Below are 229,113 nucleotides of genomic sequence, written 5' to 3' on the forward strand. Positions count from 1 at the left end.
GCGGGGGCGCGGGCCCGGCCCCCCACCCCCCCCCCCCCGGCCGGGCCCGGGGGCGTGTCCCCCGCCCCGGGCGGGGGGGGGGCCGGGGCGGGGGGGGGGGGCGCCCGGGGCCGCGGCCCCTTCCCGTCGGCCGTCGGCCGTCGGCGGGTCCTACAGGCCGTCGAGGAACCCGAGCGCGATCCGCCAGGTCTCCTCGGCGGCCTCCGCGTCATAGTCGTCGAGGTCCGGGTCGGTGAACAGGTGCCCGGCCCCCGGATAGGTATGGACCTCCACGTCGGCGCCCGCCCGCCGCATCCGCAGGTACCAGGCGGTCAGCCAGTCGTGCGGCTCGAAGGGGTCCGGATCCGCCACGTGCAGCTGCACCGGCAGCTCGTCGGCCGAGGCGTCCTCCGCGATGTCCGACGTCCCGTGCAGGAGCAGCAGACCGCGCGCCTTCTCGTCGGCCAGCGCCAGGTGCTGGGCCACGGAGCCCCCGTAGGAGAAACCGGCGTAGACCAGGCCCTGGTCCGAGTAGGGGGCCGAGGCCAACACCGCCCGCTTGAGCAGCTCGTCGCGGCCGACCTCCTCCTGGTGGGCCATCCCCTCCTCGACCGTCGCGAACGTACGCCCCTCGAAGAGGTCCGGCACATGGACCTCGTGCCCGGCCGCGCGCAGCCGATCGGCCGCCGCGAGCACCGCGGGCCGCAGCCCGTACGTCGAATGGAAGAGCATGATGTTCATGCCTCCCATCGTGCCATTCGTCGAACGGCGTGAGCGCGAAGGCCCGTCGTGGCTAGGGTCTCCCGCATGGAGATGGAGAGCGTCCTGCGCCCCGTGATCGTCGTCGGCTCCGCGTTGCTCGTCACCCTGCTCGCCGGGTGGCTGCTCGACCTGCTGCTGCGCAAAGCCGACGCCCGTCACACCGAGACCCCCCTGTGGGGGCTGCTGCGCCGCTGCGTCCCACCGTTCCGACTGGTCCTGGGCACCGGACTGCTCCGGGCCTCCTACCGGCAGGCCGGGATCCCCGCCGATCACGCGGCGGCCGTGGGCCACCTGCTGACCCTGGTGACGATCGCCGGCAGCGCCTGGCTGCTCGTCCGGATAGCCACCGCCGTCGTGGACTCCGCCTACGCCCGCTACGCCGCCGCCGCCCCCGACGACGCCCGGGTCCGCCGGGTCCGCACCCAGGTCACGCTGATCCAGCGGGTGGTCACGGCGGTGGTCGTGGTGGTCGCCATCGCCTCGATGCTGCTGACCTTCCCCCCGATGCGGGTGGCCGGCGCCTCCGTGCTCGCCTCGGCCGGAGTCCTCGGCATCGTGGCCGGCATCGCGGCGCAGTCCTCCCTCGGCAACCTCTTCGCCGGCCTCCAGATCGCCTTCGGCGACACCGTGCGCATCGGGGACACCGTGGTCGTGGACAAGGAGTGGGGCACCGTCGAGGAGATCACCCTGACCTTCCTGGTGGTCCGCACCTGGGACGAGCGCCGCATCACGATGCCGGTCTCGTACTTCACCAGCAAGCCCTACGAGAACTGGTCGCGCGGCGGGGCCCAGATGACGGGCACCGTCTTCTGGCACCTGGACCACGCGGCGCCGGTGGCGCTGATGCGGGACAGGCTCGCCGAGATCCTCAAGGACGTCCCCGAATGGGACGAACGCTCCGCTTCGCTGGCCGTCACCGACACCACCCCCAACACCATCGTGGTGCGGGGGGTGATGACCGCCAAGAACGCCGACGACGTGTGGACCCTGCGCTGCGCGGTGCGCGAGCGGATGATCACCTGGCTGGCCGAACACCATCCGTACGCCCTCCCCCGCGTCAGCACCACCGAGGCCGACCTCCACCCCTGACCCCTGACCGGCGGGTGGGCCGGTGCGGTGCGGTGGTGCCGACGGTGCCCGTCAGAAGACCAACCGCAGCAGGGCGCCGCCGCCCGGGGCCCGGCCCGCCGTCAGCTCCGCCCCGTGCGCCCGGGCGATCTGGCGGGCCATGGCCAGCCCCAGCCCCGAGCCGGGCAGGGCCCGCGCGACGCCCGCCCGGTAGAAGCGGTCGAAGACGTACGGCAGGTCCTCGACGGCGATGCCGGGGCCGTGGTCGCGCACGGTCAGCTCGGCGCCGCCCCCCTCGCGCGCCCGCAGCCGCACCTCGACCGGCATCCCCCGCGGGCTGAACTTCGCCGCGTTGTCGAGCAGGTTCCCGACGAGCCGGCTCAGCCGGGCCGGCACCCCCTCCACCACCACCTCGGCCGTCGCCACCCGGAACTCCACGCCGGGCCAGTGCTCTCGCGCGGCCTGCGCGCCGTGCTCGACCAGCGCCCCGAGGCGCACCTGTTCCAGCAGGGGCCGCGGCTCCTCGTCCCGGGCCAGCTCGATCAGGTCGTTGACCAGGCCCGTCACCTCGCGCAGTTGCCTGCCCAGGGCGAGGGAGGCCCGCTCGCGCTGCTCGGGAGTGAGCCGCTCCCCCCGCGCCAGCAGCTCGGCGTTGGTCCGCAGGGCGGTGAGCGGAGTGCGCAACTCGTGCGAGGCGTCCGCGACGAGGCGCCGTTGGGCGGTGACCGACTGCTCCAGTTCCGCCAGCATCGTGTTGAAGCTCCCGGCCAGCCGGGTGATCTCGTCCTCCCGGCCGGGCGGCGGCAGTTCGATGCGGTGGCGCGGATCGCGGGTGGCGGCGATCCGCTCGGCGGTGGCGGTGAGCCGGGTCACCGGCGCCAGGCCGGTGCGCGAGACCCAGGAGCCGAGCAGGGCGGCGAGCAGCACGCCGGCCGCGCCGGTCAGGGCGAGCCACCAGGACGCCTCCTCGATCCCGTCGCGGACGCTGTCGGAGCGCAGGGCGACGCGCAGGGCCCGGCCGTCGGCGTAGTCGGTGGTGAGCATCCGCGCCGGATGTCCGGCGACGGTGATGTTCGTGTAGTACGGGGGCCTGGTGCCCCCGGCCACCTGCCGGGCGGCGGGGTCCACGGGCGGCAACAGGCCGCCCGCCTCGTGGCTGTCGGCGGCCGGGTCTGCGGCGACCACCTCGGCGCAGGCGGGCGCGGCCAGGAAGCGGCACTCCCCGGCGAGGACGCCGGGCCGTACGTCGGGGTGGCGCTGCGCGGCGAGCCGGGCGGACTGGGTGAGGCTGAGGTCGAGCTGTCGGTACAGGGCCCCGCGCACGACGAAGAAGGCCGCCGCGCACACGCCGAGGGCCACCAGGGCCACGGCGGCGGTGACGGCCAGCGCGAGGCGGGTGCGCAGCGGACGGCGGCGCCGCCAGGGCGCGCCGAGTCGGCGCCGGCCCGCGCCGCTCACGCGGCGTCCAGCCGGTAGCCGACCCCGTGCACGGTGTGCACCAGCCGGGGCTCGCCGCCCGCTTCGAGCTTGCGCCGCAGGTAGCCCACGTAGACGGCGAGGGAGTTGGAGTCCGGCCCGAAGTCCCGTCCCCAGACCAGTTCCAGGATCAGCTCCCGGGGCAGCACCTGACCGGGGTGGCGCAGGAACAGCTCCAGCAGGGCCGCCTCGGTCCGGCTGAACTCCACCGGCCGGCCGCCCCGCAGCCCGGTCCGGGTCACCGGGTCGAGGACCAGGTCGGCGTAGCCGAGCGGGCCGTCCGCGCCCGCCGGGTCGGGGGCGGCGCGCCGCAGCAGGGCCCGGACCCGGGCGATCAGCTCGTCGAGGGCGAAGGGCTTGACCAGGTAGTCGTCGGCGCCGGCCTCCAGTCCGTCGACCCGCTCGCTGACGGAGTCCAGCGCGGTCAGGACGAGTACGGGGACGCGGTCGCCGACCGCCCGGAGGCGGCGGCACACCGCGAGTCCGTCGAGGACGGGCATCATCACGTCGAGGACGACGGCGTCCGGCTCCCAGGCGGCCACCTCGGACAGCGCGGCCAGCCCGTCGGCGGCGCCGCGCACCTCGTACCCCTCGACGGCGAGGCCGTCCAGTACGGCGGCCCGCACCTCGGGTTCGTCGTCGACCACCAGGATCCGGTGACTGCTCAGCGGGCTCATGGGACAAAGCCTGCCAAAGAGCGCGGGCGAACCTCTTAGAACCTTCTTAGGGCGCACCGGGAGTGTGCGGCCATGACCACCACCACACACCTCTCCGTCGTGATCGGTGCGGGCGGCACCGGCGGCCACATCTACCCGGGGCTGGCGCTCGCCGAGGCCCTGCGGGCGGCCGTCCCGGGCACCGAGGTCTCCTTCATCGGGACCGAGCGGGGCCTGGAGACCGAGCTGATCCCGGCCGCCGGCTACCCCCTGCACACCGTCGACATGATCCCTTTCGACCCCGCGCTCGGGGCCAAGCGCTACCTGTTGCCCGCCGCCCTGATGCGCTCGGCGCACCAGGCCCGGGCCGTGATCCGGGCCCGGGGCGCACAGGTCGTCGTCGGGATGGGCGGCTATCCGAGCGCGCCCGCCGTGCTCGGGGCGCGTCTCGCGGGACTGCCCGCCGTGATCCACGAGTCCAACGCGGTGCCGGGCCGGGCCAACCGGTTCGCGGCCCGTCTCACCCCGCACATCGCCGTCGCCTTCGACCGCAGCCGCGCGCACCTGGCGGGCGGGGAACGCGCGCTGACCACCGGGATGCCCATCTCCGCCGCCCTGTCGGGGCTGGCCGGCCGCTCGCGCGGGGAACGGTCGGCGCTGCGCGTCGAAGCCCGGCGGGCGCTGGGGATCCCCGAGGGGCGGCGCCTGGTCGTCTTCAACGGGGGCAGCCTGGGCGCGCTGCGGCTGACCGGCGCCGCCGTGGGACTGGCCGGGCTGTGGCAGGGCCGTGACGACGTCCAGCTCCTGGTGAAGACCGGCCCGGCGGCGCTGCCCGACGCGGTGCGGGAGCTGACGGCGCGCGGCGGGCAACGGATCGCCCGGGCCGTGCCCTACCTGGACCGGATGGACCTGGTGTACGCGGCGGCCGACCTGGTGGTCTGCCGGGCCGGTTCCGCGACGGTGGCGGAGCTGGCCGCGACCGGGGTCCCGGCCGTCCTGGTCCCGTACCCGCACGCGCCCGGCGACCACCAGACCCACAACGCGCGGGTGCTGTCCGACGCGGGCGCCGGCCTGCTGCTGCCCGATGCCGAGACCACCGCCGAGAGCCTCGCCGCCCTGGTCGGGCCGCTGCTGGCCGATCCGGCCCGGCTGGCGACGATGGCCGGCGCCGCCGGACCGGGCCCGCACGCGCGGGCCGCGCAACTGCTGGCGGCGCAGGTCGTCCACATCGCCGGCTTCTCCTTCGGGACCCCGACCCCTCCGCGGGCCCCGATCCCTTCGCAGGCCCCCTAAGGGCTGTCCCGTAATCCCTGGTGGGCGCGCGGCGTCCCGCACACCCCGAACTCCCTGGAGCGCATGTGAACACCGACGGCACCGCCCACACCGGCACCGCGAACACCGACGACGACTGGACCGACCGCACCGTCCTCGTCACCGGAGCCGAGGGCTTCATCGGCTCGACCCTCGTGGACCTCCTGGTGGCCCGCGGCGCGCGGGTCCGCGCCCTGGTCCACTACAAGCCGTACGGGGAGAAGGGCCACCTGGCCCACCACCTGGCCGACCCGGACGGCCGCGTCGAGATGTGGGCGGGCGACGTCCGCGACGCGGGCCGGGTGAACGACGCCGTGGCCGGCTGCGACACCGTCTTCCACCTGGCGGCGCTCATCGGGATCCCGTACAGCTACGCCTCCCCGGGCGCCTACGTCCAGACGAACGTCACCGGGACGCAGAACATCGCCGAGGCCTGCCGCCGCCACGGCGTGCGGCGCCTCGTGCACACCTCCACCAGCGAGGTCTACGGAACGGCCCTGACGGTGCCCATCTCCGAGGAGCACCCGCTCCAGCCGCAGTCCCCGTACTCGGCATCGAAGATCGGCGCCGACATGACGGCACTCTCCTTCCACCACGCCTTCGAGCTGCCGGTGACGGTGGTGCGGCCCTTCAACACCTACGGCCCCCGACAGTCGGCCCGCGCCGTCATCCCGACGATCCTCGCCCAACTGCACGCGGGCGCCCGCGAGGTCCGCCTCGGCTCGCTGACCCCGACCCGCGACTTCACGTACGTCACGGACACGGCGGAGGGCTTCCTCGCCGTGGCGCGGTGCGAGCGGGCGGTCGGCGAGGTGGTCAACCTCGGTACGGGCGAGGAGATCTCCATCGGCGACCTGGCCCGGGAACTGATCGCGGCCTCGGGCCGGGAGGCCGAGGTGGTCGTGGACCCGGCCAGGCTGCGCCCCTCGGGCAGCGAGGTCCAGCGGCTCCTGTCGGACAACTCCCGCGCCCGCGCGTGGGCGGGCTGGCAGCCGCGGGTGCCGCTGCGGGAGGGGCTGCGCCGCACCTCGGAGTGGGTCGCGGACAACATCGCCCTGTTCGCCCCGGACCGCTACCAGGTCTGACCCGGCCCCGGCCGGTGGGCCCACGAACCGTCCGGGCCCCGGCCGGTGGGCTACGAGCCGCGCAGGCTGCGGACGTCCAGGTGGCGCAGCACCCGGTCCACGATCTCGGGGTCGGCGCCGGGCTCGCTGCGCGCGGCCAGCACCTCGTGCCGGGCGGCGGACATCATCTCGCGCTGGATCCGCTGGATGTCGCGGATCCGCTCCACGCGCTTCGCGTAGGCCTCGCGGCGCTCCTCGTCGACCAGGTCGGGGCTGATCCTGGCGCCGACGTCGTACGCCCTGCGGTAGAGCGTCTCCACCAGGTCCTCGGGGAGTTCCTCGACCTCTTCGATCTGCTTCAGCCGACGTTTGGCGGCCTTCGCCGCGCGCAGCGCCAGCTGCCGCTCGGCCTCCCTGTCGGCGTCGGAGTCGGCCTGCACGCCGAGCCGTCGGACCAGCCACGGTAGGGTCAGCCCCTGGATCACCAGGGTGGCCATGATCACCGCGAAGGCGATGAAGAGGATCTCCTCGCGGGCCGGGAACAAGTCCCCGGATTCCGTCTTGAGGGGGATGGCCAGGGCCAGGGCCACCGAGGCCACGCCCCGCATGCCCGCCCACCACATGACGACGCTCTCCCGCCAGGTCATCGGGATCTCCTCGTCGTAGTCGCGCCGACTGTGCAGTCTCTGCGCCAGCCATCCGGCGGGCAGGAGCCAGAGCAGTCGTACGCCGACCACCACCGCGATCACGATCCCCGCCCACCCGGCCATCTCGCCGATCCGGCCCTGCGCGACCCCGAAGACGTTGTGCAGCTCCAGCCCGATCAGCCCGAAGGCCACGCCGGTGACCAGGACGTCGACGACCTCCCAGAAGGTGTGTCCGGCGAGCCGTCCCAGCACGTCGTCGGCGTCGGAGGCGTACTCGGCGAGGAAGAGGGCGGTGGTCAGCACGGCCAACACCCCCGAGCCGAGCATCTCCTCGGCCAGCACGTAGGCCACGAACGGCACCAGCAGCGTCAGCCCGATCTGGAGGGTGGCGTCGCCCAGCTTGCCCATCAGCCGGTTGGCGGCCCAGCCGAGCGCGAGCCCGACGGCGATCGCGACCACGGCTGACAGCACGAACTCCCCCAGGGCGTCCGGCCAGGAGAAACTGCCGCTGACGACGGCGGCGATGGCCACGTGGTAGAGCACGATGGCCGTGACGTCGTTGAACAGCCCCTCGCCCTCCAGGATGGACACCATCCGGCGGGGCAGTCCGAGCGCCCCTGCCACAGCGGTGGCGGCGACGGGGTCGGGCGGGGCGATGAGCGCGCCGAGCGCGACGGCGGCGGCGAGGGGCAGCCCGGGCACGACGGCGTGCGCGACGGCGGCCACGGCGGCGGTGGTCACGAAGACCAGGGCCACGGCCAGCAGCAGGATGGGCCGCACGTTGGCCGCGAACTGCCGCCAAGAGGTGCGCTGCACGGAGGCGTAGAGCAGCGGTGGCAGCACCAGCGGCAGGATGTAGTCGGGCGGGATGTCGACGTTCGGCACGGCCGGCACGAGGGCCAGCACCACCCCGCCGAGGGTCATCAGGACGGGCGCGGGCAGTCCGAGCCGGTCCCCGAGCGGAACGGTGACGACGGCTCCGAGCAGGAGGACGAAGAGAAGGGCTAGCTGATCCACTCCCCCACCCTGCCGGCCCGCGCCCGGGACCACCCACGGCCGAAGGTCCCGCCCCGGCCGTGTCGCCCCCGGCTGCCCCGGCCGTGCCGGTCGGACCGTTCGGACCGGCGGATCAGCCGGTCGGCGTCCTGCGCATGGAGCGGTGCGGGATCCCCGCGTCCTCGAACTCCGGCCCGTAGGCCACGTACCCGAGACGCTCGTAGAAGCCCAGCGCGTGCGTCTGCGCGCCGAGGTCCACCGCGGCCAGCCCCAACCGCGCGGCCTCCGCCTCGATGGCGCGCACCAGCGCGACACCGACGCCGAGCCCGCGCGCGGACTTCCGTACGGCGAGCCGGCCGAGCGAGCCGACCTCGGGGGACCCGGTCTTGCCCAAGGCCTCGGGGCCGTGCAGCAGCCGGCCGGTGCCGAGGGGCTCCCCGGCGGCGTCCACGGCCAGCACGTGCACCGCGACCGCGTCGTAGGCGTCGTACTCGATCGACTCCGGCACGCCCTGCTCGACCACGAACACCTCGGTCCGCACCGCGTAGCAGGCTTCCAGGTCGGCCTGGGTGGCGGCGACCCGGACGACGACGGCAGCGGCGGCGGTCACTCGCTCTCGGCCCGGATCACGTCCAGCGCGTTCCGCAGGTCCTCCGGGTAGGTGCTCTCGAACTCGACCCAGCGGCCGTCCGAGGGGTGCTCGAAGCCGAGCCGCACGGCGTGCAGCCACTGGCGGGTCAGCCCGAGCCGCTTGGCGACCGTGGGGTCGGCCCCGTAGGTCAGGTCGCCGACGCAGGGGTGGCGGTGCGCGGCCATGTGCACGCGGATCTGGTGCGTGCGGCCGGTCTCCAGCTTGATGTCGAGCAGCGAGGCGGCGCGGAAGGCCTCGATCAGGTCGTAGTGGGTGACGGAGGGCTTGCCCTCCTGGGTCACGGCCCACTTGTAGTCGGCGTTGGGGTGGCGGCCGATGGGCGCGTCGATGGTGCCGCTCATCGGGTCCGGGTGGCCCTGCACGAGCGCGTGGTAGCGCTTGTCGACGACCCGCTCGCGGAACTGGTTCTTGAGGGAGGTGTACGCGCGCTCGGACTTGGCGACGGCCATCAGGCCGGAGGTGCCGACGTCGAGGCGGTGCACGATGCCTTGGCGCTCGGAGGCGCCGGAGGTGGAGATCCGGTAGCCGGCGGCGGCGAGGCCGCCGATCACGGTGGTGCCGGTCCAGCCGGGGCTGGGGTGCGCGGCGACGCCCACCGGCTTCATGATCACGACGATGTCGTCGTCGTCGTGGATGATCTCCATGCCGGGTACGGGCTCGGCGACGAGTTCGACCGGGCGCTTCGGGGCGGGCATCTCGACTTCGAGCCAGGCGCCGCCGTGCACGCGCTCGGACTTGCCGACGACGCTGCCGTCGACCGAGACCTTCCCCTCCGACGCCAGTTCGGCCGCCTTCGTCCGGGAAAATCCGAACATACGGGCGATGGCGGCGTCCACGCGCTCGCCTTCGAGGCCATCGGGAACGGGCAGGGTGCGGATCTCGGGAATCGTACTCACCTGTCGAGTATGCAGGACTCGACAGAAGAGCATTCCCGCGCACGGTCGCCGCGGGGCCCCGCACGGGGCCCCGATCGCCCCCGGTCAGTCCTTGTGGACGGTCCCGTCCGGGTCCAGTCCCTTGAACGACAGCAGCACGATCAGGATCCCGCCGCACACGATCGCCGAGTCGGCGAGGTTGAAGACGGCGAAGTGCGAGGGGGCGATGAAGTCGACCACCGCGCCCCGGAAGACGCCCGGCGAACGGAAGATCCGGTCGGTGAGGTTGCCCAGCGCCCCGCCCAGCAGCAGGCCGAGCGCGATCGCCCACGGCAGGCTGTAGAGCTTGCGGGCCAGCCGCACGATCACCACGATCACGGTGGCCGCGATGCAGGTGAAGATGATCGTGAAGGCCTCGCCGAAGCCGAAGGCGGCGCCGGGGTTGCGGATCGCCTCGAACTTGAGCAGGTCACCGATGATCCGGATCGGCGGCTGGTGCTCCAGCTTCGCCACGACCAGCATCTTGCTGCCGAGGTCGAGCAGGTACGCCAGCACCGCCACGACGATCAGCGCGGCGATCCGACGGCGCCCCTTGGGCGCGGCCGGCTCCGACTGCGGGTCCGACTGCGGCTCGGCGTCGTCCCCGACCTCCGGCGTACCGATGATGCGCTCCGCCTCTGCCACGTGAGTCCCTCGAACTAGCTCGAACCAGGTTGCCGACGATCAGCCCTGCCAGGTTCCTGGACCCTGACGAGACACGAGGGTACGTCAGGGCCCGCACCTCCCGTCCAGAGCCGGCCGACGCCGGCCCGGACGGATCCGGGCGGACCCCGGCGCGGCCCGGGGCGGGTCAGTGCCTGCGTTCCTGCTTCTGCTTGCAGTCCACGCAGAGCGTGGCCCGCGGGAAGGCCTGCATCCTGGCCTTGCCGATGGGCTGCCCGCAGTTCTCGCAGAGGCCGTACGTGCCCGCCTCCAGCCGCTCCAGCGCCCGCTCGGTCTGCTCCAGCATGGAGGTCGCGTTGGCGGCCAGCGCCAGCTCGGACTCCCGGGTGATGTTCTTGGTGCCCGTGTCGGCCTGGTCGTCGCCCGCGCCGTCGCCCGAGTCCCGCATCAGGCCCGTGATCGCCGCCTCGGAGGCGTCCAGCTCGGCCCGCAGCCGCAGCACCTCCGAGAGCAGCTCCGTACGCGCGTCCTCGACCTCCTCGGTCGTCCAGGGGTCCTCGCCGGGTCGTACGGCGAGTTCGCCGGGCGCGCCGGCGGCGGTGGCCCGCACCTTGGGCAGGCCACTGGTGGCGGCGGTCGCCGTCTTCCTGGCCGTACCCGCTGTCTTCTTGGCTACCACTTTCCGAGCTCCCGTCTTCCGCGCGGCCGCAGCCGCCCCCTCGGCCACGTCCGCCTTGGGCGTGGCCTTTCCCGTGGTGCTCTTCGCGGCGGCCTTCTTCGCCGGGGCCTTTTTCGCCGGGGCCTTCTTCGCGGCCGGGGCGGACTTCTTCGCCGGGACCTCCGTCGTCGCCTTCTCGGCCGGAGTAGCCCGCTCGGCGGCAGGCGTGGTGCCCGACCCGGCAGCCACCTCCCGTGTCGCCGTCTTCTTCGCCACCATGGCCGCGGCCCCTTTTCGCATGCTGTGATCTTGTTCGCGAATCGTGCCGGAACGATAAATCGGCGCCGACCCCACGGCAACGGGGCACGCGTCCACAGAGGTCGACCTGCATCCGTTGTGCCCATCCCGAGGCCCCGTAATCCGCCCCACCCGCCCCAGTGGATCCCGTACGGGCCCGTCCGCCCATCCGGGTCACGCCGACCCCCTCCCGGTCCCCCTCCGCGCGGCCGCCCCCGACCCCCTCCACCGCTCGCCCGGAGCTCCCCCGGGGCTCCCCCGCGCGCCGCCGCAAACCGGTCGGCCGACCCGCGCCCCGGCCCGTACACTGGGCGCAGCGAGAGGCATGGATGGGGACGAGTAGCGTCGGACGCGGCCAGGAGCGACCCGGGGACGGTGAGAGCCCGGGGGCGAGCGCGACGTGAAGGATCACCCCGGAGCCGCCGGAAGAAGGCCCGCAGGGGCTGGTAGAACCGGCTTCGCACCCCAATGAGGGGGCCACCGGACCCGTCCGGCGGCCAAGGAGGGTGGTACCGCGGGAGCAGCACGTCCCTGGACACGGGGAGGCTCTCGTCCCTCCGGTCGGACGTGACATCCCGCCGGAGGAAGAGTTCAGCCTCATGACCACACCGCCGCAGTACCGCTCGGTCCCCGCCCAGGTCGACCTGCCTGCCCTCGAGCACGCCGTCCTCGACTTCTGGCGCGAGAACAAGACCTTCGCCAAGACCCTGGAGCAGTCCGAGGGCCGCCCCGAGTGGGTCTTCTACGAGGGCCCGCCCACCGCGAACGGCATGCCCGGCGCGCACCACATCGAGGCCCGCGTCTTCAAGGACGTCTTCCCCCGCTTCCGCACCATGCGTGGCTACCACGTGGCCCGCAAGGCCGGCTGGGACTGCCACGGCCTGCCCGTCGAGCTCGCCGTCGAGAAGGAACTGGGCTTCAACGGCAAGCAGGACATCGAGGCGTACGGCATCGCCGAGTTCAACGCCAAGTGCCGCGAGTCCGTGACCCGCCACACCGACGCGTTCACCGAGCTGACGACCCGCATGGGCTACTGGGTCGACCTGGACGACGCCTACCGCACCATGGACCCCGAGTACGTCGAGTCCGTGTGGTGGTCGCTGAAGGAGATCTTCAACAAGGGTCTGCTCACCCAGGACCACCGCGTCGCCCCCTGGTGCCCCCGCTGCGGCACCGGCCTCTCCGACCACGAGCTGGCCCAGGGCTACGAGACGGTCGTGGACCCCTCGGTCTACGTCCGCTTCCCGCTGACCTCCGGCCCGCTCGCGGGCGAGGCCGCGCTGCTGGTGTGGACGACGACCCCTTGGACCCTGGTGTCCAACACGGCCGTGGCCGCGCACCCCGAGGTCAGGTACGTCGTGGCCCGCCGCAGCGGCGACGAGGACTCGGAGCGGCTGGTCGTCGCCGAGCCGCTGCTGGAGAAGTCCCTCGGCGAGGGCTGGGAGGCCACCGGCGAGTCCTTCACCGGCAAGGAGATGGAGCGCTGGACCTACCAGCGCCCCTTCGACCTGGTCGAGTTCCCGGAGCCGGCGCACTACGTCGTGAACGCCGAGTACGTCACGACCGAGGACGGCACCGGTCTGGTCCACCAGTCCCCCGCCTTCGGCGCCGACGACCTCGCGGTCTGCCGCGCGTACGGCCTGCCCGTCGTGAACCCGGTCCGCCCCGACGGCACCTTCGAGGAGGACGTCCCGCTCGTCGGCGGGGTCTTCTTCAAGAAGGCCGACGAGAAGCTGACCACCGACCTCGACGCGCGCGGCCTGCTCTTCAAGCACATCGCCTACGAGCACAGCTACCCGCACTGCTGGCGCTGCCACACGGCGCTGCTGTACTACGCCCAGCCGTCCTGGTACGTCCGCACCACCGCCGTCAAGGACGCGATGCTGCGGGAGAACGAGAAGACGAACTGGTTCCCGGACTCGGTCAAGCAGGGCCGCTTCGGCGACTGGCTGAACAACAACATCGACTGGGCGCTCTCCCGCAACCGCTACTGGGGCACCCCCCTGCCGATCTGGCGCTGCGAGGAGGACCACCTCACCTGCGTCGGCTCGCTCGCGGAGCTGTCGGACCTGACGGGCACGGACCAGTCGGAGCTGGACCCGCACCGTCCGTACATCGACGAGGTCACCTTCCCCTGCACGCACGAGGGCTGCTCCCTGCCCTCGGTCCGCGTGCCGGAGGTCATCGACGCCTGGTACGACTCGGGTTCGATGCCGTTCGCGCAGTGGGGCTACCCGCACAAGAACAAGGAGATCTTCGAGACGCGCTACCCGGCGCAGTTCATCTCGGAGGCCATCGACCAGACGCGCGGTTGGTTCTACACGCTGATGGCGGTCGGCACCCTCGTCTTCGACAAGTCCGCGTACGAGAACGTGGTCTGCCTGGGCCACATCCTCGCCGAGGACGGCCGCAAGATGTCCAAGCACCTGGGCAACACCCTTGAGCCGATCGCGCTGATGGACCAGCACGGCGCGGACGCCGTCCGCTGGTTCATGGCGGCCGGCGGCTCCCCGTGGTCGGCGCGCCGCGTGGGCCACGGCACGATCCAGGAGGTCGTCCGCAAGACGCTCCTCACCTACTGGAACACGGTCGCCTTCCAGGCCCTGTACGCCCGTACCTCGAACTGGGCCCCGTCGGCCTCCGACCCGGCGCCCGCGGACCGCACGGTCTTGGACCGCTGGCTGCTCTCGGAGCTCCACACCCTGACCACCGAGGTCACGGCCGCGATGGAGGCGTACGACACCCAGCGCGCCGGCAAGCTCCTCTCCTCCTTCGTGGACGACCTCTCCAACTGGTACGTGCGCCGCTCGCGCCGGCGGTTCTGGCAAGGCGACGCGGCGGCGCTGCGGACCCTGCACGAGGTCATCGCGACCGTCACGCAGCTGATGGCCCCGCTGACCCCGTTCATCGCGGAGCGGGTCTGGCAGGACATGATCGTCCCGGTCGACCCGGAGGCCCCCGAGTCGGTGCACCTGTCCTCGTGGCCGGTCGCGGACGCGGCGGCGATCGACCCGACCCTGTCCCGGCAGATGCTGCTGGTACGCCGTCTCGTGGAGCTGGGTCGCGCCACGCGCGCGGAGTCGGGCGTCAAGACCCGTCAGCCGCTCTCGCGGGCGCTGGTCGGGGTGGCGGGCTTCGACGCCCTTTCCCCGGAGCTGCGGGCCCAGATCACCGAGGAGCTGAACGTCTCCTCGCTGGCCTCCCTCTCCGAGGTCGGCGGCTCGCTGGTGGACACCACGGCGAAGGCGAACTTCCGGGCGCTGGGCAAGCGGTTCGGCAAGGGCGTCCAGGACGTGGCCAAGGCCGTGGCGGCGGCGGACGCGGCGGCGCTCTCGCTGGCCCTGCGCTCCGGCGAGGCCACGGTCGAGGTGAACGGCGAGACCGTGGCCCTCACCCCGGAGGAGGTCATCATCACGGAGACCCCGCGCGAGGGTTGGTCGGTGGCGTCCGACTCGGGCGCGACGGTCGCCCTGGACCTGGAGATCACCCCGGAGCTGCGGCTCGCGGGCCTGGCGCGTGACGCGATCCGCCTGATCCAGGAGGCCCGGAAGAACTCCGGCCTGGACGTGGCGGACCGGATCGCCCTGCGGTGGTCCTCGCCGGACGCCGAGGTCGTGACGGCCCTGACGGACCACGCCGAGCTGATCGCGGACGAGGTCCTGGCGACGGACTTCGCCCCGGGCGAGGCCGACGCCGCCTACGGCGACCCGTTCACGGACGACCCCCTGTCCCTGACCTTCCACCTCCGCAAGGCCTGACCCCACCCCCCGTGGCCCGGCCCCCCCACCCGGGGGTCCGGGCCACACCCGTCCCCCCACCAACCCGGCCCCGACGCCCCTCGATCCGCGCCTCCCAGCCACCGCCATCGACCCCCGCCTCCACCCACCGGCGTCCCGGCGTTCCGGCCCCACCAAATCCAGCCCCGCCCCCGCTCGATCCGCGCCTCCCAGCCACCACCATCGACCCCCGCCTCCACCCCACCGGCGTCCCGGCGTTCCGGCCCCACCAAATCCAGCCTCGCCGGCGTTTGAGGCGCGGGGGCCCGGGGGCGGAGCCCCCGCAACGGCGCCGCACCCGACCACGGGTCCGGGCCGAGCCCGGGGAACGGGGCCGGGAACGCGAAACGGGCCGGGCCCGGCACCCCCGCAGGGGAACCGGGCCCGGCCCGTAAAGACTGCCGACAGAGGCGGCAGCGCCTCTAGTTGTCGTCCTCGTCGATCAGGAAGCCCCGCATGGGAGACGGCGCCTGCTGCATCGGCTGCGGAGCAGCCGGCCGCACGGGAGCCATCGGCTGCGTCATCGCCGGGGACATCTGCTGCTGGCCACCGTAGGACGGACCGCCCATCGGGGAGGGACCGCCCATGGGGGACGGGCCGCCCATGGAGTGGCCCATCGCGCCGGCCGGAGCCATCGACGGGGACGGCGACGGCGGCAGCGCCGGACCCGAGGGGCCGCGCGGCGGAGCCAGCGAGTCGTCGGCCTGGGTCTCCAGCTGGCGCAGCTGCGACTCCAGGTAGGACTTCAGACGCGTGCGGTACTCACGCTCGAAGCCCCGCAGGTCCTCGACCTTGCGCTCCAGCGTGGCGCGGGCGGACTCCAGGGAGCCCATCGCGACGCGGTGCTTCTCCTGCGCGTCCCGCTCCAGCGCGTCGGCCTTGGCACGGGCGTCCCGCTCCAGGCCCTCGGCGCGGCTGCGGGCCTCGCCGACGATCTTGTTGGCCTCGGAACGGGCCTCCGCGATCGCCTGGTCGGCGGTCTGCTGCGCGAGCGACAGGACGCGGGCGGCACTGTCGCCACCGGGGCCCTGCTGCGGGAGCTGCGGCTGACCCATCTGCTGCATCTGCTGGCCCATGGGCTGCATCTGCTGCCCCATCGGCTGCATCTGCTGGCCCATCGGCTGGCCGAGCTGGTTCTGCCCGCCCATGGACTGCTGCTGCTGCTGTTGCTGCTGCTGCATGGGCTGCATCTGCTGGCCCATGGGGTTCTGACCCATCTGCTGCTGACCCATGGGGTTCTGACCCATCGGGTTCTGGCCCATCTGCGGCTGACCCATCGGGTTCTGGCCGCCCATGGACTGCTGCTGCATGGGGTTGCCCATCTGACCCGGACCCTGCGGTCCGTGTCCCCCCGGGCCGGGGGGCAGCTGGGGCTGTCCGCCCGGCAGCTGCGGCGGGCCCATCTGCGGCTGCTGCTGCTGCGGCGGGCCGGATATGGCCGCGGGCACGGGGGCGCCCGGGCCGCGCTGGTCCTGGGGCTCCGGCTTGCGCATGCCCTGCTGCTGCTGGTTCTGCGCGGCGGCACGCGTGGCGGCGGCCAGCTTGGCGCGCAGGTCCTCGTTCTCGCGCAGCAGGCGCGTCAGTTCGGACTCGACCTCGTCGAGGAAGGCATCAACCTCGTCCTCGTCATAGCCTTCTCGGAGGCGGACGGTCGTGAACTGCTTGTTCCGCACGTCCTCGGGGCTCAGCGGCATGTCTTCTTCACCTCTACGTAGTCGTCGGCAGTCGGCAAGACCTGGATCATCCCCGCGCGTGTGGGGAACACATCGCTCACACGCTTCTCGCAGCGGTGCTCACGAAGCTGATGAGGATGTAAACGATGATCATCAGAACGAAGAAGGACAGGTCGAGTGCCACGCCCCCGAGACGCAACGGCGGGATGAACCGCCGAAGAAGCTTGAGCGGTGGATCGGTGACAGTGTAGGTGGCCTCCAGGACGACCACCATTGCCTTGCCGGGCGTCCATGAACGTGCGAACTGGAACACGTAGTCCATGACCAGGCGGAAGATCAGGACGATCAGGAAGCACATCAGCGCGATGTAGACCACTTGTAGTGCGACGCCCATCCCGCGCTTCCCTCTCCCCTGTTCCGCTCTGTCCCCGGTCCCGTATCTGACGGATCGGTCTAGCTTTGGTTGAAGAACCCGCCCTCCGCGATGCGGGCCTTGTCCTCCGCCGTGACATCGACGTTAGCAGGCGACAGCAGGAACACCTTCTGTGTCACGCGTTCAATGCTGCCGTGCAGACCGAACACGAGGCCCGCGGCGAAGTCGACCAGACGCTTCGCGTCCGTGTCGTCCATCTCCGTGAGATTCATGATCACCGGAGTGCCCTCACGGAAGTGTTCCCCGATGGTACGGGCCTCGTTGTAGGTCCGGGGGTGCAGCGTCGTGATGCGGTACGGCTCCCGCTCGGAGACGACCTTGGGCATGATCACGGGTGCGTTCTTCTCCAGGTTGGTGCGGTCAGGTGTGATGGATGCCACGGGGGCAATTCGCGCTGGACGTCCGCTTTCCACCGGAATGGAAAGGGGCTCTCGTTGCGCGGGGGGCTGTGCGACTCGTACCGGTTCGTCCGTTACGGGTGGTTGATGCACGGGCTGCTGCCGGCGCTCCCGCTCTCGGGGGCGCTCGGGTTCCGGCTCGGGCTCGAACTCGTCATCGGGGTCGTACCCCGGGTTGTCGTACCGGTCGTCCTCCACGAGGCCGAGGTAGACCGCCATCTTGCGCATCGCGCCGGCCATTCTCCGAGTCCTCCGCTCTGTGGTGGATCGCCCTGTCGCAGGTGTCGCTGTGTCAGTCAGCGAGATCGCTGTGTCACCAAAGTCACCAACTGCCCGCGATCCACGTGGTCTGTCCGCTCATCTGCGGAAATGACCATATTTTCTGCTGTGGTCCGACTTTCTTCGCGACGTTACCCGAGCCGGGGTCTCGCGCCGAGTACCGCAGTGCCGACGCGTACATGTGTCGCACCCGCCAGCACCGCCTGTTCCAGGTCCGCGCTCATTCCGGCCGACACCATCGTGGCAGCCGGATGGTCCGCGCGCAGGCCGGATGACAATTCCACCAGCCGCTCGAACGCCGCCCGTTCGCGTCCGGCGTAGGAGCCGGCGAGGGGGGCGACGGTCATCAGGCCGTCGATCCGCAGTCCCGGGGCGGCGGCCACGAGGTCCGCCAACTCCGGGAGGAGGTCCGGCGCCGCCCCGCCCCGGTCGCCCCGTTCGCCCGACTCGGCGTCCAGGGCGATCTGGATCAGGCACCCCAGTTCGCGGCCCTGGGCGACCGCGGCGGCCGACAGGGAGCTGATGAGCTTCGGCCGGTCGACCGACTGCACCACTTGCGCGTATCCCGCCACCGAACGGACTTTGTTCGTCTGCAACTGGCCGACGAAGTGCCAGCTCAGCGGCAGATCCGCACAGGCGACGGCTTTGGGGGCGGCGTCCTGGTCGCGATTCTCCGCAACATGACGGACGCCCAGGTCCGCCAGCAGTCGTACGTCACTCGCCGGGTAGGTCTTGGTGACCACGATCAGGGTCACCTCCTCCCGCCCGCGGCCCGCGGCCGCGCAGGCGGAGGCGATCCGCTCCTCCACCCGCGCCAGGTTCTCGGCGAGCTCCGACTTACGATCCGTCATCAATCTGTTCACACCACACATATCCGGCGAGCCGGCCGGTCACCCGGTCGCGGCGGTAAGAGAAGTGGTCCCGCGACTCCAGTGTGCAGAACGGCGATCGGTGGGTTCGCGCCACCCCCGCCTCCGCCAGCTGCGCGTGCGCTCCGGCGACCACATCCACGGCCGGGGTCCCCCAACTGGTCTCGGCCCGCGCGGCCGGCACCACCGCGGCGACCGCCTCCCGCATCTGCTCCGGGACTTCGTAGCAGCGTCCGCAGACGGCCGGTCCGGTACGCGCGACCATGCGCGCGGGGTCCGCGCCCAGGGCCACCATCGCCTCGACCGCGGCCGGCACCACCCCCGCGACCAGCCCGGGCCGCCCGGCGTGGGCGGCGCCGACGATCCCGGCGACGGGATCGGCCAGCAGGACCGGGACGCAGTCCGCGGTCAGCACCGCGAGGGCGAGCCCCCGACGGGCGGTCACCACCGCGTCGACGGCGGGGATCGGGACCCCGGCCGGCCAGGGGCCGTCCACCACCGCGACGTCGCGGCCGTGGACCTGGTTCATCCAGACGACCCGTTCCGGGTCGATGCCCAGCTCCCCCGCCGCGGCGGCCCGGTTCGCGCGAACGGCGGCCGGGTCGTCTCCGACCGCGCCGCCGAGATTGAGCTCCTCGTACGGAACGGCGCTCACTCCGCCCCACCGGTCGGTGAAGGCGAAGTGGGCGCCGTTCTCGTGATGCTGCCCCAGGGTCACTTCAAGAAGTCCGGGACATCCAGCTCTTCGGCCGGGCTGTCCTGGTACGGCCGGGCGGTCGGGACCTGCGGTGCCGGAGCCGGCTCGACCGGGATCTCCACCGGAGCCTGGTGCTCCTCGCGCGGGGTGACACTGCCGAGTCCGCCGAAGGCCGGACGGACCGGCTCCGGCGCGCGGACCGGCGCGGGGGCCGGCTCCTCGCGCTTGGTGGACGCGGCACCGACGACGTTGTCCCGGCGGGCCGGGGGCTGTCCCCCGTCGAAGCCGGCCGCGATCACCGTGACGCGGACCTCGTCGCCGAGCGCGTCGTCGATGACGGCGCCGAAGATGATGTTCGCCTCGGGGTGGGCGGCCTCGCTGACCAGCTGCGCGGCCTCGTTGATCTCGAAGAGACCGAGGTCGGAGCCACCGGAGATGGAGAGCAGCACACCGCGGGCGCCGTCGATGGACGCCTCCAGCAGCGGCGAGGAGATCGCCATCTCGGCGGCGGCCACCGCGCGGTCGTCGCCGCGGGCCGAGCCGATGCCCATGAGGGCCGATCCGGCCTCGGACATCACGGACTTGACGTCCGCGAAGTCGAGGTTGATCAGACCCGGGGTGGTGATCAGGTCGGTGATGCCCTGGACGCCCGACAGCAGGACCTGGTCGGCCGACTTGAAGGCGTCCAGGACGCTGACCTGGCGGTCCGAGATGGACAGCAGGCGGTCGTTGGGAATGACGATGAGGGTGTCGACCTCTTCGCGGAGCTCGGCGATGCCGTCCTCCGCCTGGTTCGCGCGACGCCGGCCCTCGAAGGTGAACGGTCGGGTGACCACACCGATCGTCAGGGCGCCCAGCGAGCGTGCGATGTTCGCGACGACGGGTGCGCCACCGGTACCGGTGCCGCCGCCCTCGCCGGCGGTGACGAAGACCATGTCGGCCCCCTTGAGGACCTCCTCGATCTCCTCACGGTGGTCCTCTGCCGCCTTGCGGCCGACGGCCGGGTTGGCTCCGGCGCCGAGGCCCCGGGTGAGTTCGCGGCCGACGTCGAGCTTGACGTCGGCGTCGCTCATCAACAGCGCCTGGGCGTCCGTGTTGATGGCGATGAACTCGACGCCCTTGAGACCGACCTCGATCATTCGGTTGATGGCATTGACACCACCGCCGCCGACACCGATGACCTTGATGACTGCGAGGTAGTTCTGCGGTGCTGCCACGTCGAAGGCCTCTCGCCTCGAGTTACGTGTCGCCGCCTCGCGGGCCTGCGTTGCGACGACTGATGCCGAAATTGGGACGGTTCGTACACGCCGACCCGAACCCTAACCCTGAAGTTTAGGGTTATGAGTGTGTCTGTTCCTTGGACTCTTCCGAACAGGACACTAAGTCGACAAGTAGCGCGCGTTCAACGAACACGCCGAACCTCCCGTTTTTCTTTTCACCCTATGTGATCACCCGTATCGGTGGCCAACCAGGGTGCGTCGGTGTTGGACTGGACGTCAACTCCCGGACACGGCGGGGGCGGTGGGGACGCTCACGTCGAAGTGGTCCGCCTTGGGAGCGGCTTTGAGCAGAGCGGTCAACGCCCGACCCTTCGCCTCACCCAGTTCGCCGCTCCCCCACACGACCGTCCGGCCCTTGCTGAGTTCCAGTACGACCGCATCGTACGACCGCACCTTGACCTGCAAGGTCTCCTTGGCGACGGCCTCCGGGAGGTCCCCGGCGATCGAAACCGCCTCGCGCAAGAGCCGCTCCTCGTCGAAGCGACGGGCGCTCGGAGAGCGCTCCGCCTGCAGTTCGAGGACCGGAACTCCCGCCGGTGCTTTCGCGACCGTGTCGAATCGCACACCGGACACGTCCACTTCGACGAAGTCCGTGCCCTTCTTGATGAGCAGGACGGGTTTGCGTTCCGTCACTTTCAGCCCGATTCCGTGCGGCCAGGCCCGTACGACATCGACCGAATCGACGCGGGGCAGCCGCTTGCGCAGCCGGGCCGCGATCTCGTCGGTGTCGATGTCGATCAGGGGTGCGCCGACGGGCACGGCCGCGGCCGTGAGGACCTGCGCGGGGGTCAGCACCCGGGTGCCGGAGGTCGTGACCTTCTCGACGCGGAGCCAGGAGGAGCCGTAGAGCACCCAGGTGCCGCCGGCGGTGAGGAGCACCGCGGCGGCCAGGGAGGCCAGGAGGGGGACCCGGCGCGCTCGCGCGCCACCGGGGCCCCCCGGGCCGGATCCCTTCGACGACCTGGGCGGTTTGGGCGGCTTGGGCGAGCCCGGGCTCGCGCCCTTGCCCTTGCCCGTGCCGCCCGCCCGGTCGGAAGTACCGCGCTGTGCGGTCGTCGGTCCGGCCACTCCTGCGCCTCCTGGGTCAGCGGTTGTTGCGCGCGGCCGCGATCGCCTCGTAGACCAGACCGACGAGCAGTTCGTCGGCGTCCCGGCGGCCGAACTCGGAGGCGGCGCGGGACATCTCGTACAGGCGGTGCGGGTCGGACAGCACCGGGAGGACCTGACCGAGCACCCATTCGGGCGTCAGCTCCGCGTCGTCCACGAGCAGACCGCCACCGGCCTTGACCACCGGCTGGGCGTTGAGCCGCTGTTCGCCGTTGCCGATGGGCAGCGGTACGTAGGCGGCCGGCAGTCCGACGGCGGAGAGTTCGGCGACGGTCATCGCGCCCGCACGGCACAGCATCATGTCGGCGGCGGCGTACGCGAGGTCCATCCGGTCCACGTACGGTACCGGCACATACGGCGGCATCCCGGGCATGTTGTCGACACGCGGCATTTCGTTCTTCGGGCCGACCGCGTGCAGGATCTGGATCCCGGAGCGCTGGAGGACCGGAGCGACCTGCTGGATCACCTCGTTGAGGCGGCGTGCGCCCTGCGAGCCGCCCGAGACCAGCAGCGTCGGCAGGTTGGGGTCCAGGCCGAAGGCGGCGCGCGCCTCGGGTCGGACGGCCGAGCGGTCCAGGGTGGAGATGGACCGGCGCAGCGGGATGCCCACGTAGCGGGCACCGCGCAGCTTGCTGTCCGGGGTGGACACCGCCACGGCGTGCGCGTAGCGCGAGCCGATCTTGTTGGCCAGTCCGGGCCGGGCGTTGGCCTCGTGGACGATGATCGGCACCCCGAGCCGCTTGGCGGCCAGGTAGCCGGGCAGCGCCACGTAGCCGCCGAAGCCGACCACACAGTCGGCCTTGGTCCGCGTGAGGATCTCCTCGGCGGCCTTGATCGTGCCGCGCAGCCGTCCGGGGACGGTGATCAGCTCGGGCGTGGGCCTACGGGGCAGCGGTACGGCGGGGATCAGTCCCAGCTCGTAACCGCGCTCCGGGACCAGCCGTGTTTCCAGTCCGCGTTCGGTACCGAGGGCGGTGATGCCCACGGTCGGGTCCTGCCTGCGCAGGGCGTCCGCGAGGGCGAGCGCCGGCTCGATGTGGCCGGCGGTCCCCCCACCGGCGAGTACGACATGCACCGAAATTCACCGCTCTCCGGACGGACGCTTCTTGACGCGCCGTCTCATCGACTTCCCTATCAACCCGGTCCGCTTCCAGCCCGTTCTCGGCTGACGCATCGCGAGCGCCGCTCGCGCCGCCGGCTCCTCCCGCGCGAAGGCGATGAGCAGTCCGACCGCGAACATGGTCGGCAGCAGGGCGGACCCTCCGTAGGAGAACAGCGGGAGGGGCACCCCTGCGATCGGCAGCAGGCCGAGCACAGCGCCGATGTTGATCACGGCCTGGGCCGTGATCCACGTGGTGACGCCTCCCGCGGCATACCGTACGAAGGGGTCCTCCGTGCGTCCGGCCACGCGGATACCCGCATAGCCTAGAGCCGCGAACAGGGCGAGGACCGACAGCGTCCCCGCCAGTCCCAGTTCCTCACCGGTGATGGCGAAGATGAAGTCGGTGTGGGCTTCGGGGAGTTGCCCCCATTTTTCCACACTCGCACCCAGACCGGAACCGAACCAGCCGCCCGATGCGAGAGCGTAGATTCCGTGGACGGCCTGCCAGCAAAGGTCGTTCTTGCCCGGTTCTGTCGCCCCCAGGCACGCGAGCCGGTCCATGCGGTGCGGGCTGGTCTTGATCAATAGTGCGACGATCGCACCAGCGAACATCAGCACGCCCACGAACATCCTCGTCGGCGCCCCGGCGAGCCACAGCAGCCCGAACAGGATCGCCCCGAGGATCATCGCGGTGCCCATGTCCCCACCGAGCATGATCAGACCGAGCAGCAGGAAGGCGACCGGGACCAGCGGCACCAGAAGGTGCTTCCACTGGCTCAGCAGGTCCTTGTCGCCCTTGCGGGCCAGCAGGTCGGCGCCCCACAGGATCAGGGCCAGCTTGCCGAACTCACTTGGCTGGAGCATGAACGGACCGCCAAGGGAGATCCAATTCCGGTTGCCGTTGATCGAGACCCCTATCCCCGGGACCTGGACCAGGGCCATCAGGAACAGGGTTCCGGCGAGCACGGGGTAGGACAGCGCCCGGTGCAGTTTCACCGGCATCCGGGAGGCGGCCAGCAGCAGGACGGCGCCGATCAGGGCGGCCAGGAACTGCTTCTTGAAGAAGTACGCGTCCCCCAGCCCCAGCTGGAGCGCCTTGATCATGGAGGCGGAGTACACCATCACCAGGCCGAGGGCGGTCAGGAGCAGGGCGCTCCCGAGGATCACGTAGTAGGCGGTCAGCGGGCGGTCCCAGGCCCTGCCGAGCTGTCGCCGGGTACGCCTGAGGCCCTCCAGGGGGCCGCGCCCGGCAGGGCGTTTGGGACGGGGGGCCGGGCGGGCCCGTCCGCGCTCGCGCACGGCGGACGGCCGCCGCCCCGGCAGCATCTGCTTGGCCGGCATCTGTGATCTTCCCCTCCACTCGTACGGAGCGAGCAGCCGGCCGGAGGGTACCTGTGGCGGAGCCCTCGGCCTAGGCGGTGTCCCCGGCCGCGAGTTCGCGGACCGCGTCGGCGAACGCGTCCCCGCGCTTGTTGTAGTTCGCGAACATGTCCATCGAGGCACAGGCCGGGGCCAGCAGGACGGTGTCACCGGGCTTCGCGAGCCCGGCCGCCTCCCGGACGGCCGCGAGCATCGCCCCAGTGTCGGTCCGGTCGAGGTCGGTCACCGGGACCTCGGGGGCGTGTCGCGCCAGCGCCTCGGCGATGAGCGCCCGGTCGGCGCCGATCAGGACCACGGCGCGCAGCCGCTTCGCGGACTTCTGTACGAGCTCGTCGAAGGTGGCGCCCTTGGCGAGTCCGCCCGCGATCCAGACGACGGGCTCGAAGGCGGCCAGGGAGGCCTCCGCCGCGTGCGTGTTGGTGGCCTTGGAGTCGTCGATGTAGGTGACCCCTTCGACCTCGTCCACGTACGAGACGCGGTGCGCGTCGGGGCGGAAGTCGCGCAGCCCGTCACGGACGGCGCGCGGCTCGACGCCGAAGGCGCGGGCCAGGGCGGCGGCGGCCAGGGCGTTGGCGATGTTGTGCGGGGCGGGCGGGTTGACGTCCGAGACCTCGGCGAGTTCCTGGGCGTTCTTCTGCCGGTTCTCGACGAAGGCGCGGTCCACGAGGATCCCGTCGACCACGCCGAGCATGGAGGGGCCGGGGGCGCCGAGGGTGAAGCCGACGGCGCGGCAGCCCTCCTCGACGTCGGCCTCGACCACGAGGTCCTCGGTGGCCCGGTCGGCGACGTTGTAGACGCAGGCGATCTTGTTGCCCTCGTAGATCCGGCCCTTGTCGGCGGCGTAGGCCTCCATGGAGCCGTGCCAGTCGAGGTGGTCCGGGGCCAGGTTGAGGACGGCCGCCGAGTGGGCGCGCACGGAGGGCGCCCAGTGCAACTGGTAGCTGGAGAGTTCCACGGCGAGTACGTCGTACTCCTGCTCGCCGGTGACCACGTCGATGATCGGGGTGCCGATGTTGCCGACGGCCGCGGTGCGCAGACCGGCCGCCCGCAGGATCGAGGCGAGCATCTGGGTGGTGGTGGTCTTGCCGTTGGTGCCGGTGATGGCGAGCCAGGGGGCGGCGTTCTCACCGCGCAGCTGCCAGGCGATCTCCACGTCCCCGACGACCTCGACCCCGGCCGCGGCGGCCGCCGCGAACAGGGGGCTGTCGGGCTTCCAGCCGGGCGAGGTGACGACCAGCCCGGTGCCCTCGGGGAGGGTCTCGGCGTCGCCGAGGCGTACGGAGATCCCGGCCGCCTCCAACTCCGCCGCGCGGGCCCGGTGGCCCTCGCTGTCGCCGCCGTCCACCACGATCACCGAAGCGCCGAGGCCGGCCAGGGCACGAGCGGCACTGATGCCGCTCACGCCCAGACCGGCGACGGTGATGTTCTGGTCCTGCCAGGAGGTCACTTGTCCGCTGCCCATCCCGCGTAGAAGAGGCCGAGGCCGACGATCACGCACATGCCCTGGATGATCCAGAACCTGACCACGACGAGGACTTCGGACCAGCCCTTGAGTTCGAAGTGGTGTTGGAGCGGGGCCATCCGGAAGACGCGCTTGCCGGTCATCTTGAAGGAGCCGACCTGGATGACGACCGACATCGTGATGAGCACGAAGAGGCCGCCGAGGAGGGCCATCAGGAACTCCGTGCGGGAGCAGATGGCCAGGCCCGCGAGGGCGCCGCCGAGCGCCAGCGAACCGGTGTCGCCCATGAAGATCTTGGCCGGCGAGGTGTTCCACCACAGGAAGCCGAAGCAGGCTCCCATGAGGGCGGAGGCCACGACCGCGAGGTCGAGCGGGTCGCGGACCTCGAAGCAGGCGTTGGGGTTGGTCAGGGTCACCGCGTTGGCGCAGGACTCCTGGAACTGCCAGACGCCGATGAAGGTGTAGGCGCCGAAGACCATCACGGCGGCGCCGGTGGCGAGTCCGTCCAGGCCGTCGGTCAGGTTCACGCCGTTGGACATCGCCAGGATCATGAACAGGGCCCAGACGACGAACAGCACCGGGCCGATCGCCCAGCCGAAGTCCGTGACGAACGACAGCTTGGTGGAGGCCGGGGTCAGCCCGCGGGAGTCCTTGAACTGGAGCGCGAGCACCGCGAAGGCGATGCCGACGATCAGCTGGCCGGACATCTTCGCCTTGGCCCGCAGGCCGAGCGAACGCCGCTTGACGATCTTGATGTAGTCGTCGAGGTAGCCGACCACGCCCATGCCCGCCATCAGGAAGAGCACGAGCAGGCCCGAGAAACTGGCCTCCTCGCCCGTGATGACCTTCGTCAGGGCGTACGCGATGAGCGTCGCCAGGATGAAGGAGATGCCGCCCATGGTGGGCGTGCCCTTCTTCCCGGCGTGGCCGCGGGGGCCGTCGTCGCGGATGAACTGGCCGTAGCCCTTGCGGGCCAGCAGCTTGATCAGGAGAGGGGTGCCGGTGACGGTGAGGAACATACCGATGACACCCGCGAACAGGATCTGCCTCATCGGCCGGCGACCTCGCCCTCGCGCTCCAGCAACGCCAGCGCGACCCGCTCCAGACCGATCGACCTGGAAGCCTTCACCAGCACGACGTCACCCGGGCGCAGTTCACTGCGCAACAGGTCGATCGCCGCCTGCGCGTCGGACACGTGCACCGACTCCTCACCCCACGAACCCTCGTTATATGCGCCCAGTTGCAGCCAGGAGGCTTCCCTGCCCCCGACTGCGACGAGCTTGCTCACGTTGAGCCGGACGGCGAGCCGTCCCACCGCGTCGTGCTCCGCCAGCGACGCGTCCCCCAACTCGGCCATGGGGCCGAGCACTGCCCACGTACGTCCCCCGGCGGCCCGTGCGCCGCCGCCCATCGCGGCAAGTGCGCGCAGGGCGGCCCGCATGGACTCGGGGTTCGCGTTGTAGGCGTCGTTGACGATCGTGACGCCGTCCGCCCGTTCGGTGACCTCCATCCGCCACCGGGACAGCGTGCCCGCCCCGGAGAGCGCGGTGGCGATCTCCTCGACGGACATGCCCAAAACATGGGCGACGGCCGCCGCGGCGAGCGCGTTCGACACGTGGTGCTCACCGTACAGCCGCAAGGTCACTTCGCCGCACCCGGTAGGTGTGTGGAGTGTGAAGGCGGGCTGTCCCTGGGCCGTCATCCGCACCTCGGTGGCGCGGACCTCGGCGTCCTCGGCCTCTCCGAAGAGGACCGTACGGGCCTTCGTGCGGGCCGTCATGGCGCGCACGAGCGGGTCGTCGGCGTTGAGGACGGCGATCCCGCCCTCGGCCTCGGACGGGAGGGCCTCGACCAGTTCCCCCTTGGCCTGCGCGATGGCGTCGCGACCGCCGAACTCGCCGATGTGGGCGGTCCCGACGTTCAGTACGAGGCCGATGCGCGGCGGGGTCAGACCGGTCAGGTAGGCGATGTGGCCGATGCCGCGGGCGCCCATCTCCAGGACCAGGTGCCGGGTTTCGGCGGTGGCCTTCAAGGCCGTGAGCGGGAGGCCGATCTCGTTGTTGAGGGAGCCGGGCGTCCACACCGTGGGCGCGTGGTGCTGGAGCACCTGCGCGATGAGGTCCTTGGTGGAGGTCTTGCCGGCCGAGCCGGTCAGGGCCACCACATCGGTGCCGAGGCGTTCGACGACGGCGCGGGCGAGGGCCCCGAGCGCCTTCTCCACGTCGGGGACGACGATGGCCGGCACCCCGACGGGTCGGGCGGCGAGCACGGCCGCCGCGCCGGCGGCGCTCGCGCGCACGGCGTAGTCGTGGCCGTCCACGTGCTCGCCCTCGAAGGCGGCGAAGAGGCTGCCGGGCTCGACCAGTCGCGAGTCGATGACGACGGGCCCGTCGATCCGCACCGAGGGGTCCGGTATGTCGTGGGGCCGCCCGCCGGTGATGTCGGCGATCTCGGCGAGGGAAAGGTCGATCACTGGTCCACCTCGGCCTGTCGGGCGCTGCTCTGCCGGTTCTCGATGGCCGCGCGCAGCACGGCGCGGTCGTCGAAGGGGCGTACGACGCCGCCCGTGTCCTGGCCCTGTTCGTGGCCCTTGCCCGCGACGAGGACGGTGTCGCCGGGCTCGGCGCGCGCGACGGCCGCGGCGATGGCCGCCGCCCGGTCGGCGTCGACGAGCACGGTGGCCCGCTCGGCGGGCGGTACGGAGACCGCGCCCTCGAACATCGCGGCGAGGATCGCGAGGGGGTCCTCGCCGCGCGGGTTGTCGGAGGTCAGCACGGCCACGTCGGCGTACCGTGCGGCCGCCGCGCCCATGGGGCCGCGCTTGGTGGTGTCGCGGTCGCCGCCGCAGCCGAGGACGATGTGCAGCCGGCCGGTGGTGACCTCGCGCAGGGCGCGGAGCACCGACTCGACGGCGTCCGTCTTGTGCGCGTAGTCGACGACGGCCAGGTACTCCTGGCCCGCGTCCACCCGCTCCAGCCGGCCGGGGACCCCGGGGACCGCGGCGACGCCGTCGGCGGCGGTCTGCGGGTCGATCCCGGCGACGGCGAGGGTGACGATCGCGGCGACGGTGTTGGCGACGTTGAAGGGGCCGGGCAGCGGGGCGGTGGCCCGTACGCGCTGCCCCTGGGGGCCGACCAGGGTCAGGGTGGAGTCCATGTGGCCGCTGACCACGTCCTCCGCGCGCCAGTCGGCCGCCGGGTCCCCGACGGCGGAGAAGGTGACGATCGGGATCGACGCCTCCTTGGCCAGCCGGCGCCCGTACCGGTCGTCGAAGTTGACCACGCCGAGGCGGGCGCGGCGCTCGGTGAAGAGCTGCGCCTTGGCCTGGAAGTAGTCCTCCATGTCGGTGTGGAACTCCATGTGTTCCGGGCTCAGGTTGTTGAAGACGGCCACGTCGAAGACGCAGCCGTCGACCCGGCCGAGCACCAGGGCGTGGCTGGAGACCTCCATGGCGACGGCCTCGACCCCGCGTTCGCGCATGACGGCGAACAGGGCCTGGAGGTCGGTGGCCTCGGGGGTGGTGCGCTCGGACTTGATGCGCTCGTCGCCCACGCGCATCTCGACGGTGCCGATGAGTCCGGTGGCGCGGCCCGCCGCGCGCAGCCCGCCTTCGACGAGGTACGCGGTGGTGGTCTTGCCGGAGGTGCCGGTGATGCCGAGTCGGAGCATTCCCGTGCCGGGGCGGCCGTAGATCTCGGCGGCCAGCTCGCCCATCCGGCCGCGCGGGTCGGCGACGGCGAGGACGGGCAGACCGGTCGCGGCGGCGCGTTCGGCGCCGTCCGGGTCGGTCAGCACGGCGGCGGCTCCGAGGGCCGCGGCCTGGGCGGAGAAGTCCGCGCCGTGCAGCCGGGCGCCGGGCAGGGCCGCGTACAGGTCACCGGGGCGTACGGCACGGGAGTCGTGCGTGATGCCGGTGATCCGGGCGGCGCCGGGCTCGGGGAGCCCCAGCAGGGTGGCCAGCTCGCCCAGGGGGGTCGAGCGGACTGTCACGGGCCGGGGCGCTCCCGGCGGCGCTGCCGGGGCGTCCTTCCGGGCGGTTCTGGGCTGATCAGCGTGGGACACGGCGGTGAGCGTACCGGGCGCGGCGGGCCCCTCGCGAAGTGAGGGTCCGGGGCCGCCCGCGGGGTCCGACGGGTTCCCCGGCTTCGGGGTGATGGTTGTCACTGGTGGTGCCTCACGCATTCCTGGCTGGGCGGTCGGTTCACTGTCCGGGCTGCGCGCTGGGCTGCGCGGGGTTGGGGGCCGCGGGCTGCGGGCCGGATTCGAAGGTGACGGGCAGTCCCGCCGGCGCCGTTCCGGTGGGCGCCACCTGGAGGGTCTTGAGGGCGAACTCCATGACCGTCTTGTAGATGGGGCCGCAGATCTGGCCGCCGAAGTAGCTGCCCTTCGTGGGGTTCTGGATGGCGCAGTAGACGGTGACGCGGGGGTTGTCGGCGGGGGCGAACCCGGCGAAGGAGGCGGTGTAGCCCTTGTAGCGGCCGGTCGCCGGATCCACCCGGTTGGAGGTGCCGGTCTTGCCGCCGACCCGGTAGCCGGGGATGCGGGCCTTGGTGCCGGTGCCCTCCTGGTCGTCGACGACGGATTCGAGCATCGCGGCGAGGGTCTTGGCGGTCTCCGGGCTGACCACCCGGGTCTGTTCGGGCGCGGTGGCCGGGGTGAAGCGGCCGTCGGGGCCCTTGGTGCCGCGCACGAGGGTGGGGGTGATCCGGACTCCGCCGTTGGCGATGGTGGAGTAGACGGAGGCCGCCTGCATCGCGTTGAGGGAGAGGCCCTGGCCGAAGGGGATCGTGTACTGCTGGGAGGTGGACCAGGCCTCGGGGCGGGCGAGGATGCCCCGGGACTCGCCGGGGTAGTTCAGGCCGCTGGGGTGGCCGATGCCGAACTTGTCCAGGTACGAGAACAGCACCTTGTTGGCCTCGGGCTGGGTGGCGCCGAGTTGGCCGGTGGCGAGGATGGTGCCGATGTTGGAGGACTTGGCGAGCACCCCGTTGAGGGTCAGGTACCAGGTCGGGTGGTCGATGTCGTCCTTGAAGAGCCGGTCGCCGCGGTGGAGCCGGTTGGGGACCTCCACGTGGGTGGCGGGGGTGGCCTTCTTCTCCTCCAGCACGGCGGCCATGGACATCACCTTGGCGGTGGAGCCGGGCTCGTAGACGTCCTGGAGCGCGGCGTTGCCCATGGCGGTGGAGCGGGCCCTGGTGAGGTCGTTGGGGTCGAAGCCGGGGGCGTTGGCCATGGCGAGGACCTCGCCGGTGCGGGTGTCCTGGACGATGACGTAGCCGCGGTCGGCGCCGGACTTCTCGACCTGTTCGGCGATGGCCGCCTGCGCGGCCCACTGGATGTCGCGGTCGATGGTCAGCTCGATGTCCTCCCCGGGGACGGCGGGCTTCTCGCTGGATCCCGCGGTGGGGACCCGTCGGCCGCCGGACTGGGCGTAGGTGAGCTGCCCGTCCTTGCCGGAGAGCTTCTTGTCGAGGGAGGACTCCAGGCCGCCGCCGCCCTTGCCCTCGGCGTTGACGTAACCCAGTATCCCGGCGGCGAGGTCGCCGTTGGGGTACACGCGCTTGCTGCTGTTCTCGTTGAAGATCCCGGCGATGACGTTGGCGCCGGGGCCGTTGCTCTTCTTGTCGGCGGACGCCTTGTCGGCGAAGAGCCGCTTGAGGTCCTTGATCTGGTTCCAGACCTGGGGGGTCTGGCGCCGGGCGAGGACCACGTAGCGGGTGTTCGCGGTCTTGAGCCGGGCGGTGAGTTCCTTGGCGTCCTTGCCGAGGATGGGCGCGAGGAGGGCGGCGGCCTGCTCGGGCGCGTCGGGGGCCTTGCTCTCCTGCGGGGTGAACATCTTCGGGTCGGCCGTGATGTCGTACGCGTCCACGCTGGTGGCCAGGGCCACGCCCTTGCGGTCGGTGATCTCCCCGCGCTCGGCGGCCAGGGTGTAGCTGGCGAAGCGGTTCTCGGTGGCCTTGGCGGAGTACGCGGAGGCGTCGACGGCCTGCACCTGGAGGAGCCGGACGACGAAGGCGAGCATCACCAGGGTCAGGCCGACGCCGACCAGCCGCAGCCGGGGCCTGGGGTTGCCGAGCCGGATGGTGTGCGGTGCGCGGGGGCCTGCCGAGGGGCGCCGGGTCGCGGGGCGCGAGGCCGGGCGGGCGGTGGCCCGCGCCCGGTCGCCGGGCCTGGGCCTACCGGGCCCGGGCACCCGCCGCCGCGGCTCCTGCGGGCTCACCGCCGGCCTCCGCGCGCTTCCCGAAGCGGGGCGTCGGCCCGGACGGGGTCCGGGCCGCGGAGGAAGGGTGGGGCGGGGACAGGTCCCGCGGGGGTCCGCGTCACGGCGTCACCTTCCTGGGGTCTGGCTCGGCTGCGGTGGGGCCGGCGGGGTCGCGGGCCGGCCCGCGGTCGGCGCGGCGGGGGGAGCGGAGGAGGCGGGGGGCGCCGCGGGGCCCGGCGCGGCGGAGCCCGGGGCGCCGGACGGGGTGCCCGAGGAGGTGCCCGAGGGCGCGCCCGAGGGGGGCGGGCTCAGGGAGACCGGCGGGGCGGACGGGGCCGGCGGGTGCTCGGCCGGCGCGGCGCTGCCGGCGACCTTGCCGTCGGAGCCGATGAAGACGGGGCTGCCGCCGGGCACCAGTCCCAGCTCGTGCGCCCGCCGCTGGAGGGCGTCGGGGGCCGAGTAGGCGTCCACGTCCCGCTGGAGCGCCTGCTGTTCGTCCGTGAGGACGGTGGTCTCCTTCTTCAGCCTGCTCAGCTGGAAGGAGCCCTGGTTCAGTGCCGAGTTCAACAGCAGCAGGCTGATCAGGCCGCCGCCGAGCAGGGCGACGACCAGCACGACGAACGGCATCCGGGCCGCCTGCCCCGCCGTCGCGGGCCGCACCCGGACCAGGCGGGCGGCCTTGCCGGCCCTGCCGCCCCCGGAGCGGCCCGCCGGCGTCACAGCCGCGCCTCGCGGATGCGCTCGACGCCGCGGCACCGGGCCGGGGCCGCCCGCCGGTTCTCGGCGATCTCCTCCTCGGTGGGCAGTTCCGCCCCGCGCGTGAGGAGCTTCAGCTTCGGCTGGTACTTCTCCGGGACCACCGGCAGTCCCGGCGGGGCGGTGTTGGCCGCGCCCGCCGCGAAGACCTGCTTCACGAGGCGGTCCTCCAGCGAGTGGTACGAGAGCACCGCGATCCGGCCGCCGACCGCGATCCGGTCCACCGCGGCCGGGATGGCCCGCTCCAGTCCGGACAGCTCGCCGTTGACCTCGATGCGCAGGGCCTGGAAGGTCCGCTTCGCCGGGTTGCCGCCGGTCCGCTTGGCGGCCTGCGGCAGCGCGTCGCGGATGAGTTCGACCAGGCGCGCGCTGTTGGTGAAGGGCTCCTTCTCGCGCCCGCGGACCACCGCCGAGACGATCCGCTTGGCCTGCTTCTCCTCGCCGTACTGGCGCAGGATGCGGACCAGTTCGCCGGGGGCGTAGGTGTTGAGGACCTCGGCGGCACTGATGCCGGTCGTCTGGTCCATGCGCATGTCCAGCGGCGCGTCCTGGGCGTACGCGAACCCGCGGTCGGCCTCGTCGAGCTGCATGGAGGAGACGCCGAGGTCGAAGAGGATGCCCTGGACGGTCGGGATCCGCAGGTCGTCCAGGACCTCGGCGATGTCGGCGTAGATGGCGTGGACGAGGGTGGCCCGGTCGCCGAAGGGCTTGAGCCGCTCGCCGGAGAGCCGCAGGGCCTCCTTGTCGCGGTCGAGGCCGATCAGGCGCGCCTCGGGGAACCGGGTCAGCAGGGCCTCGCTGTGGCCGCCGAGGCCGAGGGTGCAGTCGACCACGACGGCTCCCGGCCTCTCCAGCGCCGGGGCCAACAGGTCCAGGCACCGCTGGAGCATCACCGGGACGTGTCGGGACTCGCTAGTCAAAGCGCCCTCTCAGATAACGGCGCGGCAGGCGTGACGCCGCGCCGCGCACGCGGAGTTTTACCAGTCTTCACAAGGGCCGGGCGGCCGGTGAGGGCCGGGCTCCGGCCGGTTCGCGTCACTTTAGTGCAACGCCCGCCCCGGTCAACGAACCGCCCCGCGCCCGGTGCGCCCCTCTCGGCACGAACCGACAAAGCACCCGAATCACCCGATCGGCGGCCTCCGCCTCACCCCTGTGGGTTAGCTCACAACAAGTACCGTTGGCCATCTTTGTCCACCCTCACTCCGTGCCGGTCCGGCCTGTGACCACTAACGTCGTATCCATGACGACATCCGCATCCCTGCCTGCCCACTCCGCTTCCTCGGCGTCCAGCGGCGACTCCGTCACCGACCGGCTGGTCGAGGCGAACCGCCACTACGCCGCCGCGTTCACGGATCCGGGCATGGACGCGCATCCCGTCCTCCGCGTGGCGGTCGTGGCCTGTATGGACGCCCGCCTCGACCTGCACGCCGCCCTGGGCCTGGAACTCGGCGACTGCCACACCATCCGCAACGCGGGCGGCGTGGTCACCGACGACACCATCCGCTCGCTCACCATCAGCCAGCGCGCCCTGGGCACCCGCGCGGTGATACTCATCCACCACACCGGCTGTGGCCTCGAAAGCCTCACCGAGGACTTCCGCCACGAGCTGGAGGACGAGGTCGGCCAGCGTCCCGCGTGGGCCGTCGAGGCTTTCCGCGACGTGGATCAGGACGTTCGCCAGTCGATGCAGCGGGTTCGCACCAACCCCTTCCTCCCCCACACCGACGATGTGCGAGGCTTCGTCTTCGACGTGCACACCGGACTCCTGCGGGAGATCGATCCCGTCCGCTGAGTGACAGCGGGGCGTGACGCCGTCAAGAATGCGGGGAGACGTCGCCCGGGAACCCCCCGTGGCGGTGTCCGCACTTCGGGGTGGGCCGGTCCACGCGCCAACGGCGTCGGCCCTGGGAAAGGGTCGAGGAGAACCAGGTGACCACGTATGACGACCGAGCGAGCCTCGCGGATCTGACCAGCACGGCCGAGCGGGTCCGCCAGTCGGTCGAGAGCGTGATCGAGGGCAAGCCCGAGGTCGTCCGCCTCGCGCTCACCGTGCTCCTCGCCGAGGGCCACCTCCTCATCGAGGACGTGCCCGGAGTCGGCAAGACCATGCTGGCCAAGACCCTCGCCAAGTCCATCGACTGTTCGGTGCAGCGCATCCAGTTCACCCCGGACCTGCTGCCCTCCGACATCACCGGCGTCAGCATCTACGACCAGCAGCGCCGCGAGTTCGAGTTCAAGCCGGGCGCCATCTTCGCCCAGATCGTCATCGGCGACGAGATCAACCGCGCCTCCCCCAAGACCCAGTCCGCGCTGCTGGAGTCGATGGAGGAGGGCCAGGTCACCATCGACGGCACCACCTACACCCTGCCCAGCCCCTTCATGGTGGTCGCCACCCAGAACCCGGTCGAGATGGAGGGCACCTATCCCCTCCCCGAGGCCCAGCGCGACCGCTTCATGGCCCGTGTCTCCGTCGGCTACCCCAGCCCCGAGGCCGAACTGCGGATGCTCGACGTGCACGGCGGGCTCTCCCCGCTCGACGACCTCACCGCCGTCGCGCACGCCCACGACATCGTCAAGCTCATCGAGGCCGTCCGCGAGGTCTACGTCGCCGAGCCCGTGCGCCGCTACGTCGTCGACCTGGTCTCCGCCACCCGCAACCACCCGGACCTGCGCCTGGGCGCCTCGCCCCGCGCCACCCTGCACCTGCTGCGCGCCGTGAAGGCCTCGGCCGCGCTGGCCGGCCGGGAGTACGTCCTGCCCGACGACGTCCAGCAGCTGGCCGCCCCCGTGCTCGCGCACCGGCTGCTGCCCACCGCGCAGGCCCAGCTGGGCCGGCGCACCGCCGAGCAGGTCGTCCACGACATCCTCCAGCGCACCCCCGTACCCGCCGCGCACGCCCGCGGCGAGATGCCGCCCGGCGCGGGCATCCGGGGCTTCTGATGGGCGCCGGTGCCCCGGGCGGCGCCGGCGGGCCGGTCAGGGATCCGGGGGGCCTGCGGGCCTCGCTGGCCGGGCTGACGACCCGGGGCCGCTCGTTCCTGGCCGCCGGAGCCGCCGCGGCCGCGTGCGCGTACGTACTCGGCCAGGGCCAGCTGCTGCGGGTCGGACTGCTGCTCGTGGTGCTCCCGCTGATCTGCGTACTGGCCCTGCACCGCACCCGCCACCGGGTCACGGGCAGCCGCCGGCTCACCCCCGGACGCGTCCCCGCCGGCGGGGAGGCCCGGGTGCAGCTGCGCCTGGAGAACGTCTCGCGGGTCCCCACGGGTCTGCTGATGCTCCAGGACCGGGTGCCCTACGTCCTCGGGCCGCGGCCCCGTTTCGTCCTGGACCGGGTCGAGTCCGGCGGACGCCGCGAGGTCTCCTACCGGGTCCGCTCCGACCTGCGCGGCCGCTATCCACTGGGCCCGCTCCAGCTCCGCCTGACCGACCCGTTCGGGCTCGTCGAGCTGACCCGGTCCTTCAGCACCTACGACACCCTCACCGTCGTCCCGCGCACCCAGCCGCTGCCCCCGGTCCGGATGACCGGCGAGGCCAACGGCTACGGCGACGGCGCCCGCCGCTCGCTGGCCCTGTCCGGGGACGACGACGTGATCCCGCGCGGCTACCGGCGCGGCGACGACCTGCGCCGCGTCCACTGGCGCTCCACCGCCCGCTACGGCGAGCTGATGGTGCGCCGCGAGGAGCAGCCGCAGCGCAGCAAGGCCACCGTCCTGCTGGACACCCGTGGGGTGGCCTACGAGGGCGCCGGCCCCGACTCCGCCTTCGAGTGGGCCGTCTCGGCGGCGGCCTCCACCCTGCTGCACGTCCTGGAGCAGGGGTTCTCCGTGCGGCTGCTGACCGACACCGGGGACTCGGTGCCCGGCGGGAGCGGCGGGCACGGCTTCGAAGCCAAGGGAGCCTCCGGCGGCCAGGAGTCGGCCGAGGCGGCCGGGCTGATGATGGACACCCTCGCGATCGTGGCCCACTCCGAGGGAGCCGGGCTCTCCCGCGCCCACGACGCCCTGCGCGGGGGCGGCTCCGGTTTCGCCTCCTCCGGCGGGGACGGGCTGCTGATCGCCTTCCTGGGCGACCTGGACGAGGTACAGACCGAGATGGTGGCCCGGATGCGGCAGCGCAGCGCGGGCGCGGTGGCCTTCGTACTGGACTCCGCGCTGTGGGCGGGGGAGCCCTCACGGGTGGAGGAGCGGCTGCGCAGGCTGCGGGACTCGGGGTGGACGGCGCTGGCCGTCCCGCCGGGCGCGGCCTTCGACGAGCTGTGGCGACAGGCCGGGAACGCTCCCCTCGGCACGGCGACCTCCGGAGGTTGGGGATGAGCGGACGGGCGCGCGTGACGCTCTTCGGGATGTTGGCGACACTGATGACCGCCTGGTCGCTGGCGCCGCTGGTGGACTCCTCGGGCTGGCTGCTCCAGGCGGCGGTGCTGCTCGGCGTGCAGGGCGCGGTGGGCGCCGGCGCCCGGCGGGTGCCGTTGGCGCGGTCGCTGACCGTGGCGGCGCAGCTCTTGGTGTCGCTGCTGCTGCTGGCCCTCCTGTTCGCGGGGAAGGCCGAGTCCACCGGGGACGGGGCGATGTCCTTCCTGGTCACCGACTTCGGCGGGCTGTTCCAGCAGGGCGTGCGGGACGTGGGCGAGTTCGCCATACCCGCTCCGCTGACGGACGGAATCCGGCTGCTGCTGCTGGCCGGGGTGCTGCTGGTCGGGCTGTCGGTCGACCTGCTGGCGGTGACCATGCGGACCGCCGCGGCGGCCGGGCTGCCGCTGCTGGCTCTGTACTCGGTGGCCACGGGGCTGTCGGCCGGGCAGGGCGGCGCCTGGTTCGCCTTCCTGCTGGCCGGCGCCGGCTACCTGTTGCTGTTGCTGTCCGAGGGCCGCGACCGGCTCGCCCAGTGGGGCCGGGTCTTCGGCGCGGCCCCCGACGGGCGGGTGTCGGCCGCCTCCGGCTACGGGGGCGACTCCTCCACCGGGGGGCGGGCAGTGTCGCCCGTGCGCACCGGGCGCCGGATCGGCGTGGTCGCGCTGGGGCTGGCCCTGGCGGTGCCGGCGGTGCTCCCGGCGCTCGGCGGAGGCATGTTGGGCTCGGCCGGCGACGGCTCCGGCGCGTCGGGCGGGGGCGGCGGGACCATCTCGGCGGTGAACCCGCTGGTGTCCCTGCAGAGCAGCCTGAACGCCCAGGACAACCGGGTGGTGCTGAAGTACCGCACGGACAGCCCGCAGTTGGGCGATCAGTACCTGCGGATCCTGGCCCTGGACGAGTTCAACGGGGTCAAGTGGGAGGCCTCCGGGCGCCCGCTGACCGACGTCCCGGAGCGGCTGCCGAACCCGACCGGCCTGAGCGAGCGGGTGCGCCGGGAGGCGGCCGAGGTCCGCACCACCGTCTCGGCGGCGGACACCTACGCCCAGCGCTACCTGCCGATGCCGTACCCGGCGACCCAGATCGACATCGGCGGGAAGTGGCGCTACGAGCCGGCCGGCCGGACCCTGGTCGGGGACCAGCTGGGCAAGGACCGCTTCCAGAACGCGCAGGGCGCGCAGTACACCGTACGGAGCCTGCTGCTGCGGCCCTCGGCCGAGGAGTTGCAGAACGCCCCGGAGGCGGATCCCGCCGTGCGCAAGGAGTACACGAAGCTGCCGGACAACCTGCCCCCGGTGGTGGCGGACACGGCGCGGCGCGTGACCCAGGGGGCGCGGGACGACTACACGCGGGCCGTGCGGCTCCAGGACTTCTTCGCGGTCAGCGGCGGCTTCCGCTACGACACGAAGGTGTCCTCGGGGACGGGTTCGCAGGCCATCGCCCGGTTCCTGGAGGACCGGGAGGGCTTCTGCGTCCACTTCGCCTTCTCGATGGCGGCGATGTCGCGGACCCTGGGCATCCCGGCGCGGGTCGCGGTCGGTTTCACCCCGGGCGAGCGGCAGTCCGACGGCAGTGTCAACGTCTCCATGCGGGACGCGCACGCCTGGCCCGAGCTGTACTTCGAGGGCGTGGGCTGGACCCGCTTCGAGCCGACCCCGCGTTCGGGGATCTCGCTGCCGGAGTACAGCGTCGACGAGGCGCCCGTCCCGCAGCCCTCGGCCTCGGCCGCGCTGCCCTCGCAGGCGCCCTCGCAGCCGGCGGTCACGCCGTCCAAGAACGAGGACTGCCCGCCGGCGCTGAAGAAGCTCGGCGAGTGCGGCGGCCCGGTCCTGGGGCAGGACACCGGGGCAGGTTCCGGCGGGGTGTCGGTGGGCGCGGTCCTCGGTTGGGGCGCGGGCGCGCTGGCCTTGGTCGGCCTGCCGCTGCTGCCGCTGCTGTGGCGCCGCCGGGTCCGGGTCGGCCGGCTGGCCTCGGGCGGGGTGCTGGACGCCTGGCGGGAGCTGGGCGACGCCGCCTGGGACGTGGGGGTCGCTCCGGACGAGGCCCTGTCCCCGCGCCGGGCCGCCGCCCGGATCGTGCTGTTGGGCCGGCTGGACGCGGAGCCCGCCGAGGCGGTGCACCGGGTCGCGGGCGCGGTGGAACGGGCGCTGTACGCCCCGCCCGGCGCGGAGGTGTCCGCCCCGGGGCTCGCCGCCGACGTGCTCGCGGTCCGCTCGGCGCTGCTGGCCGAGGCGGGACGGTGGGGGCGGTTGCGCGCCCTGCTGCTGCCGCGTTCGGCGGCCCGGGTCTCCTGGGCGGCCTCGGCCCGGAAGGCGGCGTTCGCGGAGCGGGCCGCGGCCCTGGCCGGGCGGGTCCGGGTGCGGGTCCGACTGCCGCTGCGCGACCGCGGGTAGGGCAGTCGGACCGCGTCGCAGGACACGGAAACGCCGGTGTGGCCGGGCTCGTTCCCCCCGAGTCCGACCACACCGGCGTTCGTCACCGCTCCCGGCCAGGGCTCCGGGCCGCTCCGCGGCCCCGTGTCCGCGGTGTGGCCCGAAGGCTCCTGTCCGTCGGCTCCCAGTCTGCTGTCTTCGCAGGTGGGAGCCCATCCGTACGCGTACTCATCTGTACGTCTAGGTACGGATACTCAGTTCTACGCCGCCGGCGCCCCCGGAGGGCACCGCCGACCGGGGGTCAACGGCTCCCGCTGACCCGCCCGCGCAGCAGCAGGGACAGCGCCGAGTGGACGTCGTCCAGCGAGCGCTCGCTCTGGAAGGACTGCCAGTCCAGCGCGGCCACCAGCACCATGCCGACCAGGGCCGCCGCCGTCAGCGGGACATCGATCTCGGAGCTGAGTTCCTCGCGTTCGACCCCCTCGCGCAGCACGTTCTCCACGACCGCGACGGCCTCTTGGCGCACCACCATCAAGGTGGACTGCCAGGCCCGGTTGGTCCGCCACAGCTCGGCCACGTAGAGCTGGGTGAAGGCCGGGTAGCGGTCGATGAAGACCAGGCCGGCCCGGATCATCTGGTCGAGGGCCTCGATCCGGCTGCCGCCGCGCGCCTCGGTCTCCTCCTCGGCCGTGCGCAGGGAGACGGTGAGCAGGCCCACCCCGTGCCGCAACAGCTCTTCGAAGAGGTCGGTCTTGCTGGCGAAGTTGTAGTAGACGGTGCCCTTGGCCACGCCCGCCCGCTCGGCGATCTCGTCGACGGTGGTCGCGGAGAAGCCCTGCTCGGCGATGAGGGTGACGGCCGCCTCGTAGAGCTTCTGGCGGGTGGCGGCCCGACGGCCGCCACCCGTTCCCGCGGTGGCGCCCGTGCTCGTGCCCGTACCGGTGCTGCTGCTTTCCATGGCGCTGATTCTCACAGGTCAACAGCCCCTTACAGGCTCAGTTCGGGGTGCAACCGGTCCATGGTCCATACCTGCTTGCCGCGGGCGGCCAGTGCGGTGAGGGCCAGGGCCCCGACGGTGAAGGCCGCCAGGACCGCGCAACCCTGCCACACGGGGGTGAGGTCGCCGCCGGTGATGAGGCGGCGCAGGCTCTCCACGATGTAGGACATCGGCAGGTAGGGGTGGATGGCGTTGAAGAAGTCCGGGCTGGTCTGCACGGGGTACGTGCCGCCCGCCGAGGTCAGCTGGAGCATCAGGGCGGCGAGGACCAGGATGCGGCCGGCCGCGCCGAACTTGGCGTTGAGCCACTGGACGATGGCCGCGAAGCAGGCGGTGACCAGGAAGAGGAAGCCGATGGTGAGGGCGGGGTGGGCCATCTCCAGGCCGAGGCCCGGGGCCCAGTGGAGCACGGACATCAGCAGGCCCACCTGTACGGCGCCGAGGCCGACCACGGGCAGCCAGCCCGCGAGGGCGATCCGCCAGGGCGAGGCTCCGGCGGCCAGGGCCCGCTTGTTCATGGGGGCGATCAGCATGTAGGCGACCATCGCGCCGACCCAGAGGGAGAGCGGGATGAAGTACGGGGCGAACCCGGTCCCGTAGTTGGGCGCCTTGTGCAGGGACTGGTTGGCGAGCCGGACCGGGTCGGCCATGACCTGGGTACGGGCGTCGCGCTGGCCCTGGTCGTAGTCCGGGATCTTGTCGACGCCGTCGTGCAGGCCGCCGGCGAGCGTGCCGCTGCCGTCGACCAGCTTGAACATGCCCCCGTTGAGGCTGTGCGCGCCGTCGCCGAGCTTGCCGACGCCCTCGCCGAGGGCTCCGGAGCCGCCCGCGGCGGTGCCGATGCCGGTGTGCAGTTGGACCATGCCGTCGGCGACCTTGTGGGCGCCGCTGTTGAGGGCGTTGATCTGGGCGACGGCCGCGTCGAGGTCGCCGGCGAGGCCGGGGGCCTTGACGACCAGCTCGCGGGCCTTGTTCTCCAGGTCGGTGAGCTGGGTGCGGAGCGTGCCGATGTCGCCGCCCGCGTTGCCCGCGAGGGTGTTGACGTCCCCGGAGAGCAGGGCCGCCTGCGCGGCGTCGTCCCTGATGACCTTGAGGTCGGGGCAGGAGGCCAGGTGCGGTTCGGCCCCCGGGGTGAGGCAGTGCTGCGTGTAGTAGGTGTCCAGGCCCTTGGAGACCCGCTGGGTGCGGGCGGCGGCGGCCGGGGCCTTCTCCACGAAGGTGCCGAGGTGCTTGTTGACCACCTGGGCGGTGTCGGCGACCAACTTGGCCGTGTCCGCGAGGTTCTTGGGGTCCTTCACGAAGGGACGGGCCTTGTCGGCGGCGCCGCCGACCTTGTTCGCGACGGTCTGGGTGCCCTCGGCGACCTGTCGGCTGCCGGTCTCCAATTGGCCCGCGGCCGAGTTGAGCTTCTTCAGGCCGCCGGTGAGTTCGCCGGTCTTCTCCTTGGCCGTGTCCAGGCCGTCGGCGAGGTCCTTCGCCCCCTGCTGGGCCTTGCCGGCGCCGTCCTTGAGCTTGTCGGCTCCGTCGGCGGCCTCGGCCGTCTTGTCGTGCAGGTCGGAGAAGGAGACGAAGATCTTGTCGAGGAATCCGCGGGAGGCGTTGGTCGAGGCCGCCGTGCGGACCTCGGCGAAGACGGTGCGGGAGATCGAGCCGACGATGTAGTTGTTCGCGTCGTTCGTGCGGACCTGGAGGGCGCCCGTGGTCGGATCGGCGCCCGAGCTGGAGGCGATCTTCGCGCTGAAGTCGGCGGGCATGGTGAGGGAGAGGTAGAACTTCCCGTCCTCCAGGCCCTTGGCCGCCTCCTCGGCGCTGACCTCGCGCCAGTCGAAGGTCTTGCTGGCGTGCAGCTTCTTGGTGATCTCACCGCCGGCGTCGAGGTGCTTGCCGTCGACGGTGGCACCCTTGTCGACGTTGACCAGGGCGACGGGCACCTTGTCGAGGCGGCTGTACGGGTCCCAGAACGACCAGAGGTACAGGGCTCCGTAGAGCAGCGGCAGCAGGAGCAGCGCGGCGAGGGCGGCCCGGGGCAGCTTCCCCCGCCCGAACCGCTTCAGCTCAAGCGCGGCCAGTTTCGGCGAGCGCATCGTCCGCCCCCTTCTCGGTGTCTTGTTCGTCGGCGGTGTCGGTGTCGGTGGCGGCGTCGGTGGCCGCTTCGTTCTCGTCCGGGGTGCCCGGCTCGGACGGGCCGGGCTTGCCCCAGGTGACCTTCGGGCCCTCGGCCCGCGCGACGGCGACCGGCTCGGCCGTCGGCGCGGCGGTTCGGGCGGGCTCGACGCTCTCGGCCGCCGGCGCGTCCGGTGCCGTGCGGAGCACGGTGACGCCTTGCGGGGCTTCGCTGCACACCGCGAGGACGGTGGTCCCCCGGTCGGCGATCGAACGCAGCAGCGCCCAGGCCTCGTCGCGCTCGGTGTCGGAGAGCTTGAGGTCGAGGTCGTCCAGGGCCAGCAGCCGGGGGTTGCCCAGCAGGGCGATGGCCACCGACAGCCGTACGTACTCCAGCCGTTCCAGGTCGCGCACGGAGGTCCGGGGGCCCTTGGGCAGGGTGGCGAGGTCCAGTCCGACGACGGTCAGCGCCTCCTCGATCCGGGTCGCGACGGAGGTGCGGGGCTCGCCGCGCGGGCGCAGCAGGGCGCGCAGGGGGCCGTCGTAGCGGCGCTGGAGCATGGCGCCTTCGCGCAGTTGCTCGGTGACGGTGAGGGCCTGGTCGAGGTCGTTGACCCCGGGGACCGGACCGAGGGCGGAGATCCGGCGGACCGCGGCCATCTTCTTCGGCAGTCGGTGGCGGCCGATCTCGGCGTGCCCCTCGGTGGGCTTCATCCGCCCGGTGAGGGCGAGGAGCAGGCAGGTCCGGCCGGTGCCGGAGGGGCCTTCGAGCGCGATGAGCGAACCGGGCGCCGCGTCGAGCGTCACGCCCCGGAAGGCCCAGCCGCGCGGGCCCTTGAGTCCGAAGCCCTCGGCCTTGACGGCCGCTCCGTGTGGGCTGTCCACGCCGTCCCCCTTCTTTTGAACTGACCGGTCAGTTCAAAAACTATCAGGTAGGAGCCCAAGGGCCGTACCCGAGGGGCACTTTGACGCCATGCCCGGCGACCCCCGGCCCGTCCCCTCCCGGACGTTTTCTTTCCGCATACCCGGATATCCGCAGGTCAGCGCGATTGTCAGTGGGGGCCGTCACGATGGACACACGGACCGCCACCTCAGGGAGTCGGCCCGGAACCGGCACCACCGCACGGCACCACACGACCGCAGCACCGACCGCACCACCGGACCGCAGCACCACACGGCACCACCGACGAACGGCGCGACCGACGCAGCACCCGCAACGACAGGAGGTTCGTCATGGCCACACCGTCCCCGTCCCCTGTCCACCCCGTCCCGCGCAGGTCGGCCGCACCCCCGGCCGCCCTGGACCTGCTGGCCAAGGCCCACCGCGGCCTGGCCGAGGCCGCCCGGCTGGACCGGCCCAACGAGCGGTACGCCACGGCCCATCTGGCCGCGCTGCGCGCCGCCGCGGCCGTCCTCGCCGCGCGCGGCCGGCCCGAGCCCGCGCACCCGAGGCGACGGCCCCGGATCCGCAGCGCGTGGGAGGTGCTGCCGGAGATAGCGCCGGAGCTGACCGAGTGGAGCGCCCTGTTCGCCTCGGGCGCCGACCGCCGGGCCAGGGCCGAGGCCGGCATACGGGACGCGGCGACCGGCCGGGAAGCCGACGACCTGGTGCGCGAAGTGGGCATGTTCCTGCGGTTGGTGGAGCGGATGCTCGCGCTCCGGCCCGTCGCCGGGCCCTCGGCGCCGCCGCTCCCGCAGCCACGACCGGAGCGTCCGCACGCGGGATGAGCCGGCCGATCGGCCGAGGCCATAGGGTGGGAGGCGCACCGATCCCCCACCCTTACGCGCCGAGGAGCCATCAGTCGTGTCGGACATTTCCCGCCCCCGTGCCGCCCTCCGCACCGCCGTGGTGTGGGAGGTCCTCAAGGAGGCCCTCGACCGCCGGGTGAAGGCGACCGGGCGGGATGTGCTCGACGTCCTGGACACCGGCGGCGGCACCGGCAAGTTCGCCGTGCCGGTGGCCCACCTGGGCCACCGGGTGACCGTGGTCGACCCCAGCCCGAACGCGCTGTTCGGGCTGGAGCGCCGGGTCGCCGAGGCCGGCGTCGCCGATCTGGTGCGCGGGGTCCAGGGCGACGCCCAGGGCCTCCTCGACGTGGTCGAGCGGGACGCCTACGACGTAGTGCTGTGCCACGGCGTGCTGGAGTACGTGGACGAGCCGGCCGAGGGCGTGGCCAACGCCGTCGCGGCCTTGCGCCCCGGCGGCGTGCTCAGCCTGCTCGGCGCCGGCGTCGGCGGGGCCGTGCTGGCGCGCGCGCTGGCCGGCCACTTCACCGAGGCCCGTACCGCGCTCACCGACCCGGCCGGGCGCTGGGGCTCCGGCGACCCGGTGCCGCGCCGCTTCACCGCCGAGCAGCTCTCCGAGCTCGTCGGCGGGGCCGGCCTGCGGGTGGGCGCCGTGCACGGGGTCCGGATCTTCGCCGACCTCGTCCCCGGAGTCCTGGTGGACACCGAGCCGGGCGCGGTCGAGGCGTTGCTGCGACTGGAGGAGGCCGCGGCGGAGCTGCCGGCCTTCCACGCGGTCGCCACACAACTGCACATTTTGGGCGAGAAGCCCGCCTGATCTGCGGGCTTTCCCGTAACCGGTCCGTCACTCCACCCTCCGATCCGGCGCGTGTCACCGTATGATCGAAGCACCGGTCGGCATGGCGGACTGTTCAATGGGGAATAAGCGCCTCAGTGACCGCGCTGGCGACGGTACGTTTGACCCAGATCCGAGGCGCAGCGTTCGGGCGCCGTGGATTGCAGAATGTGGCGTAGAGGGCGGGTGTCACGGGGGCGATTCCCCGCCTATCCTGAAGGGGACCCCTGGTCGCTACCCCCGCGACCGACGGATGAGGAGGACTCCCGTGCCGCTCTCGGAGCACGAGCAGCGCATGCTCGAGCAGATGGAGCGAGCGCTGTACGCCGAAGACCCCAAGTTCGCGACAGCGCTTGAGGGCAGTGGACTGCGCACGTACACCCGACGACGGGTCTACCAGGCAGTCGCAGGCATTGTGGTGGGTATCGCGCTCCTCATGACCGGTGTGATCTGGCAGGAAGTGCTCTGGATCAGCGTGGTGGGATTCCTCGTCATGCTGGCCTGTACGGTCCTCGTGGTCACCGGTTGGCGCAAGGCACCCAAGCCCGGCGAGCAGCCCGTCTCCGGCAGTACAGACGCCGCGGCCCACGGTGGCCGCGGTCGGCAGCGTCGGTCGATGATGACCCGCATCGAGGAACGGTGGCAGCGCCGCCGTGACGAACAGGGGCAGTAGCCCCACGAAGCTCAGCCCCGAGGGGACGACCGCGCGCGCGGCCGTCCCCTCGTCGCGTTCCCGGACCGCGCCCGGTCGCCGCCGACCCGGCGCGCCCCCCGGCTCGTCCCCCGTCGCGTCCGCCGTTTCTTCCCGCCCCCTCCCCCGTTCTGCTGCATGATGACCGGGTGAGTGTGCTCCCCCTGGTCTTCACCAGCGGCTGGGCCAGCGGGATCAACGCCTACGCCGTGGTCCTCCTGCTCGGCCTCTTCGGCGCGACCGGTCTGACCGACGAGGTCCCGGCCTCGCTCCAGCGCCCCGACGTCCTGATCGTGGCGGGCGTGCTCTTCCTCTGCGAGGCGGGCGCCGACAAGATCCCCTACGTGGACTCCCTCTGGGACACCGTCCACACGGTGATCCGGCCCCTCGCCGGGGCGGTGGTCGGCGCCCTGCTGGCCGGACAGAGCGGCTCGCTCTCCGACATCGCGGCGGGCGCCATCGGCGGTTCCACCGCCCTGGCCAGCCACGCGGTCAAGGCCGGCACCCGGATGGCGATCAACACCTCGCCCGAGCCGTTCAGCAACATCGTGATGAGCACCGCCGAGGACCTCGGCGTGTGCGGCATCGTCACCTTCGCGATGTTCAACCCGCAGGCCGCCGCGATCATCGCGGCCGTACTGCTGGCCGTCGGCCTGGCCCTGCTGGTCTTCCTGTGGACGCGGATCCGCCGCTACCTGCGCCGGCGCGCGCGGCGCCGTGAGGAGAAGCGGCTGGCGAGCGAGGCCCGGGCCGCCACCGGGGCACCACCCCGCTGAGGTCCTGACCTCGCTCGATAGGCTCAGCCGCATGGCAGGAATTGCGGTGATCGGCGCCGGCATGGGCGCGATGGCTACGGCGGCACGGCTGGCCGTGGCGGGGCACCGGGTGACGGTGTACGAGCGCGGGTCCACGTACGGCGGCGCGGTCGGCCGCTACGAGCGCGACGGGTTCGTCTTCGACACCGGGCCGGGGGTGTTGCACCTGCCCGCGGTCTACCGCGACCTGTTCGTGAAGACGGGCAGGGGGCCCCTGGAGGACCACGTCGACCTGGTGCAGCTGGACCCGGCGGTCCGGCACGTCCTGCACGGCACCTCCGTCACCCTTCCGGGCGCCTCGCGCGGCGGGGTCGCCGCCGCCCTCGACGAGGCCTTCGGCGCCGGGGCGGGCGAGCGCTGGAACACCGTGCTGGGGCGCGCCCGCGACACCTGGGACGCCACCCGGCGCCCCCTGCTGGAGGAGCCCCTGCGCCCCGACTGGCGCGAACTCGGCCGCGACCCCTACCCCGCGCCGCGCGGGAGCGGGCTGCTGCGCCGCCGTCCGCCGACGCTGGCCGAGACGGCCCGGCGCGAGCTGGGCGGCGGGCTCGGGGAGCTGCTGTCCGAGCGGGTGCGCTCGTACGGACTGGACCCCGACTCCGCGCCCGCCTCGGCGGCGGCGCTGCCCTACATGGAGCAGACCTTCGGCAGCTGGTACCCCCGGGGCGGGATGCGGGAGCTGGCCACCGCCGTGTACGAGCGCTGCCTGGAGCGTAAGGTCACCTTCCTGTTCGACACGCCCGTCCGGGAGGTGCTCTCCCGGGAGGGCCGGGCGGCCGGGGTGGTGCTGGCCGACGGCACCACCGCCGACGCCGACTCGGTGGTCTGCGGCATCGACCCGAGGCTGCTTCCAGCCCGCCGGGCGGGGCTGCGGGACGGCGTGCCGGCCCGCGGCAGGGAGGAGCCCGGCCGGATCACCCTGCTGCTGGCGCTGCGCGGGGCCCGCCCCGACGACGCCGTGCACCGCACCCTGGTGCACTCCTCGGGGCCGGCCGTCACCGTGCTGCGCCCGGACGACCCGGCGACGCGGCCCGACGCGGACCACGAGGCGGTCACCGTGAGCGCCGTCTGCGGGCCCGCGGGCGGGGCTCCGGTGCCGGACCCCGAGGCGCTGCTGGACCTGGCCGCACGGGCCGTCCCGGAGCTGCGCAAGCGGCTGTTGTGGGAGGAGGTGCGCACCCCCGAGGACGTGGAGGCGGCCACCGGGGCGCTGGGCGGTTCGGTGCCCCCGCCCGCCCTCGCGGGCGCCGGCGGGCGGCTGCTGTATCCGGCGAACGCGACGGCCCTGCCCGGGCTGTACCTGGCGGGCGGGTGGGCGCACCCGGGCGGCGGGCTGGCGCACGCCGGGATGTCGGGGGCCCTGGTGGCCGGACTGATCGTGGAGGGCGCGGAGTTCCGGGGCTCGCGGTGAGCCCGGGTCGGGGGGCCGGGCCGGGGCCCGGCCCCGCGACCGGTGGCCGGTCTCAGTAGCGGTACTGCTCGTACTCGCCGTTGCCCTGGTACGGGTAGCCCTGCTGCGGCGGCTGCTGCTGCGGGTCCTGCTCCGGGTGGACCGGCGGCGCGTCGGCGCCCCGCTGCTGCGGTACCCAGACCCCGCCGGGCGGGGTGTCCATGGAGTACTGCTGCTGCGAGTAGTCGGCGTAGGGCGCGTAGTCCGCGTTGCCGTAGGGGGGCGCCGGGGCGACCCCGCCGCCGGTGCCGATGTACGGGTCCGAGTAGGCGGCGTAGACCTGTTGCTCGCCCGTCGGGTAGCCGGTGGTGTAGTCGTAGCCGCCCTGGCCCTGCCGGGGGTCGTAGGAGGCCGCGTACTGGTGGGCGTCCTGCTCGGGGGTGGTGAAGGGCGAGGCGAAGGCGGTCGTCGCGTCGGGCTGTTGCGGGACGAGGCCCTGGATCCCGTAGGAGCCCGTGTCCTCGGGGACCGGCTCGGGGGTGAACACCGAGTCCTCACGGCCGTCTTCCTCGCCGCGGCCCCGGGCGCCGTACTCCAGCCCGGTCACCTCCAGCGCGGGCTCGGGTCGCGCGGGGCCGCCCGCGCGCCGACGTCCGGACTTCCGTTCCCGCGGCGCCGGCGCCGCGTCCTTGCCGCGGCGCAGGGCCCAGCCGGCCACGAAGCCCTTGCGGAAGGAGAGCGTGACCAGGATCTGGCCGACGGCGAAGGCCGTGGCCCCGGCGGCGATGACGAGCACCGAGGGCAGCAACACCCCCGCCACGACCGCGAGGAAGCCGGTGAAGGCGAGCAGCCGCCAGCGCAGCCGCGCCTTGTACTGCATCAGGACCTCGGCAAGCAGCCACAACGCGACGAATCCGAACGCGGTGTAGAGGACCGTCATTCCCATCCGGGGCCCCTCTCGGTACGGCCGACCGCGCGGGAGACGGGGATACGGCCGATCAGGCCCGCTGGTGCAGGCCCAGGTTCTCGTAGATCTCAAGGGTCGCCGTGGAGTTGTTCAGCGTGATGAAGTGCAGCCCCGGGACACCCTCGGACAGCAGCCGCGCGCAGAACTCCGTGGCGAACTCGATGCCAATGGAGCGTACAGCGGCGGGATCGTCCTTGACGGCGAGCATGCGCTCTTTCACATCCGCGGGGAAGAGCGCGGTGCTCAGTTGCGGCAGCCGATCGAGCTGCTTGATGCTCACAACAGGCATGACCTCGGGGATGATCGGGGTTTCGCAGCCCGCCTTCTCGACGCTGTCGCGCAGCCGCAGATAATTCTCCGGATCGAAGAACATCTGGGTGATCGCGTAGTCGGCGCCCGCGCGGCACTTGTCCACGAAGTGCCGGATGTCCGTGTCCCAGTCCTCCGAGCGCGGGTGCATCTCGGGGAAGGCCGCGACGCCCACGCAGAAGTCGCCCGACTCCTTGAGCAGGCGCACGAGGTCGGCCGCGTACTCGACGCCCTCGGGGTGCCTGACCCACGGACCCATGGGGTCGCCCGGCGGGTCTCCGCGCACGGCGAGCATGTTGCGGATCCCGGCGTCGGCGAACTGGCCGATGACGTGGCGCAGCTCGGCGATGGAGTGGTCCACCGCGGTGAGGTGCGCGACGGGCGTCAGGGTGGTGTTCGCGGCGATCTGCTCGGTGGCCCGGACGGTGCCGCCGCGGGTCGAGCCGCCGGCGCCGTAGGTGACGGAGACGAAGCTCGGGGATACCGCCTCGATCCGGCGGAGCGCGTTCCAGAGGTTGCGCTCGCCCTTCTCGGTCTTGGGGGCCCAGAACTCGAAGGAGTACGAGCGCCCGGACGCGATGAGGTCCCGGACGGTGTGTGCACGGTCCGACCAGGTGGAAGCGGTACCAGAGGCCATACGGGCAGGTTAGACGCGGCGCTGCGGACACCGAAGCCGCGTCCACCCATTGGACGCGTTTTTGGACACTATGCCAGGCGGGCGCGGATCTTCTCGGAGAGTTCGGCGGCGGCGGCCCTCGGGTCGGAGGCCTCGGTGATCGCGCGGACCACCACCACACGGGTGGCTCCGGCGTCGAGGACCTCGTCGAGGTTGCCGAGGTCGATGCCGCCGATGGCGAACCAGGGCCGGTCCTGGGCGAGGGAGGCCGCGTGGCGCACGAGGTCGAGTCCGGGGGCGTACCGGCCGGGCTTGGTGGGGGTGGGCCAGCAGGGGCCGGTGCAGAAGTAGTCCACTCCGGGCTCGGCGGCGGCGGCGTCGACCTCTGCCTCGGAGTGGCAGGAGCGGCCGATGAGCACGCCGGGGGCCAGGATCGCGCGGGCGGCGGGGACGGGGATGTCGCCCTGACCGAGGTGGAGGACGTCGGAGCCGATGGCGTGCGCGACATCGGCGCGGTCGTTCACGGCGAGGAGCCTGCCGTGGCGGCGGGCGGCCTCGGCGAAGACCGCGAGGTGTTCGAGTTCCTCGGCGGCTTCCATGCCCTTGTCGCGGAGCTGGACGACGTCGACCCCGCCGGACAGGGCCGCGTCCAGGAACTCGGGGAGGTCGCCCTGCCGCTTGCGCGCGTCCGTGCACAGGTAGAGCCGGGCGTCGGACAGCTGCTGCATGGGTGTACCCCCCGTGGTGGTGGCGTACGGGGCCGACGCGCGCGCGTCGGCCCCGTACGCCTGTGGATCAGCCGGTCAGAGGGCGAGCGCCTGAGCGCGACGCTTCACCTCCGTGCCGCGATTCTCGCTCAGCGCCTGAGCGGGGGTTCCGGGCAGGGTCGGGTCCGGCGTGAACATCCACTCCAGGATCTCCGCGTCGGAGAAGCCGTCGTCGCGCAGGACGGTCAGCAGTCCGACGAGACCCTTGACGATCTTGTCGCCGTCGAGGAAGGGGGCGGGCACCTGGAGGGAGCGGTTCTCGCCGCGGCGCACGGCGAGCAGCTGACCTTCCTTGACCAGCTGGCGGACCCGGGTCACTTCGATGTCGAGCATCTCCGCGATGTCGGGGAGGTACAGCCAGGCGGGGACAAGGGCATCGATCTTTGCGTCAATCTCGGTCACGGGGACAAGCCTGCCATCTCGGGCCGAGACCCGGTACCTGGCCCCGTCCGTCCGGGTCGGGGCCGGGCGCCGGGCGGGTCAGGCGAGGGCGGATTTCAGCGCGACGGCCGGGTCGGCGACCTTCGCGGGGTCGAGGGGCGCGGCCGACTCGATGAGCCTGCGGCCCTGGGCGATGTCCCGGGGCCGACCCACGGCGAGGACGCCGACCAGGGCCCCCTCGCGCAGCCAGCACACCGACCAGGCGGCCCCGCCCGGGTCGCCGCGCCCGATCAGGGTGTCGGCGCCGCCGTGGTGGCCGGCGTACTGCACGAAGCGGCCGAACTGCTCGGACCAGAAGTAGGGCACCGGGTCGTAGGGCGGTACGGGCTCCCCCGTCGGGCCGGCGAGGATGTTCGCGGCGACGGTGCGGGGGCCCTGGAGGGCGTTGTCCCAGTGGTGGACCAACAGGCGGGCGCCGTAGCGGGCCGAGGGGAAGGAGGCGCAGTCGCCGACCGCGTACACCCCGGGCAGGGAGGTGCGCAGGTGCGCGTCGGCGGTGACGGAGCCGTCCGGGCCGCGCTCGATCCCGGTGCCGGCGAGCCAGCCCGTGGCGGGGCGGGCGCCGATGCCGACGACCACCGCGCCGGCCTCCAGCTCGCGGCCGTCCTCCAGCCGGACCCGGCCCTCCTCGACGCCGGCCACCCTGGCGCCGGTGAGCAGGGTGGCGCCGGCCTCGGCGTACCAGCGGGCCATGGGGGCGGCGACCTCGGCGGGCAGGGCTCCGGCGAGGACCCGGTCGGCGGCCTCGACCACGGTCACGGCGCAGCCGGCCTCGCGGGCGGCCGTGGCGAACTCGGCGCCGATCCAGCCGGCGCCGACGACCACGACGGCCGGGGCGGCGGCCAGGACGGGGCGCAGCCGGGCGGCGTCGTCGAGGGTGCGCAGGAGGTGGACCCCCGGGACGGACTCGGTGCCGGGGAGGGTCAGCGGTTCGGCGCCGGTGGCCAGGACGAGGACCTCGTAGGGGACCGGTCCGACCTCGGTGTCCAGCTCGCGCTCCCCCGGGCACAGTCCGGTGACCTCGACGCCGAGGCGCAGGTCGATGTCCAGGCCCTCGAAGTCCACGTCGAAGGCGGAGTCCTCGGCCTTGCCGAGCAGCACCGCCTTGGACAGCGGGGGTCGGTCGTAGGGCTGGTGGGGTTCGGCTCCCAGCAGGGTGACGGGGCCGGTGAACCCCTGTTCGCGCAGGGCCACCGCGGTCTGTACCCCGGCCATTCCGGCGCCGACGATCACAACGCCGGGCTTCGTCTGTTCCGTCTGCTCGCTCACCCGGCCCACCCTATTGAACTGACGGCCCGTCAGGAACAGGGGGCGGGGAGGCAGCCTTACCCGCCGTCGCCCCCGGGGTTAGTCTGGCCACCGTACCTATCGCGGGAGTCCGGGCGCACCGGGCTGAGAGGGAGGCTGGCCGGCCTCCGACCGTACGAACCTGATCCGGGTCATGCCGGCGAAGGGAGGGGCTGGACGCCCATGCACTCATCTCGAACATCCGGGACGGCTCGCACGTCCGGGACGGCTCGCACGCCCGAAGGACCCGGCACAGGATCCGGCACGTCCGGGCCGTCCCGCAAGGGGTCCGACGTCCTCGTCATCGGGGGTGGCCTGATCGGCCTGGTCACCGCCTGGCGGGCGGCCCGCCGCGGACTGCGCACCACCCTGGCCGACCCGGACCCCGGCGGCGGCGCCGCCCGGGTCGCGGCCGGCATGTTGGCCGCCGTCACCGAGCTGCACTACGGCGAGGAGACCCTCCTCGGGCTCAACGTGGCCTCCGCCGCCCGCTACCCGCAATTCGCCGCCGAGCTGGCGGAGGCCTCCGGCGGCCTGGACATCGGCTACCGGGCCTGCGGCACCCTCGCCGTGGCCCTCGACGCCGACGACCGCCTCCACCTGCGGGAACTCCACGCCCTCCAGCGCCGCTGCGGCCTGGAGTCGGAGTGGCTCACCGGACGCGAGTGCCGCCGCCTGGAGCCGATGCTGGCCCCCGGCGTACGCGGCGGGCTGCGCGTCGACGGCGACCACCAGGTGGACCCCCGCCGGCTCGCGGCGGCGTTGCTGGCCGCCTGCGAACGGGCCGGGGTCACCGTGCACCGGGCGAGGGCCGAGCGGTTGCTGACCGGGGCCGACCGCGCGCTGGGCGCCGTACTGGAGGACGGTACGGAGCTGCGCGCCGACCAGACCGTCCTCGCGGCCGGCTCGCTCAGCGGGCGCCTGGCCGGGGTGCCGCCCGAGGTGGAGGTGCCGGTGCGGCCGGTGAAGGGACAGGTCCTGCGGCTGACGGTGCCGGCGGCGTACGCGCCGTTCCTGTCGCGGACCGTACGGGCCGTCGTGCGCGGCAGCCACGTCTACCTGGTGCCGCGCGAGAACGGCGAACTCGTCGTCGGCGCCACCAGCGAGGAACTCGGCTGGGACACCACGGTCACGGCGGGCGGGGTCTACGAACTGCTGCGCGACGCCCACGAGCTGGTCCCCGGGATCACCGAACTCCCGCTGACCGAAACCCTCGCGGGCCTGCGCCCGGGCTCCCCCGACAACGCCCCGCTGCTCGGCCCGACCGAGCTGCCGGGCCTGCACCTGGCCACGGGCCACTACCGCAACGGGGTGCTACTGACCCCGCTCACCGGCGACGTCATGGCGGAGCTCCTCGCGACCGGCGTCGTGCCGGAGGTCGCCCGCCCCTTCACCCCGCGCCGCTTCTCCACCACCCGCACGCGTCAGGAGTCCCTCGTATGACCATCTCCGTCAACGGCGAGCCGCGCGAGATCGCGGCCGGCACCACCCTCGACGCGGTGGTCGCCTCCCTGAGCGCGGCCCCGTCCGGCGTGGCCGCGGCCCTCAACGAGACCGTCGTCCCGCGCGGGCAGTGGTCCCGCACCCCGGTGGGCGAGGGCGACCGCGTCGAGGTCCTCACCGCCGTGCAGGGGGGCTGAGCGCGATGGCCGACGACCTCTTCACCCTCGCCGGGAGGACCTTCTCCTCCCGGTTGATCATGGGCACGGGCGGGGCCCCGAGCCTGGACCTCCTGGAACGGGCCCTGATCGCCTCCGGCACCGAGCTGACCACGGTGGCCATGCGCCGCCTGGACCCGACGGTGCAGGGCTCGGTCCTGTCCGTCCTGGAGCGGCTCGGGATCGCGGTCCTGCCGAACACGGCGGGCTGCTTCACCGCGGGCGAGGCCGTGCTCACCGCCCGGCTGGCCCGGGAGGCACTGGGCACGGACTGGATCAAGCTGGAGGTGGTCGCCGACGAGCGCACCCTCCTGCCGGACGGGGTCGAGCTGCTGGACGCCGCCGAGGTCCTCGTCGACGAGGGCTTCACCGTGCTGCCCTACACGAACGACGACCCGGTGCTGGCGCGCAAGCTGGAGGACGTGGGCTGCGCGGCGATCATGCCGCTCGGCTCCCCTATCGGCTCGGGCATGGGCATCCGCAACCCGCACAACTTCGAGCTGATCACCGAACGGGCCGGGGTCCCGGTGATCCTGGACGCGGGCGCGGGCACCGCGTCCGACGTGGCCCTGGCGATGGAACTGGGCTGCGCGGGTGTGATGCTCGCCTCGGCCGTGACCCGGGCGCAGTCTCCGGTGCTGATGGCCGCCGCGATGCGGGACGCCGTCACCGCGGGCCGGCTCGCCTTCCGCGCGGGCCGCATCCCCCAACGCCGCTTCGCGCAGGCCTCCTCCCCGCAGGAGGGCCTCCCCGCCCTGGACCCGGAACGCCCGGCGTTCTGACGTCCCGGCGCGCCGGGATTCCGGCGCGCCGGGCCCGTTTTCGGAGCGGGATGCGTCACAGGTGCGCTGCAAGCGAGGGGACCCCGGCGGGGGCGCGGTGGGGCGCTCGTAGAATCGGCGGGTGGATACGACCCTGGATGACCCCCTCGTCGGGCGCGTGCTCGACGGCCGCTACCGCGTCGACGCCCGTATCGCGGCCGGCGGCATGGCCACGGTCTACCGGGCCCTCGACACCCGGCTCGACCGGATCCTCGCGCTCAAGGTGATGCACCCGGCACTGGCCGCCGACGGCGTCTTCGTGGACCGCTTCATCCGCGAGGCGAAGTCCGTGGCCCGCCTGGCCCACCCCAACGTGGTGGCCGTCTTCGACCAGGGCACGGACGGACCCTTCACCTACCTCGCGATGGAGTACGTCTCCGGCTGCACCCTGCGCGACGTGCTCCGCGAGCGCGGCGCGCTCCACCCGAGAGCCGCGCTGGACATCCTCGAACCGGTCCTCGCCGCCCTCGGCGCCGCCCACCGCGCCGGGTTCGTCCACCGGGACATGAAGCCGGAGAACGTCCTCATCGGCGACGACGGCCGGGTCAAGGTCGCCGACTTCGGCCTGGTCCGCTCCGTGGACTCCGTCACGAACACCACCGGCTCGATCCTCGGCACCGTCTCCTACCTGGCGCCCGAGCAGATCGAGAACGGCGTCACCGACACCCGCGTGGACGTCTACGCCTGCGGCGTCGTCCTGTACGAGATGCTCACCGGATCGAAGCCCCACACCGGCGGCTCCCCCGCCCAGGTCATCTACCAGCACCTCCACGAGGACGTCCCGCCCCCGTCGGCGCTCGTCCCCGGGCTTCCGGCCGCCCTCGACGAGCTGGTGGCCGGGGCCACCGCCCGCGACCCCGAGCTGCGCCCCCTCGACGCCGCCGCCCTCCTCGGGCTGGCCCTGGAGGCCCGGGCACGGTCGGGCGAGGCCGAGCTGGACGCCGTACCGCCGCAGGCGCACGCCGTCGAGCGGTCCTCCGCCGAGGACCGCACCGGCGTGATCGCCCGACCGGTGACGGCCTCGCACGCGCAGCAGTCCGTGAACCAGACCTCCCGGCTGGAGTCCGCCCCGGCGCTCCACTCCCACTCCGCCGCCCCCGCCCCGCACCGCGGGCGGCCCCGGCGCGGCGTGCTCCTCGTCGTCGCCGGGCTCCTGCTGGCCCTCGGGATCGGCGGCGGCGTCTGGTACATCAACTCCGGCCAGTTCACCAAGGTCCCCAACCTCCTCGGCAAGACGGAGGAGCAGGCCCGGGCCCAGCTGTCGGCGGCCGGCCTGGGCGTGAAGGGGGTCGACCGGAAGTTCAGCGGGTCCTTCGACCGCGGCACGGTGATGAACACCGACCCGCCCGGTGGCCGTCGGATCCGGGGCAACGGCGCGGTGGCCCTGACGATCTCGCGCGGCCCCGAGGAGGTCAGCGTGCCCGACCTCAAGGGCAGGACGCTGGCGGAGGCGAAGGCCGAGCTGACCAGGACGGGTCTGGCCCCGGGCATCGTCACCCAGGCCTTCGACCAGGACGTCGCGCAGGGCTCGGTGGTCGCCACCAACCCGGCGGGCGGCCAGAAGCGGGCCCCGGACACCGCCGTCTCCCTCGTGGTCAGCAAGGGTCGCCCCGTGCCGGTCCCGAACGTGATCGGACTGGACCCGGCGGCCGCGAAGGGGCAGCTGGAGGGCCTGGGCCTCAAGGTGGTCGTGGCCCCGGAAGGCGTCAACTCGGCGCAGTCGGCCGGCAGCGTCGCCGCCCAGTCCCCCGCCCCCTCGGCCCAGGCCGCCGCCGGTGACACGGTGACGCTGACCCCTTCCAAGGGTCCCCGGCCCGTCCAGGTGCCGGACGTGACCGGCCAGGACGTGGACGTGGCCCGCAGGATGCTGGAGGGCCTCGGCTTCAAAGTGAAGGTGGAGCGCCCCTTCTTCTCCTTCAGCAGCACGATCGACACCCAGTCGGTGCCCGGCGGCCAGAGCGCTCCCGAGGGCAGCACCATCACCGTCAAGACGAAGGGCCTGTGAGCGCCGGTGACACGCAATCCCGTGGGCGGGCACGTGCCCGTCGCCGGCGGGCTGGCCTCGGTCGGCCTGCCCTACGCCCGTGAGATGGGCGCCGAGGCCGTCCAGGTGTTCGTGGCCAATCCGCGCGGTTGGGCCACCCCGACGGGAAACCCCGCGCAGGACGAGCTGTTCCGCGCCGGGTGCGCCGAGGCGTCGATCCCGGCGTACGTGCACGCCCCGTACCTGATCAACTTCGGCTCCCACACCGAGGCGACCGTCGAGAAGTCGGTGGAGTCCCTGCGGCACTCGCTGCGCCGGGGCCGTGAGATCGGCGCGCTCGGGGTGGTCGTGCACACCGGTTCGGCGACCGGGGGGCGCCCGCGCGAGGAGGCGTACGCGCAGATCAGGGAGCACATGCTGCCGTTGCTGGACGAGCTGACCCACGACGACGACCCGTTCCTGCTGCTGGAGTCCACGGCCGGGCAGGGCTTCTCGCTGTGCTCGCGGACCTGGGACTTCGGGCCCTACTTCGATGCGCTCGACCACCACCCCAAGCTCGGCATCTGCCTGGACACCTGTCACGTCTTCGCGGCCGGCCACGACCTCGCCGAGACGGGCGGGGCCAAGCAGACCCTGGACCTGCTGGTGGAGACGGTCGGCGCGGGCCGTCTGAAGCTGATCCACGCCAACGACTCGAAGGAGGGCGTCGGCGCCCACAAGGACCGGCACGCCAACATCGGGCAGGGACACATCGGCCGGGAGGCCTTCGCCGAGCTGATGACGCACCCCGAGACGGACGGGGTGCCCCTGATCATCGAGACGCCCGGCGGCAAGGAGGGGCACGCCGCCGACGTGGCGCTGCTGAAGGAGTTGCGCGGCCTCCACTGACGCGGAGATCCCTTGAGGAATACCCCAGGGGGGTATACGGTTCTGCCATATCGGCGGAACCGTCAGTCGGCGTTTCCCGCTCCCGGTCGAGGCATCAGGGGGTCGTCATGGAACAGGACCACGAACACGCAGCGCACCACGAACAAGCAGAGCACCACGGGCACGCAGAGCACCACGGACACGGGCACCGGGCCGAGCGGCACGGCGAGCACGGGGACCACTCCGGCCACGGCGCGGTGAGCTGGGGGACGGCGGCGCGGGCCACCCTGCACTGCCTCACCGGATGCGCCATCGGCGAGGTGCTCGGCATGATCATCGGTACCGCGCTGGGCTGGGGCAACCTCGCGACGATGATCCTGGCGATCGTCCTCGCGTTCTTCTTCGGCTACGCGCTCACCCTGCGCGGGATCCTCGCCGCCGGAGTGGACGCGCGTACGGCCGTCCGGGTGGCGCTGGCCGCCGACACCCTCTCGATCGCCGTCATGGAACTGATCGACAACGGGGTCATCGCGCTGTGGCCGGGCGCCATGGACGCCCACCTGTCGGACGGGCTGTTCTGGTTGGTGCTGGCGATCTCGCTGGCACTGGCCTTCGTGATCACGACGCCGGTCAACAAGTGGATGATCGGGCGCGGCAAGGGCCACGCGGTCGTCCACCAGTACCACCACTGACGCCCGGGGGGTCAGAGCTCGGGACCGTCGCCCGGCTCCTCCTGGTAGGAGTACCGCTGCTCGCGCCACGGGTCGCCGATGTTGTGGTAGCCGCGCTCTTCCCAGAATCCGCGTCGGTCGGCGGTCATGTACTCGATGCCGCGGACCCACTTGGGGCCCTTCCAGGCGTACAGGTGCGGGACCACGAGCCGCAGGGGGAACCCGTGCTCCGCCGTCAGCAGTTCGCCGCCCATGTGGGTGGCGAAGACGGTGCGCTCGGCGGCGAAGTCGTCGAGTCTCAGGTTGGAGCTGAAGCCGTACTCGGCCCACACCATCACGTGCGTGACCTGCGGCGCCGGCGGCGCCAACGTCAACAGGGTGCGCGCGGACACCCCGCCCCATTCGGCGCCCAGCATGCTGAACTTGGTGACGCAGTGCAGGTCCGCGACGACGGAGTCGAACGGCAGGGCCGCGAACTCCTCGTGGTTCCAGCAGTGTTTCTCACCGTCGGCCGTCGCACCGAAGACGCGGAACTCCCAGCGTTCCGGCTTGAACTTGGGGACGGGACCGTAGTGGGTGACCGGCCAGCCGCGCTGCAACCGCTGCCCCGGAGGCAGCTCCAGCTGCTCTGCTCCCGGAGATTCCCGGCTTTCCGGCTGACCCATGTCTCCATGGTGACAGACGTAGCGGGGTGGTCACGACCAGGCAAGACCCCAAACGGGCAAGTCACAGCAACTCCCACTAAGGAGGCACTTACTGGACGGCCCCCGACGGCGGTGCAAGGATGCGCGCACCTGCCCAGTCACATAGCTGACATTGCTTGGAAGGAGCCTCTGCGATGCAGGGCGACCCCGAGGTCCTTGAGTTTCTCAACGAGCAGCTGACCGGCGAGCTCACGGCCATCAACCAGTACTGGCTGCACTACCGCATCCAGGACAACAAGGGTTGGACGAAGCTCGCCCATTACACCCGTGCCGAGTCCATCGACGAGATGAAGCACGCGGACAAGATCACCGAGCGCATCCTGATGCTCGACGGTCTTCCCAACTACCAGCGCCTCTTCCACGTGCGCGTCGGCCAGACGCTGACGGAGATGTTCCAGGCCGACCGTCAGGTGGAGGTCGAGGCGATCGACCGCCTCAAGCGCGGGATCGAGGTGATGCGCGGCAAGGGTGACGTCACTTCCGCGCGCCTCTTCGAGGAGATCCTGGAGGACGAGGAACACCACATCGACTACCTCGACACCCAGCTCGAACTGATCGAGGCCATCGGCGAGCCGCTCTACATCGCCCAGCAGATCGAGCAGCCGGAGAGCTGAACCGTCCGCACCGCCCGGACCGCGGACTAGGCGGCTTCGGCCAGCTCCGCGTCGGTGGCGAGCGCGACCGCCGCCCCGCCCTTTTCCAGCAGCTCGCGCCGCGGGCACGCGCCGCGGCCGAGGATGCCCTGGATGGTGCGCACGCACGAACCGCAGTCGGTGCCGGCCTTCGTGGCCGAGGCGATCTGGCGGGGGGTGCAGGCACCCGACGCCGCGTGGTCCTTCACCTGCTTGTCGGTGATCCCGAAGCAAGAGCAGACGTACACGCGGTTCACCTCCCTGAGACGGAGCCGTTCGGCGAGCCATCCCCGATTCGGTGAGGCTTACCTAACCGTACCTAAAGTTAGGCAACCCTAAAAGCCCTCGGCACGACGATGGGGCGCGGATCACATCGATCCGCGCCCCACTGTCGTACGAAGCTACGTGCTGATCCCTACTGGTCGCGGTACATCTCGGCGACGAGGAACGCCAGGTCCAGGGACTGGCTGCGGTTGAGCCGCGGGTCGCAGGCCGTCTCGTAGCGCTGGTGCAGGTCGTCGACGAAGATCTCGTCGCCGCCGCCCACGCACTCGGTGACATCGTCACCGGTGAGCTCGACGTGGATGCCGCCCGGGTGGGTGCCGAGGCCCTTGTGGACCTCGAAGAAGCCCTTGACCTCGTCGAGCACGTCGTCGAAACGACGCGTCTTGTGGCCGGAGGCCGCCTCGAAGGTGTTGCCGTGCATCGGGTCGGTGACCCAGCCCACGGTCGCACCGGAGGCGGTGACCTTCTCGACCAGCTCGGGGAGCTTGTCGCGGACCTTGTCGGCGCCCATGCGGACGACGAAGGTCAGCCGGCCCGGCTCGCGCTCGGGGTCCAGGCGGTCGATGTAGGTCAGCGCCTCGTCCACGGAGGTGGTGGGGCCGAGCTTGACGCCGATCGGGTTGGCGATCTGCGAGCAGAACTCGATGTGCGCGTGGTCCAGCTGGCGGGTGCGCTCACCGATCCAGACCATGTGGCCGGAGGTGTCGTACAGCTTGCCGGTGCGCGAGTCGGTGCGGGTCAGCGCACCCTCGTAGTCGAGGAGCAGCGCCTCGTGGGAGGCGTAGAACTCGACGGCCTTGAACTCGGCCGGGTCGGTGCCGCACGCCTTCATGAAGTTCAGCGCGTTGTCGATCTCCCGCGCGAGCTGCTCGTAGCGCTGCCCGGACGGGGAGGACTTCACGAAGTCCTGGTTCCAGGCGTGCACCTGGCGCAGGTCGGCGTATCCACCGGTGGTGAAGGCGCGCACCAGGTTCAGCGTGGAGGCCGACGCGTGGTACATGCGCTTGAGCCGCTCGGGGTCCGGGATCCGGGCCGCTTCGGTGAAGGGGAAGCCGTTGACGGAGTCGCCGCGGTAGGTCGGCAGGGTGATGCCGTCGCGGGTCTCGGTGTCCTTGGAGCGCGGCTTGGAGTACTGGCCCGCGATGCGGCCGACCTTCACGACGGGCACGGAGGCCGCGTACGTCAGGACGGCGCTCATCTGGAGCAGCGTCTTCAGCTTGGCGCGGATGTGGTCGGCGGACACGGCGTCGAAGGCCTCGGCACAGTCGCCACCCTGGAGCAGGAACGCCTCGCCCTTGGCGACGGCTCCCAGACGGGCACGCAGCTGGTCGCACTCACCCGCGAAAACGAGCGGGGGATACGACTCGAGGTCCGCGACGACAGCGCGCAGGGCCTCGGCATCGGGGTACGAAGGCTGCTGCGCCGCGGGAAGGTCTCGCCAGGTCGCCTCGGGGGCGGGGGCTTGGGATTCAGCGTTCACGGTCACCCTGTACACACTACGGCGTCACACGGCGCGTCCAACCCGCCGCCCACTTCGTGAGACGGATGTCCCTCATGGTGATTTCCGCCGGTTCGGGACGCGTGTGGTCATCCCCCCTTCGCCCCGTCACGGTGGGCTAGGGTGGGCGCCATGTACGCGCACTCGAACCTGAACTGGTGGTGGACCGCTCCCGGCGGCCCCCCTCTCGCGCGTACCCACTGAAGCGACGAAGCGAAGGCCGCCCCGAGGGGCGGCCTTTCGTGTTTCCCGGGCCGCCCTTCCCCCCTCCGGACACCCCCGGAGCCCACCGGAAGGACGACCAGCCCACCATGACCACCCAGGCGCACGCCGGCCGACTGCTCCACCTCCTCGACGCGTCCCACCCGCCGTTCGCGCTGCTGCGCCGGCGCACCCCCGGCCGCGACCACGACATCGTGGAGGTGCTGGTCGGGGAGGTCCACGAGGTCGAGCGCCTCGCGGACCTGCCCGTCGGGGAGCTGCCCACCCTGGCCCTCGTCCCCTTCCGGCAGATCCGCGAACGCGGCTTCGACGTCCGCGACGACGGCACCCCGCTGAGCGTGCTGCACGCCTCGGAGGTCTGGGAGGTCCCGCTCGACGAGGCCCTGGCCGTCCTCCCCGACCACCGGGTGGAGGTGACGGACGGGGGCTTCGACGTCAGCGACGCGCACTACGCGGACACGGTCGAACGGGTGATCCGCGAGGAGATCGGGCGCGGCGAGGGCGCCAACTTCGTCATCCGGCGGACCTTCGGCGGCCGGATCGACGGCTTCGGCCGGGCCGACGCCCTGGCGCTGTTCCGGCGGCTGCTGGAGGGCGAGCGCGGCGCGTACTGGACGTACGTGGTGCACACCGGGACGCGGACCCTCGTCGGGGCCAGCCCCGAGGTGCACGTGCGGATGTCCGGCGGCACGGTCGTGATGAACCCGATCAGCGGAACCTACCGCTACCCGGCGGGCGGCCCGACCGTCGCATCGCTGCTGGACTTCCTCGGGGACCGCAAGGAGACCGAGGAACTCTCGATGGTGGTCGACGAGGAACTCAAGATGATGTGCACCGTCGGCGACATGGGCGGGGTCGTCGTCGGCCCGCGCCTGAAGGAGATGGCGCACCTCGCGCACACCGAGTACGAGCTGCGCGGGCGCTCCTCGCTGGACGTCCGCGAGGTGCTGCGGGAGACCATGTTCGCCGCGACGGTGACGGGCTCGCCCGTCCAGAACGCCTGCCGGGTCATCGAGCGGTACGAGAGCGGCGGGCGCGGCTACTACGCGGGGGCGCTGGCCCTCCTCGGCCTGGACGCGTCCGGGGCCCAGACCCTGGACTCCCCCATCCTCATCCGCACCGCCGACATCGCCGCGGACGGGACCCTGCGCGTGCCGGTCGGGGCCACCCTGGTCCGCCACTCGGACCCGGCGGGCGAGGTCGCCGAAACCCACGCCAAGGCCGCCGGGGTGCTCGCGGCCCTGGGGGTGCGGGAGGCCGCGCCCCGGCCGGCCTTCCGGGAGGTCCGGCTGGCGGACGACCCCCGGGTGCGGGCGGCGCTGGCCGCCCGACGGGGCGACCTGGCCCCCTTCTGGCTGCGGATGCAGGACCGGCCGGCGCAGACCCTCGGGCACGCCCTGGTGGTGGACGGGGAGGACACCTTCACGGCGATGCTGGCCCACGTGCTGCGGGTGGCCGGGCTGGAGGTGACCGTACGGGGCCACGACGATCCCGGGCTGCGCGCCGCGGCCCTGGCCTGGGAGGGCCCGGTGGTCCTGGGCCCCGGGCCGGGCGACCCCGCCGACGCCGACGACCCCAAGATGCGGACGCTGCGCGCGCTGGCCCGGGACCTCCTGGCCGGCCACCGCGGCGGCGTCCTGGGGGTCTGCCTGGGCCACGAGCTGCTCGCCGCCGAGCTGGGGCTTCCGCTGGTCCGCAAGACGGAGCCCGCGCAGGGGGCCCAGACCCGGATCGACCTGTTCGGGGCCGAGGAGGTGGTCGGCTTCTACAACACGTACACCGCGCACTGCCCGGAGGCGCTCGCGGCGGAGCTGGCCCCGCGCGGGATCGAGGTGGCCCGGGATCGGGAGACCGGCGAGGTGCACGCCCTGCGGTCGGTCGCCGGACGGTTCGCGGGGGTCCAGTTCCACCCGGAGTCGGTGCTCACCCTGCGCGGCGCGGAGCTGCTGCGCGAGCTGCTCACGGCGCTGACGACCCCGACCGGGGCCCCGGAGCGGCCCCGGCGCGCGAAGGAGACGGCGTAGCGGCGGCCCGGAGACGGCCTACGCGGCGTCCGGGTTCGCCCGACGGCCCCGGACGGCGCGGACGCCCCTCCAGGCCAGGACCACTCCCAGGCAGCCCAGCCCGCCGAGCGAGAGGCCCCGGTGTTCCCCGGGCAGGGCGAGCCCGGCGGACAGGAAGGCGCTCACCGCGTGGTCCGTCGTGTCCAGCCAGGGCTCCGTCCGGGCGCCGGGTGCGGCCCGCAGCGCGCGTACGGCGAGGAAGAGGCTGATGAGGGCGCAGGCGAGCAGGATCCATCGGAGCGCCGCGGGGATGTCCACGGGCCGAACCTATCCCCCGACCCGACTCCCGGGCGGGTCGGGGCCCGGGGGCGGTCGTCAGGAGGGGACGAGGGTGTTCTCGGAGCGGCGGCCGGCGAGGTAGTCCGCGACGTTGGCGACGGTGGTGTCGATGATCTGGCCCACCGCGTCGCTGGTGTAGTACGCCTGGTGGGAGGTGACCACCACGTGCGGGAAGGTGACCAGGCGGGCCAGGGTGTCGTCCTCGACGGCCTCCAGGGACTTGTCGAGGAAGAACACCCCGGCCTCCGCCTCGTACACGTCCAGGCCCACTCCGGTGAAGCGGCCCGCCCGCAGCTCCGTGACCAGCGCGTCGGTGTCGATCAGTCCGCCCCGGCTGGAGTTCACCAGGATCACGTCGTCGCGCATCCGCTTCAGGGCGGCCGCGTCGACGATGTGGTGGGTGGACTCCAGCAGGGGGACGTGGAGGCTGATCAGGTCGGCGCTCGCGAACAGCTCGTCCTTGTCGACGTACTTCATGCCGAGTTCCACGCAGGCCGGATTCTCGGCGACGTCCCAGCCGAGGAGTTCCATCCCGAAGCCGTGGGCGATCCGGGTGAAGGCCTCGCCGATCTTGCCCGTGCCGAGGACCCCGACGGTGCGGCCCCGGAAGTCGCGGCCCATCAGCCCGTTCAGCCGGAAGTCGAAGTCGCGGGTGCGGATGGCGGCGCGGACCACCTTGCGGTTGACGGCCATGGCCAGGGTCCAGGCGAACTCCGCCACCGAGTACGGGGAGTAGTACGACACCCGGCCGACCGTCATGCCGAGCTGCCGGGCCACGTCGAGGTCGATGTTGTTGAAGCCGGTGGAGCGCTGGGCGATCATCCTCGTCCCGCCCGCCGCCAGGGTCCGCAGGACCCTGGCGTTGAGGTCGGCGTTGACGCTGGAGGAGACGATCTCGTAGCCCGCGGCGATGGGCGCGGTGTCCTCGCTCAGGAAGACGTCGAGGCAGCGGACCTCGTGCGCTCCTTCGAAGGCGCGCTCCAGGAGCGGCTTCTCGTCGGCGGTCACTCCGAAGGCCAGGATCTCCACGCTTGCTCCCGTAGGTCGGACCATGGGTCGTTCGTCACGATACGACCCACGGTCCGGTGGCGCCGTCCGGCGGATCAGCCGAAGAAGACGCCGACCTCCCGGTACAGGGCCGGGTCCACCGTCTTCAGCTTGGCGGTGGCCTCGGCGATCGGGACGCGGACGATGTCCGTCCCCTTGAGCGCGACCATCTTGCCGAAGTCCCCGTCGCGCACCGCGTCGATCGCGTGCAGCCCGAAGCGGGTGGCCAGCCAGCGGTCGAAGGCGCTCGGGGTGCCGCCCCGCTGGATGTGGCCGAGGACCGTCGTACGAGCCTCCTTGCCGGTCCGCGTCTCGATCTCCTTGGCCAGCCACTCGCCGACGCCGGAGAGGCGGACGTGACCGAAGGAGTCCTTGGTGCCGTCCTTGAGCACCATCTCCCCGTCCGCGGGCATGGCGCCCTCGGCCACCACCACGATCGGGGCGTAGCTGGCCTTGAACCGGGAGGTGACCCAGGCGCAGACCTTGTCCATGTCGAAGCGCTGCTCGGGGATGAGGATGACGTTGGCCCCGCCGGCCAGCCCCGAGTGCAGGGCGATCCAGCCCGCATGGCGGCCCATCACCTCGACGACCAAGACCCGCATGTGGGACTCGGCCGTGGTGTGGAGGCGGTCGATGGCCTCGGTGGCGATGCCGACGGCCGTGTCGAAGCCGAAGGTGTAGTCGGTGGCCGACAGGTCGTTGTCGATGGTCTTGGGCACCCCGACGCAGGGGATGCCGTACTCCTCGTACAGCCGGGCGGCGACGCCCAGGGTGTCCTCGCCGCCGACCGCGACGAGCGCGTCGACCTCGTACTTGGCGAGGTTCTCCTTGATGGAGCGCACGCCGTTCTCCACCTTGAACGGGTTGGTGCGCGACGAGCCGAGGATGGTGCCGCCCCGGGGGAGGATGCCGCGCACCGCGGGGATGTCCAGGGGGACGGTCCGCCCCTCGACGGGCCCCCGCCAGCCGTCCTTGAAGCCGATGAACCCGTACCCGTACTCCTGGACGCCCTTGCGGACGACGGCCCTGATCACCGCGTTGAGCCCGGGGCAGTCTCCGCCGCCCGTGAGCACTCCGACCTTCATGGAATCTCCCTTCGCCATGACGGTCACGCTAGTGGTGACCCAGATCACAGCAAGGGCCCGGGAGAGGGCAATTCCGGTGAAACAAAGGGGTTTTGCGTACGCACGTTCACTCGTACGAAGACGTAAGTACGACCTTCGCCCGTGGACTCGCACACCCGCCCGGGGCTCGGGAGCGGGCTACACCTCGTCCAGGCCACGCTCGATGGCGTACCGGACGAGCTCCACCCGATTGTGCAGTTGGAGCTTGCCGAGGGTGTTCTGCACGTGGTTCTGCACCGTGCGGTGGGAGATGACCAGGCGCTCCGCGATCTGCTTGTACGAGAGGCCCTTGGCCACCAGCCGCAGCACCTCGGTCTCCCGGTCGGTCAGTTGCGGGGCCTTGGGCTCGTCGGCCGCGGTCGGGGCCGGGTCGGTGGCCAGGCGCCGGTACTCGCCGAGGACCAGGCCGGCCAGGCCGGGAGTGAAGACCGGGTCCCCGGCGGCGGTGCGGCGGACGGCGTCGATCAACTCCTGGGCCCCGGCGGACTTCAGGAGGTAGCCGGTCGCACCGGACTTCACCGCCTCCAGCACGTCGGCGTGCTCGCCGCTGGCCGACAGGACTAGCACGCGCAGCGCCGGATCGGCGCCGACCAGCTCCTTGCAGACCTGCACCCCGGGCATGCCCGGCAGGTTGAGGTCGAGGACGATCACCTGCGGGACGACGGCCCGCGCACGGCGCACGGCCTCGGGGCCGTCCCCGGCGGTGGCGACCACGTCGAACCCGGCCGCGGCCAGGTCGCGGGCGACCGCGTCGCGCCACATCGGATGGTCGTCGACGACCATCACCTTGATCTCGTGGAGCTCGCTCACTGGGTCCTCCCCCTCGGTACTTTCAGTTCCACTTCGGTGCCCTGTCCGGGGACGGACACCAGCTCGGCGCTGCCGCCGAGGTCACGCAACCGGCCCCGTATGGACAGGGCCACGCCCATCCTGCCCTCGCCCGCGGCCTGGTCGAGCCGGCCGGCCGGGATGCCGGGCCCGTCGTCCCGGACGGTCACGACCACCTCGTCGCCCCAGTCCTCGACGAGGATCCAGGCCCGCGCCCCGTCGCCCGCGTGCCTGCGCACGTTGTCCAGCGCGGCCGAGACGGCGGCCGCCAGCTCCCGCGCCGCGGGCGGGGCCAGGAGCACGGGGGCGCCGGGCTCGGCGAGGCTGACCCGGGAGCCGGCGTGCGGGGCGAGCAGGGAACGCAGATCCAGCTCCCCTTCGTCGGCGCCGGGTTCCTCCACCTCGTAGCTGGCCACCAGGGCGCCCCGCGACTCGTCGCGCGAGATCCGGGAGGGCTGGAGGAGACCGCTGGAGACCAGGGTGCGCAGGGCGACCTCCTGTTCCCCCGCCATCCGGCCGATCTCGGCTGCCTCGCCGCCCAGTTCGGTGCCGCGCCGCTGGACCATCGCGAGGACCTGGAGGACCCCGTCGTGGATGTCACGGGCGAGGCGCTCGCGCTCGCGGGTGACGGCCTCGATCTCCAGGGCGCGGGCGAGGGTCGCCTCGCTGGCCCGGGCGACCTCGACCACATAGCCGATGGCGATGGAGGCCACCCAGACGAGCAGCACGTTGTGCAGGGTGTCGCGGGTGGGGTTGCCGCCGTGGATGGCGATGTTGGCGGCGGCCACGAAGGTGGAGGCGAAACAGGCCCAGCGCCAGCCGCCCTTGAGGGCGAAGGCGAGCACCGCGCCCGCCGTCCAGATGGTCGGGAGGGTGGGGCCGCCGCTCGCGATCCGCCCGTGGTCGTCCACGAACGGGGTGAGCAGGATACCGGCCAGCGCGACGGCGAGGTCGGCGACGAGGAAGCCCCTGGTGCAGCGGGCCGCGCCGGCCACCCGGGGCTGGGTGGCGAGCGTCCACACGGCGAGGGCGGCGAGGTAGCCGGCCGCGGGCCAGGGGTGGGGGAAGTGCTTGTAGGCGGTGGCGAAGAGCACCACCGCGTAGACCATGGTGAGCAGCCGGTAGGCGGTCAACGCCCGCCACAGCGGCTGCTCGACCGACATCCGTACGACGCGCTCGCGCTTCGCCATCTCCCCCGCCCCCCGTGTGCGCGGCGCGCGCCCGCGCCGCCCGCCCTACTGTGCCGTCCGGTCCTCGCCGCCGTCGGCCTTCTTGTCCGTCTTCTCGGCCTTGGCCGCCTTCTCGGCGTCCGCGATCTGGCGCTTGGCGGCCGTGGCGTAGATGTCCACGTACTCCTGGCCGGAAAGCTTCATGATCTCGTACATGACCTCGTCGGTCACCGAGCGGAGGATGAAGCGGTCCCCGTCCATGCCGTGGTAGCGGCTGAAGTCCAGCGGCTTGCCGATCCGGATCCCCGGACGCATCAGCTTCGGGACCACCTTGCCGGGCGGCTGGATCTTCTCCGTGTCGATCATCGCCACGGGGATCACGGGGGCGCCGGTGGCGAGGGCCACCCGGGCCAGACCGCCGGGCTTGCCGCGGTAGAGGCGGCCGTCGGGTGAACGGGTCCCCTCGGGGTAGATACCGAACAGCTCCCCGCGTTCGATGACGTCGATGCCGCTCTTGATGGCGGCCTCGCCCGCGCCGCGCGCGCCGGAGCGGTCCACCGGAAGCTGCCCGACGCCCTTGAAGAAGGCGGCCGTCAGCTTGCCCTTGACCCCGGGGGAGGTGAAGTACTCCGCCTTCGCGATGAAGGTGACCTTGCGGTCCAGTACGGCCGGGAGGAAGAAGGAGTCGGAGAAGGACAGGTGGTTGCTCGCGAGGATCGCCGGCCCCTCCGCGGGAATGTTCTCGAGGCCCTCCACCCACGGCCTGAAGGCGAGCTTCAGAGAACCGCCGATCGAGAACTTCATTGCGCCGTAGATCAACTCGAAAGCCTTCCTGTGTCTGTCGAACAGACCTTATCCTCTGCCCCCGCTCGGAGCGGCCCGACGACCCTGGTCGGTGCCACCCCGGTCGCGTACGGTGAAGTCACACAGCGCAACGCACCCGTACCCCGATACATCCTGATCAACAAGGAGACTCTGGTGCCCGTCCTCCCTGGAGCAGAGCCGTTCCGCCACGAGGGCGGACAGGTCGGCGTGCTTCTCTGCCACGGCTTCACCGGTTCGCCGCAGTCGCTGCGACCGTGGGCCGAGTACCTGGCCGCGCGCGGGCTCACCGTGTCGCTCCCGCTGCTGCCCGGACACGGGACGCGCTGGCAGGACATGCAACTCACGGGCTGGCAGGACTGGTACGCCGAGGTCGACCGCGCGCTGCGGGAGCTGCTGGACCGGTGCGAGCGGGTGTTCGTCTTCGGGCTGTCCATGGGCGGCGCGCTGACGCTGCGGCTGGCGGCCAAGCACGGGGACTCGATCGACGGCATCGTGCTGGTCAACCCGGCGAACAAGGTCCACGACCCGCTGGCCGTCGCGCTCCCCGTGGTCAAGCACTTCGTCCGCTCGACGCCCGGCATCACCAGCGACATCGCGAAGCCGGGTTCCGAGGAGGTCGGCTACGACCGGATCCCGACCCGGGCCGCGCACTCGCTGAGGCAGTTCTTCCGGCTGGTGGACACCGAGCTGCCCCAGGTCACGCAGCCGCTGCTGCTCCTGCACAGCCCCCAGGACCACGTCGTCCCGCCGGTGGACTCGGCGCGGATCCTGGCGCGGGTGTCGTCGACGGACGTCACCGAGACCCTGCTGGAACAGAGCTACCACGTCGCGACGTTGGACCATGACGCGGAGCGGATCTTCGCGGACAGTTATGCGTTCGTCGGACGGCTCGCGGAGAGCGTCGGCAGGGAGGGGGCGGCCAGCGGTGGCTGAGCACGAGGAGCCGGCGGGGGGAGTTCCCCCGTTGGACGAGGAAGCGGCGTGGGCCGCGATCGTCGCCGGGTACGGGCAGGAGCCCGCGGACCCACCGGGGGCGAGACCGTTCCGCCCGATTGAGAACCTGATGTTGCCGGAGGAGGACGTCACGCCGGAGGCCCCGGCGGCGCCGTCGGAACCGGCGGAGCCCGCGGCGGGGCCGGCGCCGGCCCTGGGCAGCTCGGTGATCTTCGCCCCGGGCGTGGACGCGGGCGCCGGTCCCCGGGACCACTCCCTGGCCGAGCCGAAGGAAGACGACCTGAGCGCGGCGGAGGAGGGACACTTCGTCCCGCCCGAGCCGGAGCTGCCGCCGGCGGACGCCACGGCGAAGTTCGCGTGGCTGGCGGTGGTCGGCGGACCGGTGCTGCTGTTGCTGGCGGTGCTGTTGCAGTGGGAGATGACCTGGTGGCTGACCACCCTGGGCATCGGCGGTTTCCTGGGCGGCTTCGCCACCCTGGTGGGCCGCATGGCGCACGGAGACGACGACGAGGACGACCCGGGCCGCGGCGCGGTGGTGTGACGACGCCGGTGTGATGTCCCGGGTGTGCGGGGCGGAGCCCGGTCTCGGACCGGACCCCGCCCCGCACACCGTTGGGGCGGAGCTAAGGGCTGTCCCGTCATCCGTGGTGGATCAGCGCGCGGCGTCGGATGCGGTGCATCGCAAGGCGGAGGGACGCCCGAATACCGGACCTATTCGGGCGTCCCGACAACGCGGCGAGGTGCCGTAGCCGACGCCGCGCGCCCACCAGGGATGACGGGACAGCCCTTAGGCGGTCGCCGGCAGGCGCAGGGTGGCCAGGACCGGGAGGTGGTCGGTGGCCGCCCGCAGGTCGGCCGGCTCCACCCCGGGCAGCCCCGTGGGAACCCCGCAGGACAGGACCTCCACGCCCGGCGAGGCGAAGACCGCGTCGATGCGCCGGTCCGGGGCCGCCGCCGGGAAGGTGCGCTCGCCGCCCCACGGTGCCACCGTCCAGCAGTCGCGGAGGGTCTCGGAGAGGCGGGTGAAGGCCGGCCCGCCCGGGGTCTCGTTCAGGTCCCCCGCGACGATCGCGTACGGCGCGTCGAGGGCGGCGGTCCGGTCCGCGAGGAGGGCCGCCTGGGCCGCCCGCTCCGTCCGGTCCAGCGACAGGTGGGTGCTGACCACCCCGACCCGGGCCGCCCCGAAGCGGACCACCGCCGTGGCGAAGCCGCGCCGGTGTTGTCCGGGGGTGAGCGGGAGCAGGACGTCCTCGGTGCGCTCCACGAAGGCCCGGAGCGAGCACAGCAGCAGCGGTCCGGCCGCCGTCGCACCCCCGGTCAGGACGACGAGGTCGGTCTTGGCGGCGATGCGGGCGGCGTGCTTGCGCCACCGGAAGAAGCGCGGGGCCTCCTGGACGAAGACGAGGTCGGGCGCGCAGGCCCGGATCACCCGGGCCAGGGCCTCCTCGTCGTCGCGCAGGGAGCGGACGTTGTAGCTGAGCACCCGGATCACGGCTGAACCGTCCGGCTCTGTAACAGACTTGGGCAGCATGCTCCGCAACATACGCAGCCGCCCGCCGCTCCCCCAAGGGGCGCGACGGGCGGTTCGCGACGAAGCGGGAGCGGTCGGCTCAGCCCTGGCGGGCCAGGTCCGCGGCGCCCACGAGCCCGGCCTTGCCGCCGAGTTGGGCGGCGAGCACCTGCGCGTGCGGACGCCAGGCGCCGCCGATCAGCCAGCGCTTGAAGGACTTGCGGATCGGGTCGAGGACGAGGTCGCCCTCGTCGGAGACCCCGCCGCCGACGATGAACGCCGACGGGTCGAACAGGGACGCCAGGTCGGCGAGGCCCGCGCCGGCCCAACGGGCCAGTTCGCGGAAGGAGTCCACGGCGACGAGGTCGCCCTGGCGGGCGGCCGCGCTGATGTGCTTGCCCTCGATGCCCTCGGGGGTGCCGTCGCCGAGGGCGAGCAGGATCTTCGCGTTCTCGGGGGTGGCGTTGGCGCGCTGCTTCGCGTACCGGACGAGGGCGCGCCCGGAGGCGTACTGCTCCCAGCATCCCTGGCTGCCGCACCCGCACAGCAGGCCGTCGGGGACGACCCGGATGTGGCCGAACTCGGCGGCCACGCCGAAGCGTCCGCGCCGCAGCTTGTTGCCGATGATGATGCCGCCGCCCAGGCCCGTGCCGAGCGTGATGCAGATGACGTCCTCGTGGCCCTGGCCGGCGCCGAAGCGGTATTCGCCCCAGGCCGCGCAGTTCGCGTCGTTCTCCACGACCACGGGCAGGCCGATGCGCTGCTCGACCTTGTCCTTGAGCGGCTCGTGCCGCCAGTCGATGTTGGGCGCGAAGAGCACGGTGGCGCGCTTGTCGTCCACGTACCCGGCGGCGCCGATGCCGACGGCGTCGATGGTGTGGTTGCTGCTGACCTCGGAGACGGCGGAGCAGATCGCGTCCGTCACCCCGTCCGCGGTCGGCGGGGTGGGCACCTTGTACGTCTCAAGGATGGTGCCCTCTTCGTCGACCACGCCGGCCGCGATCTTCGTGCCGCCGATGTCGACGCCGATGGTGAGTCCCATTAGTCCCTCGGTTTCCGGTCAAACCCCGCCACGGCCCACCGTACCCGAGGCGACGGAGGATCAGTCGAGATCGATCCGCTCCGCCGGGCCGGTGTCCGGGCCGTCCTCGCCGTCGTCACCCTCGTCGGCGTCGCGGTCGGCCGCGTGGCCGGGCCGGCGGGGGGCGGTCGCGTCCTCGCGGGTCCAACGGTGCTCGTGGCCCTCCACGGCCGTCCGGTAGGCGGCGAGGAGTTCCGATCCGGCGGCCGCGAGGTGGTCGAAGACCTCGGGGTTGCGCTCGATGACGGGCTTGGCGGCGTCCTTGGCCTGGTTGACGAACTGGCGTACGGCGCCCTGCGCGGCGACCCCGAGCAGCGGGGTGTTCAGGGAGGAGACCTTGTCCGCGACGGCCTCGAAGAGCTTGAACAGCTCCTCGGTGGCCGTTCCGGTTCCCCGGCCCGTACCCGCTCCGGCGGCCCGGTCCCGGGCCCTGCGGCGTTCCCGTTCGGCGGCCAGGTCTTCGGCGCAGGCCTTCGCCCAGGCGTCGTCGTCGGTGGGGTGTTCGCTGCCCTCGCTCATCGCGGATTCTCCTTGCGGGGCGTACGGTTCGGCCACCTTCGACCTTACCCGAACGGTGGTACGCGGTTCAGTGCGCGGGCCACAGCCGGGGGTCCGGGGTGAAGCGGACGCGGAGCACGCCGTCGGCGAGGGCGGCGCCCGAGACGGTGCAGCGGCGCAGCGCGGAGGGCAGGGAAACGATCCTCCGGTACGGGCCGGCCGCGAGCAGCAGTTCGTCCCCGCGCCGGACCAGGTCCAGCTCGGCCTTGTGGGCGCGGGGCAGCGGGACGGCCCAGACCAGCACCCCGTCCTCGGCGCGGCGATCCTCGACGGCCCAGGGGGCGACGCCGGGACCTTCGACGGGGGCCGGGAGGAGAAGTTCCTCCAGGTCGGCGGGGTCCTCGGGGTCCCGGCCGAGGTGGGCGAGCCGGGCGATCGGGATCAGGGGGAAGGTCTCCTCCCACTGCGCGAGGCACTTCTCCTGGCGGGCGGCGATCCCGGCCGCCCAGGGGTCGGCGGAGCCCTGCGGCGCGAGCCGGTTGGCGACGAGGGACTCGATGCCGAGCCGGTGCAGGGCCAGACCGAGGGCGCCGGTGCGCAGGGCGGCGTCGGCGGCGGGGCCCGGTTCGGCGACGAGGCGGATCCGGGTGGTGGGGGCCTCGACGACGGCCTGGACGGCGGCCAGCTCGCGGTCCCACCGACCGGCGGCCTCGTAGAGCCACTGGGCGGGCATGGGAACCCCGGCGAGCTGGGCCAGTACGGGGCGCAGGGCGCGGGCGGCCTGCCGTTCGGCGGGGAGCAGGCGGGCGAGGTAGCGGCGCAGCTGGGCGGGGAGGGCGAGGGTGGTCACCGCCTGGTGCAGCGGGGGCATGTCCACGACCACGAGGTCGGTGTCCGGGCTCTCCGCGGCCCGGCGCAGGGCGCGCAGCAGGGCGAACTGTTCGGCGCCGGGCAGTTCGGTGAGTTCCTCGGCGCCGAGGGGGCGTCCGCCGAGCATGCCGATGAGGGAGGCGCCGCGTTCCTGGAGGGCGGCGACCTCGGTACGGAACTCCTCGCCGGAGTCGACGCGGGCGAGGCGGACCCCGTCGGGGAGGCCGGGGCGGGGGTCCTCGGCGGTGACCAGCAGTACCCGTTGCCCGGCGCGGGCGGCCGCGGCGGCGGTGGCGAGGGCGACGGTGGTCCGCCCCGCCCCTCCGGGGCCGGTGATCAGCAGGGTCTGCGGCATGGGGGGCGCTCCCGAGGTCGTGCGGGGCACTGCGCCGCGCTCCCCCGAACGCTACCGGCCGGCCCGACGTCCCCCGGCGAGAGCGTCAGACGGTGGATTCGACGCGCTTCTTCAGGCCCGCCAAGGCGCGGTCGATGATGACCTTCTCCGCCTTGCGCTTGATCATCCCGAGCATCGGGATCTTGACGTCGACGGTCAGCGAGTAGGTGACCTCGGTACGCCCGCCGGGCAGCGCGGCCAGGCGGTAGGAGCCGTCCAGCTGCCGCAGCATCTGGGACTTGTCCAGGGTCCAGCTGACCTCGTCCGCGCCGGTCCAGCTGTACGCGAGCGTGTGGTCGTCCTTGATCGCGCCCGCGTCCAGCAGCAGCCGGACCTTGGCGGCGCGGCCCTCGGCGTCAGTGGCCAGCACCTCGGCCTCCTTCACCTCGCCGGTCCAGTCGGGGTAGCGGGCGAAGTCGGCGATCACGGCCATGACGGCGGCCGGCGCGGCCTCGATCGTGATGCTAGAGCTGGTGTGTTCCGCCATCGCGGTCGCTCCTCCGAGCTGGGGAACCTCCCAGCGGCAGCTGGGGGAGTTCGACAAGTGTGCGGGTGGCCTCCCGGCCGCCGCGTGAAGGCTACCGCGCGTGCGGGTGCCGCCACTCCAGGGCCCACGGCCTGCCGGTCGCGGCGAAGTGCCCGACGTTCACGCACTCCGTGCCGCCGATCCGCATGCGCCGGGCCAGCGGCTGGTGGACGTGCCCGAACAGGGCGTAGCGGGGCCGGGTCCGCCTGATCGCCGCGAGGAGCGCCTCGCTCCCCCGTTCGAAGCGACGGGCGACCGTGTCGTAGCAGAGCTCGGGGACCTCGGGCGGGATGTGCGAGCAGAGCACGTCGACCTCGCCGAGCGCCTCCACCTTCGCCGCGTACTCCTCCTCGTCCACCTCGTAGGGCGTGCGCATGGGCGAGGGCAGGCCGCCTCCGACGAAGCCGAAGACCCGGCCGCCGATCTCGACGCGCTGGCCGTCCAGGACGGTGGTGCCCGGTCCCGCGTACTCCTGCCACAGGCCCGGGACGTCGACGTTGCCGTAGGTGGCGTACGTGGGAGTGGGGAACGCGGCGAACATCCGGGCGTACTGGCGCCGCACCGCTTCCTCGATCAGGCGCTCCCTGTCCAGCCCGTCCCACAACCGGCGGCCGAAATCGCGCGCTTCGGCAAAGCGGCGGGCCGTGCGCAGTTCGACGATCCGATCGGCGTTCTCCACGCCGAACAGTTCGGGGAAGATGCCGCGCGAGTGGTCGGCGTAGTCGAGGAACAGCACCAGGTCACCCAGGCACAGGAGGGCGTCGGCTCCGTCTCCGGCGCGGGCGAGCGCCTCGGTGTTGCCGTGGACGTCGCTGACGACGTGGATGCGCGTACGAGTCTGCCTGCCGGACATGCCGCCACCCTAGGGGCGACGCGCCCCGGCGGGTAGGGGGACCGCCGCAGCCCGTCGGACCTGCGGTTACTTCCGAGTCTCGAAGGGGGTCGACTAAGGTCGGCAGCGCGGTCGCGGGCCTCGTGATCGGGGGGCGACGTCCGGCGATGTACAGAATGTGACGCACGGAACATCTGACCGGTTCCCTCTATCCGGAACCCACTACCGGTGGGTAACGTCCGGTCGGTCCACACGTGGCGATGGCGCCCAGAGGAGCAGCAGTCTTGCGCGAGTTCAGCCTTCCGGCCCTGTACGAGGTCCCGTCGGACGGGAACCTGACGGATCTCATCCGCCGCAACGCCGCCCAGCATCCCGACACCGCCGTCATGAGCCGCAAGGTCGACGGCCGGTGGCAGGACGTGACCGCGACCGAGTTCCTCTCCGAGGTCCGCGCCGCCGCCAAGGGGTTGATCGCCTCCGGCGTCGAGCCCGGCGACCGTGTCGCCCTGATCTCGCGCACCCGCTACGAGTGGGTGCTGTTCGACTTCGCGATCTGGAGCGCGGGCGGGGTCACCGTCCCCGTCTACGAGACCAGCTCCCTGGAGCAGATCCAGTGGATCCTCGGCGACTCCGGCGCCGTCGCGGTCGTCGTGGAGAGCCCGGCACACCACGCGAACGTGGCCGCCCTGCGCGATCGGCTGCCGGAGCTGCGCGAGGTCTGGGAGATCGAGCAGGGGGCGCTGGAGTCCCTCAAGACGGCGGGCTCCGCGGTCACCGACGAGGAACTGGAGCGGCGCAGCTCGCTGGCCAACGCCGACGACGCCGCCACCATCGTCTACACCTCGGGCACCACCGGCCGCCCCAAGGGCTGCGTGCTGACCCACCGCAACTTCTTCGCCGAGTGCGGGAACGTGGTGGAGCGCCTGAGCCCGCTCTTCCGCACCGGCGAGTGTTCCGTCCTGCTGTTCCTCCCGGCCGCGCACGTCTTCGGACGCCTGGTGGAGGTGGCGGCCGTACTGGCGCCGATCCGCCTGGGCTGCGTACCGGACATCAAGAACCTCACCGACGAGCTGCAGTCCTTCCGCCCCACGCTGATCCTCGGCGTGCCGCGCGTCTTCGAGAAGGTCTACAACTCGGCGCGGGCCAAGGCCCAGGCCGACGGCAAGGGCAAGATCTTCGACGCCGCCGCCGAGACGGCGATCGCGTACAGCCGGGCCCTCGACACTCCGGGCGGCCCGTCCTTGGGGCTGCGGCTCAAGCACCGGCTGTTCACGAAGCTGGTCTACCGCAAGCTGCACGCGGTCCTCGGCGGACGCGGCGAGTACGCGATCTCCGGCGGCGCCCCGCTGGGCGAGCGCCTCGGTCACTTCTTCCGCGGCATCGGCTTCACCGTGCTGGAGGGCTACGGCCTCACCGAGTCCTGCGCCGCCACGGCATTCAACCCGTGGGACAAGCAGAAGATCGGCACGGTCGGTCAGCCGCTGCCCGGCTCCGTGGTGCGCATCGCCGACGACGGCGAGGTGCTGCTGCACGGCGAGCACGTCTTCAAGGGGTACTGGAAGAACGAGAGCGCCACCGCCGAGGCGCTGACCGACGGCTGGTTCCACACCGGCGACGTCGGCACCCTCGACGAGGACGGCTACCTCGCGATCACCGGCCGCAAGAAGGAGATCATCGTCACGGCGGGCGGCAAGAACGTGGCGCCCGCGGTGATCGAGGACCGCATCCGTGCCCACGCGCTGATCGCGGAGTGCATGGTCGTCGGCGACGCGCGGCCGTTCGTGGCCGCGCTGGTCACCATCGACGAGGAGTTCCTCGGCCGTTGGGCCGCGGAGAACGGGAAGCCGGCCGGGGTGAGCGCGGTCGAGCTGCGCGACGACGCCGACCTGCTCGCCGCCGTCCAGAAGGCCGTGGACGACGGCAACGCGGCGGTTTCCAAGGCGGAATCGGTGCGGAAGTTCCGCATTCTCGGCTCCCAGTTCACGGAGGAGTCGGGGCACATCACGCCTTCGCTGAAGCTCAAGCGGAATGTGGTGGCGAAGGACTTCGCGGACGAGATCGACGCCCTCTACCGGGGCTGAGCCGAAAGAGACGGCCTAGCGGGGGTCCTCCGCGAGGATGCGCTGCATGTTCCGCTCGGCGAGGGCCGTGATGGTCACGAAGGGGTTCACGCCGAGCGAGCCGGGGACCAGGGATCCGTCGACCACGTACAGACCCTGGTAGCCCTTGGCCCGGCCGTAGAGGTCGGTGGCCTCGCCCAGGACGCAGCCGCCCAGCGGGTGGTAGGTGAAGTTGTCGGCGAAGGGCTTGTTGTCGCCGAAGAGGTCGTAGCGGTAGATCGTGACGTTGCGGCGGTTGATCCGGTCGAACAGGTTCTTCGCGGCCTGCACCGCCGGGGCGTTCTGGCTCCGGGTCCACTGCAGGCGCGCCGAGTCGGTGGCCGCGTCGTAGGTGAAATGCCCGCGCTCCGGGTTCCTGGTGATGGCCAGGTACATCGAGATCCAGTGTTCGAACCCCATGGGCAGCGGGGCGATCTCGGCGAAGACGGGGTTGGCGGCGTTGTCCCAGTCGTCGATGCCGAGGGCGGGCATGGTCGCCTGGTTGGCGCCGACGGTGTCCCACAGGTGGTTGGCGCGGGCGGTCATGACGTTGCCGTTGGGGCCCCAGTTCAGGCCCACCCTCTCGTTCAGCGCGGGCAGGGTGCCCGTCTCGCGGGCCCGCACCAGGATCTCGGAGGTGCCGAGGCTGCCGGCGCCGAGGAAGAGCTGCTTGCAGCCGAGTTCACGGACCTGGGTGACCTTGCCGGTCAGGTCGCTGGTCCGGACGGTGACCACGTACCCGCCGGCCGGGTCGGGCCGCACGGCCACCACCCGCTGCATGGTCTCGATGGTGACGTTGCCGGTGCCGATCGCGGCGGCGAGGTAGGTCTTGTCCACGCTCTTCTTGCCGTGGTTGTTGCCGTAGATGACCTCGCCCGCGAGCGCGGACTTCGTGGCGGTGCCGGCGGCCTCGCGCTTCATGTACTCGAAGTCGTAGACGTTGGGGACGAAGGTGGTCTTCAGGCCGGTGTTCTGGGCGTGCTTGCGGGAGATCCGGGCGAAGCGGTACCACTCCGTGGACTCGAACCAGGCCGGGTCGATCGTGTTGACCCCGAGCATGGCGCGGGCCCGCGGGTAGAAGGTTTCGTACATCTCGGCGGCGTCGACCTGCGGCAGCACCTCGGAGAAGTACGAGCGCCTCGGGGTGGGCGCCATACCACCGTTGACCAGGGACCCGCCGCCCACGCCGCGGCCCACGTACACGGACATGTCCCCGTAGTTCACCCGGTCCAGGACGCCGGGGTACGGGCTGATGTCGCGGTTGACCACGTCCAGCCAGAGGAACTGGGCGAGGGGGGCCTCGGTCCGGTTGCGGAACCACATGGAGCGCTGGTCGGGCGCGGAGGTGGAGGGAAAGACCTTGCCGTCGGACCCGGGCGTGTCCCACAGCCGCCCCATCTCCAGGACGACCGTACGCACCCCCGCCTGCCCGAGGCGCAGCGCGGCGACGGCCGAGCCGTAGCCGGAGCCGACCACGATCGCCGGGGCGTACTGCGCGGCCACGGGCTCCACGGCGGCCGCGGAGGAGAGCCCGATGCGGGTGAAGCCGAGCGCCGCGGCGGTCTGGAGCGCGGTGACGCCGAGGAAGTGACGGCGCGTCAGTTTGGGTGTCATGGCGGCATGATGAGCGCGATCGCGCCAACCGGCCAGACGCGGTGACGCCATTCATCGCAGGGACAGTCAGGCGTGGCGCCCGGCCCCGCGGGCCCCGCGCGGGCAGGGCGCGGACCGGTGTCCGCGCTGCCGGACGCCCGCCGGCGCGATCCCGCCGGCCCGGTCCCGCCGGCGCGGCTACAGCAGCTCGCGCAGCCGCTCCGCCAGGAGGTCCCAGCGCCACTTCTCCTCGACCCAGGCACGACCCCGGGCTCCCATGCGGGCGCGCAGTTCCGGGTCCAGCAGCAGGGCCGTGATCCGGTCGGCGGCCTCATCGGGGGCGCCGCCCCGCACGACCCAGCCGGTCTCCCCGTCCAGCACCGCGTCCGGGGCTCCGCCGGAGTCCCCCGCGACCACGGGCAGGCCCGTCGCGGAGGCCTCCAGGTAGACGATCCCGAGCCCCTCGACGTCCAGGCCGCCCCGCCGGGTCCGGCACGGCATCGCGAAGACGTCCCCGGCGCCGTAGTGGGCCGGGAGTTCCGACCACGGGACGGCGCCGGTGAAGACCACCGAGTCCGCGACCCCGGTACGGGCGGCCAGCGCGCGCAGGTCCGCCTCGTACGGCCCGCCGCCCACGATCAGCAGCGCGGTGTCGGGCACGGCGGCCAGGATCCGGGGCATCGCCTCGATCAGGGTGTCCTGGCCCTTGCGCGGCACCAGCCGGGACACGCACACCACCACGGGCCGCTCGGCGAGCCCGAGCCGGGCCCGGACCAGCGCGCCGCCCGAGCCGGGGTGGAAGGTCTTCTCGTCGACCCCGGGCGGGAGTTGGGTCATCCGCGCCGCCGCCCGGTCGGTGACGGCCGAGGCGATCCGCGAGCGCGTGTACTCGCCCAGGTAGGTCAGGGTGTCGGTGCCCTCGCCGATCCGCCGCAGCAACTGCCTCGCGGCCGGCAGCTGCGCCCAGCCCGCCTCGTGCCCGTGGGTGGTGGCGACCAGGCGCCGCGCTCCCGCCCGGCGCAGGGCCGGTCCCATCAGGCCGAGCGGGGCCGCCGCCCCGAACCAGACGGACTCGCAGCCGTGTTCGCGCAGCAGGGACACCGCGCGGCGGGTCACCCGGGGGGTCGGCAGGAGCATCGTCGTCCGGTCGCGCACCACCGTGAAGGGCTGCTCGGCGTCGAAGGCGGCGGTGGCCTCGCGGCCCTCCGCGCCGCGCTTCCAGGTGGAGGCGTAGACGACGACCTTCTCGGGGTCGAGCCGCAACGCCATGTTGTGCAGGAAGGCCTGGATGCCGCCCGGGCGCGGCGGGAAGTCGTTGGTCACGATCAGCGTCTTGTGCATCGCTGCCAACGTACCGGACCCGCTCAGCGCAGTCGGTCCCGCAGGGCCGCCCGCCAGTCCCGGGTGAGGGTGGGCAGGTCCACGCCGAGGGCCGCCTCCAGGGCGGTCGGGAGCGGCTCGCGGCCCGCGCGTTCGTACAGCGTCCGCAGGGCCGGCTCGCCCCAGCGGTCCGCGATGAGCCGGCAGGCCAGCCAGGCGCCCTCGTACGCCCGCCCCAGCCCCTCGGGGTCGCCGCCGAAGGCGAAGGTGGCGCCGTCGGGGAGCGCGCCGGGCAGCTCACCGCGCCGTACGGCCCGGGTGAGGGTGGGCGCGGCCTCGGCCGGGGTGAGGGCGCTCCCCCGGTACGCCACCCAGTCGGCGAAGCCCTCGGACAGCCACTGCGGGGTCTTGGCCGAGGTGGCGGCGCGGGTGGCGACGTGGGCGCTCTCGTGGGTCAGGACGATCCGCCGGCCGGCCTCGCTCAGCCCCTGGTAGCCCTCCGGGTTGACCACGATCCGGTCGGCGGGGGCGGGGCCGCGGCCGGTCTCGCCGGTGGTGACGGCGCCCATCCCCCGGTAGGTGTCGGCGGGCCGGCCCAGCAGGGCGGCCATCGCGTCCAGGGAGCCGGGGACCAGCACGACCACCCGGCGGGCCCACGGCCCCGGCCAGGCCGCGGCGACGGCGGGCACCGCCCGGTCTGCCTCGCGGCCCACCGCGGCCAGGGTGCCGGCGCTCTGGCCGACGCCGAGCACGAGGGAGGCCGTACCCCGCACGACGGCCGGCTCGCCCTGGTCCCAGAGCTGCGGCGGCGCCCCCGGGGCGGGCCGGTCGGCGGTGACCTTCCAGGCGGGGCCGTCCCGGGTCAGCTCCACGTCGCGGGCGGATCCGGTGGGGGCGGGGTCGTAGCCGGCGAGGCGGTAGCGCAGCCGGGCGCGGACGAGGGCCCGTACGCCGTCCCGCCGGACGGAGTCGACCTCGTAGGACCAGCCTTCGAGGGGGATCCCGGCGAGCCGGGCCGGCGGGGCCGCGGACCAGTCGGCGACGGCCCGTCGCACCTCACGCTCGGCGGCGTCCGGCCCCGGTGCGGGGGCCGGGGCGCAGGACGCGAGCAGGACGCACAGCACGCCCGTCAGGAGCGGCGGGAGGCGCCGCGCGCGCCGGACCGGATGCATCGGCCGATCGTACGCGGCCGGCGGGCGTCCGCCGTCAGGGTCGAGTGACCGAGGAGACCGGCATCATCCCGACCGGGTCGTAGCGCACCCGGGCTCCCGGGTACGGGGCGTGCACCACCTGGCCGTTGCCGACGTACATGCCGACGTGACTGGCGTCCGACCGGTAGGTCACCAGGTCCCCGGGCTGGGCCTGGGAGAGCGGCACCTGCCGGCCCGCGTGCCGCTGGGCCTGCGAGGTGCGCGGCAGGGAGACCCCGGCCTGCCGGTAGGACCACACCATCAGCCCCGAGCAGTCGAAGCCGGAGGGGCCGGTGGAGCCCCAGACGTACGGCTTGCCGACCGCGGCCCGGGCCGCCATCACCGCGGTCATGGCCCGCCCGGAGGCCCGGCCACCGCCGCCGCCCGCGAAGGCGGACTCCGTGAGGTCCGGGAGCCCGCCGGCCCGCCCGCCGGAGCGCGAGGCCCGCTCGAAGTCGGCCCGCTCCCCCGAGGGCATCGCGTTGAGCAGCCGGCGGGCCTCGGCGAGCTTCGCCGTGACGGACCGCTTGTGCCGGGCCACCTCGGCGCGCAGGACTTCGAGTTCACCGAGCTTGCGGCCGGCCTCCTCGCGCTGCTGGCCGATCCGGCGCTGCTCCTCGCGCAGTTCGCCGAGCTGCTGGGCCTGGCGTCCGCTGAGCCGAGTCAGCACGGCGGCCTTGTCGAGGTAGTCGCGGGGGTCCTCGGAGAGCATCAGCTCGACGGTGGGGTCGAGGCCTCCGGAGCGGTACTGGGCCCCGGCGAAGGTGCCGAGCACCCCGCGCATGGTGTTGATCCGCTCCTGGCCCCGGGCCACCTCGTCCTGGGCGCGGCCGATGTCCCCGCGCAGCCGGTCGGACTTCTCGCCCGCCTCGTTGAACCGCTCGGTGGCCTGCTCGGCCTCCTCGAAGAGCCGGTCGACCTGGGCGCGGGCGCTGCCGGCGGGTTCGTGCGGGAGCTCGGGGGCCGCGAGGGCCGGTGCTCCCGTCATGGCCACGGCCGCGGTGGCCGCGGCGGCGGTGAAGACGGTGACCTTGGTGTTCCGGTCGAGGCCGGTGAGGCCGGTACGGCGATGGGACGCCACGTGGAACCGCTCCCTTCCGCTGCGCGGTACCCGGGTCCGCCCTCCGTGGGCGGCCGTGTGCCGGGTTGCGCGCTGGCAGACAGTAGCCGCGTCGGCACACGCCGACCAACGACCTCCGGGGTGCACGCACAGTGACGCCCCACCGGAGACGCAGGTCACCGGTGGGGCGTGAGGTCACAGCGGGGCCACGCAATTCGCCCGGATGGGCGGCGTGCGGCGCGTTGCCCCGGGCGGGCGGACGGGTGGGTCAGTTGACGCGGACGCCGAACTGGAACGGCATGTTCCGCATGGCCTCGTACTTGACGCCGCCCCGGGGGTTGGAGGCGTGGAAGACCTGGCCGTTGCCCGCGTAGAGGCCGACGTGGTGCAGGTCGTCGTAGAAGAAGACCAGGTCACCGGGCTGGAGCTGGCTCATGCCGATGCGCGTGCCGTCGTTGACCTGGGTGTAGGTGGTGCGGCTGATCTGGACGCCGGCCTGCGCGTAGGCCCACTGCGCCAGGCTCGAACAGTCCCAGTACGCCATGCCCGTGGAGCCCATGTTGTACCCCTTGCCCTCCTGCGTCAGCGCGGCGGCGAGGGCGTCAGCGGCCCGCCCCGAACCCTTGACGGGCTTGGTGGTGGTGCCCCCGCCGGCGGCCTTGGCGGCGTCCTGGCCCTCCTTGGCCTCCTGGCTCTTCAGCTGACCGCGCTCCTCGGCGGTCAGCGAGTTCAGGACGGCCTGGGCGTCGGCGAGCTTGGCCTGCGAGGTCTTCTTCTTCTCGGCCAGCTCCTTGCGGGTGGCGTCGAGGTCGGCGAGCTTGGTGGCGGCCTCCGCGCGCTGCTGCGCCAGGCTGCGCTGCTTGGCCTGGATCTTGGATATGGCCTCGACCTGCTTGCCGCTCAACTGCTGGAGCGCGGAGGAGTTGTCGAGGTAGCTCTCGGGGTCCTCGGAGAGCAACAGCGTCATGGACTGGTCGAGGCCGCCGCCGCGGTACTGGGCCGTCGCCATCGAACCGAGCGTGTTGCGCAGGTCGTTGAGGTCGGCCTGACCGCGCGCGACCTGGTCCTGGAGCTGTCCGATCTCCTTTTCGAGCTTGTCCTGCCGATCCTTGGCCGCATTGGCCTTCTCACCGGCCTGTTCGGACTCCTCGTAGTAGGCGTCGACCTGCGCCTTGGCCTCGTCCTTGGTGGGCTTCTCCGGCGCGGCCATGGCCGATTGGGTGGAAAGGGCGACGGCCGCGGTGGCGAGGGCGGTGAGGACGCTCACGCGGGTGCGGGTCGGCGGCTTGGGTCGACGGTGGGACGCCACGAACGCGAGCTCCTTCTTCTGGAGCCGCCGAAGGACGGTCGCACACTCGGCAGCGCGCCTCCGCCGACACCCCGAATGGGTGAACGACCGTACGAAGGTTTGAACAGACCCTAGTGACCCGCCCGTGATCAGTTCAAATCCCCGGAGGCAAAAATCCGCTCTCCGACCGGCTTCTTCACATTCGCCGCACGCTCCGTGCCGGGCAGTTGACGCAACGTTCCCTCCGTGCGCCCCTAAATCCGGCATTGAGGACGGCAGTTGCACGGAGGGACAGAAGGCCCAGGGACTACGAAACCCGGGCGAGCCTCTTCAGCAGCAGCGCGGAGGTCACCGGGCGGGCACCCACCTTCGCCACCCCGTCGGCCACCTCGCGGTCGGTGGAGACCACGACCACGGGCCGGCCCGGCGGTTCGGCCCGCACCAACTGGCGGATCAGCTCGTCCGCCGTCACGCCGGCCTTGGAGAACAGCACCCGCACCCCGCGCGGCGGCGCGAGCAGCACCGGCGCCGCCAGCTCGGCCCCGTCGAAGACACAGGTCATCTCCGCGCCCGTCTGCGCGGCCAACATCGACAGCCCGCCGAGCAGCCGCAGCCGCTGCTTCTCCAGCGGCATCGTCGGATAGCCGGTCTTCGTCACGTTGTAGCCGTCGATCACCAAATGGGCCTGGGGCAGCGCCAACAACTGGTCCAGCAGGGCCGGATCGGTCTCCGACAGGGCCCGCGCCGCGATGTCCTTCGGGGTCATCCGGCCCGGCTCCACCGCCTCCACCGTGTCCGCGGGCCGCGTCGAGACCGGCGGGAGCGCCAGTTCGCGGCGCAGACCCGCCGCCGCGTCCAGCACGGTGTCCAGCAGCAGCCGCAGCCGCATGTCCTCGATGCTGCGCCCCTCACGGGTGGACCGGCGCGAGGTCTCCAACGCCGACTCCACCTCCGCGAGGCGGGACTTGAGCCGCCGGGACTCGCTCTCGGCGGAGGCCACCTGCGCGGCGGCCTCCCCGCGGATCCCGTCGATCTCGGCGTTGACCTTGCGCAGGGCCGCCTCGCCCCGCTTGACGTCGCTCAAGGCGCTGCGGAGCTTGCGGTGAAGCGATTCCGCTTCCTTGCGGGCGGCGTCCAGCTCGGCGCGCACCTGCTCACCGCCGGAACGCTGGACGTCGCGCAGCTGGGCCAGCTCCTCGCGCAGCCGTGCCAGCTCCCGCCGGGTCTCGTCGCCCACCCGCTCGGCGTCGGCGCGCTGCGCCTCCTCGCCGGCGGCGGCCACGAGCTTGACCCAGCCGGCCGGACGCAGCACGTACGCGGCGGCGGCCACGTCCAGCGGGTCGGCGGCGGCGGGCGGGGCGCCCGTCTCCAGGGCGCCCGCCAGCTCGGGCTGGCCCTCGCGCAGCTTCTCCGCGACCCGGCCGCGGAAGACCCCGTCGACCTCCACGGCCGCGGCCATGGCGTTGCCGGCGAACTTGGCGCGCCGGCTCGGCGTGAAACGGGCGTACTGCCGCAGCTGCGCCGGGAGGTCCGCGACCGTCAGTCCGCCGAAGGCGTCCGATACGAGCGCGACGACCCGGCGCCGCACGCCTTCCGGCAGCGGGCGGTCGAGGACCTCCGCGGCGTCGCCGGCCGCGTCGGCCGGCTCAGCGCCGCTTGCTGGCTCCACAATCCGTCACCCCTACCGTGATCTACTGTGGGCCGGGCTCCGTCAGGAGTCCGCGCCCGGCCTGTCCACGAGTTCGATCTGGTCCACCGCGTTGCACCAGCGGCAGCGGACCGACTCGATGGTCTCACTGACCACCTCGCGTTCCTCGACCTTCGGCTCCCCGGCGAGGTCCAAGTGGACGTACTCCACGACCTTCGACGAACGGGTGACGTCGAACCGCGTGAGGTTGCCGCACAGCGTGCAGCGCCACCGGGTGGTGTCGGTCGGCAGGGGAACCGTCATCAGGCCGCTCTCTCCTTCGTAGCTCATTCAATTAAAGCGGTCCGCGGAGGATCGCGGACCGCAGCTCGTAACCCTACGGCCTGGCACCACCCTCAGGGGGGTCCACCTGCGTCATGCTCGGTTGCATGATCGTAAAGTGGCGCACCCTGCGCGAGGCCGCCCGGGGCCCGGTGGTCACGTACGCCCTGATCGCGAGCTGCTGCCTGGTCTTCGTCATGAGCCCGGCATCCGGCCTGAATCCGACCTACGGCACCGGCGATCGGCTGCTGGTCACCGGCACGGAGTACTTCCGGCACTGGGGGGTGGTCCCCGACGAGCTGTTCTCCGGCGCCGGCCGCCCCCTGCTGACCCCGCTGACCGCGCTCTTCGTCCACGGCAGCTGGCTGCACCTGCTCGGGAACATGCTCTTCCTCCACGTCTTCGGCGCGATGGCGGAGGAGCGGATGGGGCGGGCGCCGTTCCTCGTGTTCTACGTCTGTACGGGATACCTCGCGCTGGCGGCGTACGCGGCGGCCAACGCCTCCTCGGACCAGACCCTGGTCGGCGCGTCCGGAGCCATCTCGGCGGTGCTCGGGGCCTTCCTCTGCCTCTTCCCCAAGGCCCGGGTGACGAGCCTCTTCCCGTTCCTGCTGTTCCTGCCGCTGCGCTTCCCCGCCTGGATCGTGCTGATGTTCTGGTTCGGGTTGCAGTGGCTGGCCGCGCACCGCGCGGGGAGCGGGCCGGGGGTGGCCTACCTGGCCCACGTGGTGGGCTTCTCGGTGGGGTTCCTGTACGCGTGGGCTCGATATCGGCGTACGACTAGAGTGAGACGACCAGTGACTGCCAGCGAGGGAGACATCCAACCGTGATCACCGCGATCGTGCTCATCAAGACCAGCGTGGACCGCATCCCCGAGATCGCCGAGTCCATCGCGCAGCTGGAAAGCGTCAGCGAGGTCTACTCCGTCACCGGTACGTACGACCTGATCGCCCTGGTCCGCGTCGCGCGCCACGAGAACCTCGCGGACATCATCCCGGGCAGCATCAGCAAGATCCCGGGCGTGGAGGCCACGGACACGCACGTGGCGTTCCGCACCTACTCCCAGCACGACCTGGAAGCGGCCTTCGCCATCGGTCTGGACGCCTGAGCCCCCGCCTTCCCCCTCACAGCCCCGGCAGGCTCTCCCCCCGGCCGGGGCCCGCGCCCCTCGCGGAGCCGGAAGCGACAACCGCGCAGGTGGTCGGCCAAGTCCCCGTCGATGTGGGCCACGTACGCACGTGCCGCGCCGGCGGCCTCCCGCTCTTCGGGGCGCCGCGACACCGACCACACCCGGTCCAGCCGAACGGCCCACTCGCGCACCGCGCCCCGCTCGCGCCACCAGTCACGGACCAGCTCCGGGGTCCGGTGCGCGTCGCCGTCGCAGGCGTACCCCCCGTACGGGTCTTGGGCTGCCGCGCCCATCACCGCGAGGGCCTCGGCCCGGTCGCGGGGCCGGCGGTGGACGAACTCCGCTGGAGCGATGGTCATGTCAGACGGCGGGGACGCAGCGGCCCTCTTCGGTGCGGTACTGCCACTGGGCGCCGTCCGCGACGAGTTCCTTGACCGCCCGCAGGAAGCGCTCGACGTGCTCGTCGGGGGTGCCGGCGCCGAAGCTCACGCGGATCGCGTTCAGCGAGCGCTCGCCCGGGGCCGCCTCGGGCGCTCCGCACTCGCCCGGCTCCTGCGGCTCGCTGCCGAGGAGGGTGCGGACGAGGGGGTGCGCGCAGAAGAGGCCGTCGCGGACGCCGATGCCGTACTCGGCGGACAGCGCGGCGGCGAAGTGGGAGCTGTTCCAGCCGTCGACCACGAAGGAGATGACGCCGACGCGCGGCGCGTCGTCCCCGAAGAGGGACAGCACGCGCACGGCCGGGACCTCGGCGAGGCCCGCGCGCACCTCGGCGATGAGCCGGTTCTCACGGGCGACCAGGTTCTCGAACCCGGCCTCCTTCAGGGCGCGGCAGGCGGAGGCGATGGAGTAGACGCCGATGACGTTCGGGGAGCCGGCCTCGTGACGGGCGGCGGTGGTGTGCCACTCGACTTCGACGCCGCCGTCCTCGCGACGGGCCACCTTGCGGGAGGCGCCGCCCCCGGCCAGGTACGGCTCGGCCTGCTGGAGCCAGTCGGCGCGGCCGGCGAGGACGCCGGAGCCAAAGGGCGCGTACAGCTTGTGTCCCGAGAAGGCGATCCAGTCGACGTCCAGCTCGCGCACGGAGACGGCGTGGTGGGGGGCCAACTGGGCGGCGTCCAGGACGATCCGCGCGCCGTGGGCGTGCGCGGCGGCGGTCAGCTCCTTGACCGGCCACAGTTCGCCGGTGACGTTGGAGGCGCCGGTGACGCAGACCAGCGCCGGCCCGTACGGCTCACGGTCGGCGAGCGCCCGCTCCAGCGTGGCCACGGCCTCGGCCGGGGTGCGGGGGGCGTTGAGGTAGGTGACCCGGGCGTCGGTCCACGGCAGGAGCGAGGCGTGGTGCTCGGTCTCGAAGACGAAGACCTGGCAGTCGGCCGGCAGCGCGGCGGCGAGCAGGTTCAGCGAGTCGGTCGTGGACCGGGTGAAGACCACCTGGTCGGAGGGCCGGCAGTCGAGGAACTCGGCGACCGTGACACGGCTCTGCTCGAAGAGGTCGGTGGACAGCTGCGAGAGGTAGCCGGCGCCGCGGTGGACGCTGCCGTAGTACGGGGCGTACGCGGCGACGTCGTCCCAGACCCGCTGGAGGGCCGGCGCGCTGGCCGCGTAGTCGAGGGCGGCGTAGGTGACCTCGCCACCGGTGACGAGCGGGACGGTGACGTCACGGCCGAGGACCGCCAGCGGCTCGGCACAGGCGGGGTCGGCGGCGGTCACGGGGGCGGCGGCGGCGTTCAGGGTCGTGGACATGGCGGTATCTCCCGGCGGGGCAGAGGGGAATGGCTTCGGTGTGCCCGTACGCGGGTACGACGGCTCGACGGCCGGACGGCGTACGGGAATTGCCTCGGAATGGTGTGGGGGTACACGAAAGTGACCCTGATCCGAGGGTTGAAGAAGGGGCTGGGAGCCCTATCGCATTCGCTTGCTCACGGAAAACGCTCCTCGAGAGACCAGGACCCCTGGTGTTCGAGGGATCCGCGCTTGCCGTAGACCTCACTGCCTACGGCCTGGTCATCACCCGGGGCACCCCGCCACGGAAGGAGGGTTGCCGGACAGCAAGCCGGGGCCTAAACGCTGTCACTCGTGACCTGCCGAGAATCCTGCCACAAGATCGGCGGAGCGCAAGACCCCGGTCCACGATGTGGACCGGGGTCTTCGTCCGCGCGGCGCCGCCGGCCGCCGGGGCCGGAGACGGCCTACCGCTGGGTGGCGGCCACCCAGCGCTCCAGCGCCGCCTGTGCGGAACCCGAGTCGATGGATTCCGCCGCCCGGACGACGCCCGCCGCGAGCTGCTCCTCCAGCGAGCCCGCGCCCGGGTCCAGCGCCACGAGGGCCGCCGCCGAGTTCAGCAGGACGGCGTCCCGGACGGGCCCGGTTTCGCCCGCCAGCAGGCGGAGGGCGACGTCCGCGTTGTACGAGGCGTCCTCGCCGCGCAGCCGCGACACGTCCACGAGCGGGATCCCGATGTCGCGCGGGTCGAACGGCAGCTCCGTCACAGTGCCCTCGCGGACCCACCACACCGTCGAGGTGGCGGTGGTGGTCAGCTCGTCCATGCCGTCGTCGCCGCGGAAGACCAGCGCCGAGGAGCCCCGCTCGGCGAGCACCCCCGCCACGATCGGGGCGACCCGGGCGTCGGCCACGCCGGTGGCCTGGGCGCGCACCTTGGCCGGGTTGGTCAACGGGCCGAGGAAGTTGAAGGTGGTCCGGATGCCCAACTCCTTGCGGGCCGCGGCCACGTGCCGCAGCGCCGGGTGGAACTTCACCGCGAAGCAGAAGGTGATGCCCGCCTCCTCGGCGACCTCGACCACCCGTGCGGGGGTGAGGTTCAGATTGACGCCGAGCTTCTCCAGGATGTCCGAGGAACCGCTCGCGGAGGACGCGGCCCGGTTCCCGTGCTTGACGACCTTGGCACCCGTTCCGGCCACCACGAGGGCGGACATCGTGGAGATGTTGACCGTCTTCGCGCCGTCCCCGCCGGTTCCGACGATGTCCACCGTGCGGCCCGGGACCTCGATCAGGTTGGCGTGTTCGTACATGGCGCGCACCATGCCGTTGATCTCCGCGACGGTCTCCCCCTTGGCCCGCAGCGCGACCGCGAAACCGGCGATCTGGGCGTCCGTGGCCTCGCCCCGCATGATCCGGTCCATGGCCCAGGCGGTGTCGTCCGCGCCGAGGTCCCGACCGGTCAGCAGCGCGTCGAGGAGGGCCGGCCAGCCACGGGCCGCCACGCTGTCGCCGCCTGTCGGGGTCACAACGTTCATGGTCCGCTCCTGCTGCTGGTTGAAAATTCCGCGCCGATGGGGGGCGGCCCCCAGCCTATCCAGCCCGGGAGACGCGGAGGGTCCCGTCCCAGGACCCGGACGGGCGCGGACGGCGACGCGGGGCGCCCCGCGCCGCCGTCCGGGTGTTCCCGGGCCCGCGCTCGGCGTCAGCGCGCCCGCACCGTGAGCGGCATCGTCAGCGCGCCTCCACCCTCATCGGCAGCGGCCCGGAGGTCAGACTCATCTGGGGCCGCGGCACGACGCGCGTGCCCGGCAACGGCCGCAGCCGCCAGCGGGAGGAGACGGCCGCCAGGGCGAGCGTGGCCTCCGTCATCCCGAAGACGTCGCCGATGCACTTGCGGCTCCCCCCGCCGAACGGCAGGTAGGCGCCCCGGGCCACGTCCTTGGCCCGCTCGGGGAGCCAGCGGTCCGGGTCGAACCGCTCCGGGTCGGAGAAGAGACCGGGCAGCCGGTGCAGAACGTACGGGCTGATCAGGATGTCGTCGCCCGGCCGGAGTTCCAGGCCCCCCAACTCCGTGGCCACGGTCGTGGTCCGGGTGTAGAGCCAGGCGGGCGGGTACAGCCGCAGCGTCTCGGTGAAGACCCGCTGCGCGTATCCCAGGGCCGGCAGGTCCGCGTAGACCGGTGGCCGCGCCCCCAGCACCCGGTCCACTTCGGCGTGCAGCCGCGACTCCACCTCGCGGTTCTGCCCGAGTAGGTGGAACGCCCAGGTCAGCGCGCTGGCCGTGGTCTCGATGCCGGCGAGCAGCAAGGTCATCACCTGGTCGTGGACCTCTTGGTCGGAGAGCCGTCCGCCCCCGGCCGGATCCTCGGCCGCCAGCAGCGCCGACAGCAGGTCCCCCCGGTCCTCCCCCTTCCTGCGGTACTCCTCGACGATCCTGTTGATCAGCCGGTGCATGCCCCGCAGGGCCCGCGCGTACTGCCGGTTGGCCGCGGTCGGGAGCCTGCCGACGAGCCCGGTCGGGTCGACGGCGTTGCGGTACGCCCCGCGCACGATGACCGGGAGTCCGTGCTGGATCGCGGCGACGGCCCGCGGGGCGATGTCCGTGGAGAACAGGGCCCGTGCCGTGACGCGCGCGGTGAGGGCCTGTGCCACCTCGCTCACGTCGACGACCTGTCCCGCCCTCCACCGGTCGGCCTGCGCCCGGACCTCCTCCTGCATGACCTCCGCGTACGCGGCGATCCGCGCGGTGTGGAAGGCGGGCTGGACCAGCCGGCGCTGCCGGCGGTGGTCCGCCCAGTCCGAGGTGATCAGTCCGTTGCCCAGGATGGGACGGGCCTTGTCCTTGACCGGTCCGCCCGTGTCGTAGACGCGCGCGTTGACCAGCACCTGCTGGACGAGGTCGGGGTGGCAGGGAAGGAAGGCCCTGTTGGGTCCGATCCGCAGTTCGACGAGGTCCGCTCCGTCTGCCAGCGAGGACAGGAAGCGCAGCGGATCCCTGCCCATGCGCAGGGCGTGGCCCAGCAGGGGGATCGCCCCGGGCGCCGTGGCCACCTGCCAGGTGCGGGGCGGCGACGTGTTCTCGGCGGTCCTCATACCGTGTCGTCCTCACGGGTTGTGCCGCGCGGTTCGCACAGCATGGGCAGGGGCCCTGGTTCGAGCGTGGCCTTCGGCTGGGGCCGCAGTTCGGTGCCGGGCACCGGACGCAGCCGCCAACGGCCCGCGATCGTGGCGGTGATGAGCGTCGTCTCGGCCAGTGCCAGGACGTCGCCGATGCACTTGTGGCTACCGGCTCCGAAGGGCAACAGCGCGCCGCGCGGTACCTGCGCGGCGCGGTCACCGAGCCAGCGTTCCGGATCGAAGCGCTCCGGGTCGGGGAAGAGCCGCGGGTCGTGGTGGAGGGCGTAGGAGCTGTACAGGACCATCGTGTCCGCGGGGATGTCACGGTCCCCGATCCTGGTGTCCTCGGCCGTGACCCGGGTCGACAGCCAGGACGGCGGGTACAGCCGCAGCGCCTCGGTGATCACTCCACGGGTGTACTCCAGGCGGGGGAGGTCCGCGAAGGCGGCCGGCCGTCCCTCCAGCACCCGGTCGATCTCGGCGTGCGTCCGCTCCTCCGCCTCGGGGTGCCGGCCGAGCAGGTGGAAGACGAAGGCGAGGGTCGAGGCCGTCGTCTCGCTGCCGGCCACCAGGAAGGTCACGACCTGGTCGAGCACCTCGGCGTCGGTCAACCGCTCCCCCGTGTCCGGCCGCTCGACCGCCAGCAGGATGGAGAGCAGGTCGGTGCCGCCGGCCGGCCGGCCCCGTCGCTGCGTGATCATCTCTTCCACGATCTGCCGGAGCCTGTGGTTGGACCGGTCGTAGTGGCGGTTGCCGGGGGTGGGCAGCTTCTCCATGAGGCCCAGCGGCGCGACGGTCCGTTTGTAGATCCCCCGGGACACGGTCCGCAGGCATTCCCGGGCCTCGTCGGTGGTCCGTTCGTCCAGCCCGGTGGAGAACAGGGTCCGGGCGGCGACCCGCATCAGGAGGACGTGCATGGCGTCGGAGACGTCCAGCGTCCGCCCCGCCCGCCACGTTTCGATGACCCGGGCGGTGTCGGCGGCGACGGTGTCGGTGTACTCGGCGATCCGGGCCGGCTGGAAGGCGGGCTGGATCAGCCGTCGCTGCCGGCGGTGCTCCTCGCCGCGGGAGACCGAGAGGCTGTTGCCGAGGAGTTGGCGCGCCTTGTCGAACACCCCGCCCTTGTCGAACCGGCGGGGGTTGAGCAGGACGGTGCGGACCAACTCGGGGTCGCAGGCGAGGTAGGCCCGTCTCGGCCCGAGCCGCAGTTCCACGAGGTCGCCGTGGGCGGGCAGGGAGGCGAGGAAGCCGAGGGGGTCCTTCCAGAGCGCGAGGGTGTGCCCGAGCAGGGGAAGCGCGCCGGGGGCGGTGGCCACCGTCCAGGCCCGTTCGGGTGCTTCGGCGGTACGGGACCGGGCCGCCGTGTCTTCGCCCCTCACCGGATGCGGGAGTTGACGCTGTTGACGGCCGCCTTGTAGCGCTTGTTGCCGGTGGTCCAGACGAAGTTGCCGTAGATGAGGTCCAGCATGATGTCCCGCGTGACCGGATCGAAGGTCTTGATGCAGCGGACGTCCTCCTCGATGTCCGCCAGGCGGGCGTCGAAGAAGGCCTGGAATTCCTCGTCGTCACCGACGTCGCAGAGCAGGAAGCAATTGGTGACCTGCCCGAGGGCGACTTCCCGATCGTAGGAATAGAAGTCGTTGACTATCGCCAGGCCGCGCGTGGTCATCCGTGCGGCGAGACCGGTCTTGGCATGCTCCGAGAAGGGCGCGTGGCCATATATCTGGTACGACATCTTCATCCAGAAGTCCACCCCCACATCGGTGACCCTGAACCGGAAGTACTGTTCCGGCGACGTCGCGCAGAGCGCCTTCTTGGTATCGGAATCGCGGAACATGTTGTCGCTGACGACGAAAGCCCGTGCGGCCTCATAGGCGAACCAGGCGTCCTGTTCCGTGTAGTACTTCTCGCATATGCGGCGGATCTGTGGGAGAAAGGCGTCGAAATCGTGGAGGGCGGGGTCCATGTCGTCCCACACGAAGGTGACGCAGTTGAGGATGCAGACCGCTTTGAAGGCTTCCATGTCCTTGATGTGCCGGGCGCTCTGCGACCATCGGACGACGTCCATGTACGAGATCCAGCGCTCGTCCGAGATGGTCTTGCCGAGCGGCGCCACCGCCTCGTTGCAGGCGTCGATGACCTCGCGCAGCTCTTGGGCGGAGAGCGGGCACATCCGGGGCGCGGAGGGGAAGTCCCGGGTGAAGACCTCCTGGAAGCGCCGGGTGCTCGCCTCCCAGCGGGGCATCATGCCGGCGGTCGCGTTCACGGGCGTGCTTGCGGTCGTCACGAGTTCCTCACAGTGGCCGTCACGGCGATGTCCGCCAGGACACGGATCGCCTGGGGGGTGAACGGGGATGCCTCCAGGGCCCGGACGGCCCGGTCACGGCGGTCCGTGATCATGCGCTCCACCGCCGGCCGGGCGCCCGTGGCGGCGAACACGGACCGGATCTCCTCGCCGCCCGCCTCGTCGAGGTCCGGTTGGCCGACGAGGGCGCGCAGCCGGGCGGCCTGCCGCGGGTTCGCGGCGCCCAGAGCGAGGGCGAGGAGGGTGGTGCGCTTGCCCTCGCGCAGGTCGTCGAGCCGGGACTTGCCGGTGACGCGGGGGTCTCCGTAGACGCCGAGCAGGTCGTCGCGGAGCTGGAAGGCCTCGCCCAGCGGAAGGGCGTAGCGAGTGAAGGCGTCCATGGCCTCCGCGCCGCCGCCGGCCAGGGCGGCCCCGATGTGCAGGGGGCGTTCGATGGTGTACTTCGCGGTCTTGAAGCGGTTGACCTGGAGGGTCGCCTGCACGTCGGAGGTCAGTTCTCCGGTGGCACACAGGTCCAGGTACTGCCCGAGCATCAGCTCGGTGCGCATCTCGGCCACGAGGGGCAGGACTGCGAGCGACTGGTCGCGCGTCATGTGGCCGCCGAGGAGCAGTTCGTCCGACCACACCAGGGCGAGGTCCCCGAGGAGGATCGCGGCGTTCTCCCCGAACCGCTCGCACCGGCCGGGTTCCTCGGGGGCCGGGTGGCGGTCCGCCAGGGCCCGGTGGACGGTGGGCCGGCCGCGCCGGGTGGCGCTGCGGTCCATCACGTCGTCGTGTATCAGGGCGAAGGAGTGGAACAGCTCCAGGCAGGCGGCGACGCGCAGGAGCACGTCACGGTCGCCGGTCCCTCCGACGGCCAGCCAGCCGACCGCGCAGAGCAGGGGCCTCAGACGTTTGCCTTCTGCAATGAATTCGCGGAGCATGTCCGTCAGGTCGCGTAATTCGGAGTGCTCTGTCGCGATCTTCTTGGCGGTGAAGAATTCTTCGAGGACCGCGTCGACCTCCTGTCGGACCTCATACACGCCCATGCCGGTTTCGAGTGTTGTCGGCATCGTGATGGGAATGACCCCTCTCGTGTCTTCGGCCGTGGGCGCGGACGCGGACGCAGCGGAATTCCGGACACAGGTGTGCCGTAAGGCCCGCGCAGGCGGCGAAGAGTTATGTCGGCCGTGCGGGGGATGCACCACCGAGACTTTTCCAGGAACGCCGGAAGCGTCCCTGCATCACACTGGCATCGCGTCTCCCCCGAGACGCCAGTGACCCCGTTCGTTCCACTCTAACCACACTTTTGATCATCCCGGAAGAGAATTCGACCGGACCCGTGCGGTCATGAATGGAATTCAAGCCACCCTTAATAAGCTTTGAGCCGTTCTTCCAGCCGCGGACGCGATCGGGCGCGGGCGCGGGCGCACGCAAACGCACGCGTGCCCCGCTGGAGGACCAGCGGGGCACGCGTGCGTCTGTGGCGACAGGCGGGAGATCAGTGGTGGCCGTGGCCTTCCTGGATCTCCTTGTACTCCTCGACCGTGGGCTTCGGGATCTGGTGGTTCTCCGCGTAGAAGCCCTTGCTGAGCTTCGCGCGGAGCTTCTCCATGCCCTTCACCTTGCGCTCGACACCGTTCTCGTCGACCGTCGGGCCGAGCTCGATCGGGCGGTACTGCTCGTGCGCGGTCAGCTTGTGCAGCTGGCCCTGCGAGAGCGGCTCGTGGATCTCGACGAACTCACCGTGCGGCAGACGCTTGATGACGCCGGTCTCGCGACCGTGCAGCACCTTGTCGTGGTCCCGGCGCTGGAGGCCGAGGCAGATCCGCTTGGTGACGATGAACGCCAGCACCGGGACGACGAAGAAGCCGATCCGGACGAACCACGTGATCGAGTTGATCGACAGGTGGAAGTACTGGGCGAACATGTCGTTGCCGCCGCCGATGAGGAGCACGATGTACTCCGCGATCCAGGCGACACCGAAGCCCGTACGGGTCGGGACGTTGCGCGGGCGGTCCAGGATGTGGTGCTCGCGCTTGTCGCCGGTGACCCAGGACTCGATGAACGGCCACACGGCGATGGCGCCCAGGACCAGCGGGAAGAGCAGCAGCGGGATGAACACGCCCAGGACGAGCGTGTGCCCCCACAGGTTGATCTCCCAGCCCGGCATGGCTCGGATGAGGCCTTCCGGCATACCCATGTACCAGTCGGGCTGCGCACCGGTGGACACGTGGTCCGGGCGGTACGGGCCGAGCGCCCAGATCGGGTTGATCGACGCGATCGCCGCGATGGCCGCGATGACACCGAAGACCAGGAAGAAGAAGCCTCCGGCCTTGGCCATGTAGACCGGCAGCAGCGGCATGCCGACGACGTTGTTGTTCGTCTTGCCGGGACCCGCGAACTGGGTGTGCTTGTGGTAGAAGACCAGGATCAGGTGGGCCACCAGCAGGCCCATCATGATGCCGGGCAGCAGCAGGATGTGCACCGAGTAGAACCGCGAGACGAAGTCGCCGCCCGGGAACTCCCCGCCGAACAGGAACATCGACAGGTAGGTGCCGACGACCGGGACGGACAGGATGGCGCCCTGCATGAAGCGGACACCGGTACCCGAGAGCAGGTCGTCCGGCAGCGAGTAACCGGTGAAACCGGTGAACATGCCGAGGACCAGCAGCAGGAAGCCGAAGATCCAGTTGATCTCGCGGGGCTTGCGGAACGCGCCCGTGAAGAAGACGCGCATCATGTGCACGACCATGGCCGCGACGAAGATCAGCGCGCCCCAGTGGTGGATCTGCCGGATCAGCAGACCGCCACGCACCTCGAAGCTGATGTTCAGCGTCGAGGCGAAGGCCTCGGACATCATGACGCCCTGCATGGGCACGTACGAGCCGTGGTACTCGACTTCGTTCATGCTCGGGTGGAAGAACAGCGTCAGGTACACACCCGTGAGGATGATGATGATGAAGCTGTAGAGGCAGATCTCACCCAGCATGAAGGACCAGTGGTCCGGGAAGATCTTGCGCATGTTGGCCTTGGCGAGGCCGTAGATGCCCAGGCGGCCGTCCGCCCAGTCGGCTACGCGCTCGCCGGCCGGCGCTTTGCGCGCCGTCTTGGACTCGGTGGCAGTGCTCATCCGCGCTCCCAGAATGCAGGACCGACGGGCTCTTCGAAGTCGCCGTGCGCTTCGAGGAAGCCTTCGTCATTCACGCCGATCCGCAGCTGCGGAAGCGCGTGACCGGCCGGACCGAAGATGACACGGGCGCCGTCGGAGAGGTCGAAGGTGGACTGGTGGCACGGGCAGAGCACGTGGTGCGTCTGCTGCTCGTACAGGCTGATCGGGCAGCCGACGTGGGTGCAGATCTTCGAGTAGGCCACGATTCCCTCGTGGGACCACTCCAGCTCCTGCTTGTCCTTGATGTCCTCCGGCTTGATCCGGACGATCATCAGGGCAGCCTTGGCGATCTGCGTCTGGAAGTCGTGCTGCTCCTCCTCCAGGCCTTCCGGCCGGGCGAAGGTCAGCGACCCGACGAGCACGTCCTCGGGACGCAGCGGCTCGTTGGTGTTGTCGTTGATGAGCAGCTTGCCCTTGGACCACAGGGTCTTGCGGAGCTTGTCCTCGGGCAGCGGGCCCAGGTCGCGCAGGATCATGACGGCGGACAGCGGCAGCATCGCCAGCGCGCCCAGCATCGTGTTCCGGATCAGCGGGCGCCGGCCGATGCCGGACTCGCTCGCGCCGTCCCGGAAGTCCTGCATGACCTGCGCCTTGACCTCCGGCGGGGCCGCGATCTCGTGGCGCTCGGCGGCGACCTCGACATCGGACATCAGGGTGCGGGCCCAGTGGACCGCGCCCGCGCCGATGCAGAAGAGCGCCGCGCCCAGGGTGAGGCCCAGGCTGAAGTTGAGCGCGCTCACCTTCCCGACGGGGAAGATGTAGACGATCTTGTCCACCGGGAAGATCACGTAGGAGGCGATGAAGCCGATCGTGGCCAACATCGACAGCGTGAACAGCATCGCGACCGTACGCTCGGACCGCTTGGCGGCCTGCTCGTCGAGGTCCTGGATGCGCGGCCGGTGGACCGGAAGGCCCGGGTCGGCGAACGGGTCGTCCGCGACCGCTACCCCACCGTGGTGGGCGTCGCCCTGCACGCTCGGCAGGTGCTTCTCTTCGGGAATCTCTTGGCTACTCATGACTTCTTGGCCTTAGCGGTGTGGGCCGCGACCCAGACGGCGACAGCGATCAACGCACCCAGACCGAAGATCCAGCCGAAGAGACCCTCGGAGACGGGGCCGAGGCCACCGAGCTTGAGACCACCGGGGTTCGTCGCCTTCTCGCCGTTGACGTTCTGGAGGTACGCGATGATGTCCTTCTTCTGCTTCTCCGGCATGGTGCTGTCCGGGAAGGAGGGCATGTTCTGCGGGCCGGTGAGCATGGCCTCGTAGATGTGCTTCGGCTCGACGTCCTCAAGGTTCGGGGCGTACTTGCCGAGCGTCAGGGCGCCGCCCTCGCCGGTGAAGTTGTGGCACTGCGCGCAGTTGTTGCGGAACAGGACGCCACCGTTGGCGATGTCGGCACCGGCCGGGTCGTACTGCTTCTCGGTCGGCGTGATCGGACCCGCGCCGAGCGAGGAGACGTACGCCGCGAGCTGGTCGACCTGGGCCTGGCTGTAGATGACCGGCTTCTTCGGCACCTGGGCGCCGGGCTGCTGGGCCGGCATGCGGCCCGTGCTCACCTGGAAGTCGACGGCCGCGGAGCCGACCCCGACCAGGCTCGGGCCGTCAGAGGAACCCTGACCGCCGGTTCCGTGGCAGCTTGCGCAGCCCACGGCGTAGAGCTTCTTGCCCTCCTCGATGGCGAGGGACTGGGCGGTTTCATCGGCCTGCGCCGTGCGCGCGGGCGCGAAGGCGGCGTACAGCCCCCCCGTGACCGCCAGCGCGAAGAGTAGAACGACGACCGCCGCCAGCGGATGGCGTCGTCGTGCGGAGAGCTTTTTCACGGATTACCCCGGTGTCAGGATCTTCTGCGTCGGTGTTTCTGGATGAGGTGCCGAGTCGTGCCCGGCGACGGGTTCGCTACTTGATCAGGTAGATCGTCGCGAAGAGGCCGATCCAGACGACATCGACGAAGTGCCAGTAGTAGGACACGACGATGGCCGACGTGGCCTGTTCGTGGGTGAACCTCTTGGCCGCGTACGTCCGGCCGAGGACCAGCAGGAAGGCGATGAGACCACCCGTCACGTGCAACCCGTGGAAGCCGGTGGTCAGGTAGAACACCGATCCGTACGGATTTGACGAGAGGGACAGGCCCTCGTGCTTGACCAGCTCGGTGTACTCGAACACCTGGCCGCCAATGAAGATCGCACCCATGACGAACGTGATGATGAACCACGTCCGGAGCTTCTTCACGTCACCGCGCTCGGCGGCGAATACGCCGAGCTGGCAGGTGAGCGAGGAAAGCACCAGGATCGTCGTGTTCGTCGCCGAGAAGGGCAGATTCAAGGCCGAAGCCTGCTCTGCCCAGTACTCGGGACCCATCACTGATCGCAGGGTGAAGTACATCGCGAAGAGGGCCGCGAAGAACATCAGCTCGGAACTCAACCAGATGATGGTTCCGACGCTGACGAGGTTCGGCCGGTTGACCGTCGGGTGCGCGTGCCCGGTATCTACTGTCGTTGCTGTCGCCACGACCGACATTATGTCGGTCGCTTATCCCGCCCTCACCCCGGGGGGTGCCGTTCGGAGTGTCAGGGGGGTGTGCAAGGCCCGAACGGCCCATCAGATCGCCCTGTGGGCCACGTGCGCGGGGCTGTCCGAACCGATGTTGACAGCACATCGGGAGGAGTAGCATCCGGCCCAACATCAACGTGATTCACGTGACACGTGGAGGAACGAAATGCGGGCGACTGCGCGGGTTCTGGTCTACAGCGACGACGCGGGCACCCGGGAGCAGGTGCGGCTGGCGGCCGGGCGCAGGCCTGCCGCGGACCTGCCGCCGGTGGAGTTCCTGGAGTGCGCGACGCTGCCGGCCGTCCTCAAGGAGTTGGACGCGGGCGGGATCGACGCGTGCGTCCTGGACGGCGAGGCGGCCCCCGCGGGGGGCATGGGCGTCTGCCGCCAGATCAAGGACGAGATCTTCCGGTGTCCCCCGGTGCTGCTGCTGATGGGGCGCCCGCAGGACGCCTGGCTGGCCACCTGGAGCCGCGCGGACGCCGCGGTGACGCTCCCGGTGGACCCGGTGGACTTCCCCGAGGTCCTGGCGGGCCTCCTGCGGTCCCGGCTGTCCCTGGACGCCTGACCCGTCACAAACGCCCCACGGAGGCCCGTACGGGCTTCTGTGGGGCGTTGTGGGCTGACGCACCGTCGTGGGGGCGCCCCGGGGCTACACGGTCGGCCGCAGGCGGGCCTGGTCGATGGCGCTGCGGCCCTCCTGGGTGCCCTTGAGGAGCGCGCTGCCCTCGCGCCAGTCCTTCCAGTCCATGTTCCAGTCGCCGAAGCCGTTGCCGAAGGTGTCCATGTCGTCGCCGATGGAGTTGATCACCCTGACGATGTCGCCCTCGGTGATGTTCTCGTAGAACCAGGCGGCGTTGCCGGTGCTCATGCCGGTGCAGCCGTGGCTGACGTTCTCGTAGCCCTGGGAGCCGACCGACCACGGCGCGGCGTGCACGTACTCCCCGCTCCAGGTCACGCGGGTGGCGTAGTACACGGGCAGGTTGTAGTACTCGCTGCCGCCGATGCCGACGGTGTCACCGCGCATCTGGACGAAGTACTGCTTGCCCAGCACCACCTTGACCCCGTTGCGGGTGGAGAAGCCCGGCTTCCCGGTGGTCACCGGAATGGTGTTGATCACTTCTCCGTTGCGCTTGAACGTGAGGTAGTGCGACGAGGCGTCGGTGGTGACCTCCACCCGGTCGCCGATCTCCAGGTTCAGCGGCTTCGACGCGGTGCCGTGCAGCTCGTCGGAGACCTTCACGCCCTCCAGGTTGCTCCGTACGGAGACGGTGGAGTTCGCGGGCCAGTACTCCTTCGGGCGGTAGTGGAGGGTCTTGTCGTCGACCCAGTGCCAGGCACCCTCGACGTTCTCGGGAGTGTCGACCACCAGGCCGCGCTCCACGAGGGTGCGCGCCGCCTTGTCCTTGACGGGTTCGCTGAGTTCGGCCGTGACGGGCTGGCCGACCCCGTACTTGCCCTCGTCCGGGCCGAACTCGACCTTGAGGACCTTCTTCGCCGGGGTGGTGTCGAAGACCGCCGTGCGCTGCCCCGGGGCTCCGCGTTCGTCCTCGGTGTTCACGGTGACCGCGTAGTGCACGCCGGCCGCCAGCGGGGCCGTGCTGTGCCAGCGGTCGCCCTTGGCGGAGAGTTCGCCCGCCAGGCGTCGGCCGTGGGTGTCCACGACGTTCACGTCGGTGATCCGGGCCTCCGCCCCCTTCGCCGTCACTTCGAACGGCTTGTCGGGGTCGACGGGGCGTCCGCCCGCGGCCTGGTTGAAGGCGATTTGGTCGCCCGCGTCGTACGGGCGGGCTGACAGCGGGTTCTTCTCGCCGGACCCGCATGCGGTGGCGCCTGCCCCGAGGGACGCGACCAGCAGGGAGCAGCTGAGTACCGTCCAAAGACGCGGTGAGTGCTTCATGGAGCCAACGCTATGAAGGTATGACAAATACGGCGCGCGGGATGACTGCAAACGAGGGGCCCGGACTCCTCCGAAAAGGTGTCCGGGCCCCTCAGGTGCTGCTGTGGCGGTGCGAACTACTGGTTCGCGTTCTCACCGCGGTAGTACTCGTACACCCAGCCCCACAGGCCGATCAGGATCAGCGGAGCCGAGAAGTACATCAGCCACCAGCCGAAGATGACGCCCATGAAGGCGAAGGCGCCACCGATGGCCAGCGAGAGCGGCTGCCAGCTGTGCGGGGAGAAGAATCCCAGCTCGCCCGCCTCGTCGGCGACGTCGGCCTCCAGGTTGTCCTGGGCCATCTCGTCCACGCGCCGGGCCGTGAAGGCCAGGTAGTAGCCGATCATGGCGCTCAGGCCGAAGGCCAGGGCGAGCGCGGTGGTGCCGACCGGCTCCTTCGACCACACGCCGTACACGACGGTCATGATCAGGATGAAGAAGGCGAGCCAGAGGAACATCCTGCCCTGGATCTTCACTTGCCGGTCTCCTTGCCACCGCTGACGGCCTTGGTACCGGCGTCGTGGTCCGCGAGATGGTCGAGGGCCGCGATCTCCGGGTGGTGCAGGTCGAACGCCGGGGATTCACTGCGGATCCGCGGGAGGGTGAGGAAGTTGTGCCGCGGCGGCGGGCAGGACGTCGCCCACTCCAGCGAGCGGCCGTAGCCCCACGGGTCGTCGACCTCGACCTTCTTGCCGTACTTCGCCGTCTTCCAGACGTTGTACATGAAGGGGAGCATCGACAGGCCGAGCAGGAACGAGCTGATCGTGGAGATCGTGTTCAGCGCGGTGAAGCCGTCGGCCGCGAGGTAGTCCGCGTAGCGACGCGGCATGCCCTCGACACCCAGCCAGTGCTGGACCAGGAAGGTGCCGTGGAAGCCGATGAACAGCGTCCAGAAGGTGATCTTGCCGAGGCGCTCGTCCAGCATCTTGCCCGTGAACTTCGGCCACCAGAAGTGGAAGCCGGAGAACATCGCGAAGACCACGGTGCCGAAGATGACGTAGTGGAAGTGCGCGACGACGAAGTACGAGTCGGAGACGTGGAAGTCCAGCGGGGGCGAGGCCAGGATGACGCCGGTCAGACCACCGAAGGTGAAGGTGATCAGGAAGCCGACGGCCCAGAGCATCGGTGTCTCGAAGGACAGCGAGCCCTTCCACATGGTGCCGATCCAGTTGAAGAACTTCACACCGGTCGGTACCGCGATCAGGAAGGTCATGAAGGAGAAGAACGGCAGCAGCACGCCACCGGTGACGTACATGTGGTGGGCCCACACCGTCACCGAGAGACCGGCGATGGAGATGGTCGCGGCGATCAGACCGATGTAACCGAACATCGGCTTGCGCGAGAAGACCGGAATGACCTCGGAGATGATGCCGAAGAATGGCAACGCGATGATGTACACCTCTGGATGGCCGAAGAACCAGAAGAGGTGTTGCCACAGCAACGCGCCGCCGTTGGCCGCGTCGAAGACGTGCGCACCGAACTTCCTGTCGGCCTCCAGCGCGAAGAGCGCGGCGGCCAGCACCGGGAAGGCGAGCAGGACCAGGACACCGGTCAGCAGCACGTTCCAGGTGAAGATCGGCATGCGGAACATCGTCATGCCGGGAGCGCGCATGCAGATGATCGTGGTGATGAAGTTGACCGAACCGAGGATCGTGCCGAAGCCGGAGAAGGCCAGACCCATGATCCACATGTCGGCGCCGATGCCCGGCGAACGGACGGCGTCCGAGAGCGGGGAGTAGGCGAACCAGCCGAAGTCGGCCGCACCCGAGGGGGTGACGAAGCCGGCCACCGCGATGGTCGAGCCGAAGACGTACAGCCAGTACGCGAACATGTTCAGCCGCGGGAACGCCACGTCGGGCGCGCCGATCTGCAGCGGCATGATCCAGTTCGCGAAACCGGCGAACAGCGGGGTCGCGAACATCAGCAGCATGATCGTGCCATGCATGGTGAACGCCTGGTTGAACTGTTCGTTCGACATGATCTGCGTGCCCGGTCGGGCCAGCTCGGCGCGCATGAAGAGCGCCATGATCCCGCCGATGATGAAGAACACGAACGACGTGACCAGGTACATCGTGCCGATGGTCTTGTGGTCGGTCGTGGTCATCCACTTCACGACCACGTTGCCCGGCTGCTTGCGCCGTACCGGCAGCTCGTTCTCGTACGAGTCAGCTGCGGCGGCACCCTGGGATTCGTTGAGGATGCTCACAGTTTGTTCGTCTCCGCATTCCGGGCCGGGTCAGTCTGCTGGATGCCGGCCGGGAGGAAGCCGGTCTGCCCCTTCTCCGCCAGTTCCTTCAGGTGCGCCCGGTACTTCTCCGGCGAGACGACCTTCACGTTGAAGAGCATCCGGGAGTGGTCGACACCGCAGAGCTCGGCGCACTTGCCGAGGAAGGTGCCTTCCTGGGACGGGGTGACCTCGAAGACATTGGTGTGGCCGGGGATGACGTCCTGCTTGAACAGGAAGGGCACCACCCAGAAGGAGTGGATGACGTCGTTCGACGACAGGATGAAGCGGACCTTCTCGCCCTTGGGCAGGTAGAGGGTCGGTCCCGGGTTCCCCGTCTGCGGGTTGCGGTCGCCGGGGACGCCCTTCTCGTAGACGCCTTCGGCGCCCGCGGGGAAGGCCTTGGTGAAGCGGTCCGGAATCGTGGCGAGTTCCTTCGGAACCTCGCCCGCCTTCGGGGTCGCCGCGTCCGCGTCGACGTTCTCGACGTAGTTGAAGCCCCAGCTCCACTGGAAGCCGACCACGTTGATGGTGTGGGCGGGCTTGGGAGTGAGGGAGAGCAGCTTCGACTCGTCACGCGCGGTGAAGTAGAAGAACACCGAGACGATGATGAGCGGGACCACGGTGTACAGCGCCTCGATGGGCATGTTGTACCGGGTCTGCGCGGGGACCTCGATCTTCGTCCGGCTGCGCCGGTGGAAGATGACGCTCCAGATGATCAGGCCCCACACCAGGATGCCCGTGATGAGAGCGGCTGCCCAGGATCCCTGCCACAGGGAGAGGATGCGAGGTGCCTCCTCCGTGACCGGGGTGGGCATTCCGAGGCGGGGGAAGTCTTTCCAGGTGTACGAGCAACCAGTGGCGGTCGCCAGGACCACGCCCGCAGTCAGCGCCTGCAGCAGCTTCCGCCGCATCGGGCGCCGCGGCGAGCGGTCGGAGCCGTAGGGACTCACGTAGCGCCTTCCCGAGAGTCTCGGCCCGCGCGGCCGGCCGCGGCCGTGTTCGGGTCGGTCGCCGGCCCTGACGCAGGCAGGGGTTTGGATGTTTATGCGGACCAAACCCTACTGGACGCTATTTGGGGTCGCGCGGGGAGGGTGCCCAACGCGCCGTTACTGACCCCGAAGGGGTGGATCCGCCGTACGGGCGACGGGCCATACGGCCCTGAATGACCGCCTCCGGACGGCATCTGACGGCCCCTGACCACGGGGCCCGGGGGGCTGCGGTTAGCGTGGCCGGATGCCCTACTTCGACACCGCGTCCGCCGCTCCGCTGCACCCCGTGGCCCGTCAGGCGCTCCAGGCCTCCCTTGAGGAGGGCTGGGCGGACCCGGCCCGGCTGTACCGGGAGGGGCGCCGGGCCCGACTGCTCCTGGACGCGGCGCGGGAGGCGGCGGCCGAGTCGGTGGGGTGCCGTCCCGACGAGCTCGTGTTCACTCCTTCGGGGACGCACGCGGTTCACACGGGGGTGTCCGGGGTCCTCTCCGGGCGCCGGCGGGTGGGGGGCCGTCTGGTCGTGTCGGCGGTCGAACACAGTTCTGTACTGCACGCGGCCGAGGCCGCGGGGCGCGGCACGGTGGTGGAGGTCGGGGTGGACCGCTTCGGCGCGGTGGCGCCCGGGGAGTACGCCGCCGCGCTGACCCCGGACACCGCGCTCGCCTGCCTGCAGTCCGCCAACCACGAGGTGGGCACGGTCCAGCCGGTGGCGGAGGTGGCCGAGGCCTGCGGGTCCGCCGGGGTGCCGTTGCTGGTGGACGCGGCGCAGTCGCTGGGCTGGGGCCCGGTGGAGGGTGCCTGGTCGGTGCTCGCGGCGAGCGCGCACAAGTGGGGCGGGCCGCCGGGGGTGGGACTGCTGGCCGTGCGCAAGGGGGTCCGCTTCGCGCCCCAAGGCCCGCCCGACGAAAGGGAGTCGGGGCGTTCCCCGGGCTTCGCGAACCTGCCCGCGATCGTCGCGGCGGCTGCCTCGCTGCGGGCGGTGCGGGCCGAGGCGGACGCGGAGGCGGCGCGGCTGCGGCTGCTCGTGGACCGGCTGCGGCGGCGGGTCGCGCGGCTGGTGCCGGACGTGGAGGTGGTGGGCCATCCGGACCTGCGGCTGCCGCACCTGGTCACCTTCTCCTGCCTGTACGTGGACGGGGAGACCCTGCTGCACGAGCTGGACCGGGCCGGATTCTCGGTGTCGTCCGGCTCCTCGTGCACCAGCTCGACGCTGACCCCGAGTCACGTGCTGCGGGCGATGGGGGTGCTGTCGGAGGGGAACGTACGGGTCTCGCTGCCGCCGGGCACCTCGGCGCAGGAGGTCAACGCCTTCCTGGAGGTGCTGCCGGGCGTGGTGGCCGGGGTCCGGGAGAAGCTCGGCGTGTCCGAGCCGGTCGCGGTGACGCCGGTGGCGGACTCGCTGGAGATCGACGCCCTGGGGCTGCGCTGCCCGCAGCCGGTGATCGAGCTGGCCCGGGCGATCGGGGGCGTCCCGGTCGGCGGGACGGTGACGGTCCTGTCCGACGACGAGGTGGCCCGCCTGGACATCCCGGCCTGGTGCTCCATGCGGGGGCACGCGTACGTCGGCGAGTCCCCGCGCCCGCTCGGCACGGCCTACACGGTGCGGCGGGCCTGACGCCGCCGGACCGTGCCCGCGGTCGGGCACGGTCCGGGGCGGGTGTTCACATCGCTCAGGCGGAGAGGTGGGCGCGGACCTCGTCGGCCGCCGGCTCGCCGTAGGCCTTCGTGAAGCGGTCCATGAAGTGCGCCCGGGCGAGGGTGTACTCCTGGGTGCCCAGGGTCTCGATGACGAGGGTGGCGAGCATGCAGCCGACCTGTGCGGCCCGCTCCAGGCCGACGCCCCAGCCCAGCCCGGTCAGGAAGCCCGCGCGGAAGGCGTCGCCGACGCCGGTCGGGTCGACCTTCGCGTTCTCCTCGGGGCAGCCGACCAGGATGGTCTCCTGTCCGGCCCGCTCGATGCGGACGCCCTGGGCGCCGAGGGTGGTGACGCGGGTGCCGACCCGGGCCAGGATCTCCTCGTCGGTCCATCCGGACTTGGTCTCGATGAGGCCCTTCTCGTACTCGTTGGAGAAGAGGTACGTCGCGCCCTCCATCAGGGTGCGGATGCTCTCGCCGTCCATGCGGGCGATCTGCTGCGAGAAGTCGGCGGCGAAGGGGATCCCGCGCGTCCGGCACTCCTCGGTGTGGCGCAGCATCGCCTCGGGGTCGTCGGCGCCGATCAGGACGAGGTCCAGGCCGCCCACCCGGTCGGCGACGGCCTTCAGCTCGATCTGACGGGCCTCGCTCATCGCGCCCGTGTAGAAGGAGCCGATCTGGTTGTGGTCGGCGTCCGTGGTGCAGACGAAGCGCGCGGTGTGCAGCACCTCGGAGATCCGCACGGACTCGGTGTCAACGCCGTGCCGGTCGAGCCAGGCGCGGTACTCGTCGAAGTCGGAGCCCGCCGCTCCGACGAGGATCGGGCGGGTGCCGAGCTGCCCCATGCCGAAGCAGATGTTCGGGCCGACACCGCCCCGACGGACGTCGAGGTTGTCGACGAGGAAGGAGAGCGAGACCGTGTGGAGCTGGTCGGCGACGAGCTGGTCGGCGAAGCGGCCCGGGAAGGTCATGAGGTGGTCGGTGGCGATGGAGCCGGTGACTGCGATGCGCACGGCGTGGATGCTCCTGCGGATGACGGCGAGGGGACAGTCAAAACTACCCGCTCGACGCCCATCGGCCGACCCGGCGAAACTACCCCGTAGTAGGACTTCCTTCGCCGGTCGTGCCGTGCTTAACGTGCCCACATGACCTCTACCGATGGTTTCGGGTACGGCGAGTACACGGGCGGCGCCGCCCGCCCCGGCTTCGACCGGCTGCTGGGCGACTGCGCCCGGATGGCCCCGCACTGGGCGGTCCCCCACGAGCCGCGCCCCGTACGGGTGACGCCCGCGCAGATCCACGGTGTGCGCGTGCCCCCCGCCTCCGCCCGGCTGATCGCCTCCACCGCCGTCTACGGAGACTGAGCGCCCAAGGCCCGCCTCAGGGGGGAGGGAACCGGTTTCGCGACCGTCGCGTCACACCCGCATCACATTCGGCGGGACAAGGCGAAGGAGCGACGCGGTGACCAGCGAACAACCCGACACATCACGCGCCACACGACGGCGGCCGGCCTGGGCCATCGGCTCGATCGCGGCCGCCGTCCTGCTGGCGGGCGGCGGCACGGCGTACTGGGCTTCCACCGCCCACGGCGATGGCTCGGGCGGTGCGGACCGTACGCGGGACGCCGCGGCCTCCGCGCCCCGCTCCGCGGCCACCCCTCCGGGCCCCGGGATCGCTCCCGGCGAGCCCGACCCGTCCGGCGGCGGGGTCGTCTACCGGGCCGAGGGCGAGCTGCCCGCCGGCCCGGCCTCCGCGCCCTCCTTCGCGGCGTCCGGAGAGGTCTCCGCCGAAGAGGTGGCCCGGCTCGCGCGGGCCCTCGGGATCTCCGGCGAGCCCCGCCTCACCGGCGAGCAGTGGCTGGTCGGCGAGGCCGGGGACGGCTCGGGGCCCCGACTGACGGTCACCCGCAAGGCCCCCGGGAGCTGGAGCTTCTCCCGCTTCCGGCCCGCCGGGAGCGGGGACGACTGCGTACGGGGCAAGGACACCTGCGGCCCCGCCACGCTCCCCGGCGGCGACACCGCCCCGGTGGACGGGGCGGGCGTGCCCGTGTCGGAGCAGGCGGCCAAGGAGGCCGCGGCCCCGGTGCTGGCGGCGGTCGGACAGTCCGACGCCAAGCAGGACGCCCGCCTGGTCCAGGGTGCGGTACGGGTGGTGAGCGCCGACCCGGTGGTGGGCGGGCTCCCCACGGCGGGTTGGACCGGCAAGGTGAGCGTGGGCGCGGACGGCCGGGTCACGGCGGGCAGCGGTGAGCTGAAGGCGCCGGTCCGCGCGGGCGAGCAGCCGGTGGTCGGGGCCGCCCAGGCGCTGGAGCGTCTGAACGCCGCGAGCCGGGGCGGCGCGACCTCCCCCGGCCCCGACGGCTGCGCGACCTCGGTCCCGCTGACGCCGGACACCCCGACGGGGGCGACGGACACGCTGCCCTGCAATCCGGAGCCGCGCCCGATGAAGGCGCCGCGGACGGAGACGGTGAAGGGGGCCGTGCTGGGGCTGGCCCCGGGTGCGGTGGGCGGCGGTCGGGGTCTCGTACCGGCCTGGCTGTTCGAGGTGGCGGGCAAGGACGGCGGTCCGGGGCGCACGGTGTCCCAGCCGGCCGGCGCCCAGGACGGCCCCGGCGCGACGGCCGCGCCCGGGCAGCCGCGTACGGTGCCCGGTTTCTCGTACTCCGAGGGCGACCGCAAGCTGACCGTGGACTTCTGGGGCGGGGTGTGCAGCACCTACGCGCTGGAGGCCCGGGAAGAGGGCGGTTCGGTCCTGGTCAAGATCACGGACACCCCGACCAAGCCGGGTCAGGCCTGCATCATGCTGGCTCAGGAGATGACCGTGTCGGCGACGCTCGGCCGGCCGCTGGCCGAGCGCAAGGTGGTCGACGCGACGACGGGCAAGGAACTCCCCCGCCGGTAGTACGCCGATCGGGACCGCGCGCATTCCACGGGCACGCGAGAGGGGCCGGTCACCAGCGGAACTCCGCTGGTGACCGGCCCCTCTCGTCGGGCGGGCCGCGCCGTGAGGCCGGCCGGGCCGTCTAGCTGAACGAGTCGCCGCAGGCGCAGGAGCCCGTGGCGTTCGGGTTGTCGATGGTGAAGCCCTGCTTCTCGATGGTGTCGACGAAGTCGATCGAGGCACCGTGCAGGTACGGCGAGCTCATGCGGTCGGTGACGACCTTGACCCCGTCGAAGTCCTTGACGACGTCGCCGTCGAGCGAGCGCTCGTCGAAGAAGAGCTGGTAGCGCAGGCCGGAGCAACCACCGGGCTGGACGGCGACGCGGAGCGCCAGGTCCTCACGGCCTTCCTGCTCCAGCAGGGTCCTGACCTTTTCGGCGGCGGCGTCGGACAGGAGGATGCCGTCGGTCACAGTGGTCTTTTCGTCCTGTACGGACATCTGCATTCACTCCCGAAGTGGGCGGCTCCCCGCCGGAGGCTGGGGATCGTCGGACTCTTGCCGTGTGTGGCAACCAGCCTGAGCGCGGATTCATTCCGGGGCCGGCGCCTTCTTTCAGATATTCATGCTCGCACACCCACGCGGACGGGGGGACCCGGCACGAAGGGGACCGGTGGGGGGTTGGGCACGGGCCGGGGCGAATGCGTCACATCGACACTATCGGCATCGTCAAAGTGACGTGAAGCGGTTATGATAGATAGCGTCAAATAGACGAGAAGTCGCAGCGACGTTGCTCCAGAAGTCCTTGTCGCGGAACAGAAAGGGTGCGTGTCGTGACCACCGCCCAGCCTTTGGACGTCCAGCCGACGCCCCTCGCCCTGCTGCTGCTCGGCCGCGAGGCCGACCCCAAGAGCGAGCGCGGGGTGGAGTGCCCCGGCGACCTGCCATCGCCGTCGGACCCGAACCTGGTGGCCCGCGCCCGCGCGGCCAAGGAGAAGCTCGGGGACAAGGTCTTCATCCTCGGCCACCACTACCAGCGTGACGAGGTCATCGAGTTCGCGGACGTCACCGGGGACTCCTTCAAGCTCGCCAAGGACGCGGCCGCCAAGCCGGAGGCCGAGTACATCGTCTTCTGCGGCGTGCACTTCATGGCCGAGTCCGCGGACATCCTGACCTCGGACGACCAGAAGGTGGTCCTGCCGGACCTGGCCGCCGGCTGCTCGATGGCCGACATGGCCACCGCCGAGCAGGTCGCGGAGTGCTGGGACGTGCTGACGGACGCCGGGATCGCCGGCTCGACCGTGCCCGTCTCGTACATGAACTCCTCCGCCGACATCAAGGCCTTCACCGGCAAGCACGGCGGCACCATCTGCACCTCGTCCAACGCGAAGAAGGCCCTGGACTGGGCCTTCGAGCAGGGCGAGAAGGTGCTCTTCCTCCCGGACCAGCACCTGGGGCGCAACACCGCCGTCCGCGACATGGGCATGTCCCTGGACGACTGCGTGCTCTACAACCCGCACAAGCCGGGTGGCGGCCTGACCGTCGAGCAGCTGCGGAACGCCAAGATGATCCTGTGGCGCGGTCACTGCTCGGTCCACGGCCGTTTCTCGGTGGACTCGGTCAACGACGTGCGCGCCCGCATCCCCGGCGTCAACGTGCTGGTGCACCCCGAGTGCAAGCACGAGGTCGTGGCGGCCGCGGACTACGTCGGCTCGACGGAGTACATCATCAAGGCGCTGGAGGCGGCCCCGGCCGGCTCCAAGTGGGCCATCGGCACCGAGCTGAACCTCGTCCGCCGGCTGGCGAATCGTTTCGCGGCCGAGGACAAGGAGGTCGTCTTCCTCGACAAGACGGTCTGCTTCTGTTCCACGATGAACCGCATCGACCTCCCCCACCTCGTGTGGACCCTGGAGTCCCTGGCCGAGGGCAACCTCGTCAACCAGATCCGGGTCGACAAGGAGACCGAGGGCTTCGCGAAGCTGGCGCTGGAGCGGATGCTCGCCCTCCCGTAGGGACGGGTCCGGCAACGGCGTACGACGCCGGCGCCACGCCCGCACGACCAAGGGCCCCGGCCCCCGCACGGAGCGGGGGCCGGGGCCCTTGGCGTACTTCGGACGGTCAGACCTTCGTCGGAGCGTCCTGGGAGGCGTCCCGCGCGCTCCGGGAGGGAACCACCGTGAGGCGGCCCGCCTTCTTCGCCCGACGACGCTCCTTGCGGAGCTCGATCATCGTGTAGAGGGTCGGCACCAGCAGCAGCGTCAGCAGGGTGGAGCTGACGAGGCCGCCGATCACGACCACGGCGAGCGGCTGCGAGATGAACCCGCCCTCGCCCGTGACGCCGAGCGCCATCGGGAGGAGCGCGAAGATCGTCGCCAGGGCCGTCATCAGGATCGGGCGCAGACGGTGGCGACCGCCCTCGACGACGGCCTCGATCACGCCATGGCCCTGGGCCCGGTACTGGTTGACGAGGTCGATCAGGACGATCGCGTTCGTCACCACGATGCCGATGAGCATCAGCATGCCGATCATCGCGGGGACGCCCATGGGGGTTCCGGTGATGAGCAGCAGGCCCAGCGCGCCGGTGGCGGCGAACGGGATGGAGACGAGCAGGATCAGCGGCTGGACCAGCGAGCGGAAGGTCGCGACCAGCAGCATGAACACGATCGCGATGGCCGCGAGCATGGCCAGGCCCAGGGAGCCGAAGGCCTCGTCCTGGTCCTGGGAGACCCCGCCGATGGCGGCGGTGGCGCCCGCGGGCAGCTTGAGGGCCTTGATCTTGCTCTGGAGCGTGGTGCTGACGGCGCCGGTGTTGTCGCCGACCGGCTTGGCGGTGATGGTGGCGGCGCGGGCGCCGTCGATCCGGGTCATCGCGACGGGGCCGGGGACCACCTTGACCTCGGCGATGTCGCCGAGCTTGAGCGGGCCGACGGGGAGCGCCTGGAGCTCGGCGAGGGTGCCGGCCGGCTTGGCGGAGCGTACGACGACGTCCCGCTCGGTGTTGTCCAGTACGGCCTTGCCCACCGCGTTGCCCCGGACGGCCTGGGCGACGATCGCGCCGAGCGCGGCCTGGTTGAGGCCGGCCTCGGCGGTCTTCGGGGTGGCGGTGACCGAGACGCAGGGCACCGACTGGGCCAGGTCGCTCTGGACGTCGGTGACGTCCTTGAGGGTGGCCACCTCGGCGCGGACCTGCTCGGCTGCCTTGGCGAGCACCTCGGCGTCGCCGGCCTTGACGACCACGCTCAGGTTCTGGCTGCCGAAGCCGCCGCCCGCCGAGAGGGAGGTGTCGCCGATGCCGTCCAGCTCGGCCAGGGCGTCCTGGATGCGCTTCTTGACGGCCTCGGAGTCCTTGGCGTCCTCCAGGGTGACCTGGAAGGAGGCCTGGTTGGTGCCCGTACCGCCGCCGAAGGCCGCGAGGAAGCCGGAGGAGCCGACGGTGACCTGGTGGTCCTTGACCCCCTTGACGGAGTCGAGGGCCTTCTCCACCTTGCGGCTCGCCGCGTCGGAGGCGGCCAGCGAGGTGCCGGGGGCCAGCTCCTGCTTGACCGTCAGGACGTCCTGGTCGCCCTGGTCGAAGAAGTTCGTCTTCAGCAGCGGGGTCATGCCGAGCGTGGCGAACAGGATCGCGACGGCGATGGCCACGCTGGTCAGGCGTCGGCGGGTGGCGAAGCCCAAGACACGTACGTAGAACTTCTGGAGGCGACTGTTGGCCTCCTTCTCCTCGGCGGCGCGGCGTGCCTCCTCGGGGTCGGCGGAGGTGCCCTTGGGGGCGCGGAGGAACCAGTACGACAGGACCGGTACGACCGTCAGCGAGACCAGCAGCGAGGCCAGCAGGGAGGCGGTCACGGTGAGCGAGAAGGAGCCGAACAGCTCGCCGATCATGCCGCCGACCAGGCCGATGGGCAGGAACACGGCGACGGTGGTGAGCGTGGAGGAGGTGACCGCGCCGGCCACCTCCTTGACGGCGGTGGTGATCGCGGCCTCGCGCTCCTCGCCGTAGCCGAGGTGGCGCTTGATGTTCTCCAAGACCACGATCGAGTCGTCGACGACCCGGCCGATGGCGATGGTGAGCGCGCCCAGCGTCAGCATGTTGAGGGAGAGGTCGCGGGTCCACAGCACGATCAGGGCGAGGACGACGGACAGCGGGATGGAGACCGCGGTGACCAGGGTCGAGCGGATCGAGCCCAGGAAGACCAGGATCACGATGACCGCGAAGACCAGGCCGAGGAGGCCCTCGGTGGTGAGGCCCGAGATGGACTTGGCGACGGCCGGCCCCTGGTCGCTGACGACGGTGAGCTGGGCGCCGGAGCCGAGGGTGGAGCGCAGCTCGGGGAGCTTGTCCTTGACGGCGTCGGAGATGGCGACGGCGCTGCCGTCCTTGTCCATGGTCAGGACGAGGGCGAGGCTGGGCTTGCCGTTGGTGCGGGTGAGGGAGTCGGCGCGGGCCGGCTCCTGCCGGACGGCGGCGACGTCGGCGAGGCGAACGACCTGCTTGCCGGGACCGGCGGTCAGGCGGAGGTCCTCCAGCTGGGCGACGGAGGTGTAGCCGGCGCCGACGCGGACGGTGCGGTTCTTGCCCTCCTCGTCGAAGGAGCCGGCCGGGACGGTCGCGCCGCCCGCCTTGAGGGCCTCGGCGAGCTTGGCGGAGTCGAGTCCGGCGGCGGCGAGCTTCGCGTCGTCGGGGGTGACGGTGACCTGGAGGTCCCGTACGCCGTCCACGCTGACCTGGCCGACGCCCTCGATGTCCTCCAGGACGGGGACGACGGACTTGTTCAGCTGGTCGGCGAGCGCCTGCTGGTCCTTGTCGGAGGTGACGGCGAGGACGACGGTCGGGATGTCGTCGGTGGAGCCGGCCACCACCTGCGGGTCCACCTCGGCGGGCAGCCGGACGCGGGCCCGGTTGACGGCCTGCTGGACGTCGGCGACGAGCTGCTTGGTGCCCTCGTCGCCGAAGTCGAAGCTGGCGCGGATGAGGGCGTTGCCCTCGCTGGCGGTGGAGGTGATGCCGGTGATTCCGTCGACGCCCTTGAGGGTGGCCTCGATCGGCTCGACGACCTGCTTCTCGACCACATCGGGCGAGGCGCCCTGGTACGGCGCGAGCACCGAGACCATCGGCAGCTCGATGGACGGCAGCAGTTGTTGCTTGAGCTGCGGGATGGCTATGGCGCCGAAGAGGAGCGCGATGATCGACACGAGGCCGATCAGCGCTCTCTGGGCCAGGCTGAAGCGGGACAGCCAGGACATGGGTGTGGGATCTCTCTTCAGTCTTCGGTGCGTGCACGGGCTCGTGCCGTCGGGCTCACGCGAGGGAACACCAGCCTCGCCCACGGTGCGGCGCCGTTGCGTCGCTCGCAGGTGCCGTCCTTATGTCCGGCATACCGCGTCCGCAGTACTTCCGCCCTACTCCGCGGACCGACCGGTCAGTCGGTGCGGGGGCGGACCAGGCCCGATTCGTACGCGATGACCACCAATTGCGCCCTGTCGCGGGCGCCGAGCTTGGCCATGGCCCGGTTGACGTGGGTCTTGACGGTGAGGGGGCTGACTTCCAGACGGGTGGCGATGCCGTCGTTGGGCAGACCCGCCGCTACGTGCACGAGGACCTCGCGCTCACGGCCGGTCAGCGCGGCCAGCCGGTCGGCGTGGGCCGTGGTGGCGGTGGGGACGTCGGCCCGGCCGCCCTGGGCGAGGAAGCTGGCGATGAGCCCCTTGGTCGCGGCCGGGGAGAGCAGGGCCTCGCCGGCCGCGGCGACGCGGATGGCGTTGAGCAGCTCGTCGGGCTCCGCGCCCTTGCCGAGGAAGCCGGAGGCGCCGGCGCGCAGGGCCTGAACCACGTACTCGTCGACCTCGAAGGTGGTCAGCATGACGACGCGGACGGCGGCCAGTTCCCGGTCCGCGCTGATCATGCGGGTGGCGGCGAGGCCGTCGGTGCCGGGCATCCGGATGTCCATGAGGACGACGTCGGGGCGCGTCGCGCGGGCCAGCTCGTACGCCTGCGCCCCGTCGGAGGCCTCCCCCACGACCCGCATGTCGGACTCGGAGTCGACGAGCACCTTGAAGGCGCTGCGCAACAGTGCCTGGTCGTCGGCGAGCAGCACCGTGATGGGCGCACCGCCCTGAGTCCCGCTCCCGGTCTCTTCCACCCCCCGAGGGTACGGGGCGGATTCCTTGACCTCTGGTCAAGGGGTACCGCAGGGTACGCGTACTGGTCTACGGGAACGGGTGGGGAAACGATGGTCGACCGCGCGACGCGGTGCGAGGAACTCTTCGCCGTCGAGGGCTACGCGCACGTACGGCGCACCGCTCGTGAGGGGCTGGCCGAGGAGGGGGCCGGCCCGGCGCTCCACCGGTGGCTGGGCGTGGCGCACGCCGCCGAGGACGACGACGAGCACGACATCGAGGCGGAACGGGCCTTCGAGGCGGGACTGGCCCAGTGGCCCGACGACCTGGGGCTGTTGGTCTCCTACGAGGAGCTGTGCCGGCGCGCGGACGGATGGGCGCACCCGATGCGGGTCCGCCGTGGCACCGAGCTGCGGGCCCGGATAGCCGAGTTGGCACCGCCCGGGTCGGCCGCGCGCGAGCGCGTCGACGCGGTGATGGGGCTGGACGGGCCCGGGTACTGGGTGGACCACCCGGTCGGTCCCGAGCATCCCCGCCCCTGGGAACGGGCCCCTCTCGGCCATGACGTGGCCCTGGCCCTGGGCGGCGGGGAGGTCGAGGCGGAGCGCCCCCGGCACCCCGAGGACCTGCGGGCCGCCGAGGTGGCCGTCGTGCTGGAACTGCTCGCCGGGCCGTCGAAGGCCCCGCTGCGCCTGCTCTTGCGCTACCGGCTCGTCGCCTACGGGCTGGCGTTCGCGCTCGCTCTGGCGACGAACCGGCTCCTGGTCCTGACCGGCGTGGTGTCCTTCAGCGTGTGGGGCTGGCTCTGGTTCCTGCCGCTCGCCCCGGCCGAGGCCCGGCTGCGCCACGCCCGCCGGGTGGCCCGGGACCGGGTCGTGACGGCGGTGGCGGCCCGCCACGCGGCCGAGTCGGTCGATCCGGTGGCCGATCCGGTCTAGGTCGTCGTTCGGGTCCGAGTCCGGGTCGGTCCGGGTCGGCGCTCGGAGGCGCCGGTCAGCCGAGGGCGAGTACGACGAGGGTGGTGGTTGCCGCGAGTTCGCACAGGGCGCCGTAGACGTCGCCGGTGACGCCGCCGAAGCGGTGGACGCAGCGGCGCAGGAGGAGTTCGGCGGCGAGCAGGGCGGCGAGGACGGCCACCGCGTGCTGGACGGCGGCGGGCAGGCCCGCGGGGAGGGCGACCGCGGCGGCGGCCACCAGCACGGCGGCGGTCACGGCCACCACCGTGCGGTGCGGGACCGCGCCGGCGACGGCCGCGCCCAGGCCCTCGAGCCGGGCGGCGGGGACTCCGGCGCGGGAGGCCAGGGTCATCGCGAGGCGGGCGGTGACCGTGGCGACCACGGTGGCGAGGGCGCCCCGTACCCAGCTGTCGGCGTACGCGTTCGTCAGCGCGGCGACCTGGATCAGGAAGACGACCAGCAGGGCGACGACCCCGAAGGGGCCGATGTCGGACTGCTTCATGATCCGCAGGGCTTCGCCGGCGGGCTTGGCGCTGCCCAGCCCGTCGGCGGTGTCGGCGAGCCCGTCCAGGTGCAGTCCGCGGGTCAGCGCCGCCGGGACGGCGACGGTGACGGCGGCGGCGAGGAACGGGCCGCCGCCCCCGAGGAGGAGTACGGTCCCGGGCAGGGCCGCGAGGAGGCCGACGACGAGGCCCACGAGGGGGGCGCAGGCCATCCCGGTGCGGGCAGCGGGCCGGTCCCAGCGCGTGATGCGCGCGGGCAGCACGGTCAGCGTCCCGAAGGCGAAGCGGATCCCGTCGGGCAGGGAGGCGCGCTCGGCGGGCGGAACCGGTGGCGGATCATCGAACGAATCTTTCATCGGCGGGAACGCTACCTGTTCACCACGGACGGTAAATTGCCCATGAGGTGTCAAAACGGGAGCGGGTGTCGTGGGTCACTGGTGGTATCGCAACATCATCGAGCCGGGCAAGCTCCCGTTGCTGCTCGCGCTGCTGTCCTTCGTGCTGTCGTTCCTGGTCACACGGGTGATCACGCGGCTGATCCGGGCCGGTCGGGGCCCCTTCAAGAACATCACCCCGGGCGGAGTGCACGTGCACCACGTGGTCCCGGGGGTGGTCCTGGTCATCATCGGCGGCTTCGGGGCGGTCGGCAGCGGCCGGCACGGCTTCGGGTCGGCCCTGTCGGCGGTGCTGTTCGGGCTGGGCGCGGGCCTGGTGCTGGACGAGTTCGCGCTGATCCTGCACCTGGACGACGTCTACTGGAGCGAGCAGGGCCGCAAGAGCGTGGAGATCGTGGTGCTCACGGCCGCCCTGGTGGCCCTGGTGCTGGGCGGGTTCCTGCCCTTCGGCGTCAACGAGCTGACCCCGGGCGAACGGCACAGCCGCGGCCTGGTCGTCATGAACACCGCCGGCAACTTCTTCCTGGCGCTGGTCGCCCTGTGGAAGGGCAAACCCCGCACGGCGGTCTTCGGCCTGGTGATCCCCTTCGTCGCGCTCATCGGCGCGATCCGGCTGGCGCGGCCCGACTCCCCGTACGGCAAGAAGTTCTACGCGAACCGCCCGCGCGCCCGCGCCAGGGCCGGGCTACGGGCCTTCCACCACGACCGGCGCTGGGCCAGGCCCCGGCGCCGGTTCGAGAACTTCATCGGGGGCACCCCTGACACCCCCGATCCGCAGCGGACGGCGGCGAAGCGGGGCGAGTGAAACGCGACGAAGGGCCCGCCCCGGGTGGGGGCGGGCCCTTCGTCGTACGGCGGGTGGTCCGGGCGCCGCGCCGGGGTCGGTCCGGGCTCAGCCGGTCCGGGCTCAGCCGGGGATGAGGCCGTCGTCCTTGAGCATCGACCGCACCTCGTCGAGCGTGGCCTCCGGACCGGGGAGGATCAGCTCGGAGGGCTCCAGGGTCTCGTCCGGCAGCGGCTCGCCGAGGCGGCGCACGGCGTCGAGGAGGGCGCCGAGGGTCCGGCGGAAGCCGGACTCGTCACCGCTCTCGATCTCCGCCAGCAGCTCGTCGTCCAACGTGTCGAGCTCGGTCAGGTGGCTCTCCGCCACCCGCACCTGGCCCTCCCCCATGATGCGGACAATCATGACGGCCCCGTCCTACTGCTTGTCGAAGCGGTGCTGGGTCTGCGAGGGCTGCCCCGTGCCGGGGGCGCCGGGCTCGATGGCCGGCTGCTGCGCGGACGGGCCGCCCGCCAGCTCGGCCTTCATCCGCTGGAGTTCGAGCTCGACGTCGGTGCCGCCGGAGAGGCGGTCCAGCTCGGCCTGGATGTCGTCCTTGGAGCCCAGACCGCTGCGGTCGTCCAGGGCGCCGGAGGCCAGCAGCTCGTCAATCGCGCCGGCGCGGGCCTGGAGCTGGGCGGTCTTGTCCTCGGCCCGCTGGATGGCCAGGCCGACGTCGCTCATCTCCTCTGAGATGCCGGAGAAGGACTCGGCGATCCGGGTCTGCGCCTGGGCGGCGGTGTAGGTGGCCTTGATGGTCTCCTTCTTCGTCCGGAAGGCGTCCACCTTGGCCTGGAGTCGCTGCGCGGCCAGCGTCAGCTTCTCCTCCTCGCCCTGGAGGGTCTGGTGCTGCACTTCCAGGTCGCTGACCTGCTGCTGGAGCGAGGCGCGGCGGGACAGGGCCTCGCGGGCCAGGTCCTCGCGGCCCAGGGCGAGGGCCTTGCGGCCTTGGTCCTCCAGCTTGGCGGACTGACCCTGGAGCTGATTCAGCTGCAGTTCCAGACGCTTGCGGGAGGTCGCCACGTCGGCGACCCCGCGGCGCACCTTCTGCAGCAGCTCCAGCTGCTTCTGGTACGAGTAGTCGAGGGTCTCGCGCGGGTCCTCGGCCCGGTCAAGGGCCTTGTTCGCCTTCGCGCGGAAGATCATCCCCATACGCTTCATGACACCGCTCATGGGCTTCGCGCGCCCCCTTCTAGACGGACTGTGCTCCAGGTCACCGACAGAACCCACAGTACGGGCCCTGTCTCCATTACCGCACTGTTCGAGTACGGATGCGCTCCTCCTCCAGGACGAGTACCCCCACGCCCGTGTCAGGCGTAAGGAGTAGGTGATCCCCGAGACCGCAGGAACCCCGCACCCGGTAGACGCCCGCCGTTGCCGGATCGTTCCCCGGCGAGGTGGGGCACATGCCCTCGACCACGTAGGCTTGGGTTTTGTGTTTGGTAGCCGCTCCTCCAAGGAAGAGAAGGCCGCAGCCACCGACAAGGTGAGCACCGGCCTCTCGCAGCCCCGTAATCCGCAGGCCCCGAAGGGCCGCCCGACGCCGAAGCGTGCTGTGGCCCAGTCGCAGCGCAAGGCCGTGGTGGCCTCGACCGGCAATCGCAAGGAGGACGCCAAGCGGTCCCGTGAACGCCGCCGCGAAGAGATGGCCAAGCAGCGCACGGCGCTGGCCAACGGCGACGAGCGCTACCTGCCCACCCGTGACAAGGGTCCGGTACGGCGCTTCGTCCGCGACTTCGTGGACTCCCGCTTCTCGGTCGCCGAGATGTTCCTGCCGCTCGCGGTGATCATCCTGGTGCTGAGCATGGTCCGGGTGAACCAGATCCAGACCATCGCGCTGACCCTGTGGCTCGGCGTGATCGTCCTGATCATCCTCGACTCCATCGGCCTGGTGTTCCGCCTCCGCAAGGCACTGATCGAGCGCTTCCCGGACGAGCCGCGCCGCGGCGCGATCGCGTACGGCGTCATGCGCACGCTTCAGATGCGCCGGCTCCGTCTGCCCAAGCCGCAGGTCAAGCGCGGGGAACGGCCCTGACCGGAGCGACGCCCGGCTCACTCGCGGCGTCGCCGGACGACAGCACCCCGACGGGCTCCGGCCCGTCGGGGTCTTCGGCACCCTCGCGGTTCTCGGGCGGGTCCCGACTCTGGCTGGAAGGCCTGGGCGGACTGCGCAACGCGGTCCGTCAGGAACTCGTGGGCCGGCAGGTCGAGGAACAGATCACGCACCGCTTCCCGGTCGGGCAGCGGCTGCGGGTGCTCGACGTCGGCATGGGCCAGGGCACGCAGGCGCTGCGGCTGGCCCGCGCCGGCCACATGGTCACCGGTCTGGAGATGGACCCGGCGATGCTGGAGGTCGCGCGCACCGCGCTGGCCGCCGAGCCCGCCGGGATCCGCGACCGGGTCCGGCTGATGGAGGGCGACGGCCGCGAGACGGGCGCCCACTTCGGTCCGGGCAGCTTCGACGTGGTGCTCTGCCACGGGGTCCTGATGTACGTGCCCGAGGCCGACGCGATGCTCGCCGGGCTGGCCCGGATGCTGGCGCCGGGCGGACTGCTGTCCCTCCTCGTGCGCAACGGGGACGCCCTCGCCATGCGACCGGGCCTGTCCGGGGACTGGACGCGGGCCCTGGCCGCCTTCGACTCCGTCGACTACACGAACCGGCTGGGCCTGGACGTGCGCGCCGACCGGCTGGCCGACCTGACGGCCACGCTGTCGGGCATCGGCGCGCCCCTGCACACCTGGTACGGGGTCCGCGTCTTCACCGACGGCACCGAGGCGGGGGCGGAGCTGCCGCCCGACGAGGAACTGGAACGCCTCCTCGCGGCCGAGGAACGCGCCGGCCGCACCGATCCGTACCGCGCGGTGGCGGCCCTCCTCCACCTGTGCGGCGTTCGCGGCTGAGCCGTCCTGCCGCCCGCGGGAGTACGCCCGCGGGAAGACGGGCGCGGGAAGACGTTGGCGGGACATCCGGGCCCGGAGCGCGAGGCGCCCCGGGCCCGGATGTGGCCCCCGCCGGGGGCTACGCGTCCAGGGCCTCGCGCAGGCTCATCGTGTAGAGCTCCGTGCCGCCGTCGTCGGACAGCTTGACCCGCTCCGTGCCTCCTTCGAGGAGGTCCTTCCAGTACTCACCGATCCAGGACTCCGCGTCCCCCTGCGTGGTGAACTCCTCCGGCTCCACCGACGGGTTGGTCACGCTGCCGTCGGCCTGCTCGAACCGCCACGTCCACGCCATGTCCGCCTCCGTTGCTCGTCCGCTGCTCGCGCTGTGCGCACCTTGAGTCTGCCCGCAGAGTAACCGGGCGCGCACCACTCGCGGCGACGCGGGAGGATCTCCGTGTGGAACTCACTCTGCTCGGCACCGGTACACCCGAAGGACTGCCCCGCCCCGGCTGTCCCTGCGCCGCCTGCGCGGTCTCCGTCGGCGCCCGGGCGCGGGCCGCGACCGCCGTCCTCGTCGACGGGGCGCTGCTGCTCGACCTGACCCCCGGGGCGGTCCTCGCCGGGGCCCGCGCGGGGCACTCGCTCGCCGGGGTGCGCCAGGTGCTGCTGACCCACCCGCACGACGGGCCCCCCGTGGAGCTGCCGCCGGGGCTGCCGGCCGCCGGGCGGGTGCCGGACGGGCGGGAGCTGGCGGTGATCAGCGGGCACCGGGTGCGGGCGGTGCCCGTGGACGCGCCGGGCACCGGCTACGAGGTCACGGGCCCGGACGGGACGCGGCTGCTGTACCTGCCGCCCGGCGGGGCCCCGGCCGGGACGAACGGGGTGCGGGGGCGGCGCCCGTACGACGTGGTCCTCGCGGACGTGCTCGGCCGCCCGGACGCGCTGGTCCGGCTCCGCGCGAGCGGGGCGGTCGGCCCGGCCACCGACGTGATCGCCGTGCACCTGGACCACGACGTCCCGCCCGGCCCGGAGCTGGAACGCCGGTGCGCGGCGGCCGGGGCGCGTGCCGTGCCCGACGGGGCCACGGTCGTGGCGGGCGAGTACCCCCCGGCGCCGGCGCCGCCCCGGCGCACCCTGGTGCTGGGCGGCGCCCGCTCCGGGAAGTCCTTCGAGGCGGAGCGGCGGCTCGCGACCTTCCCCGAGGTGGTCTACGTGGCCACGGGCGGCTCCCGCGAGGGCGACGCGGACTGGGCACAGCGGGTCGGCCTGCACCGGGATCGGCGGCCGGCGAGCTGGCGGACGGTGGAGACCTGTGAAGTGGTGCCGCTGCTGGAGGAGCAGGGCCCGCCGCTGCTGATCGACTGTCTGGCGCTGTGGCTGACGGACGCGATGGACCGGGCCGGGGCGTGGGACGACGCGGTGTGGGCGGCGGGCGGCGCGAAGGAGCTGCGCGAGCGGACCGCCGACCTCGTGGCCGCCGTCCGCGCCACCCGGCGCACGGTGGTGTTGGTGAGCAACGAGGTGGGGGCGGGGGTGGTCCCGGCGACCGCGTCGGGACGGCGGTTCCGCGACGAGTTGGGCCGGCTCAACAACGCGGTGGCGGGCGAGTGCGAGCACGTCCTGCTCGTGGTGGCGGGTCAGGCCCTGGTACTGCGCGAACCTCCGCGCTGACCGGGGTGCGCGACCGCCCGGCCGGATCGGCCGGGGACCCCCCGGGGAGGGGCCTGAGCGGCTGTACTCTCTGGCAGATGACCACGCTGAATCTCGACGACTTCTCCGATCTGATCGAACGCCCCGACGGGGGCGTCCGGCGTGACGCCGAGGATCGCCGTGAGCGGCTGGCCGTGCCGCCCGGCGCGCTGGGCCGGCTCGACGAGCTGGCGGAATGGTTGGCCGCCGCGCAGGGCCGGGTTCCGGTCGCGCCGATCGTGCGGCCGCGCGTCGTCCTCTTCGCCGCCGACCACGGGATCGCCGCCGAGGGCGTGTCCGCCCGCGCCGCCGGCAGCGCCCACGCGTTGGTGCGCTCCGTGCTCGACGGAACCAGCCCGGTGTCGATCCTGGCGGCCCGGTTCGGCGCGGGCGTCCGCGTCGTGGACGCGGCCCTGGACTGTGATCCGGAGCTGCTGCCCGCCGAGGTGACGCGCCACCGCGTACGGCGCGGCAGCGGCCGGATCGACGTCGAGGACGCGCTGACAGCCGAGGAGACCGAGGCCGCCCTGCGCCTGGGCATCCGGATCGCCGACGAGGAGGCCGACTCCGGTACGGACCTCGTCGTGCTGGGCGACCTGAGCGTGGGCGGCACCACCGTGGCGGCCACCCTGGTCGCCGCGCTCTGCGGGACCGACGCCTCGGTGGTCACCGGTCGCGGCGGGGTTCCGATCGACGACCTGGCCTGGATGCGCAAGTGCGCCGCCATCCGCGACTCCCTGCGCCGGGCCCGCCCGGTGCTCGGGGACCAGATGGCCCTCCTCGCCACCGTGGGCGGCGCGGACGTCGCCGCGATGACGGGCTTCCTGCTCCAGTGCGCGGTGCGCCGGACGCCGGTCATCCTCGACGGGGTGGTCTCGGCCGCCTGCGGGCTGGTGGCCCAACGGGCCGCCTTCCGGGCCCCGGACTGGTGGCTGGCCGGACAGGCCAGCGGGGAGCCGGGCCAGGCGAAGGCATTGGACCGGATGGCGCTCAACCCCGTGCTCGACCACGGCGTCACAGTAGGAGAAGGAACCGGGGCCTTGCTGGCACTCCCCCTGCTCCAGGCGGCCGCCGCACTCGCGGCGGAACTCCCGGAGCGGGCGGCCGTGGAACAGCCGACGGACGCTGTGGGACAGCGGACGGACGCTGTGTCAGGGTTGACGGACTCCGTGGGGCAGCCGACGGACTGAGACACCGGGCACTACGGGCCTGACCAGTCCGCAGTGCTCGCACTGCCTGTGGACGGTGACGCCCCATATCATCGCTTTTCATGGGAGAGGTCCGCTTGACCAGCGTAGAGACCGACCGGAGCCTCGATCAGGCGTCCGGCAAGGGTTCGACCGGCAGGAAGGAGCCCGGCGGGGACACCGCCGGGAAGCCGGAGACCCGTAGGGGGAGTACCCGATCACGGCGCAGCGCCGCCTTCGCGGTCTGGTACCTGCGGGCCGTCACCTTCGTCAACTTCCTCAGCGCCGTGTGGCTGTCCCTGGGGCAGGACCTGCGCCGCCACAACACCGCCGACTTCTACACCCCGTACCTGCTGACGGCCGGCTTCGCCTCCGGGCTGTTCTCGCTGATGCTGGCGGTCACGATGGGCCGCCGCAAGCGGGCCGCGTGGATCCTGAACCTGGTGGTCGGCGGGCTGCTCCTGCTGACCTTCGCCGTCGCCGCGTTCGCCCCCTGCACGGGCGGCGAACTCAGCCTGTGCTACCCGGAGTTCCGCCAGCACGCGCAGAACTGGGTCTCGCTCGCCCTGACCGCCGCCTTCGTCGGCGCGCTGCTCCTGGGCCGCCACGAGTTCTACGCCAAGGGCGACCGCTCCAACCCGCGGCTGGCGACCGCCGTCGCCGCCGTGGGCCTGCTGCTGACCTCACTCGTCGCCGCCCTGTTGGTGGGCGCCACCAACACCGACCCGGACCGGGTCGACGCCACCTTCCTGGCCCGCTGGCGCTACGGCGTGATGCGCCTGATCACCCTCGCGCCCGACGACAAGAGCTACAACGCGATCACCACGCCCGCCTGGGTGGACGTCTTCGTCAACGTGATGTCGATGCTGCTGCTGGCCGCCGTCCTCTTCGCGGCCTTCCGTTCCCGGCGCGCCGTCGACCCGCTGAACCCCGAGGACGAGGAGCGGCTGCGGGCCCTGCTCGCCAAGCAGGGCGACCGCGACTCGCTCGGCTACTTCGCGCTGCGTCGCGAGAAGTCCGTCATCTGGTCCCCCACCGGCAAGGCCGCCGTGACCTACCGGGTCGTCGGCGGGGTCTCGCTGGCCTCCGGCGACCCCATCGGCGACCCCGAGGCCTGGCCCGGCGCGATCGAGCCCTGGCTGGCCGAGGCCCGCGAGCACGGCTGGATCCCCGCCGTCATGGGCGCGAGCGAGGAGGCCGGGCAGATCTACGCCCGCCACGGCCTGGACGCCCTGGAACTGGGCGACGAGGCCATCGTCGAGACCGACGAGTTCACCCTGGACGGCCGCGCCATGCGCACCGTCCGCCAGGCCTACAACCGCGTCAAGCGCGCCGGGTACACCGTCCGCATCCGTCGCCACTGCGAGATCCCCGCCGACGAGATGGCCGTCCTGCTGGAGCGCGCCGACGACTGGCGCGACGGCGCGACCGAGCGCGGGTTCTCCATGGCGCTGGGCCGACTGGGTGACCCCGGTGACGGCCAGTGCGTGATGTTGGAGTGCACCGACGGCAAGGGCGACCTGCGCGCCGTGCTGTCCTTCGTGCCCTGGGGGCCGAAGGGGCTCTCCCTCGACCTGATGCGGCGTGACCGGGACTCCGAGAACGGCCTGATGGAGTTCATGGTCATCGAACTCCTGGAACGCTCCAAGGAGATCGGCGTCACACAGGTCTCACTGAACTTCGCGATGTTCCGTTCCGTCTTCGAGCGGGGGTCCAAGCTCGGCGCGGGTCCGGTGCTGCGCATGTGGCGCTCGCTGCTGAGCTTCTTCTCCCGCTGGTGGCAGATCGAGTCCCTCTACCGGGCCAACGCCAAATACCGCCCGATCTGGGAGCCGCGGTTCATGCTCTTCGAGAAGAGTTCCGACCTGTTGCGCATCGGGATCGCGGCGGGCCGGGCCGAGGGCTTCCTGGAGGCTCCCGGCCTGCCGAAGTGGCTGCACCGCAGACATCTGGAGACGATTCGTTGACAGCACGGACGACGGCCTCGCTCCGGCGGTTCGCCCGCCGCGAGTGGGGCCCCCTGTTCTGGACCCTCCGGGACGCGCTCGTCCGTGACAAGTGGCGGGCGGTCCCGATGACGATCGGCGCGGTCTGCCTGACCTCCGTCTTCCAGATCGTGCAGAACACGTCCTGGGGTTTCCAACCCGTCCAGAACCTGGGTTCCGTCAAGGCCGTCGACCCGCTGTGGCTCGCTCTGCTGCGCACCCCGCTGTCCCTGTTCGTCCCGGCGCTCGACCTGCCGGTCTGGGGGGCCCTCGCCCAGATCCTGCTGGTCTTCGGGATCTCCGAGATCTGCATCGGCTGGTGGCGCACCCTGCTGATCGGCTACGTGGCCACCCTCGCCGGAACCACCTACGCCCGGATCGGCCTCTCGCTGGGCGCCGACCACCCCTTCGGCCTGCCGGACTCCGACCGGATCGTCAACGACACCGGCCCCTCGGCGGCGGTGGTGGGCCTCGCGATCTACGTCTGCTGGCGCTACCGGGCGTACCTCACCGGCACCGTGGTGGTGTTGGTGATGATCGGGGAGGTGCTGGTCAAGGACAACCTCGCGGGCAAGGAGCACCTGGCCGCCATCGCTGCGGTCATGTGCCTGTGCCTGGTCCGCGCCCGCTGGGGCCCGCCCCGCTCCCGGGAGCCGCTGGGGCGGCGGCCCGGGGCGCCGCCGTCCCGCGGGACCGCGCCCGTCTGAGCCGTACGCGGGGCGCCGAGGAGCCCGTACCGTATCGGGGTGACGACAGACCCCGGGCCCTTCCCCCGCACGCGGCGGTGGATGCGGGCCCACCCGCTGGCCACCGATGCCGCACTCGCCCTCGGGGCGTTCGTCTGCATGGTGGTGGGGTCCTTCGCCGACCCGCACGGGGAGCACGGGCCCACCTTCGGGACCCGGACCCCGGAGCCGTTCTCCCTGCTGCTGATGCTCGCCGGCGCGGCCGCCTTGGTCCTGCGGCGCCGGCGCCCGCTCGCGGTGCTCGCCGCCACCTGCGGGCTGGCACTGCTGGAGCTGACCACCGGCGAGCCGAGGGCGCCCGTCGCGATGTGCGCGGTGATCGCCCTGTACACGGTGGCCGCGCGCACCGACCGGAACACCACCTGGCGGATCGGGCTGCTCACGATGGCCGGGCTGACCGGGGTGGCCATGCTGGCAGGCCCCCTGCCCTGGTACGCGCAGGAGAACATCGGCATCTTCGCCTGGACCGGGATGGCCGCCGCCGCCGGGGACGCGGTGCGCAGCCGGCGGGCCTTCGTCGACGCCATCCGGGAGCGGGCCGAGCGCGCCGAGCGGACCCGCGAGGAGGAGGCCCGCCGGCGCGTCGCCGAGGAACGGCTGCGGATCGCCCGGGACCTGCACGACGTGGTGGCCCACCACATCGCCCTGGTCAACGTGCAGGCGGGCGTGGCCGCGCACGTCATGGACAAGCGCCCCGACCAGGCCAAGGAGGCACTGGCCCACGTCCGGGACGCGAGCCGCTCGGCGCTGAACGAGCTGCGCGCCACGGTCGGGCTGCTGCGCCAGTCCGGGGACCCCGAGGCGCCGACGGAGCCGGCTCCGGGACTGGCGGTCCTGGACGCGTTGCTGGACACCTTCCGCAACGCCGGGCTGCCGGTGGAGGCGGCGCTGCAGATGGGGTCCGGGCCCGGTCCGCAGGCGCTGCCGGCCGCCGTGGACCTGGTCGCGTACCGGGTGATCCAGGAGGCACTGACCAACGTGCGCAAGCACGCCGGTCCAGGGGCGCGGGCCCAGGTCAGCGTGGTGCGGGTGGGCCCCTCGGTGGAGGTGACGGTCCTGGACGACGGCGGCGACTCGGCCGACTCCTCCCCCGTGCCCACCGACCCGGGCGGCGGCCACGGCCTGCTCGGCATGCGCGAACGCGCGGGCGCCCTGGGCGGCTCCTGCTTCGCCGGGCCCCGCTACGGGGGCGGGTACCGGGTCCACGCGATCCTGCCCGTGTGAGGCGGGCGCACGGCCCCTCAGCAGGACTTCCGCCAGGCGCCCAGTTCGTACTTCTTCTCCAGGGAGCTGAGCTTCAGCTCCCTGGCCCGGTCGCAGAAGCGGTCCGTGGGGAGTTCGTACTCGACGTGGAAGACGGCCTTGCCCGCCGCGATGAAGGGGGTGAGGCGCTCGCACTCCCGGTACTCGGCGCACTGCTCGTTGACGGCGAAGTCGAACGCGCCGACGAGCTGCGGGATCTGGTCGAGGTCGTTCTTCAGGCCGACCGCGAGGCCCCGTTCGTGGGCGAGGCGGGCGATCAGTCGGTTGTACTCCAGCTGGTCCTCGGCGGTCAGGGGGAAACCGGTGGCGTTGCGGTAGCCGTCCATGTTGTCGGGTTCCACCGCGTCGAAGCCCTTGTCGCGGCACATGTCGAACCGCTTGGCGATCAGCGGCTCCAGTACATCCAGCCGGCGGACGTCGAGCCAGCGCTCGCCGTCCCAGCCGTTGCCCTTGCCGAGCAGCTCCTTCGGGAAGTCCCCGGCGTCGGGGCGGAAGTCCTCCCAGGCGCCGGTGGACAGGTAGCAGATGGTGCGTCGGCCCTTCGCCCGCAGCCCGGCCACCTGCTGCCCGGTGGTGGTGAACCCGTCGACGTCGTACACGGGCACGTCGACGGAGGTGTCGAGTCTGCCGGTGAGCTGCCACTGCCAGGCGGTGCCCGGCGGGGGGCGCCAGATCTCCCCCGGCACCCGGCTGGGGAGCGGTTCGGGGCTCTGCCCGTCGTCCGGTCCGGCGGTGCAGGCGGTGAGCAGGAGCAGCGCGGCGAGGCAGGCGCCGGCGAGGCGTCCGCCGCTACGACGGTTCATCCCGCGGGCTCCAGGGCGTACGGGAGGGTGCCCCAGGGGTGGGCGCCGGTGCCGGGGACCGCGCAGTGCACACCGGCTCCGCGCCGGGCGGCGAGTTCGGCGGCGGGCGCGTCCGGGGGGACGGCGTAGACGAGGTGGCAGAACCTGCGGGCGGGGTGGTCGGCGGTCCAGGACGGGGGCGCGGCGCTCTCCTCCCGGTAGGCGTCCCAGGGGCCCTCGAAGGTGACGAGGAGGTCGGCGAGGGCCACGTACCCGGGGTGCGGGTGGACCCCGTGGTTCAGGACGAGGGTGGCCGCGCCGGCGGCCCGGGCGGCGACGGCGAGCCGCCCGTAGTGGGGCAGCAGTTCCGGATCGGAGGCGGCCTGGTCGAGGAAGGCGCCGTCGGTGGCGTACCAGTCGCGGTGGCGCAGCAGGTCCTGGACGACGGCGGCGTGCGGGCGGCGCCCGTAGTCGGTGTCGGCGTACCCGAGGACAGGGACGCCCGCTTCCTTCAGGCGGGCGGCGACGGCGGCGAACCGTTCGTCGGGGGCGTCGCCGGGCCCGCTGTCGGGGTTGAGCACCACGGAGTGCAGGCGCCCGGTGGAGGCGGACCGGATGATCCGCTCCCACTCCTCGGGCCGGTCGGCGGGATGCTCGTAGAGCGGCACCAGCAGCATGGGGTCCTTCTCCTCGTACGGGGTCACGTGACGGGCGCTCAGCGGTGGGCCGTCGCCCGGCCGAGGAGCAGGCAGACCAGGACGGCCAGGGCCGCCGCGGCGGTGGAGGCCACGACCAGCTGTACCAGTCGGGGCTGGCCGGCGCCGACGAGCAGGGCCAGGCTCTGCACGACGGCCGCCGAGGCGCAGACCACGGCGGCGGGCCGGACGGCGCCGAAGGACTGGAGCAGCAGCCCGGTCCACATGACGGCGCCGAGCAGGAGCAGGGTCGCGACGCGCAGGCCGCTCAGGCCGGGGGCGTCGGGCCACAGCAGGGTCCCGCCGACTCCCAGGGCGAGCAGCACCGCGAGGTAGGCGGCGAGGCACCGGGCCAGGGTGGTCAGCATGCGGGTGCGGAACGCCCGGGGCGAGCGGGCGGCCCGGAGCCCGGCGAGGCTGCCGCTGCGGAAGCGGTGCAGCAGCCATTCGGCGGGGCCCATGCTGAGGGTGAGGGCCACCGCGGACGGCGCGGCGACGGCCTCGGCGGGGCCGCCGGCGAGCACCTCCCCGAGGGCGGCGTACAGCACGAGCAGGCCGGTGCCGAGGCCGAAGACCCCGTAGGGCACGGAGTCCCCGATCCGGGGTCCGCGCCGGGTGTACTCCTCCTCGGAGCCGCGCAGCATCTGCCAGCGCACCGGGCCGCCGTCGCCCGGGCGGCGCTCGGTCCAGCGGCGGATCCTGGCCACGCCGGCCCGGACGCCCTCGGCGAGCGGGAGTTCGCGGACGGCGAGGGTGCAGGCGGCCAGCAGGGACACCAGGAGCAGGGTGACCCGCAGCGGTACGGGCGGGTCGGTGAAGAGGGCGAGCACGGCCCCGGCGGCCATCGGGGCGAGGGCGGCGAACAGCAGCCGCTCCCGGCCGAGGACCAACAGGACGGTGGCGGAGCCCACGTACATGGCCTGCCCGGCGGCGAACGCGTAGGAGAACGGTGGCCCGCCGGGGACCGCGAGGGCGGCGGCGGTGCCGAGGAGGGCTCCGGCGGGGGCTCCGGCGAGGAGGGTGCGCCGGGCGGCGTCCCGGTCGCCGAGGCCGAGCCAGGAGTAGGCGCGGTGGGACAGGGTCTGGTCCCAGACCCAGCCGATGAGGGCGCCGGCGAGCAGGGTGAGGGTGCCGGCGGGCAGGCCGACGCGGTCCGGGGGGCCCTCCAGGAGGGGGGCGCCCAGGACGTAGGCCAGGCCGGGCAGGGCGAAGATCAGTCCGCGCAGCAGGCAGGCGGTGAGGGAGACCTTCCAGGGGTCGGGGGCCTGGTCCGGCTCCGGGAAGGAGCGCGGGACGCGGGCGTACAGTTCCTCGGCGAGGGTGAAGGAGTCCGCACGGCCGTAGGTGAGGCGGATGTACTCGTCGTTCATGCCGTCCGATTCGAGGACGGCGGCGATCTCGTCGGGGTGGACGGCCGCCGAGATGAACACGTCGAGGCGCCGGGCGAGTTCGTCCATGGGGTCGGCGGCCCCCGCCCCCGGCCCGCCGCCGCGGGGCCGGGGGACGGCGGGCAGGGTGTCGGTCCGATACCCGGGTCGGGCCGCGGGGGCGCGGCCGGCGTGGACCCGGCCCGCTTCCGGGCCGGGGGGATCGAGCCAGAGGGATCCGCTCACCACAGGCTCCCGTCGGCCGCGAGCTCCTTGTACCAGGGGTCGGCGAGGCGCTGGGTCCAGTCGTCGCCCGCGTGGACGGGCAGCACGGGCTGGCCGGCGAGTTCGCGGTAGATGTGGCGGAAGCCGTCCACGGACTGGTGGAGGGTGAACTTCTCGACGACCCGCTTGCGCGACATCCGGCCCAGCTCGGCGCGGCGTTCGTCGTCGCGGAGCAGGGCGAGGGTGGCGCGGGCCATGGTCTCCGGTTCCCGGGGCGGGACGACGAGCCCGGTGTCGCCGACGGCCTCGCGGACCCCGCCGACGTCGGTGGAGACGGTGGTGCGGCCGCAGGACATGGCCTCGATGATGCTGAAGGGGAAGCCCTCGCTGATGCTGGAGAGCATCACGATGCTGCCCGCCGCGTAGGCCTTGGCGACCTCGTCGACGCGGCCCTCGAAGGTGATGCCGTCCGAGACGCCCAGTTCGGCCGCGAGCTTCTCCAGGCGGAGCCGGTACTCCTCGCAGCCGGCCGGGACCGGGCCGAAGAGGCGCAGGCGCAGTGCGGGCAGCTCCTCGCGCATGAACGCGTAGGCGCGGACGAGGGTTTCGAGGTCCTTGATCGGGTCGATGCGTCCGCACCAGCTGAGGGTGGGGACCTCCGGCTCGGGTCCGGCCTCGGGGAAGGCGTGCGGGTCGACGCCGTTGTAGACGGTGCGGATCCGCTCGGAGTCGGCGCCCCCGCGCTCCTCCCAGCGGCGGTTGTACTGGTTGCAGGGGGTGATCAGGTCGGCCTGTCGGTAGCCCTCGGAGTTCAACTCCCGGTAGAAGCCCAGCATCAGCGCCTTGACGGGCCAGCGTTGGGCGGCGGTGCGGTAGCCGAGGTAGCGCTCGCGCAGGTAGATGCCGTGCTCGGTGAGGAGGAAGGGCACCCCGTCGAGGCGTTTCGCGGCGAGGGCGGGGAGGGTGGCGAGGCCGCTGCTGACCGCGTGGGCGACGCTGTCCGGCGGGATCCGCACGGACAGCGGGCGCAGGGCGTGTTCGAGCAGGTCGGTGGCGGTCAGCGCATCGTGGATGGTGGGCTCGGCCTCGGCGGTGATCAGGCCGGGGCGGGTCCAGACGGCCATCAGGAGGCGCAGTACCGATTCGGAGCGCAGGGCCGGCCCGAGTTTGCCGGAGCGGGCCAGTCGGGCGAGTTCTCCGAGGGCCTCGGAGAAGCCGCCGCGGGCGGGGTCGAGGAGCGAGAGCAGGAAGGTCTCGTACGTCTCGGTGAAGCGGCGCCGCTCCTTGCCCCTCAGGGTGGAGCGCAGGGTCCGGGGCGAGGGCGGCCCCCAGAGCGGGACGGCGGTGTGCCGGTACACGTTCCTCGGCAGTTCCCAGGTGACCGGCTCACGTCCGGAGCCGGTCAGGGCTATGACGTTGAAGTCGACCTCCGGCATACCGCGGACCAACTGGTCGCACCAGGTGCTGACCCCGCCGTGGACGTGCGGGTAGGTGCCTTCGGTGAGCATGGTGACATGACGCCCATGGCTCATGCGGTGTGTCCCCCCAGGACGGAAAAGGGGCCGGCGCCCGTGATGTCGCGGAGCGCCGGCGCTAGGTGGTACGGGTGGAGATCTACGGGCGGTTCAGCCGGGCGGTCAGGCGAGCTTCAGGGTGACCGCGGACTGGAGGAGTTCGGGCCCGCTCCAGGTGGAACGGGTGCCGGCGTAGGCGGTGCCGAAGTCCGTGGTGCCGAGGAGGAGCTGCTTCTTGGTCCCGTTGGGCGCGGTGATCGGGGCGAGCACGCCGGACGGCGCCTTGACGGTGACGTCCTTGCCGATGCGGTAGGCGGTGACCTGGTTGTTGGCGAGCGCCTTGTTCCAGGCGGTGCGGCGGCTCAGCTCGACGCCGGTGTCCTTCATGCTCTGGTTGACGAGGGGCGCGGTGGGCGCGTAGAGGGTCCGGTAGGTGTCGAGCACCTGGTTGAGCACCGGGTACAGGGTGCGGTCCTCGGCGAGGTTGGACTGGTGGACGTAGTGCGGCTTCGGGTCGTTGTTGATGACGTGCCGCAGGGCGGTGCGGGCCTCGGCCGGGACGATGTAGTCGAGGTAGCCGTTGGTGGCGTCCAGCGGGTCCGGCAGGCAGGTGGAGGTCGCGGGGTTGTCCTCGCAGAGGCCGCTGCCGCCGTCCTCGCGGCTGGTGTAGATCCAGTTGTACTCGTCGGCCATCTCCGCGTTGGTGCCCGTGTTGTAGTACACGTTCATCGGGTAGCGCGGGACGGTCAGGGCGGCGCCCACGGCCCGCTGGTCGGGCTCGCGGGAGTTGTCGCTGCCCGCCCACTTGACCCCGTTGTCGGCGAAGGCGCCGGCGAGGTTGGGGTTGTCCGCGGGCTGCTGCGGAAGCGTCTTGAGGCCGGAGTGCTCACCGGTGACCAGCTCGGTGCGGTCGGTGGTGATGCCCTTGGAGACGGCCCAGTTGTAGTTGTCGCGGATCTGCGCGGAGATCTCGGCCCGGCTCATGTAGTTGGTCGCGCCCTGCGCGGTCTTCGTGCAGGTCCAGGGCGAGGTGCTGACGTCCTGGGCGCAGCCGAGGAACAGGTGGGTGTAGGTGTGGTTCATCCACCGGTACTTGGCCCGGTCGGCGATCAGCTGGGCGGTCAGCGCGTCCACCCCGCCGTGCTCCGCCTTCCACTCCTCCCCCGCTCCCGCGTTGAAGAGCATGTCGAGCTTGAAGTTCTTGCTCGTCTGCCACTGGGCCGCGTACTGGGCGTCCGCGGCGGTCATGCGGATGTCGCTCTCCTGGCCCTCGCCGCCCGCGCAGGCGTAGTCGCCCGGCGTGCAGTTGAGGTCCTTGCTCCAGCGGGCGTCCGGGGCGAAGACGTCGTCGACGTGGACGGCGAAGTAGTTCCGCTCCTGGCCGAGGTGGACCCCCTGGGTGAGCCATTCGACGACGCCGCGGGCGATCAGCCGGAACTGCTGCTGGTACTGGTTGTAGCCGAAGGTGACGACCAGTTCGCTGCGCCCGTCGTGGGTGTACTCGCCGACGAGCGAGGCCCGTCCGGAGCCGACGGGGGCGTCGAGGTAGCTGGTGTAGCCGGCGCGCGGCTTGCCCATGAAGCCGTAGCTCTCCGGGACCAGCGGCGAGTTGTCCTCGAAGGTGACCTGTCCCCCGAGGTAGGCGAAGGGGCCCGCCTTGCCGGCCGCGGTGATCGAGGCCTGGGTCCCGTCGAGGGTGCCGCCGTAGCCACCGTTGTCGGTGTACTCCAGCCCGACCTCGGGGTGCGCCCAGGTGTAGGCGTCCACCTGGCGGATGCCGTACGTCGTCTCGTACGCCGTGAGCGCGGCCATCTCGGCCGAGCCCGCACCGAACGGGTTCTCGTTCGGCAGGATCACCCCCTGGAACTTGGCGCGCGGCCGGCCGTCGACCGTGTCGCTGAGGTACGCCGCGTTGATCACCGGGCGGCTCGTGCTGCCCAGGTCCACCCGGGTGAACGGGACTCCCGTGTCCCGGAGTTCCGCGGTGAGCGCCTCGACCGAGCTGCCACCGTCGTCGACGACCAGCACCTTCAGGTCGATGCGCGGTGTCGCGACCGCGGCCTGCGCGGTCGCGGCGGGTACGGCGACGGACATCAAGGCTGCCGCGGCCATGGCGGCGGCGACCTTGTTCATCCGGTTCTTCTTGACCATGTCGGCCTTCCCCCCGCAGGCATCCCTCGGAACGACCCAAGGCGGAAGGCCGGGCCGGGGAGGCACTGTGGAAATCATGCAAAGGAACCCCGCGTCCCCTTGCGAGAGTGGCTCGAGTCTCTCGGACCTCGTCACGTCTACGGGGCAAACCTGGAGCAGAGTCCACAGATGGGTGAACCTGTAGGCGCATTGATCGAACATCTTGACAAATCATCGAGTGCCGTACGGACGAGTACGGGCGCGTAGGCTCATTTCCGGCGGCCGACGGGCCCGAATACGATCGCTGCGGAGCGACCGGCGACCCCGACGCGTCCGCGGCTCCTCTACACACAAACGGAAGAGAGACTTCACCACCGTGACTGTTCTGACTCTCAGCACTGCCGGCGCGGCCACGCTGCGCGCCGACGCCCTCGTCGTCGGCGTGGCGAAGGGCCCGAAGGGACCCGTCGTCGCCGCCGGCGCGGAGGCCGTGGACAAGGCGTTCGACGGAAAGCTCGCCGCCGTGCTCGACGCACTCGGTGCCTCGGGCGCCGAAGGCGAGATCACCAAGCTGCCCGCGCCGGCCGGCCTCAAGGTCCCGGTCGTGCTGGCGGTCGGTCTGGGCGCGGCACCCGAGCAGGACGAGTCCTTCGACGAGGAGGCCCTGCGCCGCGCCGCCGGCGCCGCCGCCCGCGCGCTGCACGGTGCCAAGAAGGCCGCCTTCGCGCTCCCCTTGGACGACGCCTCCGCGGTGACCGCGGTGGCCGAGGGCGCGCTCCTGGGCGCGTACGCCTTCACCGCCTACCAGGGCGGCGAGAAGAAGAACGGCGCCAAGAACGGCGGCCCCAAGCTGCCGCTGGCCGAGGTGGCCCTGCTCGGCGCCAAGCCGCGCGACAAGGAGCACAAGGCCGCGGCCGAGCGCGCCTCCGTCGTGGCGGCCGAGGTCAACATCGCCCGCGACCTGGTCAACACCCCGCCGAACGACCTCACCCCCGAGGCCTTCGCCGCCGTCGCTTCCGCGGCCGCGAAGGAGAACGGCGTCAAGGTCCAGGTCCTGGACGAGAAGGCCCTGGTCAAGGGTGGCTACGGCGGCATCATGGGCGTCGGCAAGGGCTCCGAGAACCCGCCGCGCCTGGTCAAGCTGACCTACACCCACCCCAAGGCGGAGAAGACCCTCGCCTACGTCGGCAAGGGCATCACCTACGACTCGGGCGGCATCTCCCTGAAGCCGGCCGGCCACAACGAGACGATGAAGTGCGACATGGCCGGCGCCGCCGCCGTGTTCGCCTCCGTCATCGCGGCCGCCAAGCTGGGCCTCCAGGTCAACGTCACCGGTTGGCTCGCCCTCGCCGAGAACATGCCCTCCGGTTCCGCCACCAAGCCCGGCGACGTGCTGCGCATGTACAGCGGCAAGACCGTCGAGGTCCTCAACACGGACGCCGAGGGCCGCCTCGTCCTGGGCGACGCGCTGACCAAGGCCTCCGAGGACAACCCGGACGCGATCGTCGACGTCGCCACCCTGACCGGCGCCATGGTGCTCGCCCTCGGTGACCGCACCTTCGGGATCATGGCGAACGACGACGCGTTCCGCACCTCGATCCACGAGATCGCGGAGGAGGTCGGCGAGTCCTCCTGGCCGATGCCGCTCCCCGAGGACCTGCGCAAGACCATGGACTCCCCCACCGCCGACATCGCCAACATGGGTGTCCGGATGGGCGGCGGCCTGGTCGCGGGTCTCTTCCTCCAGGAGTTCGTCGGCGAGGGCATCACCTGGGCCCACCTCGACATCGCCGGCCCGGCCTTCCACGAGGGCGGCCCGTACGGCTACACCCCCAAGGGCGGCACCGGCTCCGCCGTGCGCACGCTGGTCCGTCTCGCCGAGCGCACCGCCACCGGCGACCTGGGCTGACGCGGGACCCGCGCCCCGCGCGCGAAGTGTGACGTACGCCTCAAGCCCCGGTCGCACGCTCGATCGGGGCTTGAGGCGCGTTCACCCACAACGAAATCCGTACCTTCATACGCCGCGGTAACCCTTGCTTCGTGCGGATCGACTTGCCACATGCCGGGCCCGGCGTCCCGCGTTCCCCCGACAAATGCGAAGATGGGTTCTCGGCAGGACAGGGCCCCCACCACAGGGCCGAAGAAGCAAGCGGCCGATTACCAGCCGCCGCCCGGTCACAGAGGACCGGTGCCCGGCGCACATGCATGGAGGACGTGACGTGGCGAACGACGCCAGCACCGTTTTCGACCTAGTGATCCTCGGCGGTGGCAGTGGCGGTTACGCCGCGGCTCTCCGCGCATCCCAGCTGGGTCTCGACGTTGCGCTGATCGAGAAGAACAAGCTCGGCGGCACCTGCCTGCACAACGGCTGCATCCCCACGAAGGCTCTGCTGCACGCCGGTGAGATCGCGGACCAGGCGCGCGAAGCCGGCCAGTTCGGCGTGAAGGCCTCTTTCGAGGGCATCGACATCGCCGGGGTGCACAAGTACAAGGACGAGGTCATCTCCGGCCTCTACAAGGGCCTGCAGGGGCTGGTCGCCTCCCGCAAGGTCACCTACATCGAGGGTGAGGGCCGCCTCTCCTCGCCGACTTCCGTCGACGTGAACGGCACCCGCGTCCAGGGCCGCCACATCCTGCTGGCGACCGGCTCCGTGCCGAAGTCCCTGCCGGGCCTGAACATCGACGGCAACCGCATCATCTCCTCGGACCACGCTCTGGTCCTGGACCGCGTGCCGGAGTCCGCGATCGTCCTGGGCGGCGGCGTCATCGGCGTCGAGTTCGCCTCGGCGTGGAAGTCCTTCGGCACCGACGTCACCATCGTCGAGGGCCTCAAGCACCTCGTGCCGGTCGAGGACGAGAACAGCTCCAAGATCCTTGAGCGCGCGTTCCGCAAGCGCGGCATCAAGTTCAACCTGGGCACCTTCTTCGACAAGGCCGAGTACACCGAGAACGGTGTGCGCGTCACCCTCGCCGACGGCAAGACCTTCGAGGCGGAGGTGCTGCTGGTCGCGATCGGCCGCGGCCCCGTCTCCCAGGGCCTGGGCTACGAGGAGCAGGGCGTCGCGATGGACCGCGGCTACGTCGTGGTCGACGAGTACATGCAGACCAACGTGCCGACCGTCTCGGCGGTCGGCGACCTCGTCCCGACCCTCCAGCTCGCGCACGTCGGCTTCGCCGAGGGCATCCTGGTCGCGGAGCGTCTGGCCGGCCTGAAGGCCGTCCCGATCGACTACGACGGTGTCCCGCGCGTCACCTACTGCCACCCCGAGGTCGCTTCCGTCGGCATCACCGAGGCCAAGGCCAAGGAGATCTACGGCGCGGACAAGGTCGTGGCGCTGAAGTACAACCTTGCGGGCAACGGCAAGAGCAAGATCCTGAAGACCGCGGGCGAGATCAAGCTCGTCCAGGTCAAGGACGGTGCCGTGGTCGGCGTCCACATGGTCGGTGACCGGATGGGCGAGCAGGTCGGCGAGGCCCAGCTGATCTACAACTGGGAAGCCCTGCCGGCCGAGGTCGCGCAGCTCATCCACGCGCACCCGACCCAGAACGAGGCTCTCGGCGAGGCCCACCTGGCCCTGGCCGGCAAGCCGCTGCACGCACACGACTAATCGTCACGGGCGCGACGACCACTTCCGCACTTTCGTAAGGAGCAACTGAAACCATGTCGGTTTCCGTAACCCTTCCGGCGCTCGGCGAGAGCGTCACCGAAGGAACTGTCACCCGTTGGCTGAAGGCCGAGGGCGAGCGCGTCGAGGCTGACGAGCCGTTGCTCGAGGTCTCGACCGACAAGGTCGACACCGAGATCCCCTCTCCCGTCTCCGGCATCCTGGCCTCCATCAAGGTCGCCGAGGACGAGACCGTCGAGGTCGGCGCCGAGCTGGCCGTCATCGACGACGGTTCGGGCGCCCCGGCCGAGGCAGCCGCTCCGGCCGCCGAGCCGGCCGCCGAAGAGGCCCCGGCCGCTCCGGCTCCGGCAGCGGAGGCCCCCGCGGCCCCCGCCCCGGCCGCCGAGGCTCCCGCCGCCGCCCCCGCCGGTGCCGCTTCCGGCACCGACGTCGTGCTCCCCGCCCTGGGCGAGTCCGTCACCGAGGGCACCGTCACCCGCTGGCTCAAGGAGGTCGGCGACTCCGTCGACGCCGACGAGCCGCTGCTGGAGGTCTCGACCGACAAGGTCGACACCGAGATCCCCGCCCCGGTTTCCGGCACCCTGCTGGAGATCCTGGTCGCCGAGGACGAGACCGCCGAGGTCGGCGCCCGTCTCGCCGTCATCGGTGTCGCGGGTGCGGCTCCGGCCGCCGCCCCGGCCCCGGCCGCTCCGGCCCCGGCCGCTGCTCCGGCTCCGGCCGCCGCCGCCCCGGCTCCCGTCGCCGCTCCGGCGGCTCCGGCCGCTGCCCCGGCTCCGGTCGCCGCTGCGGCCCCCGCTGCCGCTCCGGCCCCGGTCGCCGCTCCGGCTCCGGTCGCCCCGGCCGCTCCCTCCGCCCCGGCCACGGCCGGTGACGAGGGCGCGTACGTGACCCCGCTGGTGCGCAAGCTCGCCTCGGAGTCCGGCGTCAACCTGTCCACGGTCTCGGGCACCGGTGTCGGTGGCCGTATCCGCAAGCAGGACGTCGTGGCCGCCGCCGAGGCAGCCAAGGCCGCCGCCGCCGCTCCGGCCCAGGCCGCCCCGGCCGCCAAGGCCCCGGCTGCCGCCGCGGTCTCGGAGCTGCGCGGTCAGACGGTCAAGATGACCCGCATGCGCAAGGTCATCGGCGACAACATGATGAAGGCCCTGCACTCGCAGGCGCAGCTCAGCTCCGTGGTCGAGGTGGACATCACCAAGATCATGAAGCTGCGCGAGAAGGCCAAGGCCGGCTTCCTCTCCCGGGAGGGCGTCAAGCTGTCCCCGATGCCGTTCTTCGTCAAGGCCGCGGCCCAGGCGCTGAAGGCCCACGCGGTCGTCAACGCCCGGATCAACGAGGACGAGGGCACCATCACCTACTTCGACTCGGAGAACATCGGCATCGCCGTCGACTCCGAGAAGGGCCTGATGACCCCGGTCATCAAGGGTGCGGGTGGCCTCAACCTGGCGGGCATCTCCAAGGCGACCGCCGATCTGGCCGCCAAGGTCCGCGGGAACAAGATCACGCCGGACGAGCTGTCGGGCGCGACCTTCACCATCAGCAACACCGGCTCGCGCGGTGCGCTGTTCGACACGGTCATCGTGCCCCCGAACCAGGTCGCCATCCTGGGCATCGGCGCGACGGTCAAGCGCCCGGTGGTCATCGAGACCGCCGAGGGCACGAACATCGGTATCCGCGACATGACGTACCTGACCCTGTCCTACGACCACCGTCTGGTGGACGGTGCGGACGCGGCCCGTTACCTCTCGGCCGTCAAGTCGATCCTTGAGGCCGGCGAGTTCGAGGTCGAGCTCGGCCTGTAAGGTCTCGCGCCCTGCCTCGGCGGGCGTTGGCGGCGCCCCCGTCCGGACTCGTCCGGGCGGGGGCGCCGTCGTTGTAACGAGCCTCACCCTCAGTCCCTGACGGGGAACGCAACGCAGCAGGCCACGGCGGCCGTATTGTCTACGCATCAAGCCCCTGCGTGCCGCCCCCACAGGAGATGAACCGCCGATGATCACCCCACCCGTCGTGCACTCGCTGCGCGAGCAGATCCGCGAGCACATCGTGGAGGGGATCGTCAGCGGCCGCTGGAAGCCCGGCGAGCGGATCGTGGAGCGGCGCATCGCCGTCGAGCTGGAGGTCAGCCAGACGCCCGTACGGGAGGCCCTGCGCGAGCTGGAGACCCTGCGGCTGATCGAGTCGGCGCCGAACAAGGGGGTCCGCGTGCGGAACCTCTCCGCGGCCGACCTGGAGGAGATCTACCCGGTCCGGGCCGGCCTGGAGCAGATCGCCGCCGAACTGGCCGCGCCCCGCCTGGCGGCCGACTGCACGGCCCTGGAGCCGCACGTGGCGGCCCTGTGGGAGGCCGACCGCAGCGAGGACGGCACGGCGCAGGTGCGCCACACCGTGGGCTTCCACCGGGAGCTGGTGCGGGCCGCCGGGAACAGCGTGCTGCTGCACACCTGGGAGAGCCTGGGCATCGAGGTCTTCACGGCCCTGTCCATCCGCTGGCTCGGGACGGTCCAGAAGTCCTACGCGGAGGAGCACGAAGCCCTCGTCGCGGCCTTCCGTGCCCAGGATCCGGACATCGGCCTGCTCGTGAAGCGGCATGTCCTCGGGTGCGCGCCCCGCGCCTGATCCCGCCCCACCCGCCCGCCCGGGGCCTCCCCGGGCCCGCCGGGCGGGCCCGGTCAAACCTGTCCTGACCTGCGGTTTTTCGGAAGTCTCCAGCAGGCTTCCGGCGCGCCGCCGTGCACTCCTCCCACGGGCACGGCGTGCCTGGATTCATGGCACCGGGTGCCGACTTTTGGCCAGGTGACATTTATTCGTCACTTTTATTTGATCGATCATCGATCAGCGCTTTACAGTCAACCCGGACCCCACCCGGGTCCATTGACCCTGTCCTGCCCGTCAGGGTTTTCTTCACCACCACCTCTCCTTTGTCCGGAAGGCGGCGCACACCGATGTCCGACCCCGTAGGAAAGCTTCCGAGCGAGCTCGACCAGCTCCCGGACCGCGACACCGAGGAGACCGCCGAATGGGCGGCCTCGCTCGACGCCGTCGCCAAGGCCGCCGGTACGCGCCGCGCCGAGTACCTGCTCCGTCGCACGCTCCAGCACGCCGAGGCCGCCGGCCTCGCCCTGCCGAAGCTCCTTGAGACGGATTACGTCAACACCATCCCCACCTCCGCCGAGCCCGAGTTCCCGGGCGACGAGGAGATGGAAGCCAAGATCACCGCCTGGAACCGCTGGAACGCGGCCGCCATGGTGACGCGCGGCTCCAAGTACGGCGTCGGCGGCCACATCGCCACCTTCGCCTCCGCCGCGTGGCTGTACGAGACCGGCTTCCAGCACTTCTTCCGCGGGAAGGAGGCCGACGGATCGGGCGACCAGCTCTACATCCAGGGCCACGCCTCCCCCGGCATCTACGCCCGCGCCTTCCTCGACGGACGCGTGTCCGAGCAGCAGCTCGACCGCTTCCGCCAGGAGGCCGGCGGCAACGGTCTGCCGTCCTACCCGCACCCGCGGCGCCTGCCGTGGCTGTGGGAGTTCCCGACGGTGTCCATGGGCCTCGGCCCGCTCTCCGCGATCTACCAGGCGCGCTTCAACCGCTACCTGCAGAACCGGAGCATCAAGGACACCGCCAACTCGCACGTCTGGGCCTTCCTGGGCGACGGCGAGATGGACGAGCCCGAGTCGACCGCCGCCCTGGCCCTGGCCTCCCGCGAGCAGCTCGACAACCTGACCTTCGTCATCAACTGCAACCTGCAGCGCCTCGACGGTCCGGTCCGCGCCAACTTCCGCGTGGTCCAGGAGCTGGAAGCCCAGTTCCGCGGCGCCGGCTGGAACGTCATCAAGTCGCTGTGGGGCTCCGCCTGGGACGAGCTGTTCCAGCTCGACACCACGGGCGCCCTGGTACGCCGCCTGCGCGAGGTACCGGACGCGCAGTTCCAGACGTACGCGACCCGCGACGTGGCCTACATCCGCGAGCACTTCTTCGGCGCCAACACCGAACTGGTCCAGCTCGCGGGCGTGCTGTCCGACGCGAAGATCATCGAGTGCTTCCACACCTCCCGCGGCGGCCACGAGCCCCGCAAGGTGTACGCCGCGTACAAGGCCGCCCTGGAGCACAAGGGCGCGCCGACGGTCATCCTCGCGCAGACCGTCAAGGGCTACACGCTGGGCGCCGGGTTCGAGTCGAAGAACGCGAACCACCAGATGAAGAAGCTCACGATCGACGAGTTCAAGAGCATGCGCGACAAGCTCGGACTCCCGATCCCCGACAGCGCCTTCGTCGACGGTCAGGTCCCCTACGGCCACCCGGGCGCCGACAGCCCCGAGGTCCGGTACCTGAACGAGCGCCGCGCCGCGCTCGGCGGCCCGGCCCCGGCCCGCAACGTCAAGCACGTGGCCCTGCCGGCTCCGGCGGACCGTTCCTTCGCCCCGCTGCTCAAGGGTTCCGGCAAGCAGGAGATGGCCACCACCATGGCCTTCGTCCGGCTCGTCAAGGACCTGATGCGGGACAAGGAGACCGGCAAGCGCTGGGTGCCGATCGTCCCCGACGAGGCCCGTACCTTCGGTATGGAGTCCCTCTTCCCGTCGGCCGGCATCTACTCGCCGCTGGGCCAGACCTATGACCCGGTCGACCGCGACCAGCTCATGTACTACAAGGAAGCCAAGGACGGGCAGATCCTCAACGAGGGGATCACCGAGGCCGGCGCCATGGCCGACTTCATCGCCGCCTGCACGTCGTACGCGACGCACGGCGAGCCGATGATCCCGTTCTACATCTTCTACTCGATGTTCGGCTGGCAGCGCACCGCCGACCAGATGTGGCAGCTCGCCGACCAGCTCGGCAAGGGCTTCATCGTCGGCGCCACCGCCGGTCGCACCACGCTGACCGGTGAGGGCCTCCAGCACGCCGACGGCCACTCGCACCTGATCGCGTCCACGAACCCGGCGTCGCTCAACTACGACCCGGCCTTCGCGTACGAGATCGCGGTGATCGTCAAGGACGGTCTGCGCCGCATGTACGGCGAGACGCCGGAAGACGTCTTCTACTACCTGACGGTCTACAACGAGCCGAAGGTGCAGCCCGCGATGCCCGAGGGCGTCGAGGAAGGCATCCTCAAGGGTCTGTACCGCTTCAACACGGCGGCCGACCTGGCGGAGGCGGCCCCGGCCGCCGACGCGCCGAAGATCCAGCTGATGGCCTCCGGTACGGCGATCCACTGGGTCCTGGAGGCGCAGAAGCTGCTCGCCGCCGACTGGAACGTGTCCGCCGACGTCTGGTCCGCCACCTCGTGGGGCGAGCTGCGCCGCGACGCGCTGGACTGCGACGAGGCACTGCTGCGCGGGGAGCTGCGCACCCCCTACGTCACCCGCGCGCTGGAGGGCGTCACCAGCCCGGTGCTCGCCGTCTCCGACTGGATGCGTCAGGTGCCGGACCAGATCAGCCAGTGGGTCGAGCAGGACTACACCTCGCTGGGCACGGACGGCTTCGGCCTCTCCGACACCCGCGAGGGCGCCCGCCGCCACTTCGGTGTCGACGCCCAGTCGATCGTCGTGGCCGCGCTGGCCCAGCTCGCCCGCCGCGGCGAGGTCCCCGCGTCCTCCATCAAGGAGGCCCGGGAGCGCTACGGCCTGTAGCCGCACCGCGCACACGTGACGAAGGCCGGTGTCCACCCCCACGGGGGTCGGACACCGGCCTTTGGCCGTATGCGCGGTGGCGGTGCGGGGGCCGACCCGTGATGCTGGAGCGGTGATGGACGAGACAGAGTTCTGGGAGATTGTCGACAGCACCCGAGCGGCCGCCGAAGGCGACCCGGAGGAACATGCCGACCTCCTCGTGGAGCGGCTGGTGCGGCTCGACCCCGACTCCGTCATGGACTTCGCCAGGCACTTCGAGTCCCGCTACAACCGGGCGTACACCTGGGAGCTGTGGGGCGCCGCCGCGATCCTGCTGAACGGGGCGAGCGACGACGCCTTCGACTACTTCCGCTGCTGGTTGATCGGCCAGGGCCGGGAGGTCTTCGAGGGCGGGGTCCACGACCCCGACCACCTCGCCGAGCTGCTGGGCGAGTTCGACGAGGAGATCGACGGGGACGGCGAGGAGCTGGGGTACGCGGCGGACGAGGCCTACGAGCAGCTGACCGGGTCGCAGCCCCCGGACCTGGGCGTCCCGCAGCAGGCCGCAGAGCCGGAGGGCACCGTGCTCGACCTTGAGGACGAGGCCTCGCTGGCCGAACGCTTCCCCCGGCTCTGGGACCGCTTCGGCGACTGAACCCGCACGGGGTTCGCGGCGGCGGTCTACGGCCTAGTAGTGCGTGCCGCCGTCGATGCGGATCTCCGTGCCGGTGATGAACGAGCCGTCCTCGGAGCCGAGCATGGCGACGACGCCGGCCACGGCCTGGGGGCCCGCGAAGCCCTGGCCGAGGGCCGGGGCGAGCTTGGTGAACAGGCTCCAGTCGGTGTCCTCGGGCAGGCCGGGGCCGTTGCCGGTGGTCATGCCGGACTCGATGGAGCCGGGGGCCACGGAGACGAAGCGCAGGCCCTGCTTGCTGTACTCGGCGGCGAGCGCGTGGGTCATGGACTGGATGCCGCCCTTGCTGGCCGCGTAGGCGGACATGTAGGGGTGGGCGAAGGACGCCGACGTGGAGCTGAAGTTCACGACGACGGGCTGGTCGCCGGCGAGCAGCGCGGGAAGCGACTCGCGGATCATCAGGAAGGTCCCGGTCAGGTTGACCGCGATGACCTTGTTCCAGAATTCGAGCGTGGTCTGGTGGGTGTGCGCGGAGCGCAGGATGCCCGCGGCGTTGACCAGCACGTCCACCCCGCCGAGCGCGTCCACCGCGGCGGCGACGCCCGCTTTGACGGACGCCTCGTCGGATATGTCCAGGACGGCGGTGGTCAGGCGGTCGGCGTGACCGTCGGCGCCGGCGCGCTCCGCGGTGGCCTTGAGGCCGGCTTCGTTCACGTCCACGGTGTGGACGCGACCGCCCTCGGACAGAATGCGGTGGACGGTGGCCTGGCCGATGCCGGAGCCGCCGCCGGTGATGAGGACACGACGTTCTTCGTAACGGTTCATGGTGCGAGCGTACCGACTGGATGGCACGTTTTGCCACCCTGTCAATGCATGCAATCGCTCGACATGCCGGACGGTACGCTTCACCCGTGAGATCTCCTCGTCCGTACGCCCCCCAGAGCGGCCCCGGGACCCCGTCGCTGACCGAACGCCGCAAGGCCGCCACCCAGATCGACATCGCCCGCGCGGCCTGCGAACTCTTCGCGGAGCACGGTCCCGACGGCACCACCGCCGAGGACATCGCCCACCGCGCCGGTGTGGCCCTGCGCACGTTCTACCGCTACTTCCGCAACAAGCAGGAGGCCGTGGCCCCCCTGCTCGCGGGCGGCGGCGACGCCTGGCGCGCCCTGCTCGCCGAGGAGGACCCCGGCACCCCCCTGACGGAAGCCCTGGAGCGCGCCGTGACGCGCGCGCTGAGCGACTCGCAGGCCGTCGAGGAGGGCCTGGAGGTCACGCGGGGGCTGCTGCGGGCGGCGGCCACGGACGAGGCCCTCAGGGCCGTCTGGTACCGGGTGAACCAGGAGTCGGAGGAACGTCTGGTGCCGGTGGTGGCACGGCTCGCGGGCCCCGGGGCGGACCCGATCGGCGTACGCCTGCTCGCGGCGGCGGCCACGGACGCGATCCGCGTGGCGCTGGAGCTGTGGTCGGCCGGCGACGCGCCCGTGTCGGGCGGCCCCTCCTCCCCGGCGGCCCTGGCGGTCCGCTGCCTGCGCGAGCTGACCGGCGCGATGCCCCTGCTCCGCTGAGGCGGAACAGGGGCATCGCGGGCCCCGGAGGGCGGGGTGCGCGGGATCAGCGCCAGTAGCCCCGGTCACTGTGGTTCCAACTGGCGTTGTCCCAGTTGGAGTCGCGCCAGTTCGAGTCGTGCCGGTTGCTGTCACGCCAGTTGCTGTCGTGGCCCCAGTTGTTGTGGCCCCAGTTGCTGTCGTGGCCCCAGCCGTTGTGGCCCCAGTCGTCGTTGTTGCCGTTCCCGCAGTCGTCGTCGTCCCAGCGGGAGTCCGACCAGCGGGAATGGTTCGATCCGCCCCAGCCGCCGCCGTCGTGGGCGGACGCGCTGCCGACCGGCAGCAGGGCGAGGGTGAGGCCGGCGGCACCGGCGATGACTGCTCCGACGATCCTACGGCGCATCTTCATGCACCTCCGAACGTATGTCGCTTATGTGGCGTTTAGGTCAATTCAACCCTCGCCCGGCCCGGGCCACCTGTCAAAGGCAAAAGGCCCCCCGCAGCACTCCGAAGAGTGCTGCGGGGGGCCTTCACCAGGCATGGAGCAATTTTTCGCGAGGCCGAGGCCTAGAGGTCGAAGTACAGCTCGAACTCGTGCGGGTGCGGACGCAGCGCGATCGGGGCGATCTCGTGCGTGCGCTTGTAGTCGATCCAGGTCTCGATGAGGTCGGGGGTGAAGACACCGCCGGCCAGGAGGTACTCGTGGTCCTCCTCCAGGGCCTTGAGGACGTCCTCAAGGCTGGTCGGGACCTGCGGGACGCTCGCGTGCTCGTCGGGCGAGAGCTCGTAGAGGTCCTTGTCGATCGGCTCCATCGGCTCGATCTTGTTCTTGACGCCGTCGAGGCCCGCGAGCAGCAGCGCCGCGAAGGCGAGGTACGGGTTCGAGGACGGGTCCGGCGCGCGGAACTCGACGCGCTTGGCCTTCGGGTTCGAGCCCGTGATCGGGATGCGCATGGCGGCGGAGCGGTTGCGCTGCGAGTACACCATGTTGACCGGCGCCTCGAAGCCCGGCACCAGGCGGTGGTAGGAGTTCACCGTGGGGTTGGTGAACGCCAGCAGCGACGGGGCGTGCTTGAGGATGCCGCCGATGTAGTAGCGCGCCATGTCCGACAGACCCGCGTAGCCGGTCTCGTCGTAGAACAGCGGGTCGCCGTTCGCCCACAGCGACTGGTGCACGTGCATGCCCGAGCCGTTGTCGCCGAAGATCGGCTTCGGCATGAAGGTCGCGGTCTTGCCGTTGCGCCAGGCGACGTTCTTCACGATGTACTTGAAGAGCATCAGGTCGTCGGCCGCGGCGAGCAGCGTGTTGAACTTGTAGTTGATCTCGGCCTGGCCGCCGGTGCCGACCTCGTGGTGCTGGCGCTCGACCTGGAGGCCCTGGGCGTCGAGCTCCAGGGAGATCTCGGCGCGCAGGTCCGCGAAGTGGTCGACCGGGGCTACGGGGAAGTAACCACCCTTGTAGCGGACCTTGTAACCACGGTTGTTGTCCTCGGAGCCGGTGTTCCAGGCGCCGGCCTCGGAGTCGATGTGGTAGAAGCTCTCGTTCGCGGTCGTCGCGAAGCGCACGCTGTCGAACACGTAGAACTCGGCCTCGGGGCCGAAGAACGCGGTGTCGGCGATGCCGGTGGAGGCGAGGTACGCCTCGGCCTTCTTCGCGATGTTGCGCGGGTCGCGGCTGTAGGCCTCACCCGTGATCGGGTCGTGGATGAAGAAGTTGATGTTGAGCGTCTTGTCCTTGCGGAACGGGTCCAGACGCGCGGTGCTGATGTCGGCACGCAGCGCCATGTCGGACTCGTGGATCGCCTGGAAGCCGCGGATCGAGGAGCCGTCGAAGGCCAGCTCCTCGTTCGGGTCGAACGCGCGCCCCGGGATGGTGAAGTGCTGCATCACACCAGGCAGGTCGCAGAAGCGGACGTCGACGAACTTGACGTCGTTCTCCTCGATGTACTGCTTCACTTCGTCGGCGTTCTGGAACATCCAACTCCTCCTACTCCCGGCCCCGGGGCAGGGACGGGTTTTTTTAGCTCGTGGTGCGTCAGTGCGGTGTCGCACGCTGACCCGACCATAAGCAGACGGGATTTCCCAAGCATGACCCATTTGTTTCGCACAAGTTAACCAGGGTCCGGCCCGAGGGCGTCGAGGCGCCACCGGTACCGTGGTGGAGTGGACAACAGGCAAGCAATCGGATCCTGGCTCTCCGGCCCCCGCGCCACCGCCGAGGAGATGGGCGTCGACTTCGGCTATCCGGGGCAGCAACTGGGTCTCCCCCAGTCCGGGCCGGGCTCGGTGGCCCGCTTCGGACGCCGGCTCGTGGCCGTCGCCATCGACTGGGTCGGCTGTCAGCTCATCGCATACGGGCTGATCACCCACGGCGACATGAACGGTACGGCCAACTGGACTCTGGCGCTCTTCGTCGCCCTGACCCTCCTGACCGTGAGCACCGTGGGATTCACCCCCGGCAAGCGGATGCTCGGCCTCCGGGTGATGTCGCAGGACGGCGGGCGGCTCGGGATCCCCCGCGTGGTGCTCCGCACCCTGCTGCTGGCGCTCGTGATCCCGGCGCTGATCTGGGACCGGGACGGGCGCGGTCTCCACGACCGGCTGGCGAAGGCCGTCCAGGTCCGGATCTGACCGGTCCCTTTCCCGCTCCCCCCGCGTACACACAGGGGCGCCCCCGTGGCCGTTCGGCTCGGGGGCGCCCCTGTGGTGGTTCGTGTGTGTATACGAAGAGCGGGTCAGCGCATCTTTCCGCCGCGCGGCATCCGCATCCCCTTGGGCATCGGGCCCTTCGGGACCGGCATGTTGCTCATGAGGTCGCCCATGGCCCGGAGCTTGTCGTTGACCTGCGTGATCTGCGGGCCGGACAGCACGCGCGGCAGCTTCAGCAGCGTCGTACGGACCTTCTTGAGCGGCACCTCGCCCTCGCCGGTGCCCACGATGAAGTCGTGGACCGGGATCTCGGGCATGATCCGCGCCAGCTTCTTCTTCTCGGCCCCGAGCAGGGTCTTCACCCGGTTCGGGTTGCCCTCCGCGATCAGGACGACGCCCGCCTTGCCGACGGCCCGGTGGACGATGTCCTGGTTCCGGTTCATCGCGACGGCCGGGGTGGTGGACCAGCCCCGTCCCACGTTGTCCAGTACGGCCGCGGCAGCGCCCGGCTGTCCTTCCATCTGCCCGAAGGCAGCCCGCTCGGCCCGTCGTCCGAAGACGATCGCCATCGCGAGGAACGCCACCAGGAAGCCCAGGATGCCCAGGTAGACCGGGTGGCCGATCAGGAAGCCGACCGCGAGAAAGACACCGAAGGTGACGATTCCCACGCCCGCGACGATCAGACCGACCTTCGGGTCGGCCTTGCGCGTCATCTTGTACGTGAGGGCGATCTGCTTCAGTCGCCCTGGGTTCGCAGCAGTCTCTGCGTTTGACTTCCTCGCCATACAGCGAAGTTTACGTGGCTTGCGAGGTCCGGGTCGCCGCGGCCTCAAGTACGTGTTCGGTTTCGTCCCGGTCCATGGCCCTGCGGCGGTCCTCCAGGACGGCCGTCCAGGCGTTGCGACGGGCACCGCTCATGAGCAGGGATTCGATGCCGCGGAAGGCTTCCGCGAAGGACGGGATGGCGATGGCGCGGACGGGCGCGGCCTGCATGATGTCGGTCCCTCTCTCGGAGCTCGCTCGTTTTTTGTGTGCGGTGCGTGGACCCAGCGTCACTGACTGGTGTTACCAGGGCATGACCGGCCGGTCAAACGTGATGAAATATTGACGCGGCCCCCACGCTCTCCTCGAAAGAGCGTAGGGGCCGCGTCACTGCGGTGTTACCGCTTGGTAAGCATGTGTGCGTGAGTTCACACGGTCCACCCGGTTGCCCGCGTCACACCGTGTCGCACCGCACCGCGCCGGCTCAGACCGACGCGCGCTTCTCCATCGCCTGGGTGTAGAGGCGACCGGCCCGGTAGGAGGACCGGACCAGCGGGCCGGACATCACGCCGGAGAAACCGATGTCCTCGGCCTCCTTGGCCAGCTCGACGAACTCGGCCGGCTTCACCCAACGCTCGACGGGGTGGTGGCGCGGCGAGGGGCGCAGGTACTGGGTGATGGTGATGAGCTCGCAGCCGGCCGCGTGCAGGTCGCGCAGCGCCTCGCTGACCTCTTCGCGCTCCTCGCCCATGCCGAGGATCAGGTTCGACTTGGTGATCAGGCCGTACTCGCGCGCCTTGGTGATCACGTCGAGCGAGCGCTCGTAGCGGAAGCCCGGGCGGATCCGCTTGAAGATGCGGGGCACGGTCTCGACGTTGTGCGCGAAGACCTCGGGGCGGGAGGCGAAGACCTCCTCCAGCAGCTCCGGCACCGCGTTGAAGTCGGGGGCCAGCAGCTCGACCTTGGTCTGGCCGGACTCGCGGCCCGCCGTCTGCTGGTGGATCTGGCGCACGGTCTCCGCGTACAGCCACGCGCCGCCGTCGGGCAGGTCGTCGCGGGCGACGCCGGTGATCGTGGCGTAGTTCAGGTCCATGGTGACCACGGACTCGCCGACACGACGCGGCTCGTCACGGTCCAGGGCCTCGGGCTTGCCCGTGTCGATCTGGCAGAAGTCGCAGCGCCGGGTGCACTGGTCGCCGCCGATGAGGAAAGTGGCCTCGCGGTCTTCCCAGCATTCGTAGATGTTCGGACAACCGGCTTCCTGGCACACCGTGTGCAGTCCTTCGCCCTTCACCAGGGCCTGCATCTTGGTGTACTCGGGGCCCATCTTCGCCCGGGTCTTGATCCACTCGGGCTTGCGCTCGATGGGGGTCTGGGCGTTACGGACCTCGAGGCGCAGCATCTTGCGTCCGTCGGGTGCGACTGCGGACACGACCGGCTCCCTGTGACTTCGATTCTTCGGCGCCCACCAGGGTACGCCCGTAATTTCATACGTTCTTACGTCGGCCAACCGGTGGACGCCGGCGCCCATTCCCCGCGCGGGTCAGCCCGTGGCGGGCTCGACCTCCCGCGGCTTCGGTTCGGCCTGCTCCAGCACGTCCTTCAGGTGGCGCTCGACGACCGGCAGCACCTCGGCGACGGTGACGTCACGGCCCAGCTCGTAGGAGAGCGAGGTCACACCGGCGTCGCGGATGCCGCAGGGGATGATCCGGTCGAACCAGGTGCTGTCCGGGTTCACGTTGATCGCGAAACCGTGCATGGTGACGCCCTTGGCGACACGGATGCCGATGGCGGCGAGCTTGCGGTCCTCGCGGCGCTGGCCGGCGTTGGAGGGCGCGTACTCGGGGCCGTTCAGGCGGGGGTCGAACTCCTCGTCCTGCAGACGGGGGTCGAAGTCCAGCGAGAGGCCGCCGATCCTCGGGCGCTCCTCCACGGGGTCCCCGAGCACCCAGACTCCGCTGCGGCCCTCGATCCGGGTGGTCTCCAGGCCGAACTCGGCGGCGGTGCGGATGAGGGCCTCCTCCAGGCGGCGCACGTGGGCGACCACGTCCACCGGGCGGGGCAGCTTCATGATCGGGTAGCCGACCAGCTGACCCGGACCGTGCCAGGTGATCTTGCCGCCGCGGTCCACGTCCACGACCGGGGTCCCGTCGAGGGGGCGCTCGGCGGGATCGGTGCGTCGGCCGGCGGTGTAGACGGGGAGGTGCTCCAGCAGCAGGCAGGTGTCCTCGACCTCGTCGGCGAAGCGGGCGGCGTGCACGCGGCGCTGCTCCTGCCAGGCCTCGGTGTACTCGACGGATTGCGGCCCGAAGCCCAGATGGACAAACCGAAGCTCAGTCACCGCAGCGCCTCCTCGTTGAACCTGCTGTGTGCACGTATCGCACCCGGCAAGGGTACGGCGGCACGCTCCCGCCCCCCGCGCTGCCCTCAGGCGTCCGGTCGGGGACCCGGCGGCAGCGGGCGGAGCCGGCGTCCCCGGGGCGGCCTGTCGGGGTCCTCGTCGGCCCGGGGCAGCCTGCGGTGGCCCTCCGAGTGGTCGTTGACCCAGCCGCACACCCCGCACGCGTACCGCCCGTCGAGGCCCGCGATGTAGGTGCCGCACCGGCGGCACTCCGCCTCGGTCAGCTCGGGGGCGGGGAGCGGGGCGGTGGACTCCGTGAACGTGTCGGGGGAATGTGCCCCGTGGGTCCGCTGGGTCATGGGGCGCAGCGTACGCGGGCGGACCGGGTCGGTCCGTAAAGAGTCCTACGCATTCTGCACACGATCGGATGAATGTGGGGCAGAGAGGGCGGTCCGGGGGGAGTTGGCCGCTACATTCACGCCGTTCAGAGGGCCGGAACCCCGGTCTTTCACGCCAGGAAACCGTGGAGACGATGACGGAACGACCTGCCCAGCGCGTCCCCAACCGGCAGCTCGCGGCACTGATCGCGGAAGCCGGGTTCTCCAACGCCGGGCTCGCCCGCCGCGTCGACCAGCTCGGGCTGGAGCACGGTCTGGACCTGCGGTACGACAAGACCTCCGTGACCCGGTGGCTGCGCGGCCAGCAACCCCGCGGCACCACCCCCGCGCTGATCGCGGAGGTCTTCACCCGGCGCCTCGGGCGGCGCCTGTCGGCCCAGGACCTCGGACTGGACGCCTGCGCGCCCGTGTACGCGGGGCTGGAGTTCGCCGCCACCCCCGAGGAGGCCGTGGACATCGCGAGCGGGCTGTGGCGCAAGGACTCCGGCTCGCACGCCGAACTGCGCAAGATCGCCTTCACCCCGGCCGGGCTGGTGGTGCCCAGCCGGGACTGGCTCATCGGCCGGGCCGACGAGCGCGTGGGCCGCGGCGCCGACCCCGCCGCGGCCCGGGTCCCGCCGCAGGGCCGGGCCACGGTGCCCAGGCAGCGCCAGATCGACCGGGGTCCCGGCCAGCGGGTCACCGGCGGGGACATCGCGGCGCTGCGCTCCGTCGGCGACCTGTTCCGGACCCTGGACCACGCCTACGGCGGCGGCCACGCCCGCCAGGCCCTGGTGCGCTACCTGGAGCACGAGGCCGAGCCGATGCTGCGCGGCACCTACGGGGAGACCACCGGGCGGCGGCTGTTCTCCGCCGCCGCCGACCTGACCCGGCTCGCGGGCTGGACCTCGTACGACATCGCCGCGCACGGGCTGGCCCAGCGGTACTTCGTCCAGGCGCTGCGGCTGTCCCAGGCCGCCGGGGACCGGCCCTACGGGTCCTACGTCCTGGTCACCATGAGCCGCCAGGCGGTCTACCTCGGGCACGGCCGGGAGGCGGTGCAGCTGGCCCGGGTGGCCCAGCAGGGCGTGGGCTCGGGCCCGCCGCCGGTGGTGCAGGCCCTGCTGCACTCCGCCGAGGCGCGCGGGCACGCGGTCCTCGGCGAGGTCCGGGCGGCGACGGCCTCGTTGGTCCGGGCCGAGCGGGCGCTGGGCGCGGCCCGGCCGGGCGACGACGTGCCGCACTGGGCGCGGGCCTTCGACGAGGCGCAGCTCGCGGACGAGTTCGGGCACTGCCACCGGGACCTCCAGCAGTACCGGGCCTCGGCGCAGCACGCGGAGCGCTCGCTCCAGCTGCGGGCGCCCGGGTACGCGCGCTCGCGGCTGTTCTGCCGGGTGGTGCTGGCGACGGCGCGGCTGGGGCTGGGCGAGCTGGACCAGGCGTGCGCGCTGGGGGCGGAGGCGGCGCAGCAGGCGATGGAGATGCGGTCGGTGCGCGCGGTGGAGTACGTACGGGACTTCGAGCGGCGCCTGGAGCCCTACCGGGACGCGTCGGCGGTGCGGACGTACCGGGACCGGGTGGCGGCGCTGTCCTGAGGGGACCCCGGCCGTGTCCGGGACGGTGTGGCGAAGGCCCGGCCCCCGAGGGGGTCGGGCCTTCGCGTCGCGGGTCGATCTCAGGCCGCCACCGGGAGGGCCGGTTCCGGGGCGGCCGGCAGCGGGACACCGAAGTCGCGCAGCAGGGCCGTGGCGGCCCGGCGGGCCGAGTGCAGGGCGCCCTCGACGGTGTTGGAGTCGCGGTGGTCGCCACACACGTAGAGCCCCGCCAGGAGCCGGACCGGGCGCCGCAGGTCGTGCGGCGGGGGCATCGCCGGGACGGCCTCAGGGGTGTGGTGGACGGCCAGGAGGTCCCAGTCCCGGGTCGAGGTCTCGTAGAGCCGGGCCAGGCGGGCGGCGACCGTCCGGGCGGGCGGGGGTGGGCCGTGCACGGTGGTGGTGACCAGGCTCCGGCCGGCCGGGGCCCGGGTGGGGTCGACGGCGCTCATGACGGTGGTGTGCGCGAGGGGCCACTTCGGGTCGCCGTCCAGGAGCAGCGAACCGTCCCAGGGCAGGGGCCCGGGGGTCGCGTGGTGGATGACGGTGACCTCGTGGAAGGCGGGTACGCGCAGCCCGGGCAGGAGGTCGGCGGCGGCGCGGGCGCCGGTGGCCAGGAGCACCGAGCGGCAGCGGAAGTCGCCGTGGGCCTCGGTGGTCACCAGGTTGGTGGCCACCGACCGGACGCGGACCCCGGTGCGTACGGTGCCGGCCGGCAGTCCGGCCGCGAGCAGGTCGGGCAGGGTGGCCGCGCCGCCCTCGGGCACGGCGAACCGGCCCCGGGCGAAGGTGCGCAGGGCGAGGTCGGCGACCCGGCTGGAGGTGGTCAGGTCCGGGTCGCGGAGCAGGGCGGAGAGCAGGGGGCGCAGGACCCCGTTGACGGTGCGCGGAGGCAGCCCGCGCGAGCGCAGGGCGGCGAGGGCGGTGCGTTCGGGCCGGGCCAGGATCCGGTCCCGCGGCAGGGCGGCGAGCCGGCCGAGGGCGGCGCTGAGTCGGGCCTGGTCGAGCGAGCCGCCGGCCAGGGCGCGGGCGGGGGTGCGGGCCCCGGCCCGCTGGCGGCGGCCGTCGGCGCCCTGCACCAGGACGCCGGCGGCGAAGGGGCGCAGGACGAGCCCCGACAGGCCGGGGGTGCGGGCCGGTTCGGTGTACGCGGTGCTGAGGAGCTGGCCGACCCGGTCGAGCCGGAAGCCGTCGGTCGACGCGGTGGCCATCCGGCCGCCGGGATCGTCGGCGGCCTCCAGGACGGTGACCGTGACCCCCGCCGCGATCAGGTGGTGTGCGGCCGCGAGTCCTGAGACTCCGGCTCCTACGATGACGACGTCCGCATGGTGCGCGGCATGGTGTGTGCTGCTGAGCACGTGCCCCTCCCCGAGGTCGGCGCGGCGATGTGGGGTTCCTCCTTCCCTCAACGGGCTCAAGGAGAACCCCGGTCCGGCCGGGGATTGCGCACAACTCCGGTCGCACGACGGTCGCATCCGGGTCACATACGGTCGCACATGGTCAGCCGGTGCGCCTGTGCAGCGCCTCCGCCGCGGCCCGGCGCCGCTCAGGCCAGGGCCGCCCTGATCGACTCCTCGATGCCGGGGTGGCGGAAGACGAACCCGGACGCCGACAGGCGGGCGGGCAGCACCCGCTGACTGCCCAGCACGTCCTCGGCGAACTCCCCGAGCGCGAGGCGCATCACCGGCGCGGGGACGGCGAAGACGGTCGGACGACGCAGGACGCGGCCCATGGCCTCGGTCACCTCACGGTTGGTCAGGGGCTCGGGCGCGGTGAGGTTCACGGGGCCGGAGAGGGAGGGGGTGACGATGAGGTGGCGCAGGGCGGCGACCTCGTCTTCCAGCGAGATGTACGACCAGTACTGGTCGCCGCTGCCGAGCCGACCGCCGAGGCCGGCCTTGAAGATCGGGAACAGCTTGGCCCAGGCCCCGCCCGCGCCGGCGACCACCAACCCGGTACGGGCGAACACCGTCCGGATCCCGGCCTCCCGGGCCGGGGCGGCGGCGGCCTCCCACTCCACGGTGACGGAGGGCAGGAAGCCCGTTCCGGCGGGGGCGTCCTCGTCGACGGCGCGGGAGCCCGTGTCGCCGTAGTAGCCGACGGCCGAACCGGAGACCAGCACGGGCGGCGGGGTGTCCAGGGCCGCCATCGCCCGGGCCACGGCGGCGGTCCCGAGCACCCGGCTGTCGCGGATCTCCCGCTTGTAGGCGTCCGTCCAGCGGTGGTCGCCCACGCCCGCCCCGGCGAGGTGCACGACGGCGTCACAGCCGCGCAGCCCGGACGGGTCCACGTACCCGGCCGCCGGATCCCACCGCACCTCCCCCGCCCGGGTGGGCTCGCGGCGCACGAACCGGACGAGGTCGTGGCCGTCGGCCCGGAGGGAGCGCGCGAGGGCCTTGCCGATGAGTCCGGAGGATCCGGTGAGGGCGATACGCATGGCCCCCAGTCTGCCCCGCCACCCCCCGGGACCCCGGCCGACTCAACGGACCTGCCCGGACCGAGCCGGTCCCACCTCGGACCGGACGGGGCCCACCTCGATCCCGGCCGGTCCCGTCAAAACGTACCGAGCAGGCTGCCCACCGCGTAGGTGACCGCCATCGCCAGCGCGCCGCCGAGCACGTTGCGGCGTACCGCCGGCGCGGCCGGAGCCGCGCCCAGCCGCGCGCTCAGCACCCCGCACAGCGTGAGCGCCACCAACACCGCCCCCACCGTCACCGGCACCCGCGCCGCCGCCCCCGGCAACACGATCGCCGGCAGCGGCAGCAGCGCCCCCACCGTGAAGGCGATCAGGCTGGCGAAGGCCGCGTGCCACGGGTTGGCCAGCTCGTCGGGGTTGATCCCCAGCTCCACCCGGGCGTGGGCCCGCAGCGCGTCGCGCTCCGTCAGCTGCTCGGCGGCCTCCCGGGCCAGCTGCCGGCTCAGCCCCCGCTCCTCCAGCAGTCCCGTCAGCTCCTCCAGCTCGGCCTCCGGCTCCTCCCTCAGCTCCCGCCGCTCCGTCTCCAGCGAGGCCCTCTCCGAGTCCCGCTGGGAGCTGACGGACACGTACTCCCCCGCCGCCATCGACAGCGCCCCCGCCAGCAGCCCGGCCACCCCCGCCGTCAGGATCGCGGTGCGCGAGGTGGTGGCACCGGCCACGCCCACCACCAGACCGGCCGTGGAGATGATCCCGTCGTTGGCCCCGAGCACCCCGGCCCGGAGCCAGTTCAGCCGGGTGCTGATCCCACCGCTCCGCGTATCCGTCACGGGACCACTGTCGCGGCCGGGCCCCGTCGGAGCCACCCGGCGTGCGCGGCCGGGGCGCGCGTACCAGGGTGGAGGGGTGACACGCGGACGGGAGGACCTGGGCAGCCTGCACGCGGCGCCGCCACCGCGCTGGGCCCGGTTCGCGCCGGCCGTGGCCCTGGTGGGGCTCTGCCTCGCCCAGTGGCTGACGCCGGGCGACATCGAGCTGGGCTTCTTCCTGGCCGCCCTCCCCGCCGTGGCGGCCTTCTCCTACGGCGCCCTCGGCACCGCCGTCTTCGCCGCGCTCGTGCTGGTCCTCCTGGCGTTCCCGGGGCTCGGCGTCGGGCACGCCCAGGGCTCGGACCTGGCCACGGTGGCCACCGTCGGCCTGCTCAGCGTGGTCATCGCGCTGGTGCGCCGCCGCCGCGACGCCCAGCTGGTCAGCGTCCGCAGCGTCGCCGAGGCCGCCCAGCTGGCGGTGTTGCCGCCGGTGCCGAAGCGGGTGGGGCCGGTGCGCTGCGCGGGGCTCTACCGGGCAGCGCAGCGCGGCACCCTGGTCGGCGGCGACCTGTACGACGTACGGGCCGGGCCGTACGGGGTGCGGGCCGTGGTCGCGGACGTCCAGGGCCACGGCCTGGCGGCGGTCGGCACGGTGGTGGCGCTGCTCGGCGCCTTCCGCGAGGCGGTGCTGGACGACGGGGAGCTGACCGGGGTCGCGGCCCGACTCGACCGCAGGCTCACCTCGGACACGGCGGCCGAGTGCACCCCGCACCCGGAGCTGTTCGCGACGGCGGTGCTGCTGGAGTTCCCGCCCGGGCTGGACCTCGTACGGATCGTCTCGTGCGGGCATCCGCCGGTGCTGCTGCTCCGGGACTTCGAGGCCTCGGAGGTGGAGGTGGAACCGGGCCCCCCGCTGGGGCTGGGCCTGGCCGGACCCAACGCCCCGCCGGCGGTGACCGAGCTGCCCCTGCGGCCGGGCGACCGCCTGCTGGCCTACACGGACGGGGTCACCGAGGCCCGTGACCCGGCCGGACACTTCTACCCGCTGGCCACCCGCGTGCCGGTGCTGGCCGGCGACGCGGCGGGGCTGGTCCCGGCGGTCTGGCGGGACCTGGCGGCCTTCACGGGCGGCGGCCCGCGCGACGACGTGGCGCTGCTGCTGCTCTCGCCGTGCGCCGAGACCGTCCCGTCGTGACCGGCCGTCGTGACCGGCCGTCGTGACCGGCCGTCGTGACCGCTCCGTACTGATCGCGTGATCAATCCGTAACAGCGGACCTTTTGGCCCGTTTTCCGTGTTTGTCTCGACGATGTCACCCACTCCCGTCGAGACGAGGCCCCCATGCACGCACCGCACCGACACAACCGACGCATCGCGGCGGTCCTGGCCGGCGCCTCGGCCGTCGGCCTGCTGAGCGGCGCGATGCTCCTCGGGTCGGTCGTCGCCGGCAATCCGGTCCGCGACCAAGGAGCGCCCTCCGGAGCCCCGGTCGACACCCCGATCAGCATCCGCGTCACCCTGCCCGCCCACCCCGGCCGCCCGGAGGGCGAACCCTCGACCGGCACCCTGTCCGGGTAGCCGCCCGCCGACGCCTCGGCGCGGCGGGCGGCCTGAAAGCCGGCGACGCTCAGCCGGCGCTCAGCCGGTGGTCACTCGCTGTCGCGGATGAAGGTGCGCACCATCCGGCAGGTGTGGTTGGACGGGCGGTGGATCCCCACCCGCACGGCCATCGTCCGTATCTTGCGGTTGGTGGCGCGCTTGGCGTCGTAGGTCCCCGTGTCGAGCAGGGAAATCGCCAACCGCATCGCCTTGAGGCGGCGGTTGTGGCTCTCGTACCACTCGCGCGGCAGACCCGCCGGCAGTGGCTTCCTCTTGGGCATCTCAATGACAGCGGCAGCGGCCATCTACAGCCTCCCAAACGGTAGTTGGCTTCCTGTCGTTCTCCCTCGATTTTACCGGGGCCCACTGACAAAAGCCGCTGGCCGGCAGCGCCTGGCTAGGCTGGTGCGCATGGAGATCTGGATCAATCCCGCCTGCTCGAAGTGCCGCAGTGCGCTGACCCTGCTGGACGCGGAGGGCGCCGAGTACACGGTGCGCCGCTACCTGGAGGACGTCCCCTCCGAACAGGAGATCCGCGAGGTGCTGGGCCGCCTCGGGCTGGAGCCGTGGGACATCACGCGCACCTCCGACCCCCTCGCGAAGGAGACCGGCGTACGGGAGCTGCCGCGCGAGGAGACCGAGGCGGGGCGGCAACGGTGGATCGCCCACCTGGCCGCCCACCCGAAGCTGATCCAGCGCCCGATCATCACCGCCGAGGACGGCACGGCCGTCATCGCCCGCTCACCCGAGGCCGTCCACGAGGCCCTTTCCCGTCGGGGGTAGGGGGTGGGGGGCGGGGCGGGGCGGGGGCTGCGGGGGAACCTCGGCGGCATGCGTGTGGGGGCGGGCTCTCGGATGGTGTGGGGGTTTCCCGCCAGTCCACTGTCCTTCCGTGCCGGTCCGGTCCCTCAAGGGCGCTCACTGCGTTCGCGTCGCTACGCGATGGCCTTCGGCCACCCTTGACCGACCGGCCCGTCCCGGAATGCCAAAGACTGTCGGGAAGCCCCAAAAGAACGGGCTGGTCTGAAGTGACGAGGAGCGGGTCTCTCAGGGGCGATGGGACGGCCGCTTCGGTCGGCAGGCCGGGCATTCGGGTCCCTCGCAGAACCTTTCAGGACTCGACTCGGACCACTCCACACCACAGGTTGATCAGGACACCCGAACAGGACCGAGGGCGCATCGGATCGCTACGCACTTTCTCTCGGCTTAGCGTCTGCGATCCGTCTGTGGCTGGACATAGGCCACATGAGGCCTCTCATCTCTTGCTCGGCTTAGCGTCTGCGGCCCGTCTGCTCATCTGGCCTTCCGTGGCGGGTATGTGAGGGCCTTTAAGCGCGCATCAGGGGCTGTCGCCAGCCCATGACCGCTTCTCCACTTCCACGGTTGATGACTTCGTCATTCCGTGCGGTCAGTGGGCCATGCAGTCCATCCGGGTCGCAGACGCTGAGCCGAGTGGGACTGGAGAGGCCTGGTGCGGCTTATGTCCGGCCACAGACGGATCGCAGACGCTAAGCCGAGTGGGAGGGGGCACGACCTGGTGCGTGGGCCGTCTCTACCGTCCTGAAAGGTTCTGCGAGGGACCCGGATGCCATGCGTGCTCGCCGAAGCGCCCGCCCGATGTCCTATGACGGACCCGCTCCTCCCTCGTTCAGACCAGCCCGTTCTTTTGGGGGCTTCCCGACAGTCTTTGGCATTCCGGGACGGGCCGGTCGGTCAAGGGTGGAGCGCAGCGAAATCGCGTAGCGACGCGAACGCAGTGAGCGCCCTTGAGGGACCGGACCGGCACGGAAGGACAGTGGACTGGCGGGAAACCCCCAAACCATCCGAGAGACCGGTCAACGGCACACCGCCGAGGTTCCCCCGAAGCCCCCGCCCCGCCCCCCGCCTTCACCTCGCCCCCACCTCGTACCTCGTAGGGTGGCCGGAGTGTGCAAAAGGAACAAAGCCGGACTAAAGGAGCCTTGTGGCCGAGCAGCAGCCGCCATCCACGCCCTCGCCGCCCGCACCTCCGCCGCCTGCCGCCGGGGGGTATCCGATTCCGCCGCCTCGGGCGACGGCCGACTGGATGTTCGGCGGGGTGTACGGGACCGTGCTGGCCAGTGGGCTGCTGGCCGCGCTCGACCAGAAGGGCGGGGAGTACACCCCCTTCTACGACGCCAGTTGGGTCCTGGTCACCGCCGCCACGGCCGGGCTCGCGCACGGCTACTCCCACCACATGGCCACCCACCACCCCGGCGGCTCGCGCCACCGGTGGCGGGTGTTGGGGCGGTCGCTGTGGAACGAGTGGCCGATGATCGCGGCCACCCTGCCCACCGTGGTCCTGCTGCTGGTCGCCGGGATCGCGGACTGGGAGTCGTACGGGGTCACCGCCGTCGGCCTCGGGCTGAACACGGCGCTGCTCTTCGCCTGGGGTTCCTTCGTGGCGATCTGGGTGGGCTACCGGCTCGGGTCCGCGCTGCTCATCGGGTTGGCCGACGCCACCATCGGCCTCGCCATCATCGTGGCGAACGCCCTCATCAAGTAGCCCTACCCATCCAGTTGCCCCTCCGCCTCGGCCAGGATCTCCGTCAGGCGGGCCCCGAACTCCGCCCCGCGCGGATCCGGGACGCCCGTGCGGGCGGCGGTGAGCAGCGCGTCCAGGGCCCGCCCGTAGGCGCCCGGGACGTCGCTCCAGTCGGGCAGGGCGAAGACGCCCTCGGCCCCGCGCAGCTCCAGCCCGACTCCGGCGGCGGCCTGGGGCGCGCCCAGGCTGAGCACGGCGGTGCTGGCGGCGCCCGAGGCGTGGCGCAGCGCGAGCTGGACCACGTCGGACGGCCCCCGGGCGGCGGTGACGGCGGTGACCTCGCCGAGGACGGGGATCAGGACGGACAGGGCGTGGGGGCCGACGTCCCACAGGCCGCCCTTGGACTTGCGCCAGGGGGAGTCGGCGTAGGCGCTGGGCCCGCCGTCGGGCGGGAAGACCGCGCCGAGCCAGTGGGCGGAGGCGGTGTACCAGCCGGTGCGTGCGGCCTGTTCGGTCACCCACCCGGCGGTGGGCTCGGCGAAGCGGAGGGTGAGGAAGACGACGGAGGCGACGTGGTGGCGTGCGGCGGCGTCGGCGACGGCGCGGGCGTCCCGGGCGGTGGTGGCGACGGGTTTGTCGAGCAGCAGGTGGCATCCGGCGGCGGCCGCGCGGACGGCGAGGGGGGCCTGTACGTCGGGCGGCAGGGCGAAGGCCACGACGTCACAGTCCGCGAACAGCTCGTCGGGGTCTTCGTACACCTTCACGCCGTGGGCTGCGGCGAGTTCGGCGGCCGCTTCGGGGGTGCGGCCCCACACTCCGGCGAACTCGGAGCCGGTGTGCGCGGCGAGGGCGGGGGCGTGGGTGCGGCGGGCCCAGGGGCCGGTGCCCAGCAGTCCCACGCGGGGGCGGGCCGGTAGGGAGGGATCGGCGGGGCCTTCGGGCTCTTCGCCGGCGGAAGTCAAATCGTACGAAATGCTCACCCGCCCAGTCTGCCTGACCCGGACGGGTGTCCGACAGGTGACCCGCACGACCCGCCCCACCTGGGGCGCGAATCTCGGTAACACGGGGTTCACACCCGGGCAACGGAAGAGAAATCGCGGCGGGGCACGCTGCCGTCACACACCATGGCGATCCGCAGCACCCGCAGAGTCAGGATGGGGCCCGTGAGCTACAAGGCTGAGTACATCTGGATCGACGGCACCGAGCCGACGGCGAAGCTTCGCTCCAAGACGAGGATCCTGGCCGACGGCGCGGAACTGCCGATCTGGGGCTTCGACGGTTCGAGCACGAACCAGGCCGAGGGCCACGCCTCCGACCGCGTGCTGCAGCCGGTGTTCTCCTGCCCGGACCCGATCCGCGGCGGCGACCACCTCCTCGTCCTGTGCGAGGTCATGAACATCGACATGACCCCGCACGCGTCGAACACCCGCGCGCTGCTGCGCCCGGTCGCCGAGAAGTTCGCCTCGCAGGCCCCGATCTTCGGCATCGAGCAGGAGTACACGTTCTTCGACGGGACCCGCCCGCTGGGCTTCCCGGTCAACGGCTTCCCGGCGGCGCAGGGCGGCTACTACTGCGGTGTCGGCTCGGACGAGATCTTCGGCCGCGAGATCGTCGAGAAGCACCTCGACCACTGTCTGGCGGCGGGCCTGGAGATCTCCGGCATCAACGCCGAGGTCATGCCCGGCCAGTGGGAGTTCCAGGTGGGCCCGGTCGGGCCGCTGGAGGTCTCCGACCAGCTGTGGATCGCGCGCTGGCTGCTCTACCGCACCGCCGAGGACTTCAACGTCTCCGCGACGCTGAACCCGAAGCCGGTCAAGGGCGACTGGAACGGCGCGGGCGCCCACACCAACTTCTCCACGAGGGCCATGCGCGAGGACTACCGCGCGATCGTCTCGGCCTGTGAGTCGCTGGGCGAGGGCAGCAAGCCGCTGGACCACGTCAAGAACTACGGCGCGGGCATCGACGAACGCCTGACGGGTCTGCACGAGACGGCTCCGTGGAACGAGTTCAGCTACGGGGTCTCCGACCGCGGCGCCTCGGTGCGCATCCCGTGGCAGGTGGAGAAGGACGGCAAGGGCTACATCGAGGACCGCCGCCCGAACGCGAACGTGGACCCGTACGTGGTGACCCGCCTGATCACGGACACCTGCTGCACCGCCCTGGAGAAGGACGGCCTGGTCTGATCCGTCAGCCCCGGGCGCCCCGACCGATCCGTCCGAGGATCCGTCCGGTCCGCTCCCCGTGACGCACGCGGCGTCCACCCTCCCCCGTTCCGGGGCGGGCGGGCGCCGCTTCGTCGTCGAGGGCCATGAGGGCCGGGCGGTTGATGTTTTGTCGGGAATGTAATGGAGCGACACACACCAGAACGCGGAATTTGAGATTCCGATCCATTGGCTGAGACGGGGTCTGCCCTGGGCCCCCTACATCTGCTTGAATGGCCGCATGGCCAGCCATTCGCACTCCCTGACAGGTCGCAGAGACCTGGAGCCGTTCTGGCCCTCCCGTCAGGATCACGATTTCGACCGGGTGTGTTGCCGCGCGAAGAACGCGCCGGCCCTCTAAAACCTCCCGGGACCCCTTCACCATCGGACCTCCCCGAGGCCTTCGGTCTGCGCGGTACGACACCGACGAACGAACGAACGCGTACGTACGTCTCCTGCCGACCACTCCGCGTGAAAGAGCTGACCACTCATGTCCAACACCCGTTCCTTCCCTTCCTCCGCTTCCGCCGCGACCTCCGTCGCCCCGGCGTACCCGGCCTTCCCGCCCAGTCCGCGCCACCGACTGCGCTCGGTCGACCGGGACGAAGTGGCCCGCGTGGTGGACCTGCTCCCGCCCGGCGCCACCTGGTTCCCCGCGCCGCAGCACACCCTGCCGACGCTGCCGGGCCAGCCGCCGATGATCGGTTACCTGGTCCTCGTACCGGCCGATCAGCAGTCGATCGCCTTCGCCCCGCAGTCCGTTCCCGCCGCGACGCCCGCGCCCGCGGCGGCGGCGGCCACGACCGCCGTCACGAGCGGCGACTCGCTCGTCCGCATCGACGCGGCGCAGCGCACCGCCGAGGTGGACGGACGGGTGCTGGACCTGACGTACCTGGAGTTCGAGCTCCTTTCCCACCTCGTGGCGCACCCCCACCGGGTGCACAGCCGCGACCAGTTGGTGACCACGGTGTGGGGCTACGGTCACGTCGGGGACGGTCGGACGGTCGACGTCCACATCGCCCGGCTGCGGCGCAAGCTGGGCACCTCCCGGCGCGGGGCGATCCAGACCGTGCGTCGGGTCGGCTACAAGTACGCGCCCTGACGGGCACTCCGGACCTGACGGTGGGCCCGTACTCCCGAGCGGAGTACGGGCCCACCGTGCGTGCGTCCCGGAGCGCGCGGGGGGTTACGCCGCCTTCGCGGCCCTGCGCGCGGCGGCGGACCCGAGGGCCGCGTCGACCACGAGGAACACCAGCAGGCTGATGCCGAGCATCGGGACGAACCAGCCGACGAGCGCCGTCACCGCGGCGAACGGCAGCAGGACGGTCATCGGCAGCCTGCGCCAGGCGCCGCGCGGCTGCGGGCGGCCCACGGAGCGGGTGCGCTCCTTGGTGGGCCTGCGCATCCACCACATGCGGTAGCCCCAGAAGATCAGGAACATCACGGCAACGGCGAGGGCGGCCAGGGCGATCTGGTTGGCGAGGCCGAAGGTCAGCCCCATGTGCAGGTCGATGCCGAAGCGGGTCATCTTGGCGAGCAACGGGTGATCGGCGAAGCGGAGCTCGTCCATGATCCGGCCGTCGGCCGGGTCCACGGCGACCGCGTCCAGGTGGACCGGAACCGTCTTGTCGGTCTCCTTGACCACGTAGCCGTTGCCCTCGGCCGGCAGGGTGACGCGCAGGCTCTCGGTGATCCCGGCGGCGCGGGCGGCGGAGACGGCCCGGTCGATGCCGATGTCGGCGGTGGGCTGCGGCGGCGGGGCCATGGTCGTGCCGTCGGGCATGACGTGCCCGGCGTGCTCGTCGGAACCGCCGGCGGAGCCGTCCAGGGCGGCGGAAACCGAGGGGGTGGAGCCCCCGAGGCCCTGCTGGACCCGGTCGATGTTCTCGCCCGCGTAGCGGGACCAGGTCAGGCCGGTGGCGGACAGGACGACCAGTCCGGCGACCGCCCACAGGCCGACGACGCCGTGCCAGGACAGGGTCCGGCGGCGGCCGGTGGCCTTGCGGTCGGGCCGTACGAGGTCGGCCTTGCGGGAGCGGCGACGGCCGATCCACAGGGCGAGTCCGCCCAGGGCGACCACCCAGAGCCAACTGGCGGCGAGTTCACTGTAGTTCCGGCCGAACTCGCCGAGCTGGAGGCTGGAGTGGAACTCGCTCAGCCAGGCCCGCAGCGGCAGGGCGTCGCCGGCGGTGGTGAGCTGCCCGCGCACCTCGGTGGTGTACGGGTCGACGAACACGGTGAGGGTCTCGCCCTCCCCGAGCCCCGGGCGCTCCATGATCACCCGGGTGGTGGCGTCGGCCTCGGGAGCGGGCCAGACGGCCACGACCTTGCCCTCGGGGGCGGCGGCCTGGGCGGCCCGCACCTGGGTGCCGAGCGGGACCGCGCTGTCGCCGGTGCGGGCGACGGTCAGCTCGTCGGAGTAGAGGACGCGCTCCGCCTGCCAGGAACCCGCGTACAGCAGGCCGGTGGTGGCGGCGAGGAACAGGACGGGGGCTATGAGGAGCCCCGCGTAGAAGTGGATCCGCAGCAGCAGCGGGCGCAGGGCGGCCCATCCGCCGGCGCTCCGGGCCGGGGCGGCGGGTGCGACCGAGGCGGACGATGCGGGAGGGGCGGGGGGTGCGGGAGGGGCGGCATCCGGGGTCGGGGCGCCGGAAAGCTCGTCGAGGGACATGTCGGTCCTAAGGGTTGGCGAAGACAGGGTGAGGAGCCCCTGGTCTCGCCCCCCTCGCCGAGAGGGACGCGCCGGTCAGGCGCGCGCGGGAAGACCGGGGGCCGTGGTGCCGACCGCTCGCCGGACGGGCGGTCCCCGACGGACCGCGGTGTGGGCGTGCACGGCTCCGCGCAGCCGGCGCGGTCGTACGTACGCGGGCCGGTGCGCGGGCGGCGCCGGTACGGGTGCCGACCGGGTCCGCAGCAGCGCGAGCGCCCGGGACAGCGGTCGGGCCGCCACCAGGGCGACGGCGCCCGCGGCCCGGGCCCACCGGAAGACGGCGGCCTCGCCCCGGGCCAACCAGAGGCCGCAGAGCAGGGCGGCGAGGAGGTGTGCGGCGATCATCGCGAGCCCGCCGTGGCCGGCCATCGCGAGCATGTCGGCGACACCGCCCGGGCCGACCCCCGCGACCGCGCCGACCCCCGCGCCCGCTCCGTGCCCGGCGGCGTCCGCCATGCCGGCCATGTCGGGCATGTCCGCCATGGCCGCGGCGTCCCCGACCCCGGGCATCGACGGGCCCGCCGTGTGGTGGTGCCCGGACATCGCCTCGGCGGCGCCGGCCGGGGCGTCCGCCCGGGACGGAGACGGGGATCCGGCCGGGATCCGGGCCTCGGCCCAGGAGAAGGCGAGGTGAAGGGCCCCTTGGGCGAGGAGCAGCGCGCTGGTGATCCCCGCCGGGCCGCAGCGTCGTCCGGTGGCCGTCCGGGCCAGCCCGGCGGTCACCGCGAAGGCACCCAGAAGCCATCCGAGGGGAAGATCCGTACCGGACATGGACGAATGCCCCACCGCCGCCAACACCACGCACACCGCCGCGAACATCGCGGCCCGGGTGGCGCGCATCGGCGCGCGGGAACGGGATCCAGGCATGTCCCGGTCATCGTCCCACGGGGGTCGGTGCGCACGGCAAGAGGGCGGTATCCGATCATGATCGGGTGAACCCTTCACCGTGGTCGCTCACGTCACCGTGGCCCGCTCGGCCCCTCCCGCTCGGCGGCGCGCTCTACACCGCCGGGGTCCAGATCGGGGCCCACGTACTGGAACGGATGCCTCCGGCGGAGCGCGAGCACGTGCTGCGCGACTGCTCCACGAACGTGGACAACCTCGACTCCGGCCGCTGGGCGACCCTCCTCAGCAGCGCCTGCGTGGTCGAGGAGCCGATGCCGCTGCCGTACGCGCTGCTGTTGGTGGCGGTCCTCGGGTACGCGGAGTACGCGTACGGGGCCTGGTGGACGGCGGGCGTGTTCCTCTTCGGGCACGCCGCCGCGACCCTGCTCGTCTACGGGGCCCTGCGCCGCGGCGCCGACCGGGAGACGCGCCGGGCGGTGGACGTGGGGACGAGCTACGGGTTCAACGCGGTGCTCGGCGCCCTCACCTCCGCGCTGCCGCGCGGGACCGTGCGCAACGTCGCCCGGGCCGGACTGCTGGCCGTCGCCGTCCGACCGGTGCTACGCCGGGAGCGGACCTTCACCGACGCCGGGCACCTGGTGGCGCTGGGGCTCGGGGTCGGGATCTCGCTGGCCGTCGATTGTCTTTCCGGGTCGAAACATCGGAAAATCAGTCTTGCCTGACCTTATCGCCATGAACCACGCGAACAGCCCGACCCAGTCGCACACCGCCGGAGCCGCCACGATGACCACCGCACCCGCCACCACCGTCGCCAACCTCCGCGACCTCGGCGGCACCCCGCTCGCGGGCGGCCGGACCGTCCTGCCCGGCTTGGTGCTGCGCTCGGCCGCGCTCGACCGGCTCGACCTCGACGCCGACCCGGTGGTGGCGGGCCTGGGGCTGCGCACCGTCATCGACTTCCGCACCGAAGCCGAGCGCGCCGACCACCCGGACCGGGTACCCGCCGGGGTTCGGCTGCTGGTGCGCGACGTACTGGCCGACAAGCTCGGCGAGTCCAAGACCCCCGCCGCGGCGCAGCTCAAGGACCTCCTGGCCGATCCCATCGTGGCGGAGGAGCACTTGGGCGGCGGCAAGGCCCAGGCCCTCTTCGGCTCGGTCTACCGCTCGTTCGTCAGCACCGCTTCGGCGCAGGCCGCCTACCGCACGCTCCTGGAGGAGGTCGCCGACCCCGGGGCGGGCCCGCTGCTCTTCCACTGCACGGCCGGCAAGGACCGTACGGGCTGGGGCGCCACGGTGATCCTCTCGCTGCTCGGCGCCGACGAGGCCACCCTGACGGCCGAGTACATGTCGGTGAACCCGGCGGTCAAGGCCGCCTTCGCCCCGATGATCGAGGGCTTCACCGCGGCCGGCGGGGACCCGGACATCGCCCTCGCGCTGATCGGCGTGTTCCCCTCGTACCTGGAGGCGGGGCTCGACGAGGTCGCCACCCGGTACGGCTCGATGGAGAAGTACGTCCGCGAGGGGCTGGGCGTCCCGGACGAGACCGTCGAGGCGCTGCGGGCCCGGCTCGTCGCCTGACCGGTCACCGACCGGCGTCCGACCCTGCGTCCGACCGTTCACTCGATTCGTCCGAACGTGTGAGCTGGAGGCGGGTGACCATCCGACGAATCGCTCGTTCTGCTGAACGTGACTGCGCCGGATACCGCCACCCGCCCCCTGCCCCCCGACGTCGAGCAGGCCGAGGCCGCCATCGTCGAGCACTACCCGCGGCTGGTGCGGCTCGCCTACCTGGTGCTGCCGCCCGCCCTCGGCCGCAACCGGCGGGTGCTGACCGCCCACTCGCTGACCCAGCGGGCCCTGCCCCGCGGCCGTCGCGCCGCCGACCCCGGCGCGGTGCGGGGCGGGGTCCCGGCGCAGCGCGGCGGGATCGACGGGCCCGAGTCCGGTTACGCGTACGTCCGCCTGCGGGTGCTGCGCTCCGCCCTGGAGGCGGGGATCCCGCTGAGCTTCAAGGCGCTCCCGCTGCGCGGGCAGTTGCCCGCGCCGCTCCCGCAGGTGTGGGGGCTGCGGCTGTTCCCGCGCTCGGGCGGGGCCGAGGAGCTGGCCCTGGACCAGTGGCTGGCCACCCTGAACGGCCCCGGCCGCGCGGCGTGCGTGCTGCGGGCGCTGGAGGGGCTCGCGGAGCCCGACGTGCTGCGGGTGCTGGCCCAGGCCGGGGTGGCGGATCCGGCGGCGGCGGTCGCGGAGTCGGGGGACCCGGCGCACGACGCCCTCTTCGCCTCCCCTGAGTTCGACCCGTGCGTGCTCCAGGCCCGGCCCACCGACCTGCTGCGCCGGCGCCGGTTCGCGCGGGCCGGACTGGCTGCCGCGGCGGCCCTCGCGGTGTGCGGGACGCTGTTGGCGCTGCCGGGCGGCGGCTGGGGCTCGGACGGGCCCGCCGCCCCGCCGTACGCGCTGAACGCGGCGGCGGAGCAGGCCCTGGACCCGGGGCAACTGGCCCGGGTCGCGCCGACGGTGTGGCACACGTCCTCCCGTACGGACTACTCGGCCTGGCCCGCGCGCGGCGACCGCGTCCAGGACACCGCCCTGCTGCGCCGGGCGCTGGCCGTGTGGGCGCGGCCCGGGAAGGCGGTGGTCGTCTCGGCCACCCCGGGCACCCCGTCGGGGCCGCCGATGGGGCCGCCGCAGCTGCTGTTCGCGGGCGCGGTGGACCAGGCCGTGGTGGTGCTGCTGTACGACGGGCTGCGGGTGGTCCGCTACGCGGAGCCGCGCGCCGGGACGGCCGGCGCCGCCCTGGACTTCGCCCGGACCGACGGGGCCTCGGCGGACACCGCGACGGCGTTGGTGCTGAGCCGGGTCGACGGCAACGTCCGCTACCTGACGGCGCCCTGGGTCACCGGCGCAGCCCTGCGCGACCTGCTCAAGCCCGGTGATGCGCCGACCGCGCTCAAGCTCACCCCGGACGGCATCACCCCGCCGGTGGTGGGCCCCGCTCCGGCGGGCAACTGCACGGCCTGGAACGCGCTGTCCCTGACCGGCGACGGCGCGACGCGGCTGGTGACGGACCTGGGCGAGCTGACCCCCGCGCGGCTGACCTCGGGCGCCCCGGGGGCCTCGCGCGACGTCACCGAGCCGGCGGAGCTGGGCGAGTGGGCGAAGATCGCCTGCCTGCTGCCCTCGGTGCGCTCGCACGGGGTGCGGACCGTCAACGCCTGGACGTACGCGAAGCAGCCGTTGCCCGAGGCCGACGGCACCGCGACCTGGCTGTGCACCCGCGCGGAGACCTGGCAGGGCACGGCGGACCGGGTGCAGGCGCAGTTCCTGGCGCCGGGGGCCTCGCTCGCGGCCCAGGCGGCGAAGGCCGAGGGCTCGGCGGCGTGCGGGCCGCGCGAACCCCGGGTGTTGGCGGGGGTCCTCTGGAAGTCGCGTGCGGGGCAGTGGTACGTACTGGCGGCCGGGAGCGCGCAGTTCGCCTCGCTGTCGGTGTCGGGCAGCGGGGTGACCGGCTCGGCGAACGGCAACCGGCTGGCCGTGAAGGCCCGCGAGGGTGCGCAGGTGGACCTCTCGGGGAAGCTGACGGACGGCAAGAAGGCCGGGGTGTTGCGGTAGGTGGTGCACCGGGCCCGCGCGGGTCCGCCCGGGCGGGCGTCGGGCCCGGGCTCCGGATTGGGCGGTGCAAGGGGGTTCTCCTCTCCCGTACCCATCAGTACATTGACGCCATGTCTAATACGCCGCCCGCGCCCGCTCCCGTGGCGTCGGAACACATGGAGCTCCAGGCCCGCGACGTCGCCTTCTCCTGGGACGACACCCCGCTGCACTGGCTGCCCGGCGAGGTCTTCGCAGGGCACACGATCAACGTGCTGCACCTGCTGCTGCCCGCCGGGGAGCGCTGGTTCGTGCACGTCTACAAGCAGGTGCTCCCGTACATCACGGACGAGCGGTTGCGGGCGGCCGTGGTCGGCTTCATCGGCCAGGAGGCCATGCACGCCGCCGCCCACGACGACGTGCTCCCGCACCTCAAGCGCCTGGGCCTGGACCCGACCCCCTACACCGCCCAGGTGGACTGGCTGTTCGAGAAGATGCTCGGCGACCGGACCCTGCCGCCCGGTCGGGCCCGCAAGTGGTGGCTGCTGGAGCGGGTCGCGCTGATCGCAGCCATCGAGCACTACACGGCCTTCCTGGGCGACTGGGTGCTCAACGCCGGTGAGCTGGACCGCCGGGGCGCCGACCCGATGATGCTGGACCTGCTGCGCTGGCACGGCGCGGAGGAGGTCGAGCACCGGTCGGTGGCCTTCGACCTGTTCATGCACCTCGACGGCGGCTACCACCGCCGGGCCCGGACCTGGGCCACCGCCTTCACCGCCCTCGTCTTCCTGTGGCAGCGCGGGTCCCGCTTCTTCATGGAGAACGACCCCCACCTCAAGGCCGCCACCGCCTCGCTCGGGCAGTTCCACCGCGCGGGCCGGCGCGGGGTGTTGCCCTCGACAGGGGCGATGCTCAAGTCGATCCCGACCTACCTCTCCCGGACGTACCACCCCTCCCAGGAGGGCTCCACGGCCCAGGCGGTGGCCTACCTGGCCTCCTCCCCCGGCGCCAACGGCGGGCACCCCGCCGGACCGGCCGCCGACGGCGGGGTGACGGCATGAGGCGCGCGCTGGCACTGACCGCGGCGGTGGGGGCCGCGGCCCTGACCCGGCGGGCCCTGCGCCGCCGGATCCGGCGCTCCCCCCTGTGGCCGCTGCCCGCCCTGGAGACGCCCGTGTCGGGCCACTCCCCGCGCCGGGCGCTGCGGGCGCGGATCGCCTCGCGCACCGAGCCCGCCGACGGGGTGCTGTGCCTGACGCTGGAGTCCGCCGAGCTGCCCGGCTGGAGCCCGGGGGCGCACGTGGACGTCACGCTGCCCTCGGGGCTGGTCCGGCAGTACTCCCTGTGCGGGGACCCGGCGCTCGCGGGGACGTACCGGATCGCGGTCCGGCTGGTCGAGACCGGCCGCGGGGGCTCCCGCGAGGCGCACGCCCGGCTCGCGGAGGGCGCCGAGTTGGTGCTGCGGCCCCCGCGCAACCGGTTCGAGCTGCTGCCCGCGCCCTCGTACGCCTTCGTCGCGGGCGGCATCGGGATCACCCCCGTCCTGCCGATGCTGCGGGCCGCGACGGCGGCGGGCGCCGACTGGACCCTGCTCTACGGCGGGCGTTCGCGGGCCACGATGCCCTTCCTGGAGGAACTCGCCGCCTACGGGGACCGGGTCACCGTGGTGCCCGAGGACGAGGCGGGCCTCCCCGACCTGGCCCCCCTCGCCGGGATCGGCCCGGACACGCTGGTGTACTGCTGCGGTCCCGAGCCGCTGATGCGGGCGGTGACCGAGGCCGTCCCGGATCCGGCGGCCGTCCGGCTGGAGCGCTTCGCCCCGGCCGAGGCGGGCCCGGCGCGACCCTTCGCCGTGGAACTGGGGCGTTCGGGGCGCGTGGTGGAGGTCGGCGCGCAGGAGTCCGCCCTGGCGGCGGTGCGCCGGGTGCTGCCCAACACCCCGTACTCCTGCGAGCAGGGTTTCTGCGGGACCTGCCAACACCGGGTGCTGGCGGGCGAGGTGGAGCACCGCGACGAACTCCTCACCGACGCGGAGCGGGCGGACTCGATGCTGCTGTGCGTCTCGCGCGCGGCCTCGGACCGGCTGACGCTGGACCTGTAGACCGTCCGGGCCCCGGCCGCGGGAGCCGTCCGGGCGCGCCGTGAGTAGGGTGTCGGCATGACAACCGGGGTGCGGCGCAGGATGGGTGTCGAGGAGCGGCGGCAACAGCTGATCGGGGTGGCCCTGGAGCTGTTCAGCAACCGCTCCCCCGACGAGGTGTCGATCGACGAGATCGCGGCGGCGGCCGGGATATCCCGGCCGCTCGTCTACCACTACTTCCCCGGCAAGTTGAGCCTGTACGAGGCGGCCCTGCGGCGGGCGGCGGACGAGCTGGCGCAGCGGTTCGTGGAGCCCCGCGAGGGGCCGCTCGGGTCCCGGCTGCTGCGGGTGATGGGGCGGTACTTCGCCTTCGTCGACGAGCACGGGCCGGGGTTCTCCGCGCTGATGCGCGGGGGCCCGGCGGTGGGCAGCAGCCGGACCAACGCGATGATCGACGACGTCCGGCAGGCCGCGTACGAGCAGATCGTCTCCCACATCGGGGTCCAGGACCCGCCGGCCCGGTTGGTGCTGGTGGTGCGTTCCTGGGTGTCCCTGGCGGAGTCCACGGCGCTGCTGTGGCTGGACGGTCGGACCATCCCCCGGGCCGAGCTGGAGTTGCAGCTGGTGCACGACTTCGCGGCGCTGGCTGCGGTCAGCGCCGCGTACGACGCGGAGATGGCGGGGATCCTCGTACGGATCCTGGCGGACGAGCCGGCGGACGGGCCCTTCGGGGAACTGGTCGGGCGGCTGGCGGCGTTGGTGCCCGGATCCGGGCCGGGGGCCGTGCCGCGTCCCCGCTGAGCGGACGCACGGAGATAATGCCCGCGTGATCATTGACGACGGGATCTTGTTCCGGCAGGCCGCGGAGAAGGACGCCGGCACACTGGTGAAGCTCTACGACCAGGCGGCCCGGTGGATGCGCAAGCACGGCATCGACCAGTGGAAGCCCGGCGAGAAGGACGCCGCGCACTTCAAGGGGAAGATGCGCGACGGGGAGGTCTGGCTCGCCGAGGACAGCGACGGCCAGGTCGTCGGGGCGTACGAGTTGTGGTGGTCCGACGAGGAGGCCTGGGGCGTCCAGCCCCCGGTGGCCGGGTACGTGCACCGGCTGATGGTGGAGCGGGAGGCGGCGCCCCCCGGCACCGGGCGGCGGATCCTCGAACACGCCGAGCGGCGGATCGCCCGGACGGGGCGGGAGCGGGCCCGGCTGGACTGCGTCTCGACCAATCCGCGGCTGCTCGCGTACTACCGCGGCGCGGGCTACCGGGTGGTGGGTGAATTCCCCTCGAAGCAGGGCAGCGACGGCCGGGTGTACGGGGTGATCCTGTTGGAGCGCCGCCTCGACGCCTGAGGCCGCGACCCCACGCGCAGGCGGACGCACCGGAGGGGCGCGGGGGGGGCGGGGGCCCCCCCCCCCCCCCCCGGGGGCCGCGGGGGGGGGGGGGCCGCCCCCCCCCCCCGGCCCGGCGGGGCGGGGGCGGGGGGGGGGGGGGGGGGGGGCCGGGGGGCCCCCCCCCCCCCCGGCGGCCCCCCCCCCCCCCCGGCCCGGGGGCCCCCCGGGGGGGGGGGGGGGGGGGGGGGGCCCCCCCCCCCCCCCTCCGGGGTACGTCGGGTCAGGCGCGCCGGAACACGGCCACGGTACGGGCGGGGACGGTGAACTCCCCGGTCGTGGCCTCGTAGGCGGCGCCCTTCACCACCGGATCGGCCCCCCGGGCCTGCACCGGGTGGAGGGCGTAGCCCGTGCCCGCGAGGGCGGGGAGGCGCTGGGGCCGGGCGGTCGGGGTGGCGTTGAAGACCACCACGAGGTCGCCGAGGGTCATGGTGAGCACGCCCGGGGTCTCCTCGGTCCCGGACAGGGGGAAGGACAGCTTCGACTGGACCGCGTCGGCCGTGGTGAGGGCGAAGGCCGGTTCCGTCGTACGGATGCGCAGCAGGTCGCGGTAGGCGGCCGAGGCTCCGGTGATCTCGGGGCAGCCGGGGGCGGGCCCGCTCAACAGGGGCTTCGCGTAAGGCCACTTGGGACGGTTGTCGGCGGCGGGCGGCAAGCCCCGGCCGAAGCCGTTGCCGTCGCGGCAGTCCCAGTGGACGGCGTTGAACCAGTCGCCGCTGTCGAAGGAGTTGCGGTCCAGGGACTTCGAGCGGAGCAGGTCGCTGCCCGCCTGGGAGAGGGACGGGCCCTGCGAGAGGGTGGCGGTGGCCATGGCCAGGACCTGGGCGCGGGCCAGCTCGGCGGGGGTGGTGCCGGGGGCCAGCTTGTAGGCCAGGGCGTCGGCCAGGGACTCGTTGTCGTGGGCGTCGGCGTAGGCGAGGGCGTCTCCGGGGGCGGCCGCGTAGCCGGCCGGGGCGCCGTTGTAGTCGACCTCGGAGCCCTTGACGCGGGCGCCGGTGGAGTCGGTGAAGGCGTAGGAGGCGAGGTTCCCGGAGAGGCCGACCTTGATCAGGTCCTGGTCGTGCAGGAGCCGGGCGCGCTGTTCGGCGGGGGCGCCGTTGGCCGGGGAGCCGTTGGGGGCGGTGAACAAGCCGGAGGCGAAGCCCTGGACCCGGGGGTCCTCGTCGAAGGGGCCGCCGCCGCGCACGGCGTCGCGGGCCCGGTCGGAGAAGGTGGCGATGCCGGTGCCGGCCATGTTCTTCTGGGTGGCCTGGACGAAGCGGGCGTCGTCGGCGACCTCGCCGAAGTTCCAGCCCTCCCCGTAGAGGACGATCTTCTTCCCGTCGACCCCGTCCTTGGCGGGGGTCAGGGCGTCGAGCGCGGCGCGCACGGCCAGGATGTTGGCCTTGGGGTGGTGGCCCATCAGGTCGAAGCGGAAGCCGTCCACCTTGTACTGCTTGGCCCAGGTGACCACGGAGTCCACGACGAGGCGGCCCATCATGGCGTTCTCGGGCGCGGTGTTGGAGCAGCAGGTGGAGTTGGCGACGGCGCCGTCGCCGAGGAGGCGCTGGTAGTAGCCGGGGACGATCCGGTCCAGGACGGAGTGGTCCACCTGTCCGGCGGCGGCGGTGTGGTTGTAGACCACGTCCATGACGGTGCGCAGTCCGGCGCCGTTCAGGGACTGCACCATCCTGCGGAACTCGACGGTGCGGGCGGTGCCGTTCGGGTCGGAGGCGTACGAGCCTTCGGGGACGGTGTAGTGCAGCGGGTCGTAGCCCCAGTTGTAGGCGTCCTTGGCGGCGGCGGCTGTCGTGCAGGCCTGCTGTTCCTCGGAGTCGGGGGCGTAGACCTTCAGGTCACAGGCGGGGGTGGTGCGGTCCTTCGGGTCCTCGGGGACGGTGGCGAAGTCGAAGGCCGGCAGGAGGTGTACGTAGGAGGTGCCGGCGGCGGCCAGTTCGCGCAGGTGGGTCATGCCGGCCGAGGCGGTGTCGGTGAAGGCCAGGTACTGGCCGGGGTGCCCGCTCGTGGTGTCCGCGACGGAGAAGTCGCGGATGTGCAGCTCCTGGATCTCCGCGGAGGTGAAGGGCACGGGGGCGGGCTTGCGCAGCTCGCGCCAGCCGGGCGGGGCGAGCTTCGGGTCGGCCAGGTCGGTGACCAGGCTGTACGTGGAGTCCGCGGTCAGGGCGGTGGAGTAGGGGTCGGTGACGAGGTTCCTGACCGTCCGGCCCGTGGTGGGGGCCCAGACGGTGACGGCGTAGCGGTAGCGCTTGCCGGTCCAGGAGCGTTCGCCGCGCACCGACCAGACGCCGGTGGCGTCGTCGCGGCGCATGGCGACGGTGCGGCCGTCGAGTTCGAGGGAGACCTCGCGGGCGGTGGGGGCCCAGACGGAGAGCGTGGGGCGACCCTTGTCGAAGACGGGTCCGAGCGGGGTGCTCTTCGCCGGCGCCGCGTACAGGTCGTCGAGTACCCCGGCGAGTTGCACTCCGGTGGCGGCGAGGACGGCGCCGTTGGCCGCGCGGGCGCTCGCGACGAGCTGTCCGCGCAGGGCTTCGCGGACCCGGCCGCGGTCGCGGGGGTCGACGGTGAAGGCGGGGTACGCGGCCAGGTGCGGGAACTTCTGCTTGAGGTCGGCGCTCAGCTCGGTCGGGGCCACCCGCAGCCGGGCGGCGCCGGCCTCGTCGAGGATCCCGTCGCGGGCGGTGATCCGGCCGTCCGGGGAGGCCAGGAGCTGGACGGAGGCGGCTGCCGGGGGCGCCTTCCAGACCAGGGTGTCGCGGTCGATCCAGACGGCCTCCGCCTTGGTGAGGTCGAGGGCGGCGGCGGATCCGGCGGGCTGGGGCAGGAGGTGGTCCTGCACGCCGCTCAGCCGCCACACCTCGTACCCGGAGGCCTTGAGGTCCAGGGACCCGTCGCCGGGCAGGTCCTTCTCGTCGCCCTTGTGGAGGATGTAACTCAGGGTGGTCGCCCCCGGCGCGAGGGGGACCTCGAAGACCGCGCCGTAGGAGTCGAAGCGGGCCGGGAGCAGCGGCTTCGACCAGTCGGTGGGGGTGGCGGCGCCGGTCCAGACGTGCAGGCCCCAGCCGTCGTAGGCGCCGTCGGGGCGCTGGAGGTGCAGGACTGCCTTGGTGGTGTCCTGCGGCGGGTAGGCGGGGCGCTCGGTGCGGGCGGCCTCCTGGCCCTGTTCGAGCCAGACCTCCCCGGTCTTCGTCACGTCGAGGGTGCGGTCGGCGGCGACGTCCTTGTTGCCGTCCTTGTCGATGACGAGGTAGCCGACGGAGGACGCTCCGGGCTTGAGGCGGACGTAGGCGAAGGCGCCGTAGGCGTCGCGGCCGGTGAAGGGGTGGCCCTCGGGCCAGGGGGTCGTCTGCCCGTCGGCCAGGTCGCCCCAGGCGAAGAGCCGCCAGTTCGCGTAGTCGCCGTCGGGGCGGTGGTAGTGGACGACCGCGTAGTCTCGCCGGGTCGCGGTCGGGACCTCCTTCGGCGGGGCCTGTCCGGCGGTGGTGGCGGCCAGGGCGCTCGCGGTGTGTCCGGCGGAGTCCACGACGACGGCCTTGTAGCGCAGGGGGGTTCCGGCGGCGGCGTCCACGGGGGCGGTGACCCGGTAGGGGGCGTGGTCGGCGGAGCCGAGCACCTGCCAGGGGCCGTTGCCGCTCTGCGCGGCGAAGACCACCCGGTTCAGGGAGCCGGGGCCCCCGGTGACGTCGGCGGAGAGCACGGCGGTGCCGGTGGGCGCGGTCGGCGCCCGGAGGGTGACCGTGGGCCGGCCGGTGGGGGCGGGCGGCGGGGTGGTGGCCCGGAGCACGACCGACCCGTAGGCGGGTACGGAGACGGGCAGCCTGCCGGCGGCGGAGGCGCGGACCAGGGCGGTGCCCCCGTAGAGGGTGCGGTACTGGGCGCCGGCCGGGGCGTCGATCTCCACGGTGCGCGGTTCGGCGGAGTTGTTGGCGGCGACCAGGTACTCGGTGCGGGTCTTCGGGTCGGTGCGGGCGAAGGCGTACACGGGGCCGTCGGCCAGGCGTTCGCTCTGGATCCCGTCGCGCAGGGCCGGGTGGTCCTTCGTCAGCCGGGACAGGGCCGCGATCTGCCGGTACAGCGGGTGTTGGGGGTCGTAGGCGTCGCTCGCGTGGGTGCGGTCGGTGCCGAGCTGGTCGTCGTCGAGGTAGTCGGCGACCCGGGAGGCGAAGAGGGGCTGGCGGGCGTCCTTGTCACCGCCGGCGCCGGTGAAGCCCTGCTCGTCGCCGGAGTAGACCACCGGGTTGCCCCGGGAGAGGAACATCAGCTCGTTGGCGAGGCGGTAGCGGTCCAGCAGCTCCGCCTCCGGCGCGCCGGGCCGGTCCTGTCTCAGGAAGGTGCCGAAGCGGCCCATGTCGTGGTTGCCGAGGAAGGTCACCTGTTCGTAGGCGTTGGCCTTGTCGGTGGTGTAGCGGTAGTCCTCGGCCAGTACGGAGCCCAGCCGTCCGGCGGGCGCGCCCTGGGAGGCGTACGCGCGGATCGCGTCCTGGAGCGGGAAGTCCAGGGTGGCGTCGAGGCGGCCCCGGGTCACGTAGGGGGAGGTGACGGCGGGGTCGGCGGAGTAGACCTCGCCGAACATGAAGAAGTTCTTCCGGCCGTGCCGGGCGGCGTACTCGTCGAGGGCGGTGGCCCACCGGGTCCAGAAGGGGGTGTCGACGTGCTTGACGGTGTCGATGCGGAAGCCGTCGACGGCGAAGTCCTTCACCCACTTCTCGTAGATCTTCTCCATGCCGTCGACGACCTCGGGACGCTCGGTCCACAGGTCGTCGAGGCCGGAGAAGTCGCCCTGGTCGGAGGACTCCCCGGCGAAGGTGGAGTCGCCCCGGTTGTGGTACATCGACGGGTCGTTGAGCCAGGCGGGGACCTTCAGGTCCTTCTTGGCGTCCGGGACGAAGGGGGTGCGGGGGAAGGTGCCGGGGCCGGTCCGCGGGAACTTCCGCTTCCCGTCGGCGTAGTCGGCGTCGTCGAAGGGGACGCCGTCCTTGGTCAGGTAGGGGAAGGCGCCCTTGGAGAGGTAGTCGTGGGAGCCCTCGCGGTAGTCGACGACGTCGGCGGTGTGGTTGGTGATGACGTCGAAGAAGACCTTCATCCCCTTCCCGTGGGCCTTGTCGATGAGGCGGGTCAGGTCGGCGTTGGTGCCGAAGTGCGGGTCGACCTGGGTGAAGTCGGTGATCCAGTAGCCGTGATAGCCGGCGGACTCGTCCTTCCCCGCGCCCTGCACGGGCTGGTTCTTGAAGAGGGGCGCCATCCAGATGGCGGTGGTCCCGAGCCCCTTGATGTAGTCGAGCCGGTCCGTCAGCCCCTTGAGGTCACCGCCCTGGTAGAAGCCCTTGTCCGTGGGGTCCAGCCCGGTCTGCGAGCGGCTGCCGGTCAGGCCGCCCCGGTCGTTGCGCGGATCGCCGTTCGCGAAGCGGTCCGGGAGGACGAAGTAGAACTGCTCCCGGGTCGAGTCGTGCCGGGCGGGCTCGGCCGCCAGTTTCGCGTCCGACGGTGGCGGCGGCGGGGCCTTCGCGGCGGCCGACGCGGGCAGGGCGGGCAGGAGCGTCACGGCCAGGGCGGCGGCGAGCACTCCTGCGGCGGGGCGTGTCAAGGCGGATCTCCTCGGGATGCGGGGACGGGGCTGCGGGTCAGTTGCGCCAGGTGTCGGTGAGGGTGACCGTGCCGTTCGCCGGGACGGTGGCGGCGCGGTTGGCCCCGCTCTCCCAGGTCACGGACCCGGAGGCGTCCTTGCGGACGTACTTGTAGGCGAAAGCGGTCCCGGCGGGCAGGGGAACGTCGAGCTTCCACACGGGGTAGGCGGCCGGGTCGAGCTTGAGGGCGGCGGCGGTGTTCCAGCCGCCCAGCTCGGGGCGGTCTCCGGTGACGTACAGGTCCTGGCCGGGGACGGTGGTGCCGGTGACGGCGAACGAGGCCCCGGTGGCGGTGGCGGCCCCGCAGGTACGGGCGTTCACGTGCAGGGCGAGCGCGGTCTGGGCGGGGAGGGTGGCGGTGAACCGGCCCGCGGCGTCCACGCTCACCGCGCGACCGCTCTGCACGTCGCAGTAGGAGCCGGCGGGCAGGGAGGTCTGGAAGGTCCGGGTCAGCGGGGTCGTCTCGTGGTTGAGGGCGACGTAGGCCTTGTTGCCCCGCCCGAAGGCGATCTGGTCGCCGCCGTTGTCCCACCAGCCGGTGACGGCCTGGCCCCGGGAGGCGTTGCGGAAGCCGACCATGGAGGAGATCTCCCGCCAGGCGTGCTGGCACTTCCAGCCGTCGGCGTAACAGGCTTTCACGGTGCCGCCGTTGGGCGGGCCGGCGTCCCTGTCGGTCCACTCGTAGCCGGAGTGGACGTCCGGCGAGCCGTAGGGCCAGGCCAGCATGAACACGTTGGCGAGGGTGTAGTCGGCGCCGTTCTTGTAGCTGAGGGTGTCGCCGCCGCGCTCGGTGTCGTGGTTGTCGACGAAGACGGCCGACTGCGCGCTCGGCATGTATCCCCAGGCCTCGCCGATGTTCTTCAGGGAGGCGAGGTTCTCGTTCTGGAAGATCCGCTTGAGGTCGCGGGCGTAGCGGAACTCCTGCACGTCGCCGGTGCCGAGGTACTCGGAGGGCGATACGGCCTCGCCGACCCCGTAGATGGCCTCCTGCTTCCAGTAGGCGCCGGGGTTGGTCAGCCGGGACTTGATGGCGGAGAGGTCCGCGGCCGGCATGTGCTTGGCGGCGTCGACGCGGAAGCCGTCGACGCCGAGGGAGAGCAGGTCGTTGAGGTAGCCCGCGATGCGACCGCGTACGTAGTCCTCGCCCGTGTCGAGGTCGGCGAGCTGGACCAGCTCGCAGTTCTGGACGTTGGCGCGGTCGTTGTAGTTCGAGATCGAGGCCCGGCAGTCGTCCATGTCGGCGCCGGAGTACAGGCCCGGGTAGGTGTACTTCGTGTACGAACTGCCGCCCGTCCCGACGCCGTCGGAGGCGGCCATGTGGTTGATGACGGAGTCCGCGACGACCTTGACGCCGGCGGCGTGGCAGGTGTCGACCATCCCCTTGAAGGCGGCCCGGTCACCGAGCCGGCCGGCGATCTTGTAGCTGACGGGCTGGTACGAGGTCCACCACTGGGGGCCCTGTATGTGCTCCTGGGGCGGCGAGACCTGGACGAAGCCGTAGCCGGCGGGGCCGAGGCTGTCGGTGCAGGCCTTGGCGACGGAGTCGAAGCGCCACTCGAACATCACGGCGGTGACGTCACGCTCCCCCGGCCCCGCGGCCACCGCCTGAGGCGCGGGCGCCTGAACGGCGAGGGAGGCGGCGAAGAGGGAGGCGAGGGCGAGCGGCGCGGCGGTGAGCGCCCTGCGGCGGGGACGGGGGGTGTGGGGGGCGATGCGGCGCGGGATGGCGTGGGGCGCGTGGGGGGCGAGCACGGGGGCCTCCTGGCGGGGAGCGGTGTGGGGATGGTGGCGACCGTAGGGGGGAGGCGGGGGCGTTGCAAGAGTTTGCGCAAGAGATTGCAGAATTGTTTCGGCGGGTGGCGACGTGGGGGTGGGCTGGGCGCGGAGGTGGGGAGGCGGGGGTGGGGCGAGGGGGTGGGGCGAGGGGGGCGCCGGCTAGGGTGCGGGGATGGACTCGCGCAACTACCTCTCCGAACTGTTCTCCCTGGACGGCCGCACCGCCGTGGTGACCGGCGGCACTTCCGGCATCGGCCGGGCCATCGCCGGGGCCCTCGCGCGGGCGGGGGCGAGCGTGGTGGTGGTCGCCCGCCGGGAGGCGGAACTGGTCTCCACGGTGGCCGAGTTGACGTCGGAGGGCTGCCGGGCCGCCTGGGTGAGCGCCGACCTCGGCACGCGTGACGGGGTACGGGCGGCCGCGGAGCGGGCGGTCGAGGCCTTCGGCGAGCCCGACATCCTCGTCAACAGCGCGGGCATCAACCTGCGTCCGCCCATGGGCGAGTTGGGCGAGGACGTGTGGGACACCACGATGGCGCTGAACCTGGACGCGCCCTACCTGCTGGGCCAACGCTTCGGGCCGGGGATGGCCGAGCGGGGCTTCGGACGGATCATCCACGTCACCTCCCAGCAGGCGCACCGGGCCTTCGTCCAGAGCGGCGCCTACGGGGTCTCCAAGGGAGCGCTGGAGTCACTGGCCCGTTCCCAGGCGGAAGCGTGGTCGCCCCACGGCGTCACCTGCAACACGCTGGTGCCCGGCTTCGTCATGACCCCGCTCAACACCCGACTGTCGTCGGACCCGGAGAAGGTGGCGGCCCTGGCCGCCCGCACGATGGTCGGCCGCAACGGCCTGGCCGGGGACTTCGCCGGCGCGGCGGTGTTCCTGGCCGGCCGCGGGTCGGGGTACGTCACGGGCCAGTCGATCTTCGTGGACGGCGGGCTGTCGGTCCACTGAGGGGGGTGGGGGTCGGGCGCTTCGGCGACCAGACCGGGCATTCGGGTCCCTCGCAGAACCTTTCAGGACTCGGCTCGGACTACTCCACACCTGCGGTTGATCAGGGCAGTGGGACGGGACCGGGGGCGCATCGGATCGCTACGCACTGCCACTCGGCTTGGCGGCTGCGGGCCTAGTCGGGTGAGGAAAGCCGTCGCGAAGCCGGAGGTACGGGTGGGGGCTTGGGCTCGACGGTGGCTCAAGTTTCCTCGGGGAGGGTTGGACCTGGTGGGCGGGGATGGCCGACGATGTGACGATGCCGCTCCTTGTGCACGAGGTCGATCTGTTCGAGAACTTCAGGCCCCGCCTGGAGGCGATCGCCTACCGGCTGTTGGGGTCGGCCGGAGACGCCGAGGACGCGGTGCAGGAAGCCTTCTTGCGGTGGCACGCGGCGGACCGGGGGCGGATCGAGACGCCCGAGGCGTGGCTGACGAAGGTGCTCACCAACCTCTGCCTCAACCAGCTCACCTCCGCGCGGGCCAGGCGGGAAACCTACGTGGGTCAGTGGCTCCCGGAACCGGTGTTGGCCGGGGACCGGATGCTCGGGCCGGCCGACACGGCCGAGCAGCGGGAATCGGTCTCCATGGCGGTGCTCACCCTCATGGAGCGGCTGTCGCCCAACGAGCGGGTGGCGTACGTACTGCGCGAGGCGTTCGGGTACGGACACCGGGAGGTCGCGGACATCCTCGACCTCACCGAGTCGAACTGCCAGCAGATCTACCGGCGTGCCAAGCAGCACCTCGCCACCGAGCGGCCCCGTACCGAGGTCGACGCGGCCGCCGCGAGGAAGGTCGTGGAGGAGTTCCTCGCCGCAGCCCTCAGCGGCGACACCGAGCCGCTGATCCGACTGCTCACCGACGACGCGGTCAGCGTGGCCGACGGCGGAGCCCAGGTCCAGGCACGCCGGACGCCCGTCATCGGCGCCCTCGGGATCGCCCGGTACATGCGGGGGCTGTTCCGGCCGGGCAAGGCCAAGCGGGAGCACGTCGGCGGCAGCGCCTCGCTCCACGACGCCGTCGTCAACGGTGGTCCCGCCGTACTGGTCGTGGTCGGTGAGCGGGTGCTGGGGGTCATGTGCCTCGAAACGACCCCCGACGGCGTCGGGGCGATCCGCATCCAGGTCAACCCCGACAAACTGGAACGCATCACGCGCCAGTGGGCCGCCGTCGGCGCCCATCCTCCCGTCGCCGAGATCTGGTGACCCAGGTCACAAATGAATCCTGTCAGGGATCGTGAGGCTGTCCGGTTCAAGAGGTGAGTCCAACCGGATAGGGAGCCAGCCATGAAGCACCGCATCGTCGTCCTCGGAGCCGGATACGCCGGAGCCATCGCCGCCGGCCGTCTCGCCAAGCGACTGCACCGTGACGACGTCGAGATCACCCTGGTCAACGGCGACCCCGAGTTCGTCGAGCGGGTGCGTCTGCACCAGCTCGCGAGCGGACAGGACCTCCCGAGCCGCCCGCTGCGCGACGTCTTCGCCGGCACCGGCGTCCAGGTCCGGTCGGCGTGGGTGACGGCGGTCGACGCGGACCGCAAGACCGTCGACCTCGCCGACGAGACCCTCGGCTACGACACCCTGGTGTACGCCCTGGGCAGCACCACCACCGACCACGGCGTCCCCGGTGTCGCCGAGTACGCCCACGACGTCGCCGGGAAGCAGGCCGCGCTGCGACTGCGGGCGCGCCTGGCCGAGTTGGAGCCGGGCCAGACCGTGCTGGTCGTCGGCGGCGGCCTCACCGGCATCGAGGCGGTCACCGAGATCGCCGAAGCCCGCCCGGACCTCAAGGTCGCGATCGCCGGCCGCGCCGGCGTCGGCGACTGGCTCAGCGACAAGGCCCGGCGCCACCTGCACGGCGCCTTCACCCGACTGGGCATCACGGTCCACGAGGGGACCGACGTCGTGCGCGTCGAGGCGCACGGTGTCGTCACCGGATCAGGCGAGATCCCGGCCCAGGTCACCGTGTGGACCGCAGGGTTCGCCGCGCACCCGATCGCCGCCGCCACCACCCTGGAGGTCTCCGACACCGGCCAGATCGTCGTGGACGGCACCATGCGCTCGGTCTCGCACCCCGACGTCTACGCCGTCGGCGACGCGGCCCTTGCCGAAGGAGCGGGCGGCAAGCCGCTGCGGATGTCCTGCGCCACGGCCAGCCCGATGGCCTGGCAGGCCGCCGACGCCCTGGCCGCGCGCCTGACCGGCCGCAAGGTCTCCGCGACCCCGATCGGCTACACCACCCAGTGCATCAGCCTCGGCCGCCGCGACGGAATCCTCCAGAAGGTGACCCACGAGGACGAGGTCACCTCCACCGTCCTCACGGGCCGGGCCGGCGCCCGCGTCAAGGAACTCATCTGCTCGGGCGCGGCCTGGAGCATCTCCCACCCGACGCTGATGCTGCCGAGTCGTCGCCGCCACCTCGTGGCAACCCCCACCCTGGAGACCCACCCAGCCACCACCTGACCCCCACACGTCCCCACTGAGCCCCAGACGACCCGCAGTCGCCAAGCCGAGTGGCAGTGCGTAGCGATCCGATGCGCCCCCGGTCCCGTCCCACTGCCCTGATCAACCGCAGGTGTGGAGAAGTCCGAGCCGAGTCCTGAAAGGTTCTGCGAGGGACCCGAATGCCCGGCCTGCCGGCCGAAGCGCCCGCCCCATCGCCCCTGAGAGACCCGCTCCTCCTCACTTCAGACCAGCCCGTTCTTTTGGGGGCTTCCCGACAGTCTTTGGCATTCCGGGACGGGCCGGTCGGTCAAGGGTTGAGCGCAGCGAAATCGCGTAGCGACGCGACGAAGGAGCGCCCTTGAGGGACCGGACCGGCACGGAAGGACAGTGGACTGGCGGGAAACCCCCAAACGTTCCGAGAGCCCGCCCGACACGCACCCCGCCGAGGTTCCCCCGCAGCCCCCGCCCCCCCCGCCCCCCCTACTCCCCCGGCCCCGGCCCCGTCGAGCCCCTCACCACCAGTTCCGGCTGGAAGACGTACTCGGTGCGCTCCACCGGGGTGCCCCCGATCGCCTCCAGGAGCGCGCCCACCGCGGCCGTCGCCATCGCGCGGACCGGCTGTCTGACCGTCGTCAGCGGGGGGTCCGTGAAGGCGATGAGGGGGGAGTCGTCGAAGCCGACCACCGAGACGTCCTCGGGGACGCGCAGCCCCCGCTCGCGGGCGGCGCGGATGACTCCGAGCGCCATCATGTCGCTGGCGCAGACCACCCCCGTGCAGCCCCGGTCCAGCAGGGCGCCCCCGGCCGCGTGGCCGCCCTCGACGGTGAACAGGGTGCGCTGGATCAGCCCCTCCGCCTCGGCCGAGGGGACGGCGGCGAGGAAGCCCTGCTCCTTCCTCGCCGAGGGGACGTAGCGGGTCGGCCCGATGGCCAGGCCGATCCTGCGGTGGCCCAGTTCCTCCAGGTGCCGCACCGCCATGTCCGCCGCCGCCCGGTCGTCCGGGGAGACGAAGGGGGCGCTGATGCGCTCGTTGAAGCCGTTGATCAGCACGAACGGCACCCCCCGGTCGGCGAGGCGCCGGTAGCGGGCCGGGTCGGCGGCGGCGTCGGCGTGCAGGCCCGACAGGAAGACGATCCCCGTGACCCCGCGTTGCTCCAGCTGCTCGACCAGCTCGTCCTCGGTGGCGCCGCCCGGGCTCTGCGTGCAGAGCACCGGCGTGTACCCGTGCCCGGCCAGGGCCTGCTCGATGACCTGGGCGAACGCCGGGAAGATGGGGTTGGTCAGCTCGGGGATCAGCAGCCCGACCAGACCGTTGCTGCGCCTCTTGAGCCGTACGGGGCGTTCGTAGCCCAGGACGTCCATCGCGGCCAGCACCTTGCGTCGGGTGCCGTCCGCCACCCCCGGCCTGCCGTTCAGGACGCGACTGACGGTCGCTTCGCTGACCTGGGCCTGCGCGGCGATGTCGGTGAGGCGCAGCGGGTTGGTCACACCTGCCACCACACCGCGCTGTCGGCCGGGAGGACGTCCGGGTCCGCGAGGGGTGTGCTCGCCAGCAGGACGGTGCCCGGCGCGGGCAGGGGTACGGGCTGCGCCGTGGTGTTGACGGTGCAGACGAAGCCGGCGCGACGGAAGGCCAGTACGCCGGCGGGGGTGTCGAGCCACTGCACCGCGTCGCCGGCGCCGAGTTCGGGCCGCTCGCGGCGGAGCCGGAGGGCGGAGCGGTACAGCTCCAGGGTGGAGTCGGGGTTCCCGGTCTGCGCGGCGACGCTCAGACCGGCCCATGCGGCCGGCTGCGGGAGCCAGCTGCCGCCGGTGCCGAAGCCGTACGGGGCCTCGTCGCCGGACCACGGGATGGGGACGCGGCAGCCGTCGCGGAGCCCGTCCTGACCGTTGGCCTTGAAGAACGAGGGGTCCTGGCGCACCTCGTCCGGCAGGTCGGTGACCTCGGGCAGGCCGAGTTCCTCGCCCTGGTAGACGTACGCGGATCCGGGCAGGGCCAGCATCAGCAGGGCGGCGGCCCGGGCACGGTCGAGGCTGCCCAGGCGGGTGACGTGGCGGACCACGTCGTGGTTGGACAGCACCCAGGTGGTCGGGGCCCCGACGGGCCGCATCGAGTCGAGCGAGTCGTCGATAGCGGCGCGCAGCGCTTCGGCGTCCCAACCGGTGTTGAGGTAGTGGAAGTTGAAGGCCTGGTGCAGTTCGTCGGGGCGCAGGTAGAGCGCGGTGCGGTCGGCGCTGGGGGTCCAGGCCTCGGCGACGCCGATGCGGTCTCCCGCGTACTCGTCGAGCACGGTGCGCCAGGAGCGGTAGATGTCGTGGACGCCGTCCTGGTCGAAGAAGGGCAGGACCTGGTTGCCGAGCAGCCTGAGCTGTTCGTCGCGGCCGAGGTCGGGCAGGCCGGGGGCCTTGACCAGGCCGTGGGCGACGTCGATGCGGAAGCCGTCGGCGCCGAGGTCGAGCCAGAACCGCAGGATGGAGCGGAACTCGTCCTGGACGGCGGGGTGTTCCCAGTTGAAGTCGGGCTGCTCGGGGGCGAAGAGGTGGAGGTACCACTCGCCGTCGGCGACGCGGGTCCAGGCGGGGCCGCCGAAGATCGACTCCCAGTCGTTGGGGGGCTGCGCGCCGTCCTCCCCCCGGCCCGCACGGAAGTGGAAGCGCTCCCGCAGCGGGCTGCCGGGTCCCTCCCGGAGTGCCTGCTTGAACCATTCGTGTTGGTCGGAGCAGTGGTTCGGGACGAGGTCGACGATGATCCGCAGGCCCAGGGCGTGCGCCTCGCGGATCACGGCGTCGGCGTCGTGGAGGGTGCCGAACATGGGGTCGATGGCCCGGTAGTCGGCGACGTCGTAGCCCGCGTCGGCCTGCGGGGAGGCGTAGAAGGGGCTCAGCCAGACGGCGTCGACGCCCAGTTCCTTGAGGTAGGGCAGACGGCTGCGGATGCCTTCGAGGTCCCCCATGCCGTCCCCGTTGGAGTCGGCGAAACTGCGCGGATAGACCTGGTAGATCACCGCTTCTCTCCACCAGCCGGGCAGGGTGCCGGTGGGGGTGGAGGGACTTTCGGCGAGGTGCTGGGTCATGTCGTCCTTGGAGAGATCGGGCCGGTACGGAGGTGCGGGCGCGGGTGGTCAGCCCTTGGTGGCGCCCGCCGTCATGCCGGCGACGAGGTGACGCTGGGCGAAGAGGAAGAAGACGGCTGCCGGGATCGCGATGAGCACGGAAGCCGCGCTCATGGCGCCCCAGTTGGAGGTGTACTGGGTGACGAAGGTCTGGAGTCCGCCGGCCAGGGTGAGGTTCTCCTCGCCGACCATGAAGGCGGAGGCGTAGGCGACCTCGCCCCAGGCGGTGATGAAGGCGTAGAAGCCGGTGACGGCGAGGCCGGGCTTGGCGAGGGGGAGGATGAGTCGCCAGAAGGTGCCGAAGGGGTTGAGTCCGTCGACGCGGCCGGATTCGTCGATCTCCACCGGGATGGTGTCGAAGAAGCCCTTCATCATCCAGGCGCAGAAGGGCACGGCGATGGTGAGGTAGGTGATGATCAGGCCGAGGGGCTGGTTGAGCAGCCCGAGGTCGCCCATCAGGTTGTAGAGCGGGACGATGAGGATGGCCATCGGGAACATCTGCGTGATGAGCAGGGTCCACATCAGGGGCTTCATGCCGGGGAACTTGAAGCGGCTGACGGCGTATCCGGTGGTGGCGGCGATGAAGACGCCGAGGACCGTGGTGACGCCGGCGACGAGGACGGAGTTCGCGAACCAGGCCAGGAAGTGGCTGTCCTCCAGCAGGTACCGGTAGTTGCCGAGGCCCGGTTCCTTCACGAAGTCCGTGCTGATCGCGTACTTCGCGGGCTTGAGGGAGGTCAGCAGGATCCACAGCACCGGGAAGACGGCGATGACGGAGGCGACGAGGAGGGTCAGGTGCAGGCCCGCGGACGCGAGCGGTGAGCGACTGCCGCGCACCCGACCGGTCTTGCCCTTCCCGGTCCCGGCGGTCCCGGCGACCGGGGTGGTCCCGTCGCTCTCGATGGTCACGGTGATCTTGGTGTTCACGTCGGGCTCGGTGGTCACGTCGGTCACCACACCTCTCCCTGCTTGCGCAGCGAGCGCCGGTAGACCAGCGCGAAGATCATGAGCAGGGCGAGGATGAGGACGCCCCAGGTCGCGGAGCCGGCGAAGTCGCGCGGGCTCGCGACGAAGGCCTCGCGGAAGGCCTGGGTCACCAGGATCTCGGTGGAGTCCCCGGGCCCGCCCCGCGTCAGCAGGAAGATCACCGGGAACATGTTGAAGGTCCAGATGGTGGAGAGCAGGATCACCGTCATGCTCACCGCGCGCAGTCCGGGCAGGGTGATGTGGCGGAAGCGCTGCCAGGGGCTCGCCCCGTCCATCTCGGCGGCCTCGTACAGCTCGCCGGGGATCGACTGGAGGCCGCCGAGCAGGGCGACCATCATGAAGGGGACGCCGAGCCAGACGTTGACGGAGATGACGGCGACCTTGGCCCAGGTGGGGTCGTCGAGCCACGGGATCGCCGGGATTCCTCCGCCGTCGAGGATCTTGTTGAGGATCCCGTTGTCGCGGTTGAAGAGGAAGCGCCAGGCGAAGACCGAGACGAAGCCGGGTACGGCCCAGGGCAGGATCAGCGCCATGCGGTAGGCGGCGCGGCCCCGGAAGTCCCGGTTGAGCATGGTGGCGAGGGCCATGCCGAGGGCGAAGGTGACGGACACGCACACCACGGTCCAGGTGACGGTCCACACCAGCCGCTGCCAGAAGACGGGGTCGCCCAGGACGGTCGCGTAGTTGTCGAGTCCGACGAACTCGTACGTGGCCTCGATGTGGCGGACGCCGATGGTACGGCCGACGTTGCGCTCGTTGGCGTCGGTCAGCGACAGGTAGACGCCGCGCACGAGCGGCCAGCCGATGATCACGCCGAGAACGAGGACCACCGGGGCGATCATGGTCCAGGCGTACCAGTGCGTGGCGACGGCCCGGCCCAGGCGGCCGGGGCCGCTTCGGGGGCTCGTGCCGCCGGGGTTTCCTCTGGCCGTCGTGCGGCTGGGGCCGCGGGCGGCGCCGGAGTCCTTCCCGGCGTCCGCGCCCGCGGCCTGCGCCACCGACCGGCTGGTGTCGGCAGACATCGTTGCTACTACTTCCAACCCTTGAGGATCTTGCGGAATTCGGCGCCGGCCGCCTTGGCCGCGTCCTCGGGGCTGGAGGCTCCGGTGACGGCCTTGGTGTACTCGACCTTGAGGGGCTCGAAGAGGGAGCCGTTCTCCGGGATCCAGGCGCGCTCGACGGCCTTGTCCACGGCCGGCTTGAAGAACTGGACCATCTCGCTGGACTTGACGTCCGGCTGCTCGTACGCGGCGGTGCGCGTCGGGAGCAGGCTCAGCTCCTTCGCGGACTGGACCTGGACCTCCTGCGAGGTCATGTAGTCGACGAAGGCGTGTGAGGCGGCGAGGTTCTTGGAGCCCGCGTAGACGGCGAGGTCGTGGCCGCCCTGCGGGGCGCCCGCCTTGACGGAGCCGGCCGCGACGGCGGCGACGCCGAGGTTGGCCTTGTCCTTGAACTGGTCGCCCGCGTAGCTGTCCGCGACGGCCCAGGGGCCGTTGATCATCATGGCGACCTCCCCGGACTTGAAGGCGGTCTGCATGTTGGTCCAGCCGTCGGTGGCGTTGGTGACGGCGGCGCCGGAGGTGACCAGGTCGCGGGCGGCCTTGAAGGCCTTGACGCCCGCGGCGTTGTCGACGGTGACCGTCTTGTTCTTGGCGTCGACCAGGTCGCCGCCCTCGCCGTAGATGAAGGGGAGGAACCAGTAGGAGTCGTCGCCGCGCAGGTAGAGGCCGGTCTTGCCGGTCTTGGCCTTGATGGCGGCCGAGGCGGTCTTCAGCTCCTCCAGCGTGGTGGGCGGCTGGACCCCGGCGTCGGCGAGCATCTTCTTGTTGTAGAAGAGGCCGAGGGTGTCGATGACCTGCGGGACGGCGAAGGTCTTGCCCTCGAACTTGCCGCTCGCGGCGGCCTGCGCCAGGAATTCGGCGTCGACCTTCTTCGCGGTCTCGGCCGGGACCTCGTCCAGGTAGCCGAGGGAGGCGAAGTCGGCGACCCAACCCACGTCGGCGCGGATCACGTCGGGAGCCTGGGAACCGCTGTTGAACGCGTTCTTGACCTTGTTCTGAGCGTCGCCGTACGGCACGTTGACGTACTTGACGGTGACCTTGGGGTGCTTCGCGGTGAAGCCCTCGGCGATCTTCTGGAAGCTCGCCTTCTCGGCCTCGTTGGAGGTGTCCCACCACGTGACCGTGCCGGAAAGCTCTCCGCCGGCGTTGTCCGCACCGTCGTCCTTGGTGTCACCGCCGCAAGCCGTCGCCGCGAGCGCCAGGGCCGCGACCAGCGCGGTGGCCGCTATGCCACGCCGCATATGAACTCCTTCGATGATCCCGGCCGCTTCCTCGCGGTCCCGAGTTGCCGAGAACGTAACAAGCCTGAAAGCCGACCGAAAGACCTTGCGGGAAGTTTCTGCAAGACGAGGCGATCGTTACATCCGTGTGTCCCTACGGTTGCCGCAGCTTGCTGTTGTTCCAGGCACCTTCGAGCCCACGGGCCCGCAACCAGGGGGCCCGCGGTCGCGTTGACCCCGATATGACCCACGAGTTGACGGCGACATCCCTTGCAAGCGCTTCCAGCAACGCCACCGGGAACGGCGGCTGGTGGCGCGATGCCGTCATCTACCAGGTGTACGTGCGCTCCTTCGCGGACAGCGACGGCGACGGCGTCGGGGACCTGCGCGGGGTCCGCGAGCGGCTGCCGCACCTGGCCCGGCTCGGGGTCGACGCCGTGTGGCTGACCCCCTTCTACGTCTCCCCCCAGGCCGACGGCGGCTACGACGTCGCCGACTACCGGGCCGTCGACCCCCTCTTCGGGACCCTCGCCGACACCGACGACCTCGTCCGGGCCGCGCACGCCATCGGGCTGCGGGTCATCGTGGACGTGGTCCCCAACCACACCTCCGAGCGCCACCCCTGGTTCCGGGCGGCCCTCGCCGGCGAGCCCGGCGCCCGCGAGCGCTACCTCTTCCGGCCCGGCCGGGGCGCGGACGGGGCCGAGCCGCCCAACGACTGGGAGTCCGTCTTCGGCGGACCCGCCTGGAGCCGGGTGCCCGACGGGGACTGGTACCTCCACCTCTTCGCCCCCGAACAGCCCGACCTCGACTGGGAGCACCCCGAGGTCGCCGAGGAGTTCGCGTCGGTCCTGCGCTTCTGGCTGGACCTCGGCGTCGACGGCTTCCGGGTGGACGTGGCCCACGGCATGGTCAAGGCCCCCGGCCTGCCCGACATCGGCCGGGGCGCCCAGGCCACCCTGATCGGCACCGAGCCGCTCCCCTTCTTCGACCAGGACGGGGTCCACGAGATCCACCGCTCCTGGCGGCGGCTCCTGGACTCCTACGGGGACGGACGCATCGGGGTCGCCGAGGCCTGGGCGCCGACCTCGGAGCGGCTCGCCCTGTACGTCCGGCCCGACGAACTCCACCAGGCCTTCAACTTCCGCTTCCTGACCTGCCCGTGGGACCCGGAGGCGATGCGCACCGTCATCGACGAGTCCCTCGCCGCCACCGCCTCGGTGGGAGCGCCCACCACCTGGGTGCTGTCCAACCACGACGTGGTCCGTCACGTCACCCGGTACGGCGGCGGGGCGCGCGGGCTGGCCCGGGCGCGGGCGGCGGCCCTGCTGATGCTGGCGCTGCCCGGGTCGGCGTACGTCTACCAGGGCGAGGAGCTGGGCCTGCCCGAGGTGGCGGACCTCCCCGACGAGCTGCGCCGGGACCCGGCCTTCCACCGCTCCGCCGGACAGGACGGGCTGCGCGACGGGTGCCGCGTACCGATCCCGTGGGCCGGCGGCGGGGCCCCGTACGGCTTCGGGCCGGGCGGGAGCTGGCTGCCGCAGCCGGCGGACTGGGCCGGGCTGACGGTCCAGACGCAGACCGGCGATCCGCACTCCACCCTGGAGCTGTACCGGGCGGCGTTGGAACTGCGCCGCGCGCTGCCGGGGCTGGGCGCCCCGGAGGCGGGGCGGGAGCTGCCCGGCAAGCGGGACCCGTACGGGATGCGCTGGCTGCCCGCTCCCGAGGGGGTGCTCCTCTTCACCCGGCCCGGCTTCGCCTGCACCGTCAACACCCGGGGCGCGGTGGTGGAACTCCCCTCCCCCGGCCGGCCCGTGCTGTCCAGCTCTCCGGTGGCGACGGACGGGCGCACGGTCCGGCTGCCCGCCGATTCCTGCACGTGGTGGGCAATCTGAACGTGCGACCGGTACAGTCCCATCCCGTGACCGCACGGCTAGCCGACATCGCAGCCCAGGCGGGGGTCAGCGAAGCCACAGTCAGCCGCGTGCTCAACGGCAAGCCCGGTGTGGCCGCGGGCACCCGTGAATCCGTGTTGGCCGCCCTCGACGTGCTCGGCTACGAGCGTCCCGTACGACTGCGCCAGCGCAGCGCGGGGCTCGTCGGCCTGATAACGCCCGAGCTGGACAACCCCATCTTCCCCGCGCTCGCGCAGGTCATCGGCCAGGCCCTGACCCGGCAGGGGTACACGCCGGTGCTGGCCACGCAGACGCCCGGCGGGTCCACCGAGGACGAGCTGACCGAGATGCTGGTGGACCGGGGGGTCTCCGGGATCATCTTCGTGTCCGGGCTGCACGCCGACACCACCGCCGACATGGGCCGCTACGACCAACTGCGCGGCCAGGGCGTCCCGTACGTCCTCATCAACGGTTTCTCCGACAAGGTGCGGGCCCCCTTCGTCTCCCCCGACGACCGGGCCGCGATGCAGCTCGCCGTGACCCACCTCAGCGCGCTCGGGCACACCCGGATCGGGCTGGCGGTCGGGCCCAAGCGGTTCGTGCCGGTGCTCCGCAAGATCGAGGGCTTCCGGCTCGGGATGAAGGAGCGGCTCGGGCTCGACGAGGCCGAGTCCGAGGAGCTGGTGCAGCACTCCCTCTACACCCTGGAGGGCGGGCAGGCCGCCGCGACGGCGCTGATCGCCCGGGGGTGCACGGCGATCGTGTGCGCCAGCGACATGATGGCGCTCGGCGCGATCCGGGCCGCCCGGCAGCAGGGGTTGCGGGTGCCGCAGGACGTGTCCGTGGTCGGCTTCGACGACTCTCCGCTCATAGCGTTCACCGATCCGCCGCTGACCACCATCCGCCAGCCCGTGCAGGCGATGGGACAGGCGGCGGTGCGGACCCTGCTGGAGGAGATCGGCGGTACGCCGGCCCCGCACAGCGAGTTCGTTTTCCTGCCGGAGCTGGTGGTGCGGGGGTCCACCGCCTCGGGCCCGGGGCAGCGTCGGGGAGCTTAGGGCCCGTCCTGCGGGTGCGGGGTCGTCCGCAGGGCTGACCGGAGGCGCCGAAGACCGTCCCGAGGGATGATCGAAGGCGATATCCCATCTGGCAGACTCTCTCCCCATGGGTGAATCGAGCGTGAAGACACTGGAAACCCGGACGGACGTCTCGTCACCCACTGTGATCGAGGAAACGGGCCGCCCGGGGTCCGAGCACGCTCTGCTCCCCCGGCTGCGCGCCCCGCGCCGGCCGCGGATCTGGTTCGAGGTCCTGCTGATCGGGGTCAGCTACTGGATCTACTCGCTCATCCGCAACGCGGTGCCCGAGCAGAAGGCGGCCGCCCTCGCGAACGCCGACTGGATCTGGAGCCTGGAGAACAGCCTCGGCATCGCCGTGGAGCAGTCCGTCAACCACACCGTGAACTCGGTGACGTGGCTGATCGTGGGCATGAACTATTACTACGCCACCCTCCACTTCATCGTGACCATCGGTGTGCTGGTGTGGATCTACCGTTTCCACCCCGGGCGTTACGCGGCGACGCGGCTGATCCTCTTCGCGACCACGGGCGTGGCCCTGCTCGGCTACTTCTTCTATCCGCTCGCGCCGCCGCGGTTGATGAACGGGCAGGACTTCGTCGACACGGTGCTGGTCCACCACACCTGGGGTTCCATGGCCTCGGGCAACCTCAAGCACATGTCGAACCAGTACGCCGCGATGCCGTCCATGCACATAGGGTGGTCGCTCTGGTGCGGGCTGACGATCTTCGCGGTCGCCTCCGCCCCCTGGGCCCGGATCCTGGGCCTGCTCTACCCGACGGCGACCCTGATCGTCATCGTGGCCACCGCCAACCACTTCTGGCTGGACGCCGTGGGCGGCATGCTGTGCCTCTCCTTCGGCTACGCCGTCTCCCGCGCCTGGTACGGATCGCTGCCGCACCGGCTGCCGCGCCACCCGCTGCACACCGGTCCGCACCCCTTCTCCCGCGCGCTCGACCGCTTCCGCCGCTAAGGGCTGTCCCGTAATCCCTGGTGGGCCCGGAGGTTCTAGACCCCCGCGTCGCGGTGCGTGATGCGGCCTCCCGACACCGTCAGGCGTACGGGCGCCTGCGCCAGCTCGTCGGGCGCGGCCGTGACCGGATCCAGGGCCAGCGCCGTGAGGTCCGCCCGGTAGCCGGGGGCGATCCGGCCGGCCACCGCCTGCTCCCCCGCCGCGAGCGCCGCGTGCGAGGTCATCCCCTCCAGTGCCATCAGCCCGGTCAGGGCCCGACCCGTCGAGGCCGCGCCGCGGGGGCTCAGGGCGGTGGCGAGCACCTGGCGGGCGTCGTGGTGGGCGATCGGCCAGTCGGAACCCAGGGCGAGGACCGCGCCCGCGTCGCGCAGGTCCCGGCAGCGCCAGGCCCGCGCGGCCCGTTCGTCGCCGAGCCGCTTGGACCACTCGTCGGTGTGGTCGGCGCGGGTGTAGGCGGTGTGCGGGGGCTGCATCGAGGCGGCCACCCCGAGCCGGGCGAACCGCGGGAGCTGGTCGTCCGGGACGGTCTCGATGTGCTCGATCCGGTGCCGCCCGCGGGCCCGCTCGCCGAGGGAGGCCACGGTGTCCAGGACGTGCCGGACGGCCGCGTCGCCGATGGCGTGGGTGGCGGTGGGCACCCCGGCGGCGTCGAGGACCCGTACGGCGTGGGCGTAGGCCTCGGGGTCGGGCCAGAAGGCCTCGGTGCCCCGGCCGTGGCAGTCGGCGTGCTCCAGCCAGGCGGTGCCGCCCTCGACGCTGCCGTCCATGAAGAGCTTGACCCCGCCGACCTCCCAGTGGCGGCCGGCCTTGCCCTGGAGGGCGATCAGCTCGCGCAGGGTGTCCTCGTCCGCGCCGGGCATGCACCAGGGGGCCAGACGCAGCCGGAGCGGCAGGTCGCCCTCGTACTCGACGGTGGCCAGGAGCGCGGGCACGTCCTCGCCCAGGTCCATGACGTGGGCGCCGGTGAGGCCGCCGGCGGCCATGTCGGAGAGCAGGGCGAGGAGGCGGGCGCGGCGTTCGGCGGCGGGGGGCTTGGGGGCGAGGGCGCCGACCAGCTCCATGGCGGCGTGCTCGATGAGGTGGCCGGTGGGCCGCCCCTCGGCGTCGCAGACGATCTCGGAGCGCTGGGCGAAGGCGCGGGGGCCGGTGACTCCGGCGGCGGTGAGGGCCGAGCCGCTCGCGAGGGCGGAGTGGCCGTCGTAGAGGCGCAGGAAGGCGGGGGCTCCGTCGAGGGTGTCCTCGATCAGTTCGCGGTGGACGGGTCGGCCGCCGAAGGCGTTGTGGTCCAGGCCCCAGCCGAGGACCCAGCCGCCGGTCCGGGGGGCCGCGCGCAGGGCGGTGCGCAGGCCGTCGAGGTCGCGTACGGCGCTGAGGTCGGCGCCGGCGGCCATCTCGACGCCCCAGACGGGGTGGCTGTGGGCGTCGGTGAGTCCGGGGGTGAGGGTGGCTCCGCCGAGGTCGACGACCTCGGTGTCGGGGCCGCTCCAGTCGCGTACGTCGCTCTCGGCGCCGACGGCGACGATCTCACCACCGAGGAGGGCTACCGCCCCGGCTTCGGGGCGGTCCGGGTCGAGGGTGCGGACGCGGGCTCCGGTGAGGACGGTGTCGGCAGCGGGCACGGCGCTTCTCCTTGTGCGGGGGCGGGGGTGGGGGTGGTGGGGTGCGCGAGGTCTTCCTGCGCGGGCTCTTCCTGCGCGGGCTCTTCGCCGAATCGGGCGTAGACCTCGGGGCGGTGGGTCTTCAGGCGCTGGGCGAGGCCGAGGCCGAGGAGGAAGACGGCGGGGACGAGGGCGACCAGGACGGTGTTGACGGTCGGGGAGGCCAGGGTGAAGAGGTCGACCTTGGACACGACGAGGAAGATCGCGACGGTCAGCAGGACGGCGGCCGTGACGGGCGCGATCAGGGTTCGCCAGGGCCCCTCGGCGTGGGCGGTGCGCCGGAAGTAGACCGGTACGGCGAGGGCGGCGAGCAGCATCAGGGCCATGAGGCCGATCATGCCGGGCGTGTTCACCCACAGCAGCAACTGCTGGTACGGGTCGGCGCCGGCGAGGGCGAAGCCGAGGACTATGACGGCGCCGAGGACGGTCTGGACGGCTCCGGCCAGGTAGGGGGAGCGGTGGCGGGGGTGGACGCGACCGAGGGCGGCCGGCAGGACGCCTTCCTCGGCGAGGGCGAGGGCGTAGCGGTTGATGGCGTTGTGGAAGGCGAGGAGGGAGGCGAGCACGCTCGTGACGATGAACAGGTGCATCAGGTCGGCCGCCCAGGGGCCGACGTAGGTGGTGATGGCGGTGAAGAAGAGGCCGCCGGGGTCTTCGCCGGCGGCGGCGACGACCTCTTCGGCGCCGAAGGCCTGGATGACCGTCCACACGACGAAGGCGTAGAAGAGACCGAGGAAGGCGACGGCGATGTAGGTGGCGCGGGGGATGGTCCGGTCGGGGTCGCGGGCCTCGCGGCGGTAGATGACGGTGGACTCGAAGCCGGTGAAGGCGGCGAAGGCGAAGGCCAGGACGGCCGCGGTGCCGGGGACGAGGACGGCGGTGGGGGTGAAGCTCGCGGCGGAGAGGCCGTGGGCGCCGCCCTTGATCAGGACCCCGCCGGCGAGGAGGACCAGGATCCCGGTCTCGGCGACGAGCAGGACGCCGAGGAGCTTGGCACCGAAGTCGATGGAGCGGTAGCCGCCGTACCAGACCAGGAGGAGACCGGCGAGGGAGACGGGCAGCCAGGGGATGTCGAAGCCGGCGAGGGCGCGGCCGGTGTCGGCGGTGGTGGTGCCGAGGAGTCCGTAGACGCCGATCTCCATGCCGTTGTAGCCGATGAGCGCGAGGAGGGCGGCGCCGATGCCGACGCGCTTGCCGAGGCCGCGGGTGATGTAGGCGTAGAAGGCGCCGCCGCTCTTCACGTGGCGGCTCATGGTGGTGAATCCGACGGCGAAGACGGCAAGGGTGATGCCGGCGAGGAGGTACCCGGCGGGGGCGCCGATGCCGCCGAGGACGATCGCGACCGGGGCGACGCCGGCCATGACGGTCAGGGGGGCGGCGGCGGAGACCACGAAGAAGGAGATGTCGGCCGTGCCCAGGGTGGCGCGACGCAGGGTGGTTCCGGTTCTGTGGAGCTCTGGCGTTTCGGGCATGCGGAGGAGGCACCCTTCTGCGAACGGCAGGCGGCGGGGACGCGAAAACCTAAAGGCTTTCGGTTTGCGGCAATGTAGCCTCCGGTTTTGGCGTACGGGAAGACCTTGACGAGGGAGAGAATCGATGGCACGGCCGCGCACCCCCCTGCTCGACCGGGACCGCATCGGCGCCGCCGCGCTGCAATTGCTGGCCGAACAAGGGGAGTTCAGCGTTCCGCAAATCGCGCGGGCGCTGGGGGTGCAGACCGCCTCGCTGTATCACCACGTGGACGGCCGGGCGGCGGTGGTGGAGCTGGTGCGCGGGCGGGTCTGCTCGGCGGTGGACGGATCGGCGCTGGAGCTGGAGCCGTGGGACCGGGCGCTGGAGGCGTGGGCCCGTTCCTACCGGGCCGCCTTCGCCGCCTACCCGCGGGCGATCCCGCTGCTGATGACCACCCCGGTGCGGGCCCCGGAGGTGCTCGCGCAGTACGAGCGGGCGGTCGCGATGCTGCGCGGGGCGGGCTTCCCGGAGGAGCGGGTGATGGCCCTGCTGACGGGCCTGGAGAACCTGGTCCTGGGCTCGGCGCTGGACCTGGCGGCCCCGGCGGAGATGTGGGAGCCCTCCCCGCACACCCCGCTGCTGGCCTCGGCCCTGGCGGCGGGAGGCCCGGACCGCGCGGACGCGGCCTTCGACCTGGCCCTGACCGCGTTCCTGGCGTACGCGGGCACCCTGCGGGGCGGGGCGTAGCGGGCCGGCCGGGCGCGGGGGCGCAGCCGCAGGCCCGCAGGCGCAGGCAGCAGCCACAAGCGCAGGTCGCAGGTGCGGGCCCGCGGGCTCAGTTCGAGGCGCGGCGGGCGAGGTTCGCGCGCAGGGACGCCAGGCGGGCGATCTCGGCGTCGAGGGCGGCGAGCCTGCGCTCGACGACATCGGATCCCCCGCCGTCCGGCGCGGCGGGGTCGCACCGCGGCGGCGGGTCCTGGGCGAGCAGGTCGAGGTGGTCCGCGCGGACCCGCAGGTCCTCGACGGTCAGCCCGACGGCCGGCAGCCCGCGGATCACGCGGACCCGGGCGATCTCGGCGGGCCCGTAGACGCGTTGGCCGGACCCCGTCCGGGCGGGCGGGGCCAGGAGCCCGCGCTGTTCGTAGAACCGCAGCGCCCTGGGCGTCGTGCCCGCCGCGGCGGCGGCCTCGGCGATCCGCATCCCCGCACCCTTCCCGTCCCCGTACCGCGGGGGCCGGGCCCCGGCCCCCGCGCCTACAACTCGACGACCACGGCACCGAAGTGCCTACCGTCGATCATCTCCCGCAGCGCGGCCGGCGCGCGTTCGATGCCCGGGATGCGGACGTGGGGGAAGGTGATCTCGCCCGCGCGGAGCCAGTCCCCGAAGCGGTCCGTCCACCGCGCGTCCACGTCGGGGTGGTCCGCTCCCGCGTACCCGCGCAGTGACACGCCCTTGGCCAGGAGGCGGAACGCGTCGATCTCCACCGGGGCGCTGCCGCCGGCCCGGTCGGCCGCCATCTGCCCCGACAGCGCTCCGACCAGCGCGAACCGCGCGCCGTGGCGGGCCGCGCCGAGGGCCGCCACCAGGTGGTCGCCGCCGACGGTGGCGACGAGCCTGACCTCTCGGGAGGTGCGGGGCAGGGGTGCGCTCACGTGCGGGCTCCTGGGGCGGGCAAGGGCGACGGCCGTCCGCCGCCGGGGTGCGGTGACGCTGACCCCTGACGCGCGGGTCAGGGTCAAGCCCCGCGCGCCGGGGTTCGGGGCCGCGGCGGAGCCAACCGGGCAGGGACAGGGAGAACCGAAAGCCCAACTGTCTGAAAACCGCTGGTCGGGGCGTTAAACATCGATTGGGGCAAGATCACCGCTTTGAGGTAATGGCCGGCTCTTCTCAGGGCCGAGCGGTCGAACCGGCCGTTACGGTGCTCCCGGATCTGGACGGACTGCCCGGGTTTTCCCTGCTTTCCCTCCCCTCCACCGGTGACGCGCACGTGAGTACGAAGGAGAGCCCCGGCCGATGACCGTGGACACCAGCCCGGACACCCAGCAGGAACCGCAGCGGAGTCTGGGCACGGCCGCTGCCCGCAACCTCGCCACGACGACCAAGTCCGCCCCGCAGATGCAGGAGATCACCTCCCGCTGGCTGCTGAAGGTGCTCCCCTGGGTGGAGACGTCCGGCGGCACCTACCGGGTGAACCGGCGGCTGAGCTACACCGTCGGCGACGGCCGGGTCGAGTTCGTACAGGACGGCTCCCGGGTCCGGGTCGTCCCCCGCGGGCTGGGCGAACTGCCCCTGCTGCGCGGGTTCGACGACATCGACGTGCTGACCGCGCTCGCCCGGCGCTGCGTGCAGCGCGACTTCCACGCCGGCGAGGTGCTCGTCGAGCGCGGCGCGCCCGCCGACCGGATCCACCTGATCGCCCACGGCCGGGTCGCACAGGCCACCGTCGGCCGGTACGACGACGAGGTGTCCGTCGCCGTCCTCGCCGACGGCGACCGCTTCGGCGAGAACGCCCTGCTCGACGCGGAGGCGACCTGGGACCACACCGCCACCGCGGCGACCGCCGGCACCCTGCTCACGCTCACGCGCGCCGAGTTCGACTCGGTGCTGTCCAACGCTCCCGGGCTCCGGGCCCACCTCGACGGATTCCGCTCGCTCCCGCGCCGGCCGCAGAACAAGCACGGCGAGGCCGAGATCGCGATGACGGCCGGCCACACCGGCGAGCCCGCGATCCCGGGCACGTACGTGGACTACGAGCTCCACCCGCGCGAGTACGAACTCTCCCTCGCCCAGACCGTGCTGCGGGTCCACACCAGGGTCTCCGACCTCTACAACGGCCCGATGAACCAGACCGAGGAGCAACTGCGGCTCACGGTCGAGGCGTTGCGCGAGCGCCAGGAGTACGAGCTGGTCAACAACAAGGAGTTCGGGCTCCTCCACAACGTCGCCTTCAAGCAGCGGCTCCAGACGCACTCCGGCCCGCCGACCCCGGACGACCTCGACGAGCTGCTGTGCCGCCGGCGCGGCTCCAAGCTGTTCCTGGCGCACCCCCGGACGATCGCGGCGATCGGGCGCGAGTTCAACAAGCGCGGGCTCTATCCGGACCACGTCGACCTCGGCGGGCAGCAGGTCCCGGCCTGGCGCGGGGTGCCGATCCTCCCCTGCGGCAAGATCCCGATCAGCAAGGAGAACACCAGCTCGATCCTGGTGATGCGTACCGGCGAGGCCAACCAGGGCGTCGTCGGGCTGCGTCAGACCGGCCTGCCGGAGGAGTACGAGCCCGGGCTGTCGGTGCGGTTCATGGGGATCGACGAGCAGTCGATCGTCTCCTACCTGGTCACCACCTACTTCTCCGCCGCCGTCCTGGTGCCCGACGCGCTCGGGGTCCTGGAGAACGTGCAGATCGCGCGGCGCAACGACTAGGGGGTGCGCCCGGCCGGCGCCCGTAGCCGGCTGCCGGTAGCCCCCTCCCCGGCCCCACCGGGCCGGGGAGGGTGACCTTCGCGCGCCCTCCCGACCCGCCCCGCCCTCCCCCAAGGAGTCACGGATGCCCGATTCCGGGCCTTCCCCGCTGAGTTCCGCGCCGCCCTTCGTCCTGCCCACCGCCCCGGCTTCGGTCCTGCCCGCGGCCCCGGCCGCGGCCCCTACTTCGGCCGCTGCCCCGGCTCCGGCCCCCGCCCTGCCCGCCGCCCCCGCTCCGGCCCCGGCTCCGGCCCCGGTTCCGGTTCCGGTCGTGCCCCTGCCCCCGGGCCCGCCGTCCCTCGCGGCCCTCCTCGCGGCCCGCGGCCCCGGACCCGCCCCGGCGCCCGGACCCGCCCCCGCCCTGGAGCGGCTGCTGCGCGGCCCCAACGGGTTGGGCACGGCCGGGCTGCACCTCGCCCCGCCCGAGGGGGAAGCCGCGGCCCCGGGTGCGGAGCGCCTCCCGGTCGCCGGGCGGCCCGTGCCGGGCCTCTACCACCACCCGGTGGCGGAGCCCGACCCCGTACGGGTCGCGGAGGTCGGCGAGCGGATCAAGGCGTGGGCGGTGGAGGAGGTCGACCTGTTCCCGCCGGACTGGGAGGACCAGTTCGACGGCTTCTCCGTCGCGCGCTACATGGTCGCCTGCCACCCGGACGCCCCGACCGTCGACCACCTGATGGTCGCCACCCGCTTGATGGTCGCCGAGAACGCCGTCGACGACTGCTACTGCGAGGACCACGGGGGCTCGCCCATCGGTCTCGGCGGGCGCCTCCTGCTCGCGCACACCGCCATCGACCCGCTCCACACCACGGCGGAGTACGCGGCCGAGTGGGCCCTGTCGTTGCACTCCGACGCCCCACGGCGCGCCTACCGCTCGGCCATGGAGTACTTCGTCCGGCAGGCCACGCCCTCCCAGGCCGACCGGTACCGGCACGACATGGCCCGGCTGCACCTGGGATACCTCGCCGAGGCCGCGTGGGCCGAGACGGACCACGTACCGCAGGTGTGGGAGTACCTGTCGATGCGGCAGTTCAACAACTTCCGCCCCTGCCCCACCATCACGGACACCGTCGGCGGCTACGAGCTGCCGGCGGACCTGCACGCCCAGCCCGCCATGCAGCGGGTGATCGCGCTCGCCGGAAACGCGACCACGATCGTCAACGACCTGTACTCCTACACCAAGGAACTCGCGAGCCCCGGCCGGCACCTGAACCTGCCCGTGGTGATCGCCGAACAGGAACGTCTCTCCGACCGCGAGGGCTACCTGAAGGCCGTCGAGGTCCACAACGACCTCATGCACGCCTTCGAGTCCGAGGCCGCCGAGCTGGCGGCCTCCTGCCCGGTCCCGAGCGTGCTGCGCTTCCTGCGGGGCGTGGCCGTGTGGGTCGACGGCAACCACTACTGGCACCAGACGAACACCTACCGCTACAGCCTCCCCGACTTCTGGTAAGGACGGATCCATCCGTGACCAACACCGAGCTCACCACCGCCCCCACCTCCGCGTTCATCCCCTCGCCGGCGACGCCGTACCAGGGTGACATCGCCCGTTACTGGGACGGTGAGGCCCGGCCGGTGAACCTGCGCCTCGGCGACGTGGACGGTCTCTACCACCACCACTACGGCATCGGTGACGTCGACCACGCGGCCCTCGGGGACACGAACGACAGCGCGTACGAGAAGAGGCTGATCTCCGAGCTGCACCGCCTGGAGTCGGCCCAGACCGAGGTCCTCCTGGACCACCTGGGCGCCATCGGGCACGACGACACGCTCGTGGACGCCGGCTGTGGCCGCGGCGGATCGTCGGTCATGGCCCACCAGCGGTTCGGGTGCAAGGTCGAGGGCGTGACCCTGTCGGCCAAGCAGGCCGAGTTCGCGAACCGGCGCGCCCAGGAGCTCGGCATCCAGGACTCCGTCCGCGCCCGGGTCTGCAACATGCTCGACACCCCCTTCGAGACGGGGCAGGCCGCGGGCTCGTGGAACAACGAGTCGAGCATGTACGTCGACCTCCACGACCTCATGACCGAGCACGCCCGCATCCTGGGCGTCGGTGGCCGCTACGTGACCATCACCGGTTGCTGGAACCCCCGCTACGGCCAGCCCTCGAAGTGGGTCTCGCAGATCAACGCGCACTTCGAGTGCAACATCCACTCCCGCCGCGAGTACATGCGCGCCATGGCCGACAACCGCCTCGTCCCGCAGGCCGTCGTCGACCTGACCGCCGCGACCCTGCCCTACTGGGAGCTGCGGGCCACCTCGTCGCTGGTCACCGGCATCGAGGAGGCGTTCATCAACTCGTACAAGGACGGTTCCTTCCAGTACCTGCTGATCGCCGCCGACCGCGTCTGACCGGCCCTACGGGAGGGCGCGCGAGCGCCGTCGAGGGGGCGGGACCGTCGTACCGTGACGGTTCCGCCCCCGTCGGCGTGTCCGGACTCCCGTGGAGTCGGCGCGTCTCAGCCCCCGTAGAACAGCTCGTCCACGACCGCGCGGGCGCGGCGGGTGATGCGGCGGTAGTCGTCGAGCATCTCGCCGACGCGGCCCTCCTGGTAGCCGAGGTAGCGGCCGACCGCCGCGAGTTCGCGGGCCTCGGAGGGGAAGGTGTCGCCGGCGCGACCGCGGACCAGCATGACGGCGTTGCGGACGCGGGTGGCGAGCACCCAGGCCTCGTCGAGGATCTGGGCCTCCTCGGTGGGGATCAGCCCGGCGGCGTGGGCGGCGGCCAGGGCCTCGCGGGTCCGGGTGGTGCGCAGGCCCGGTTCGGCCCAGGCGTGGCGCATCTGGATCAGCTGGACGGTCCACTCGACGTCGCTGAGGCCGCCGCGGCCCAGTTTGGTGTGCAGGGTGGGGTCGGCGCCGCGCGGGAGCCGTTCGGACTCCATGCGCGCCTTGAGCCGGCGGATCTCCCGGGCGGCGTCCTCGCCGATGCCCTCGACGGGGTAGCGCAGCGGGTCGATCAGCTCGATGAAGCGGGCGCCCAGCTCGATGTCACCGGCGACGGGTTCGGCGCGCAGCAGGGCCTGGCTCTCCCAGGTCAGGGACCAGCGGCGGTAGTAGGCGGCGTACGAGGGCAGGGTGCGCACGAGGGGGCCGGAGCGGCCTTCGGGGCGCAGGTCGGCGTCGATGAGGAGCGGCGGGTCGGTGGTGGGCAGCTGGAGGAGCCTGCGCATCTCGGCGATGACGCTCTGGGCGGCCTTGGCGGCCTCCTGTTCGTCGACCCCCTCGCGGGGTTCGTGGACGAACAGGACGTCGGCGTCGGAGCCGTAGCTCAGCTCGTGCCCGCCGAAGCGGCCGACGCCGATGACGGCGAACCGGGTGGGCAGGACGTCGCCGAACCGGCTCTGGACGGCTGCGCGCAGGGCTCCGGCGATGGTCGCGGCGGTCAGGTCGGAGACGGCTCCGCCGACCCGGTCGACGAGGGCTCCGTGGTCCTCCTCGGCGGGGCTGTCCTCGGTTCCGTAGGAGCCGATGATGTCGGCGGCGGTGGTGCGGAACAGCTCGCGGCGGCGTACCCCGCGGGCGGCGGCGACGGCGGCCTCGGGGTTCTCGGCGCGCCCGACGGCGGCGAGCACCTCCTGTCCGAGGGCTTCGGGCGTACGGGGCTGGAGGCCTTCGGGGTCGCCGAGCAGGGCGACGGCCTCGGGGGCGCGCAGCAGCAGGTCGGGGGCGAGGCGTCCGGCGGACAGGACGCGGGCGAGGTTCTCCGCGGCGGCGCCCTCGTCGCGCAGCAGGCGCAGGTACCAGGGGGTCTTGCCGAGGGCGTCGGAGACCTTGCGGAAGTTGAACAGTCCGGCGTCCGGGTCGGCGGAGTCGGCGAACCAGCCGAGCATGACGGGGAGCAGGGTGCGTTGGATGGCGGCCTTGCGGCTGACGCCCGAGGCGAGGGCTTCGAGGTGGCGCAGGGCGGCGCCCGGGTCGGCGTAGCCGAGGGCTTCGAGGCGTTGGCCGGCGGCGCGCGGGGAGAGCCGGGTCTCGCCGGGGGTGAGCTGGGCGACGGCGTCGAGGAGGGGCCGGTAGAAGAGCTTCTCGTGGAGGCGGCGGACGACGGAGGCGTGCCGGCGCCAGGCCTTGTTGAGTTCGGCGACGGGTTCGGTGCGCAGGCCCATGGAGCGGCCGAGGCGGCGCAGGTCGTTCTCGTCCTCGGGGACGAGGTGGGTGCGGCGCAGCCGGTAGAGCTGGATGCGGTGTTCCATGGCGCGCAGGAAGCGGTACGCGTCGGCGAGCTGGGCGGCGTCGGTGCGGCCGACGTAGCCCCCGGCGGCGAGGGCCTGGAGGGCGTCGAGGGTGGTGCCGGAGTGCAGGGTGGCGTCGCTGCGGCCGTGCACGAGCTGGAGGAGCTGGACGGCGAACTCGACGTCGCGCAGTCCGCCGGGGCCGAGCTTGAGTTCGCGGTCGACCTGGGCGGCGGGGATGTTGTCGACGACGCGGCGGCGCATCTTCTGGACGTCGGGGACGAAGTTCTCCCGTTCGGCGGCCTGCCACACGAGTGGGGTTATGGCGTCGATGTACTCGGCGCCGAGTTCGGAGTCGCCGGCGACGGCGCGGGCCTTGAGGAGGGCCTGGAACTCCCAGGTCTTGGCCCAGCGCTGGTAGTAGGCGAGGTGGGAGGCGAGGGTGCGGACGAGGGGGCCGTTGCGACCTTCGGGTCGGAGGTTGGCGTCGACGGGCCAGATGGTGCCCTCGACGGTGGTCTCGGAGCAGATCCGCATGAGGTGGGAGGCGAGCCGGGTGGCGGCCTGGACGGCCTTGCCCTCGTCGGCGCCGGGGGCCGCGTCCCCGACGAAGATCACGTCGACGTCGGAGACGTAGTTGAGTTCGTTGCCCCCGCACTTGCCCATGGCGATGACGGAGAGCCGGCAGCGGGCGGCGTCCTCGGGGGCGGCGGCGCTCGCGATGCGCAGGGCCGCGCGGAGGGTGGCGGTGGCGAGGTCGGCGAGTTCGGCGGCGGTCTGGGCGACGTCGGTGGTGCCGCAGACGTCGCGGGCGGCGATGGAGAGCAGGCAGCGGCGGTAGGAGACGCGCAGGGCGACGGGTTCGTGGGCGTCGGCGAGGCCCTGTTCGAACTCGGCGAGGCCGGGGTGCAGGTCGGCGGCCTCGTAGGTGACCAGGGCCTGCCAGTCGCGGGGGTGGCGGGCGAGGTGGTCGGCGAGGGCTTCGGAGGCGCCGAGGACTCCGAGGAGGCGGTCGCGCAGCGGCTTGGCGCTGACGAGCGTGTCGAGGAGGAGGGGGCGGTCCTCCTCGGTCTGGGCCTCGGCGAGGCGGACGAGGCCGAGGAGGGCGAGGTCGGGGTCGGCGGTGGCACCGAGGGCGTCGAGGAGCACCGGGTCGGTGCGTACGGCGGCCAGCGCGTCGGCCTCCAGCAGCCGGGAGGCGGTGGAGGGGTCGGTGAATCCGCTGCGGAGCAGCCGGATGAAGGTGCTGCTCCTGCGTCCCGGGACTGTCATCCCGCCGCCTCCCCGCGTGCGTCGTGGCCCGCCGGACCGCCGTGTCCGGCGGTCGTGTGCCCAGTCTGCTCCGAGCCTATCCGGCGCGGGCGTTCGACTCACGCGCGCGTGGTGACGCACATCATGCGGCCGATTGTCCGTTTATCTGGTTACTTATAGATCCATGTGTCTTGGGGGCCGGTCCCCACCGGACCGGCCACGAGGAGTCCCCCCGCGCCATGCACGACGGACCCCCCTCGCCCGGTCCCGGGCTCCTTCACGACGGACCCCGCCGTGCGCAGCAGACCCACCCCGCGCAGCGGACCCAACCCACGCAGCAGGCCGAGCATGCGTACCAGGAAGACCGTGCGCACCGGGAAGACCCGGCGCGCCGGGAAGACCGTGCGCACCCGCCCCACCGGTCCCACCACGCGCACCGGCCCCAGCACGGCCACGCCTGGACCCGCATCGTCAAGGCCGTCGCCGGCTGCGCGGCGGTCGCCGCCGCGGGGATGCTCGTCCTGCGCGGCGGCGAGGCCTTCGCCGCCCTCGACACCCCCACCACCGCCGACTCCCGGCTGACCACGGCCGCCACCGCGGACGCCCCGAACCCCGGCCGCGTGCTCCAGATCGTCGCGCACCCCGACGACGACCTGTACTTCATGAACCCGGACCTGCGGTACTCCATAACCGCCGGCCACTCCGTCACCTCGGTCTACCTCACCTCCGGCGAGGCCGACGGCATCAACGCCGGCCCGGGCAAGGGGATGGCCGCCCGGCCCGACAAACCGGCGTACGCCGAGGCCCGCCAGAACGGCATACGCGCGGCCTACGCCAAGATGGCCACCGGCGACCGCAGCAGCCCCTGGCTGCGCACGGTGATCACCACCGAGGGCGGCGGCCAGGCCGAGCTGGACGTCCTGACGGCCAGGCCCGAGGTCAACCTCGTGTGGCTGCAGATGCGCGAGGCGGGCAACGTCTACGAAGACGTCCCCGACAGCCTCCACGGCCTGTGGGACGGTCGCGTCCCGCACCTGGAGTCGGTCCTCGCCTCGGGCAGCCCGGTCAAGCGCGGGTTCACGTACACGAAGGACCAGGTCGTCCGGACGATCGAGGGGGTCCTGGAGCGGTACCGACCCACCACGATCCGCTCGCAGGACCCGACCCCCGGCCGGTTCCCCGACACCAAGCGGTACACCGACCACCAGGACCACTTCTACGGCGCCCGCTTCGTGCAGATGGCCACGGCCGTCTACGCGCGCGAGGTCCGGGACCGCCCGCACTTCGCGGTGCAGAACTACCTCGGCTACGCCAACGGCAAGCTCCCCAGCGCGCTGGACCCGGGCGAGGCCAAGGAGAAGCTGGACATCCTGGACACGTACGCCTGGCTGGACCGGACGGACCACTGCGGCAGCAAGGCCGGCTGCGGTGACCTGAAGGTGGCCGAGCACCCCTCGGGCAACGGCTGGACCGACTCCATCAACTACGCCCGCGGCACCAGCACCTCCTGGCTGGCCTCCGACGCGGAGCAGGGGCTGTGGGCCTTCAAGGTGCTCGACGGCCAGGTGGCGCTCTGGCACCGCGACGGCCTCCTCGGACGCTGGAGCGGTCCCCGACTGCTCCCCGGCACCGGGATGGACCAGGGCGTGTCCACCGTCACCCTGCCCGACGGCCGGATATCCGCCTACGCCGTCCGCACCTCCTTCGGCGACCGACCGGCCGACTACCACCGCGAGGTGGTGTACGCCGTCCAACGCGCCCCGGGCTCGGAGGAGTTCGGCCCGTGGGAGTCGCTCGGGACCCCCGAGACCGCCGACGCGAACTGGACCTCCGACATCAGCGCCCCGGCCGTGTCCGTGGACGGCACCGGCCATCCGGCCGTGTTCGTGCGCGACGGCGCGTACGGCCTGCGCGGTCGCGTCCAGGGGGTCGACGGCGGCTGGGGCCCGTGGGTCGGCTACGGCGGCTCCGACCTGCACGGCTCCCCGACCACCGCGACCGACGGGGCCGGGCGGCGGATGGTGTTCGCCTCCACCAGCAAGACGGTGCTCGGCTGGGCCTCCCCCGCCCCGGGCGCCCCGCTCGGCGCGGCGACCCCCACCGGGCTCCCCGACACCACCCTCCCGTTGACGGCGCAGGGCCGCGACGGCGGCGTACGCCTGTGGTTCCGCAAGCCGGGCTCGGGCAACGTCCGCACCGCGCTGATCACCGCCGAGGGCGGGGTGCGGGTGAGCGGCCTGACCGACCTCGGCGGGCTCCAGGGCTTCGGCTCCGTGACGGCCAGCGGACACGTCCTGGCGGGCCGCGCGGCCGGCGGACAGCTCGGCTCGGACCTCGGCGGCGGCCGACCGTGGCAGATCTCGCCGCTGATGTTCGTCGGAGCGCCGTCCAGCACCATGACCGGGAAGAACATGGTCAGCCTGGCGGTGGTGGGCCTGGACGCCCGGCTGTACGTGACCTCGACGGCGGATGACGCGGACGCGCACCTGGCGCCCTGGACACCGGTGGGACCGCGCAACTCCTCCCCGTAGGCGGGGGCTTGGACACGATCACATCCGGTCGTTTTCGGAAAGTGCGCGTCATCGGCGACATCGGTGAACCAACTCCCCCGATTTCGCCTCTCAATGACTGCACAGCGGTTCTTCCAGCCCGCCCGGAACGACCACGAGGCGTGACCCATGCCCGTTTCCCGCCGCCGCTTCCTCCTCGCGGCCGTCCTGCCCATGCTCACCGTCGGCGCGTCCGGCGCACTCGCCATCGCCTCGGGCCAGCAGACCTCGGCCGAGGCCACCCAGGGGAAGAACCTCCTGCCCGTACTGCCCGTGAGCGCCACCGCCGGATCCGTCGTCCAGGTCGTCGCGCACCCCGACGACGACCTCTTCTTCATGAACCCGGACCTCAGCCGCTCCCTCCTGTCCGGCACCCGGGTCACCACCGCCTACCTCACCTCGGGCGAGGCCGACGGCCGCAACGAGGCGCACGGCGGCGCGGCCAAGGACCCCGAGCAGCCGGCCGACCGCACCCGGTACGCGGAGGCCCGGCAGAACGGCATCCGCTGCGCCTACGCCCAGATGGCCACCGGCGACCGCTCCTCCGCCTGGACCCGTACGGTCATACCCACCGCCGGCGGCGGCCGGGCCGAACTGAACGTGCTCACGGCCAAGCCCGAGATCAACCTCGTCTGGCTCCAACTGCGCGAGGCCCGCAGCCCGGCCGGGGACAATCCGGACAGCCTGCGCGGCCTGTGGAACGGGACCATATCCGCGCTCGGGGCCCAGCTGACCTCGGGGACCCCGGTCACGCAGCCGTTCTCGTACACGAAGGACCAGGTGGTCGAGTCGATAGCCGGGGTCCTGGAGCGGTACCGGCCGACGACGATACGCATGCAGGACCCGACCCCCGGGCGCTACGAGGACACCGGCAAGTACACCGACCACCAGGACCACATGTACGGGGCACGCTTCGTGCAGGCAGCCACCGCCCTGTACGCCGAACGGGTCCCGGACCGGCCGCGGTTCTCCGTACAGAGCTACCTCGGCTACCACAACGGCACCCTCCCCCACGCGCTGGACCCGCAGACCGCCGACACGAAGATCGGCTTCCTGAAGACGTACGCCTGGCAGGACCGCACCGACTACTGCGGCAGCCCCTCCGGGTGCGGGGACCGCAAGGTGGCCGGCAGCCCGACCGGGCGCAACTGGGCCCAGTCCCTGCGCTACGCCCGCGCCGACAACACCTCCTGGCTGACCGAGGGCGTCCCCGGCCGACTCTGGGCCTTCGCCGCGCTGGACGGTCGGATGGCCGTCTGGAACCGCGCCCCCTCCGGCACCTGGGCCGGACCGACCCTCCTCCCCGGCGCCGGGATCGACCCGGGCGCGACCACCGCCCGCTTCCCCGACGGCCGCATCGCGGTCCTCGCCACCCGCACCACCCTCGGAACCCGTCCCGCCGACTACCGGCGGGAGGTGGTGTGCGCGCTCCAGTCCGCGCCCGACGGCCCCTTCGGGCCCTGGGAGTCGCTCGGCACCCCCGAGGCGGGGGACGAGCCCGGGACCTCCGCCATCAGCGGCCCGTCCGGGGCGGTGGACCCCGAGGGCCGGCTCACCGTCTACCTCCGCGACACCCGCCGCACCCTGCGCGCCCGGGTCCGCCCACCCTCGGGGAGCCTCGGGGACTGGCAACGCCTGGGCGGGGCGGACCTCCAGAGCGACCCGGTCACCGTGACCGACGCCGCCGGGCGGCGCCACGTCTACGCCACCACCACCGGCTCCGTCCTGGCCTGGACCCAGCCCGCCCCGGGCGCGGCGCTGTCGGGCCCCTTCACCACCGGGCTCCCGGCCACCACCGTCCCGCTGTCGGCGGCGCCCGAAGGGGCGGGCGTACGGCTCTACTTCCGCCGCCCGGACTCCGGGGCGGTCCGCAACGCCCTGGTCACGGCGGGGCCGGGCGCACCGCGCGTCACCGACCTCGCGGAGTCCGGCGGCCGGGCCGGCTACGGCGCGGTCGGCGTGGCGGGCCGCGTCCTGTCGGGCCGCTCGGACACCGGCACCGTCAGCCTCGGCTCCCCCGGCGGCCCCCCGACCTGGGCGGAGTCCCGCATGCTCTACGCGGGCGCCCCCTCGGCCGTCCAGGACCGCACGGGAGCGACGACGACGGTGGCCCTGGGCCTGGACGCGGAACTCCACACCACCACCACGACCCCCACCACCCCCCACCCCACCTGGCACCCGGCCATCTTCCGCCCCCAACCCTGACCCCGCCCCGACACGACGGCCGGGCAGCGCCCGGGTACGAGACGCCTCCGGGCCGGTGGTCGGTGACCACCGGCCCGGAGGGTCGGACTCGGCCCCTTGGGGGGCGATGAGCTGCGCTTACAGCACCGGCATCATCTTGCGGAGCTCGAAGGCGGTGACCTCCGAGCGGTACTCCTCCCACTCCTGCTTCTTGTTGCGGAGGAAGAAGTCGAAGACGTGCTCGCCCAGGGTCTCGGCGACGAGTTCGCTGCGTTCCATCAGGGCGATGGCCTCGCCGAGGTTCTGCGGGAGGGGCTCGATGCCCATCGCGCGGCGTTCGGCGTCGGAGAGGGCCCAGACGTCGTCGTCGGCGCCCGCCGGGAGTTCGTAGCCCTCCTCGATGCCCTTGAGGCCGGCCGCGAGGAGGACGGCGTACGTCAGGTACGGGTTGGCGCCCGAGTCGATCGAGCGGACCTCCACGCGGGAGGAACCCGTCTTGCCCGGCTTGTACATCGGGACGCGGATCAGCGCCGAGCGGTTGTTGTGGCCCCAGCAGATGTACGAGGGGGCCTCGCCGCCGGAGCCGGCGGTGCGGGAGGAGCCGCCCCAGATGCGCTTGTAGGAGTTGACCCACTGGTTGGTGACCGCGGCGGTCTCCGCCGCGTGCTTGAGCAGGCCCGCGATGAAGGAGCGGCCGACCTTCGAGAGCTGGTACTCGGCGCCCGACTCGTAGAAGGCGTTGCGGTCGCCCTCGAAGAGGGAGAGGTGGGTGTGCATGCCCGAGCCCGGGTACTCCGAGAACGGCTTCGGCATGAAGGTGGCCTGTACGCCCTGTTCGAGCGCGACCTGCTTCATGACCAGGCGGAAGGTCATGACGTTGTCGGCCGTGGAGAGGGCGTCCGCGTAGCGCAGGTCGATCTCCTGCTGGCCGGGCGCGCCCTCGTGGTGGCTGAACTCCACCGAGATGCCCATGGATTCGAGCATGGTGATCGCCTGGCGGCGGAAGTCCATGCCCACGTTCTGCGGAGTGTGGTCGAAGTAGCCGGAGTTGTCCGCCGGTACCGGGCGGGTGCCGTCCAGCGGCTTGTCCTTCAGCAGGAAGAACTCGATCTCCGGGTGGGTGTAGAAGGTGAAGCCCAGGTCGGAGGTCTTGTTCAGGATGCGCTTGAGGACGTAGCGCGGGTCCGCGAAGGACGGGGAGCCGTCCGGCATCAGGATGTCGCAGAACATCCGGGCGGTCCCGGGGGCCTCGGCGCGCCACGGCAGTATCTGGAAGGTGCTGGGGTCCGGCTTGGCGATCATGTCGGACTCGTAGACCCGGGCGAAGCCCTCGATCGCGGAGCCGTCGAAACCGATGCCCTCGTCGAAGGCCTGCTCCAGCTCGGCGGGGGCGACCGCGACGGACTTCAGGAAGCCCAGTACGTCGGTGAACCACAGGCGCACGAAGCGGATGTCCCGCTCCTCAAGCGTCCGGAGGACGAATTCCTGCTGCTTGTCCATGCCTTCATCCTCGCAGTTCAGACGGGCTGTGCACCAGCTCCCGGAGGGAGCGGGCACAGTCGGGCCCGCCCAGTATCGCCAGCGGTGGTTTCCGCCACATTACGCACCCCCGCAAGGTCGTGGCACCCCCGCACTGACCCCGGACCGGTCATGAGCATTACCATCAGCGCCCATGGGGGGCCGCAAGCACAGGGGAATCGGGAGCCGAGGGCGTCCCGGTCGCCGTGCTGCCCTGCTGTTGCTGGTCGCCTTCGGGGTCGCCGCGGGCGTCGCCTTCCTGTGCGTGCGGCCCGTCGAGAGCCATCCCCCGGTCCAACCCGTACGGGCGTACGAGGCTCTCGTGGCGCCCTCCGGGGACGATACGGCGGCGCCCGGCTCGGCGGCACACGACACGGCGAGTCACGCCACCACCGCCCACGGCACGGCCGCCCACGACGCCGCCGGCCCCGGTACGCGCGTCTCCTGCGTGGACCCCGACGGGCTCCCCGGCTGCTCCCCGACCTCCCGCGTGACCCCGGCCGTGCTCCCCGGACCGCCGCCCGCCGACCGGGCCCCGGCGCGGGGGTCGCCCGCGCCGGAGTTCCGACCGGCCGGCCCGCGTCCCCTACTGCCTCCGGCGGGCCACGCCCGCGCCCCCGACCTGCACGCCCTGCAAGTGCTGCGGACCTGACGGGTCCGGCACCCCGCACCGGCTCCACCCCCACACCCCCCTCAGCAGAAGGATCCAGGGCACATGGCCAGCAGGACGTCCGACCCCCATTCCCGCCAGAACCGCATAGCCGACATGCGCAGGGCCGACCGGGCCCGCGAACGACGCAGCAAGATCATCGCCATCACCGTCTCGACGGCGGTCGTCGCCGGTCTCATCGGCTTCGGCTCCTGGCTCCTGATCGACCAGAAGCAGAAGGAGAAGAAGACCGAGTCCGACCGGGTGGCGGCCCAGAAGGCGCCGGTCAACGGCGAGAAGACCTGGGACGCGAAGAAGCTCGGCCGCAACCACGTCGAGACGCCGGTCAAGTACGAGATGACGCCGCCCGTCGGCGGCGACCACAACCCCCGCTGGATGAACTGCAACGGCGACGTCTACAAGAACCCGGTCCCCGAGGTGAACGCCGTGCACTCGCTGGAGCACGGCGCGGTCTGGGTGACGTACAACGAGAAGGCCGCCAAGGGTGACCTGGACAAGCTCGCCGCGACCGTGGGCAAGACCCCGTACACGCTGATGAGCCCGGTCAAGGAGCAGGCCGGCACGATCGTGCTGAGCGCCTGGGGCAAGCAGCTGACCGTCGACGACGCGGCGGACCCGCGCGTGGCGCAGTTCTTCACCAAGTACGTGCAGGGCCCGCAGACCCCGGAGCCCGGCGCCGCCTGCACCAACGGGCTGGCCGACAAGTGACCCCGCGCACGCCCGAGGAAGCGCCCGCGGCGCCCCGGCGGGTGTCGCGTACGTACTGGGTCGCCGGGGCGGCGGTGGTGATGGCCGCGCTGTTCGCGGTCGGGGCCACGGTCGCCACCGCGAGCGGCTCCGGCGGTTCGGACGTGTCCGGGGGCGGCGCGGGCGCGGCCCCCGCGCTGTACTCCCCCGACGCCGGGTTCGCGCGGGACATGGCGGTCCACCACCAGCAGGCGGTGGAGATGTCCTTCGTGGTCCGCGACCGCACCCAGGACGAGGCCGTGCGCGGCCTCGCCTACGACATCGCCAACACCCAGGCCAACCAGCGCGGCATGCTGCTGGGCTGGCTGGACCTGTGGGGGCTGCCGAAGGCGGTGGCCGACGAGCCGCCGATGTCGTGGATGGCGGCCGAGGACGGCGCCGAGGCGGGTCATGCGGGACACGCGGGTCACGGCGGCGGCGACGACCAGGCCGCGCAGTCGGGCGCGCTGATGCCGGGCATGGCCACCAAGGAGGAGCTGGCGCGGCTCGGGTCGGTCGAAGGCCGGGACGCGGAGGTGCTCTACCTCCAGCTCATGACCGACCACCACAAGGGCGGCGTGGCCATGGCCCGGGCCTGTGCGCGGCAGTGCCGCATTCCGGCCGAGCGGGACCTCGCCCAGGGGATGGCGGACGCGCAGCAGGCGGAGCTGACCCTGATGGCGAACATGCTCGGCCAACGGGGCGCCGCACCCCGCTAAGGGCTGTCCCGTAATCCGTGGCGGATCAGCGCGCGGCGTCGGATGCGGTGCATCGCAAGGCGGAGGGACGCCCGAATACTGGACGTATTCGGGCGTTCCGACAACGCGGCGAGGTGCCGTAGCCGACGCCGCGCGCCCACCAGGGATTACGGGACAGCCCTTAGGCGGTGCCCGGCCCGGAAGCAGGGCTTCCCTCTAGGGCCTCTGCGCCCTCAGGATCGCCCGCGCCACCTGGTGCGGGCGGTCCAGCATGAGGAGGTGGCCGGAGGGTTCGATCCGCTCGAAGCGGGCCCCGAGGGTGTCGGCCAGGGCCGCTTGGCGGTCCGGCCGGTGCCGATCGGGCCGCCCGGGCGGGCCGTCGTACGCCGCCAGGACCGTGGCGGGGGCGCGCAGCGGGTGCTCCGCGCGCAGGGCGAGGAGCTCGGCGGCGGTGTCCGGGTAGCGGGCGTTCTCCAGCAGGGTCCCGCGCCAGACGCGGCCGGTGCGGTAGCAGCGGCGTACGAGGTCCCGCGCGGCCGGGTCCCCGGCGCCGTCCGCCCGGCCGGCCCGGACGATCCCGCGTCGGGCCGCCGGCCCCAGCGCGGCCGGGAGCCCGGCGAGGGTGACGGCCCGGCCGAGGAGCCGGGCGGCGCCGGTGCGCAACGCGCCGGGCAGCAGCGTGCGCGGGGTCTCCTCGACGCTGGAGTCGGCCAGGACGAGGGCGGCGGTGCGCCCGGGGTGGAGGCGGGCGAAGGCCTCGGCGTGGAAGCCGGCGAGGGAGTGCCCGACGACGGTGACGGGGTCGCGGTGGCCGAGCGCGTCGAGCAGGGCCGCGATCCGGTGGGCCTCCGCGGCGGCGCCACCCGCGGCGGGCACGGACGCGCTCAGGCCGTGTCCCGGGCGGTCGAAGCGGATCACGGTGCGGCCCTCGGCGGCGAGGAGGGCGGCGACGGGATCCCAGTCGAACCAGGCCAGGCCCAGCCCGACGCTCAACACCACGGCGGGCCCGCCACCCCCGGGTCCGCCCCCCGGGCCGCCCCCTTCGACGAGGACGTGCAGAGCGACCCCGTCCACCCGGATGAAGCGCCCGCCCCGCCCGGACCCGCCGCTCACGTACGGCGCTCGCGGTGGACGGAGTGGGCGAGCAGCCCCAACCAGAGCGCCACCAGCAGCACTTGAAGCCGTTGCCCCGCACCGAGGGCCCAGGTGCCGTGCCCGGCGGTGACATGGCGATCGCGGTCAGGGTCCAGACGGTGGCGAGCAGTTCCATCGCGACGAGGGCGGGGCCGTAGCGGGCGAGCGGCGCGAACCATCCGTAGCGGCGGGCCGCGACGGTCAGGGCCACTATCCCCAGCAGCGCGCCGGTCATGGCGAGGCTGCTGCTGACGGCGTGGGCCTGATGGGTGGCCGGGACCAGGCCGGCGGTCTCACGGGCGGCGCACTCCGGGTCGACCGTGGGCTGACAGCTCAACGGGAGCCAGGCGTCGGCGGCGGTGGCCGCGCCGAAGAGGGTCACCCCGGCCCAGCCGGCGACGGCCCACGGGCGCCGGGACCCCGCGTGGCGGACCAGGCGTACGAGGGCGAGGAGTCCGCCGAGGCAGGCCAGCAGGCCCGCGGTGAAGTCGGTGGCGCGGAAGAGGCCGCCGAGGGGCTGGTCCTGGGCGGCCAGTTCGCTGACGTAGGTCTCGATGGGGTTGAGACCGGTGGAGAGGACGACCTCCAGCACCCATGCCGTGTAGGCGGCGGCGCCGAGCCCGAGGAGGGCGGCGACGGAGGTGGCACTCGGGACGGGGAAGCGCCCACCGCGCCCCGCACCGTCCACACGCCCCGCACCGTCGGAGGCGGCGGCGGCGGCCGTACCGTCGGACGGGCTCGCGCCGTCGGCGGGGCTCACGCCGTCGGCAGGGCTCGCGCCGTTGGCAGGGCTCGCGCCGTCGGCGGGGCTCGCGCCTCCCGTGCTGCTCATGAGCTTCGCCCCGTTCATCCCGTTCAGGCCTCTGGCGGCTTTGGGGTCATTCGTACGCATAGTGTGACTGTTCCTCGACGGATCCGATCGACCCCCGCCCCGGAAGACGCCCGGGCGGGACCCCGCGTTGCCCGCGCGGGCGCGCGATCGCGACGGATCCCCCGATATCGGCCGTACGGCGGAGGCCGACCCCGCCCGGGGGCGGAGGAACCCGCTTGGAGGGCGGCCCGCCCCGTGGCAGGCTGGCGCCCGCCGTGATCTTCGTACGTCGCGCGCCCTCCCCCTTACCCCACAAGGACACCTCCAGGCATGAGCACGCCCCCGCCCCCGCCCAGCAGCCCCACCGGTCCGCCGACGGAGCCCGAGGGGACGCCCGTACCGGCGCCCGAGGCGGCTCCGGCGGTGTCGCTGGACAAGGCCGCCCCCGCGCCGGGGCCGCAGGACAGCGTCCCGGCCGACGCCGCCCCCGCGCCGGGGCCGCAGGACGCCGTCCCGGCCGACGGGACACCCGCCCCGGCGGGGTTCGCGGCGCCGATCCCGCCCGCGAACCCCTGGGGCCCGGCCGCGAACACCTGGGACACGCCCGCGAACCCCTGGGGCACGCCGGACCCGTCCGCGCCGCTCCCGGGAGGCCCCGCCCCCGGCTACGCCTACGGCCACCCGACGCCCCCGGCCCCGGGCCCGGCCCTCCACTACCCGGGCCACCCCGGTTACCCCGGTTACCCCGCTTACCCCAACTACCCCGGCCACCCCACGCCCGGTCCGCAGACCAACGGCCTGGCCGTCGCCGGACTGGTGATCGGCATCGTCGCCATCCCGATGGCCCTGCTCCCGTTCATCTTCTGGCTCGGCGCCTTCATCGGCCTGACCGGCCTCGGCATAGCCATCGGCGCCCTGGTCAAGACCTCCTCGGGCGCCCCGCGCCGGACGATGTCGATCGTCGGCGTCGTCCTCGGCGTGCTGAGCCTCGGCGCCGCGACCGGCGGCTTCTTCCTCACCGACCAGGTCGTCAAGACACTGATCGACACCGGGGACATCGGGCACTCGGACAACGGCTGGGACGAGTACGAGGACGACGGCTGGGGCGCGGACCTCGGGGACGACGGCAGCGGGGAGAGCGACGGCGAGGCATTCCCCTCCGACCCGCGGCCGACCCCCTCCGCCCCCACCGCCGGCCCGGGTACGACCACCCCGCTCGCCTTCGGGCAGACCTACACCTATACCGACGGGACCGAGGTCAGGATCTCGGCGCCGCGGCCGTTCTCCACCACCAACAAGTACCTGCGCTTCGACAAAGCGGTCGAGCTGTCCTTCACGATCACCAACCGCTCGGACCGGACGATCAACACCTGGGCGGCCCTGCCCGAGGTCACCACCCCCTCCGGCGAGCAGGCCAGGATCGTCTTCGACGGCAAGAGCCCGCACCGGATCCCGCTCGTCATGCCCGGCCGGTCCGTCAGTGGCAGCGCCGCCTTCGAGCTCCCGGCCGGAACCACGGCGATCACCGCCCGGATCTCCCCCGAGGACACCCTCCCTCCGGCGCTGTTCGGCGGCACGGTCCACTGACCCCGCCCCGCCGGAAATCCGGCGGCCCAGGACATCGCGTCAGAAAGACGATTAGACTGGCCCGGTGCCTCAACTTCGTCTCGCTCTGAATCAGATCGACTCGCACGTCGGCAACATCGCGGCGAACGCCGACTCGATCGTCCACTGGACCCGGCACTCCGTCGAGCAGGGCGCCCACCTGGCGGCCTTCCCGGAGATGATGCTGACCGGCTACCCCGTCGAGGACCTCGCCCTGCGCTCCTCCTTCGTCGACGCCTCCCGCACCGCGCTCCGCGCGCTCGCTCGGCGGCTGGCGGACGAGGGTCTCGGCGAGCTGCCGGTGATCGTGGGCTACCTCGACCGGACCGAGAAGGCCGTGCCCCGCCTGGGCAAGCCGGCCGGATCCCCGGAGAACGCGGCCGCCGTGCTGCACCGGGGCGAGGTGGTGCTGCGGTTCGCCAAGCACCACCTCCCCAACTACGGGGTCTTCGACGAGTTCCGCTACTTCGTCCCCGGCGACACCCAGCCCGTCGTCCGGGTCCACGGGGTCGACGTGGCCCTGGCCGTCTGCGAGGACCTCTGGCAGGAGGGCGGGCGCGTCCCCGCCACCCGCTCCGCCGGAGCCGGCCTGCTGATCTCCGTCAACGCCTCCCCCTACGAGCGAGACAAGGACGACCTGCGCCTGGACCTGGTGCGCAAGCGGGCCCAGGAGGCCGGCTGCACCCTCGCCTACCTGGCGATGATCGGCGGGCAGGACGAGCTGGTCTTCGACGGGGACTCGATCGTCTGCGACGCCTCCGGCGAGGTCATCGCCCGCGCCCCGCAGTTCTCCGAGGGCTGCGTCCTGGTCGACCTCGACCTCCCGGCGGCCCGCGCCGACGCCCCCGAGGGCATCGTGGACGACGGGCTGCGCATCGACCGCGTGATCCTGTCCGAGGAGCCCGTGGCCCCGTACGACCCGGTCGTGCCCGGCGGCTACGCCGAGCGCCTCGACGACGACGAGGAGGTCTACGACGCGCTGGTCGTGGGCCTGCGCGCGTACGTCCGGAAGAACGGTTTCCGATCCGTCCTGATCGGGCTCTCCGGCGGCATCGACTCCGCGCTCGTCGCCGCCCTCGCCTGCGACGCGATCGGCGCGCAGAACGTGTACGGCGTGTCCATGCCCTCGAAGTACTCCTCGGAGCACTCCAAGGGCGACGCGGCGGACCTCGCCGAGCGGACCGGCCTGCACCTCAGGACCGTGTCGATCGCGCCGATGTTCGACGCCTACATGGGGGCGCTGGGCCTGACGGGCCTGGCCGAGGAGAACCTCCAGTCCCGGCTGCGCGGCACGACGCTGATGGCGCTCTCGAACCAGGAGGGCCACATCGTGCTGGCCCCGGGCAACAAGTCCGAGCTGGCCGTGGGCTACTCCACGCTCTACGGGGACTCGGTCGGCGCTTACGGCCCGATCAAGGACGTCTACAAGTCGGACGTCTTCCGCCTCGCCCGGTACCGCAACCGGGCGGCCGTCGAGCGCGGCGATGCGCCGCCGATCCCGGAGAACTCCATCGTCAAGCCGCCGAGCGCCGAGCTGCGCCCCGGGCAGGTCGACACGGACTCGCTGCCGGACTACCCGGTGCTCGACGCGATCCTGGCCCTGTACGTGGACCGCGACCGGGGTCTTGAGGAGATCGTCGAGGCCGGCTTCGAGCGCGAGCTGGTCGCCCGGATCCTGCGCATGGTGGACACGGCGGAGTACAAGCGCCGCCAGTACCCGCCGGGCACCAAGATCTCGGCGAAGGGCTTCGGCAAGGACCGCCGACTCCCCGTCACCAACGGCTGGCGCGAGGGCGCCTGACCCTCCCGCCCCGGGGCGGGCCCACCCCCGGGCGGGCCCGCTACGGGCGGACGGAGACCCGGGCCGCGACGGGCAGGTGGTCGCTCCCGGTGCGCGGGAGGGTCCACGAGGCCTCGGGCGTCACCCCGCGCACCAGGATCTGGTCGATCCGCGCCATCGGGAACTGCGCGGGCCAGCTGAAGCCGAAGCCGTTGCCCACCGCGCCCTGCGTGGAGCGCATCTGCGAGGACACCTCGGACAGCGCCCGGTCGTTCATGGTGCCGTTGAAGTCGCCGAGGGCGACGACCTTCTTCAGCGGTTCCGCGGACAGGGCGGCGCCCAGCGCGTCGGCGCTGTTGTCGCGCTGGTTGGCCGTGAAGCCGGCGTTGAGCTTGACGCGCACCGACGGCAGGTGGGCGACGTACACGGCGACCTGGCCGCTGGGCGTCTCCACGGTGGTGCGCATGGCCCGGGTCCAGCCCAGGCGGATGTCGACGGACTTGCTGGAGGTCAGCGGGTACTTGCTCCACACCCCGACGGTGCCCTCGACGGCGTGGTACTTGTACGTGCCCCCGAGCGCCTTCTCGTAGACGGGGACGGCGCTCGCCTTCAGCTCGGTCAGGGCCAGGACGTCTGCCCCGGCCTTGGCCACCGAGACGGCGGTGGCGCGCGGGTCCGGGTTGTCGGCGTCGACGTTGTGCGTGGCGACCGTCAGGTTCCCCCCGGTGCCGGACTTGTCGGTGACCAGCCCGCCGAAGAGGTTCACCCACACCGCGGCGGTCAGCAGTATCGCGATCAGCGCGGTGGCGGACTTGCGGAGCACGGCGACGACCAGCAGCACCGGCACGGCCAGGCCCAGCCAGGGCAGGAAGGTCTCGGTGAGGCTGCCGAGGTTGCCGATGTCGTTCGGCAGCCTCGCGTGGAAGATCATGACCCCCGAGACCAGCAGCGCCAGGACGGCGGTCACGATCCCCCGGCGCCAGATGCCCCGGTCCCCGCGCAGCTCGGCCAGTCGGCGCCGGAGCCCGGATCCGGACGAACCCGGCTCCGAGCCGCCGTTCCCCGTCTCCGTCATGTACGACGCCTGTGCCATGCCAATTCCTCGCTGCCGTGCTCGCGCTCCGTCCCCGCCCCTTGACCCTAGGCGATGCACGGAGCCTTTCGGTGCTGCCGTCCTTGCGGCCGTACGACCGTGAGGACGAACGGCCACGAGCCGGGGGTTCCGGTTGTCACGAAACGCGCACATTGGCCCGCGCGCCACCGGTGAGACCCGCGCCACTTCCTTCCACGGCCGGACGGGTGCCACCATGGGGGGTGAGTCCGGGGACGCCGTAAGGGCGCCTCGAGATGACACAAGGAGCAGTTGCAATGACGCATGCCGTTTCGCCTGCCCGCGAAGCCGCCTCCTCCGCCACCCTCTACGGGGGCGCGGGCACCCGGCGCATCACCGTCCGCGACCTCGCCCTCGCCAAGGAGCGCGGGGAGAAGTGGCCCATGCTCACCGCCTACGACGCGATGACCGCGTCCGTCTTCGACGAGGCCGGCATCCCGGTCATGCTCGTCGGAGACTCGATGGGCAACTGTCACCTCGGCTACGAGACCACCGTCCCCGTGACGATGGACGAGATGACCCTGCTGTCGGCGGCCGTCGTACGGGGCACCAGCCGCGCCCTGATCGTCGGCGACCTGCCCTTCGGCTCCTACCAGGAGGGCCCCGTCCAGGCCCTGCGCAGCGCCACCCGGCTGGTCAAGGAGGCCGGCGTCGGGGCGGTCAAGCTGGAGGGCGGCGAGCGTTCGCTGGCCCAGACCGAGCTGATCGTCCAGTCCGGCATCCCCGTCATGTCCCACCTGGGTCTGACCCCGCAGTCCGTGAACGCCATGGGCTACCGGGTGCAGGGCCGCGGGGACGAAGCCGCGCACCGGCTGCTGCGCGACGCGAAGGCCGCGCAGGACGCGGGCGCCTTCGCGGTGGTCCTGGAGCTGGTCCCGGCCGAGCTGGCCGCCGAGGTCACCCGGTCCCTGCAGATCCCGACCGTCGGCATCGGCGCCGGCGCGGAGTGCGACGCGCAGGTGCTGGTGTGGACCGACATGATGGGCCTGACCGGCGGGAAGATGCCGAAGTTCGTGAAGCAGTACGCGAACCTCCGCAAGACCATGGGCGACGCGGCGAAGGCCTTCGCCGAGGACGTGGTCGGCGGATCGTTCCCGCAGCAGGAGCACGCCTTCCACTAGGCACCGTGGTGGGCCCCGTGGCCCCGACCGCCGGCCCGGCGACCTCGCGTCGCCGGGCCGTCGGCCGTCTGTCGGTTGCCTGTCGGTCGGCTGTCGGAGGTTTGTCAGTGGCGGGTGGTCCCATGTGGACATGACGCGAATCGACAAGAGCCCCCACGCCGTAGAAGTGCGGGGACTGGTCAAGCACTACGGCGAGACCAAAGCCCTCGACGGGGTGGACCTGGACGTACGTGAAGGCACCGTGCTCGGTGTCCTCGGCCCCAACGGCGCGGGCAAGACCACCCTGGTGCGCTGCCTGTCCACCCTGATCGTTCCCGACGCCGGCACCGCCCGGGTCGCCGGCTTCGACGTGGTCCGCCAGCCCCGGCAGCTGCGCCGGACCATCGGCCTCACCGGCCAGTACGCCTCGGTCGACGAGAAGCTCTCCGGCTGGGAGAACCTCTACATGATCGGCCGACTGCTCGACCTGTCCCGCAAGGACTCCCGCCGCCGCGCCGACGAGCTGCTGGAACGGTTCTCCCTGACGGAGGCCGCCAGGAAGGCCGTGATGAACTACTCCGGCGGCATGCGCCGCCGGCTCGACCTGGCCGCCTCGATGATCGGCAGCCCTGCCGTGCTGTACCTGGACGAGCCGACCACCGGTCTGGACCCCCGTACCCGCAACGAGGTGTGGGACGAGGTGCAGCGGATGGTCGCCGAGGGGGCCACCGTCCTGCTCACCACCCAGTACATGGAGGAGGCCGAGCAGCTCGCGAGCGAGCTGACGGTCATCGACAAGGGCAAGGTCATCGCCAACGGCAAGGTCGACGACCTGAAGGCGCGCGTCGGCGGCCGGACCCTGCGGATACGCCCCTCCGACCCCGGCGACCTGCCCGCCATGGCCCGCGCCCTCGCGGAGACCGGACTCGACGGGGTGGCCGGCTCCCAGGCCGTCCCGGACGAGGGGGCCCTGCTGGTCCCGATCCTGGCGGACGAGCAGCTGACCGCCGTGGTGGGCCTGCTGGCCGCCCGCGGGTACGGGATCACCGACATCAGCACCTACCTGCCCAGCCTGGACGAGGTGTTCCTGTCCATCACCGGACAGAAGCCCTCGGTCCAGGACTCCATTCCCACCGAGCAGACCGAGGAGGTCGCGGCATGAGCACCGTAACCACGACGAAGCCCAGCCCCACCGCGTCCGCCCCGGCGGCCGGCGGGCCCGACCTGTCCGACGAGGGCCGGATCGGCCTGCGGGGCAACCTCCGCCACATCGGCGCCCTGGCACGGCGCAACGTCCTGCAGATCAAGCAGGACCCGGAGTCGATGTTCGACGTCCTGTTCATGCCGATCATCTTCACGCTGCTGTTCGTGTTCGTCTTCGGCGGCGCGATCGCGGGCAAGGGCAACCAGGGCGAGTACGTCAACTACGTCGTGCCGGGCCTGATGGCCATGATGGGCATGAACATCGCCATGGGTGTCGGCACCGGGGTCAACGACGACTTCAAGAAGGGCGTGATGGACCGCTTCCGGTCCATGCCGATCGCCCGCTCCTCGGTGCTCATCGCCAAGATCGTGGTCGAGCTGGGCCGGATGATGGTCGCCATCGCGATCCTGCTCGGCATGGGCTTCATCCTCGGCCTGTCGATCAAGTCCTCGGTGCTGGACCTGTTCCTGTCCATAGGGCTGGCGGCGATCTTCGGATCCTCGCTGATGTGGATCTTCATCCTGCTGGGTCTCACCATGAAGACCCCCCAGGCCGTCCAGGGTATGGCGATGCTGGTCCTGATGCCGCTGCAGTTCGGCAGCTCGATCTTCGCCCCGCCGACGACGATGCCGGGCTGGCTGCAGAGCTTCACCAGCGTCAACCCGCTGTCCAACCTGGCCGACGCGGCCCGCGGCCTGATCAACGGGACCCCGCTCGGCAACTCCGTGTGGATCACCCTGGCCTGGTCGATCGGCATCACCGTGGTGACGATGCCGCTCGCCGTCCGCAAGTTCCGCCAGAAGACCTGATCCGGGTCGACGAACGGTCCGTTCGGATCGCGTCCCGGACGGACCCTCGACCGGGGGTACCGGGTCAGACCAGGGCGGTGGCCTCCTCCAGGGAGAGGCCGCCGCCTTCGGCGTACGCCGCCTCGTAGGCGGCATCGCCCAGCGTCGCCCTCGTCGGTTCCTCGACGAGGGCGACGTCCTCGCGTTCGGCGCCGAGCGGGAAGTGCCCGGCCGGCAGGTGGGCGGCGTAGGCGCCGATCAGGCGGGCCGCGTCGCGGACCCGCTCCGGGTCGCCGGACGAGGCCAGGGAGACGGCCGCCGTCAGCAGGTTCACGGCCGCCAGCTGCGGGGCGACCATCAGCGCGAGCGGGTCCCACGTGTGGGCCATGGCCCGCCGGATGGCCAGCAGGGCGTCGTCGTGCCTGCCCTCCTGGTTGTCCAGGCGTGCCTCCGAGGCCAGCAGGAACACGTCGAAGAGCGCGTGCCCGCCCATGGCGAACTCCTCGCGCAACGCATGGAGCTGGGCGCGGGCCTCGGCGTACCGGCCGGTGCGGCCGAGAATCGCCGCGAGGAATATCCGGGCCGCGGGCAGGGCCTCGTTGCCGTACCGCCGCACGACGGCGAGCACGGCGGTCAGAATCTCCTCCGCCTCCTCGGCCTGCCCGTCCTCCATGAGCGCCCCGGCCATCCGCACCCGCAGCACCGCGACCTGGGCCAGGGCGCCGAGGCGTTCGGCGTGCCCGATGGCCTCGCGGTAGTCCTGGGCGGCGAGGTCGGGGCGGCCCCGCTTCTCGCGGGACTCGGCGCGGGCGGACAGGGCTTCGGCGCAGCCCCAGTCGTCGCCGAGCGCGCGGAAGAGGGCGAGGCTCTCGTCGGCGTCGCGGGAGGCCTCGTCCGCCCGGTCGGCGCGGTTGGCGAGGATGTTGGCCCGCAGTTGGAGCGCGGAGGCCAGCTCCCAGCCGTACCCCAGGTCCCGGGAGACCCGGACCGCGTCGTCGATGACGGCCGTGAGCAGGCCCGCCTCGCCGGCGATCATCACGGCGTAGACCCAGAGGGCGGCCGGCGGGCGGCAGGTCTGCGGGAGGCCGGGCCGGTAGGCGGCGAGCATCCCCTCGACCTGGGCGCGGACCTCGGGGGTGTCCCAGGACTCGCCGTTCTGGTCGCGGGAGGCCAGGCGCGTCAGCTGGAGGCCTCGCCAGCCCTCGGTCTCCAGCTCCCCGCTGTACGGGGGCGGCGTGTCGACGATCCGCTCGTGGACCGGCTCGGCGCGGGCTACGGGGGCGGCGAAGGGGTCGGGGCCGAGCGCGGCGGCGGCCTCGGACCAGTGCCGGGACTCGGCGCGCAGGTCGTGCATGTGCCAGTACCAGACGAGGGAGTGGACGAGGCACATGACCTCGTGCGCCTCGCCGGCGGCGACGGCCCGGCGCAGGGCCGTACGGAGGTTCTCGTACTCGGTGGCGAGGCGTTCGGCGAACGCCCGCTGGCCGTGGGAGCGCAGCAGGGGCTCGCCGGTGCGGGCGAGTTCGCGGTAGTGGACGAGGTGGCGGCGCTCGGTGGCGGCGCGTTCGTCGGCGCCGATCTCGGCGAGCCGCTCGGCCGCGTACTCGACGACGGTCTCCAGGAGGCGGTAGCGCATGCCGTCGGGTGCGGGTTCGGCCTGGACGAGGGACTTGTCGACGAGGGAGCCGAGGATGTCGGCGACGTCGTAGGAGGGGTCGGCGCAGACGTCCTCGGCGGCGGCGAGGTCGCAGCCGCCGGCGAAGACGGAGAGCCGGGCCAGCACGGTGCGTTCGGCGGTGTCCAGGAGGTCCCAGGACCAGTCGACGACGGCCCGCAGGGTCTGCTGGCGCGGCAGGACCGTACGGGCACCGCCGGTCAGCAACCGGAAGCGGTCGTCGAGCCGCTCGGCGATCTGCCGCGGGGTCAGCAACCGCAGCCGTGCGGCGGCCAGTTCGATGGCCAACGGCAGCCCGTCCAGCCGGCGGCAGATCTCGACCGCCGCCTCCGGGTCGTCGGCGAGGTCGAATCCGGGCCGGACGGCGGCGCCCCGCTCGCCGAGCAGGCGCAGCGCTACGGGGTCCGGGAGGGGTTCGACGGGGCGCAACGATTCGCCGGGGACGCCGAGGGGTTCGCGGCTGGTGGCGAGGATCCGGACGCCGGGGCAGTGGGTGAGGAGGCGTTCGGCGAGTTCGGCGGCGGCGCCGATGACGTGCTCGCAGTTGTCGAGGATCAGCAGGATCCGGCGGCGTGCGCAGTGTTCGGTGAGGCGGGCGAGGGAGTCGTCCCCGGACCGGTCGGACAGGGCGCGCATCTCCTCGGCGCCGGCTCCGCGCAGTTTGGTCTCGCGGGCTCCGAGGGCGGCGAGGGCGGCTTCGGCGACGTCCTCCGGGTCGTCCACGGGGGCCAGTTCCACGAGCCAGGCCCCGTCGGGCCAGCGGCTCGCGGGGTGGGCCTCGGCGGCCTCCTGGGAGAGGCGGGTCTTGCCTGCGCCGCCGGGGCCGAGCAGGGTGACGAGGCGGGCCCGGGCGAGGTCGTCGCCGATGACGCGGATGTCTTCCTCGCGGCCGATGAAGGTGGTGAGCCGGGCCCGGAGGTTGCCGGGCGCGGGCTCGGCGGGGGCGGGCTCGGCGGGGGCGGGCTCGGCGGGAGCGGCCTCGGCGGGAGCGGCCTCGGCCGGGGCGGTTTCGCGGTGGGGGCGCGAGGCGGTTCCGGGGTGCGGGGCGGTCGCGGGATGCGGGGCGGTTGTGGGGCGCGGGGCGGTCGCGGGGTGGGCGGCGTCGGCCGGTGGGGCGAGGAGTTCCGCGTGCAGGGCGCGCAGGGCGGGGCCGGGGTCGGCGCCCAGGCGGTCGGCGAGTTCCCGGCGCACGTCCTCGTAGGCGGCCAGCGCCTCGGCCGGGCGGCCCACCGCGCGCAGGGCCTTGATCCGCAGCACCTGGGAGGGCTCGTCCAGGGGGTGGCGGGCGCACAGTTCGGTCAGCTCCGGGAGGGCCGATTCCGCCCGGCCCAGGGCCAGGGCCGCGCCGAGGCCGCCCCGGCGGGCGTCCGTCCGTACGGCCTCCCAGCGCGCGGACTCGGCCGTCGGGTCGGGGAGGGAGGCCAGCGCCGGGCCCTGCCACAGGGCGAGGGCCTCCTCGTACAGGGCCGCGGCCCGGGCGGGATCGTCGGCGGCGTCGGCGGCGTCGCGCACGAGCCGCTCGAAGCGGTAGAGGTCGATGTCCTCCCGCCGCGCGTCGAGCAGGTAGCCGCCCTCGGCGGACCGCACGGCCTGGTGCCCGAGCGCCCGCCGCAGCCGCCCGACCAGAGCCTGGAGGGCGGGGACCGTGTCGGCGGGCGGGTCGGTGTCCCACACCTCGGCGACGAGCAGCCCCACCGGGACGGTCCGGCCGGGGCGCAGCGCGAGGGCGGTCAGCAGCGCCCGGAGGCGCGCTCCGCCGACGGCGACGGGGGTTCCGTCGTCGCGGACGGCCTGGGTGGTGCCGAGAATCACGTAACGCACCGGACCATTGTCGCCGGACCCGGCCCCCGGCCCGCCCGTCGCCCGGGATAGGTTTCGCGGCATGGGTCATCAGGGCAGCCGTGGCGATCGGCGCATCAGTTCCGTCTTCCTCGGCATCGTCGCGGTCATGGCGGTCACCGGCTGGGCGGTGTGGACGGGGTACGCCTCCAGCCCCGGGCTGGCCGTGTTCCTGTTCGTCACCTCCGCGTGGGTCGTCTCGCTGTGCCTGCACGAGTACGCGCACGCCCGGACCGCCCTGCACGGCGGTGACATCTCCGTCGGGGCCAAGGGCTACCTGACGCTGAATCCGCTGAAGTACACGCACGCGCTGATGAGCATCGTGTTGCCGGTGGTCTTCGTGATCCTGGGCGGGCTGGGTCT

195 protein-coding genes, 2 pseudogenes and 2 riboswitches (1 of these 199 only partly in view) are annotated in these 229,113 nt (G+C 72.4%); of the genes and pseudogenes, 84 read left to right on the top strand and 113 right to left on the bottom strand.

The features are described 5' to 3' along the window. Window positions 1-150 precede the first annotated feature (150 nt). The gene (locus tag ACIOD1_RS19545; RefSeq protein WP_365613466.1) at window positions 151-729 is read right to left on the bottom strand and encodes a dienelactone hydrolase family protein; all 579 of its coding nucleotides are present in this window, start codon (window positions 727-729) and stop codon (window positions 151-153) included. Between the two features lie 63 nt (window positions 730-792). On the opposite strand from ACIOD1_RS19545, the gene ACIOD1_RS19550 reads away from it, so the two are divergent. Beyond that, a complete protein-coding gene (locus ACIOD1_RS19550; protein ID WP_365614961.1) occupies window positions 793-1,830 on the top strand; it encodes a mechanosensitive ion channel domain-containing protein in 1,038 nt (345 codons plus the stop codon). Window positions 1,831-1,881: 51 nt separating this feature from the next. On the opposite strand, the gene ACIOD1_RS19555 is transcribed toward ACIOD1_RS19550, so the two are convergent. Together ACIOD1_RS19555 and ACIOD1_RS19560 are read right to left on the bottom strand one after the other, a co-directional pair. After that, a complete protein-coding gene (locus ACIOD1_RS19555; RefSeq protein WP_365613469.1) occupies window positions 1,882-3,267 on the bottom strand; it encodes a HAMP domain-containing sensor histidine kinase in 1,386 nt (461 codons plus the stop codon). Beyond that, complete coding sequence (locus ACIOD1_RS19560; protein ID WP_365613472.1) at window positions 3,264-3,962, bottom strand: response regulator transcription factor; 699 nt, start codon at window positions 3,960-3,962, stop codon at window positions 3,264-3,266. The genes ACIOD1_RS19555 and ACIOD1_RS19560 overlap by 4 nt, the downstream gene beginning before the upstream one ends. Before the next feature lie 72 nt (window positions 3,963-4,034). On the opposite strand from ACIOD1_RS19560, the gene ACIOD1_RS19565 reads away from it, so the two are divergent. Then, the gene (locus ACIOD1_RS19565) at window positions 4,035-5,234 is read left to right on the top strand and encodes a UDP-N-acetylglucosamine--N-acetylmuramyl-(pentapeptide) pyrophosphoryl-undecaprenol N-acetylglucosamine transferase (RefSeq protein ID WP_401903575.1); all 1,200 of its coding nucleotides are present in this window, start codon (window positions 4,035-4,037) and stop codon (window positions 5,232-5,234) included. 65 nt (window positions 5,235-5,299) lie between these two features. Continuing rightward, window positions 5,300-6,337, top strand: a complete 1,038-nt coding sequence (locus ACIOD1_RS19570) for an SDR family NAD(P)-dependent oxidoreductase (protein WP_401903577.1) — start codon at window positions 5,300-5,302, stop codon at window positions 6,335-6,337. Window positions 6,338-6,387: 50 nt separating this feature from the next. On the opposite strand, the gene ACIOD1_RS19575 is transcribed toward ACIOD1_RS19570, so the two are convergent. The 5 genes from ACIOD1_RS19575 to ACIOD1_RS19595 form a co-directional block, all read right to left on the bottom strand. Further along, the gene (locus ACIOD1_RS19575; RefSeq protein ID WP_365613479.1) at window positions 6,388-7,980 is read right to left on the bottom strand and encodes a Na+/H+ antiporter; all 1,593 of its coding nucleotides are present in this window, start codon (window positions 7,978-7,980) and stop codon (window positions 6,388-6,390) included. Between the two features lie 112 nt (window positions 7,981-8,092). Continuing rightward, window positions 8,093-8,569: a GNAT family N-acetyltransferase gene (locus tag ACIOD1_RS19580; RefSeq protein ID WP_365613482.1), complete on the bottom strand. Its 477-nt coding sequence runs from the start codon at window positions 8,567-8,569 to the stop codon at window positions 8,093-8,095. Continuing rightward, window positions 8,566-9,507, bottom strand: a complete 942-nt coding sequence (locus ACIOD1_RS19585; protein WP_365613485.1) for an RluA family pseudouridine synthase — start codon at window positions 9,505-9,507, stop codon at window positions 8,566-8,568. The genes ACIOD1_RS19580 and ACIOD1_RS19585 overlap by 4 nt, the downstream gene beginning before the upstream one ends. Window positions 9,508-9,591: 84 nt before the next feature. Next, complete coding sequence (gene lspA, locus ACIOD1_RS19590) at window positions 9,592-10,170, bottom strand: signal peptidase II (protein ID WP_365613488.1); 579 nt, start codon at window positions 10,168-10,170, stop codon at window positions 9,592-9,594. Window positions 10,171-10,336: 166 nt separating this feature from the next. After that, window positions 10,337-10,828 (bottom strand): TraR/DksA C4-type zinc finger protein, encoded by a 492-nt coding sequence (locus ACIOD1_RS19595; protein ID WP_365613490.1) that lies wholly within the window; start codon window positions 10,826-10,828, stop codon window positions 10,337-10,339. Here ACIOD1_RS19595 and ACIOD1_RS19600 point away from each other — a divergent pair. Then, the gene (locus tag ACIOD1_RS19600) at window positions 10,818-11,114 is read left to right on the top strand and encodes a hypothetical protein (protein WP_365613493.1); all 297 of its coding nucleotides are present in this window, start codon (window positions 10,818-10,820) and stop codon (window positions 11,112-11,114) included. The genes ACIOD1_RS19595 and ACIOD1_RS19600 overlap by 11 nt on opposite strands. A gap of 589 nt (window positions 11,115-11,703) precedes the next feature. After that, window positions 11,704-14,862: an isoleucine--tRNA ligase gene (ileS, locus tag ACIOD1_RS19605; RefSeq protein WP_401903579.1), complete on the top strand. Its 3,159-nt coding sequence runs from the start codon at window positions 11,704-11,706 to the stop codon at window positions 14,860-14,862. A gap of 440 nt (window positions 14,863-15,302) precedes the next feature. Here ileS and ACIOD1_RS19610 read toward each other — a convergent pair whose 3' ends face one another. The 16 genes from ACIOD1_RS19610 to rsmH form a co-directional block, all read right to left on the bottom strand. Continuing rightward, window positions 15,303-16,574: a DivIVA domain-containing protein gene (locus tag ACIOD1_RS19610; protein ID WP_365613498.1), complete on the bottom strand. Its 1,272-nt coding sequence runs from the start codon at window positions 16,572-16,574 to the stop codon at window positions 15,303-15,305. 76 nt (window positions 16,575-16,650) lie between these two features. After that, window positions 16,651-16,947: a YggT family protein gene (locus ACIOD1_RS19615; RefSeq protein WP_030155988.1), complete on the bottom strand. Its 297-nt coding sequence runs from the start codon at window positions 16,945-16,947 to the stop codon at window positions 16,651-16,653. Between the two features lie 59 nt (window positions 16,948-17,006). Beyond that, a complete protein-coding gene (locus ACIOD1_RS19620) occupies window positions 17,007-17,624 on the bottom strand; it encodes a cell division protein SepF (protein WP_365613501.1) in 618 nt (205 codons plus the stop codon). A 170-nt stretch (window positions 17,625-17,794) separates the two neighbouring features. Further along, window positions 17,795-18,514 (bottom strand): YggS family pyridoxal phosphate-dependent enzyme, encoded by a 720-nt coding sequence (locus tag ACIOD1_RS19625; protein ID WP_365613504.1) that lies wholly within the window; start codon window positions 18,512-18,514, stop codon window positions 17,795-17,797. Next, the gene (pgeF, locus tag ACIOD1_RS19630) at window positions 18,501-19,250 is read right to left on the bottom strand and encodes a peptidoglycan editing factor PgeF (protein ID WP_365613507.1); all 750 of its coding nucleotides are present in this window, start codon (window positions 19,248-19,250) and stop codon (window positions 18,501-18,503) included. Before pgeF ends, ACIOD1_RS19625 begins: the two co-directional genes overlap by 14 nt. Further along, window positions 19,247-20,446: a cell division protein FtsZ gene (gene ftsZ / locus ACIOD1_RS19635; protein WP_365613510.1), complete on the bottom strand. Its 1,200-nt coding sequence runs from the start codon at window positions 20,444-20,446 to the stop codon at window positions 19,247-19,249. The genes pgeF and ftsZ overlap by 4 nt, the downstream gene beginning before the upstream one ends. Window positions 20,447-20,725: 279 nt before the next feature. Beyond that, entirely contained in the window at window positions 20,726-21,577 is an 852-nt protein-coding gene (locus ACIOD1_RS19640) for a cell division protein FtsQ/DivIB (RefSeq protein ID WP_401903584.1), read from the bottom strand. A gap of 16 nt (window positions 21,578-21,593) precedes the next feature. Then, a complete protein-coding gene (gene murG, locus ACIOD1_RS19645; protein WP_365613513.1) occupies window positions 21,594-22,691 on the bottom strand; it encodes an undecaprenyldiphospho-muramoylpentapeptide beta-N-acetylglucosaminyltransferase in 1,098 nt (365 codons plus the stop codon). A gap of 6 nt (window positions 22,692-22,697) precedes the next feature. Beyond that, window positions 22,698-24,059, bottom strand: a complete 1,362-nt coding sequence (ftsW, locus tag ACIOD1_RS19650) for a putative lipid II flippase FtsW (RefSeq protein ID WP_365613516.1) — start codon at window positions 24,057-24,059, stop codon at window positions 22,698-22,700. 70 nt (window positions 24,060-24,129) lie between these two features. Beyond that, a complete protein-coding gene (murD, locus tag ACIOD1_RS19655) occupies window positions 24,130-25,560 on the bottom strand; it encodes a UDP-N-acetylmuramoyl-L-alanine--D-glutamate ligase (RefSeq protein WP_401903586.1) in 1,431 nt (476 codons plus the stop codon). Beyond that, a complete protein-coding gene (gene mraY / locus ACIOD1_RS19660) occupies window positions 25,542-26,612 on the bottom strand; it encodes a phospho-N-acetylmuramoyl-pentapeptide-transferase (protein WP_365613522.1) in 1,071 nt (356 codons plus the stop codon). Before mraY ends, murD begins: the two co-directional genes overlap by 19 nt. Continuing rightward, window positions 26,609-28,033, bottom strand: a complete 1,425-nt coding sequence (gene murF, locus ACIOD1_RS19665; protein ID WP_365613525.1) for a UDP-N-acetylmuramoyl-tripeptide--D-alanyl-D-alanine ligase — start codon at window positions 28,031-28,033, stop codon at window positions 26,609-26,611. Before murF ends, mraY begins: the two co-directional genes overlap by 4 nt. Next, window positions 28,030-29,724, bottom strand: a complete 1,695-nt coding sequence (locus ACIOD1_RS19670; protein ID WP_365613528.1) for a UDP-N-acetylmuramoyl-L-alanyl-D-glutamate--2,6-diaminopimelate ligase — start codon at window positions 29,722-29,724, stop codon at window positions 28,030-28,032. Before ACIOD1_RS19670 ends, murF begins: the two co-directional genes overlap by 4 nt. Window positions 29,725-29,761: 37 nt before the next feature. Then, window positions 29,762-31,780, bottom strand: coding sequence for a penicillin-binding protein 2 (locus ACIOD1_RS19675; RefSeq protein ID WP_365613531.1), 2,019 nt, complete (start codon window positions 31,778-31,780; stop codon window positions 29,762-29,764). A 108-nt stretch (window positions 31,781-31,888) separates the two neighbouring features. Next, window positions 31,889-32,482 carry a hypothetical protein gene (locus ACIOD1_RS19680; protein ID WP_365613534.1) on the bottom strand — a complete coding sequence of 198 codons (594 nt, stop codon included), beginning with the start codon at window positions 32,480-32,482 and terminating at the stop codon, window positions 31,889-31,891. Continuing rightward, complete coding sequence (gene rsmH / locus ACIOD1_RS19685; RefSeq protein ID WP_401903886.1) at window positions 32,479-33,408, bottom strand: 16S rRNA (cytosine(1402)-N(4))-methyltransferase RsmH; 930 nt, start codon at window positions 33,406-33,408, stop codon at window positions 32,479-32,481. The genes ACIOD1_RS19680 and rsmH overlap by 4 nt, the downstream gene beginning before the upstream one ends. A gap of 350 nt (window positions 33,409-33,758) precedes the next feature. Between rsmH and ACIOD1_RS19690 the strand changes: the two genes are divergently transcribed. From ACIOD1_RS19690 to ACIOD1_RS19705, 4 genes are all read left to right on the top strand, one after another. Next, a complete protein-coding gene (locus tag ACIOD1_RS19690; RefSeq protein ID WP_401903591.1) occupies window positions 33,759-34,310 on the top strand; it encodes a beta-class carbonic anhydrase in 552 nt (183 codons plus the stop codon). 137 nt (window positions 34,311-34,447) lie between these two features. Continuing rightward, on the top strand, window positions 34,448-35,458 hold the full coding sequence (locus tag ACIOD1_RS19695; protein ID WP_365613543.1) for a MoxR family ATPase: 1,011 nt from the start codon (window positions 34,448-34,450) through the stop codon (window positions 35,456-35,458). Next, on the top strand, window positions 35,458-36,831 hold the full coding sequence (locus ACIOD1_RS19700; protein WP_401903592.1) for a DUF58 domain-containing protein: 1,374 nt from the start codon (window positions 35,458-35,460) through the stop codon (window positions 36,829-36,831). The genes ACIOD1_RS19695 and ACIOD1_RS19700 overlap by 1 nt, the downstream gene beginning before the upstream one ends. Beyond that, on the top strand, window positions 36,828-39,260 hold the full coding sequence (locus ACIOD1_RS19705) for a transglutaminaseTgpA domain-containing protein (protein ID WP_401903594.1): 2,433 nt from the start codon (window positions 36,828-36,830) through the stop codon (window positions 39,258-39,260). The genes ACIOD1_RS19700 and ACIOD1_RS19705 overlap by 4 nt, the downstream gene beginning before the upstream one ends. Window positions 39,261-39,540: 280 nt before the next feature. Here the strand turns inward: ACIOD1_RS19705 and ACIOD1_RS19710 are convergent, their stop codons facing one another. Genes ACIOD1_RS19710 through ACIOD1_RS19720 form a run of 3 tightly spaced genes read right to left on the bottom strand, consistent with a single transcriptional unit; the run spans window position 39,541 to window position 43,224 of the window. Beyond that, entirely contained in the window at window positions 39,541-40,197 is a 657-nt protein-coding gene (locus tag ACIOD1_RS19710; RefSeq protein ID WP_365613551.1) for a helix-turn-helix domain-containing protein, read from the bottom strand. Between the two features lie 29 nt (window positions 40,198-40,226). Further along, on the bottom strand, window positions 40,227-42,320 hold the full coding sequence (locus ACIOD1_RS19715; protein ID WP_401903596.1) for a YhgE/Pip family protein: 2,094 nt from the start codon (window positions 42,318-42,320) through the stop codon (window positions 40,227-40,229). Continuing rightward, on the bottom strand, window positions 42,292-43,224 hold the full coding sequence (locus tag ACIOD1_RS19720) for an ATP-binding cassette domain-containing protein (protein WP_365613556.1): 933 nt from the start codon (window positions 43,222-43,224) through the stop codon (window positions 42,292-42,294). The genes ACIOD1_RS19715 and ACIOD1_RS19720 overlap by 29 nt, the downstream gene beginning before the upstream one ends. Before the next feature lie 348 nt (window positions 43,225-43,572). On the opposite strand from ACIOD1_RS19720, the gene ACIOD1_RS19725 reads away from it, so the two are divergent. The 5 genes from ACIOD1_RS19725 (at window position 43,573) to ACIOD1_RS19745 (ending at window position 47,837) form a co-directional block, all read left to right on the top strand. Next, window positions 43,573-44,067, top strand: coding sequence for an SAV_6107 family HEPN domain-containing protein (locus ACIOD1_RS19725; protein ID WP_401903598.1), 495 nt, complete (start codon window positions 43,573-43,575; stop codon window positions 44,065-44,067). 76 nt (window positions 44,068-44,143) lie between these two features. Beyond that, window positions 44,144-44,902 carry a methyltransferase gene (locus tag ACIOD1_RS19730; RefSeq protein WP_401903600.1) on the top strand — a complete coding sequence of 253 codons (759 nt, stop codon included), beginning with the start codon at window positions 44,144-44,146 and terminating at the stop codon, window positions 44,900-44,902. Between the two features lie 286 nt (window positions 44,903-45,188). Continuing rightward, window positions 45,189-45,593, top strand: a complete 405-nt coding sequence (locus ACIOD1_RS19735; protein ID WP_365613564.1) for a DUF3040 domain-containing protein — start codon at window positions 45,189-45,191, stop codon at window positions 45,591-45,593. Between the two features lie 167 nt (window positions 45,594-45,760). Next, complete coding sequence (locus ACIOD1_RS19740; protein WP_365613567.1) at window positions 45,761-46,387, top strand: DUF4126 domain-containing protein; 627 nt, start codon at window positions 45,761-45,763, stop codon at window positions 46,385-46,387. A 31-nt stretch (window positions 46,388-46,418) separates the two neighbouring features. Beyond that, window positions 46,419-47,837, top strand: a complete 1,419-nt coding sequence (locus ACIOD1_RS19745; protein WP_365613570.1) for an NAD(P)/FAD-dependent oxidoreductase — start codon at window positions 46,419-46,421, stop codon at window positions 47,835-47,837. 52 nt (window positions 47,838-47,889) lie between these two features. On the opposite strand, the gene ACIOD1_RS19750 is transcribed toward ACIOD1_RS19745, so the two are convergent. From ACIOD1_RS19750 to ACIOD1_RS19770, 5 genes are all read right to left on the bottom strand, one after another. Beyond that, window positions 47,890-48,762 carry a hypothetical protein gene (locus tag ACIOD1_RS19750; RefSeq protein WP_365613573.1) on the bottom strand — a complete coding sequence of 291 codons (873 nt, stop codon included), beginning with the start codon at window positions 48,760-48,762 and terminating at the stop codon, window positions 47,890-47,892. Window positions 48,763-48,814: 52 nt separating this feature from the next. Beyond that, window positions 48,815-49,729: a methylenetetrahydrofolate reductase [NAD(P)H] gene (metF, locus tag ACIOD1_RS19755; protein WP_365613576.1), complete on the bottom strand. Its 915-nt coding sequence runs from the start codon at window positions 49,727-49,729 to the stop codon at window positions 48,815-48,817. 68 nt (window positions 49,730-49,797) lie between these two features. After that, window positions 49,798-50,436, bottom strand: coding sequence for a thiamine phosphate synthase (thiE, locus tag ACIOD1_RS19760; RefSeq protein WP_401903603.1), 639 nt, complete (start codon window positions 50,434-50,436; stop codon window positions 49,798-49,800). Window positions 50,437-50,511: 75 nt separating this feature from the next. Beyond that, window positions 50,512-50,877: an Rv2175c family DNA-binding protein gene (locus tag ACIOD1_RS19765; RefSeq protein ID WP_365613581.1), complete on the bottom strand. Its 366-nt coding sequence runs from the start codon at window positions 50,875-50,877 to the stop codon at window positions 50,512-50,514. A gap of 78 nt (window positions 50,878-50,955) precedes the next feature. Next, a complete protein-coding gene (locus ACIOD1_RS19770) occupies window positions 50,956-52,185 on the bottom strand; it encodes an NAD(P)/FAD-dependent oxidoreductase (RefSeq protein WP_401903605.1) in 1,230 nt (409 codons plus the stop codon). Between the two features lie 91 nt (window positions 52,186-52,276). After that, window positions 52,277-52,389: riboswitch (TPP riboswitch) on the top strand. Here ACIOD1_RS19770 and thiO point away from each other — a divergent pair. From thiO to ACIOD1_RS19800, 6 genes are all read left to right on the top strand, one after another. After that, window positions 52,387-53,646 (top strand): glycine oxidase ThiO, encoded by a 1,260-nt coding sequence (thiO, locus tag ACIOD1_RS19775; protein WP_401903607.1) that lies wholly within the window; start codon window positions 52,387-52,389, stop codon window positions 53,644-53,646. It overlaps the preceding riboswitch by 3 nt. Then, window positions 53,643-53,843 (top strand): sulfur carrier protein ThiS, encoded by a 201-nt coding sequence (gene thiS / locus ACIOD1_RS19780; RefSeq protein WP_365613587.1) that lies wholly within the window; start codon window positions 53,643-53,645, stop codon window positions 53,841-53,843. Before thiO ends, thiS begins: the two co-directional genes overlap by 4 nt. 5 nt (window positions 53,844-53,848) lie before the next feature. Beyond that, window positions 53,849-54,643, top strand: coding sequence for a thiazole synthase (locus tag ACIOD1_RS19785; RefSeq protein WP_365613589.1), 795 nt, complete (start codon window positions 53,849-53,851; stop codon window positions 54,641-54,643). 121 nt (window positions 54,644-54,764) lie between these two features. Next, window positions 54,765-56,687, top strand: a complete 1,923-nt coding sequence (gene pknB, locus ACIOD1_RS19790) for a Stk1 family PASTA domain-containing Ser/Thr kinase (protein WP_365613592.1) — start codon at window positions 54,765-54,767, stop codon at window positions 56,685-56,687. Window positions 56,688-56,693: 6 nt separating this feature from the next. Continuing rightward, window positions 56,694-57,554, top strand: a complete 861-nt coding sequence (locus ACIOD1_RS19795) for a deoxyribonuclease IV (RefSeq protein ID WP_365613595.1) — start codon at window positions 56,694-56,696, stop codon at window positions 57,552-57,554. 107 nt (window positions 57,555-57,661) lie between these two features. Beyond that, window positions 57,662-58,225: a DUF4396 domain-containing protein gene (locus ACIOD1_RS19800; protein ID WP_365613598.1), complete on the top strand. Its 564-nt coding sequence runs from the start codon at window positions 57,662-57,664 to the stop codon at window positions 58,223-58,225. An 11-nt stretch (window positions 58,226-58,236) separates the two neighbouring features. On the opposite strand, the gene ACIOD1_RS19805 is transcribed toward ACIOD1_RS19800, so the two are convergent. Continuing rightward, window positions 58,237-58,869 (bottom strand): sulfite oxidase-like oxidoreductase, encoded by a 633-nt coding sequence (locus ACIOD1_RS19805; protein WP_365613601.1) that lies wholly within the window; start codon window positions 58,867-58,869, stop codon window positions 58,237-58,239. Between the two features lie 173 nt (window positions 58,870-59,042). Between ACIOD1_RS19805 and bfr the strand changes: the two genes are divergently transcribed. Further along, complete coding sequence (gene bfr, locus ACIOD1_RS19810; protein WP_365613603.1) at window positions 59,043-59,522, top strand: bacterioferritin; 480 nt, start codon at window positions 59,043-59,045, stop codon at window positions 59,520-59,522. A 26-nt stretch (window positions 59,523-59,548) separates the two neighbouring features. Here the strand turns inward: bfr and ACIOD1_RS19815 are convergent, their stop codons facing one another. Beyond that, on the bottom strand, window positions 59,549-59,797 hold the full coding sequence (locus ACIOD1_RS19815) for a (2Fe-2S)-binding protein (protein WP_365613606.1): 249 nt from the start codon (window positions 59,795-59,797) through the stop codon (window positions 59,549-59,551). A 158-nt stretch (window positions 59,798-59,955) separates the two neighbouring features. Further along, on the bottom strand, window positions 59,956-61,311 hold the full coding sequence (locus ACIOD1_RS19820) for a class II 3-deoxy-7-phosphoheptulonate synthase (RefSeq protein ID WP_365613608.1): 1,356 nt from the start codon (window positions 61,309-61,311) through the stop codon (window positions 59,956-59,958). A gap of 323 nt (window positions 61,312-61,634) precedes the next feature. Here ACIOD1_RS19820 and ACIOD1_RS19825 point away from each other — a divergent pair, with 323 nt between their 5' ends. Next, complete coding sequence (locus tag ACIOD1_RS19825) at window positions 61,635-63,569, top strand: anthranilate synthase family protein (protein WP_401903612.1); 1,935 nt, start codon at window positions 61,635-61,637, stop codon at window positions 63,567-63,569. Between the two features lie 18 nt (window positions 63,570-63,587). On the opposite strand, the gene ACIOD1_RS19830 is transcribed toward ACIOD1_RS19825, so the two are convergent. The 6 genes from ACIOD1_RS19830 to ACIOD1_RS19855 form a co-directional block, all read right to left on the bottom strand. Next, entirely contained in the window at window positions 63,588-63,866 is a 279-nt protein-coding gene (locus tag ACIOD1_RS19830) for a hypothetical protein (protein ID WP_401903614.1), read from the bottom strand. 57 nt (window positions 63,867-63,923) lie between these two features. Beyond that, window positions 63,924-64,916, bottom strand: coding sequence for a 2-hydroxyacid dehydrogenase (locus tag ACIOD1_RS19835; protein ID WP_401903616.1), 993 nt, complete (start codon window positions 64,914-64,916; stop codon window positions 63,924-63,926). A 74-nt stretch (window positions 64,917-64,990) separates the two neighbouring features. After that, a complete protein-coding gene (locus tag ACIOD1_RS19840) occupies window positions 64,991-66,019 on the bottom strand; it encodes a 6-phosphofructokinase (RefSeq protein ID WP_365614970.1) in 1,029 nt (342 codons plus the stop codon). A gap of 177 nt (window positions 66,020-66,196) precedes the next feature. Next, complete coding sequence (locus ACIOD1_RS19845; RefSeq protein ID WP_365614973.1) at window positions 66,197-66,841, bottom strand: response regulator transcription factor; 645 nt, start codon at window positions 66,839-66,841, stop codon at window positions 66,197-66,199. Window positions 66,842-66,864: 23 nt separating this feature from the next. After that, on the bottom strand, window positions 66,865-68,076 hold the full coding sequence (gene macS / locus ACIOD1_RS19850) for a MacS family sensor histidine kinase (protein ID WP_365613620.1): 1,212 nt from the start codon (window positions 68,074-68,076) through the stop codon (window positions 66,865-66,867). Window positions 68,077-68,121: 45 nt separating this feature from the next. Beyond that, window positions 68,122-68,874: a lysophospholipid acyltransferase family protein gene (locus ACIOD1_RS19855; protein WP_365613623.1), complete on the bottom strand. Its 753-nt coding sequence runs from the start codon at window positions 68,872-68,874 to the stop codon at window positions 68,122-68,124. Window positions 68,875-69,033: 159 nt separating this feature from the next. Between ACIOD1_RS19855 and ACIOD1_RS19860 the strand changes: the two genes are divergently transcribed. Both ACIOD1_RS19860 and ACIOD1_RS19865 read left to right on the top strand, forming a co-directional pair. Continuing rightward, a complete protein-coding gene (locus tag ACIOD1_RS19860; RefSeq protein ID WP_365613626.1) occupies window positions 69,034-69,813 on the top strand; it encodes an alpha/beta fold hydrolase in 780 nt (259 codons plus the stop codon). Then, window positions 69,806-70,375 carry a hypothetical protein gene (locus ACIOD1_RS19865; protein ID WP_365613629.1) on the top strand — a complete coding sequence of 190 codons (570 nt, stop codon included), beginning with the start codon at window positions 69,806-69,808 and terminating at the stop codon, window positions 70,373-70,375. The genes ACIOD1_RS19860 and ACIOD1_RS19865 overlap by 8 nt, the downstream gene beginning before the upstream one ends. Window positions 70,376-70,621: 246 nt before the next feature. On the opposite strand, the gene ACIOD1_RS19870 is transcribed toward ACIOD1_RS19865, so the two are convergent. From ACIOD1_RS19870 to ACIOD1_RS19895, 6 genes are all read right to left on the bottom strand, one after another. Then, entirely contained in the window at window positions 70,622-71,377 is a 756-nt protein-coding gene (locus ACIOD1_RS19870) for an endonuclease/exonuclease/phosphatase family protein (RefSeq protein WP_401903620.1), read from the bottom strand. 67 nt (window positions 71,378-71,444) lie between these two features. Next, the gene (locus ACIOD1_RS19875; RefSeq protein WP_365613634.1) at window positions 71,445-72,386 is read right to left on the bottom strand and encodes an ROK family glucokinase; all 942 of its coding nucleotides are present in this window, start codon (window positions 72,384-72,386) and stop codon (window positions 71,445-71,447) included. 60 nt (window positions 72,387-72,446) lie between these two features. Beyond that, the gene (locus tag ACIOD1_RS19880) at window positions 72,447-72,944 is read right to left on the bottom strand and encodes a DUF5304 family protein (RefSeq protein ID WP_401903622.1); all 498 of its coding nucleotides are present in this window, start codon (window positions 72,942-72,944) and stop codon (window positions 72,447-72,449) included. 67 nt (window positions 72,945-73,011) lie between these two features. Beyond that, the gene (locus ACIOD1_RS19885; protein WP_401903623.1) at window positions 73,012-74,148 is read right to left on the bottom strand and encodes an ArsA family ATPase; all 1,137 of its coding nucleotides are present in this window, start codon (window positions 74,146-74,148) and stop codon (window positions 73,012-73,014) included. An 85-nt stretch (window positions 74,149-74,233) separates the two neighbouring features. Next, window positions 74,234-74,674 carry an SRPBCC family protein gene (locus tag ACIOD1_RS19890; RefSeq protein WP_365613640.1) on the bottom strand — a complete coding sequence of 147 codons (441 nt, stop codon included), beginning with the start codon at window positions 74,672-74,674 and terminating at the stop codon, window positions 74,234-74,236. Between the two features lie 91 nt (window positions 74,675-74,765). After that, the gene (locus tag ACIOD1_RS19895) at window positions 74,766-75,566 is read right to left on the bottom strand and encodes a metallophosphoesterase (protein ID WP_401903625.1); all 801 of its coding nucleotides are present in this window, start codon (window positions 75,564-75,566) and stop codon (window positions 74,766-74,768) included. Between the two features lie 263 nt (window positions 75,567-75,829). Here ACIOD1_RS19895 and ACIOD1_RS19900 point away from each other — a divergent pair, with 263 nt between their 5' ends. Beyond that, complete coding sequence (locus tag ACIOD1_RS19900; protein ID WP_365613645.1) at window positions 75,830-77,626, top strand: AMP-dependent synthetase/ligase; 1,797 nt, start codon at window positions 75,830-75,832, stop codon at window positions 77,624-77,626. A gap of 15 nt (window positions 77,627-77,641) precedes the next feature. Here ACIOD1_RS19900 and ACIOD1_RS19905 read toward each other — a convergent pair whose 3' ends face one another. The 7 genes from ACIOD1_RS19905 to ACIOD1_RS19935 form a co-directional block, all read right to left on the bottom strand. Continuing rightward, a complete protein-coding gene (locus ACIOD1_RS19905; RefSeq protein ID WP_401903627.1) occupies window positions 77,642-79,258 on the bottom strand; it encodes a GMC oxidoreductase in 1,617 nt (538 codons plus the stop codon). 177 nt (window positions 79,259-79,435) lie between these two features. Beyond that, complete coding sequence (locus tag ACIOD1_RS19910; RefSeq protein WP_401903629.1) at window positions 79,436-80,578, bottom strand: glycosyltransferase family 4 protein; 1,143 nt, start codon at window positions 80,576-80,578, stop codon at window positions 79,436-79,438. Window positions 80,579-80,601: 23 nt separating this feature from the next. Then, window positions 80,602-81,729: a hypothetical protein gene (locus ACIOD1_RS19915; protein ID WP_401903631.1), complete on the bottom strand. Its 1,128-nt coding sequence runs from the start codon at window positions 81,727-81,729 to the stop codon at window positions 80,602-80,604. A gap of 34 nt (window positions 81,730-81,763) precedes the next feature. Beyond that, window positions 81,764-82,828, bottom strand: coding sequence for an NlpC/P60 family protein (locus ACIOD1_RS19920; protein WP_365613657.1), 1,065 nt, complete (start codon window positions 82,826-82,828; stop codon window positions 81,764-81,766). Between the two features lie 247 nt (window positions 82,829-83,075). Next, on the bottom strand, window positions 83,076-84,116 hold the full coding sequence (locus tag ACIOD1_RS19925; RefSeq protein WP_401903634.1) for an NlpC/P60 family protein: 1,041 nt from the start codon (window positions 84,114-84,116) through the stop codon (window positions 83,076-83,078). Between the two features lie 286 nt (window positions 84,117-84,402). Beyond that, window positions 84,403-85,767 (bottom strand): NYN domain-containing protein, encoded by a 1,365-nt coding sequence (locus ACIOD1_RS19930; protein ID WP_365614976.1) that lies wholly within the window; start codon window positions 85,765-85,767, stop codon window positions 84,403-84,405. 39 nt (window positions 85,768-85,806) lie between these two features. Then, window positions 85,807-86,046 (bottom strand): hypothetical protein, encoded by a 240-nt coding sequence (locus tag ACIOD1_RS19935; protein WP_249771655.1) that lies wholly within the window; start codon window positions 86,044-86,046, stop codon window positions 85,807-85,809. Between the two features lie 125 nt (window positions 86,047-86,171). On the opposite strand from ACIOD1_RS19935, the gene ACIOD1_RS19940 reads away from it, so the two are divergent. Both ACIOD1_RS19940 and ACIOD1_RS19945 read left to right on the top strand, forming a co-directional pair. Then, complete coding sequence (locus tag ACIOD1_RS19940; protein ID WP_401903636.1) at window positions 86,172-86,894, top strand: rhomboid family intramembrane serine protease; 723 nt, start codon at window positions 86,172-86,174, stop codon at window positions 86,892-86,894. After that, window positions 86,891-87,172 (top strand): Lrp/AsnC ligand binding domain-containing protein, encoded by a 282-nt coding sequence (locus ACIOD1_RS19945; RefSeq protein WP_365613666.1) that lies wholly within the window; start codon window positions 86,891-86,893, stop codon window positions 87,170-87,172. The genes ACIOD1_RS19940 and ACIOD1_RS19945 overlap by 4 nt, the downstream gene beginning before the upstream one ends. Before the next feature lie 381 nt (window positions 87,173-87,553). Here ACIOD1_RS19945 and ACIOD1_RS19950 read toward each other — a convergent pair whose 3' ends face one another. From ACIOD1_RS19950 to ACIOD1_RS19995, 10 genes are all read right to left on the bottom strand, one after another. After that, window positions 87,554-88,936, bottom strand: a complete 1,383-nt coding sequence (locus ACIOD1_RS19950) for an aminotransferase class V-fold PLP-dependent enzyme (RefSeq protein ID WP_365613668.1) — start codon at window positions 88,934-88,936, stop codon at window positions 87,554-87,556. Between the two features lie 222 nt (window positions 88,937-89,158). Next, window positions 89,159-89,275, bottom strand: a riboswitch (SAM riboswitch). A gap of 107 nt (window positions 89,276-89,382) precedes the next feature. After that, window positions 89,383-90,447 carry an anthranilate phosphoribosyltransferase gene (gene trpD, locus ACIOD1_RS19955; protein WP_401903639.1) on the bottom strand — a complete coding sequence of 355 codons (1,065 nt, stop codon included), beginning with the start codon at window positions 90,445-90,447 and terminating at the stop codon, window positions 89,383-89,385. Window positions 90,448-90,643: 196 nt separating this feature from the next. Further along, a complete protein-coding gene (locus ACIOD1_RS19960) occupies window positions 90,644-92,005 on the bottom strand; it encodes a cytochrome P450 (RefSeq protein ID WP_401903641.1) in 1,362 nt (453 codons plus the stop codon). After that, window positions 92,002-93,408, bottom strand: a complete 1,407-nt coding sequence (locus tag ACIOD1_RS19965) for a cytochrome P450 (RefSeq protein WP_401903643.1) — start codon at window positions 93,406-93,408, stop codon at window positions 92,002-92,004. The genes ACIOD1_RS19960 and ACIOD1_RS19965 overlap by 4 nt, the downstream gene beginning before the upstream one ends. Further along, window positions 93,405-94,316 (bottom strand): hypothetical protein, encoded by a 912-nt coding sequence (locus ACIOD1_RS19970; protein WP_401903646.1) that lies wholly within the window; start codon window positions 94,314-94,316, stop codon window positions 93,405-93,407. The genes ACIOD1_RS19965 and ACIOD1_RS19970 overlap by 4 nt, the downstream gene beginning before the upstream one ends. Then, on the bottom strand, window positions 94,313-95,362 hold the full coding sequence (locus ACIOD1_RS19975; RefSeq protein WP_401903648.1) for a polyprenyl synthetase family protein: 1,050 nt from the start codon (window positions 95,360-95,362) through the stop codon (window positions 94,313-94,315). The genes ACIOD1_RS19970 and ACIOD1_RS19975 overlap by 4 nt, the downstream gene beginning before the upstream one ends. Window positions 95,363-95,814: 452 nt before the next feature. After that, entirely contained in the window at window positions 95,815-97,446 is a 1,632-nt protein-coding gene (locus ACIOD1_RS19980) for a cytochrome bc complex cytochrome b subunit (protein WP_365613686.1), read from the bottom strand. Next, window positions 97,443-98,501, bottom strand: coding sequence for a Rieske 2Fe-2S domain-containing protein (locus ACIOD1_RS19985; RefSeq protein ID WP_365613689.1), 1,059 nt, complete (start codon window positions 98,499-98,501; stop codon window positions 97,443-97,445). Before ACIOD1_RS19985 ends, ACIOD1_RS19980 begins: the two co-directional genes overlap by 4 nt. Further along, window positions 98,498-99,307 (bottom strand): c-type cytochrome, encoded by an 810-nt coding sequence (locus ACIOD1_RS19990; RefSeq protein WP_365613692.1) that lies wholly within the window; start codon window positions 99,305-99,307, stop codon window positions 98,498-98,500. The genes ACIOD1_RS19985 and ACIOD1_RS19990 overlap by 4 nt, the downstream gene beginning before the upstream one ends. 76 nt (window positions 99,308-99,383) lie before the next feature. After that, window positions 99,384-100,004 carry a heme-copper oxidase subunit III gene (locus ACIOD1_RS19995; protein WP_365613695.1) on the bottom strand — a complete coding sequence of 207 codons (621 nt, stop codon included), beginning with the start codon at window positions 100,002-100,004 and terminating at the stop codon, window positions 99,384-99,386. A 199-nt stretch (window positions 100,005-100,203) separates the two neighbouring features. Between ACIOD1_RS19995 and ACIOD1_RS20000 the strand changes: the two genes are divergently transcribed. Then, window positions 100,204-100,605: a hypothetical protein gene (locus tag ACIOD1_RS20000; protein WP_365613697.1), complete on the top strand. Its 402-nt coding sequence runs from the start codon at window positions 100,204-100,206 to the stop codon at window positions 100,603-100,605. Between the two features lie 84 nt (window positions 100,606-100,689). On the opposite strand, the gene ACIOD1_RS20005 is transcribed toward ACIOD1_RS20000, so the two are convergent. The 4 genes from ACIOD1_RS20005 to coxB all read right to left on the bottom strand — a co-directional run bounded on the left by ACIOD1_RS20005 (window position 100,690) and on the right by coxB (window position 105,153). Continuing rightward, window positions 100,690-101,937 carry an Ig-like domain-containing protein gene (locus ACIOD1_RS20005; protein ID WP_365613700.1) on the bottom strand — a complete coding sequence of 416 codons (1,248 nt, stop codon included), beginning with the start codon at window positions 101,935-101,937 and terminating at the stop codon, window positions 100,690-100,692. A 116-nt stretch (window positions 101,938-102,053) separates the two neighbouring features. After that, window positions 102,054-102,452 carry a cytochrome c oxidase subunit 4 gene (locus ACIOD1_RS20010; protein WP_365613703.1) on the bottom strand — a complete coding sequence of 133 codons (399 nt, stop codon included), beginning with the start codon at window positions 102,450-102,452 and terminating at the stop codon, window positions 102,054-102,056. Further along, entirely contained in the window at window positions 102,449-104,182 is a 1,734-nt protein-coding gene (gene ctaD / locus ACIOD1_RS20015; RefSeq protein ID WP_365613705.1) for a cytochrome c oxidase subunit I, read from the bottom strand. Before ctaD ends, ACIOD1_RS20010 begins: the two co-directional genes overlap by 4 nt. Further along, entirely contained in the window at window positions 104,179-105,153 is a 975-nt protein-coding gene (gene coxB / locus ACIOD1_RS20020) for a cytochrome c oxidase subunit II (RefSeq protein ID WP_365613707.1), read from the bottom strand. Before coxB ends, ctaD begins: the two co-directional genes overlap by 4 nt. Before the next feature lie 283 nt (window positions 105,154-105,436). Here coxB and ACIOD1_RS20025 point away from each other — a divergent pair, with 283 nt between their 5' ends. Beyond that, window positions 105,437-106,807, top strand: coding sequence for an aminotransferase class V-fold PLP-dependent enzyme (locus ACIOD1_RS20025; protein ID WP_365613709.1), 1,371 nt, complete (start codon window positions 105,437-105,439; stop codon window positions 106,805-106,807). Window positions 106,808-106,862: 55 nt separating this feature from the next. On the opposite strand, the gene ACIOD1_RS20030 is transcribed toward ACIOD1_RS20025, so the two are convergent. Further along, window positions 106,863-107,840, bottom strand: coding sequence for a carbohydrate kinase family protein (locus ACIOD1_RS20030; RefSeq protein WP_365613712.1), 978 nt, complete (start codon window positions 107,838-107,840; stop codon window positions 106,863-106,865). Window positions 107,841-107,972: 132 nt separating this feature from the next. Between ACIOD1_RS20030 and ACIOD1_RS20035 the strand changes: the two genes are divergently transcribed. Then, the gene (locus ACIOD1_RS20035; RefSeq protein WP_365613715.1) at window positions 107,973-108,191 is read left to right on the top strand and encodes a hypothetical protein; all 219 of its coding nucleotides are present in this window, start codon (window positions 107,973-107,975) and stop codon (window positions 108,189-108,191) included. Window positions 108,192-108,288: 97 nt separating this feature from the next. Beyond that, window positions 108,289-109,728: a hypothetical protein gene (locus ACIOD1_RS20040; protein WP_365613717.1), complete on the top strand. Its 1,440-nt coding sequence runs from the start codon at window positions 108,289-108,291 to the stop codon at window positions 109,726-109,728. Window positions 109,729-109,849: 121 nt separating this feature from the next. Here the strand turns inward: ACIOD1_RS20040 and erpA are convergent, their stop codons facing one another. Then, window positions 109,850-110,206 (bottom strand): iron-sulfur cluster insertion protein ErpA, encoded by a 357-nt coding sequence (gene erpA / locus ACIOD1_RS20045; protein WP_365613720.1) that lies wholly within the window; start codon window positions 110,204-110,206, stop codon window positions 109,850-109,852. 323 nt (window positions 110,207-110,529) lie between these two features. Between erpA and nadA the strand changes: the two genes are divergently transcribed. Further along, window positions 110,530-111,717 carry a quinolinate synthase NadA gene (nadA, locus tag ACIOD1_RS20050; RefSeq protein ID WP_365613723.1) on the top strand — a complete coding sequence of 396 codons (1,188 nt, stop codon included), beginning with the start codon at window positions 110,530-110,532 and terminating at the stop codon, window positions 111,715-111,717. 106 nt (window positions 111,718-111,823) lie between these two features. On the opposite strand, the gene ACIOD1_RS20055 is transcribed toward nadA, so the two are convergent. Then, on the bottom strand, window positions 111,824-114,946 hold the full coding sequence (locus ACIOD1_RS20055) for an efflux RND transporter permease subunit (RefSeq protein ID WP_401903653.1): 3,123 nt from the start codon (window positions 114,944-114,946) through the stop codon (window positions 111,824-111,826). Window positions 114,947-115,122: 176 nt separating this feature from the next. Next, window positions 115,123-115,842, bottom strand: a complete 720-nt coding sequence (locus ACIOD1_RS20060) for a response regulator transcription factor (protein WP_365613729.1) — start codon at window positions 115,840-115,842, stop codon at window positions 115,123-115,125. A 90-nt stretch (window positions 115,843-115,932) separates the two neighbouring features. On the opposite strand from ACIOD1_RS20060, the gene ACIOD1_RS20065 reads away from it, so the two are divergent. Continuing rightward, window positions 115,933-116,757 (top strand): hypothetical protein, encoded by an 825-nt coding sequence (locus ACIOD1_RS20065; protein ID WP_401903656.1) that lies wholly within the window; start codon window positions 115,933-115,935, stop codon window positions 116,755-116,757. A 55-nt stretch (window positions 116,758-116,812) separates the two neighbouring features. Here the strand turns inward: ACIOD1_RS20065 and cobS are convergent, their stop codons facing one another. Then, window positions 116,813-117,634 carry an adenosylcobinamide-GDP ribazoletransferase gene (cobS, locus tag ACIOD1_RS20070; RefSeq protein WP_401903659.1) on the bottom strand — a complete coding sequence of 274 codons (822 nt, stop codon included), beginning with the start codon at window positions 117,632-117,634 and terminating at the stop codon, window positions 116,813-116,815. Window positions 117,635-117,704: 70 nt separating this feature from the next. Here cobS and ACIOD1_RS20075 point away from each other — a divergent pair, with 70 nt between their 5' ends. Beyond that, window positions 117,705-118,478 (top strand): hypothetical protein, encoded by a 774-nt coding sequence (locus ACIOD1_RS20075; protein WP_401903661.1) that lies wholly within the window; start codon window positions 117,705-117,707, stop codon window positions 118,476-118,478. 102 nt (window positions 118,479-118,580) lie between these two features. Here ACIOD1_RS20075 and ACIOD1_RS20080 read toward each other — a convergent pair whose 3' ends face one another. Both ACIOD1_RS20080 and ACIOD1_RS20085 read right to left on the bottom strand, forming a co-directional pair. Next, window positions 118,581-118,859: a hypothetical protein gene (locus ACIOD1_RS20080; protein ID WP_365613743.1), complete on the bottom strand. Its 279-nt coding sequence runs from the start codon at window positions 118,857-118,859 to the stop codon at window positions 118,581-118,583. A 12-nt stretch (window positions 118,860-118,871) separates the two neighbouring features. Next, on the bottom strand, window positions 118,872-119,666 hold the full coding sequence (locus ACIOD1_RS20085) for a PspA/IM30 family protein (RefSeq protein WP_365613746.1): 795 nt from the start codon (window positions 119,664-119,666) through the stop codon (window positions 118,872-118,874). A 253-nt stretch (window positions 119,667-119,919) separates the two neighbouring features. Between ACIOD1_RS20085 and ACIOD1_RS20090 the strand changes: the two genes are divergently transcribed. Beyond that, the gene (locus ACIOD1_RS20090) at window positions 119,920-120,528 is read left to right on the top strand and encodes a DUF3043 domain-containing protein (RefSeq protein ID WP_365613749.1); all 609 of its coding nucleotides are present in this window, start codon (window positions 119,920-119,922) and stop codon (window positions 120,526-120,528) included. Window positions 120,529-120,686: 158 nt separating this feature from the next. After that, window positions 120,687-121,394, top strand: a complete 708-nt coding sequence (locus ACIOD1_RS20095; RefSeq protein ID WP_401903666.1) for a class I SAM-dependent methyltransferase — start codon at window positions 120,687-120,689, stop codon at window positions 121,392-121,394. A 118-nt stretch (window positions 121,395-121,512) separates the two neighbouring features. Here ACIOD1_RS20095 and ACIOD1_RS20100 read toward each other — a convergent pair whose 3' ends face one another. After that, window positions 121,513-121,725 (bottom strand): hypothetical protein, encoded by a 213-nt coding sequence (locus ACIOD1_RS20100; RefSeq protein ID WP_365613752.1) that lies wholly within the window; start codon window positions 121,723-121,725, stop codon window positions 121,513-121,515. A gap of 104 nt (window positions 121,726-121,829) precedes the next feature. Here ACIOD1_RS20100 and ACIOD1_RS20105 point away from each other — a divergent pair, with 104 nt between their 5' ends. The 5 genes from ACIOD1_RS20105 to ACIOD1_RS20125 all read left to right on the top strand — a co-directional run bounded on the left by ACIOD1_RS20105 (window position 121,830) and on the right by ACIOD1_RS20125 (window position 128,204). Further along, window positions 121,830-123,044 carry a bifunctional adenosylcobinamide kinase/adenosylcobinamide-phosphate guanylyltransferase gene (locus tag ACIOD1_RS20105; protein WP_401903669.1) on the top strand — a complete coding sequence of 405 codons (1,215 nt, stop codon included), beginning with the start codon at window positions 121,830-121,832 and terminating at the stop codon, window positions 123,042-123,044. 77 nt (window positions 123,045-123,121) lie between these two features. After that, entirely contained in the window at window positions 123,122-124,252 is a 1,131-nt protein-coding gene (gene cobT / locus ACIOD1_RS20110) for a nicotinate-nucleotide--dimethylbenzimidazole phosphoribosyltransferase (protein ID WP_365613758.1), read from the top strand. Window positions 124,253-124,332: 80 nt separating this feature from the next. Then, window positions 124,333-126,216 (top strand): phosphatidylglycerol lysyltransferase domain-containing protein, encoded by a 1,884-nt coding sequence (locus ACIOD1_RS20115; RefSeq protein ID WP_401903671.1) that lies wholly within the window; start codon window positions 124,333-124,335, stop codon window positions 126,214-126,216. Then, entirely contained in the window at window positions 126,213-126,941 is a 729-nt protein-coding gene (locus ACIOD1_RS20120; RefSeq protein WP_365613764.1) for a hypothetical protein, read from the top strand. The genes ACIOD1_RS20115 and ACIOD1_RS20120 overlap by 4 nt, the downstream gene beginning before the upstream one ends. 81 nt (window positions 126,942-127,022) lie before the next feature. Further along, entirely contained in the window at window positions 127,023-128,204 is a 1,182-nt protein-coding gene (locus tag ACIOD1_RS20125) for a histidine kinase (RefSeq protein ID WP_365614982.1), read from the top strand. A gap of 17 nt (window positions 128,205-128,221) precedes the next feature. Here ACIOD1_RS20125 and ACIOD1_RS20130 read toward each other — a convergent pair whose 3' ends face one another. From ACIOD1_RS20130 to ACIOD1_RS20150, 5 genes are all read right to left on the bottom strand, one after another. Further along, window positions 128,222-129,046, bottom strand: a complete 825-nt coding sequence (locus ACIOD1_RS20130) for an endo alpha-1,4 polygalactosaminidase (protein ID WP_401903674.1) — start codon at window positions 129,044-129,046, stop codon at window positions 128,222-128,224. Further along, window positions 129,043-129,702: a spherulation-specific family 4 protein gene (locus ACIOD1_RS20135; RefSeq protein WP_365614985.1), complete on the bottom strand. Its 660-nt coding sequence runs from the start codon at window positions 129,700-129,702 to the stop codon at window positions 129,043-129,045. The genes ACIOD1_RS20130 and ACIOD1_RS20135 overlap by 4 nt, the downstream gene beginning before the upstream one ends. A gap of 38 nt (window positions 129,703-129,740) precedes the next feature. After that, window positions 129,741-131,333, bottom strand: a complete 1,593-nt coding sequence (locus tag ACIOD1_RS20140) for a hypothetical protein (RefSeq protein WP_365613770.1) — start codon at window positions 131,331-131,333, stop codon at window positions 129,741-129,743. After that, window positions 131,330-132,844 (bottom strand): GT4 family glycosyltransferase PelF, encoded by a 1,515-nt coding sequence (pelF, locus tag ACIOD1_RS20145; protein WP_365613773.1) that lies wholly within the window; start codon window positions 132,842-132,844, stop codon window positions 131,330-131,332. The genes ACIOD1_RS20140 and pelF overlap by 4 nt, the downstream gene beginning before the upstream one ends. Window positions 132,845-132,949: 105 nt before the next feature. Beyond that, window positions 132,950-134,977, bottom strand: a complete 2,028-nt coding sequence (locus ACIOD1_RS20150; RefSeq protein ID WP_365613776.1) for a hypothetical protein — start codon at window positions 134,975-134,977, stop codon at window positions 132,950-132,952. Between the two features lie 355 nt (window positions 134,978-135,332). Here ACIOD1_RS20150 and ACIOD1_RS20155 point away from each other — a divergent pair, with 355 nt between their 5' ends. From ACIOD1_RS20155 to ACIOD1_RS20180, 6 genes are all read left to right on the top strand, one after another. Beyond that, a complete protein-coding gene (locus tag ACIOD1_RS20155; protein WP_365613779.1) occupies window positions 135,333-136,865 on the top strand; it encodes a leucyl aminopeptidase in 1,533 nt (510 codons plus the stop codon). 310 nt (window positions 136,866-137,175) lie between these two features. Then, window positions 137,176-138,564: a dihydrolipoyl dehydrogenase gene (gene lpdA, locus ACIOD1_RS20160; protein ID WP_365613782.1), complete on the top strand. Its 1,389-nt coding sequence runs from the start codon at window positions 137,176-137,178 to the stop codon at window positions 138,562-138,564. 53 nt (window positions 138,565-138,617) lie between these two features. Continuing rightward, window positions 138,618-140,378: a 2-oxoglutarate dehydrogenase, E2 component, dihydrolipoamide succinyltransferase gene (sucB, locus tag ACIOD1_RS20165; RefSeq protein WP_401903677.1), complete on the top strand. Its 1,761-nt coding sequence runs from the start codon at window positions 138,618-138,620 to the stop codon at window positions 140,376-140,378. Window positions 140,379-140,568: 190 nt separating this feature from the next. Continuing rightward, window positions 140,569-141,192, top strand: a complete 624-nt coding sequence (locus ACIOD1_RS20170; RefSeq protein ID WP_365614988.1) for a GntR family transcriptional regulator — start codon at window positions 140,569-140,571, stop codon at window positions 141,190-141,192. Window positions 141,193-141,518: 326 nt separating this feature from the next. Then, window positions 141,519-144,203, top strand: coding sequence for a pyruvate dehydrogenase (acetyl-transferring), homodimeric type (gene aceE / locus ACIOD1_RS20175; RefSeq protein WP_401903679.1), 2,685 nt, complete (start codon window positions 141,519-141,521; stop codon window positions 144,201-144,203). 115 nt (window positions 144,204-144,318) lie between these two features. Further along, window positions 144,319-144,837: a DUF4240 domain-containing protein gene (locus tag ACIOD1_RS20180; RefSeq protein ID WP_365613790.1), complete on the top strand. Its 519-nt coding sequence runs from the start codon at window positions 144,319-144,321 to the stop codon at window positions 144,835-144,837. A gap of 33 nt (window positions 144,838-144,870) precedes the next feature. On the opposite strand, the gene ACIOD1_RS20185 is transcribed toward ACIOD1_RS20180, so the two are convergent. After that, the gene (locus ACIOD1_RS20185) at window positions 144,871-145,641 is read right to left on the bottom strand and encodes an SDR family NAD(P)-dependent oxidoreductase (RefSeq protein ID WP_401903681.1); all 771 of its coding nucleotides are present in this window, start codon (window positions 145,639-145,641) and stop codon (window positions 144,871-144,873) included. Window positions 145,642-145,727: 86 nt separating this feature from the next. Between ACIOD1_RS20185 and ACIOD1_RS20190 the strand changes: the two genes are divergently transcribed. After that, window positions 145,728-146,384, top strand: a complete 657-nt coding sequence (locus ACIOD1_RS20190) for a TetR/AcrR family transcriptional regulator (protein WP_401903684.1) — start codon at window positions 145,728-145,730, stop codon at window positions 146,382-146,384. Between the two features lie 46 nt (window positions 146,385-146,430). Here ACIOD1_RS20190 and ACIOD1_RS20195 read toward each other — a convergent pair whose 3' ends face one another. Together ACIOD1_RS20195 and glnA (ACIOD1_RS20200) are read right to left on the bottom strand one after the other, a co-directional pair. Then, window positions 146,431-146,766, bottom strand: coding sequence for a hypothetical protein (locus ACIOD1_RS20195; RefSeq protein ID WP_365613799.1), 336 nt, complete (start codon window positions 146,764-146,766; stop codon window positions 146,431-146,433). Window positions 146,767-146,930: 164 nt separating this feature from the next. Next, entirely contained in the window at window positions 146,931-148,340 is a 1,410-nt protein-coding gene (gene glnA / locus ACIOD1_RS20200; protein ID WP_365613802.1) for a type I glutamate--ammonia ligase, read from the bottom strand. A 186-nt stretch (window positions 148,341-148,526) separates the two neighbouring features. On the opposite strand from glnA (ACIOD1_RS20200), the gene ACIOD1_RS20205 reads away from it, so the two are divergent. Beyond that, on the top strand, window positions 148,527-148,994 hold the full coding sequence (locus tag ACIOD1_RS20205) for an RDD family protein (RefSeq protein WP_365613805.1): 468 nt from the start codon (window positions 148,527-148,529) through the stop codon (window positions 148,992-148,994). A 104-nt stretch (window positions 148,995-149,098) separates the two neighbouring features. Here ACIOD1_RS20205 and ACIOD1_RS20210 read toward each other — a convergent pair whose 3' ends face one another. From ACIOD1_RS20210 to ACIOD1_RS20230, 5 genes are all read right to left on the bottom strand, one after another. Beyond that, the gene (locus ACIOD1_RS20210) at window positions 149,099-149,797 is read right to left on the bottom strand and encodes a DUF4191 domain-containing protein (RefSeq protein ID WP_365613808.1); all 699 of its coding nucleotides are present in this window, start codon (window positions 149,795-149,797) and stop codon (window positions 149,099-149,101) included. Between the two features lie 10 nt (window positions 149,798-149,807). Then, a complete protein-coding gene (locus ACIOD1_RS20215) occupies window positions 149,808-150,005 on the bottom strand; it encodes a hypothetical protein (protein WP_365613811.1) in 198 nt (65 codons plus the stop codon). A gap of 253 nt (window positions 150,006-150,258) precedes the next feature. After that, entirely contained in the window at window positions 150,259-151,206 is a 948-nt protein-coding gene (lipA, locus tag ACIOD1_RS20220; RefSeq protein WP_365613814.1) for a lipoyl synthase, read from the bottom strand. 111 nt (window positions 151,207-151,317) lie between these two features. Next, entirely contained in the window at window positions 151,318-152,115 is a 798-nt protein-coding gene (lipB, locus tag ACIOD1_RS20225) for a lipoyl(octanoyl) transferase LipB (RefSeq protein WP_365613817.1), read from the bottom strand. Between the two features lie 86 nt (window positions 152,116-152,201). Next, window positions 152,202-152,474 (bottom strand): hypothetical protein, encoded by a 273-nt coding sequence (locus tag ACIOD1_RS20230; protein ID WP_365613820.1) that lies wholly within the window; start codon window positions 152,472-152,474, stop codon window positions 152,202-152,204. A 173-nt stretch (window positions 152,475-152,647) separates the two neighbouring features. Here ACIOD1_RS20230 and ACIOD1_RS20235 point away from each other — a divergent pair, with 173 nt between their 5' ends. Then, window positions 152,648-154,087: a regulator gene (locus tag ACIOD1_RS20235; protein ID WP_365613822.1), complete on the top strand. Its 1,440-nt coding sequence runs from the start codon at window positions 152,648-152,650 to the stop codon at window positions 154,085-154,087. An 80-nt stretch (window positions 154,088-154,167) separates the two neighbouring features. Here the strand turns inward: ACIOD1_RS20235 and ACIOD1_RS20240 are convergent, their stop codons facing one another. From ACIOD1_RS20240 to ACIOD1_RS20250, 3 genes are all read right to left on the bottom strand, one after another. Beyond that, entirely contained in the window at window positions 154,168-155,442 is a 1,275-nt protein-coding gene (locus ACIOD1_RS20240) for an FAD-dependent oxidoreductase (protein WP_365613825.1), read from the bottom strand. Between the two features lie 188 nt (window positions 155,443-155,630). After that, complete coding sequence (locus ACIOD1_RS20245; RefSeq protein ID WP_401903690.1) at window positions 155,631-156,521, bottom strand: TIGR01777 family oxidoreductase; 891 nt, start codon at window positions 156,519-156,521, stop codon at window positions 155,631-155,633. A 116-nt stretch (window positions 156,522-156,637) separates the two neighbouring features. Beyond that, window positions 156,638-157,327, bottom strand: a complete 690-nt coding sequence (locus ACIOD1_RS20250; protein ID WP_365613828.1) for a VIT family protein — start codon at window positions 157,325-157,327, stop codon at window positions 156,638-156,640. A gap of 76 nt (window positions 157,328-157,403) precedes the next feature. On the opposite strand from ACIOD1_RS20250, the gene ACIOD1_RS20255 reads away from it, so the two are divergent. Next, window positions 157,404-158,501 carry a PP2C family protein-serine/threonine phosphatase gene (locus ACIOD1_RS20255; protein ID WP_401903693.1) on the top strand — a complete coding sequence of 366 codons (1,098 nt, stop codon included), beginning with the start codon at window positions 157,404-157,406 and terminating at the stop codon, window positions 158,499-158,501. Window positions 158,502-158,645: 144 nt separating this feature from the next. Then, window positions 158,646-158,882: a hypothetical protein gene (locus tag ACIOD1_RS20260; protein ID WP_401903695.1), complete on the top strand. Its 237-nt coding sequence runs from the start codon at window positions 158,646-158,648 to the stop codon at window positions 158,880-158,882. Window positions 158,883-158,953: 71 nt separating this feature from the next. Here the strand turns inward: ACIOD1_RS20260 and ACIOD1_RS20265 are convergent, their stop codons facing one another. Continuing rightward, window positions 158,954-159,208: a hypothetical protein gene (locus ACIOD1_RS20265; RefSeq protein ID WP_365613837.1), complete on the bottom strand. Its 255-nt coding sequence runs from the start codon at window positions 159,206-159,208 to the stop codon at window positions 158,954-158,956. A gap of 106 nt (window positions 159,209-159,314) precedes the next feature. Between ACIOD1_RS20265 and ACIOD1_RS20270 the strand changes: the two genes are divergently transcribed. After that, a complete protein-coding gene (locus ACIOD1_RS20270; protein ID WP_401903698.1) occupies window positions 159,315-159,686 on the top strand; it encodes an ArsC/Spx/MgsR family protein in 372 nt (123 codons plus the stop codon). Between the two features lie 1,294 nt (window positions 159,687-160,980). Continuing rightward, a complete protein-coding gene (locus ACIOD1_RS20275) occupies window positions 160,981-161,427 on the top strand; it encodes a hypothetical protein (protein WP_401903701.1) in 447 nt (148 codons plus the stop codon). A gap of 2 nt (window positions 161,428-161,429) precedes the next feature. Here the strand turns inward: ACIOD1_RS20275 and ACIOD1_RS20280 are convergent, their stop codons facing one another. After that, entirely contained in the window at window positions 161,430-162,368 is a 939-nt protein-coding gene (locus ACIOD1_RS20280) for a Gfo/Idh/MocA family oxidoreductase (RefSeq protein WP_365614994.1), read from the bottom strand. A 201-nt stretch (window positions 162,369-162,569) separates the two neighbouring features. On the opposite strand from ACIOD1_RS20280, the gene glnII reads away from it, so the two are divergent. Beyond that, a complete protein-coding gene (gene glnII / locus ACIOD1_RS20285; protein ID WP_365613845.1) occupies window positions 162,570-163,589 on the top strand; it encodes a glutamine synthetase in 1,020 nt (339 codons plus the stop codon). Between the two features lie 508 nt (window positions 163,590-164,097). Further along, on the top strand, window positions 164,098-164,709 hold the full coding sequence (locus ACIOD1_RS20290; RefSeq protein WP_401903702.1) for a winged helix-turn-helix domain-containing protein: 612 nt from the start codon (window positions 164,098-164,100) through the stop codon (window positions 164,707-164,709). Window positions 164,710-164,793: 84 nt separating this feature from the next. Here ACIOD1_RS20290 and ACIOD1_RS20295 read toward each other — a convergent pair whose 3' ends face one another. Further along, a complete protein-coding gene (locus ACIOD1_RS20295; protein WP_401903705.1) occupies window positions 164,794-166,278 on the bottom strand; it encodes a PepSY-associated TM helix domain-containing protein in 1,485 nt (494 codons plus the stop codon). Window positions 166,279-166,353: 75 nt separating this feature from the next. Continuing rightward, window positions 166,354-167,184 (bottom strand): hypothetical protein, encoded by an 831-nt coding sequence (locus tag ACIOD1_RS20300; RefSeq protein WP_401903707.1) that lies wholly within the window; start codon window positions 167,182-167,184, stop codon window positions 166,354-166,356. A gap of 65 nt (window positions 167,185-167,249) precedes the next feature. On the opposite strand from ACIOD1_RS20300, the gene ACIOD1_RS20305 reads away from it, so the two are divergent. The 7 genes from ACIOD1_RS20305 to ACIOD1_RS20335 all read left to right on the top strand — a co-directional run bounded on the left by ACIOD1_RS20305 (window position 167,250) and on the right by ACIOD1_RS20335 (window position 174,179). Next, on the top strand, window positions 167,250-167,885 hold the full coding sequence (locus ACIOD1_RS20305; RefSeq protein WP_401903709.1) for a rhomboid-like protein: 636 nt from the start codon (window positions 167,250-167,252) through the stop codon (window positions 167,883-167,885). Between the two features lie 61 nt (window positions 167,886-167,946). Continuing rightward, on the top strand, window positions 167,947-168,741 hold the full coding sequence (locus ACIOD1_RS20310) for a tyrosine-protein phosphatase (RefSeq protein ID WP_365614997.1): 795 nt from the start codon (window positions 167,947-167,949) through the stop codon (window positions 168,739-168,741). A 108-nt stretch (window positions 168,742-168,849) separates the two neighbouring features. Then, on the top strand, window positions 168,850-170,772 hold the full coding sequence (locus tag ACIOD1_RS20315; protein WP_365613858.1) for a hypothetical protein: 1,923 nt from the start codon (window positions 168,850-168,852) through the stop codon (window positions 170,770-170,772). A 110-nt stretch (window positions 170,773-170,882) separates the two neighbouring features. After that, window positions 170,883-171,809, top strand: coding sequence for a metal-dependent hydrolase (locus ACIOD1_RS20320; protein ID WP_401903711.1), 927 nt, complete (start codon window positions 170,883-170,885; stop codon window positions 171,807-171,809). Then, window positions 171,806-172,849 carry a PDR/VanB family oxidoreductase gene (locus ACIOD1_RS20325; protein ID WP_365613864.1) on the top strand — a complete coding sequence of 348 codons (1,044 nt, stop codon included), beginning with the start codon at window positions 171,806-171,808 and terminating at the stop codon, window positions 172,847-172,849. The genes ACIOD1_RS20320 and ACIOD1_RS20325 overlap by 4 nt, the downstream gene beginning before the upstream one ends. A gap of 57 nt (window positions 172,850-172,906) precedes the next feature. Next, window positions 172,907-173,629, top strand: coding sequence for a TetR/AcrR family transcriptional regulator (locus ACIOD1_RS20330; protein ID WP_365613867.1), 723 nt, complete (start codon window positions 172,907-172,909; stop codon window positions 173,627-173,629). A 25-nt stretch (window positions 173,630-173,654) separates the two neighbouring features. Next, on the top strand, window positions 173,655-174,179 hold the full coding sequence (locus ACIOD1_RS20335; RefSeq protein WP_365613870.1) for a GNAT family N-acetyltransferase: 525 nt from the start codon (window positions 173,655-173,657) through the stop codon (window positions 174,177-174,179). A 262-nt stretch (window positions 174,180-174,441) separates the two neighbouring features. On the opposite strand, the gene pulA is transcribed toward ACIOD1_RS20335, so the two are convergent. Both pulA and ACIOD1_RS20345 read right to left on the bottom strand, forming a co-directional pair. After that, window positions 174,442-179,799, bottom strand: coding sequence for a pullulanase-type alpha-1,6-glucosidase (gene pulA / locus ACIOD1_RS20340; protein WP_401903714.1), 5,358 nt, complete (start codon window positions 179,797-179,799; stop codon window positions 174,442-174,444). 37 nt (window positions 179,800-179,836) lie between these two features. After that, the gene (locus ACIOD1_RS20345; RefSeq protein ID WP_401903891.1) at window positions 179,837-181,402 is read right to left on the bottom strand and encodes a carbohydrate-binding module family 20 domain-containing protein; all 1,566 of its coding nucleotides are present in this window, start codon (window positions 181,400-181,402) and stop codon (window positions 179,837-179,839) included. A gap of 385 nt (window positions 181,403-181,787) precedes the next feature. Between ACIOD1_RS20345 and ACIOD1_RS20350 the strand changes: the two genes are divergently transcribed. From ACIOD1_RS20350 to ACIOD1_RS20360, 3 genes are all read left to right on the top strand, one after another. Next, entirely contained in the window at window positions 181,788-182,567 is a 780-nt protein-coding gene (locus tag ACIOD1_RS20350) for an SDR family NAD(P)-dependent oxidoreductase (protein ID WP_401903716.1), read from the top strand. Between the two features lie 295 nt (window positions 182,568-182,862). Next, window positions 182,863-183,807 carry an RNA polymerase sigma-70 factor gene (locus ACIOD1_RS20355; RefSeq protein ID WP_365613878.1) on the top strand — a complete coding sequence of 315 codons (945 nt, stop codon included), beginning with the start codon at window positions 182,863-182,865 and terminating at the stop codon, window positions 183,805-183,807. 81 nt (window positions 183,808-183,888) lie between these two features. Beyond that, on the top strand, window positions 183,889-185,064 hold the full coding sequence (locus ACIOD1_RS20360) for an NAD(P)/FAD-dependent oxidoreductase (protein WP_401903719.1): 1,176 nt from the start codon (window positions 183,889-183,891) through the stop codon (window positions 185,062-185,064). A gap of 462 nt (window positions 185,065-185,526) precedes the next feature. On the opposite strand, the gene ACIOD1_RS20365 is transcribed toward ACIOD1_RS20360, so the two are convergent. The 5 genes from ACIOD1_RS20365 to ACIOD1_RS20385 all read right to left on the bottom strand — a co-directional run bounded on the left by ACIOD1_RS20365 (window position 185,527) and on the right by ACIOD1_RS20385 (window position 191,448). Beyond that, entirely contained in the window at window positions 185,527-186,543 is a 1,017-nt protein-coding gene (locus ACIOD1_RS20365) for a LacI family DNA-binding transcriptional regulator (RefSeq protein WP_401903722.1), read from the bottom strand. After that, window positions 186,531-188,120, bottom strand: coding sequence for a glycoside hydrolase family 13 protein (locus ACIOD1_RS20370; protein ID WP_365613887.1), 1,590 nt, complete (start codon window positions 188,118-188,120; stop codon window positions 186,531-186,533). Before ACIOD1_RS20370 ends, ACIOD1_RS20365 begins: the two co-directional genes overlap by 13 nt. 48 nt (window positions 188,121-188,168) lie before the next feature. Further along, complete coding sequence (locus tag ACIOD1_RS20375; protein WP_365615003.1) at window positions 188,169-188,996, bottom strand: carbohydrate ABC transporter permease; 828 nt, start codon at window positions 188,994-188,996, stop codon at window positions 188,169-188,171. A 113-nt stretch (window positions 188,997-189,109) separates the two neighbouring features. Beyond that, window positions 189,110-190,168 carry a sugar ABC transporter permease gene (locus tag ACIOD1_RS20380; RefSeq protein WP_365613890.1) on the bottom strand — a complete coding sequence of 353 codons (1,059 nt, stop codon included), beginning with the start codon at window positions 190,166-190,168 and terminating at the stop codon, window positions 189,110-189,112. A gap of 8 nt (window positions 190,169-190,176) precedes the next feature. Further along, complete coding sequence (locus ACIOD1_RS20385) at window positions 190,177-191,448, bottom strand: extracellular solute-binding protein (RefSeq protein WP_401903726.1); 1,272 nt, start codon at window positions 191,446-191,448, stop codon at window positions 190,177-190,179. 221 nt (window positions 191,449-191,669) lie between these two features. Between ACIOD1_RS20385 and ACIOD1_RS20390 the strand changes: the two genes are divergently transcribed. From ACIOD1_RS20390 to ACIOD1_RS20400, 3 genes are all read left to right on the top strand, one after another. Then, a complete protein-coding gene (locus ACIOD1_RS20390; RefSeq protein ID WP_401903728.1) occupies window positions 191,670-193,322 on the top strand; it encodes a glycoside hydrolase family 13 protein in 1,653 nt (550 codons plus the stop codon). A 26-nt stretch (window positions 193,323-193,348) separates the two neighbouring features. Then, complete coding sequence (locus tag ACIOD1_RS20395; RefSeq protein ID WP_401903730.1) at window positions 193,349-194,380, top strand: LacI family DNA-binding transcriptional regulator; 1,032 nt, start codon at window positions 193,349-193,351, stop codon at window positions 194,378-194,380. 106 nt (window positions 194,381-194,486) lie between these two features. Beyond that, entirely contained in the window at window positions 194,487-195,371 is an 885-nt protein-coding gene (locus ACIOD1_RS20400; RefSeq protein ID WP_365613902.1) for a phosphatase PAP2 family protein, read from the top strand. Window positions 195,372-195,406: 35 nt separating this feature from the next. On the opposite strand, the gene ACIOD1_RS20405 is transcribed toward ACIOD1_RS20400, so the two are convergent. Beyond that, window positions 195,407-196,990, bottom strand: coding sequence for an amidohydrolase (locus ACIOD1_RS20405; RefSeq protein ID WP_401903732.1), 1,584 nt, complete (start codon window positions 196,988-196,990; stop codon window positions 195,407-195,409). Continuing rightward, entirely contained in the window at window positions 196,912-198,501 is a 1,590-nt protein-coding gene (locus tag ACIOD1_RS20410) for an amino acid permease (RefSeq protein WP_365613908.1), read from the bottom strand. Before ACIOD1_RS20410 ends, ACIOD1_RS20405 begins: the two co-directional genes overlap by 79 nt. Before the next feature lie 124 nt (window positions 198,502-198,625). Here ACIOD1_RS20410 and ACIOD1_RS20415 point away from each other — a divergent pair, with 124 nt between their 5' ends. Continuing rightward, complete coding sequence (locus tag ACIOD1_RS20415; protein WP_365613911.1) at window positions 198,626-199,228, top strand: TetR/AcrR family transcriptional regulator C-terminal domain-containing protein; 603 nt, start codon at window positions 198,626-198,628, stop codon at window positions 199,226-199,228. Window positions 199,229-199,316: 88 nt separating this feature from the next. On the opposite strand, the gene ACIOD1_RS20420 is transcribed toward ACIOD1_RS20415, so the two are convergent. After that, the gene (locus ACIOD1_RS20420; protein ID WP_401903736.1) at window positions 199,317-199,682 is read right to left on the bottom strand and encodes a MerR family transcriptional regulator; all 366 of its coding nucleotides are present in this window, start codon (window positions 199,680-199,682) and stop codon (window positions 199,317-199,319) included. Window positions 199,683-199,735: 53 nt separating this feature from the next. Continuing rightward, a pseudogene (locus tag ACIOD1_RS20425) lies at window positions 199,736-200,095 on the bottom strand (NADP-dependent oxidoreductase); the annotation flags it as partial. A gap of 400 nt (window positions 200,096-200,495) precedes the next feature. Here ACIOD1_RS20425 and ACIOD1_RS20430 point away from each other — a divergent pair. The 3 genes from ACIOD1_RS20430 (at window position 200,496) to ACIOD1_RS20440 (ending at window position 204,284) form a co-directional block, all read left to right on the top strand. Further along, a complete protein-coding gene (locus tag ACIOD1_RS20430; RefSeq protein WP_365613917.1) occupies window positions 200,496-201,902 on the top strand; it encodes a family 2B encapsulin nanocompartment shell protein in 1,407 nt (468 codons plus the stop codon). A gap of 124 nt (window positions 201,903-202,026) precedes the next feature. Next, window positions 202,027-203,388, top strand: coding sequence for a family 2 encapsulin nanocompartment cargo protein terpene cyclase (locus ACIOD1_RS20435; RefSeq protein WP_401903739.1), 1,362 nt, complete (start codon window positions 202,027-202,029; stop codon window positions 203,386-203,388). A gap of 14 nt (window positions 203,389-203,402) precedes the next feature. Next, window positions 203,403-204,284, top strand: coding sequence for a geranyl diphosphate 2-C-methyltransferase (locus tag ACIOD1_RS20440; RefSeq protein ID WP_365613923.1), 882 nt, complete (start codon window positions 203,403-203,405; stop codon window positions 204,282-204,284). 107 nt (window positions 204,285-204,391) lie between these two features. On the opposite strand, the gene ACIOD1_RS20445 is transcribed toward ACIOD1_RS20440, so the two are convergent. Beyond that, window positions 204,392-207,379, bottom strand: coding sequence for a bifunctional [glutamine synthetase] adenylyltransferase/[glutamine synthetase]-adenylyl-L-tyrosine phosphorylase (locus ACIOD1_RS20445; RefSeq protein WP_401903742.1), 2,988 nt, complete (start codon window positions 207,377-207,379; stop codon window positions 204,392-204,394). A 218-nt stretch (window positions 207,380-207,597) separates the two neighbouring features. On the opposite strand from ACIOD1_RS20445, the gene ACIOD1_RS20450 reads away from it, so the two are divergent. Further along, window positions 207,598-209,889, top strand: a complete 2,292-nt coding sequence (locus ACIOD1_RS20450) for a PIG-L family deacetylase (RefSeq protein ID WP_401903744.1) — start codon at window positions 207,598-207,600, stop codon at window positions 209,887-209,889. Between the two features lie 147 nt (window positions 209,890-210,036). Then, on the top strand, window positions 210,037-212,112 hold the full coding sequence (locus tag ACIOD1_RS20455; RefSeq protein ID WP_401903747.1) for a PIG-L family deacetylase: 2,076 nt from the start codon (window positions 210,037-210,039) through the stop codon (window positions 212,110-212,112). 117 nt (window positions 212,113-212,229) lie between these two features. On the opposite strand, the gene glnA (ACIOD1_RS20460) is transcribed toward ACIOD1_RS20455, so the two are convergent. Beyond that, window positions 212,230-213,591: a type I glutamate--ammonia ligase gene (gene glnA / locus ACIOD1_RS20460; RefSeq protein ID WP_365613934.1), complete on the bottom strand. Its 1,362-nt coding sequence runs from the start codon at window positions 213,589-213,591 to the stop codon at window positions 212,230-212,232. 172 nt (window positions 213,592-213,763) lie between these two features. On the opposite strand from glnA (ACIOD1_RS20460), the gene ACIOD1_RS20465 reads away from it, so the two are divergent. The 3 genes from ACIOD1_RS20465 (at window position 213,764) to ACIOD1_RS20475 (ending at window position 215,724) form a co-directional block, all read left to right on the top strand. After that, entirely contained in the window at window positions 213,764-214,261 is a 498-nt protein-coding gene (locus tag ACIOD1_RS20465; protein ID WP_365613937.1) for a hypothetical protein, read from the top strand. A gap of 63 nt (window positions 214,262-214,324) precedes the next feature. Continuing rightward, entirely contained in the window at window positions 214,325-214,987 is a 663-nt protein-coding gene (locus ACIOD1_RS20470) for a DUF3105 domain-containing protein (RefSeq protein ID WP_365613940.1), read from the top strand. Between the two features lie 80 nt (window positions 214,988-215,067). Continuing rightward, a complete protein-coding gene (locus ACIOD1_RS20475; protein WP_365615006.1) occupies window positions 215,068-215,724 on the top strand; it encodes a DUF305 domain-containing protein in 657 nt (218 codons plus the stop codon). A gap of 195 nt (window positions 215,725-215,919) precedes the next feature. Here the strand turns inward: ACIOD1_RS20475 and ACIOD1_RS20480 are convergent, their stop codons facing one another. Both ACIOD1_RS20480 and ACIOD1_RS20485 read right to left on the bottom strand, forming a co-directional pair. Continuing rightward, window positions 215,920-216,816, bottom strand: coding sequence for an alpha/beta fold hydrolase (locus ACIOD1_RS20480; protein WP_401903750.1), 897 nt, complete (start codon window positions 216,814-216,816; stop codon window positions 215,920-215,922). Then, window positions 216,813-217,525: pseudogene (locus tag ACIOD1_RS20485) on the bottom strand (DUF998 domain-containing protein). The gene ACIOD1_RS20480 and the pseudogene ACIOD1_RS20485 overlap by 4 nt, the downstream one beginning before the upstream one ends. Before the next feature lie 453 nt (window positions 217,526-217,978). Between ACIOD1_RS20485 and ACIOD1_RS20490 the strand changes: the two are divergent. Continuing rightward, window positions 217,979-219,235 (top strand): hypothetical protein, encoded by a 1,257-nt coding sequence (locus tag ACIOD1_RS20490; protein ID WP_401903752.1) that lies wholly within the window; start codon window positions 217,979-217,981, stop codon window positions 219,233-219,235. Between the two features lie 64 nt (window positions 219,236-219,299). After that, window positions 219,300-221,054 (top strand): NAD+ synthase, encoded by a 1,755-nt coding sequence (locus ACIOD1_RS20495; RefSeq protein WP_365613951.1) that lies wholly within the window; start codon window positions 219,300-219,302, stop codon window positions 221,052-221,054. Window positions 221,055-221,094: 40 nt separating this feature from the next. On the opposite strand, the gene ACIOD1_RS20500 is transcribed toward ACIOD1_RS20495, so the two are convergent. After that, window positions 221,095-222,126 carry an endonuclease/exonuclease/phosphatase family protein gene (locus ACIOD1_RS20500; RefSeq protein WP_365613954.1) on the bottom strand — a complete coding sequence of 344 codons (1,032 nt, stop codon included), beginning with the start codon at window positions 222,124-222,126 and terminating at the stop codon, window positions 221,095-221,097. A gap of 275 nt (window positions 222,127-222,401) precedes the next feature. On the opposite strand from ACIOD1_RS20500, the gene panB reads away from it, so the two are divergent. The 3 genes from panB to ACIOD1_RS20515 all read left to right on the top strand — a co-directional run bounded on the left by panB (window position 222,402) and on the right by ACIOD1_RS20515 (window position 225,257). After that, window positions 222,402-223,265 carry a 3-methyl-2-oxobutanoate hydroxymethyltransferase gene (gene panB / locus ACIOD1_RS20505; RefSeq protein ID WP_365613957.1) on the top strand — a complete coding sequence of 288 codons (864 nt, stop codon included), beginning with the start codon at window positions 222,402-222,404 and terminating at the stop codon, window positions 223,263-223,265. Window positions 223,266-223,395: 130 nt separating this feature from the next. Continuing rightward, on the top strand, window positions 223,396-224,406 hold the full coding sequence (locus ACIOD1_RS20510) for an ATP-binding cassette domain-containing protein (RefSeq protein WP_401903755.1): 1,011 nt from the start codon (window positions 223,396-223,398) through the stop codon (window positions 224,404-224,406). Next, window positions 224,403-225,257, top strand: a complete 855-nt coding sequence (locus ACIOD1_RS20515) for an ABC transporter permease (RefSeq protein ID WP_365613963.1) — start codon at window positions 224,403-224,405, stop codon at window positions 225,255-225,257. The genes ACIOD1_RS20510 and ACIOD1_RS20515 overlap by 4 nt, the downstream gene beginning before the upstream one ends. 64 nt (window positions 225,258-225,321) lie before the next feature. On the opposite strand, the gene ACIOD1_RS20520 is transcribed toward ACIOD1_RS20515, so the two are convergent. Continuing rightward, the gene (locus tag ACIOD1_RS20520) at window positions 225,322-228,732 is read right to left on the bottom strand and encodes an AfsR/SARP family transcriptional regulator (RefSeq protein WP_401903756.1); all 3,411 of its coding nucleotides are present in this window, start codon (window positions 228,730-228,732) and stop codon (window positions 225,322-225,324) included. Window positions 228,733-228,793: 61 nt separating this feature from the next. Between ACIOD1_RS20520 and ACIOD1_RS20525 the strand changes: the two genes are divergently transcribed. Next, window positions 228,794-229,113, top strand: partial view of a site-2 protease family protein gene (locus ACIOD1_RS20525; protein ID WP_365613969.1) — the 5' end (the start) only. The gene runs 481 nt beyond the window's last position; 320 of the gene's 801 nt are visible here — the first part of the coding sequence; it begins with the start codon at window positions 228,794-228,796; its stop codon lies off the right edge, out of view.

The sequence above is a fragment of the Streptomyces sp. NPDC088097 genome (genome assembly GCF_044741845.1).
GTDB lineage: Bacteria > Actinomycetota > Actinomycetes > Streptomycetales > Streptomycetaceae > Streptomyces.

Bases quoted from the DNA above. Each gene is read 5' to 3' on its own strand.
- metF (WP_365613576.1), bottom strand. From the start codon at position 49,729: ATGGCCTCTGGTACCGCTTCCACCTGGTCGGACCGTGCACACACCGTC.
- rsmH (WP_401903886.1), bottom strand. From the start codon at position 33,408: ATGCTCCAGCGGTGCCTGGACCTGTTGGCCCCGGCGCTGGAGAGGCCG.
- ACIOD1_RS20125 (WP_365614982.1), top strand. From the start codon at position 127,023: ATGCGGGCCCACCCGCTGGCCACCGATGCCGCACTCGCCCTCGGGGCG.
- ACIOD1_RS20085 (WP_365613746.1), bottom strand. From the start codon at position 119,666: ATGAGCGGTGTCATGAAGCGTATGGGGATGATCTTCCGCGCGAAGGCG.
- ACIOD1_RS19985 (WP_365613689.1), bottom strand. From the start codon at position 98,501: ATGAGTAGCCAAGAGATTCCCGAAGAGAAGCACCTGCCGAGCGTGCAG.
- thiE (WP_401903603.1), bottom strand. From the start codon at position 50,436: ATGCAGCAGCTGTCCGACGCCCGGCTCTACCTGTGCACGGACGCGCGC.
- ACIOD1_RS20065 (WP_401903656.1), top strand. From the start codon at position 115,933: ATGGTCGACCGCGCGACGCGGTGCGAGGAACTCTTCGCCGTCGAGGGC.
- ileS (WP_401903579.1), top strand. From the start codon at position 11,704: ATGACCACACCGCCGCAGTACCGCTCGGTCCCCGCCCAGGTCGACCTG.
- ACIOD1_RS20115 (WP_401903671.1), top strand. From the start codon at position 124,333: ATGGGAGAGGTCCGCTTGACCAGCGTAGAGACCGACCGGAGCCTCGAT.
- ACIOD1_RS20035 (WP_365613715.1), top strand. From the start codon at position 107,973: ATGACCTCTACCGATGGTTTCGGGTACGGCGAGTACACGGGCGGCGCC.
- ACIOD1_RS19885 (WP_401903623.1), bottom strand. From the start codon at position 74,148: ATGCCGCAGACCCTGCTGATCACCGGCCCCGGAGGGGCGGGGCGGACC.
- ACIOD1_RS20350 (WP_401903716.1), top strand. From the start codon at position 181,788: ATGGACTCGCGCAACTACCTCTCCGAACTGTTCTCCCTGGACGGCCGC.
- ACIOD1_RS19785 (WP_365613589.1), top strand. From the start codon at position 53,849: ATGGCCGACGACCTCTTCACCCTCGCCGGGAGGACCTTCTCCTCCCGG.
- aceE (WP_401903679.1), top strand. From the start codon at position 141,519: ATGTCCGACCCCGTAGGAAAGCTTCCGAGCGAGCTCGACCAGCTCCCG.
- ACIOD1_RS20005 (WP_365613700.1), bottom strand. From the start codon at position 101,937: ATGAAGCACTCACCGCGTCTTTGGACGGTACTCAGCTGCTCCCTGCTG.
- ACIOD1_RS20370 (WP_365613887.1), bottom strand. From the start codon at position 188,120: ATGACCCAGCACCTCGCCGAAAGTCCCTCCACCCCCACCGGCACCCTG.
- ACIOD1_RS20260 (WP_401903695.1), top strand. From the start codon at position 158,646: ATGCACGCACCGCACCGACACAACCGACGCATCGCGGCGGTCCTGGCC.
- ACIOD1_RS20055 (WP_401903653.1), bottom strand. From the start codon at position 114,946: ATGTCCTGGCTGTCCCGCTTCAGCCTGGCCCAGAGAGCGCTGATCGGC.
- ACIOD1_RS20450 (WP_401903744.1), top strand. From the start codon at position 207,598: ATGCACGACGGACCCCCCTCGCCCGGTCCCGGGCTCCTTCACGACGGA.
- ACIOD1_RS20490 (WP_401903752.1), top strand. From the start codon at position 217,979: ATGAGCACGCCCCCGCCCCCGCCCAGCAGCCCCACCGGTCCGCCGACG.
- ACIOD1_RS20235 (WP_365613822.1), top strand. From the start codon at position 152,648: ATGACGGAACGACCTGCCCAGCGCGTCCCCAACCGGCAGCTCGCGGCA.
- ACIOD1_RS19620 (WP_365613501.1), bottom strand. From the start codon at position 17,624: ATGGCCGGCGCGATGCGCAAGATGGCGGTCTACCTCGGCCTCGTGGAG.
- ACIOD1_RS20130 (WP_401903674.1), bottom strand. From the start codon at position 129,046: ATGAACCGTCGTAGCGGCGGACGCCTCGCCGGCGCCTGCCTCGCCGCG.
- ACIOD1_RS19610 (WP_365613498.1), bottom strand. From the start codon at position 16,574: ATGCCGCTGAGCCCCGAGGACGTGCGGAACAAGCAGTTCACGACCGTC.
- ACIOD1_RS19895 (WP_401903625.1), bottom strand. From the start codon at position 75,566: ATGTCCGGCAGGCAGACTCGTACGCGCATCCACGTCGTCAGCGACGTC.
- trpD (WP_401903639.1), bottom strand. From the start codon at position 90,447: ATGAACGTTGTGACCCCGACAGGCGGCGACAGCGTGGCGGCCCGTGGC.
- ACIOD1_RS20025 (WP_365613709.1), top strand. From the start codon at position 105,437: ATGCCCTACTTCGACACCGCGTCCGCCGCTCCGCTGCACCCCGTGGCC.
- ACIOD1_RS20435 (WP_401903739.1), top strand. From the start codon at position 202,027: ATGCCCGATTCCGGGCCTTCCCCGCTGAGTTCCGCGCCGCCCTTCGTC.
- ACIOD1_RS20185 (WP_401903681.1), bottom strand. From the start codon at position 145,641: ATGAACCGTTACGAAGAACGTCGTGTCCTCATCACCGGCGGCGGCTCC.
- ACIOD1_RS19705 (WP_401903594.1), top strand. From the start codon at position 36,828: ATGAGCGGACGGGCGCGCGTGACGCTCTTCGGGATGTTGGCGACACTG.
- ACIOD1_RS20290 (WP_401903702.1), top strand. From the start codon at position 164,098: ATGTCCAACACCCGTTCCTTCCCTTCCTCCGCTTCCGCCGCGACCTCC.
- ACIOD1_RS20300 (WP_401903707.1), bottom strand. From the start codon at position 167,184: ATGCCTGGATCCCGTTCCCGCGCGCCGATGCGCGCCACCCGGGCCGCG.
- ACIOD1_RS20330 (WP_365613867.1), top strand. From the start codon at position 172,907: ATGACAACCGGGGTGCGGCGCAGGATGGGTGTCGAGGAGCGGCGGCAA.
- ACIOD1_RS20470 (WP_365613940.1), top strand. From the start codon at position 214,325: ATGGCCAGCAGGACGTCCGACCCCCATTCCCGCCAGAACCGCATAGCC.
- ACIOD1_RS20465 (WP_365613937.1), top strand. From the start codon at position 213,764: ATGGGGGGCCGCAAGCACAGGGGAATCGGGAGCCGAGGGCGTCCCGGT.
- ACIOD1_RS19825 (WP_401903612.1), top strand. From the start codon at position 61,635: ATGACCACCCAGGCGCACGCCGGCCGACTGCTCCACCTCCTCGACGCG.
- ACIOD1_RS20355 (WP_365613878.1), top strand. From the start codon at position 182,863: ATGCCGCTCCTTGTGCACGAGGTCGATCTGTTCGAGAACTTCAGGCCC.
- ACIOD1_RS19840 (WP_365614970.1), bottom strand. From the start codon at position 66,019: ATGAAGGTCGGAGTGCTCACGGGCGGCGGAGACTGCCCCGGGCTCAAC.
- ACIOD1_RS20410 (WP_365613908.1), bottom strand. From the start codon at position 198,501: ATGCCCGAAACGCCAGAGCTCCACAGAACCGGAACCACCCTGCGTCGC.
- ACIOD1_RS20000 (WP_365613697.1), top strand. From the start codon at position 100,204: ATGCGGGCGACTGCGCGGGTTCTGGTCTACAGCGACGACGCGGGCACC.
- mraY (WP_365613522.1), bottom strand. From the start codon at position 26,612: ATGAGGCAGATCCTGTTCGCGGGTGTCATCGGTATGTTCCTCACCGTC.
- thiO (WP_401903607.1), top strand. From the start codon at position 52,387: ATGCACTCATCTCGAACATCCGGGACGGCTCGCACGTCCGGGACGGCT.
- ACIOD1_RS19915 (WP_401903631.1), bottom strand. From the start codon at position 81,729: ATGCATCCGGTCCGGCGCGCGCGGCGCCTCCCGCCGCTCCTGACGGGC.
- ACIOD1_RS20510 (WP_401903755.1), top strand. From the start codon at position 223,396: ATGACGCGAATCGACAAGAGCCCCCACGCCGTAGAAGTGCGGGGACTG.
- ACIOD1_RS19960 (WP_401903641.1), bottom strand. From the start codon at position 92,005: ATGAGGACCGCCGAGAACACGTCGCCGCCCCGCACCTGGCAGGTGGCC.
- ACIOD1_RS20270 (WP_401903698.1), top strand. From the start codon at position 159,315: ATGGAGATCTGGATCAATCCCGCCTGCTCGAAGTGCCGCAGTGCGCTG.
- ACIOD1_RS20445 (WP_401903742.1), bottom strand. From the start codon at position 207,379: ATGACAGTCCCGGGACGCAGGAGCAGCACCTTCATCCGGCTGCTCCGC.
- ACIOD1_RS20230 (WP_365613820.1), bottom strand. From the start codon at position 152,474: ATGACCCAGCGGACCCACGGGGCACATTCCCCCGACACGTTCACGGAG.
- ACIOD1_RS19545 (WP_365613466.1), bottom strand. From the start codon at position 729: ATGGGAGGCATGAACATCATGCTCTTCCATTCGACGTACGGGCTGCGG.
- macS (WP_365613620.1), bottom strand. From the start codon at position 68,076: ATGGCGAAGCGCGAGCGCGTCGTACGGATGTCGGTCGAGCAGCCGCTG.
- ACIOD1_RS19715 (WP_401903596.1), bottom strand. From the start codon at position 42,320: ATGCGCTCGCCGAAACTGGCCGCGCTTGAGCTGAAGCGGTTCGGGCGG.
- ACIOD1_RS19725 (WP_401903598.1), top strand. From the start codon at position 43,573: ATGGCCACACCGTCCCCGTCCCCTGTCCACCCCGTCCCGCGCAGGTCG.
- ACIOD1_RS20245 (WP_401903690.1), bottom strand. From the start codon at position 156,521: ATGCGTATCGCCCTCACCGGATCCTCCGGACTCATCGGCAAGGCCCTC.
- ACIOD1_RS19905 (WP_401903627.1), bottom strand. From the start codon at position 79,258: ATGACACCCAAACTGACGCGCCGTCACTTCCTCGGCGTCACCGCGCTC.
- erpA (WP_365613720.1), bottom strand. From the start codon at position 110,206: ATGTCCGTACAGGACGAAAAGACCACTGTGACCGACGGCATCCTCCTG.
- ACIOD1_RS19625 (WP_365613504.1), bottom strand. From the start codon at position 18,514: ATGACGGATCGTAAGTCGGAGCTCGCCGAGAACCTGGCGCGGGTGGAG.
- ACIOD1_RS20415 (WP_365613911.1), top strand. From the start codon at position 198,626: ATGGCACGGCCGCGCACCCCCCTGCTCGACCGGGACCGCATCGGCGCC.
- thiS (WP_365613587.1), top strand. From the start codon at position 53,643: ATGACCATCTCCGTCAACGGCGAGCCGCGCGAGATCGCGGCCGGCACC.
- ACIOD1_RS20345 (WP_401903891.1), bottom strand. From the start codon at position 181,402: ATGTTCGAGTGGCGCTTCGACTCCGTCGCCAAGGCCTGCACCGACAGC.
- ACIOD1_RS20400 (WP_365613902.1), top strand. From the start codon at position 194,487: ATGGGTGAATCGAGCGTGAAGACACTGGAAACCCGGACGGACGTCTCG.
- ACIOD1_RS20295 (WP_401903705.1), bottom strand. From the start codon at position 166,278: ATGTCCCTCGACGAGCTTTCCGGCGCCCCGACCCCGGATGCCGCCCCT.
- ACIOD1_RS19745 (WP_365613570.1), top strand. From the start codon at position 46,419: ATGGCAGGAATTGCGGTGATCGGCGCCGGCATGGGCGCGATGGCTACG.
- ACIOD1_RS20195 (WP_365613799.1), bottom strand. From the start codon at position 146,766: ATGCGCCGTAGGATCGTCGGAGCAGTCATCGCCGGTGCCGCCGGCCTC.
- ACIOD1_RS20360 (WP_401903719.1), top strand. From the start codon at position 183,889: ATGAAGCACCGCATCGTCGTCCTCGGAGCCGGATACGCCGGAGCCATC.
- ACIOD1_RS19995 (WP_365613695.1), bottom strand. From the start codon at position 100,004: ATGTCGGTCGTGGCGACAGCAACGACAGTAGATACCGGGCACGCGCAC.
- ACIOD1_RS19890 (WP_365613640.1), bottom strand. From the start codon at position 74,674: ATGGCGGAACACACCAGCTCTAGCATCACGATCGAGGCCGCGCCGGCC.
- ftsW (WP_365613516.1), bottom strand. From the start codon at position 24,059: ATGCCGGCCAAGCAGATGCTGCCGGGGCGGCGGCCGTCCGCCGTGCGC.
- ACIOD1_RS20430 (WP_365613917.1), top strand. From the start codon at position 200,496: ATGACCGTGGACACCAGCCCGGACACCCAGCAGGAACCGCAGCGGAGT.
- glnA (WP_365613802.1), bottom strand. From the start codon at position 148,340: ATGTTCCAGAACGCCGACGAAGTGAAGCAGTACATCGAGGAGAACGAC.
- ACIOD1_RS19615 (WP_030155988.1), bottom strand. From the start codon at position 16,947: ATGGGCGTCGCACTACAAGTGGTCTACATCGCGCTGATGTGCTTCCTG.
- ACIOD1_RS19550 (WP_365614961.1), top strand. From the start codon at position 793: ATGGAGAGCGTCCTGCGCCCCGTGATCGTCGTCGGCTCCGCGTTGCTC.
- ACIOD1_RS19690 (WP_401903591.1), top strand. From the start codon at position 33,759: ATGACGACATCCGCATCCCTGCCTGCCCACTCCGCTTCCTCGGCGTCC.
- ACIOD1_RS19805 (WP_365613601.1), bottom strand. From the start codon at position 58,869: ATGGGTCAGCCGGAAAGCCGGGAATCTCCGGGAGCAGAGCAGCTGGAG.
- ACIOD1_RS20385 (WP_401903726.1), bottom strand. From the start codon at position 191,448: ATGCGGCGTGGCATAGCGGCCACCGCGCTGGTCGCGGCCCTGGCGCTC.
- ACIOD1_RS20325 (WP_365613864.1), top strand. From the start codon at position 171,806: ATGAGGCGCGCGCTGGCACTGACCGCGGCGGTGGGGGCCGCGGCCCTG.
- panB (WP_365613957.1), top strand. From the start codon at position 222,402: ATGACGCATGCCGTTTCGCCTGCCCGCGAAGCCGCCTCCTCCGCCACC.
- ACIOD1_RS20420 (WP_401903736.1), bottom strand. From the start codon at position 199,682: ATGCGGATCGCCGAGGCCGCCGCCGCGGCGGGCACGACGCCCAGGGCG.
- ACIOD1_RS19560 (WP_365613472.1), bottom strand. From the start codon at position 3,962: ATGAGCCCGCTGAGCAGTCACCGGATCCTGGTGGTCGACGACGAACCC.
- ACIOD1_RS20475 (WP_365615006.1), top strand. From the start codon at position 215,068: ATGGCCGCGCTGTTCGCGGTCGGGGCCACGGTCGCCACCGCGAGCGGC.
- ACIOD1_RS20390 (WP_401903728.1), top strand. From the start codon at position 191,670: ATGACCCACGAGTTGACGGCGACATCCCTTGCAAGCGCTTCCAGCAAC.
- ACIOD1_RS20500 (WP_365613954.1), bottom strand. From the start codon at position 222,126: ATGGCACAGGCGTCGTACATGACGGAGACGGGGAACGGCGGCTCGGAG.
- ACIOD1_RS19565 (WP_401903575.1), top strand. From the start codon at position 4,035: ATGACCACCACCACACACCTCTCCGTCGTGATCGGTGCGGGCGGCACC.
- ACIOD1_RS19950 (WP_365613668.1), bottom strand. From the start codon at position 88,936: ATGTCCACGACCCTGAACGCCGCCGCCGCCCCCGTGACCGCCGCCGAC.
- ACIOD1_RS20215 (WP_365613811.1), bottom strand. From the start codon at position 150,005: ATGCAGGCCGCGCCCGTCCGCGCCATCGCCATCCCGTCCTTCGCGGAA.
- ACIOD1_RS19875 (WP_365613634.1), bottom strand. From the start codon at position 72,386: ATGGGACTCACCATCGGCGTCGACATCGGCGGCACGAAGATCGCGGCC.
- ACIOD1_RS20310 (WP_365614997.1), top strand. From the start codon at position 167,947: ATGACCACCGCACCCGCCACCACCGTCGCCAACCTCCGCGACCTCGGC.
- murD (WP_401903586.1), bottom strand. From the start codon at position 25,560: ATGGGCAGCGGACAAGTGACCTCCTGGCAGGACCAGAACATCACCGTC.
- ACIOD1_RS20210 (WP_365613808.1), bottom strand. From the start codon at position 149,797: ATGGCGAGGAAGTCAAACGCAGAGACTGCTGCGAACCCAGGGCGACTG.
- ACIOD1_RS19880 (WP_401903622.1), bottom strand. From the start codon at position 72,944: ATGAGCGAGGGCAGCGAACACCCCACCGACGACGACGCCTGGGCGAAG.
- ACIOD1_RS19800 (WP_365613598.1), top strand. From the start codon at position 57,662: ATGGAACAGGACCACGAACACGCAGCGCACCACGAACAAGCAGAGCAC.
- ACIOD1_RS20180 (WP_365613790.1), top strand. From the start codon at position 144,319: ATGGACGAGACAGAGTTCTGGGAGATTGTCGACAGCACCCGAGCGGCC.
- ACIOD1_RS19870 (WP_401903620.1), bottom strand. From the start codon at position 71,377: ATGTTGCGGAGCATGCTGCCCAAGTCTGTTACAGAGCCGGACGGTTCA.
- pelF (WP_365613773.1), bottom strand. From the start codon at position 132,844: ATGAGCCATGGGCGTCATGTCACCATGCTCACCGAAGGCACCTACCCG.
- ACIOD1_RS19845 (WP_365614973.1), bottom strand. From the start codon at position 66,841: ATGGTCGTCGACGACCATCCGATGTGGCGCGACGCGGTCGCCCGCGAC.
- ACIOD1_RS20380 (WP_365613890.1), bottom strand. From the start codon at position 190,168: ATGTCTGCCGACACCAGCCGGTCGGTGGCGCAGGCCGCGGGCGCGGAC.
- ACIOD1_RS19935 (WP_249771655.1), bottom strand. From the start codon at position 86,046: ATGACGGTTCCCCTGCCGACCGACACCACCCGGTGGCGCTGCACGCTG.
- ACIOD1_RS20135 (WP_365614985.1), bottom strand. From the start codon at position 129,702: ATGCTGCTGGTGCCGCTCTACGAGCATCCCGCCGACCGGCCCGAGGAG.
- glnA (WP_365613934.1), bottom strand. From the start codon at position 213,591: ATGGACAAGCAGCAGGAATTCGTCCTCCGGACGCTTGAGGAGCGGGAC.
- ACIOD1_RS19940 (WP_401903636.1), top strand. From the start codon at position 86,172: ATGATCGTAAAGTGGCGCACCCTGCGCGAGGCCGCCCGGGGCCCGGTG.
- ACIOD1_RS19700 (WP_401903592.1), top strand. From the start codon at position 35,458: ATGGGCGCCGGTGCCCCGGGCGGCGCCGGCGGGCCGGTCAGGGATCCG.
- bfr (WP_365613603.1), top strand. From the start codon at position 59,043: ATGCAGGGCGACCCCGAGGTCCTTGAGTTTCTCAACGAGCAGCTGACC.
- ACIOD1_RS19750 (WP_365613573.1), bottom strand. From the start codon at position 48,762: ATGGGAATGACGGTCCTCTACACCGCGTTCGGATTCGTCGCGTTGTGG.
- cobT (WP_365613758.1), top strand. From the start codon at position 123,122: ATGACCACGCTGAATCTCGACGACTTCTCCGATCTGATCGAACGCCCC.
- ACIOD1_RS19975 (WP_401903648.1), bottom strand. From the start codon at position 95,362: ATGGGCGTGTATGAGGTCCGACAGGAGGTCGACGCGGTCCTCGAAGAA.
- sucB (WP_401903677.1), top strand. From the start codon at position 138,618: ATGTCGGTTTCCGTAACCCTTCCGGCGCTCGGCGAGAGCGTCACCGAA.
- ACIOD1_RS20080 (WP_365613743.1), bottom strand. From the start codon at position 118,859: ATGATTGTCCGCATCATGGGGGAGGGCCAGGTGCGGGTGGCGGAGAGC.
- ACIOD1_RS19980 (WP_365613686.1), bottom strand. From the start codon at position 97,446: ATGAGCACTGCCACCGAGTCCAAGACGGCGCGCAAAGCGCCGGCCGGC.
- ACIOD1_RS19710 (WP_365613551.1), bottom strand. From the start codon at position 40,197: ATGGAAAGCAGCAGCACCGGTACGGGCACGAGCACGGGCGCCACCGCG.
- cobS (WP_401903659.1), bottom strand. From the start codon at position 117,634: ATGAAAGATTCGTTCGATGATCCGCCACCGGTTCCGCCCGCCGAGCGC.
- ACIOD1_RS19910 (WP_401903629.1), bottom strand. From the start codon at position 80,578: ATGCACAAGACGCTGATCGTGACCAACGACTTCCCGCCGCGCCCGGGC.
- ACIOD1_RS20320 (WP_401903711.1), top strand. From the start codon at position 170,883: ATGTCTAATACGCCGCCCGCGCCCGCTCCCGTGGCGTCGGAACACATG.
- ACIOD1_RS20100 (WP_365613752.1), bottom strand. From the start codon at position 121,725: ATGGCGTGGACGTGGCGGTTCGAGCAGGCCGACGGCAGCGTGACCAAC.
- ACIOD1_RS20455 (WP_401903747.1), top strand. From the start codon at position 210,037: ATGCCCGTTTCCCGCCGCCGCTTCCTCCTCGCGGCCGTCCTGCCCATG.
- ACIOD1_RS20265 (WP_365613837.1), bottom strand. From the start codon at position 159,208: ATGGCCGCTGCCGCTGTCATTGAGATGCCCAAGAGGAAGCCACTGCCG.
- ACIOD1_RS20515 (WP_365613963.1), top strand. From the start codon at position 224,403: ATGAGCACCGTAACCACGACGAAGCCCAGCCCCACCGCGTCCGCCCCG.
- ACIOD1_RS20150 (WP_365613776.1), bottom strand. From the start codon at position 134,977: ATGGTCAAGAAGAACCGGATGAACAAGGTCGCCGCCGCCATGGCCGCG.